This window comes from Tritonibacter mobilis (genome assembly GCF_001681715.1).
In the GTDB taxonomy this organism is placed as follows: domain Bacteria; phylum Pseudomonadota; class Alphaproteobacteria; order Rhodobacterales; family Rhodobacteraceae; genus Epibacterium; species Epibacterium mobile.
The window spans coordinates 115344-344684 of the sequence record NZ_LNWY01000005.1; the positions used below are offsets into that span (position 1 = coordinate 115344).

General features: G+C 57.7%; 214 protein-coding genes, 4 tRNA genes and 1 riboswitch (2 of these 219 running past the window's edge). Of the genes, 124 read left to right on the top strand and 94 right to left on the bottom strand.

Features of this window, described 5'->3' with window-relative positions:
• Positions 1–909 carry the 3' portion of a hypothetical protein gene (locus UB90_RS04640; protein WP_065325345.1) on the top strand. The gene continues 1140 nt to the left of window position 1, outside the view, so the window shows 909 of its 2049 coding nt (coding positions 1141–2049); its start codon lies beyond the left edge, outside the window; the stop codon is at positions 907–909.
• A gap of 184 nt (positions 910–1093) precedes the next feature.
• On the opposite strand, the gene UB90_RS04645 is transcribed toward UB90_RS04640, so the two are convergent.
• From UB90_RS04645 to UB90_RS04655, 3 genes are read right to left on the bottom strand one after another with little or no spacing between them, the layout of a single operon-like run.
• A complete protein-coding gene (locus UB90_RS04645; protein ID WP_413081254.1) occupies positions 1094–1960 on the bottom strand; it encodes a 2-keto-4-pentenoate hydratase in 867 nt (288 codons plus the stop codon).
• 26 nt (positions 1961–1986) lie between these two features.
• Positions 1987–4167, bottom strand: coding sequence for a penicillin-binding protein 1C (pbpC, locus tag UB90_RS04650; protein ID WP_204161363.1), 2181 nt, complete (start codon positions 4165–4167; stop codon positions 1987–1989).
• The gene (locus UB90_RS04655; protein ID WP_110613667.1) at positions 4164–9611 is read right to left on the bottom strand and encodes an alpha-2-macroglobulin family protein; all 5448 of its coding nucleotides are present in this window, start codon (positions 9609–9611) and stop codon (positions 4164–4166) included. Before UB90_RS04655 ends, pbpC begins: the two co-directional genes overlap by 4 nt.
• Before the next feature lie 151 nt (positions 9612–9762).
• On the opposite strand from UB90_RS04655, the gene UB90_RS04660 reads away from it, so the two are divergent.
• Positions 9763–12006 (top strand): response regulator, encoded by a 2244-nt coding sequence (locus UB90_RS04660; protein WP_065325384.1) that lies wholly within the window; start codon positions 9763–9765, stop codon positions 12004–12006.
• 22 nt (positions 12007–12028) lie between these two features.
• Here UB90_RS04660 and lpdA read toward each other — a convergent pair whose 3' ends face one another.
• Genes lpdA through UB90_RS04685 form a run of 5 tightly spaced genes read right to left on the bottom strand, consistent with a single transcriptional unit; the run spans position 12029 to position 17984 of the window.
• Positions 12029–13387 carry a dihydrolipoyl dehydrogenase gene (gene lpdA / locus UB90_RS04665; protein WP_065325347.1) on the bottom strand — a complete coding sequence of 453 codons (1359 nt, stop codon included), beginning with the start codon at positions 13385–13387 and terminating at the stop codon, positions 12029–12031.
• The gene (locus UB90_RS04670) at positions 13388–14656 is read right to left on the bottom strand and encodes a dihydrolipoamide acetyltransferase family protein (RefSeq protein ID WP_065325348.1); all 1269 of its coding nucleotides are present in this window, start codon (positions 14654–14656) and stop codon (positions 13388–13390) included. It abuts the gene before it with no gap.
• 4 nt (positions 14657–14660) lie between these two features.
• Positions 14661–15674, bottom strand: a complete 1014-nt coding sequence (locus UB90_RS04675; protein ID WP_065325349.1) for an alpha-ketoacid dehydrogenase subunit beta — start codon at positions 15672–15674, stop codon at positions 14661–14663.
• A gap of 1 nt (position 15675) precedes the next feature.
• A complete protein-coding gene (locus UB90_RS04680) occupies positions 15676–16917 on the bottom strand; it encodes a 3-methyl-2-oxobutanoate dehydrogenase (2-methylpropanoyl-transferring) subunit alpha (RefSeq protein WP_005626717.1) in 1242 nt (413 codons plus the stop codon).
• Entirely contained in the window at positions 16914–17984 is a 1071-nt protein-coding gene (locus UB90_RS04685) for a Glu/Leu/Phe/Val family dehydrogenase (RefSeq protein ID WP_065325350.1), read from the bottom strand. Before UB90_RS04685 ends, UB90_RS04680 begins: the two co-directional genes overlap by 4 nt.
• A gap of 110 nt (positions 17985–18094) precedes the next feature.
• On the opposite strand from UB90_RS04685, the gene UB90_RS04690 reads away from it, so the two are divergent.
• On the top strand, positions 18095–18571 hold the full coding sequence (locus UB90_RS04690) for an Lrp/AsnC family transcriptional regulator (protein WP_074712533.1): 477 nt from the start codon (positions 18095–18097) through the stop codon (positions 18569–18571).
• 71 nt (positions 18572–18642) lie between these two features.
• Here UB90_RS04690 and UB90_RS04695 read toward each other — a convergent pair whose 3' ends face one another.
• The 8 genes from UB90_RS04695 to UB90_RS04730 form a co-directional block, all read right to left on the bottom strand.
• Positions 18643–19788 (bottom strand): iron-containing alcohol dehydrogenase, encoded by a 1146-nt coding sequence (locus UB90_RS04695; protein WP_065325385.1) that lies wholly within the window; start codon positions 19786–19788, stop codon positions 18643–18645.
• Between the two features lie 94 nt (positions 19789–19882).
• Positions 19883–21265, bottom strand: a complete 1383-nt coding sequence (locus UB90_RS04700; RefSeq protein WP_065325352.1) for an aldehyde dehydrogenase family protein — start codon at positions 21263–21265, stop codon at positions 19883–19885.
• A 102-nt stretch (positions 21266–21367) separates the two neighbouring features.
• Positions 21368–22720 (bottom strand): glutamine synthetase family protein, encoded by a 1353-nt coding sequence (locus tag UB90_RS04705; RefSeq protein ID WP_065325386.1) that lies wholly within the window; start codon positions 22718–22720, stop codon positions 21368–21370.
• Positions 22721–22795: 75 nt separating this feature from the next.
• On the bottom strand, positions 22796–23830 hold the full coding sequence (locus UB90_RS04710) for a TRAP transporter substrate-binding protein (protein ID WP_005616007.1): 1035 nt from the start codon (positions 23828–23830) through the stop codon (positions 22796–22798).
• A gap of 29 nt (positions 23831–23859) precedes the next feature.
• Positions 23860–24597: a DUF4336 domain-containing protein gene (locus UB90_RS04715; RefSeq protein ID WP_065325353.1), complete on the bottom strand. Its 738-nt coding sequence runs from the start codon at positions 24595–24597 to the stop codon at positions 23860–23862.
• The gene (locus UB90_RS04720; protein WP_009177391.1) at positions 24587–25906 is read right to left on the bottom strand and encodes a TRAP transporter large permease; all 1320 of its coding nucleotides are present in this window, start codon (positions 25904–25906) and stop codon (positions 24587–24589) included. Before UB90_RS04720 ends, UB90_RS04715 begins: the two co-directional genes overlap by 11 nt.
• Positions 25903–26490 (bottom strand): TRAP transporter small permease subunit, encoded by a 588-nt coding sequence (locus tag UB90_RS04725; protein WP_065325354.1) that lies wholly within the window; start codon positions 26488–26490, stop codon positions 25903–25905. The genes UB90_RS04720 and UB90_RS04725 overlap by 4 nt, the downstream gene beginning before the upstream one ends.
• Positions 26487–27251, bottom strand: coding sequence for an N-formylglutamate amidohydrolase (locus UB90_RS04730; protein ID WP_065325387.1), 765 nt, complete (start codon positions 27249–27251; stop codon positions 26487–26489). Before UB90_RS04730 ends, UB90_RS04725 begins: the two co-directional genes overlap by 4 nt.
• Before the next feature lie 113 nt (positions 27252–27364).
• On the opposite strand from UB90_RS04730, the gene UB90_RS04735 reads away from it, so the two are divergent.
• The 3 genes from UB90_RS04735 to UB90_RS04745 all read left to right on the top strand — a co-directional run bounded on the left by UB90_RS04735 (position 27365) and on the right by UB90_RS04745 (position 30544).
• The gene (locus UB90_RS04735; protein ID WP_065325355.1) at positions 27365–28222 is read left to right on the top strand and encodes a MurR/RpiR family transcriptional regulator; all 858 of its coding nucleotides are present in this window, start codon (positions 27365–27367) and stop codon (positions 28220–28222) included.
• Between the two features lie 61 nt (positions 28223–28283).
• Entirely contained in the window at positions 28284–29438 is a 1155-nt protein-coding gene (locus UB90_RS04740) for an AMP-binding protein (RefSeq protein WP_065325356.1), read from the top strand.
• On the top strand, positions 29438–30544 hold the full coding sequence (locus UB90_RS04745) for a thiolase family protein (RefSeq protein ID WP_065325357.1): 1107 nt from the start codon (positions 29438–29440) through the stop codon (positions 30542–30544). The genes UB90_RS04740 and UB90_RS04745 overlap by 1 nt, the downstream gene beginning before the upstream one ends.
• Before the next feature lie 67 nt (positions 30545–30611).
• Here the strand turns inward: UB90_RS04745 and katG are convergent, their stop codons facing one another.
• The gene (gene katG / locus UB90_RS04750) at positions 30612–32828 is read right to left on the bottom strand and encodes a catalase/peroxidase HPI (RefSeq protein WP_065325358.1); all 2217 of its coding nucleotides are present in this window, start codon (positions 32826–32828) and stop codon (positions 30612–30614) included.
• Positions 32829–33002: 174 nt separating this feature from the next.
• Between katG and UB90_RS04755 the strand changes: the two genes are divergently transcribed.
• Positions 33003–33926, top strand: a complete 924-nt coding sequence (locus tag UB90_RS04755; protein WP_065325359.1) for a hydrogen peroxide-inducible genes activator — start codon at positions 33003–33005, stop codon at positions 33924–33926.
• 11 nt (positions 33927–33937) lie between these two features.
• Here UB90_RS04755 and UB90_RS04760 read toward each other — a convergent pair whose 3' ends face one another.
• The 4 genes from UB90_RS04760 to UB90_RS04775 are packed head-to-tail and all read right to left on the bottom strand — an operon-like array spanning position 33938 to position 38249.
• Complete coding sequence (locus tag UB90_RS04760) at positions 33938–34726, bottom strand: carnitinyl-CoA dehydratase (protein WP_065325360.1); 789 nt, start codon at positions 34724–34726, stop codon at positions 33938–33940.
• A complete protein-coding gene (locus tag UB90_RS04765; RefSeq protein WP_065325361.1) occupies positions 34723–36762 on the bottom strand; it encodes an acetate--CoA ligase family protein in 2040 nt (679 codons plus the stop codon). The genes UB90_RS04760 and UB90_RS04765 overlap by 4 nt, the downstream gene beginning before the upstream one ends.
• Before the next feature lie 6 nt (positions 36763–36768).
• Positions 36769–37083, bottom strand: coding sequence for an Rdx family protein (locus UB90_RS04770; RefSeq protein ID WP_009177470.1), 315 nt, complete (start codon positions 37081–37083; stop codon positions 36769–36771).
• A 2-nt stretch (positions 37084–37085) separates the two neighbouring features.
• Complete coding sequence (locus UB90_RS04775) at positions 37086–38249, bottom strand: acyl-CoA dehydrogenase family protein (protein WP_009177856.1); 1164 nt, start codon at positions 38247–38249, stop codon at positions 37086–37088.
• Between the two features lie 81 nt (positions 38250–38330).
• On the opposite strand from UB90_RS04775, the gene UB90_RS04780 reads away from it, so the two are divergent.
• Complete coding sequence (locus tag UB90_RS04780) at positions 38331–39278, top strand: GlxA family transcriptional regulator (RefSeq protein WP_065325388.1); 948 nt, start codon at positions 38331–38333, stop codon at positions 39276–39278.
• A gap of 21 nt (positions 39279–39299) precedes the next feature.
• Here the strand turns inward: UB90_RS04780 and UB90_RS04785 are convergent, their stop codons facing one another.
• Together UB90_RS04785 and arsC are read right to left on the bottom strand one after the other, a co-directional pair.
• On the bottom strand, positions 39300–40499 hold the full coding sequence (locus UB90_RS04785; protein WP_065325362.1) for a hypothetical protein: 1200 nt from the start codon (positions 40497–40499) through the stop codon (positions 39300–39302).
• A 117-nt stretch (positions 40500–40616) separates the two neighbouring features.
• Positions 40617–41036, bottom strand: a complete 420-nt coding sequence (arsC, locus tag UB90_RS04790; RefSeq protein ID WP_065325363.1) for an arsenate reductase (glutaredoxin) — start codon at positions 41034–41036, stop codon at positions 40617–40619.
• 87 nt (positions 41037–41123) lie between these two features.
• Between arsC and ade the strand changes: the two genes are divergently transcribed.
• From ade to msrA (UB90_RS04820), 6 genes are all read left to right on the top strand, one after another.
• Entirely contained in the window at positions 41124–42929 is a 1806-nt protein-coding gene (gene ade / locus UB90_RS04795) for an adenine deaminase (protein ID WP_065325364.1), read from the top strand.
• Positions 42922–44388, top strand: coding sequence for an AMP nucleosidase (locus UB90_RS04800; RefSeq protein ID WP_065325365.1), 1467 nt, complete (start codon positions 42922–42924; stop codon positions 44386–44388). Before ade ends, UB90_RS04800 begins: the two co-directional genes overlap by 8 nt.
• Positions 44389–44531: 143 nt before the next feature.
• The gene (locus UB90_RS04805; RefSeq protein WP_005618395.1) at positions 44532–44825 is read left to right on the top strand and encodes an HU family DNA-binding protein; all 294 of its coding nucleotides are present in this window, start codon (positions 44532–44534) and stop codon (positions 44823–44825) included.
• A gap of 142 nt (positions 44826–44967) precedes the next feature.
• On the top strand, positions 44968–45879 hold the full coding sequence (locus tag UB90_RS04810; protein WP_065325366.1) for a DMT family transporter: 912 nt from the start codon (positions 44968–44970) through the stop codon (positions 45877–45879).
• 137 nt (positions 45880–46016) lie between these two features.
• Entirely contained in the window at positions 46017–46466 is a 450-nt protein-coding gene (gene msrB, locus UB90_RS04815) for a peptide-methionine (R)-S-oxide reductase MsrB (RefSeq protein ID WP_065325367.1), read from the top strand.
• On the top strand, positions 46463–46978 hold the full coding sequence (gene msrA, locus UB90_RS04820; RefSeq protein ID WP_065325368.1) for a peptide-methionine (S)-S-oxide reductase MsrA: 516 nt from the start codon (positions 46463–46465) through the stop codon (positions 46976–46978). Before msrB ends, msrA (UB90_RS04820) begins: the two co-directional genes overlap by 4 nt.
• Positions 46979–47054: 76 nt before the next feature.
• Here the strand turns inward: msrA (UB90_RS04820) and UB90_RS04825 are convergent, their stop codons facing one another.
• The 6 genes from UB90_RS04825 to UB90_RS04850 all read right to left on the bottom strand — a co-directional run bounded on the left by UB90_RS04825 (position 47055) and on the right by UB90_RS04850 (position 57939).
• The gene (locus UB90_RS04825) at positions 47055–49061 is read right to left on the bottom strand and encodes a hydantoinase/oxoprolinase N-terminal domain-containing protein (protein WP_065325369.1); all 2007 of its coding nucleotides are present in this window, start codon (positions 49059–49061) and stop codon (positions 47055–47057) included.
• Between the two features lie 73 nt (positions 49062–49134).
• Positions 49135–50178, bottom strand: a complete 1044-nt coding sequence (gene queG, locus UB90_RS04830) for a tRNA epoxyqueuosine(34) reductase QueG (RefSeq protein ID WP_065325370.1) — start codon at positions 50176–50178, stop codon at positions 49135–49137.
• A 71-nt stretch (positions 50179–50249) separates the two neighbouring features.
• Entirely contained in the window at positions 50250–50915 is a 666-nt protein-coding gene (gene fzlA / locus UB90_RS04835; RefSeq protein WP_005618378.1) for an FtsZ-binding protein FzlA, read from the bottom strand.
• Positions 50916–50984: 69 nt separating this feature from the next.
• Positions 50985–51737: a monofunctional biosynthetic peptidoglycan transglycosylase gene (mtgA, locus tag UB90_RS04840; RefSeq protein WP_065325371.1), complete on the bottom strand. Its 753-nt coding sequence runs from the start codon at positions 51735–51737 to the stop codon at positions 50985–50987.
• A 151-nt stretch (positions 51738–51888) separates the two neighbouring features.
• The gene (gltB, locus tag UB90_RS04845; protein ID WP_065325372.1) at positions 51889–56421 is read right to left on the bottom strand and encodes a glutamate synthase large subunit; all 4533 of its coding nucleotides are present in this window, start codon (positions 56419–56421) and stop codon (positions 51889–51891) included.
• 75 nt (positions 56422–56496) lie between these two features.
• Entirely contained in the window at positions 56497–57939 is a 1443-nt protein-coding gene (locus tag UB90_RS04850) for an NAD(P)-dependent oxidoreductase (RefSeq protein ID WP_065325373.1), read from the bottom strand.
• 234 nt (positions 57940–58173) lie between these two features.
• Between UB90_RS04850 and UB90_RS04855 the strand changes: the two genes are divergently transcribed.
• Positions 58174–58977 (top strand): undecaprenyl-diphosphate phosphatase, encoded by an 804-nt coding sequence (locus UB90_RS04855; protein WP_065325374.1) that lies wholly within the window; start codon positions 58174–58176, stop codon positions 58975–58977.
• Between the two features lie 65 nt (positions 58978–59042).
• On the opposite strand, the gene UB90_RS04860 is transcribed toward UB90_RS04855, so the two are convergent.
• Positions 59043–60032, bottom strand: a complete 990-nt coding sequence (locus UB90_RS04860; protein WP_065325375.1) for a complex I NDUFA9 subunit family protein — start codon at positions 60030–60032, stop codon at positions 59043–59045.
• 191 nt (positions 60033–60223) lie between these two features.
• On the opposite strand from UB90_RS04860, the gene UB90_RS04865 reads away from it, so the two are divergent.
• Both UB90_RS04865 and UB90_RS04870 read left to right on the top strand, forming a co-directional pair.
• Positions 60224–60310, top strand: a tRNA-Leu gene (locus UB90_RS04865).
• A 160-nt stretch (positions 60311–60470) separates the two neighbouring features.
• Positions 60471–60557, top strand: a tRNA-Leu gene (locus UB90_RS04870).
• A gap of 42 nt (positions 60558–60599) precedes the next feature.
• Here the strand turns inward: UB90_RS04870 and UB90_RS04875 are convergent.
• The gene (locus tag UB90_RS04875) at positions 60600–60956 is read right to left on the bottom strand and encodes a winged helix-turn-helix transcriptional regulator (protein ID WP_065327099.1); all 357 of its coding nucleotides are present in this window, start codon (positions 60954–60956) and stop codon (positions 60600–60602) included.
• 226 nt (positions 60957–61182) lie between these two features.
• Between UB90_RS04875 and UB90_RS04880 the strand changes: the two genes are divergently transcribed.
• Positions 61183–61647: a nuclear transport factor 2 family protein gene (locus UB90_RS04880; protein ID WP_065327100.1), complete on the top strand. Its 465-nt coding sequence runs from the start codon at positions 61183–61185 to the stop codon at positions 61645–61647.
• Between the two features lie 48 nt (positions 61648–61695).
• Here UB90_RS04880 and UB90_RS04885 read toward each other — a convergent pair whose 3' ends face one another.
• Both UB90_RS04885 and aroC read right to left on the bottom strand, forming a co-directional pair.
• Complete coding sequence (locus UB90_RS04885; RefSeq protein ID WP_065327101.1) at positions 61696–63498, bottom strand: methyl-accepting chemotaxis protein; 1803 nt, start codon at positions 63496–63498, stop codon at positions 61696–61698.
• Between the two features lie 407 nt (positions 63499–63905).
• The gene (aroC, locus tag UB90_RS04890; RefSeq protein ID WP_005618357.1) at positions 63906–65009 is read right to left on the bottom strand and encodes a chorismate synthase; all 1104 of its coding nucleotides are present in this window, start codon (positions 65007–65009) and stop codon (positions 63906–63908) included.
• Between the two features lie 318 nt (positions 65010–65327).
• Positions 65328–65434: riboswitch (TPP riboswitch) on the top strand.
• 50 nt (positions 65435–65484) lie between these two features.
• Between aroC and thiB the strand changes: the two genes are divergently transcribed.
• From thiB to UB90_RS04925, 7 genes are all read left to right on the top strand, one after another.
• On the top strand, positions 65485–66462 hold the full coding sequence (thiB, locus tag UB90_RS04895) for a thiamine ABC transporter substrate binding subunit (RefSeq protein ID WP_065327102.1): 978 nt from the start codon (positions 65485–65487) through the stop codon (positions 66460–66462).
• Positions 66438–68009 (top strand): thiamine/thiamine pyrophosphate ABC transporter permease ThiP, encoded by a 1572-nt coding sequence (locus UB90_RS04900; protein ID WP_065327103.1) that lies wholly within the window; start codon positions 66438–66440, stop codon positions 68007–68009. The genes thiB and UB90_RS04900 overlap by 25 nt, the downstream gene beginning before the upstream one ends.
• Positions 67996–68691, top strand: coding sequence for a thiamine ABC transporter ATP-binding protein (locus UB90_RS04905; protein WP_065327117.1), 696 nt, complete (start codon positions 67996–67998; stop codon positions 68689–68691). Before UB90_RS04900 ends, UB90_RS04905 begins: the two co-directional genes overlap by 14 nt.
• Positions 68692–68804: 113 nt before the next feature.
• The gene (locus tag UB90_RS04910) at positions 68805–69407 is read left to right on the top strand and encodes a glutathione S-transferase (protein ID WP_065327104.1); all 603 of its coding nucleotides are present in this window, start codon (positions 68805–68807) and stop codon (positions 69405–69407) included.
• Positions 69408–69631: 224 nt separating this feature from the next.
• Positions 69632–70192 (top strand): ubiquinol-cytochrome c reductase iron-sulfur subunit, encoded by a 561-nt coding sequence (petA, locus tag UB90_RS04915; protein WP_005616636.1) that lies wholly within the window; start codon positions 69632–69634, stop codon positions 70190–70192.
• Positions 70193–70205: 13 nt separating this feature from the next.
• Positions 70206–71534 (top strand): cytochrome b, encoded by a 1329-nt coding sequence (gene petB / locus UB90_RS04920; protein ID WP_065327105.1) that lies wholly within the window; start codon positions 70206–70208, stop codon positions 71532–71534.
• Positions 71535–71552: 18 nt separating this feature from the next.
• Positions 71553–72344, top strand: a complete 792-nt coding sequence (locus tag UB90_RS04925) for a cytochrome c1 (protein WP_005616640.1) — start codon at positions 71553–71555, stop codon at positions 72342–72344.
• A gap of 126 nt (positions 72345–72470) precedes the next feature.
• Here UB90_RS04925 and UB90_RS04930 read toward each other — a convergent pair whose 3' ends face one another.
• The 3 genes from UB90_RS04930 to dapF are packed head-to-tail and all read right to left on the bottom strand — an operon-like array spanning position 72471 to position 75116.
• Positions 72471–73007, bottom strand: coding sequence for a chloramphenicol phosphotransferase CPT family protein (locus tag UB90_RS04930; protein ID WP_065327106.1), 537 nt, complete (start codon positions 73005–73007; stop codon positions 72471–72473).
• A 19-nt stretch (positions 73008–73026) separates the two neighbouring features.
• Entirely contained in the window at positions 73027–74292 is a 1266-nt protein-coding gene (gene mtaB / locus UB90_RS04935; protein WP_065327107.1) for a tRNA (N(6)-L-threonylcarbamoyladenosine(37)-C(2))-methylthiotransferase MtaB, read from the bottom strand.
• Positions 74289–75116, bottom strand: coding sequence for a diaminopimelate epimerase (gene dapF / locus UB90_RS04940; protein WP_406707420.1), 828 nt, complete (start codon positions 75114–75116; stop codon positions 74289–74291). Before dapF ends, mtaB begins: the two co-directional genes overlap by 4 nt.
• A 248-nt stretch (positions 75117–75364) precedes the next feature.
• Here dapF and UB90_RS04945 point away from each other — a divergent pair.
• From UB90_RS04945 to UB90_RS04960, 4 genes are all read left to right on the top strand, one after another.
• Positions 75365–75440: transfer RNA gene (locus tag UB90_RS04945), tRNA-Lys, on the top strand.
• Between the two features lie 485 nt (positions 75441–75925).
• Positions 75926–76969, top strand: coding sequence for a Hint domain-containing protein (locus tag UB90_RS04950; RefSeq protein ID WP_065324908.1), 1044 nt, complete (start codon positions 75926–75928; stop codon positions 76967–76969).
• 197 nt (positions 76970–77166) lie between these two features.
• Positions 77167–77242, top strand: a tRNA-Thr gene (locus UB90_RS04955).
• A 149-nt stretch (positions 77243–77391) separates the two neighbouring features.
• A complete protein-coding gene (locus UB90_RS04960) occupies positions 77392–78357 on the top strand; it encodes a tyrosine-type recombinase/integrase (protein ID WP_065331881.1) in 966 nt (321 codons plus the stop codon).
• Positions 78358–78529: 172 nt separating this feature from the next.
• Here UB90_RS04960 and UB90_RS04965 read toward each other — a convergent pair whose 3' ends face one another.
• Complete coding sequence (locus UB90_RS04965) at positions 78530–78760, bottom strand: hypothetical protein (RefSeq protein WP_131818790.1); 231 nt, start codon at positions 78758–78760, stop codon at positions 78530–78532.
• Between UB90_RS04965 and UB90_RS04970 the strand changes: the two genes are divergently transcribed.
• Complete coding sequence (locus tag UB90_RS04970; protein ID WP_268873553.1) at positions 78741–79625, top strand: DNA adenine methylase; 885 nt, start codon at positions 78741–78743, stop codon at positions 79623–79625. The two genes, UB90_RS04965 and UB90_RS04970, sit on opposite strands and share 20 nt — an antisense overlap.
• Here the strand turns inward: UB90_RS04970 and UB90_RS04975 are convergent.
• From UB90_RS04975 to UB90_RS04995, 5 genes are all read right to left on the bottom strand, one after another.
• Entirely contained in the window at positions 79622–80647 is a 1026-nt protein-coding gene (locus UB90_RS04975; protein WP_065331883.1) for a hypothetical protein, read from the bottom strand. The genes UB90_RS04970 and UB90_RS04975 overlap by 4 nt on opposite strands.
• A 1-nt stretch (position 80648) precedes the next feature.
• A complete protein-coding gene (locus tag UB90_RS04980) occupies positions 80649–81791 on the bottom strand; it encodes a ParB N-terminal domain-containing protein (protein ID WP_065331884.1) in 1143 nt (380 codons plus the stop codon).
• A gap of 373 nt (positions 81792–82164) precedes the next feature.
• Positions 82165–82401, bottom strand: a complete 237-nt coding sequence (locus UB90_RS04985) for a helix-turn-helix domain-containing protein (RefSeq protein WP_065331885.1) — start codon at positions 82399–82401, stop codon at positions 82165–82167.
• Between the two features lie 60 nt (positions 82402–82461).
• Positions 82462–82968: a hypothetical protein gene (locus UB90_RS04990; protein ID WP_065331886.1), complete on the bottom strand. Its 507-nt coding sequence runs from the start codon at positions 82966–82968 to the stop codon at positions 82462–82464.
• Between the two features lie 17 nt (positions 82969–82985).
• Positions 82986–83267: a hypothetical protein gene (locus UB90_RS04995; protein WP_065331887.1), complete on the bottom strand. Its 282-nt coding sequence runs from the start codon at positions 83265–83267 to the stop codon at positions 82986–82988.
• 192 nt (positions 83268–83459) lie between these two features.
• Between UB90_RS04995 and UB90_RS05000 the strand changes: the two genes are divergently transcribed.
• Positions 83460–83903, top strand: coding sequence for a hypothetical protein (locus tag UB90_RS05000; protein ID WP_065331888.1), 444 nt, complete (start codon positions 83460–83462; stop codon positions 83901–83903).
• A gap of 39 nt (positions 83904–83942) precedes the next feature.
• Here UB90_RS05000 and UB90_RS05005 read toward each other — a convergent pair whose 3' ends face one another.
• Positions 83943–84626, bottom strand: a complete 684-nt coding sequence (locus UB90_RS05005; RefSeq protein WP_065331889.1) for an XRE family transcriptional regulator — start codon at positions 84624–84626, stop codon at positions 83943–83945.
• A gap of 258 nt (positions 84627–84884) precedes the next feature.
• On the opposite strand from UB90_RS05005, the gene UB90_RS05015 reads away from it, so the two are divergent.
• The 29 genes from UB90_RS05015 to UB90_RS05155 all read left to right on the top strand — a co-directional run bounded on the left by UB90_RS05015 (position 84885) and on the right by UB90_RS05155 (position 112529).
• Positions 84885–85208 (top strand): hypothetical protein, encoded by a 324-nt coding sequence (locus tag UB90_RS05015; RefSeq protein WP_065331891.1) that lies wholly within the window; start codon positions 84885–84887, stop codon positions 85206–85208.
• Positions 85208–85471, top strand: coding sequence for a hypothetical protein (locus UB90_RS05020; protein ID WP_235859282.1), 264 nt, complete (start codon positions 85208–85210; stop codon positions 85469–85471). The genes UB90_RS05015 and UB90_RS05020 overlap by 1 nt, the downstream gene beginning before the upstream one ends.
• A gap of 24 nt (positions 85472–85495) precedes the next feature.
• The gene (locus tag UB90_RS05025; protein ID WP_065331893.1) at positions 85496–86122 is read left to right on the top strand and encodes a hypothetical protein; all 627 of its coding nucleotides are present in this window, start codon (positions 85496–85498) and stop codon (positions 86120–86122) included.
• Positions 86119–86772, top strand: a complete 654-nt coding sequence (locus UB90_RS05030) for a hypothetical protein (protein ID WP_009178021.1) — start codon at positions 86119–86121, stop codon at positions 86770–86772. Before UB90_RS05025 ends, UB90_RS05030 begins: the two co-directional genes overlap by 4 nt.
• Positions 86773–86967: 195 nt before the next feature.
• Complete coding sequence (locus UB90_RS05035; RefSeq protein WP_065331894.1) at positions 86968–87552, top strand: hypothetical protein; 585 nt, start codon at positions 86968–86970, stop codon at positions 87550–87552.
• Entirely contained in the window at positions 87549–88280 is a 732-nt protein-coding gene (locus tag UB90_RS05040; protein WP_065331895.1) for a hypothetical protein, read from the top strand. Before UB90_RS05035 ends, UB90_RS05040 begins: the two co-directional genes overlap by 4 nt.
• Before the next feature lie 228 nt (positions 88281–88508).
• Positions 88509–91088 (top strand): RNA-binding domain-containing protein, encoded by a 2580-nt coding sequence (locus UB90_RS05045; protein ID WP_074712527.1) that lies wholly within the window; start codon positions 88509–88511, stop codon positions 91086–91088.
• Positions 91089–91341: 253 nt separating this feature from the next.
• Positions 91342–91704, top strand: coding sequence for an HNH endonuclease signature motif containing protein (locus UB90_RS05050; RefSeq protein WP_065331897.1), 363 nt, complete (start codon positions 91342–91344; stop codon positions 91702–91704).
• Positions 91705–91838: 134 nt separating this feature from the next.
• A complete protein-coding gene (locus UB90_RS05055; RefSeq protein ID WP_039983245.1) occupies positions 91839–92318 on the top strand; it encodes a P27 family phage terminase small subunit in 480 nt (159 codons plus the stop codon).
• Positions 92315–94150 carry a terminase large subunit gene (locus tag UB90_RS05060; protein ID WP_065331898.1) on the top strand — a complete coding sequence of 612 codons (1836 nt, stop codon included), beginning with the start codon at positions 92315–92317 and terminating at the stop codon, positions 94148–94150. The genes UB90_RS05055 and UB90_RS05060 overlap by 4 nt, the downstream gene beginning before the upstream one ends.
• Entirely contained in the window at positions 94150–95442 is a 1293-nt protein-coding gene (locus tag UB90_RS05065) for a phage portal protein (protein WP_081285525.1), read from the top strand. Before UB90_RS05060 ends, UB90_RS05065 begins: the two co-directional genes overlap by 1 nt.
• A gap of 11 nt (positions 95443–95453) precedes the next feature.
• On the top strand, positions 95454–96047 hold the full coding sequence (locus UB90_RS05070) for an HK97 family phage prohead protease (RefSeq protein WP_009177939.1): 594 nt from the start codon (positions 95454–95456) through the stop codon (positions 96045–96047).
• An 85-nt stretch (positions 96048–96132) separates the two neighbouring features.
• Positions 96133–97416: a phage major capsid protein gene (locus UB90_RS05075; RefSeq protein ID WP_065331917.1), complete on the top strand. Its 1284-nt coding sequence runs from the start codon at positions 96133–96135 to the stop codon at positions 97414–97416.
• 9 nt (positions 97417–97425) lie between these two features.
• Complete coding sequence (locus tag UB90_RS05080; protein WP_235859283.1) at positions 97426–97992, top strand: head-tail connector protein; 567 nt, start codon at positions 97426–97428, stop codon at positions 97990–97992.
• Complete coding sequence (locus UB90_RS05085) at positions 97992–98327, top strand: head-tail adaptor protein (protein ID WP_065331900.1); 336 nt, start codon at positions 97992–97994, stop codon at positions 98325–98327. The genes UB90_RS05080 and UB90_RS05085 overlap by 1 nt, the downstream gene beginning before the upstream one ends.
• Positions 98327–98800, top strand: a complete 474-nt coding sequence (locus UB90_RS05090) for an HK97-gp10 family putative phage morphogenesis protein (RefSeq protein ID WP_065331901.1) — start codon at positions 98327–98329, stop codon at positions 98798–98800. The genes UB90_RS05085 and UB90_RS05090 overlap by 1 nt, the downstream gene beginning before the upstream one ends.
• Positions 98797–99159, top strand: coding sequence for a DUF3168 domain-containing protein (locus tag UB90_RS05095; protein WP_081285527.1), 363 nt, complete (start codon positions 98797–98799; stop codon positions 99157–99159). The genes UB90_RS05090 and UB90_RS05095 overlap by 4 nt, the downstream gene beginning before the upstream one ends.
• A 48-nt stretch (positions 99160–99207) precedes the next feature.
• The gene (locus tag UB90_RS05100; protein WP_065331903.1) at positions 99208–99651 is read left to right on the top strand and encodes a phage tail protein; all 444 of its coding nucleotides are present in this window, start codon (positions 99208–99210) and stop codon (positions 99649–99651) included.
• A gap of 3 nt (positions 99652–99654) precedes the next feature.
• A complete protein-coding gene (locus UB90_RS05105; protein WP_065331904.1) occupies positions 99655–100023 on the top strand; it encodes a hypothetical protein in 369 nt (122 codons plus the stop codon).
• Positions 100024–100061: 38 nt separating this feature from the next.
• Complete coding sequence (locus UB90_RS05110) at positions 100062–100340, top strand: hypothetical protein (RefSeq protein WP_065321323.1); 279 nt, start codon at positions 100062–100064, stop codon at positions 100338–100340.
• On the top strand, positions 100341–105155 hold the full coding sequence (locus tag UB90_RS05115) for a YhgE/Pip domain-containing protein (RefSeq protein ID WP_065331905.1): 4815 nt from the start codon (positions 100341–100343) through the stop codon (positions 105153–105155).
• Positions 105155–106060: a hypothetical protein gene (locus UB90_RS05120; protein ID WP_065331906.1), complete on the top strand. Its 906-nt coding sequence runs from the start codon at positions 105155–105157 to the stop codon at positions 106058–106060. The genes UB90_RS05115 and UB90_RS05120 overlap by 1 nt, the downstream gene beginning before the upstream one ends.
• A gap of 12 nt (positions 106061–106072) precedes the next feature.
• Positions 106073–107833, top strand: coding sequence for a tail fiber domain-containing protein (locus UB90_RS05125; RefSeq protein WP_065331907.1), 1761 nt, complete (start codon positions 106073–106075; stop codon positions 107831–107833).
• 9 nt (positions 107834–107842) lie between these two features.
• On the top strand, positions 107843–108169 hold the full coding sequence (locus UB90_RS05130; protein WP_046002836.1) for a hypothetical protein: 327 nt from the start codon (positions 107843–107845) through the stop codon (positions 108167–108169).
• A 62-nt stretch (positions 108170–108231) separates the two neighbouring features.
• On the top strand, positions 108232–108954 hold the full coding sequence (locus UB90_RS05135) for a lysozyme (protein ID WP_065331918.1): 723 nt from the start codon (positions 108232–108234) through the stop codon (positions 108952–108954).
• On the top strand, positions 108951–109226 hold the full coding sequence (locus UB90_RS05140) for a hypothetical protein (protein ID WP_065331908.1): 276 nt from the start codon (positions 108951–108953) through the stop codon (positions 109224–109226). Before UB90_RS05135 ends, UB90_RS05140 begins: the two co-directional genes overlap by 4 nt.
• A gap of 325 nt (positions 109227–109551) precedes the next feature.
• A complete protein-coding gene (locus UB90_RS05145; RefSeq protein ID WP_157888759.1) occupies positions 109552–110586 on the top strand; it encodes a DUF4123 domain-containing protein in 1035 nt (344 codons plus the stop codon).
• 2 nt (positions 110587–110588) lie between these two features.
• Positions 110589–111233 (top strand): hypothetical protein, encoded by a 645-nt coding sequence (locus tag UB90_RS05150; protein ID WP_065331910.1) that lies wholly within the window; start codon positions 110589–110591, stop codon positions 111231–111233.
• Positions 111234–111236: 3 nt separating this feature from the next.
• A complete protein-coding gene (locus UB90_RS05155) occupies positions 111237–112529 on the top strand; it encodes a T6SS phospholipase effector Tle1-like catalytic domain-containing protein (protein WP_065331911.1) in 1293 nt (430 codons plus the stop codon).
• A gap of 299 nt (positions 112530–112828) precedes the next feature.
• On the opposite strand, the gene UB90_RS05160 is transcribed toward UB90_RS05155, so the two are convergent.
• Together UB90_RS05160 and UB90_RS05165 are read right to left on the bottom strand one after the other, a co-directional pair.
• Positions 112829–113632: a metallophosphoesterase family protein gene (locus UB90_RS05160; protein ID WP_065324907.1), complete on the bottom strand. Its 804-nt coding sequence runs from the start codon at positions 113630–113632 to the stop codon at positions 112829–112831.
• Complete coding sequence (locus UB90_RS05165) at positions 113629–114579, bottom strand: diacylglycerol/lipid kinase family protein (protein WP_065324906.1); 951 nt, start codon at positions 114577–114579, stop codon at positions 113629–113631. The genes UB90_RS05160 and UB90_RS05165 overlap by 4 nt, the downstream gene beginning before the upstream one ends.
• 180 nt (positions 114580–114759) lie before the next feature.
• On the opposite strand from UB90_RS05165, the gene UB90_RS05170 reads away from it, so the two are divergent.
• The gene (locus tag UB90_RS05170; protein ID WP_065324919.1) at positions 114760–116142 is read left to right on the top strand and encodes an NAD-dependent succinate-semialdehyde dehydrogenase; all 1383 of its coding nucleotides are present in this window, start codon (positions 114760–114762) and stop codon (positions 116140–116142) included.
• A 94-nt stretch (positions 116143–116236) separates the two neighbouring features.
• On the opposite strand, the gene UB90_RS05175 is transcribed toward UB90_RS05170, so the two are convergent.
• From UB90_RS05175 to UB90_RS05195, 5 genes are read right to left on the bottom strand one after another with little or no spacing between them, the layout of a single operon-like run.
• Positions 116237–117742: an aldehyde dehydrogenase (NADP(+)) gene (locus tag UB90_RS05175; RefSeq protein ID WP_065324905.1), complete on the bottom strand. Its 1506-nt coding sequence runs from the start codon at positions 117740–117742 to the stop codon at positions 116237–116239.
• The gene (locus UB90_RS05180; protein ID WP_065324904.1) at positions 117739–118746 is read right to left on the bottom strand and encodes a 4-hydroxythreonine-4-phosphate dehydrogenase PdxA; all 1008 of its coding nucleotides are present in this window, start codon (positions 118744–118746) and stop codon (positions 117739–117741) included. Before UB90_RS05180 ends, UB90_RS05175 begins: the two co-directional genes overlap by 4 nt.
• Before the next feature lie 2 nt (positions 118747–118748).
• The gene (locus tag UB90_RS05185) at positions 118749–119468 is read right to left on the bottom strand and encodes a GntR family transcriptional regulator (protein WP_065324903.1); all 720 of its coding nucleotides are present in this window, start codon (positions 119466–119468) and stop codon (positions 118749–118751) included.
• A 1-nt stretch (position 119469) separates the two neighbouring features.
• A complete protein-coding gene (locus UB90_RS05190) occupies positions 119470–120381 on the bottom strand; it encodes a dihydrodipicolinate synthase family protein (protein ID WP_065324902.1) in 912 nt (303 codons plus the stop codon).
• A complete protein-coding gene (locus UB90_RS05195) occupies positions 120378–121553 on the bottom strand; it encodes an L-rhamnonate dehydratase (RefSeq protein ID WP_065324901.1) in 1176 nt (391 codons plus the stop codon). The genes UB90_RS05190 and UB90_RS05195 overlap by 4 nt, the downstream gene beginning before the upstream one ends.
• A gap of 238 nt (positions 121554–121791) precedes the next feature.
• On the opposite strand from UB90_RS05195, the gene UB90_RS05200 reads away from it, so the two are divergent.
• Genes UB90_RS05200 through UB90_RS05210 form a run of 3 tightly spaced genes read left to right on the top strand, consistent with a single transcriptional unit; the run spans position 121792 to position 124672 of the window.
• Positions 121792–122775, top strand: a complete 984-nt coding sequence (locus tag UB90_RS05200) for a TRAP transporter substrate-binding protein (RefSeq protein ID WP_065324900.1) — start codon at positions 121792–121794, stop codon at positions 122773–122775.
• 56 nt (positions 122776–122831) lie between these two features.
• Positions 122832–123395: a TRAP transporter small permease gene (locus UB90_RS05205; RefSeq protein WP_065324918.1), complete on the top strand. Its 564-nt coding sequence runs from the start codon at positions 122832–122834 to the stop codon at positions 123393–123395.
• Complete coding sequence (locus tag UB90_RS05210) at positions 123392–124672, top strand: TRAP transporter large permease (protein WP_005616437.1); 1281 nt, start codon at positions 123392–123394, stop codon at positions 124670–124672. Before UB90_RS05205 ends, UB90_RS05210 begins: the two co-directional genes overlap by 4 nt.
• Before the next feature lie 84 nt (positions 124673–124756).
• Here UB90_RS05210 and UB90_RS05215 read toward each other — a convergent pair whose 3' ends face one another.
• From UB90_RS05215 to UB90_RS05225, 3 genes are read right to left on the bottom strand one after another with little or no spacing between them, the layout of a single operon-like run.
• Positions 124757–126250, bottom strand: coding sequence for a heme biosynthesis protein HemY (locus UB90_RS05215; RefSeq protein WP_065324899.1), 1494 nt, complete (start codon positions 126248–126250; stop codon positions 124757–124759).
• 10 nt (positions 126251–126260) lie between these two features.
• A complete protein-coding gene (locus tag UB90_RS05220) occupies positions 126261–127520 on the bottom strand; it encodes a COG4223 family protein (RefSeq protein ID WP_065331912.1) in 1260 nt (419 codons plus the stop codon).
• Between the two features lie 50 nt (positions 127521–127570).
• Positions 127571–128308: a uroporphyrinogen-III synthase gene (locus UB90_RS05225; protein ID WP_081285538.1), complete on the bottom strand. Its 738-nt coding sequence runs from the start codon at positions 128306–128308 to the stop codon at positions 127571–127573.
• A 74-nt stretch (positions 128309–128382) separates the two neighbouring features.
• Here UB90_RS05225 and tsaD point away from each other — a divergent pair, with 74 nt between their 5' ends.
• The 5 genes from tsaD to UB90_RS05250 are packed head-to-tail and all read left to right on the top strand — an operon-like array spanning position 128383 to position 131587.
• Positions 128383–129480 carry a tRNA (adenosine(37)-N6)-threonylcarbamoyltransferase complex transferase subunit TsaD gene (tsaD, locus tag UB90_RS05230; protein ID WP_009177999.1) on the top strand — a complete coding sequence of 366 codons (1098 nt, stop codon included), beginning with the start codon at positions 128383–128385 and terminating at the stop codon, positions 129478–129480.
• A complete protein-coding gene (locus tag UB90_RS05235; RefSeq protein ID WP_009177992.1) occupies positions 129477–130439 on the top strand; it encodes an NAD(P)H-dependent glycerol-3-phosphate dehydrogenase in 963 nt (320 codons plus the stop codon). The genes tsaD and UB90_RS05235 overlap by 4 nt, the downstream gene beginning before the upstream one ends.
• A 1-nt stretch (position 130440) precedes the next feature.
• Entirely contained in the window at positions 130441–130713 is a 273-nt protein-coding gene (locus tag UB90_RS05240) for a YciI family protein (protein WP_065325613.1), read from the top strand.
• A complete protein-coding gene (locus UB90_RS05245; RefSeq protein WP_065325612.1) occupies positions 130713–131135 on the top strand; it encodes an EVE domain-containing protein in 423 nt (140 codons plus the stop codon). The genes UB90_RS05240 and UB90_RS05245 overlap by 1 nt, the downstream gene beginning before the upstream one ends.
• A 56-nt stretch (positions 131136–131191) precedes the next feature.
• Positions 131192–131587 carry a DUF1761 domain-containing protein gene (locus UB90_RS05250; RefSeq protein ID WP_065325611.1) on the top strand — a complete coding sequence of 132 codons (396 nt, stop codon included), beginning with the start codon at positions 131192–131194 and terminating at the stop codon, positions 131585–131587.
• A gap of 201 nt (positions 131588–131788) precedes the next feature.
• Here the strand turns inward: UB90_RS05250 and UB90_RS05255 are convergent, their stop codons facing one another.
• The 4 genes from UB90_RS05255 to UB90_RS05265 all read right to left on the bottom strand — a co-directional run bounded on the left by UB90_RS05255 (position 131789) and on the right by UB90_RS05265 (position 134197).
• Positions 131789–132130 carry a DUF2853 family protein gene (locus UB90_RS05255; protein ID WP_065325610.1) on the bottom strand — a complete coding sequence of 114 codons (342 nt, stop codon included), beginning with the start codon at positions 132128–132130 and terminating at the stop codon, positions 131789–131791.
• A gap of 70 nt (positions 132131–132200) precedes the next feature.
• A complete protein-coding gene (locus UB90_RS22800; protein ID WP_157888760.1) occupies positions 132201–132350 on the bottom strand; it encodes a hypothetical protein in 150 nt (49 codons plus the stop codon).
• 8 nt (positions 132351–132358) lie between these two features.
• Entirely contained in the window at positions 132359–133744 is a 1386-nt protein-coding gene (gene ahcY, locus UB90_RS05260; RefSeq protein ID WP_065325609.1) for an adenosylhomocysteinase, read from the bottom strand.
• Positions 133745–133882: 138 nt separating this feature from the next.
• Complete coding sequence (locus UB90_RS05265; protein ID WP_065325608.1) at positions 133883–134197, bottom strand: hypothetical protein; 315 nt, start codon at positions 134195–134197, stop codon at positions 133883–133885.
• A gap of 242 nt (positions 134198–134439) precedes the next feature.
• Here UB90_RS05265 and UB90_RS05270 point away from each other — a divergent pair, with 242 nt between their 5' ends.
• Positions 134440–135036: an HD domain-containing protein gene (locus UB90_RS05270; protein ID WP_065325607.1), complete on the top strand. Its 597-nt coding sequence runs from the start codon at positions 134440–134442 to the stop codon at positions 135034–135036.
• Between the two features lie 2 nt (positions 135037–135038).
• Here the strand turns inward: UB90_RS05270 and UB90_RS05275 are convergent, their stop codons facing one another.
• The 3 genes from UB90_RS05275 to UB90_RS05285 all read right to left on the bottom strand — a co-directional run bounded on the left by UB90_RS05275 (position 135039) and on the right by UB90_RS05285 (position 137523).
• Entirely contained in the window at positions 135039–136256 is a 1218-nt protein-coding gene (locus UB90_RS05275; protein ID WP_065325606.1) for a glycosyltransferase 61 family protein, read from the bottom strand.
• A 7-nt stretch (positions 136257–136263) separates the two neighbouring features.
• A complete protein-coding gene (locus UB90_RS05280; RefSeq protein ID WP_005627563.1) occupies positions 136264–136818 on the bottom strand; it encodes an ActR/PrrA/RegA family redox response regulator transcription factor in 555 nt (184 codons plus the stop codon).
• An 81-nt stretch (positions 136819–136899) separates the two neighbouring features.
• The gene (locus tag UB90_RS05285; protein WP_065325605.1) at positions 136900–137523 is read right to left on the bottom strand and encodes an SCO family protein; all 624 of its coding nucleotides are present in this window, start codon (positions 137521–137523) and stop codon (positions 136900–136902) included.
• Between the two features lie 118 nt (positions 137524–137641).
• On the opposite strand from UB90_RS05285, the gene regB reads away from it, so the two are divergent.
• From regB to trxA, 8 genes are all read left to right on the top strand, one after another.
• Positions 137642–139039 (top strand): sensor histidine kinase RegB, encoded by a 1398-nt coding sequence (gene regB / locus UB90_RS05290; protein WP_009177587.1) that lies wholly within the window; start codon positions 137642–137644, stop codon positions 139037–139039.
• An 85-nt stretch (positions 139040–139124) separates the two neighbouring features.
• Positions 139125–140675, top strand: coding sequence for a PAS-domain containing protein (locus tag UB90_RS05295; protein WP_009178267.1), 1551 nt, complete (start codon positions 139125–139127; stop codon positions 140673–140675).
• A 41-nt stretch (positions 140676–140716) separates the two neighbouring features.
• A complete protein-coding gene (gene tsaE / locus UB90_RS05300) occupies positions 140717–141193 on the top strand; it encodes a tRNA (adenosine(37)-N6)-threonylcarbamoyltransferase complex ATPase subunit type 1 TsaE (protein WP_065325604.1) in 477 nt (158 codons plus the stop codon).
• Positions 141190–142188 carry an aminoglycoside phosphotransferase family protein gene (locus UB90_RS05305; RefSeq protein ID WP_065325603.1) on the top strand — a complete coding sequence of 333 codons (999 nt, stop codon included), beginning with the start codon at positions 141190–141192 and terminating at the stop codon, positions 142186–142188. The genes tsaE and UB90_RS05305 overlap by 4 nt, the downstream gene beginning before the upstream one ends.
• Entirely contained in the window at positions 142185–142874 is a 690-nt protein-coding gene (locus UB90_RS05310; RefSeq protein WP_204161367.1) for a nucleotidyltransferase family protein, read from the top strand. The genes UB90_RS05305 and UB90_RS05310 overlap by 4 nt, the downstream gene beginning before the upstream one ends.
• The gene (addB, locus tag UB90_RS05315) at positions 142867–145800 is read left to right on the top strand and encodes a double-strand break repair protein AddB (protein WP_065325601.1); all 2934 of its coding nucleotides are present in this window, start codon (positions 142867–142869) and stop codon (positions 145798–145800) included. The genes UB90_RS05310 and addB overlap by 8 nt, the downstream gene beginning before the upstream one ends.
• Positions 145797–149162 (top strand): double-strand break repair helicase AddA, encoded by a 3366-nt coding sequence (gene addA / locus UB90_RS05320; RefSeq protein WP_065325600.1) that lies wholly within the window; start codon positions 145797–145799, stop codon positions 149160–149162. Before addB ends, addA begins: the two co-directional genes overlap by 4 nt.
• Before the next feature lie 35 nt (positions 149163–149197).
• Complete coding sequence (gene trxA, locus UB90_RS05325; RefSeq protein ID WP_227512115.1) at positions 149198–149545, top strand: thioredoxin; 348 nt, start codon at positions 149198–149200, stop codon at positions 149543–149545.
• Between the two features lie 692 nt (positions 149546–150237).
• Here the strand turns inward: trxA and UB90_RS05330 are convergent.
• Positions 150238–150432, bottom strand: a complete 195-nt coding sequence (locus UB90_RS05330; protein WP_005616102.1) for a DUF1127 domain-containing protein — start codon at positions 150430–150432, stop codon at positions 150238–150240.
• A gap of 234 nt (positions 150433–150666) precedes the next feature.
• Between UB90_RS05330 and hslV the strand changes: the two genes are divergently transcribed.
• The 4 genes from hslV to UB90_RS05350 all read left to right on the top strand — a co-directional run bounded on the left by hslV (position 150667) and on the right by UB90_RS05350 (position 154825).
• Positions 150667–151224: an ATP-dependent protease subunit HslV gene (hslV, locus tag UB90_RS05335; RefSeq protein WP_005616104.1), complete on the top strand. Its 558-nt coding sequence runs from the start codon at positions 150667–150669 to the stop codon at positions 151222–151224.
• Complete coding sequence (locus tag UB90_RS05340; RefSeq protein ID WP_065325598.1) at positions 151221–152276, top strand: hypothetical protein; 1056 nt, start codon at positions 151221–151223, stop codon at positions 152274–152276. Before hslV ends, UB90_RS05340 begins: the two co-directional genes overlap by 4 nt.
• A gap of 15 nt (positions 152277–152291) precedes the next feature.
• On the top strand, positions 152292–153602 hold the full coding sequence (gene hslU, locus UB90_RS05345) for an ATP-dependent protease ATPase subunit HslU (protein WP_065325597.1): 1311 nt from the start codon (positions 152292–152294) through the stop codon (positions 153600–153602).
• Between the two features lie 101 nt (positions 153603–153703).
• Positions 153704–154825, top strand: coding sequence for an alpha/beta hydrolase (locus UB90_RS05350; protein WP_065321355.1), 1122 nt, complete (start codon positions 153704–153706; stop codon positions 154823–154825).
• Between the two features lie 8 nt (positions 154826–154833).
• Here the strand turns inward: UB90_RS05350 and UB90_RS05355 are convergent, their stop codons facing one another.
• Genes UB90_RS05355 through UB90_RS05365 form a run of 3 tightly spaced genes read right to left on the bottom strand, consistent with a single transcriptional unit; the run spans position 154834 to position 157153 of the window.
• Positions 154834–155442: a Smr/MutS family protein gene (locus UB90_RS05355; protein ID WP_065325596.1), complete on the bottom strand. Its 609-nt coding sequence runs from the start codon at positions 155440–155442 to the stop codon at positions 154834–154836.
• On the bottom strand, positions 155442–156500 hold the full coding sequence (gene mltA / locus UB90_RS05360) for a murein transglycosylase A (protein ID WP_065325595.1): 1059 nt from the start codon (positions 156498–156500) through the stop codon (positions 155442–155444). The genes UB90_RS05355 and mltA overlap by 1 nt, the downstream gene beginning before the upstream one ends.
• The gene (locus UB90_RS05365) at positions 156497–157153 is read right to left on the bottom strand and encodes a Tim44/TimA family putative adaptor protein (protein ID WP_005616118.1); all 657 of its coding nucleotides are present in this window, start codon (positions 157151–157153) and stop codon (positions 156497–156499) included. The genes mltA and UB90_RS05365 overlap by 4 nt, the downstream gene beginning before the upstream one ends.
• Positions 157154–157267: 114 nt before the next feature.
• Here UB90_RS05365 and UB90_RS05370 point away from each other — a divergent pair, with 114 nt between their 5' ends.
• Together UB90_RS05370 and secB are read left to right on the top strand one after the other, a co-directional pair.
• Entirely contained in the window at positions 157268–157765 is a 498-nt protein-coding gene (locus UB90_RS05370) for an FxsA family protein (protein ID WP_065325594.1), read from the top strand.
• Between the two features lie 64 nt (positions 157766–157829).
• Positions 157830–158321, top strand: a complete 492-nt coding sequence (gene secB / locus UB90_RS05375; protein ID WP_005616123.1) for a protein-export chaperone SecB — start codon at positions 157830–157832, stop codon at positions 158319–158321.
• A 60-nt stretch (positions 158322–158381) separates the two neighbouring features.
• On the opposite strand, the gene dnaQ is transcribed toward secB, so the two are convergent.
• Genes dnaQ through UB90_RS05395 form a run of 4 tightly spaced genes read right to left on the bottom strand, consistent with a single transcriptional unit; the run spans position 158382 to position 161125 of the window.
• Complete coding sequence (gene dnaQ, locus UB90_RS05380) at positions 158382–159113, bottom strand: DNA polymerase III subunit epsilon (protein WP_065325593.1); 732 nt, start codon at positions 159111–159113, stop codon at positions 158382–158384.
• Positions 159106–159699 carry a dephospho-CoA kinase gene (coaE, locus tag UB90_RS05385; RefSeq protein WP_065325592.1) on the bottom strand — a complete coding sequence of 198 codons (594 nt, stop codon included), beginning with the start codon at positions 159697–159699 and terminating at the stop codon, positions 159106–159108. Before coaE ends, dnaQ begins: the two co-directional genes overlap by 8 nt.
• The gene (locus UB90_RS05390; RefSeq protein WP_065325591.1) at positions 159699–160529 is read right to left on the bottom strand and encodes a shikimate dehydrogenase; all 831 of its coding nucleotides are present in this window, start codon (positions 160527–160529) and stop codon (positions 159699–159701) included. Before UB90_RS05390 ends, coaE begins: the two co-directional genes overlap by 1 nt.
• Positions 160526–161125 (bottom strand): Maf family protein, encoded by a 600-nt coding sequence (locus UB90_RS05395; RefSeq protein WP_065325590.1) that lies wholly within the window; start codon positions 161123–161125, stop codon positions 160526–160528. The genes UB90_RS05390 and UB90_RS05395 overlap by 4 nt, the downstream gene beginning before the upstream one ends.
• Before the next feature lie 419 nt (positions 161126–161544).
• Here UB90_RS05395 and UB90_RS05400 point away from each other — a divergent pair, with 419 nt between their 5' ends.
• The 7 genes from UB90_RS05400 to UB90_RS05430 all read left to right on the top strand — a co-directional run bounded on the left by UB90_RS05400 (position 161545) and on the right by UB90_RS05430 (position 168940).
• Positions 161545–162000 carry a CopD family protein gene (locus UB90_RS05400; RefSeq protein WP_065321362.1) on the top strand — a complete coding sequence of 152 codons (456 nt, stop codon included), beginning with the start codon at positions 161545–161547 and terminating at the stop codon, positions 161998–162000.
• A 127-nt stretch (positions 162001–162127) separates the two neighbouring features.
• Positions 162128–163399, top strand: coding sequence for a transcription termination factor Rho (rho, locus tag UB90_RS05405; protein ID WP_005616140.1), 1272 nt, complete (start codon positions 162128–162130; stop codon positions 163397–163399).
• Positions 163400–163429: 30 nt separating this feature from the next.
• On the top strand, positions 163430–164716 hold the full coding sequence (gene mnmE, locus UB90_RS05410; RefSeq protein ID WP_065325589.1) for a tRNA uridine-5-carboxymethylaminomethyl(34) synthesis GTPase MnmE: 1287 nt from the start codon (positions 163430–163432) through the stop codon (positions 164714–164716).
• Between the two features lie 12 nt (positions 164717–164728).
• On the top strand, positions 164729–166603 hold the full coding sequence (gene mnmG, locus UB90_RS05415) for a tRNA uridine-5-carboxymethylaminomethyl(34) synthesis enzyme MnmG (protein WP_065335382.1): 1875 nt from the start codon (positions 164729–164731) through the stop codon (positions 166601–166603).
• The gene (gene rsmG / locus UB90_RS05420) at positions 166600–167217 is read left to right on the top strand and encodes a 16S rRNA (guanine(527)-N(7))-methyltransferase RsmG (RefSeq protein WP_065325587.1); all 618 of its coding nucleotides are present in this window, start codon (positions 166600–166602) and stop codon (positions 167215–167217) included. The genes mnmG and rsmG overlap by 4 nt, the downstream gene beginning before the upstream one ends.
• Positions 167210–168022, top strand: coding sequence for a ParA family protein (locus tag UB90_RS05425; protein WP_005616147.1), 813 nt, complete (start codon positions 167210–167212; stop codon positions 168020–168022). Before rsmG ends, UB90_RS05425 begins: the two co-directional genes overlap by 8 nt.
• Positions 168023–168040: 18 nt before the next feature.
• Entirely contained in the window at positions 168041–168940 is a 900-nt protein-coding gene (locus UB90_RS05430) for a ParB/RepB/Spo0J family partition protein (RefSeq protein ID WP_065325586.1), read from the top strand.
• On the opposite strand, the gene UB90_RS05435 is transcribed toward UB90_RS05430, so the two are convergent.
• From UB90_RS05435 to rph, 4 genes are read right to left on the bottom strand one after another with little or no spacing between them, the layout of a single operon-like run.
• The gene (locus UB90_RS05435; RefSeq protein WP_005616149.1) at positions 168930–169283 is read right to left on the bottom strand and encodes a YbaN family protein; all 354 of its coding nucleotides are present in this window, start codon (positions 169281–169283) and stop codon (positions 168930–168932) included. The two genes, UB90_RS05430 and UB90_RS05435, sit on opposite strands and share 11 nt — an antisense overlap.
• A gap of 3 nt (positions 169284–169286) precedes the next feature.
• Entirely contained in the window at positions 169287–170441 is a 1155-nt protein-coding gene (gene hemW / locus UB90_RS05440; protein WP_065325628.1) for a radical SAM family heme chaperone HemW, read from the bottom strand.
• Positions 170434–171048, bottom strand: coding sequence for an RdgB/HAM1 family non-canonical purine NTP pyrophosphatase (gene rdgB / locus UB90_RS05445; protein ID WP_009178084.1), 615 nt, complete (start codon positions 171046–171048; stop codon positions 170434–170436). The genes hemW and rdgB overlap by 8 nt, the downstream gene beginning before the upstream one ends.
• Complete coding sequence (rph, locus tag UB90_RS05450) at positions 171045–171758, bottom strand: ribonuclease PH (protein ID WP_011540185.1); 714 nt, start codon at positions 171756–171758, stop codon at positions 171045–171047. Before rph ends, rdgB begins: the two co-directional genes overlap by 4 nt.
• A 138-nt stretch (positions 171759–171896) precedes the next feature.
• Between rph and hrcA the strand changes: the two genes are divergently transcribed.
• Positions 171897–172961 carry a heat-inducible transcriptional repressor HrcA gene (gene hrcA, locus UB90_RS05455; RefSeq protein ID WP_065325585.1) on the top strand — a complete coding sequence of 355 codons (1065 nt, stop codon included), beginning with the start codon at positions 171897–171899 and terminating at the stop codon, positions 172959–172961.
• Positions 172962–172970: 9 nt separating this feature from the next.
• On the top strand, positions 172971–173534 hold the full coding sequence (locus UB90_RS05460; RefSeq protein ID WP_065325584.1) for a nucleotide exchange factor GrpE: 564 nt from the start codon (positions 172971–172973) through the stop codon (positions 173532–173534).
• An 86-nt stretch (positions 173535–173620) separates the two neighbouring features.
• Here the strand turns inward: UB90_RS05460 and mutS are convergent, their stop codons facing one another.
• Together mutS and UB90_RS05470 are read right to left on the bottom strand one after the other, a co-directional pair.
• Positions 173621–176260, bottom strand: coding sequence for a DNA mismatch repair protein MutS (gene mutS / locus UB90_RS05465; protein WP_065325627.1), 2640 nt, complete (start codon positions 176258–176260; stop codon positions 173621–173623).
• Between the two features lie 123 nt (positions 176261–176383).
• Positions 176384–177232, bottom strand: coding sequence for a flagellin (locus UB90_RS05470; RefSeq protein WP_065325583.1), 849 nt, complete (start codon positions 177230–177232; stop codon positions 176384–176386).
• A 324-nt stretch (positions 177233–177556) separates the two neighbouring features.
• Between UB90_RS05470 and UB90_RS05475 the strand changes: the two genes are divergently transcribed.
• Both UB90_RS05475 and UB90_RS05480 read left to right on the top strand, forming a co-directional pair.
• Positions 177557–179812: an NADP-dependent malic enzyme gene (locus UB90_RS05475; protein ID WP_065325582.1), complete on the top strand. Its 2256-nt coding sequence runs from the start codon at positions 177557–177559 to the stop codon at positions 179810–179812.
• A gap of 20 nt (positions 179813–179832) precedes the next feature.
• The gene (locus UB90_RS05480) at positions 179833–180705 is read left to right on the top strand and encodes a ribokinase (RefSeq protein ID WP_065325581.1); all 873 of its coding nucleotides are present in this window, start codon (positions 179833–179835) and stop codon (positions 180703–180705) included.
• Positions 180706–180783: 78 nt separating this feature from the next.
• On the opposite strand, the gene msrA (UB90_RS05485) is transcribed toward UB90_RS05480, so the two are convergent.
• The 5 genes from msrA (UB90_RS05485) to UB90_RS05505 all read right to left on the bottom strand — a co-directional run bounded on the left by msrA (UB90_RS05485) (position 180784) and on the right by UB90_RS05505 (position 184132).
• Positions 180784–181449, bottom strand: coding sequence for a peptide-methionine (S)-S-oxide reductase MsrA (msrA, locus tag UB90_RS05485; protein ID WP_065325580.1), 666 nt, complete (start codon positions 181447–181449; stop codon positions 180784–180786).
• Positions 181450–181587: 138 nt separating this feature from the next.
• Positions 181588–181869, bottom strand: coding sequence for an SCP2 sterol-binding domain-containing protein (locus tag UB90_RS05490; RefSeq protein WP_065325579.1), 282 nt, complete (start codon positions 181867–181869; stop codon positions 181588–181590).
• Between the two features lie 93 nt (positions 181870–181962).
• A complete protein-coding gene (locus UB90_RS05495; protein WP_009177946.1) occupies positions 181963–182349 on the bottom strand; it encodes a DUF1036 domain-containing protein in 387 nt (128 codons plus the stop codon).
• 98 nt (positions 182350–182447) lie between these two features.
• Positions 182448–182909 carry a DUF1810 domain-containing protein gene (locus UB90_RS05500; protein WP_065325578.1) on the bottom strand — a complete coding sequence of 154 codons (462 nt, stop codon included), beginning with the start codon at positions 182907–182909 and terminating at the stop codon, positions 182448–182450.
• Positions 182909–184132 (bottom strand): argininosuccinate synthase, encoded by a 1224-nt coding sequence (locus tag UB90_RS05505; RefSeq protein ID WP_065325577.1) that lies wholly within the window; start codon positions 184130–184132, stop codon positions 182909–182911. Before UB90_RS05505 ends, UB90_RS05500 begins: the two co-directional genes overlap by 1 nt.
• A gap of 131 nt (positions 184133–184263) precedes the next feature.
• Here UB90_RS05505 and UB90_RS05510 point away from each other — a divergent pair, with 131 nt between their 5' ends.
• Positions 184264–185022 (top strand): hypothetical protein, encoded by a 759-nt coding sequence (locus UB90_RS05510; RefSeq protein WP_065325576.1) that lies wholly within the window; start codon positions 184264–184266, stop codon positions 185020–185022.
• Positions 185023–185094: 72 nt separating this feature from the next.
• A complete protein-coding gene (ilvA, locus tag UB90_RS05515; RefSeq protein ID WP_065325575.1) occupies positions 185095–186321 on the top strand; it encodes a threonine ammonia-lyase IlvA in 1227 nt (408 codons plus the stop codon).
• Positions 186322–186333: 12 nt separating this feature from the next.
• On the opposite strand, the gene UB90_RS05520 is transcribed toward ilvA, so the two are convergent.
• Positions 186334–186657: an Hpt domain-containing protein gene (locus tag UB90_RS05520; protein WP_009178192.1), complete on the bottom strand. Its 324-nt coding sequence runs from the start codon at positions 186655–186657 to the stop codon at positions 186334–186336.
• Positions 186658–186830: 173 nt separating this feature from the next.
• On the opposite strand from UB90_RS05520, the gene UB90_RS05525 reads away from it, so the two are divergent.
• Positions 186831–188102 carry a PP2C family protein-serine/threonine phosphatase gene (locus tag UB90_RS05525; protein WP_065325574.1) on the top strand — a complete coding sequence of 424 codons (1272 nt, stop codon included), beginning with the start codon at positions 186831–186833 and terminating at the stop codon, positions 188100–188102.
• A gap of 3 nt (positions 188103–188105) precedes the next feature.
• Here UB90_RS05525 and UB90_RS05530 read toward each other — a convergent pair whose 3' ends face one another.
• On the bottom strand, positions 188106–188549 hold the full coding sequence (locus UB90_RS05530; RefSeq protein WP_065325573.1) for an NUDIX hydrolase: 444 nt from the start codon (positions 188547–188549) through the stop codon (positions 188106–188108).
• A 76-nt stretch (positions 188550–188625) separates the two neighbouring features.
• Between UB90_RS05530 and hslO the strand changes: the two genes are divergently transcribed.
• The 8 genes from hslO to UB90_RS05570 all read left to right on the top strand — a co-directional run bounded on the left by hslO (position 188626) and on the right by UB90_RS05570 (position 197986).
• Positions 188626–189603: an Hsp33 family molecular chaperone HslO gene (gene hslO, locus UB90_RS05535; protein WP_065325572.1), complete on the top strand. Its 978-nt coding sequence runs from the start codon at positions 188626–188628 to the stop codon at positions 189601–189603.
• 5 nt (positions 189604–189608) lie between these two features.
• Positions 189609–190208 (top strand): CoA pyrophosphatase, encoded by a 600-nt coding sequence (locus UB90_RS05540; RefSeq protein ID WP_065325571.1) that lies wholly within the window; start codon positions 189609–189611, stop codon positions 190206–190208.
• On the top strand, positions 190205–191365 hold the full coding sequence (locus UB90_RS05545) for a CCA tRNA nucleotidyltransferase (protein ID WP_065325570.1): 1161 nt from the start codon (positions 190205–190207) through the stop codon (positions 191363–191365). The genes UB90_RS05540 and UB90_RS05545 overlap by 4 nt, the downstream gene beginning before the upstream one ends.
• A 233-nt stretch (positions 191366–191598) precedes the next feature.
• On the top strand, positions 191599–193437 hold the full coding sequence (locus UB90_RS05550) for an ABC transporter ATP-binding protein (RefSeq protein ID WP_065325569.1): 1839 nt from the start codon (positions 191599–191601) through the stop codon (positions 193435–193437).
• On the top strand, positions 193434–195278 hold the full coding sequence (locus UB90_RS05555) for an ABC transporter ATP-binding protein (protein ID WP_065325568.1): 1845 nt from the start codon (positions 193434–193436) through the stop codon (positions 195276–195278). Before UB90_RS05550 ends, UB90_RS05555 begins: the two co-directional genes overlap by 4 nt.
• 58 nt (positions 195279–195336) lie before the next feature.
• Positions 195337–196581: a class I SAM-dependent RNA methyltransferase gene (locus UB90_RS05560; protein WP_065325567.1), complete on the top strand. Its 1245-nt coding sequence runs from the start codon at positions 195337–195339 to the stop codon at positions 196579–196581.
• 27 nt (positions 196582–196608) lie between these two features.
• Positions 196609–197394 (top strand): ion transporter, encoded by a 786-nt coding sequence (locus tag UB90_RS05565; protein ID WP_065325566.1) that lies wholly within the window; start codon positions 196609–196611, stop codon positions 197392–197394.
• A 76-nt stretch (positions 197395–197470) separates the two neighbouring features.
• On the top strand, positions 197471–197986 hold the full coding sequence (locus tag UB90_RS05570) for a L,D-transpeptidase family protein (protein WP_039983420.1): 516 nt from the start codon (positions 197471–197473) through the stop codon (positions 197984–197986).
• 100 nt (positions 197987–198086) lie between these two features.
• Here the strand turns inward: UB90_RS05570 and dalA are convergent, their stop codons facing one another.
• A complete protein-coding gene (gene dalA / locus UB90_RS05575) occupies positions 198087–198581 on the bottom strand; it encodes a divisome-associated lipoprotein DalA (protein WP_065325565.1) in 495 nt (164 codons plus the stop codon).
• Positions 198582–198748: 167 nt separating this feature from the next.
• On the opposite strand from dalA, the gene UB90_RS05580 reads away from it, so the two are divergent.
• A complete protein-coding gene (locus UB90_RS05580; RefSeq protein ID WP_009177647.1) occupies positions 198749–199366 on the top strand; it encodes a L,D-transpeptidase in 618 nt (205 codons plus the stop codon).
• Between the two features lie 139 nt (positions 199367–199505).
• Positions 199506–199688 carry a hypothetical protein gene (locus UB90_RS05585; RefSeq protein ID WP_005618794.1) on the top strand — a complete coding sequence of 61 codons (183 nt, stop codon included), beginning with the start codon at positions 199506–199508 and terminating at the stop codon, positions 199686–199688.
• Positions 199689–199779: 91 nt separating this feature from the next.
• On the opposite strand, the gene hemH is transcribed toward UB90_RS05585, so the two are convergent.
• On the bottom strand, positions 199780–200841 hold the full coding sequence (gene hemH, locus UB90_RS05590; protein WP_065325564.1) for a ferrochelatase: 1062 nt from the start codon (positions 200839–200841) through the stop codon (positions 199780–199782).
• A gap of 110 nt (positions 200842–200951) precedes the next feature.
• Positions 200952–201785, bottom strand: a complete 834-nt coding sequence (locus UB90_RS05595; RefSeq protein WP_065325563.1) for a class I SAM-dependent methyltransferase — start codon at positions 201783–201785, stop codon at positions 200952–200954.
• 11 nt (positions 201786–201796) lie between these two features.
• On the opposite strand from UB90_RS05595, the gene UB90_RS05600 reads away from it, so the two are divergent.
• The 4 genes from UB90_RS05600 (at position 201797) to UB90_RS05615 (ending at position 204135) form a co-directional block, all read left to right on the top strand.
• Entirely contained in the window at positions 201797–202528 is a 732-nt protein-coding gene (locus UB90_RS05600) for a ComF family protein (protein WP_065325562.1), read from the top strand.
• Positions 202529–202599: 71 nt separating this feature from the next.
• On the top strand, positions 202600–202857 hold the full coding sequence (gene grxC, locus UB90_RS05605) for a glutaredoxin 3 (protein WP_005618799.1): 258 nt from the start codon (positions 202600–202602) through the stop codon (positions 202855–202857).
• A 4-nt stretch (positions 202858–202861) separates the two neighbouring features.
• On the top strand, positions 202862–203695 hold the full coding sequence (locus UB90_RS05610) for a carbon-nitrogen hydrolase family protein (protein WP_081285528.1): 834 nt from the start codon (positions 202862–202864) through the stop codon (positions 203693–203695).
• A complete protein-coding gene (locus tag UB90_RS05615; RefSeq protein ID WP_005618801.1) occupies positions 203695–204135 on the top strand; it encodes a MarR family winged helix-turn-helix transcriptional regulator in 441 nt (146 codons plus the stop codon). Before UB90_RS05610 ends, UB90_RS05615 begins: the two co-directional genes overlap by 1 nt.
• A gap of 298 nt (positions 204136–204433) precedes the next feature.
• Here the strand turns inward: UB90_RS05615 and ubiG are convergent, their stop codons facing one another.
• The gene (ubiG, locus tag UB90_RS05620; RefSeq protein ID WP_065325561.1) at positions 204434–205177 is read right to left on the bottom strand and encodes a bifunctional 2-polyprenyl-6-hydroxyphenol methylase/3-demethylubiquinol 3-O-methyltransferase UbiG; all 744 of its coding nucleotides are present in this window, start codon (positions 205175–205177) and stop codon (positions 204434–204436) included.
• A 51-nt stretch (positions 205178–205228) separates the two neighbouring features.
• Here ubiG and pip point away from each other — a divergent pair, with 51 nt between their 5' ends.
• From pip to infB, 6 genes are all read left to right on the top strand, one after another.
• Positions 205229–206209 carry a prolyl aminopeptidase gene (gene pip / locus UB90_RS05625; RefSeq protein ID WP_009177743.1) on the top strand — a complete coding sequence of 327 codons (981 nt, stop codon included), beginning with the start codon at positions 205229–205231 and terminating at the stop codon, positions 206207–206209.
• Positions 206206–207057, top strand: coding sequence for an ABC transporter substrate-binding protein (locus tag UB90_RS05630; protein ID WP_065325560.1), 852 nt, complete (start codon positions 206206–206208; stop codon positions 207055–207057). The genes pip and UB90_RS05630 overlap by 4 nt, the downstream gene beginning before the upstream one ends.
• A gap of 237 nt (positions 207058–207294) precedes the next feature.
• Positions 207295–207906, top strand: coding sequence for a ribosome maturation factor RimP (gene rimP / locus UB90_RS05635; protein WP_039983425.1), 612 nt, complete (start codon positions 207295–207297; stop codon positions 207904–207906).
• A complete protein-coding gene (gene nusA, locus UB90_RS05640; RefSeq protein WP_005618810.1) occupies positions 207906–209522 on the top strand; it encodes a transcription termination factor NusA in 1617 nt (538 codons plus the stop codon). Before rimP ends, nusA begins: the two co-directional genes overlap by 1 nt.
• Before the next feature lie 28 nt (positions 209523–209550).
• Complete coding sequence (locus tag UB90_RS05645; RefSeq protein ID WP_005618812.1) at positions 209551–210168, top strand: RNA-binding protein; 618 nt, start codon at positions 209551–209553, stop codon at positions 210166–210168.
• An 8-nt stretch (positions 210169–210176) separates the two neighbouring features.
• Positions 210177–212690, top strand: a complete 2514-nt coding sequence (infB, locus tag UB90_RS05650) for a translation initiation factor IF-2 (protein WP_065325559.1) — start codon at positions 210177–210179, stop codon at positions 212688–212690.
• Between the two features lie 519 nt (positions 212691–213209).
• Here the strand turns inward: infB and mutT are convergent.
• The 3 genes from mutT to UB90_RS05665 are packed head-to-tail and all read right to left on the bottom strand — an operon-like array spanning position 213210 to position 215726.
• A complete protein-coding gene (mutT, locus tag UB90_RS05655) occupies positions 213210–213620 on the bottom strand; it encodes an 8-oxo-dGTP diphosphatase MutT (RefSeq protein ID WP_005607784.1) in 411 nt (136 codons plus the stop codon).
• Entirely contained in the window at positions 213617–214843 is a 1227-nt protein-coding gene (gene argJ, locus UB90_RS05660; protein ID WP_065325558.1) for a bifunctional glutamate N-acetyltransferase/amino-acid acetyltransferase ArgJ, read from the bottom strand. Before argJ ends, mutT begins: the two co-directional genes overlap by 4 nt.
• A 31-nt stretch (positions 214844–214874) precedes the next feature.
• Complete coding sequence (locus UB90_RS05665) at positions 214875–215726, bottom strand: peptidylprolyl isomerase (protein ID WP_065325557.1); 852 nt, start codon at positions 215724–215726, stop codon at positions 214875–214877.
• Between the two features lie 177 nt (positions 215727–215903).
• Here UB90_RS05665 and secA point away from each other — a divergent pair, with 177 nt between their 5' ends.
• The 5 genes from secA (at position 215904) to UB90_RS05690 (ending at position 222977) form a co-directional block, all read left to right on the top strand.
• On the top strand, positions 215904–218597 hold the full coding sequence (gene secA, locus UB90_RS05670) for a preprotein translocase subunit SecA (protein ID WP_065325556.1): 2694 nt from the start codon (positions 215904–215906) through the stop codon (positions 218595–218597).
• 135 nt (positions 218598–218732) lie between these two features.
• Positions 218733–219638 carry a hypothetical protein gene (locus UB90_RS05675; RefSeq protein WP_065325555.1) on the top strand — a complete coding sequence of 302 codons (906 nt, stop codon included), beginning with the start codon at positions 218733–218735 and terminating at the stop codon, positions 219636–219638.
• 23 nt (positions 219639–219661) lie between these two features.
• Positions 219662–221215, top strand: a complete 1554-nt coding sequence (locus UB90_RS05680) for a phosphate ABC transporter substrate-binding/OmpA family protein (RefSeq protein WP_065325554.1) — start codon at positions 219662–219664, stop codon at positions 221213–221215.
• A 2-nt stretch (positions 221216–221217) separates the two neighbouring features.
• Positions 221218–222513, top strand: coding sequence for an SDR family oxidoreductase (locus UB90_RS05685; protein ID WP_065325553.1), 1296 nt, complete (start codon positions 221218–221220; stop codon positions 222511–222513).
• Positions 222510–222977 carry a DUF2269 family protein gene (locus UB90_RS05690; RefSeq protein ID WP_065325552.1) on the top strand — a complete coding sequence of 156 codons (468 nt, stop codon included), beginning with the start codon at positions 222510–222512 and terminating at the stop codon, positions 222975–222977. Before UB90_RS05685 ends, UB90_RS05690 begins: the two co-directional genes overlap by 4 nt.
• Positions 222978–222994: 17 nt before the next feature.
• Here the strand turns inward: UB90_RS05690 and dxs are convergent, their stop codons facing one another.
• The 6 genes from dxs to UB90_RS05720 form a co-directional block, all read right to left on the bottom strand.
• Complete coding sequence (gene dxs, locus UB90_RS05695) at positions 222995–224923, bottom strand: 1-deoxy-D-xylulose-5-phosphate synthase (protein ID WP_065325551.1); 1929 nt, start codon at positions 224921–224923, stop codon at positions 222995–222997.
• Between the two features lie 28 nt (positions 224924–224951).
• The gene (locus tag UB90_RS05700; protein ID WP_065325550.1) at positions 224952–225815 is read right to left on the bottom strand and encodes a polyprenyl synthetase family protein; all 864 of its coding nucleotides are present in this window, start codon (positions 225813–225815) and stop codon (positions 224952–224954) included.
• A gap of 6 nt (positions 225816–225821) precedes the next feature.
• Complete coding sequence (locus tag UB90_RS05705) at positions 225822–226067, bottom strand: exodeoxyribonuclease VII small subunit (protein WP_065325549.1); 246 nt, start codon at positions 226065–226067, stop codon at positions 225822–225824.
• Positions 226064–226990 (bottom strand): histone deacetylase family protein, encoded by a 927-nt coding sequence (locus UB90_RS05710; RefSeq protein ID WP_065325548.1) that lies wholly within the window; start codon positions 226988–226990, stop codon positions 226064–226066. Before UB90_RS05710 ends, UB90_RS05705 begins: the two co-directional genes overlap by 4 nt.
• Positions 226991–227111: 121 nt before the next feature.
• The gene (locus UB90_RS05715) at positions 227112–227813 is read right to left on the bottom strand and encodes a response regulator (RefSeq protein WP_065325547.1); all 702 of its coding nucleotides are present in this window, start codon (positions 227811–227813) and stop codon (positions 227112–227114) included.
• Positions 227810–228322 carry a MarR family winged helix-turn-helix transcriptional regulator gene (locus UB90_RS05720; protein WP_005607826.1) on the bottom strand — a complete coding sequence of 171 codons (513 nt, stop codon included), beginning with the start codon at positions 228320–228322 and terminating at the stop codon, positions 227810–227812. The genes UB90_RS05715 and UB90_RS05720 overlap by 4 nt, the downstream gene beginning before the upstream one ends.
• 160 nt (positions 228323–228482) lie before the next feature.
• Here UB90_RS05720 and UB90_RS05725 point away from each other — a divergent pair, with 160 nt between their 5' ends.
• Positions 228483–229341: the 5' portion of a branched-chain amino acid aminotransferase gene (locus tag UB90_RS05725; RefSeq protein ID WP_065325546.1), read on the top strand. It continues 8 nt past the right edge of the window; 859 of the gene's 867 nt are visible here — the first part of the coding sequence; its start codon is at positions 228483–228485; the stop codon falls past the right edge of the window.

Genomic DNA, 229341 nt, shown 5'->3' on the forward strand with positions numbered 1-229341 from the left:
CCGGATTTTGCCAGCGCTGACAGCATCTTTCGCACGCCTTTGGCAGACGTCCTGCCTGCACGTCCCTCGGCTCGCGTGCTTGAGGAACCCTATCGTCCCACGATCAGCGAGATCGGCCAGCAGCATCCGGTCACTGCAGAGCTGACAGGCGCTGCGGAATGGGGTCGCTGGATGCGCCAGGTGGAACTGGATACCATCGGCGGGACCACATTAATGCGCGGGATCGGCGAGCGCCCACTGTTGATCCTGGATCGGGTGGAAGAGGGGCGCGTTGCACTTCTGGCCTCGGATCACGCTTGGCTGTGGAGTCGCGGCTTTGAGGGCGGCGGCCCACAATTGGAGTTGCTCCGCCGCCTGGCGCATTGGATGATGAAAGAGCCCGAACTGGAAGAAGAGGTACTGACGGCTGAGGCCACAGGCCAACGCATGCGTATTGAGCGTCGCACTCTTGGCGAAACTGTGGAGGCCGTGACTGTCACCGCGCCGGATGGCACAACATCCGATGTCACACTGCGCGAGATGCGGCCCGGCCTTTGGGAAGGGCGGTATGAAAGCGATCAAATCGGGCTTTATCACCTGCAAGAGGGTGAGGAGCGTGCAGTCATCGGTCTTGGCCCTGCTGCCCCAAAGGAGTTTGAGCAAACCATCGCGACCGCCAATGTAATGGAGCCTCTTGTGCGCGCGATACGTGGCGGGGCCGTGTCGCTTGAGGCGGGCGTCCCGTCTTTGCGCAACATTCGCGAGGGGCGTCCTGCATCAGGTAGGGGCTGGATCGGTCTCGTACCGCGCGGCGCATATGAAACCACTGCTGTAACTCAATCGCCGTTGCTTCCCTCGTGGGTACTGCTCCTGTTGGCGGGGGCGCTGTTGATCGGCGCGTGGCTACGGGAAGGGCGCAGCTCGTCCTGAGCAAAGTCACTTTTTGTGTGGGGTACTGTGCAGAATGGCAAGCGGCGAGCCCTCCCGCCCAGCCTTGTGATCTGTTGATCCCATCGGCCAGTTGGGCCGAGCGCCGCGCCTTTGGCGCGGCGCCGGTCGCATCGGACATAGCCCGATGCGAAACACACCTTACGCAAGAGACACCATCAACGGGTCAGGAGGTCGGCGCAAATAGGACAGAGACTTCCGGATCTCCCGGTAGCCCTTCATAAATGACGCGCGCTCCCCCACCGAGTTTGGAAGGGGGCACCAACGGACCAAACGAGCCAACCGAGACCAGATCCCCAGCCTTAAACGTCACTCCAGCCTCATGGAGCCAGAGGATCGTTTCGGCGGGATGTCCCAAAACAGCCGTTCCCGGGGCCGATACCACAGTCTCACTTGCTCCATCGCGCAAAGTAACCTGCATTTCGCCCAATGCGGCGGTCAGGGCGGCGACATCCTCGACCGGTATCTCAGCACCAAGCACACCTCGCCGCGCGCCGACACCCATTGCCGTAATCGTCTCCGCCGTCATTGGCTCACCCGATGCCAATGCGAGATCTGGCAACTCGATAAATGGTCGAACGCTGCGGATGTTTTCCATCACCTCCTGAGGGGACGTGGCCCAGTTCACAGCTGAATCACCGATTTCCAGAACCAGATCAGCTTCGACCATCGGAACCGTGCCCCACGGAACCTCTACCGTCGCCCCGCTCTCCAGCATCATATCCCGGTAAAGCACACCGCGCACAGGCTCGCTCGCACCAAACCGCTCCTGCGCGGGCGCACTGGTCAATCCGGCCTTGTAGCCGATCACTGGCCCCATGTGCTCCGACAGTACCTCCACCAATCGCGCCTGCGTACAAAGCGCATCCACCATATCGCCATCTGCGCCCAAAGCTTTGGCTGGTTTTCGCGCGATATAGTCAGCCGCAAATTGGTTTACCTCGTCCTCGCTCGCGCAATCCGCCATGGCGGGGACAGCTATGAAGACGGCCAAAGCACAGAGCACCGCCAGCCCATGCGTTCTGTGAATCATACCCTTTACCTCCTGCAACACGCGCATCACCCCGTCTCTTCAATCTCAACGGTCACCCGAGCAGATTGCCCATCCGCATCAATAACCACAAGCGTTGCGTGTCCCGGCCCGGGGCTCGGAAGGTCGAGATCCCGGGACCGCAGACCCCGGGCCACCGGCACTCCATTCGCCAGCACCGTAAAGGGCAGCCGCCCCCCGCGCAGCTTTAGCGACAACCGGCCCTCGACCAGCGCCAGACGCGCCCGTGTTGGCGGGAAGACCACCTCGGGGGCACCTTCACCTACATCCGAGAACACGTCATTGCGTGCCCTGAACTGCCGCAATGGCTGCGGTAATTCCGCCGTCGTCAACACCAGTGCGTTCGGTGGCGGAGGTGCGAGCGGTGTAAGGTCGGATTTCAATGCGGCAAAGGCTTCAAACAACACCGGTGCTGCCACCTCTGCCCCAAACACTCCCGGCACTGGCGTGCCGTCAGCACGGCCAAGCCAGACCCCGATGACGTGCTGACCATCCCAACCCACGGCCCAGGCATCCCTGTACCCGTAAGAGGTGCCGGTCTTAAACGGCAATACGCCAGCGCGCGCTCCGCGGGGCACCGGCACGTCGCGCAAGATGTCCCCAAGATACCAGGCTGCGACCGGCGAAATCACCCTTGGGATCACAGCGCTCTCGCCACCAGCCTCCACCGTTAACTGCACCCCCGTGCCTCCCGCGGCCAATACCGCATAAAGCTGCACCAGATCTTGCAGGCTCACGCCAACTCCGCCGAGGCTCACCGCCAGCCCCGCTTTGCCACCGGGCAATTGCGGGCGCATCCCAGCCTGACGCATCCCTGCCATCAACCGCGAGGGACCAAGCGCCTCCGTAAGGGTGACCACAGGGGTGTTGAGCGACATTTGCAACGCATCGCGCACGCGCACGTCGCCTCGAAAAGCCCCATCAAAATTTTGCGGCGCATAGCCACCAAAGGACACAGGGGCATCGCGGATCAGCGTGTCCGGATGCACTAGCCCTTCGTCAAAGGCGAGGCCATACACCAGCGGTTTCAGCGTAGAGCCGGGAGAGCGTACCGCACTCACCATATCCACAAACCCGCGCCGCACTGTGTCAGTGTAATCTGGCGCGCCAATCCGGGCGAGGATTTCGCCGCTTTGATGATCCGCTACAATCATCGCTGCGCTCAGCTGTGGCCCGGCCGCTTTCGCCCGCCGCAGCAGAACAGCCTGCAGTTTTTCCTGCAAGGCGGCGTCCAGCGTTGTGTCAAATCGCGCGGTAGCCGGGGCCGCAGACCGCAGCTGATCCCCCACATGCGGAGCAAGCAGCGGAAAGGCACGGCGCACCTTTGGCAGGCGTGCTTGCGCCGCCTGCTGCGCCACCTCAGAGGTCAGGGCCCCAGCCTCACGACTGCGTTGCAGCACGCGTTCGCGTGCGACGCGCGCCGCACCTACCGATCGGTCAGGTCGGCGATTCTCCGGGGATTGCGGCAATGCCACCAGTAGCGCGGCTTCGGCGACGGTTAGGCGACGCGGCTCCTTGCCGAACCACGCAAAACTTGCCGCCCGCACCCCTTCAAGATTGCCGCCAAACGGCGCGTGCGTCAGGTAGAGGTTCAGAATCTCCTGTTTGGAGAGCTTGCGCTCAAGCGCCAGCGCCACCCGGATCTGACGTAGCTTTCCAGCCCAACGCCCAGTGGAGCCATCCTCCAGCAACCGTGCCACCTGCATCGTCAGGGTCGACCCCCCGGATACGGTACGCCCATTCAAAACGGCTTGCCCGACCGCGCGCAGCATCGCCAGAACGTCGACCCCGCTATGGGTGTCGAACCGTTTATCTTCATAAGCCCGCAGCATATTCAGATAGGTGGCGTCCACCTCTTCGACACGCACAGCCATGCGCCAAATCCCATTTCCAACCGGGTAGGCCCGCAACAAACGGCCATTGCGATCACGCACCTCGACGGAGGTTTCAGCAAGCGTTTGTGGAAGCACCGTCGCGTCAACCCACTGATCGAGAGCCTTTCCCGCAAGGACACTCGCAATGAGCAAGACCAACAAAGGAGTTCTGAAGCGCGCTGCCATCCAAAACAGGGGGCGCAACGCGCCCCCTCCTGACCGTTCGGTCAGGTCGCGCCCGGACACGGCAGTGTCCGGGCGCTCTCGCCGCTGCAAAAGTGCCCCCAGCTTACACAGCCAACCCGTTCGGCTCATCGCACCTGCAGCCGTCCCGCCGCCGTATTGGCGCGGTAGGCCGGGCGGTACATGTCCTCGACCGAGGCCGCAGGATGGTGGAAGTCACCGGGGCTGACCGCGCGTACCATATAGGCCAGCGTGATCGGATCACCCCCCCGCGAGGTCACCGCCGCGAGGAACCGATCAGAGCGGAACTCCACGTGATCCGCGTCCCAGAGGCTCAGCCAATCCAGATCGCGCAGATCGCCAGATCGCAGCAGGTTGGGATTGTCGATCTCCAGCCCCGCCGGCAGCGGGTCATTGACCATCAGCCGCGCGCCGATCTCCTCTTGCGGCAACACCCGTAGCACCGTCACCAGCCGGGTGCCAACCGCGACCGAGGCCAGATCCACCGGCTCCCCTTCCAACGTGTAATACTCCCGCGTCAGGGCAAAGCCGTAGCCACGCGCTGCCGGGGGCACGACAGGCACGCCGATGCGGGTCAGGGTGATGTCGGTGCTGCGCCCGGAGGCCGCGGTGACCGAGAGATCCGCCGGGCTATCGCCCTCCATCACCTCGACAAAGGCTCCGGTTACTGGCTGACCATTGACCCGCAGACCGGAGTCTTCGGGATTGTCCACCAATGCCTGCGCCGCCATCAGGCTCCACGCGGCTTCCTGTGTCGAACGATAGCCATCACCGCCCGCGACCCGCGCTGTAAGATAGTCGCGATTGACCGCCGTGCTGCCAGCCTCCACCGCCAGCGCCAAGACAGCCGCCGAGTCGCGCAACTGGGTGCCGTAATCGACACGCCACACTGGCTTTTCGGCGCCTTGGCCTGCGATCATCTGCGCGGCGCGGGCAAACATCTTGTCCGCCCGGCGCTGATCGCCATAGGCCGCGAGTGCGGCCCCCAGTTGCGCCGCGCCCATCGGGGTGGAGAAAGCATCTGCTTTTGTATCCGCGTAATAGCGCAGATCTCCCATCGCCGCCGCGCCCTCACGCGCCAGCACCAGCAGCGCATAGGCCACTTCCTCACCGCCGCTGTCGAAATCCGGCGCGTAGTTCAGCCGATTGCGCAGATTGTCCATGGCGCGGGCAAAGGCCTGATCGGGCACCATATAGCCTTTGGCCCGTGCCCGGCTGAGGAAGTCAGATGCATAGGCATCCAGCCACAGATCGCCGCTCTCGGCGCGCCAGAGGCCAAAGGCGCCATTGGCGGCCTGCCGGGTCAGCACCTTGCGGATGGCGCCGTTGATGCGTGCGTCCACCCTAGGGCCATCACCCAGACCGGCGGCCTCGGCCACCGACGACAGGTACAGCAGCGGCAGCGCCTTCGACGTCACCTGTTCGGTGCAGCCATAGGGGTAGCCGTCCAGTTGCGACAACAGCCCCGGCACGTCGAATTTGGCCAGCGGCCCTGCCGACATCACCGCGCGGGCAGAGCCGGGGCGCAGACCTGCGAACACATCCGCATTGAACAGGAAGCTGTCGCCGCCCGCCAGCGAGAAGCGCCGGGTTTCCGAGACCTCCGGATCATTGGCCCGCACCGGCAGGCGCAGGATCTGGTCCAGCACCTCGCCGCCGGGTGTGGTCAGGCTCAGACGCACCTCCGGATCGCCAACCGCGCCTGCGGTGACCGGGAGTTCCAGCAGCACCCGGCCCTGTTCGTTGAGCGTCACCGAAGGCGGCAGCGCGCCCAGTTGCAGCCCGGACCCGATCACCTCGGCCGCCAGACCGATCTCACCCGCAGGCCCATCGGCATGGGTGATATCCAGCCGGATGCGGCTCTGATCGCCGGGCGCCAGGAAGCGCGGCAGCGAGGCGGTCAGCACCACCGGATCGCGCACGATCATATCGGCCTCCGCCTGCCCGACCGAACGGTCAGTCCAAGCAACAGCCATCAGCCGCACGGTACCGTTGAAGTCCGGCAGATCGATGGGCAGGCTCACGCTACCATCTTCCCCGACCTGCACCGCACCGTGGAAGACCGACATCAGATCCTGCGTCGGCGGGGGTGACTGGAATTGCGCCCCAAGCCCGGCATCGCCGCCGGAGCGCACACGCCCTAACGCGCCGTTGCCGGGATCGATGAGGCGGCCATAGATGTCGCGCAGTTCCATCCCCAGACGCCGCTGACCGTGGAAATAGCCCACGGGATCCGGGCTTTGAAAGCCGGTGAGATTGAGGATACCGACATCAACGGCGGCCAGCGTCAGCCAGACTTCCTCGCCCGCCTCGGCCCCGGCGACAGTCACGGTCGCCTCGACCGTCTGGCGGGGGCGAGTGACGTCTGGAGTGTTGATCGTGACATCCAACTCCTGCCCCGGCTGGGTCACCGTGGCATGGGCGATGCCCAGCGCCCGGGTCGGTGTGCGGCCCTGCCGACTGGCGACGGGCTGCACGACAGAGGCGGTCACATAGGCACCGCTGCCCCACTCGGATGTGACCTCAAGCGGGATCACGTTTTCGCCTGCTGTCACCTCGATCGCCTGACGGTGGATCAGCTCGCTCCCCACCACGGAGATCAGCGCGGTTCCTGCCGCTTGCGGCACGATCCGCAGGCGAGCAGTGTCGCCGGGGGTATAACTTGGGCCATCCAGCGACAGCTCCAGACGATCCGGGGTCTGCGCGTCGGAGGCGGGCACATACCAGCCGGCGTAGAAATCCTGCGCAGCGGTCACGTAGTCGCCATCCAGACGTTCCACCACCAGCTCGTAGCGGCCCCAATCCACCGGCGCGGTGACCACCACCGGATCGCCGCCCAGCATCGCCTCGCCCAAGGCCACGCGGGTGCGGCGGGTGATCGGCTCCCACTGCCAGTCGCCATAGAGCTGATACCACTGATAGCGCGTCTCGACCCGGTTCAGCACCCATTGCACCTGCATCGGGGCGGGGGTGAGATCCGGTGCGAGCGAGATCAGCTCGAACCCGGCCTCGGTGCCCTCGGCCACCACGTCATCGGCAAACTGCGTCTTGATCCCGATCACGGGGGTCGCAGGCTGTACCGGCACGGTTAGTTCACGCTCGACCGGACGGGCGGAGCCATCCGAGAGTCGCGTGCGCAGGCGGGCCTCAAGCGGCAGACCTGCTGCCTCTACCTCGGGCAAATCACCAGCCGCGACGGACTGGCCATCGGCGCCGGTGTCCTCGCCACTGAAGTAGCGGGTCTGGCGGTTGGTTTCCGCATCATAACGCCCAAAGCGATAACCGGGCCAATCGGCCAGCTGCCGCACCGGGGCGAGAGAGACATCACCCTCGACGCTCAGGCCAGCGCCGGGTGCGCCAAACAGGAATCGCGCATCGATATCGACGACCAGCTGCCCACCGGGACGCAGGCCCGCGACATCACGGATGTCCTGTTCAAAGTCGATCCGCTCGGGCAGGAAATCCTCGACCAGCACGGTTTGCCGTGCCAGCGGCTCCGCCTTGGGGTCGGCATAGATCTCGATCGCCCAGGAGCCGCGCGGGGCGCTGTCGCCCACGGGCAGGGCATAGACATGACCGCCTGCATCACCGCCTTCGGAGATGTGGCGCGAATATTCCACCCCATCGGGGCGTTTCAGCACCGCGATCAGCGGCAGGCCTTCGATGGCCTGCGCGCGCGGATCGCGCGACAGGGCGGTCAGGTTAATGGTCTCGCCTGCGCGATAGGCACCCCGATCGGTGGTCAAAAAGACATCAACCGGGCCGGGCGCGGGACGGCCCTCGACACCACGGTCCGACAGATCAAAGGCGGCATCGCGCAACGACAGGAAGGCAAAGTCCTCCTCTCCGGCGCGCGCCAGCAGCATCGCGGGCGCAGCACTGCCGGTGCCTCGGGTCAACCCCGGCGCAAAATGCACATAGCCAGTATCGTCGCTGGTGCTGCGGGCAATCACCGCGTTGGCCTCCGAGATCAGTTCGACCTCGATGCCCGCGCGGGCCTTGGCGTCCGACAGCCCCTGCACCTGCACATGCAACCCATCGGCCCCAGACATGGAGCTGAGACCAAGATCCGTCAGCACAAACCACTGCATGGCCGCCGGGCTGTCATAGGGATCGGCCCCCGGCACGGCGGCACTGAGCGCATAGATACCAACGGGTTGATCGGCCAGCACATCATCCAGCGGCAACCGGGTGGTCATGTCGCGGTTCAACTCCTGCTGCACCTCGGCGGTGCCGGTCCAGAGCTCCTCTGCCACTGTGGCGTCAAAATTCTCGCTCTGCCATTGGTTCAGCGGGCGGGCAAACAGATCGTCCTGCATGCTGCGCAACAGGTTGCGGTCACTGATGCGCGAGAGCTTGAGGTCCAGCCTATCCACATTCACCGTCTCGACCGGCAGGGCGGTCACGTCGCTGCGCGCCAGCACATAAGCCCGACCCGGAAAGCGCACGGAGGGGCTGCGGTCGCGGATGTAGTGGCTGAGTTCCACGTCTTTGATAAGGGTTTCACCATTGGCTGCAGGCAGCCCCCGGCGCAAGGTCACCCGTAGATGTTGCCCGTGCGTCAGGCCGGTCAGACACAGCTCTTGCCCCGATGCCTCTGCCGCAAGCCCCTCGGCCTCAGATTTCAGATAGTCGCTATAGGTAACGCCCGTTTTGACCAGATCTTCTGAGAAGACGATGCACATGCGCGGATCAGCGCTGTCGGCCTCAACCCGCGTGTCGCTGACCCGAAAGCCGTATTTCGCCACCGCATTGTTCAGAAGTTCAGCAATTTGTTTGCGCGGCTGGATTTCCTCTGCCAGTCGCAGCACGGAAATCATATCGCGACCGCGACCCAGCTTCTCCAAGGATTGTGCGGCCTCGATCAATGCGTTCACCTGCATCGGCGCTGCATCGGCCCGCAAATAACCGTTCAGCGCGGCAGCAACGGACTCCGCAAGGTTGCGACGGGTTTCGCTGCTGTTGTCGGTGGGCATCGCACGCACGTAGCGGGCATACTCAACCCAGAGGTCCGGCGCATCGCTCAGTGCCACAGCTTCGCCCATCCAACGCGCAGCCATAGTCGCGTTATTCCCGGCAAAGAACTGTTGCGCGCCGTCAATCAACGTTCCGATGTCACGACCGCTCAACTGATAGCGTGTGCCGATCTCGCTGGCGAGTTTGCGCGCCGACGCCACATCGGCAGTCCCCGGCAAAGTGAGCCGCGACGCACGGTCTGCAGCGCGAGCGGCCAGTCCCGCATCTACCTGGAGTTTGCGCACCGTGAGCGCGCCAACAAATGTCGATGGGTCGCGTAATTCTGATTTTGGGAAACAGGCGTTGGATTTCACATTGTACACAAAGCCGACGCAGGCGCTCTGTGTGGCGCATGCGCGCTGGCAAGATTGCAGCGATGTATCGAACAACGCCTGCAAATCTGCCCCGAAATGATCTGTATCCGGTTGGGTTACAAACCTCTGCGTGGGCAAAGGCCCAGAATCACTGCCCTGCGCCTGCACTGCGGGGCTCAGAACATTGGAAAAAAGAAAAACGAATAAAATCAATAGGCGCCGCATGGAATCCTCCCTGTCACCGCGCAAAGGCTGACACGCGATTAACCTCATAGCAAGCATGCTCGCCATAACACCAACGCTAAAGGCAAATTAAGGAATGCCTGCGAGATTGAGGCAGCAGGTGTGGAAATAACAAGTGTTGGAGTTGGCGCAGATGTCGCTTGCTGAAAAATTGGCGCAGGAACGCAGGGCCCGATTGGCGGCTGAGCGGCTTCTGGAGCTGAAACAGGCGGAATTGACTGATGCGAATCGCAAACTCGGTCGTCATGCGCTTGCGCTAACCAAACGCATCGGTGCGACCCAGGCAGAAATCGCCACGTTCAGAAACGAGAATGAGCGCGTTAAAAGCGACCTTAACACCGCCAATGAAAAGGTTGAGCAGGCCGAGCGACGGCTTTGGCACTCCATTCAGGCGTTTCAGGATGGGTTTGCCTTCTTTGACAGCAACAGCAAGCTGATCGGTGCCAACACCGCATATCTGAATATATTCGAGGGCGTCGAGGAAGTTGCGCCAGGCGTATCCTATGTCCGCATTCTGCAAGTCCTGACCGATGAAGGGCTGATCGACACTGAGGAACTCTCGGCGGATGCATGGCGTGCGATGATGACCGAACGCTGGATGTCCCCTGCGCCGGAACCCACCGTGATTCGTCTCTGGAATGACCGTTACCTGAAGCTGATCGACCAGCGCGGCCATGACGGCGATATCGTAAGCCTGGCACTCGATATCACGGCGACGGTCCACTACGAGGAAGAGTTGCGCACCGCACGTGAACGCGCCGAGGCGGCCAACCGCGCCAAATCCGCTTTCCTTGCCAATATGAGCCATGAGATCCGCACGCCGATGAATGGCGTTGTCGGCATGGCGGAGCTATTGAACGACACCAGCCTTACCGAAGAACAGCGCCTTTATGCCAATACGATCAAGAACTCTGGCGAGGCGCTTCTGGTCATCATCAACGACGTGCTCGACTACTCCAAGATCGAGGCCGAGAAACTGGTTCTACACCCTGAACCCTTTGATCTTGAGGCTTGCATGCATGAGGTGGTCATGCTGCTGCAGGCCAATGCGCGCGATAAAGGGCTGACGCTTCTGGTCGATTACGATCTCTTTATGCCGACGAGCTTTATCGGTGATCCGGGGCGTATTCGTCAGATTCTGACCAACCTCATTGGCAATGCGGTGAAGTTCACAAATGAGGGCCACGTCACCGCCCGCGTGACCGGTGTTCCTCATCCCGAAGACAACACCGTGATGCTGCACATTTCCATTGAAGATAGCGGCATCGGTATTCCCGAAGAGAAAATTCAGCACATCTTTGGTGAGTTTAATCAGGTCGAGGATGAAACCAACCGGCAATTCGAAGGCACGGGTCTTGGTCTTGCAATCACCGAGCGCCTCATCAAGATGATGGATGGCGAGATTTGGGTGGAAAGCGAGTTTGGCAAAGGGTCCTGCTTTGGCTTCCGCCTGCCATTGGTGGTGGCCGATGGCAGTCAGGTCAACGCACCGGAGCTTCCAGACGATCTCAATTGTGTGATGATCGTCGACGATATGGAAATCAATCGCGAGATCCTCAATCGGCAGCTTCAGCGCCTCGGCTTGAAAGTTATCCCTGTAACCAGCGGTGCCGGGGCGCTTGAACAGATGTCCAAGGATGTCGATCTGGTGATTACCGATCGCAATTTGCCGGGAATGGACGGATTGAAACTGGCGCGTAGCCTGCGTCATGCTTGGTCAGATGTGCCGGTTCTGTTGCTCTCTTCCGACCCCGCCGACGCAAGCGATCCCGCCATCCGGGATATCTTTGCGGGCGTGCTGCAAAAACCGATACCACGCGGCGCATTGTTCACCGCGCTCTCCAAGCTCAGCGCGCCCAGCGGGCAGCCACCTTCTGCATCGCACGCGGTTGAGGCGGCTCCTAGCCCAGCGATGACCCAATCAACGGCGACGGCTGAGATAGCCTCTGATTTGCGCCGAATGCGCGTATTGGCGGCAGAGGACAACCGCACCAACCAGTTGGTGTTCCGTAAGATGGTCAAAGATATGAACATCGATCTGCGGTTTGCTGGAAATGGTCAAGAAGCGGTCGAACTATATCAGAGCTTTGTGCCCGACATGATCTTCATGGATATTTCCATGCCGAAAATGGACGGCAAACAAGCCACTCAGGCCATTCGCGAGCTGGAGAAGGAAAATGGCCGCAAGGTGCAGATTGTTGCGCTGACCGCCCATGCGATGGATGGCGATTCTGAGGGGATCCTTGCGGCAGGGCTTGATGACTATCTCACCAAACCTCTGCGCAAATCGCTGATCCACGAACGGATCATGAAGAACATGCCAGCCGCCGTGGCCCCCCTTCAATGCGAAGGGGGAGACCTTCAGGCAACCGGTTAAAGCCGCCTGAAGGAACCACTTTTTAGATGTGCAGAGCGTGACCCAGCGCCTTGAGGCATGCCTCTTGCAAGCCTTCGGATTGCGTGGGATGCGCGTGCACTGTCGCTGCGATATCTTCCAGACAGGCCCCCATCTCGATCGCGAGTGAGAACGCCGCCGAAAGTTCGGAAATCCCTGCTCCAACGCCCTGAAGCCCGACGACGGCATTATCGGCCTCACGCCACACCACACGAATAAACCCATCATCACGTTCGGTCGTCATCGCACGGCCATTGGCGATGAAGGGGAACTCCGCCGATTTAGTGCCGTCATTCTCTCCCGGCAGCGCGCCGCAGGTAACGATCTCCGGATCGGTGAAACAGACTGCGGGGATCGCCCTTTTGTCCCATTCGACGGAATGCCCCGCCAGATATTCCGCAACCATTTCGCCCTGTGCCATCGCCCGATGGGCCAGCATCGGCTCTCCAGTCACATCCCCAATGGCGTAAATGCCGCGCATGGAGGTCTGGCACATTTTGTCGATGCGAATGAAGGGCCCGTTCATGGTAAGGGACAGCTCATCAATGCCGATCCCTTGCGTGCGCGCACGGCGTCCGACAGTAACCAGAACGCGCTCGGCCTCCACATCCCCGGCATCTGTTGTCAGCACAGACGCCTCATGTGATTGCGCCTTGGTGCCTGTCATCACGGTAACGCCCAACTCCTCCAGACGTTTGTGAACCGGACGGGTCAGCGCCTTGTCGTAAAGCGGCAGGATACGATCTTCGGCCTCAACAATTGTCACCTTGGAGCCGAGTTTGGCAAAGACCGTACCCAATTCCAGACCGATGTAGCCGCCGCCAACCACCGCGAGGCTTTTGGGAACTTCGGTCAGCGACAGCGCCTCGGTCGAGGACATAACCGCGCCGCCAAAGGGCAAGAAGGGCAACTCAACCGGGGCCGATCCTGTGGCGATCACAATGTAGTCCGCGCGGATCTGCGTGTCGCCATCCGCGCCTTTCACCACGACTGTCTTGCCGTCCACGAAACGTGCGCGGCCCGACACCATCTTTACGCCCGCTTTATGCAAAAGCCCACCGACACCGCCGGTCAGACGCTCCACAATGCCATCTTTCCACGCGACGGTTTGCTTCAGGTCAATGGTCGGCGCAGAAGCCGAAATTCCCAAGGGACCAGAAGCAGCATGGGTCATCTTGTAAAACTCATCCGCCGCATGGATCATCGCTTTGGACGGGATACAGCCGATATTAAGGCATGTGCCCCCCGCGCGCGCCTCATCGACGACGACAGTGTCCAATCCCAGCTGCCCTGCGCGAATGGCACAGACATAGCCACCTGGTCCGGCACCGATCACCAGAACTTTGCATTTAATGTCAGTCATCTAGCCCTCGACAAACAGCATCGCTGGCGTTTCCAGCAGGAGTTTCAGTTTTTGCACAAATACAGCCGCGTCCCAGCCATCAATCACCCGGTGATCGAAAGAGCAGGAGATATTCATCATCTTGCAGGGCTGAAACTGCTGACCGTCCCAGACAGGGCGCATCTGCAGTTTGTTTACGCCAACAATCGCCACTTCGGGGTGATTGATGATCGGCGTGGTCGCAATCGCGCCGAGCGCGCCAAGCGAGGTGATAGTGATGGTTCCGCCCATCAATTCATCCCGCTTGATCGAGCCATCCCGCGCCGCTTCTGCCAGACGTGTAAGCTCTGACGCATTGTCCCAAAGGCTGCCCGACTCCGCATGATGCACCACAGGAACATTGAGCCCGTTCGGTGTTTGCGTGGCGATCCCGACATGGACGCCGCCATGACGATAGATGATCCCTTCGTCATCATCGTAGCGCGCGTTCAGTTCTGGCTGCTCGCGCACAGCTTCGACAATCGCGCGCATCAGGAACGGCAACAAAGTCAGCTTCGGGCGCTGGTCTTTGTACTTTCGATTCAACGCCGCGCGCAGATCTTCGAGCGCGTCCATCTCGATCTCTTCAACGATGGTGATATGCGGGATCTGGCGCTTGGAGATTGCCATCTTCTCGGCGATCTTGCGACGCATCCCGACCACGCGCACCTCTTCAACGCCGGTGTTTTTGCCGCGCGTGACACTGCCCTGCTGAATGCCACCCGACGCGATCCAGTTTTCTAGGTCCGCATGACTGATGCGTCCCCCCGGGCCGCTACCGGGCACTTGTCTCAGATCAACGCCCTCTTCGCGCGCCCGTGCCCTTACAGACGGAGCGGCCAGCGGTTTGGTATTCTTGGCCCGCGCGACGGGTTTACTGGTTTTCACCAGAGGGCGCGCGGGTTCTGCCGCCTTGGCCTGAGGTTCAGGCTTGGGTTCGGGCTTATCTTCTTTGGGGGCGGGCGTTGGCTTTGACGCTTCCGGCGCAGAGGCATCTTCATTGCCATCGCCGTCCACTTCGATACGCACCAAAACGGAGCCGATCGCCAACATATCACCGATCTCACCGCCGAGTTCGACCACCTTTCCTTCGACGGAAGAAGGCACTTCTACGGCGGCTTTGTCGGTCATCACAGCGGCTAGCACATCGTCTTCCTTGACGATATCGCCGGGTTTTACATGCCATTCAGTGAGTTCCGCCTCTGCGATGCCTTCACCCACGTCTGGCAGGCGGATTGCATAGATCCCCATCCGCTCAATCCTCCATGCATTTTTTGAGGGCTTCACCGACCCGTTCGGGGCCGGGGAAGTAATTCCATTCCTGCGCGTGCGGATAGGGCGTATCCCAGCCCGTGACGCGGATAATCGGTGCCTCAAGATGGTAAAAACAATTCTCTTGCACGATCGACATCAATTCCGCGCCAAAGCCTGAGGTCTTGGTCGCCTCATGCACGATCACGCAGCGCCCGGTTTTTTCCACAGAAGCCACAATGGTCTCCAGATCCAGCGGCAGCAGGGTGCGCAGGTCGATCACCTCAGCGTCAACGCCCGTCTCTTCGGCGGCGGCTTCGGCCACGTAGACCATGGTGCCATAGGCCAGCACAGTCACGTCGCTGCCTTCGCGACGAATGGCGGCCTTGCCGAGCGGGATCGGCTCGTACCCGTCCGAAACATCACCCAAGGGATGCTTCTTCCAACTGGTGACGGGACGGTCGTGATAACCATCAAAAGGCCCATTATAGAGCCGCTTCGGCTCGAGAAAGATCACCGGATCGGGGTCTTCGATGGCGGCCAAGAGCAGACCTTTGGCATCGCTTGGATTGGACGGCACCACCGTTTTTAGACCCGACGAATGGGTGAAAAACGCCTCGGGTGACTGGCTGTGCGTCTGGCCGCCAAAGATACCGCCGCCGGTGGGCATGCGGATCACAATCGGGCAGGTGAAATCCCCTGCCGAGCGATGCCGCAGACGCGCAGCCTCTGAGACGATCTGATCAATTGCCGGATACACGTAATCGGCAAACTGGATCTCGATCACCGGGCGCAATCCGTAGGCAGCCATTCCAATCGCGGTGCCGACAATGCCTGCCTCGTTGATCGGCGCATCAAAGCAGCGTGATTTTCCATACTTCTTCTGCAGGCCTGCGGTGACGCGGAAGACGCCGCCGAAATAGCCTACATCTTCGCCGTAGACGACCACGCGGTCGTCTTTTTCCATGGCCACATCATGCGCATCGCGCAGGGCCTCGATCATGGTCATCTGGGCCATGTCAGTACCCCGCTTCTTGACGTTGTCTAATCAGATGGGGCGGCATTTTCTCGAACACACCTTCGAACATGTCGCGCGGGGACGGTCCTTTGCCACCTCCCAAAGTGCCGATCTTTTCCGCTTCTTTCTGGGCGGTGATGACCTGATCCATCAGTTCCGCTTCTGCCTGGCTGTGGCGCTCGTCGCTCCATTCTCCGATACGGATCAGGTGGCGTTTCAACCGGTCGATTGGGTCGCCCAGCGGCCATGCGGCGCCCTCATCAGCAGACCGATAGGCGGAAGGATCGTCACTGGTGGAATGGCCGCCCGCGCGGTAGGTGACATGTTCGATCAATGTCGGTCCAAGCCCCAGACGCGCGCGTTCCGCTGCCCATTTCGCCACCGCATTCACCGCGAGGTAGTCATTGCCGTCCACCCGGATCGACGCAATGCCAAACCCGTGGCCCCGCGCCGCAAACGTGCCCACACCGCCGCGTGCAATGCCCTGAAAGGTCGAAATCGCCCACTGGTTGTTGACGATGTTCAGCACCACCGGCGCATTGTAGGTCGAGGCGAACACCATCGCCGCATGGAAATCGCTCTCGGCGGTAGAGCCATCACCGATCCAGCCCGCTGCGATCTTGGTATCACCGGAAATGGCGGAGGCCATCGCCCAGCCCACGGCCTGCACAAACTGGGTGCCGAGGTTACCAGAAATCGAAAAGAATCCATGCTCCTTTGAGGAATACATGATCGGCAATTGGCGACCGTGCAAAGGGTCGTCCGCGTTGGAATAGATCTGGTTCATCATGGTGACGAGCGGATAATCCCGCGCGATCAACAGACCCGCCTGCCGATAGGTAGGAAAGTTCATATCCCCATCCTGCAGCGCGCGCGAAAAGGCACAGCTCACGGCCTCTTCTCCGAGGTGCTGCATGTAGAAGCTGGTTTTGCCCTGACGCTGCGCGTTCTGCATCCGGGCGTCAAACGCCCGCAATAGCATCATGTCGCGCAACCCCTCGCGCAATTCCTCTGGCGTGAGGGCACCAGCCCAATCGCCCACGGCCTCGCCTTCTTTGTTCAGCACCCGCACGATGGAAAACGCCATTTCGCGCATATCATCTGGGTCCACATCCACCGCAGGACGCGCAACAGCCCCAGCGCGCGGCACCTCAAAGTATGAGAAATCCGGTGTATCGCCCGGACGACAACCCGGTTCAGGCACATTCAGCGCGAGCGGCTGGTAGGTCTTGTCATCAGTCATGCAGCACCTCGTTTCGCGTCAGACGCTTTCGCTAGAATCTCAGCCACCATGTCATCTGCGACTGCGGTGGTGGTGCGTCCGGTCTTGTCGCTCAGCTCCAGCAATGTGCGGATGCGCCCCGCCACCCCGTCGAGCCGTTCGGTACGATAGCGCGTGCCCGCCTTGTGGATCTCACCTGCGACACTGATGATGCCGCCTGCGTTGACCACGTAGTCGGGCAGATAGCGAATGCCCTTGGCACGCAGCGCATCTGCCACTTCTGGCGTCTCAAGCTGGTTGTTGGCGGCACCGCACACCAATTTTGCGATCAATTTCTCAACAGTAGCGTTGGTCAGCACACCGCCAAGGGCGCAGGGCGCAAAGATATCCATCTCTGTCTCAAATACCTGCGTTGTGTCGCAGATCGTTGCACCAAAGGCTGCTTTCGCATGCTGCAGAGCCGCGTCATTAATGTCAGCGACAATCAGATCGGCCCCAACGCTATGCAATTTTTCGGCAAGCGACATACCGACGTGGCCAAGTCCCTGAACCAGCACCCGGCGCCCGGTGAGATCACGGGTGCCAAACACCACTTCAGCGCCGACCTGAAGGCATTGGAATACCCCTTGCGCAGTAAAAGGCGACGGATCACCGGTGCCATAGTCACCCCCCTCCAGCCCCACGGCATAAGGGGTTTCCTCGGCCACGATCTTCATATCCTCGGGCGAAATTCCGACATCCTCTGCGGTGTAATAGCTGCCATTCAGGCTTTGAACGGCGCGGCCAAAAGCGCGCAGCAGGGCGGGAGACTTATCGGTGCGGGCATTGCCGACGATCACCGATTTGCCACCACCCAGCGCCAGATCGGCCATGGCGTTCTTGCAGGTCATCCCCTGCGCCAAGCGGAGCACATCGCGGCGCGCCTCATCAAGTGTTGCGTAGTCCCACATCCGGCAGCCGCCAGCAGCAGGGCCAAGGGTGGTCGAATGCACGCAGATGAAGGCTTGCAGACCGCTTTCGGTATCTTCCGCAAAAACGAGGCGCTCATATCCTTCGGGTACCGTTTCCTCAGTCAGGTTCAGTGTCATGGTCTCTCCACCGGGCAGAAATCTGATTTGGCGATTTTATCGCAAAACACTGGTGGAAAAATCGAACATCCCCCATGTATATTGCGAATGATTGGTGTTTACCGCTACAAATGAGGCTTATTGTGGCTAGATACGCTGCAGACAGGTTAGACCGTGCGATTCTACGCGCTCTGCGAGAAGACGGTCGTATGTCTCTGGTCCAGCTGTCCGACCGTGTTGGATTATCTCCGACCCCTGTAAAACGACGCCTGCGACAGCTGGAAGACAGCGGGTTGATCGAAGGTTACGTCGCCCGCATCGATCGCAAGACAGCGGGCTTTGGCATTACTGCGTTTGTATCGGTTGAACTGGAGAAACAGGACGCCGAAGCAGTGGCTACCTTTCAAAAGAAAGTCGCGCAATTTGAAGAGGTTGTCACAGGCAGCCTGATGACAGGCGCGCAGGATTTCCTGCTGGAAGTCGTGGTGGAGAGCCTCGAAGAATTCGAGACGTTTCTTCAGACCAAACTCATGCGTGTGGAGGGGCTGCGCGCGGTGCGTTCTCGCTTTGCGCTGCGCAAGTTCATCGACCGCACGCGCATCCCTTAAGAATAAGAAGAGGCCGCCCCCACAATGTAGGCGCGGCCTCTGGATCGGTTTTTCGGGGACCGATTATTCAATCAAAGTGCGGCTTTGAACAGCTGTGTCAGGTTTTCCTCGGTCAGTTTGACGGGATTGCCGCCACAGCTGGGATCAATGATCGCGCCTTTGACCAGTTCGGGGATGGAGTTCTCGGTGACGCCGAGTTCCGCAAGGCCGCGCGGAATGCCGAGGCTGTCGTTGAACTCCTGCACAAACGCCTTGAACCCGTCAAAGCCGCCCGCGATGCCAAGGTAAGCCGCCGCCATGTCAAAACGTTCGGCAATCTCAGAGGCGTTGAACTCCAGCACAGCAGGCATGCAGACCGCATTGGTGGTGCCGTGGTGGGTGTTGAAATGTGCGCCAATAGGGTGGCTCATCGCGTGGATTGCGCCGAGGCCCTTCTGGAACGCGGTCGCGCCCATGGCCGCCGCAGACATCATATGCGCTCGCGCCTCTATGTCGGTGCCATCTGCGTAGGCGCGCGGCAGGTAATCCTTGACCAGGCGCATACCTTCAAGCGCCATGCCCTGCGACATCGGGTGGTAATGCGGCGAGGAGAAGGCCTCGACACAATGGGCGAAGGCATCAAGGCCGGTGCCGGCAGTGATGAACTTGGGCATACCCACGGTCAGTTCGGGATCGCAGATCACCACGGTGGGCAGGACCTTGGGGTGGAAGATGATCTTTTTCTGATGGGTGACGCTGTCGGTGATGACAGAGGCGCGGCCCACCTCAGACCCGGTGCCCGCAGTAGTGGGCACCGCGATGATCGGCGCGATGGCGTCGGCATCGGCGCGGGTCCACCAATCGCCAATGTCCTCAAAATCCCAGACCGGGCGAGTCTGGCCCGCCATGAAGGCGACCATCTTGCCCAGATCGAGACCGGAGCCGCCGCCAAAGGCGATCACCCCGTCATGGCCGCCTGCCTTGTAGGCCGCGACACCGGCATCGAGGTTCTTCTCGTTCGGGTTGGGATCTACCTCGGAGAACATCCCGCGACCAAGGCCGGCGGCCTCCATGATGTCGAGGGTGGATTTTGTCACGGGCAGATCCGCAAGCCCCTTGTCGGTGACCAGCAGTGGCTTCTCGATCCCGGCCTGCGCGCAGGCATCGGCCAGTTCCTTGATCCGGCCTGCGCCGAATTTGATTGCGGTCGGGTATGACCAGTTTCCAATGAGAGACATCAGCATGTTCCTGTGGTGAGCCGGAGGTAGGGGCGCTGCCCCCGCTTGCCATACGGCAAGCTCCCCCGAGATATTTTCAAGAAGTTGAAGGGCCTCAGCCCGTGACTTTTTTCAGGTGGTAGGACTTGGGGCGGGTCAGGTTGTGATAGCCGATCACCGAAAGGCCACCGCCGCGCCCGGTGTTCTTGCAGCCGGTCCAGCACAGAGCCGGATCGAGGTAGTCGGCGCGGTTCATGAACACGGTGCCGGTCTCGATCTGGTCACCCACCGCCTGTGCGCGCTCCAGATCCTTGGTCCAGATCGAGGCGGTGAGACCAAATTCGCTGTCGTTCATCAGCTTGATCGCTTCTTGGTCGGAAGAGACCTTCATGATGCCAACGACCGGGCCGAAACTCTCGTCGCGCATCACCCGCATCTCATGAGTGACATTGGTCAGGATCTGCGGTGTCAGATAGGCGCCGCCATCATCGGCCTCCATGGTGGCGATATGGGCCACGGCGCCCTGTTCGACCGCCTCGGAGATCTGGTCGCGCACCTCTTTGGCAAAGCGCACATTGGCCATCGGGCCGATGGTCGTCTCCGCCTCAAGCGGGTTGCCGAGCTTGTAGCCGTTGACCACCGCCAGCGCCTTTTCAAGGAAGCTGTCATAGAGGCTTTCATGCACGTAGATGCGTTCGATGCCACAGCAGCACTGGCCGGAGTTGAACATGGCCCCGTCGATCAGCGTGTCGACCGCCGCATCCACATCGGCGTCCTCCATGACATAGCCGGGATCCTTGCCGCCCAGTTCGGTGCCCACGCCGGTGAAAGTGCCCGCTGCGGCACGTTCCATTGCCTGACCACCGCCGACGGAGCCGGTGAAGTTCACAAAATCAAACGCCTTCTCGGCAATCAGTGCCGAAGTGATGTCGTGATCGAGGAACACATTCTTGAACACATCCTGGGGTACGCCTGCCGCGTGGAAGGCCTGCGCCATACGCTCGCCTACCAGCAGGGTCTGGGTTGCATGTTTCAGCACCACGGTGTTGCCCGCGATCAGCGCCGGAGCAACCGTATTGATCGCTGTCATGTAAGGATAGTTCCAAGGCGCCACCACAAAGACCACGCCATGGGGAATGCGCTTGATGTAGCGTTTGAACGTCGCGTCCTCACCGACCTCGATATCCGCCAGCGACTCAGCCGCGATCTTCGCCATATGCGATGCGCGTTCGTTGAACCCGCCAAACTCGCCGCCAAACCGCACGGGACGGCCCATCATATGGGCAAGCTCGGGCACGATGTCATCGTTCATCTCGCCAATGGCGGCGACACCTGCCATCACGAGGTCAATGCGCTCCTGAAGCGGGCGCGCCGCCCAAGCCTTCTGCGCAGTCCGCACCGCAGCCACCTCGGCGCGGGCGGCGTCCAGATCCAGCGTCTCGCGGCTGGCGTAGACCGATCCATCGATCGGCGAAATACAATTCAGTGTCTTGCCCATTGGCCAACTCCTCCGGGGGCGCAGGATACGGCCCCGATTATCTTCATCTTCTCCCAAATATCCCGGGGGTGCGGGGGCTGGCCCCCGCCTATCCGCCAGATATCAGGCTTTCTCAAACCCGCGTGCGATCTCGTAATCTGTCACCACACGGTTGAACTCTTCGATCTCCCACTCCGCCGCGCGGGCGTAATGGGTGATCACCTCTTCGCCAAACGCCTCGCGCAGCATGTCGGACGCCAAAAGCGCCTCGCGCGCCTCAAGCAGGCTGCGCGGAATATGTTGCGGAGCGTCGTTCGCATAGGCGTCGCCGTTGAACGGATCTTGCAGGTCCAGCTTTTCCTCGATCCCCTTGAGGCCCGCCGCCAGCATTGCCGCCTGTGCCAGATAGGGGTTCATGTCGGACCCCGGAACCCGGCATTCAACCCGTACGCCTTTGGTGCTGTCACCGCACAGGCGGAACGCCGCCGTACGATTGTCCACCGACCAAACCACCTGCGTCGGCGCAAAGGTGCCCTTGGCGAAACGCTTGTAGCTGTTGATGTAGGGCGCCATGAAATAGGTGTAGTCAGCGGCGTATTTCAACAGCCCCGCCATATAATGGTCCATCAACTTGGACTTGCCCAGCGGTGCGCTCTCATCGAAAAACGCGTTTGACCCTTCTTTCCACAACGACTGATGCACATGCGCGGCAGAGCCGACCCGCTCGTGGTGCCATTTGGGAAGGAAAGTCGCGGCAAAGCCCTGCTGATGCGCGATTTCTTTAATACCATGTTTGGCGATAGTGTGATGATCCGCAGTTGCGAGCGCCGCATCATATTTGATGTTGAGCTCTTCCTGACCAGCCTCTGCCTCGCCCTTGGAACCTTCAATCGGTAGCCCCATGGCGCGCAGATGATTGCGGATCGGGCGCATCACAGGTTCCTCCTTGGAGGTCTGCATGATGCTGTAATCTTCGTTGTAGGTGGAGATCGGTTCAAGGTTCTGAAACCCACCTGCGGCGATCTCATCATGGGTGCCTTTAAAGAGGAAGAACTCCAGCTCGGTCGCCATCACTGGCGACAGGCCCAGCTCTTCGCAGCGGGCGATCTGCGCCTTCAGCATTTCGCGCGGCGAATGCGCGACGGGTGCATGGGTGTGGTGATCAATCACATCGCACAAAACCATGGCAGTCCCGTCGAGCCATGGCACCGGCCGCAGCGTCGAGAGGTCCGGCTTCATGATATAGTCGCCGTAGCCGCGCTCCCAACTGGTGGAGGCATAGCCATCGGGCGTGGCCATCGCAAGGTCGGTGGCCAGCAGATAGTTGCAGCAGTGGGTTTCACCCTCGGCCATCTCAAGAAAGGCCTCGGCGTGGAAGCGTTTGCCCATCAGGCGGCCTTGCATATCCACAATGCAAACCAAAACCGTATCCACCTGTCCGGCGGCGATCTGTTCCTTGAGATCCTCGAAAGTCATCTGGCGTTCCCTGTTGTTCTGACAGGGGGCAAGGTAAAACCCCGCCCCCGACATATGTTGGTTTTATTGTTGCGATCAGCCGTAGCGGTACGGACGACCAGCCTTCGCCATATCGGCGTTGTATTTTTTGAAGACTTCCACGACCTTTGCCTTGGTCTCGGACTCGGCGGCGATTTCGTCCCAGAACTTCACGGCGGCGTCTTCGACCTGCTGCCATTCGGCATCGGGGATCGATGTGAGCTTCAGCTTGTCGCCATTCACGCGCAAAGACGCCTCGCCACCCCAGTACCACCACTGACGGTAGTAGTGCGACTGATCTGTACAGACGCGGAACAGAGCCTGTAGATCCTCAGGCAGCTCATTCCAGCGATCCATGTTGGCAAAGAAGCTCCCCGCCCATGCACCGGAAATGTTGTTGGTCAGGAAGTAGTTGGTCACATCGGCCCAACCCACGGTGTAGTCCTCGGTGATCCCGGACCACGCAACGCCATCCAGCTCGCCGGTCTGCATCGCAACTTCGATGTCTTCCCACGGCAGGGTCACAGGCACCACGCCAAACTGGCTCAGGAAACGACCCGCAGTCGGGAAGGTAAAGACCCGCTTGCCTTTGAGATCCTCAAGCGAGTTGATCGGATCTTTGGTGGCAAAGTGGCAGGGATCCCAGGAACCGGCAGAGATATGCTTGACGCCAACTTTGGAATATTCCGCGTCCCAGATCTCATTGAGGCCGTATTGGTTAAACAGCACGGGCACGTCGAGGGAATAGCGGGATGCAAATGGGAAGTAGCCGCCAAAGACGGTGACTTCGGTCGGCGACGCCATGGAGTCATCATCTGACTGCACCGCATCAATCGTGCCTTTTTGCATGGCGCGGAACAGCTCGCCGGTTGGGACAAGCTGATCGGCGTAGAACAGCTCGATCTGCATGCGGTCGCCTGCGATCTTGTTAAACATCTCGATCGCCGGATCAATCACATGAGCCGCAAGCGCAGGACCTGCATAGGTCTGCATACGCCATGTGATTTTGCCGGAAGCCAGAGCCGGGGCAGCCAGTGGCGCAGCCGCAGCGCCCAGCGCTGTGGTCTTTAGAAAATTACGACGTGTTGTCATGTCTTTCAGTCTCCTCTGTCGGACTTGGTTCAATGGCTGTGTGCGCAGGGCTTCAGCCGTCTGAATCCTTCCCGGAGCCGTTGCGGTGCATTCTCGCGAAGGATGTCGCCATGCGCGAGCACGACGATTTTGGGGTGCCAATCCAGCATACGGGTCAGTGCATTGCGCAATTTGTCCCGACCGCCTGTGAAGGACATCCAGATGTCCAGCGGCATTTTTCCGTGGGGCGCGAGAATTCCCGCAACCCATGCAAAGGGCCGCACCCACAAGGGCAGATCCTTTGCGTGCATGTTCTCAATGAGGTCAGTCAGCACAAGCGTGCGGCTCTTTTTGTGGAAAAAGACGACCTCAGTGTGAACCTTACTTCCCTCGACAATGAGTTGGTCTAAGTCCTCTGCCCATTCAGGCGCGGGTGCTTCGGCCAAATCTCGGTCGAAAGTAATCTTTACATTCCGGCTTTCTGCACGTGCGCGCACTCCCGGTGACGCCCAACTGGTGGCCTCAGGATAGCGAGCCGCCCAGTCCCCGATATAGGCGTAGTGAATCCAGTTTGGCGAGACCAGATGCCGGATCGGCCCCAGCTCTTCAAGTGCCGCTGCCAGTTCTGGTGTCCAGTTAATGGGCGAGTGCAAAAACAGATCCCCGTTGGCCAGCCGAATGACCGTCATCCGCGTCGGGAAAGGGATCCGGTAAAAGTCGATGGTCGGGCCATCTACGATCCAGATATCCTCCGCCAATGGCGTCAGAAGGGGCGCCTCACTTGCCATACACGGTCTCCGGCAGCCAGAGCGCGATTTGCGGGAACACCATGATGATTCCGAGCGCTACAACCATGATCGCCACAAAGGGCACGATGGAGCGGTAGATATCGGTAAGCGAAATCTCTGGCGGGGCCATAGCCCGCATCAGGAACAGATTGTAGCCGAAGGGAGGCGTCATATAGGCGATCTGGGTGGTGATCGTATAGAGCACGCCATACCAGACCAGATCAAAGCCAAGTGCCGCAACCAGAGGCACATAGAGCGGTGCCACAATCACCAGCATCGCGGTATCATCAAGGAAGGTGCCCATGATGATGAAGCTGAGCTGCATCAGGATCAGGATCATCCAAGGATTGAGGCCCAGCTGCTCGGTGAACAGGCTATCGATGGCCTTCACGGCACCAAGCCCGTCAAACACCGCGCCAAAACCAAGCGCTGCAAGGATGATCCACATGAACATGCAGGAAATCGCCAGCGTGTTCTTGGTGCAGGATTCAAAGATCTTCCACGTCATGCGCCGCTTAGCAATGGATGCAGCCAGCGCGGTCAGCGCACCGATGGCGGAGCTTTCCACCAGCGAGGTCCAGCCATTCACGAAAGGCACCATCATCGCGGCAAAGATCAAGAGCGGCAGAGCACCGGCCCCGAGGAGGCGTAGTTTCTCGGCACGCGGCACCTCATGGGCATCTTCCATCGCAGGACCGAGCGCCGGGTTCGCCTTGCAGCGCAGCCAGATGTAGATGATGAACAGGCCCGCCATCATCAGCCCCGGCAACACGCCTGCAAGCCACAGTTGCCCCACCGGCTGGCGCGCGATCATCGCATAGAGCACCAGCACCACCGAGGGCGGCACCAGAATGCCGAGCGAAGACCCGGCCTGAATAACACCGGTCACCATGGTTTTGTCATAGCCACGGCGCAGCAGCTCCGGCAGCGCGATCGTGGCGCCGATCGCCATACCCGCGACCGACAGACCGTTCATCGCCGAAACCAGAACCATCAGACCAATGGTGCCGATTGCGAGACCGCCATTGATCGGCCCCATCCAGACATGGAACATCTTGTAAAGGTCATCGGCGAGGCGGCTCTCGCTCAGCACGTAGCCCATGAAGATGAACATCGGCAGCGTCAGCAGCGGATACCATTTCATCAGCTTCATCGCCGCTGAGAACGGGATATCGTACCCCCCCACGCCCCAGAGCAGGAGCGCCGCCACGGCCCCAACGGCACCGATCGCACCAAAGACGCGCTGCCCGGTGAAGAGCATCAGCATCATCGATGCAAACATGAAGATGGCGATATATTCCTGGCTCATGAGAGGCGCTCGCTTGGGATGTCGTGGCCCTTGAGGCGGGCAATGTCTTTGAAGAGTTCCGAGATGGCCTGCAACAGCATCAGGAAAAAGCCGAAGACCATGATGGATTTGATCGGCCAGATGAAGGGGCGCCACGCGGTGGAGGCACGCTCCATATGACCCACTTCCTCAGCCCCGGTGATCAAACCCCAGAAGAAGGCAAAGGGATTGTCGCCCCAATAGCCTAAGGAATAGGCCGTGGAGCCGAGGCCGCCGTAGAACAGAATGCCCAGATAGGTGATGAGCGCCAGCACGGTGAAGGCGTCAAACCAGGCTTTCCGACGCGTCGACCAGTTGTGATAGAACAGATCCATACGCACGTTTGACCCGATCTGAATCGAATAGGGGCCACCGAGAATGTAGTAGGTGACCATCGCAAACTGGGCCATTTCCAGCGTCCAGAGCGAAGGCAGAAAGAAGGTCTTGGAGATCGAGGACCACAGGAGGATCCCCATCATCGCAAACAGCCCCCACATCATCAGGCGGCCGATGCGATAGTTCACCGCATCCACCACTCGTACATATCCCAGCATGGCTCCGATCATGCGAACCTCTCCTCCAGAGTGGCGCGAATCCAAGGCGCGAGCACCGCAGCCCAATGGTCCTGCTGATCCGCTGTGGCAATCAGATCGTTGCGGATCTCGAGCATCACGTTCAGCAATCCGTTGTCGCAACCGTGCATATCCAGCGTATGGGCGACGCCGTCGCTGGCGCTGTAGGGTTCATTGAGGCGCGTATTCCATTGCAGGCCCTCGGGTTGATGCGCCAGCATCGCCTGCGCAAAGCGGTCATCGCGGCCGTGCAGCAGACCCAGTTCCACCGCGCGGGTTTCGCCCTTGTAGACCGGGGTGAAGCTGTGCACCGTAACCATCAGGCGCAGTGCCGTTTTGCGGGCGGCGATTTCCGCGGCCAAAGCGGCGCGGAACGGTTCATAGACCGCCTCCACCCGCTGCGCGCGCGCCGCATCCGAAAGGTCGCGGTTGCCGGGAACGTCGAAAATCTCTGAGGTTGCGGGAATCGCTGTCGGCGATTCAGGCGGGCGGTTCAAATCATAGACCAGCCGCGAAATACACCCCTCAATCAGTGGCCCTTGCAACAGTTCAGCCAGCTTGCGCGCCACACCCAGTGCACCAGGATCCCAGGCGATGTGGCTCTGACGGACCTCATCATCCAAGCCCAGCGCATCCAACTGTGTTGGAATCCAATTGGCAGCATGTTCACAGACAATGATAACCTCCGCATTTGCAGCGGAGGGCGTCTTGGCGAAGGAGGGACCGAAGTCAGAGGCAAGGGTATCCGTATTCATATGAAGCATGCTCTTCAGCCTGCCCCCTTCTGTCAATATACTTTCTGTAAAAATTCTTTCATCACGATCAAACCTGTAATAAAATGCTAAAAACACGAGCAGGAGGGCCGTGGATGCCGACGATCGCCGAGAAACTCAAAGCACGTGAATCTGACCTGACACGCGCAGAGCGGCAACTATCGGCAGCTATTCTGGACAACTACCCAATTCCTGGCCTCGGCAGCATCACGGAGCTTGCCGAACTGGCTGAGGTCTCCACGCCCACGGTGGCGCGTATGGTGCAAAAACTAGGGTTCTCGGGGTATCCGGAATTTCAACATGCCCTGCGGGAAGAGTTACGCGAAATCATCTCTAACCCAGTGGAAAAACGCGCAGAACAGACTCCCGATCTGCCAGAATCCCATATGCTGAACCGGTACGCGGTCGGTGTTTACGACAACATTCGGGCGACGCTGGAAAACGTAAATCTCGATGAGTTTGATACGCTCTGCACACTATTGGCAGACACAGATCGGCGGGTGCATATCGCAGGCGGAAGACTAAGTGGAACGCTCGCGCAGAACTTCTACCTGCACCTGCAAATGGTGCGAAGAGATGTCTTCATGATCCCACCGCGTGCCTCATGGACACACTCAGTTCTGGACCTCTTGCCCGGTGATACGCTGATTCTTTTTGACATCCGCCGCTATGAAAATGCCACGCTGTTGCTTGCCGAAATGGCGCATGAGCGCGGGGTGCAGGTTGTTCTGCTCACCGATCAGTGGCGCTCTCCGATCCAAAAAGTGGCAAAGTTCACCTTTGCCGCACGTATTGCTGTCCCCTCCGCATGGGATTCCGGCGTAGCACTTCTTTTGTTGATCGAGAGCATAATCGCCAAGATCCAAGAGGATCACTGGGAGACGGTCAAAGCACGCACGGACGAGTTGGAAGCCGCTTTCGACCGTACGCGCCTGTTTCGCAAATTCACCTGAGGTCTGTTCCCGGCCCCGATCCAGCGATACCTTGCGCTGATAGGGACACGTGAGACGAACAATGACCAACAGCCACGACAGATTTCAACTCTCGCCAGAGACACGAGTCCTGACACCAGACGTGAAGGGGCTGTCGGAATTGTTGCTGGCGCTGCGTGAAGGACACTCCATTCTCGCACGTCCAAGCGACACTCCCATCGAGATCCGTCCAGAGCCGGTGCAGTGGCTCTATTGTCAAAGCTCTGGCTCCACCGGTTTTGCCAAAACCATTCGACGCACGCCGCACAGTTGGATCAGCAGCTTCGAGATGGATCGAGAGATATTTGCGCTCCACTCAGGGGATGTCTACGCGAGCCTCGGCAACCTCTCTCACTCACTGACCTTATTTGCAGCCGTCTCCGCCTGCCATATCGGTGCGGATCTGGCGATGCTTGGCGGGAGCGGGCCGCGCAGGCAACTGGAGCAGCTGGAGACGCTGGGGGTAACGGTGCTATATGCCACGCCAGCACAGCTACGCCTGCTATTGCGTGCGGCAGAAGAGAAGTACCTGCCTCACGTCCGGCTGCTGTTTTCATCTGGCGGCAAGCTTGACGATGACACGCGGTCAAACTTGATGCACCTGCTCCCACACTGCAACATTCATGAGATCTTTGGCGCGACGGAGACAAGCTACATGACCCTTGCAGGCCCGGATGCACCGGCGGGTTCTGTTGGCAAGCCCTACCCGAGTGTCGAGATTAAGGTCACGGATGCCGATGCGAACGGCGTGGGTGAGATCTGGATCCGCAGCCCGTTTGTCTTTGACGGCTATGCAGAAGGTCACAGCGCTGAAACCCGCTGGGAGGAGGGGTGGCTTTCCATTGGCGAAATGGGCAGGCTCGATGCTTCTGGAAATCTTTACCCGAAGGGGCGGCGTAACCGCATGGTCACGGTCGCCGACAAAAACGTATTTCCCGAAGAGATCGAAGCTGTCTTAATGCGCGCTGATGGCGTGGAGATGGCGGTTGCGCTCTCTTTTCCTGATGAACTGCGCGGGCATCAAATCGTGGCGGTTGTTCAGGGGAGCGCTGATCTGAACGCACTCAGGCATCTGTGCCGCGCCGAAATCGGCGGCCATGCGGTCCCGCGTGAGTTCCATGTAGTTGAGTCCATTCCGATGCTGGCTGCGGGCAAACCTGACCTGCAAACCTTAAAGCGCATGTGGGACGCATCCTGATGCCACGGATCATTGCTGCGCGCAGAACGGCTGTGGTGCCAAAGGGTGGGAAATTTGCCTTATTAGAGCCGCATGAGCTGGCCTCACCAGTTATTCGCGCCTGCCTTGCAGATGCAGGTATTGCGGCACATGAGGTCGGAGAGTTGATCCTGTCAAATGCACTTGCCGGGGGTGGTAACCCCGCCAGAATTGCAGCATTGGCAGCGGGTTTACCCGAACATGTGGCCGGGCTCAGCATAGATCGCCAATGTGCAGGCGGGCTTGATGCGATCCTGCTCGGGCATGCCTTGGTGCAGGCAGGACACCATAAGGTGGTCATCGCCGGTGGCGCTGAGAGTTACTCCCGCCGCCCGCTGCGCAGCCGCACCTTTGCTGATGGACGCCCGCCCGAGCCCTACTCACAAGCCCGATTTACACCTTGGCCAGAACGCGACCCAGACATGGCTCAGGCGGCGGCGGAACTGTCACGCAAGATTGGTATCACGCGCGCAGAACAAGACGCATGGGCCCAGCGCAGCCATGCGCTTGCTTTGTCACATGCGACCTGCCGCATGCGTGAAATCACTCCAGTAAGTGATGTTTCCGAGGATGCCTTCACCCGCAATTTGACGTCGCGCCATTGCGAGCGGGCCAGAGTTGTGAGCGGTGATATCACAGCCGCAAATATGGCGGTTGCAGCGGATGCAGCGGCATTTGTGGTCATTGTCAGCGACCAAATGGCAAAACGCCTAAATATGCGGGGGCTGACCCTGATCGAGGGCGCAACCCTTGGCGCGGTACCCGATCAACCCGGCCTTGCCCCAATCTCTGCCATCAAACACGTGCTGAAACGCGCAGACGTAGATCACAAAACCCTACAGCGGGCCGAGATTATGGAAGCCTTTGCAGTTCAGGCGCTGGCCTGCATCCGCGGCGCCCATCTGTCTGATAAGATCGTAAACCCCGCTGGTGGAGCATTGGCGCAAGGGCATCCGGTTGGGGCATCCGGTGCGATCCTTGTCGTGCGGCTGTTTCATGCCTTGCGGACAGGTGATGCCCCTGCCCTTGCAGCAATTGCCGCTGCGGGTGGCATTGGCAGTGCGGCACTTTTTGAAGCCATAGAATAAATAAGTCTGATAATAAAAAGGCGCCGCGACATGCGACGCCTTTTCCATGCTCATGAACGTGTGAAGATCACTTCAGATCGAAACGGTCGAGCTCCATCACCTTGACCCACGCGTTGACAAAATCGGCAACCATTTTGCCAGCGTTGTCGTCCTGCGCATAGACCTCAGAGATCGCGCGCAGCTGCGAGTTGGAGCCAAAGATCAGATCAGCACGGGTGCCGGTCCATTTCACATCACCGGTGGCACGATCCGCACCCTCAAACACCTCACCACTGTCATCCGTGGCCGTCCATTTGGTGTTCAGGTCCAGCACGTTGACGAAGAAGTCATTTGTCAACTGGCCCTTGCGGGTGGTCAGAACCCCATGCGCGCTGTCGCCGTAGGTGGCACCGATTGCACGCAAACCGCCAACCAGCACTGCCATTTCTGGAGCAGACAAGGTCAGAAGCTGTGCTTTGTCGACCAGCATTTCCTCGGTCGAGACCGAGAATTTCTTCGGCGCGTAGTTGCGGAACCCGTCGATTTGCGGCTCCATCACGTCGAAGCTTTCGACATCGGTCTGCGCGTCGGTGGCGTCGGTGCGGCCCGGTGTAAATGGCACGGTCACGTCATGACCGGCATCCTGGGCGGCCTTCTCAACAGCTGCCGAACCCGCCAGAACGATCAGATCCGCCAGTGACACTTTTTTGCCGCCACTTGCCGAACCGTTGAAGGACGCTTGAATACCTTCCAGCACGCCGAGGACTTTCTCCAGCTTTGCAGGCTCATTTACCGCCCAGTCTTTCTGCGGTGCCAGACGGATGCGTGCACCATTGGCGCCACCGCGCTTATCCGAGCCACGGAATGTGGAGGCCGATGACCATGCCACATAGACCAGCTCCTGAACCGACAGGCTGGAGGCCAGAATTTCAGCCTTCAGCGACGCCGCATCTGCATCGTCAATCAGAGCATGATCCACGGCGGGCACCGGATCCTGCCAGATCAGATCTTCGGCGGGGACATCTGCGCCAAGGTAGCAAGCCTTTGGTCCCATATCGCGGTGGGTCAGTTTGAACCATGCGCGCTTGAAAGCATCGGCAAACTCTTCCGGGTTCTCGTGGAAGCGCTTGGAGATCGGGCCGTAGATCGGGTCCATCTTCATCGCCATATCGGCGGTGGTCATCATGATCGGAACCTTCTTGCCGGAACCATCCACCTCGGGGGCGTGGTCCTCGTCCTTGAGGTCCTTGGCATGCCAAATCCACGCGCCAGCAGGGGATTTGGTCAATTCCCAGTCATAACCAAACAGCACGTCGAAATAGCCCATGTCCCACTGGATCGGGTTGGACGTCCATGCGCCCTCGATACCAGAGGTGATGGTGTCGACGCCCTTGCCGGATTTATGCGACGAGAGCCAGCCCTGCCCCATTGCCTCAATCGGCGCGGCTTCGGGTTCGGGGCCGACGGCCTCGACCGGGCCGTTGCCATGCGCCTTGCCGAAGGTGTGGCCACCAGCGGTCAGGGCCACAGTTTCCTCGTCATTCATCGCCATACGCGCAAAGGTTTCGCGAATGTCACGACCGGAGGCGATGGGATCCGGGTTGCCGTCGGGCCCTTCGGGATTCACGTAGATCAGGCCCATCTGCACCGCAGCCAGCGGGTCTTCCAGTTCGCGATCACCGGAATACCGTGCCTGTTCGTGATCCGATGTGGCGAGCCATTCGTCCTCGGCCCCCCAATAGATGTCTTCTTCGGGTTCCCAAACATCGGCACGACCACCACCAAAGCCAAAGGGCTTCAACCCCATGGATTCAATCGCGCAGTTGCCGGCGAGGATCATCAGGTCGGCCCAGGACAGGGCGTTGCCGTATTTCTTCTTGATCGGCCACAGCAGCATGCGGGCCTTGTCGAGGTTGCCGTTGTCCGGCCAGGAGTTCAGCGGTGCGAAACGCTGGGTCCCGGTGGCCCCCCCCCCGCGACCGTCTGCGGTCCGGTAGGTACCCGCCGAGTGCCATGCCATGCGGATCATCAACCCGCCATAGTGGCCATAATCCGCGGGCCACCAGTCCTGACTGTCGGTCATCAAGGCGATCAGGTCCTTCTTGACCGCGTCAAGATCGAGCCCCTTGAAGGCCTCGGCATAGTTGAAGTCTTCGCCCAACGGGTTCTGGCGTGTCTGATGCTGATGCAGGATCGCGAGGTTCAGCTGGTTTGGCCACCAATCGCGATTGGACCTACGCCCCTTGTTGGTGTTTGAACCGGAAAACGGGCAACCGCCGCCTGCTCCAATATCTTGTCCGTCCATATCTTCCTCCAGAAATTGTCCATGGTGGGGACTATTGTGACCTTAGTGGGCAAGCCGGATTGATCCGCAATTTGGCGAATCTCAGTGCCCGGCATCTGCCCTTGGTGATGACCCTAGCAAAGGTTCAGAATTATTCTAAGTTGCATTTTTTCATGGCAACGATAAGAAAAACCTATGATGAATATTACGCTCAAACAGCTCCGTTATTTTGAGGCCCTGACCCGGCATGGGCATTTTGGCCGTGCCGCAGACACCTGTGCAATCTCGCAACCGGCCTTGTCTGTGCAGATCAAGGAATTGGAGGAAACACTGGGCATCGTTCTGTTTGAACGTAGTGCGCGACATGTGCGGCTGACAGGGTTCGGGCAGGAATTTGCCGAGCGCGCGCGCGTGATCCTGCGTTCGGTGGATGAGTTGGGCGATCTGGCACGCGTGGCCCAAGACCGGATGGTCGGGCGTTTGCGGATCGGAGTGATCCCAACCGTTGCCCCATACCTGCTGCCCACTTTGATCCAACACTTGAATGCCAAACACGAAGGGCTTGATGTTCACATCCGCGAGACGCTGACCCAGCGGCTGATTACTGAGCTGCTGGATGGGCGTCTGGACACGGCTATCGTCGCTTTGCCCGTTTCAGAGCCGGGACTTACGGAAACCGCGCTCTTTGAGGAGAAATTTGTGCTGGTCCGTCAGGCCGAAGACGCAGATGCGCCTGTTCCTTCACCCGAGGGTATGCGGGAGATGAAGCTGCTGTTGCTGGAAGAAGGTCATTGTTTCCGCGACCAAGCCTTGTCCTTTTGCAGCCTGCGCCCAGTATTACCGCGCGACGGGCTGGATGGCAGCTCATTGTCCACGCTGGTCCAGATGGTCGGCGCGGGCATTGGGGTCACCATCATCCCAGAGATGGCGGTTCCTGTCGAAACCCGCTCTGCGCCAGTCTCACTTGCCCGTTTCCCCGGAGAAGAGCCGGGCCGCACCATCGGTATGGTCTGGCGTAAGACCAGCCCACTCGCCCCGCACCTGCAGAACATTGCCGAGGTGGTGCGCGACGCTGCCGAAGCGCTCGCTGACAGGCACAAGGACATCCTGCCAGCGTAACCCATTCTGTCTTAGCGCCCCTTCCAGACCGGGTCGCGTTTCTCCGCAAAGGCGCGGGCACCTTCTAGGTTATCCTCAGACCCATAGAGCACATCCACCGTGCGCAGCTGCCGACCGGTGACACGATTCATCGCATCCTGAAATTTGGCGTCTTCGGCATCGCGCACGATCTCCTTGATCGCCGCATAGACCAGTGGCGGGCCAGAGGCCAAGAGGCGGGCCAGCTCCCACGCGCGGTCCATCAACTGATCCGCCGCGAGGATCTCGTTCACCAGCCCCCAACGTTGCGCTTCTTCGGCGTCAAACCAGCGGCCCGTCAGCAAAAGCTCCATCGCAATGTGGTAAGGAATGCGCTTGGGCAGCTTGATCGACGCCGCATCCGCCACAGTGCCGGAGCGGATTTCCGGCAAAGCAAAGCTGGCGTGATCCGCGGCGAGGATCATGTCCGCAGAAAGCGCCAGCTCCAACCCGCCGCCACAGGCAATACCGTTCACCGCAGCAATCACCGGTTTGTTGAGGTCGCGCAGCTCCTGCAGTCCACCAAAGCCACCAACGCCATAATCGCCGTCCACCGCGTCACCGCCCGCTGCAGCCTTCAAATCCCAACCGGGACAGAAGAATTTTTCGCCACCGCCCGTGATGATGGCCACGCGCAGTTCATCGTCATCGCGAAAAGCCTGAAACGCCTCGCCCATCATGCGCGAGGTTGCAAGGTCAATGGCATTGGCCTTGGGCCGGTCCAACGTCACCTCTAAAACGGCGCCCTCGCGGCGGGTCTTAACCGGCGTGTGCTCAGTCATCGCAACATATCCTTTCTGCGTATCAGCGCATCTGCGGCCACCGCGTCGGACGGGGTACACAACAGCGGGTTGATTTCGATTTCTTCAAGGCCTTCAGCCTCCGCAACCACATAGGCCTCAACCGCGCGAATGGCGCGTAGAATCGCAGCACGATCCGCTGGCGGCGCACCGCGATACCCGGACAACAACGGCGCGATGCGCAAACTGTCGAGCGCCGTGTTCAGTGCTGCATCCGAGGCCGGCAACAACACGGAGGCGCTGTCTTGCATGATCTCTGTCAGCGTACCACCAGCCGCCAGTGTCAGCACAAACCCATGTGCAGGGTCTTTGACGACACCGACGAGCAATTCCGCCACCGCGCCGGTGACCATCTCTTCGACCAGAAACCGGTCTGTCGGCATGGCAACCGCGGCATCGCTCACGTCTTGGCCGCAAGTGAGGTTCAGCCTGACCGCGCCTTCTTCTGTTTTATGGGCGATACCTTCGCCCTTGAGCACCACTGGATAGCCGATATCGGCGGCGACCGCGCGGGCTGCAACCACACTGCGGGCCGGTTTGGAGCGCGGCACGCGTAGCCCAAATCGCGCCAGCCACGCCTTGGCTTTGCCCTCGGGCACCAGATCCGGATCGGGGTGGCTCTTAGTAGGAAGCAGCAACGGATGAGCCAGTTCCGGCAAGGGAAGCCCCGCAGCCTCAACCGCAGACATCGCCTCAGACAATCCCAACATCGGCACTACGCCCGCCGCAAGAAGCTGTTCGGCTACGTCTTCGGGCAACAGCTCTGGCAAGGACGCAACTATCGCGATGGGCTGACCTGTTTGCTGCCGCACCGCAATGGCTGCCTGAGTGACGCACTCCCAGTCTGACGGATCACAACGATCACCACGCGGAAAGTCCACCACAAGAAGCGTCATCGCCAATTGCGGATCAACCATGGCAGAGAAAGCCCGCGTCATCGCGTCAACGTCACGCCAGATATAAGTGTGATAGTCGAGCGGGTTTGCAAGCGCGACCATAGGGCCAAGCGCGGCACGCAAATCGGTGCGCTGTCGGTCATTCAGCGCCGGCAAGCTGACACCGCGCCCGTGCGCCGTATCGGCAGCAAGGCTTGCCTCGCCCCCGGAGCAACTGATTGTCGCGATGCGGGTCGAGGGCAGGCGTCCAACCACATGCATCAGCTTCAAGGTTTCCAGAAAAGACGGCAGATCATAAAGACGCGGGATGCCAAGTCGTGCCAACAATGCACCGGCTCCGGCATCCCCTCCTGCCAATGAAGCGGTATGTGACACTGTTGCGGCCCGCGCTTGTGCGGATCGGCCAACCTTTAGGGCGACGATCTGCTTTCCCAACTGACGCGCTTTCAGCGCCAACGCCTCAAACGCGCGCAGGTCGCCAAACCCCTCAATGTGGAGGCCGAGAACCGTGACGCGATCATCCTCCAACAGCGCCTCACCGATCTCTGCCAAGCCCGTCTGCGCCTGATTTCCGCAGGTCACAACATAGGCCAGCGGTAAGGCACGTTTCTGCATCGTCAGGTTGATCGCAATATTGGAACTTTGGGTGACAATCGCCACACCTTTTTCCACCCGCTGTCCACCATGCTGATCAGGCCAAAGGAGCGCTCCATCGAGATAATTGATAAAGCCGTAGCAATTGGGGCCCAAGACAGGCATATCGTCCGCTGCTTCCAGCAAGCGTTGCTGAAGACCAGCCCCTTCGCTGTCTTCAGCCTCGGCCTCTAAAAACCCGGACGCAAAACAAACCGCCCCACCTGCTCCACGCGCTGACAGCGCTTTGACCACATCAATGGTGGCAAGCCGGTTGATCCCGATGAAACTGGCATCCGGTGCGAAGGGCAGTGCCTCAATATCCCGGTACGCAGGCAGACCCGCAACCTCCTCGGCCTTTGGATGCACAGGCCAGATATCACCTGCAAATCCCATTTTGCGACATTGCTCAATCACTGCCGAACACCAGGTTCCGCCACCAATGACGGCGATTGAATCGGGTCTAAATAGCCTTTTTAGAGACTTCATGTGACTCTATTCACCTGCAGTTGGGCGGTCCAGATGCCCAAGGCTCTGTTCCGGGTTGATACAGTCACGTACGCGAGATTTAAGCTCCTTCACATCCGGAAACCCACCGTTCCGCTTACGCTCCCAGATGAGGTTCCCATCCACAGTAATTTCAAAGGTTCCGCCAATTTCGCCGGGTATCAATGTGACCCCGCCCAACTGGTCCTGAAACGTCGACAACAGTTCCTGACTCATCCACGCGGCGCGCAACAGCCAGTTGCAGCCAATGCAATAGGTGATGGTGACATGCGGTTTCTGTTCGGTCTGAGCGGGGTTGGACAAGGTCAGCCTCCAAGCGGTCTCAGCATCTCGCGGCTGATGATATGCCGCTGGATTTCACTGGTGCCCTCCCAGATACGCTCCACGCGCGCGTCGCGCCAGATGCGTTCGAGAGGGAGCTCGTCCATCAGCCCCATACCGCCATGGATCTGGATCGCCTCATCCGCAACCATGGCGAGCATTTCAGTGGCCTTCAGCTTGGCCATCGACATATCGCTCTCGGTAACAGTGCCCTGATCGAACTTCCAACCTGCCTCCCAAGTCAGCAGGTTTGCAGCTTTAAGCTCTGTCGCCATATCGGCCAGTTTAAAAGACACGCCTTGAAACTTGCCAATTTGCTGACCGAATTGTTTGCGTTCGGCGGCGTATTCCACCGCATGTTGCAACGCGCGTTCAGCGCGTCCGAGGCAGGTTGCCGCGACCTGAAGGCGGGTGGCACCCAGCCATGTATTTGCGACCTCAAACCCTTTATTCACCTCTCCCAAAACAGCCGAAGAAGGCAGGCGGCAGTCGTCGAACTCCAACACCTGATTGGTATAGCCCCGGTGTGAAACATTGCGATAGCCATCGCGCACGGTGAACCCAGGCGTGCCTTTGTCCACAAAAAACGCAGTGATCTTTTTCTTCTTGCCGCGTGGGGTTTCCTCCTCACCGGTTGCCATAAACACAATGGCGAAATCAGCCACATCTGCGTGTGATATGAAGTGCTTGGTCCCGTTGAGAATCCAGTCATCGCCATCGGTGCGCGCGGAGGCTGTCATGCCACGCAGATCAGATCCGGCGCCCGGCTCAGTCATCGCCAGACAGTCCCATTTCTCCCCACGAATACAGGGAAAGAGGTATTTTTCTTTCTGTTCTTCAGTGCCTGCCAACAGGATATTCGAAGGCCGCGCCACACCAGTCCAGTGAAGCGCATAATTCGCGCGGCCCAGTTCTTTTTCGTACATCAGCCAGGTGAGCGTATCGAGCCCTGCTCCCCCCACCTCTTCGGGCATGTTGGCGGCATACAGCCCGGCCTCGATGGCTTTTGTCTGGATCTCTTTCACCAGATCCATATCAAGATGACCGCTACGTTCGATTTCCAGCTCATGCGGGTAGAGTTCATTCTCAACAAAAGCCCGCGTGGTCTCGACGATCATCGCTTGTTCTTCTGTCATCCCAAAATGCATTGGCGCCTCCCGCATGCTGTTCGCTTGCGGTTGAGGGTAGGTCAGACTTAAGGTCACAACCATGCAGAGATGGCAGAAATCATGCGGAAGTGGACAAATGAATTCGCGGGGGTTCAGCAGGTAGATATCCTGCTGTTTGATGAATTTTCCGCCCATTGCCTCGCAAATACGGTGGAACCCATGCGCGCCGCGAACACTCTGGCGGGGCGTGAGCTCTACCGGTGGCGCTTTTTGTCCCTAACAGGTGCGCGGGTTGTATCGTCTTCGGGTATGGAGGTTACAGCGCATGCACAGCTCACAAAATGCAGCGGTGATATGCTGGCGATCATGCCAAGCTATAACTTTCAGCATCACGACAGCGCTCAAACGCGGCGCGCGCTGCGTGCTGCGGCCACACGCTATAAAGAGATTGCAGGGTTTGACACGGGACCATGGCTGATGGCCGCAGCGGGTCTCTTGGACGGGCGAAATGCAACGATCCATTGGGACGAGACAGATCGGCTGGCCGAGGATTTTCCTGAGGTGAGCGTTCAACGCGTCCGCTCCGTGCAGGACGGCAACAGAATAACATGTTCCGGCGCGCTGGCCGCCTTTGACCTGATGATTGCGCGGATTGGGGAAGAGCATGGGCAAGCTCTGAGGCTTGAAGTCGCAGCCTTGTTCATGAGCCCAGAGAGCGGTGGCGCTGCGCCAGAAACGGCGCTGGCGCGAACGCGCGTCGTCGCGCGCGCGGTTGCTTTGATGCAGGCTCATCTGGAAGAGCCGCTCCCCATCCCCGAAATCGCCCGTCTGATCGGACGTCCACGCAAAGATCTGGAGGCGCGAATGAAGGCCGATCTTGGTGCAACGCCCGCAACGATATATCGACGATTGCGGCTCATTCAGGCTAGAAAGCTCTTGTTAGAGACTGATATTAGTGTCTCAGAGATTGCTGCGCGCACGGGCTATGAAAATGCCAGCGCCCTTACGCGGGCGTTTAAAGCTGAATTCGCAACCACACCACGCACTATGCGCAAGGCACACGCATAATCCGCTGCAACCGGGCCGAGTTCAGCCCTGCTCCTGCCGTGAAACCATCCAATGGTTCAGACGCCAAATGCCCCACGCCAGCGGAATAGCCCCAAGCCCCCCGATGACATAGGCAAGCGGCTCGTCAGAAAAGCTTTCAAACATTTGGGTGTAAAAGTGGATTGCCGCAAAGGTTAGCGCAGCATTGAACAGGGCCCGCTGGTGTCGCATCGCGCTCCATATGATCATCGCCACCAATGCCAGCGCCCAAAGCACCGAATAGGTCAGATCAGAGATTCTAAATGCGGTGGCGTGAAAGGCATCTCTGGCGGCGCTGTAACTATCATAATCGGCCCAACCACTTCGGTACCGTCCCGGCCCCCACAGGTGTTCGCCCACATAATCGCCCCAAAGTGACCCCACCAGAGCGCAGAGATTCGCCACGATGAACCCCATCACAGCAAGAATGCGCAAGTGGCGCGCGTCCCGCTCCATAGCGCCTGAAGAGACCCATATGCATACTGTGATCAGCAGACCCATTTGCAAGATCGTCAGGGTCGGCTCGGGCGAGTAAAACGCATAGACGGCATGAAAATACGCGGTGCCCGTCTCTAACACCTGCGCAAAGGGGATCAGAGCTGTGGCCGTGATCAGCCGGACATCCAGCTGCCAGCCCGCCACGCCCAGCGCGACGGCGTAATATAGCAAAACCAGATTTCTCAGCGGTGCGCCCCAATTGTATTGGTGTACCAACGCCTCGATCCCGCCAAGGTGCATGGCGAGACCCATCATCATAACAGTGCCCAGCACAAAACGCGCCGACCAACCACCCAAGCGCCAGCGCCACAAGCTGATTACGGTTACCAGCAACCCTGCTGGAGTGAGGACCCAACCTGCAACTCCCTCGTATTTATCGATTAGCTCCACGGATGCACCGCCCAGCAACATCCCAACACCAATCAGAACTGCCGAGTTGCCGAAAATCGCATAGGTCGTGCCCCCACGGGACAGGACCGCAAGCCCCGCCGCAAGCATAAGCGCGCCAGTAACCGTCACCGCAAGCGGCTCTGCCAACCAGACAATGAAGCCCGCGATCGCCGCGATGATCCCACAAAACAGGATCGCATTCACCGCCATGGACACCATCACGTCGCGAGAGCGTGCCTCAAGCACGCGTGCCTGATCCTGTGTCAAAGTGCCATCAGCGACCAGCGCATCAGTGTCGGCAATTACATGCATCATCGAATTCCTTGGCGGTTATCGCATCCGCCAAAGATGAACATTTTGTCCGCGCGTGAAAAGGCCGGGAAATCCGTAAGTGACGCCAGCGCCCTTATTAGACCCTAATAAGGGATATTCTTATACTCTGTTCCCGTCAGCATCGATGAGCAAGGTGCCATCTTCCTTGGACCAAGGACCGCTGGGCCATGACTCGAGCAGATCAAGGACCCGCTCGGGGGGACGACAAAGCGCTACGCCCTTTTTGCAGGCCACGATGGGCCGGTTGACCAAGCTTGGGTGCAAAAGCATCTGGTCAAGGATCTGGTCAGCGGTGACATTATCCTCCAACAAGCCAAGCTCCTTGGCGGGCGAACGCTCTTTGCGCATGGCGCTGTAGGGGGTCAACTCAGCTGCGGCAAACAGCGCCTGAAGCTGCCCCCGGGTCCAACCCGTTTGCAGATACTCCACCACAACCGGCTCATAGCCTGCATCCCGGATCAGGCGCAGCACATTGCGCGAGTTGCTGCAATCTGGATTGTGGTGAATGACGATGTCCATGAGTTTGCTCTGCCTGTGGTTCATGACGCTGTGATGATCGCGGATTAGGGGTCTTGCACCCCTCAGCGCAATCAATAACAGTAGGCCATGACACACAAGACCTTCCCAAGCTGGCCCGACGTCGCCCCCCAACTGATCGAAACCGCTGCCGGACGCAGCCCTGCCGATACCGTGATCCGGAACGGCAAATGGGTGAATGTCCATACACGTGAGGTTCTCGATGGGCATGACATCGCCATTAAGGCGGGCCGGATTGCCTATGTAGGACCGGATGCGTCCTATTGTACCGGGCCAGACACGCAGGTGATCGAAGCCGAGGGCCGCTATATGGTGCCCGGCCTGTGTGATGGGCACATGCATATTGAATCGGGCATGCTGACGCCTGCGGAATTTGCCCGCGCGGTGATCCCCCACGGCACCACCACCATGTTCACCGACCCGCATGAGATCGCCAATGTTCTGGGCCTTGAGGGCGTGCGGCTGATGCATGACGAGGCGCTTTTGCAGCCCGTCAATATCTATACCCAGATGCCCTCCTGCGCGCCGTCTGCACCTGGGCTGGAAACCACAGGTTATGAAATCTCCGCCGAGGACGTAACTGAGGCAATGACCTGGCCCGGTATCATCGGTTTGGGTGAGATGATGAACTTTCCCGGCGTTGCCAATGGCGACGCCAAGATGCTGGCCGAGATCGCTGCCACCCAGCGCGCGGGCAAAACGGTGGGCGGGCATTATGCCTCGCCCGACCTCGGCCCTGATTTCGCGGCCTATGTGGCCGGCGGCCCGGCGGATGATCACGAGGGCACCTGCGAGGCGGATGCCATCGCGCGGATGCGACAGGGGATGCGGACCATGGTGCGGTTGGGGTCCGCCTGGTACGACGTCGAAGCGCAGATCACCGCCATCACGGAAAAGGGTCTCGACCCGCGCAACTTCATTCTCTGTACCGATGACTGCCATTCGGGCACGCTGGTCAATGATGGCCATATGAACCGGGTGGTGCGTCACGCAATAGACTGCGGCTGTGATCCGCTGGTGGCGATCCAGATGGCGACGATCAACACTGCCACGCATTTTGGTCTGGAGCGCGAGATTGGCTCTATCACTCCGGGTAGACGCGCGGATGTGATCCTGACTTCTGATCTGAAAACACTCCCGATCGAAGTGGTGATCGCACGCGGGCAGATTGTCGCGGAATCAGGCTCTATCAAGGTCGAATGCCCGCATCTGGACTGGCCGGCACACGCGCGCGGTACCGTGCATCTGGGGCATGAATTGACGACAAAAGACTTTGAACTCGCTGCGCCCGAAGGCGCAAATTCTGTCACCGCCAATGTAATCGGGGTGGTCGAAAACCAAGCCCCGACAAAGGCGCTGAAGGCCGAGCTTCCCGTTCAGGATGGTTTGGTTGAAGGCACCGAAGATGTCTGCCAGATTGCCCTCGTCGAACGTCACCGTGCCACGGGTGGCGTGACCAATGCCTTCGTATCTGGTTTTGGCTACGAGGGGAAAATGGCGATGGCCTCCACCGTGGCCCACGACAGCCATCATATGATCGTGGTCGGCACGGATCGCGCACAAATGGCCCTAGCTGCCAACCGTCTAGCCGAGGTTGGCGGTGGCATCACGATCTTTCGTGATGGAGAGGAACTGGCGCTGGTGGAGCTGCCGATCGCGGGCCTGATGTCCGATAGCCCGGCTTCTGAGGTCGCCGCAAATGCACAAAAACTGGTCGAGGCCATGGAGGCCTGCGGCTGTAAACTGAACAACGCCTATATGCAGCACTCGCTTTTGGCGCTGGTCGTGATCCCGGAACTGCGGATCAGCGACCTTGGCCTTGTCGATGTGCGCAGCTTCAAAAAAATTCCAGTAATCGAGCCGTTCAATGAATAATGTAAACACCCCCACCCTTCCCGACGCTGAGAGCTTTACCGACGCAAAAGCCGCCGTTGCCCGCCTGATTGAGCTTTATGACAGCGCGACCAATTTCCTGTGTGATGAATTCATCGCCGCAATGAGCGCCAGGGCCGCGCCCGGCAGCCGCGTGCGCGCCTTTTACCCAGAGGTTCGCTTCACCACCACGACCTATGCACAGGTGGATAGCCGTCTGAGCTTTGGCCATGTGGCCGATCCGGGCACCTATTCCACCACGGTGACACGACCGGATCTGTTCCGTCACTATCTGGAGCAACAAATCGGACTGCTGATCAAAAACCACGACCAGCCCGTGACCGTCGGCGTGTCCGCTACACCAATGCCGGTGCATTTTGCGGTCGCCTCCCGCCCCGGACTGACCGTTCCACAGGAAGGGGCTGCGCGTTTCACCCTGCGTGACGTCTTTGATGTGCCGGATCTGGCCACCACAAACGACGACATCGTCAATGGGACCTATGTGCCTGAAAATGGCGTGGGTCCGCTGTCGCTCTTCACAGCACAGCGCGTGGATTACTCTTTGGCGCGTCTTGCGCATTATACCGCCACGGACCCGGAGCATTTTCAGAACCATGTGCTGTTTACGAACTACCAGTTCTACGTCACCGAGTTTGAGGCCTATGCGCGCGAACAACTCGCCAATCCCGACAGCGGCTACACCAGTTTTGTGTCGACCGGGAACATTGAGATCACAACTGCCGATGGCGAATTGCCGGCCTCTCTTAAGATGCCGCAAATGCCGACCTATCACCTGAAGCGGCCGGACGGGAACGGCATAACGCTGGTCAATATCGGGGTGGGGCCGTCGAATGCCAAAACCGCCACCGATCACATCGCCGTTCTGCGTCCGCATGCATGGCTGATGGTTGGCCATTGCGCCGGGCTCAGAAACTCTCAGGCGCTTGGCGATTTTGTTCTGGCCCATGCCTACCTGCGCGAGGATCACGTACTGGACGATGACCTGCCGGTCTGGGTGCCGATCCCGGCGCTGGCGGAAATTCAGGTTGCTCTGGAAGAAGCGGTGGCACAGGAAACAGGCCTTGAAGGATACGACCTCAAACGGATCATGCGCACCGGCACCGTTGCCAGCCACGACAACCGCAACTGGGAGCTGCGGGATCAATCCGGCCCGGTGCAACGCCTGAGCCAATCCCGCGCCATCGCTCTGGATATGGAGAGCGCCACCATCGCCGCAAACGGCTACCGCTTTCGGGTGCCCTACGGCACGCTTCTGTGTATCTCCGACAAGCCCCTGCACGGCGAATTGAAGCTACCTGGCATGGCCTCAGACTTCTATCGCACGCAGGTTTCACGGCACCTTCTGATCGGGATCAAGGCGATGGAACGGCTCAGAACCATGCCTCTGGAGCGCCTCCACAGCCGCAAACTGCGCTCTTTTGACGAAACGGCCTTCCTGTAATGGCGAAAATATGCTGTTTTCCACGGAAATTTGCTTGTTTGGCGCTTGATCTTGCACGCTACGCGTTGTGTTGTCCCACAACATAACGCTAATGTTACGCGATGAGGCCCCAACACGTCGGGCAGTTTCAAGGAGAGCTAAGAATGTCCAAACCGATGACCAAAACTCAGCTTGTGGCAGCGCTGGCTGAGGAAATGGACAGCGATAAGAAAACCGCTGGTGCCGCTCTGGATGCCGTTTGCAACCTGATCACCCGCGAAGTGTCCGGCGGCGGTGCCGTGACTCTGCCGGGTGTTGGCAAGATCTACTGCCGTGAGCGTCCCGAGCGCGAAGTGCGCAACCCCGCCACCGGCGAGAAGTTCATGAAAGAAGCAGACAAGGTCGTGAAAATGACCATCGCCAAAGCGCTGAAAGACAGCGTCAACGGCGACGCCTGATCCATATCTGGATCAGAGCCAATGGCTTCGGGGCTGCCCATTTGGGCGGCCCTTTTTGTATTGTACCAATCCGCCCTCTCACCCTATCCAGCGCGCAGACAACTGGCTAACGTGCCGCCTAATCGGGGAAGGGACTAGTCAGATGGATTTGCGCGCAATTGCCATGGGGTTGGCTTTCGCCCTCATGTGGTCCTCGGCCTTCACCTCAGCCCGGATCATCGTGGCAGATGCGTCTCCGTTGTTCTCACTTGCGATGCGGTTTTTGATCTCTGGTCTGATCGGCGTCATGATCGCCCGTGCCATGGGGCAGACATGGCGGCTGACACGCGGTCAATGGAAGGCCACGATCCTCTTCGGGATCTGCCAGAATGCCCTGTACCTCGGGTTGAACTTTGTTGCGATGCAATGGGTTGAGGCTTCGATGGCTGCGATCATCGCATCTACCATGCCGCTTCTGGTGGCGCTGGCCTCTCTGGTGCTGTTTCGCGAACGGATTCGCCCCCTCGGCATGTTGGGTCTGGTCGCAGGGGTTGCAGGCGTTGCGCTTATTATGGGTACAAGGATCAGCGCTGGTGTCGATCTTCTGGGCGTCGCGCTTTGCGGGCTTGGAGTATTGGCGCTCACAACTGCAACGCTCGCGCTGCGCGGAGCAACCTCAGGTGGCAATTTCATGATGGTTGTAGGCCTGCAAATGCTGGTGGGTTCCGCAGCATTGTTTCCAGCCGCCTTTGCCTTTGAAACCATTCGCGTAGAGCCCAGCTGGCCTCTTGCTATCGCATTTGCTTACACCACTTTTGTCCCGGGACTGGCCGCCACACTGATCTGGGTGATGCTGCTCAATCGGATTGGCACGGTCCGCGCAGCGACATTCCACTTCCTGAACCCTGTCTTCGGCGTCGCGGTCGCAAGCGTCCTTTTGGGAGAAAGCCTCGGGATGCTTGATATGATCGGTGTCGGGGTGGTGACGCTTGGCATTCTAGCGGTGCAGCTTGCGCGCCAACCCGCGCCTGCGAAACCGCCACTTTCGGCTGCACTGCAACCGCAGGCGGATTGATCCCGCGCAGACCGAACACGCGCGTTCACATTTGCTCACATCTGGCGCACAGGATATCTATGCTTGGATAGTTTGGGGTTTGAAAATGGACCGATCGACCCCAGTTATAGCCTCATCAAATCAGGTGGGAGGGCCCCATGTCCAATTACTTCAAGAACCCTGACGCCATTGCAGCGCTGTCGGAAGAAGAATTCTACGTCACCCAGAATTCCGGCACCGAACGTCCCGGCACAGGAAAGCTGCTTTCCAACAAAGAACCGGGCATCTATGTCGATATCGTCTCTGGCGAGCCGCTCTTTGCGTCGTCAGACAAATATGAATCGGGCTGTGGCTGGCCGAGTTTCACCAAACCGATCGAACCCGCACATGTGCAGGAACTCGAAGACCGGACCCTTGGCATGATCCGCACCGAGGTGCGCTCCACCCATGGTGACAGCCATCTCGGCCACGTCTTCCCCGACGGCCCCGCGGATCGCGGCGGTCTGCGCTACTGCATCAATTCGGTGTCGCTGCGCTTTATCCACCTCGACGATATGGAGGCGGAAGGCTACGGCGCCTACATCAATCAAGTGGAGGACAACCGATGAGCACGACTGAACGCGCCGTCCTGGCAGGCGGCTGCTTCTGGGGCATGCAAGAGCTGATCCGTCACCGCAAAGGTGTCCTTGGCACTCGCGTCGGCTACACGGGCGGCGATGTGCCGAATGCAACCTACAAGAACCACGGCACCCATGCCGAAGGGATCGAGATCACGTTTGACCCCGAACAGACATCCTATCGTGAGATGCTGGAATTCTTCTTTCAGATCCACGACCCCACCACGACGAACCGTCAGGGCAATGACATCGGCATGAGCTATCGCTCTGCGATCTACTATGAAGATGCGCGCCAGAAACAAATCGCCGAAGACACAATCGCCGATGTCGAGGCCTCTGACATCTGGCCCGGCAAGGTCGTGACCGAGGTGGAACCTGTCGGCGATTTCTGGGAGGCTGAGCCTGAGCATCAGGATTACTTGCAGCGGCTTCCCAATGGCTACACCTGCCACTTCCCGCGCCCTGATTGGGTTTTGCCCAAGCGCGATCAGGCTGCTGAATAGCCCTTATTAGAGCCTAATTCAGGCTCTCCGTTTTGAGGATCAGGCCGCCCAATAAGTGCGACCTGATCTTTTTGTATCAATCGTGCGCCACCCGTGGACGGCCGCTGGCCTCCACCGTGACGGTCGCCTCGACGAAAACCTGCTGCGCTTCGACCTCCGCCATGCGCAGGTCGCGGCTCACATGGACATGAATATCGCTTGCCCCGGCCTCTTCAGCCGCTGCAACAGCCTCAGCACGCAGCGCAGCTTCCAGCACCTCCAGCGCCTTTGAACTGGCGGTGAAGTCTTGCGGCCCGTCGGATAAATGCACGCGAAACCGACCTTCGGAGGGGGCGGTGACAGTTCCGGTTCTGCGTTGGATGATCCGCCCCACCACGGCCCCAATCGCATTGGCGACACCCGCATGTTCCGGCAGGATCATATTGCAGCGCAAACGCTCTCCGACCGCAGGATAATAGCTCGGTGCAGAGGCGCCCAACCCGATCACATCCACATTCACATGAGCGTCTATCGACAAAAGGCTCTTGTGCCCCTGAAGCCCCCGCTGAAGCAGGATATGCCTTGCAAGTTCGCTTGGGCTTCCTCCAAACAGAGCCTGTTCTTCGGAAAAAATAGACTCTAACAAGGTTAGTGATGTCTGTTCAGTCAACTGATCTACGATCATCAGAGCAAGAGCCTCAGCATCTCTTGCCACTGAATCACCCCTGCCGACACGGCGTCTGGCAAAAATGGTAAGCGCCTTCTCTGCGGCTCCTCGATCCCATGCGGCCACACGGCCCAGGACGTGACTTGCGTCCGACGGTGTGATCCCGGCGACTTGCACCAATCCGCGATCCACCAGACGATTTAATGCGCCTTGCTCCATGCGGGTGCGTAAGACGTCGCCCATCGGCAGGACGCTGGTGCCGATGCGCGCCAATAGTGCCGCCTCTCGTTCCGAGAGGCCCACCGCAGCTTGCCCCACAACGCCGCGCACAAAACATCCGTCATACTCCCCCACCACTGGGGCGTGCAGTTGTGCATCCAGCGCCGCATGCACCACCTCAGGTGCCTCTGTGGCGACCAAAGACACCGGCAACACACGCCTTGACCCAAGCGAGACACCGCCTCGCAGACCCTCACTCTTCAGGTGGACCTGGCTGTCACCGCCCAAACCGGAGGTGCGCATGGCCACCGCCTCAACCATGGTCCGGAAGCCCCCGACCTGTGCCCCATCCGGGTCGATCTTCGGCAAGCCTCTCTCGATCAGGGCAACGTCAGTGGTCGTCCCGCCGATATCGCTGACCAAGGCGTTCTCAGCCCCTGTCATCCAACGCGCGCCAACAATCGAGGCCGCCGGCCCGCTCAGGATTGTCTCGATGGGGCGCGCACGGGCTTGCGCAGCAGACATCAGCGCGCCATCACCACGCACGACCATCATGGGCGCTTCTATTCCTATCGCTGCAAGCGTGTCAGCGGCGCGGTTTATCAACCCGTCAATCATTCCAATGAGGCGGGCATTCAACACCGCGGTCAGCGCGCGTTTAGGCCCGTTCAACCTAGCGGACAGTTGGTGAGAGCAGGTCACAGGCGCGCCGGTCCGTTCCTGAATGATGCGCGCAACTTCCAACTCATGAGTCGGGTTGCGGGTGGCAAAAACTCCGGCAACTGCAAATCCACTCACGCCCACAGATTCAGTCTCTAAAAAGGCAATGAGGCTCTCTGTATCCAGCGGAGCAGCCTCTCCACCCGCGTGTGTGTGTCCGCCCGACAGGATCAAAACCGGATCGCCCTTAAGTGCATCATTCAGCCCATGTCGCTCCAAGTCTTGGGCATTAAACCCGATATAGATGAGAGCGACACGCCCCCCCTGCCCCTCCACCAAGGCATTGGTGGCAAGCGTCGTTGAAAGCGCAGCCATTGAAATGTCGTCCGGCGGGACACCCGATTGCTCCAGCACCGCCCGCACCGCACCACCAACGCCAATGGCCAGATCATGCCGCGTTGTAAGCGATTTGGCCGAGGCGATTACCTCACTCTCGTTCCGGATCAACACTGCATCCGTGTAGGTGCCCCCAGTATCGATCCCAAGCAGTAGCGCCATCTTATCCTCGCATTTCACTCACGCATGCTCGGGTGTAACGGCTGGCTGCGTCACGTCCACTCTGTTTGCGTCATTACGGCAACCGCATCACAGCCCAACGCGCCGCCTCCGCGACGGTTGGGTCGGGATCATCACACAGCTGCATGGCATAGGGGCGCAACTTCGCCTCCCTGGAGTTTCCAATCGCATAGAGCACATTGCGCACAAAGCGATCCCGGCCAATCCGCTTGATCGGAGAGCCCGAAAACCGTTCGCGAAACGCCGCATCATTCAGTTGCGACAGTTCAGCAAGCGGCGGCGCAACCGTGCCCTCACGCGCGGCATAGCGCATGTCCGAGGCCTCTACGGCGAATTTGTTCCATGGGCAGGCTGCAAGACAATCATCACAGCCATAGATCCGATTGCCGAGTTTTGCGCGCAACTCTTCCTCAATGGGCCCCTTGTGCTCGATCGTCAGGTAGGAAATGCATCGCCGCGCATCAAGTTGGTAGGGCGCGGGAAAGGCATCTGTGGGACACGCCGTCAAACAGGCACGACAGGACCCACAATGATCTGGCTCTACCGGATCTACCGGCAATTCCAATGTGGTAAAAATAGAGCCTAAAAAGGCCCAATTGCCCCAATCTCGACTCACCAGATTGGTGTGCTTACCCTGCCAACCAAGTCCCGCAGCCTGCCCCAGTGCTTTCTCTGGCACAGGCGCGGTGTCGACAAAGACCTTTACCTCGGCCTCATCACCCGCCTCGGAAATTAACCACCTCGCCAGACGCTTCAGCCGCTTTTTGACCAAATCGTGATAATCCTTGCCGCGCGCATAGACCGATATTGCCGCGCGATCCGGCAGTCCCACCACCGCCATCGGGTTCTCGTCTGGCGTGTAGCTTTCTGCCAGCATGATGACCGAACGCGCCTCCGGCCAAAGCGCCGCCGGATTTTCGCGCCAGTTCACTCGCTCCGCCATCCATGCCATCTGGCCGTGATAGCCAGCGTCCAGAAACGCACGCAATCGTTCGGGTACCTCGGGTACATCCCACGGGCGACAGATGCGCGTGGAGACAAAGCCCTCCGCCCGAGCCTGCGCGATCAGACGCGCCTTGATATCCCCTGCCGCTTTCATCTTCTCAGAAATATCCTCGGGGGTGAACGGGCCGCAAGGCCCGGAGGGGGCAGACAGCCCCCTGCACCATCTCAGAAATCAAGATCCGCGTAATGCGACGGAGGACGAAAGCCGGGGACCTGATCCGCCAAAATTGACCGGAAGGCAGGGCGGGATTTGATCTTAGCGTACCAGTCCTTCACCACCGCAGAGCGGTTCCAGTCCACATCAGAGATATAATCGAGCGACGACAGATGAGCAGCGGCCGCAAAATCCGCAAGGGTCATATTGTCTCCGGCCAGCCAGCGGCGATGGTCGAGCAACCACGACAGGTAATCGATGTGATATTTGATTGCCTTGGCACCGGATTTGACATTGCTGCTGTCGGGATAGCCTTCACCGGTCATCTTTTTATTCACCCGCTCATAAAGCAGCTTCGACGTGACCTCATGATGGAACTTATCGTCAAACCAGCTCACCAGCCGACGCACTTCGAGCCGTTCGGCGGGTTTCTTTGGCATCAAGCAGGGATCGGGGCGCGTTTCCTCGATATATTCACAGATGGCCGCACTTTCGGCCATCAGCATCCCGTCGAGGCGCAGAACCGGGACCTTGGCCGCCGGGTTACGGCGCAGAAAATCCGCGTCCTGTTCCCAGTAGCGTTCCTCGACAAGCTCCACCTCGATCTTCTTTTCCGCCAGAGACAGACGCACTTTGCGACAGAAGGGGGACAGGGGGACATGATAGAGACGAGCCATGGGCGTCCTGAGCTCTCCGGTTGTTGCGGGGTTGTGTTCCTCCAGCAATGCCTTGCCAGAACGGAAACTTCAATGCTCGAAACAGGCGGAGCGCCCGTCGCGCTCGATTGTGGCAGCCCCATCCATGATTTGACGCGCTCTTTTGCGCATGAAATTGCCGGGATTGGCGGCAGATCGCTCTTTGGGGTTGGGTAGAAGCGCTGCAATCAGGGCTGCCTGCTGCGGGCTGAGCTTGTCCGCGCCCACCCCAAAGTAATGTCGCGCAGCTGCATCGGCACCAAATACACCTTCGCCCATCTCGGCCACGTTCAGATAGACCTCAACAATGCGCTTCTTGCTCCATGTGGCCTCGACGACGGGCGTGATGAAGGTCTCCAGCGCCTTGCGAAACCAACTGCGCCCCTGCCAGAGAAACACGTTTTTGACCACTTGCTGCGTGATGGTCGATGCCCCACGATTGGCGCCAGACTCGAGCGCATTGCGGATCGCGTTGACGTCGAATCCCCAGTGCTCGCAAAAGCGTGCATCTTCTGCGGCCACAACGGAACGGGCCAGGTTGGGCGAGATTTGCTCTATAGGAACCCATTCACGATCGACGTCCCCGAGACGGCGTTTTTCTGCCCAGATCGTATGGGTGATTGGCGGATTCACGACGGAGTACAACAGAATCAGCGCCAACAAAAACGCCACGCCCCCCAGCACGCCGCGCAGCACCCATCTGCGCAGGCGCAGATAGAGCGCACGCGGCGAATAGCGCGCGCGCGAAGGTCGCGAAGGTTTGGATCTTGCGGGTGATTTCTTTTTGCGTACTGCCTTTGCCATGCCCCTCTATAGGACAGAGCGTTCCACCACTCCAACAGAGAAACGCATGTGATGCACGTTCATGCGCAGCTAAAAAAGCGCCCCACAGATGCAATATCTGCGGGGCTCAGGCTCAGGAATAAGAGAAATCTTATTCGTGGGGATTATTGCGTTACTCTGCCGGGATCGCCGACGCCTCAATGGCAATGGGATGCGCCAGCTTGTTCAACATTTCCTTCGGGCAGACCTGCAGGAAGTGCACTTTCTCGCTGTCCCAATGCTGCAGGATTTCGGCGGCCTTACGGCTGCCGGTCTCTGCGACATGGCGCTCAATCAGATCTTTCAGCTGTGCTTCCCAATGATCCACGGTCACCGGGCAGGTGACGATGCTCTCCATGTTCATCAGCGTCTCGGCAGTTCGGTCGGGATCATAGAGATAGGCCATACCGCCCGTCATCCCGGCACCGAAGTTCGCGCCAATGCTGCCAAGGATCACCGCGACGCCGCCAGTCATGTATTCGCAGCCGTTGGTGCCACAGCCCTCGATCACGACTTTTGCGCCCGAGTTTCGCACCGCAAACCGCTCACCTGCACGACCTGCCGCAAAGAGATAACCATCGGTGGCACCATAAAGTACGGTATTGCCAACAATAGTGTTCTCTGCCGCGTTCAACGGCGAGGCCATCGGCGGGCGCACGACGATCGTGCCGCCCGACAGACCTTTGCCAACATAGTCGTTTGCGTCGCCAGAGACTTCGAGCTTCAGGCCCGGAGCCGCAAAAGCGCCCAAAGACTGACCAGCGGAGCCTTGCAGCTTCACCGTCAGGTGATCGGGTTGCAAGGTATTGCGCATGCCGAAGTTCTGCACGATGTGGCTCGAAGTGCGCGTGCCCACAGTCCGGTGCGTGTTCTGCACCGCATAAGAGAGCTGCATCTTCTCGCCATCCTTCAGGAACCGCGCGGCGTCACGCACGATTTCCGCATCCAGTGTGTCCGGCACCGCATTGCGGTCCTTGTCGCGGTTGTAAACAATGCTCGCGGAGCCATCGACGGTGATCAGCAGCGGGTTCAGGTCAAGGTCATCAAGGTGGGCCGAGCCACGCGACACCTGTGCCAGAAGATCCGCGCGACCGATCACCTCATCAAGGCTACGTGCTCCGATGGAGGCGAGGATTTCGCGAACTTCCTGTGCGTAGAAGGTGATGAGGTTCACCACCTTGTCGGCGTTGCCGGTGAACTTGCCACGCAGAGCCTCATCCTGAGTACACACACCGACGGGGCAGGTGTTCGACTGGCACTGACGCACCATGATGCAGCCCATCGCGATCAACGCGGCGGTGCCGATGCCATATTCCTCGGCCCCCATCATCGCAGCCATCACAATGTCACGCCCGGTGCGCAGACCACCATCGGTCCGCAGGGTCACACGACCGCGCAGGTTGTTCATCGCCAGCACCTGATGCGCCTCGGTGAGGCCCATCTCCCACGGCAGACCGCAGTATTTGATCGAGGTCGCAGGAGAGGCCCCGGTGCCACCGTTGTGGCCCGAGATCAGGATGATGTCCGCCTTGGCCTTCGCCACGCCGGCAGCAATGGTGCCAACACCGGAGGAGGCCACCAGCTTTACCGTTACCTTGCAGCGCGGGTTGATCTGCTTCAGGTCATAGATCAGCTGCGCCAAATCCTCGATCGAATAGATATCGTGGTGCGGCGGCGGCGAAATCAGGGTCACCCCCTTGGTGGAGTGACGCAGACGCGCGATCAGATCGGTGACCTTCATGCCGGGCAGCTGGCCACCCTCGCCGGGCTTTGCACCCTGCGCGACCTTGATTTCCAATTCTTCGCACTGGTTCAGATATTCGGCTGTCACACCAAAGCGACCCGACGCCACCTGCTTGATCTTCGCAGAGGGGTTGTCGCCATTGGATTCTGGCACAAAATGCGCCGGATCTTCGCCACCCTCGCCAGAGTCGGACTTTGCACCGATCCGGTTCATCGCCACGTTCAACGTCTTATGCGCCTCGGGCGAAAGCGCGCCCAGCGACATCCCCGGCGTGACAAAACGCTTACGGATTGCGGTGATGCTCTCCACTTCTTCCAGTGGGACTGGTTTACCGAGTGGCTTGATATCCAAAAGGTCGCGCAGGTGGATCGGCGGGTTCGATTGCATCTTGGCCGAATATTGCTTCCACAGCTCAAACGAGGCCTTGTTGCACGCCATCTGCATCATATGCATTGAGGTCGCTTCCCACGCGTGGGTCTCGCCGGATTTGCGAGCCTTATAGAAACCGCCGATGGGCAGAACATTCTCTGTGGTATTCCAGCCTTTCGCGTGGATCTCCTCGGCCTTCACCTGAATACCAGAGACACCGATGCCGGAGATCCGCGAGGTCATGCCGGGGAAAAACTCCGCCACCATGGCGCGCGAGAGGCCCACCGCCTCAAAGTTCAGACCACCGCGATAAGAGGAAATCACCGAGATCCCCATCTTCGCCATGATCTTCAACAGGCCTTGGTCAATCGCTTCACGATAACGGGCGACGTTCTCTGTGAGGCTGCCTTCGAGCAGGCCGCGCTCAATACGGTCTGCCAGCGAATCTTCGGCCAGATAGGCGTTCACAACGGTCGCGCCACATCCGATCAGAACCGCAAAATAATGCGGGTCGATACATTCGGCAGAGCGCACGTTCAGCGAGCAGAAAGTCCGCAAGCCTTGACGGGTCAGATGCGAATGCACCGCAGAGGTCGCAAGGATCATCGGCATTGCGACCTTATCCGCACCGGAGTGCTGATCGGTCAGAACGATATGCCCAGCGCCCGAACGCACCGCCTCTTCGGCCTCAGCACGGATACGGGCCAGCGCCGCATTGAGCGCGCCGCGACCCGGCGCAAAGCTACAGTCGATCTCGGCCAGCGTAGAGCCAAGATTCTCCACCAGCTTGTCCCATTGAGCATTGCCGACAAAGGGGCTTTCCAGCACGACGATTTCGGTCTGGGAGCTGTCCTCGTCCAGCACGTTCTTGAGATTGCCAAAGCGCGTCTTCAGGCTCATCACACGGAATTCGCGCAAGCTGTCGATTGGCGGGTTGGTGACCTGAGAGAAGTTCTGGCGGAAGAAATGGCTCAGCGGGCGATACTGTTTGGACAGAACGGCAGAGGGCGTATCATCACCCATGGACGCGAGGCTCTCTTTGCCGTCCTCGGCCATCGGCGCAAGGATTTGCTCCAACTCTTCGATGGTATAGCCAGCCGCCACCTGGCGGCGGCGTAGATCTTCACCAGAAAACAGCGGCGTTTCCTGAACGCCACCAAGGATTTCATCCAGATCGGTAACCTTCTCGACCCACTCGCCAAAAGGCAGGGCGCGAGCGAGTTTATCTTTGATCTCAACGTCGTGATAGAGTTGGCCCTTGGCCATATCCACGGCGAGCATCTGGCCGGGACCAAGCGCGCCTTTTTCCACGACAGACGCCTCGTCAATCGGCACCATACCGGCCTCAGAACCCGCGATCACCAGACCATCACCGGTCACGACATAACGCATCGGGCGCAGACCGTTGCGATCCAGGCCTGCACAGACCCAACGACCATCGGTCATTGCCAGTGCGGCGGGGCCATCCCATGGCTCCATTACCGCGTTGCAGTAGGAATACATATCGCGCCATGCCTGTGGCAGCTCTTCGGCCTGCTTGGACCAGCTCTCCGGCACCAGCATGGTTTTTGCCATCGGCGCGGAACGGCCTGCGCGCACCAGAACCTCAAACACCGAATCCAGCGCAGCAGAGTCGGAAGATCCGGACGCCACAATCGGTTTGATATCCTCGGCGTGGTCGCCGAAGGTCGCCGAAGCCATGCGAATCTCATGGCTTTTCATCCAGTTGACGTTGCCCTTGAGGGTGTTGATCTCGCCGTTGTGAGCCAGCATTCGGAAGGGCTGCGCCAGCCACCATTGCGGGAAGGTGTTGGTGGAATACCGCTGGTGATAGATCGCAAATGCGCTCTCGAACCGCTCATCCATCAGGTCGGGGTAGAAGACCGCGACCTGCTCGGCGAGCATCATGCCCTTGTAGATGATCGAACGGCAGGACAGCGACGCGATATAAAGCCCGCCCACATGGGCCGCGGCGGCCGCTTTCTCAATCCGGCGACGGATCACATAGAGCTCGCGCTCGAATGTTTCCTCGTCCACACCCTTTGAGTTGGAGATCAGGATCTGTTCAATTTCAGGCCGTGTCGCATTGGCCTTATCCCCAAGGCAGGTCACATCCACCGGCACATGACGCCAGCCGTAGATATAGTAGCCCATCCGCAAAACCTCGGTTTCAACGATGGTTCGGCAGGTTTCCTGTGCACCAAAATCCGTGCGGGGAAGAAAAACCTGACCCACGGCCAAGAGTTCGTGCTCGCGAGGATTGTGCCCGGTGCGCTTCACCTGATCCCAGAAGAACGGCACGGGAATTTGTACGTGGATACCTGCGCCATCACCGGTCTTGCCATCAGCGTCAACAGCGCCCCGGTGCCAGATCGCTTTTAGGGCGTCGATACCAGCTTCAACCACCTTGCGGCTGCGGGAGCCATCGACGGAGACCACCAGACCCACACCACAGGAAGAATGCTCTTCTTCCTCGGAATAGAGACCGTTTTCGGCCATCCACTGACGCTTTGCTTCTTCGGCACGCACCCAGTTTTCATCATATTTCGTCATATTCACTCTCCTCTGCCTGGCGGTGGCGCCGCGCCTTTTGTCAGGGGCGCCGGACCGCTCGGGGAAACCTGTTGATTACTCGGCTGCGACGGCGGCCTTGGTGTTGAAACGCTCGATGATCGCCTCTGCACAGTCGCGGCCATCCTTGATCGCCCAGACCACCAGCGAGGCACCGCGCACGATGTCGCCCACGGCATAAACACCATCGAGATTGGTCGCGCCGGTTCTGAACTCTGCCTTGATGGTGCCCCAGCGGGTCACAGGCAGATTTGGCTGGTCCCACAAGGTAGGCAGCTCTTCCGGTTCAAAGCCCAGCGCCTTGATGACCAGATCGGCCTCTTCGACGTAATCCGCGCCCTCGATCACTTCGGGGGCCTGACGACCCGACGCATCGGGCTGTCCCAGACGCATCTTCTGCACCATCACACCCGAAACCTTGCCAGCTTCATCGGTGAAGCCTTTGGGGGCCGAGAGCCACTCAAAGATCACGCCCTCTTCCTCGGCATTTTGCGTTTCACGCTGCGAGCCCGGCATATTCGCGCGGTCACGACGATAGAGACATTTCACCGACTCGGCGCCCTGACGAACCGAGGTCCGCACACAGTCCATCGCGGTGTCACCGCCGCCGATGACCACAACCTTCTTACCCTTGGCATTGAAGGTGCCGTCCTCATACTCAGGCACAGTATCGCCAAAATTCGCCACACGGTTGGATGCGGTCAGGAAGTCAATCGCTTTGACGATGCCCGTCGCACCAGAGCCCGGCATGTTCAGATCACGGGATTTATAAACGCCGGTGGCAATGATAATCGCATCGTGCTTGGCGCGGATCTCCTCAAACGAGATATCCTCGCCGATGTTGCAGTTCATCACGAAGGTCACGCCACCCTCCGCCAGCAACTCGTTGCGGCGCATGACGATCTCTTTTTCCAGCTTGAAACCGGGGATACCATAGGTCAGCAGACCGCCCGCACGATCATAGCGATCATAGACGGTGACCTGCACGCCAGCCTTGCGCAGCATATCGGCGGCCGCCAGACCGCCGGGGCCTGCGCCAATGATGCCGACGGATTCCGCGCGTTCCGCCAATGGGGCATTGGGTTTGACCCAACCTTTGTCCCATGCGGTGTCAGTGATGTATTTCTCGACCGCGCCGATGGTCACAGTGCCGTGACCGGATTGTTCGATCACACAGTTGCCTTCGCAGAGACGATCCTGCGGGCAGATACGACCACAGATCTCCGGAAAGGTGTTCGTCGCTTGCGAGGTTGCATAGGCTTCCTCAAGCCGCCCGGTTGCGGTCAGACGCAGCCAGTCGGGGATGTTGTTGTGCAAGGGGCAATGCGACTGGCAATAAGGCACGCCACACTGGCTGCACCGGCTCGCCTGCTCTTCCGCCTTGGCCGCCGCGAATTCCGCATAGATCTCGTCGAAATCTTCTCTACGCGTGTCCGCGTCCCGCTTCACGGGCATATCGCGATCAATCTTCACGAACTTCAGCATCGGTTGCTTGGCCACGGCGATACTCTCCTTTTGGCTGGCGGCGATAGTACAGAGCCTCTGAATGTTAAATAGGTCAGCATTGGTTACTCATTTAACAACTAGCTCCCTGTGAATAGCCAATTCTCAGTCATTGTATAGTTGTTTTAGGTCCGATTCGGACTTAAAAACGGACTTCCCCATAAAAACAATGGCTTTATACAGTCGGCACAGCTGCTTCACTTTCGCAGCGCCATCCCGGATAGAGATATTATGCCATTGCTTCAGCTGATCCTTGTGGCCCTGATTCAGGGCATAACCGAATTCCTTCCCGTATCGTCCTCCGGACATCTGATTCTACTCCCCAGCTTGACCGGCATGGAGGATCAAGGGCAGGCTATTGATGTGGCCGTCCATGTCGGCACCCTTGCCGCGGTGGTATTGTTCTTCTGGAGCGACGTGCGCGAGGCGATATTGGGACTTCCGCGCGCGTTAACCGGGCGCATCGATACAGCCGGTGCGCGGTTGGCGCTTGGGCTTATTGTTTCGACCATTCCAACCGTCATCTTTGGAGCTGTTTTACACTTCACTGGCCTGAGTGACGCGCTGCGCTCTATCACTGTGATCGGCTGGACCATGCTGATCTTTGGGATCGTGCTCTATGTAGCCGACCAGCGCGGCAGCTCTCACAAAACCGCCTCCGACTGGGGACCAAAAGACGCGCTGATCATAGGCCTCTGGCAAATGCTGGCACTTATTCCGGGAACATCCCGTTCGGGCATTACCATCACAGGCGCACGAGGCCTTGGGTACAACCGCGAAGACGGCGCGCGCATTGCCATGCTGATGTCGATCCCCACCATCATCGCTTCGGGCTTACTGCTTGGAACAGAGGTGGCCCTGAATGCCGATGTTGGATTGATGCGCGACATGGGAATCGCGGCTCTGCTGGCGATGGTCTCCGCTCTCGCAGCACTTGCGCTGATGATGCGTCTGCTCAAATCCGTGAGCTTCACCCCCTACGTCATATATCGGGTGGTGCTCGGCATCGTGCTGCTGATCATCGCCTATCAGTGAGACAAACAAAAAGGGTGCGACCCAGATCGCACCCTCTCAACGTCTCTTTAACTCAGACCTTCGCCTTAGACGTCGCCGCGCAGGTTTCCGGCGGATTTCATCAGTTCGTCATACTGTCCGGATGGACGGAATTTCCAAAGATAGTCGGGCAGCACCGAACCGAGCGTAACCGGCTCAATACCAAGATCCGCCAGCCCTTTAGCCCCCTCGGCCACCACATTGTCGCTGTTCAGGTTCTTCAGCTGATCGCGGGTCAGCAGACCATTGGTAAACAGGCCAAAGGTGGCGGACTGCGCCAGATCAAACCCAAAGGCCATGATGCGCGCGACAAAATTCGGCAGAGACACGATGATGCGGCGGCGGTGGATCACATCGAGCATCTGCGCCATCAGATCGGCAAAGCTCTTTACCTCCGGACCACCAAGCTCATAGGTGCCTGGCGCCGCAGATCCCGTCAGCCCCGCGACTGCGGCCTTGGCAACATCATCGACATAAACAGGCTGGAACCGAGTGGCGCCCCCTGCGATCGGCAGGATCGGGCCAAATCGGGTCATGCCCGCAAACCGATTAAAGAACTGATCTTCCGCACCAAAGATAATGGAAGGCCGAAGAATCATCGCACCGGGGAAAGCCTCAAGCACCGCAGCCTCGCCTGCGGCCTTGGTGCGGGCATACTCGCTGGCGCCCTCGGCATCTGCACCAATGGCGGAGACATGAACCAGACGCTCTACCCCCGTGTCAGCCGCGATCCGGGCGATCCGCCCCGCGCCTTCAGACTGAACCGCGGAGAATGTGTTCTTGCCAATCTCATTCAGGACACCGACGCAGTTCACTACCGCATCCGAGCCCGCCATTACCGCAGCAACAGAGGCATCGTCGCGGATGTTGCAAAACACCGGCTCGACCTGACCGGGCACGCCGTAGGGTTTGACATGCATTGCCTCATTGGGGCGGCGTACTGCGACGCGTACGCGCCAGCCCTCTTTCGCCATGCGGCGCGCGATATAGCGACCGACAAACCCTGAACCGCCATAAATGGTGACCAGTTTGGACATGACTTGGCTCCTCTCGCGTAGCTGTTGTCCCGATTTACCGCTCTGGCCCCTTTCAAACAAGGCGCAAAACGTCGCTGATTGACGCAAGCCACAGAGCCGAAGCAGTTACGCCGCATGATTTTGCAAAAATGTCAAAATTCCGTTTGACCCTCCCCAAGACTCGGCTTATACGCCGCTCTCACGACATCTGTGCCCAGATGGCGGAATTGGTAGACGCGCTAGCTTCAGGTGCTAGTGTCCGTATGGACGTGGAGGTTCGAGTCCTCTTCTGGGCACCATATCTCCCCCTTCTAAAACATCGATAAGTTGCTGTTTGCAAACGGCTTACCCCGTCATCTTGCTGTGATTGAGCAGACTGCGCATTGAACCTTCGCGAACGCATTTTTCCACTTGCTGCCCTGTTGATTCCCGCTTATACGCCCACCTCACGACATCTGTGCCCAGATGGCGGAATTGGTAGACGCGCTAGCTTCAGGTGCTAGTGTCCGTATGGACGTGGAGGTTCGAGTCCTCTTCTGGGCACCATATCCTTCCGAACACACTATAAATATTGGCAAATGCCACTGATTATTCTCGGCAGGCGCGTCGTGATTCCACGATTGCAAGGTGATGCACATCCGCCCAGTTAATCAAGATATTGAGCGGCTCCATGAAGGAGCGGCCCAGATCCGTCAGCGCATATTCCACTCGCGGCGGCACCTCGGGGTAAATCGTGCGCGTCACGAACCCATCCTGCTCTAGGCGTCTGAGAGTCTTTGACAGCATCTGCTTTGACACATCGCCAATCTCACGCTGCAACGTATTAAAGCGCCACGTCTGCTCCGAAAGCGCCTCCAGCACCAGAAGACTCCACTGATCGCCAATCCGGTCGAGAACATCACGGATCGGGCATGGTTGCTCAAAGGGAGTCGGTTCGCTGGTCATTCTTCACCTTTTCAACTGGTTATAGGTCACTGCGCAGTGACCTAGTCACGGTCCGGTGACTTCTTGCGCGGGGAAATGGTGCTTCCTAACTGTCCCCATGCGATCGAAATCAGACCGGTTTTGCATGCTTCATACCCATGGTGCGCAGACAGTCAAACTGACCACATCATGATCCGGGCAAGCACACCGTAATTTGATTTCGAGCCACAACAAAATGGACACGAAAATGAACAAAATCCTCAAATTCACCGCACTTGCTGCAATGATCTCTGCGGCTCCCCTCTCTGTTCTGGCAGAGACCTCAGAGCGTGATCTTGCGACAGAAGAAGCCAACCGTGCGCTGGTCGTCGAATTCTATGACCAGTTCTTCAACGAGCATAACATCGCAGCCAGCGATCTGATTGCCGAAGACTATATTCAGCACAACCCCAACGTCCCCGACGGCAAAGCCCCATTGGTATCGTTTTTCTCTGGATATTTTGCCGAAAATCCCGAATCCCGCGCCCGCATCGTGCGCAGCGCTGCCGACGGTGATCTCGTATGGCTGCATGTGCAGTCTACGAATGGCGAAGAAGACCTAGGCGAGGCTGTGGTCGACATCTTCCGGGTGGAAGATGGCATGATCGTTGAACACTGGGATGTCATCCAGCCTGTCCCATCAGAGGCTGCAAACAGCAACACCATGTTCTGATTGAACGAAGGCGAACCCACCCATTTGGCAGGTTCGCCTCTACGTGGTTTATTCGGCCGCGATGGCGCTGACTGGGTCGAAACCTCCCGACTGCGTCAGTTTGAATTGCGAAACGGTCAGCGACAGGCGTTGTGCATCATTCTTCATGCGAACGCTGGCGGTGTCGGCGTTGCTTGCCACAGCCGCACTTTCCTGAGTTGCAGTATCCAGATCACGGATACCCATGTTAATCTCGCTAAGACCTTGCGTCTGGTTTTGCACTTCGGTGGTGATATCAGACACAAGCGCACCCAGGTTATTGATCTGCTCAAGAACCGCACGGATTGATTCCCCGGTTGTGGATACCAACCTTGATCCTTCCGAGACCTGCTTGATGTTCCCTTGTGTAAGGGCACGGATTTCTCCAACCGAATCCGACGCACGCTGAGCAAGGTTTCGCACCTCGGTTGCAACCACGGCAAAGCCTTGTCCCGCCTCGCCTGCCCGGGCGGCTTCTACCCCAGCGTTGAGCGCAAGCAGGTTGGTCTGGAACGCAATATCCTCAATCAGCCCGACAATCTTGTCGATCTCACCAGAGGCCTGTTCGATTTGCTCAATCGCCGTGATGGCTTCTTCCAGTTGCTCACCACTACGGCGCGATACGTCGGTACTCTGCGTGGCGAGATGATTGGCCTCGAGGATGCGCTCAGACACGTTCTTACCGCTGTTATTCAGCTCTTCCAGCGCCGCTGCAGATTCTTCCAGCGTTGCGGCCTGACGCTCTACGCGGCGCGACAGATCAGAAGATACCATTTCCACTTCGCTTGCCGAGCCGCTGAGGTTTTCGGCCACGGTTGCGATCTCTCCCATCGCCGCAGCAAGGTTTTCTGCAACCGCATCAAAATCTTTGCGCAGCCCCTCATATTCTTCGGGAAAGCCGGAATTTTCGCCAATGCGATGAGACAAGTCGCGGCTGGCCAAACTGCCGAGCCCTTCCTGAAGCCGCGCAACTGCCGCGTCCTGTCGCATGCGTTGCTCTTTGGCGCGGTGCTCATCTTCAACGGCATTTGAGAGTTTTTGGCGGAACTGCTCAACACTGCGCGACACCCCACCAATCCCGTCGGGCCGATTGGTGAAGGGAACGACCGTATCGTAATCTTCATCCCGGATCGCGGTCACCGCCACCTCGAGCGATTGGATCGGACGCAACATATACCGGAGCGCGATCACTGTTAGTCCCATCGCCACCAGAAGACCGAGGACAGCAATCACGCCGCCCTCGACCAACATCTCGTTGATCGCAACTGTCAGGGCTTCCTTTGCGACACCGACATAGAAGATACCAAGCGGCTCGCCGGCCTCACTGAGGACCGGTACATAAATGGTGAAATAGTCTTTCCCCAGGATGGTGGCTTGCCCGCGAAAGACCTCGCCCTTCATCATCGACGCATAAACCGGATTAGCTTTGCCGAGGACGGTCCCCACTGCCCGTGCACCATCATCCTTGATGATATTTGTGGTGCGGCGTACAAAGTCTTGCTCTGCATCATCCCAGACAAAGATCGTAGCCGTTTCCCCGGAAATTGAGCCGACCCTGTCGATCATGTCATGGTTCTCAAACGCGACGATCGATTGCGCCGTCAGACCAGACACCTCGCCGTTGGTATCGGTGGTCACCTCGAAATCCTGATAATGTGCCATCTCATTCACAAGGATTTTGATGGACATCGCCTGCCGCGTCTCTGCCGCGTCGACAAGTGCGGTTTTGGATTGATTAAACAGGACAAAAAACAACGCTGCGGCCAATCCGCACAGCAACAAGGTAACACCGAAACCGATCTGAAAACCTAGTCTGTTGAACGCATGTTTCATAAGACACCTCCACAATGGAATACCTTGTCTCTAAACATCCGCACCTAAACAGAGCGTTATCAAACTCCGGTACTATTCCACAAAACTGGACTCACTTTTAACGGTGTTTTGCGCGCAGGCGGTTTTGAAAAACCGAAATATACAAGGCCGTGCGCATCATAATAACCAAGCCGGTTAGCAGATAAGTAAGCGTATTCTATAGTTTAATCATCGCAAAACACCTAGGAGACGGTGCCTATTCATCCAGGCCACCTTCCGCGAGCACAACAACAAAGAGAGCAACGCAAAATACTGCCTTGGCAGAACAAACGCTGACGCGTTTGCGCCGTCATTTATCCCCTTAGTCACAGATTAGGCAGCGACAGCACATGATGCGGCAATCCATGATTCTGTCGCTGGCGTCTAATTCAGCCGATATGGCCCTGATTTTCACCAATCTGTCCCCGGTGCAGCAATAGGTGATCAAGGATCACGCAAGCCATCATCGCTTCGGCGACAGGTACCGCGCGGATACCTACGCAGGGATCGTGTCGACCTTTGGTAATGACTTCGGTTGTTGTGCCATCCTTGCGGATCGACTGGCGCGGCGTGAGAATGGACGAGGTCGGCTTCACAGCGAAACGCACCACCACATCCTGACCGGTAGAAATACCACCGAGAATGCCGCCTGCGTGGTTCGACGAATAAACCGGCGCGCCGTCATTGCCCATGAAGATCTCATCGGCATTCTCAGACCCTTTCAACTGGGCCGCATGCATCCCTTCGCCAATCTCGACGCCTTTGACCGCGTTAATCGACATCATGGCGGCAGCAAGATCGGTGTCGAGCTTGCCATATATCGGCGCGCCAATACCGGCAGGTACACCGCGCGCAACCACTTCGATCACCGCGCCAACCGAATCATGCTGTTTGCGCAAGGCTTGCAGATAATCTTCCCAAGGTTGAACAGCCGCCGCATCGGGAATCCAGAAGTCATTCTGATCAATCGCCGCCCAGTCAAAGCGCGTACGGTCAATCTCCATCTCACCCATCCGGGTCATATAGCCTTTGATCTCAAGCCCCGGCACCAACGCTTTGATCGCCTCACGGGCAACACCGCCCGCAGCCACTCGCGCCGCAGTTTCGCGTGCAGAAGACCGCCCGCCACCACGATAGTCACGATTGCCGTATTTCTGGAAGTAGGTGATGTCCGCATGCCCCGGGCGGAAAGTTTGCGCAATCTCGCCATAGTCCTTTGAGCGCTGGTCGGTGTTCTCGATCATCAACTGGATCGGTGTTCCGGTGGACTTACCCTCAAACACGCCCGACAGGATTTTTACGGCATCCGGCTCATTGCGCTGCGTGGTATTCTTGTTTTGACCGGGGCGACGTTTATCCAGCCAATGCTGCAACATCTCTGGTGAGATGGGCACATTGGGCGGGCAACCATCCACAGTCGCCCCCAAAGCGGGCCCATGGCTTTCACCCCAAGTGGTGACACGAAAAAGGTGGCCGAAAGAATTCATGGACATGCGTGCGGGTCTCCTTTGGTTTGTTCCTTTAGCGGCAAAGCCCGCCGGGGAAAAGAGATCCGCGCATTACCGCCACACAAAGGACAGAAGAATCCCCCTTCTTCGCCCGAGAAATGGTAGGTCCGTGAACACAACACGGATGGCAGAGTACATTCAAAGGGGGGGCGCTGCCCCCTCTGCCCCATGGGCCTCACCCCCGGGGTATTTCAGGTTAGAAGAAAGGGGAACTTCGGCCTTCTTCTAACTCAAAATATCCCGGAGCGCGAGGCAGCGCCTCGCATGCGCCACCTTGCCAAGCCATGCAACCACACCTAGTGTCACCCCACCTCGGGGTGCGCGTAAGTAATGCGCTGAGATGCCGATCTGGCGAACCCGCTGAACCTGAACCGGATTATACCGGCGGAGGGAAGGTTTGGGACGATTTGGAGCAATAGCGCTCAGTCTCCTCCTTACCAACGCCGCATTGGAGGACAACATGAAATCCCTCATCCTTGCGAGCGCCACATTGGTTGCCACCGCTGCCTCGGCAGACACACCTCAGTTGGTGGTCTACACATACGACAGCTTTGTTTCGGAATGGGGCCCCGGGCCCGCTGTAGAAGCCGCGTTTGAGGCCACCTGTGACTGTGATCTTAAGTTCGTTGGTGCAGGTGATGGCGCGGCCTTACTTGCGCGGATCAAATTGGAAGGTGAACGTTCAGATGCCGATATCGTGTTGGGGCTCGACACCAATCTGACCGCAGCAGCTAAAGAAACAGGCCTCTTTGCACCGATGTCTGTCACAGCGGAATATGCGCTGCCGATCGAGTGGAAAGATACGCATTTTGCTCCTTACGACTGGGGTTATTTTGCCTTTGTCCACAACGCGGATGCCGATGTGCCGTCGAACCTCAAAGCGCTGGGTGAGAGCGACGTGAAAATCGTCATTCAAGACCCGCGCTCCTCAACACCGGGGCTGGGCCTGCTGATGTGGGTTAAGGCCGCCTATGCAGATGAGGCCCCCGCAATCTGGGAAAGCCTCAGTGACAACATCGTCACCGTGACCAAAGGATGGTCGGAGGCCTATGGTCTCTTTCTCGAAGGCGAGGCCGACATGGTGCTCTCTTACACCACCTCGCCTGCCTACCATCTGATCGCCGAAAACGACGACAGCAAAGCGGCGGCGCTTTTTGACGAAGGACACTACATGCAGGTCGAAGTTGCGGGCAAACTTGCCGCAAGCGACCAGCCGGAGTTGGCAGATCAGTTCCTGCAGTTCATGGTATCTGATGCTTTCCAATCGGTTATCCCGACCACAAACTGGATGTATCCGGCGGTAACTCCCTCCGAAGGTCTGCCGCAGGGGTTTGAAACCCTCGTCAGCCCGGAAAAATCTCTGCTGCTGCCCGAAGAGGAAGCCGCATCTATACGCGCCGAGGCGCTGGACGAATGGCGCGCAGCGCTCAGCCAATAACCTTGCCTGTGGTCGCGATCTGGCCCGGAACCTGCGCCGCCCTTGGGGTGGCGCTTCTGGTTTTGGGCACTCTTGTTGCGGTGGCATTGCGGGCAGATGACCTTAGTGGTTTTGCAGCCGCCGACTGGGCGGCATTGCGTTTCACGCTGGTGCAGGCCTGCCTGTCGGCATTCTTGAGTGTGGCGCTGGCAATCCCGGTGGCAAAAGCGCTGGCACGGCGGCGGTTTTTCGGGCGGCGTGTGTTGATCACCCTATTGGGTGCGCCATTTATCCTGCCCGTCATTGTTGCAATTCTCGGGCTACTAGCTGTGTTTGGCCGCTCGGGCTGGATGAGCGATCTACTCGGGCTTGCAGGTTTGCCACCCGTGCAGATCTATGGGCTGCACGGGGTAGTGATCGCGCATGTATTCTTCAATCTTCCCTTGGCGACCCGACTTATTCTGCAAGGCTGGCAAGAAATCCCCGCGGAACGGTTTCGCCTTGCCGCACAACTGAATGCAGGCCCTCGCGCCATGTGGCAACTGACTGAAGCCCCAATGCTGCGGCAAGTCGTGCCGGGAACGGCTGCGGTAATCTTTGCCATCTGCTTGTCGAGCTTCGCGGTTGCGCTGACCCTGGGTGGCGGTCCCAAAGCCACCACGATCGAACTGGCGATTTATCAGGCCTTTCACTTTGATTTTGACCTTGGACGGGCAGCGATGCTGTCGGGCGTGCAGCTTGTCCTGACAGTGGTGGCCGCATTTCTAGCGCTCAAAGCCTCTTCGAGTGAGGGGTTTGGCGCAGGTCTTGATCGTGCCGTGATACGTTGGGATGGCAAAGGAACCTGTGCACGCATAATCGACGGGTTCTGGATCGCAGCCGCAGCGCTTTTCCTCATGCTACCTTTGCTTGCCGTATTGATTTCAGGGCTGCCGGGGCTTGTGTCACTGCCCGCATCTGTCTGGGGCGCAACGTGGGTTTCCCTACAGGTTGCCGCACTCAGCACTGTGTTTTTGTTATGTGTGGCTCTACCGTTATCGGCCAGCATTGCGTTGGGACGCAAAAGGCTCGGCGAAGTGGCTGGCATACTTGGCCTTGCTGCCTCTCCACTGGTGATCGGGACCGGACTGTTTGTGATGGTATACCCTTATATTGACCCGTTCCTGTTGGCCCTGCCTGTCACAGCACTGGTGAACATGGTGATGGCACTCCCCTTTGCGCTGCGGATACTCGTCCCACGTATGCGGCAAGTGCTGCACCATAATGCCAGGCTTGCACTTGCACTCGATATGAACGGGCGCACGTTCTGGAGACGCGTTCTTCTGCCTCGATGTCGCGCGCAGATCGGTTTTGCGGCGGGGCTAACGGCGGCGCTGTCACTTGGGGACCTCGGTGTGATCGCACTCTTTGCGGACCCCGAAGTGGCCACTCTGCCCTTGCAAGTCTATCGCCTGATGGGAGCCTACCGGATGGAAGCGGCACAAGGGGCTGCGCTGCTGTTGTTTGTCATATCCATGGGCGCGTTCTGGATTTTGGACCGAGGGGGGCGTCTTCATGCTGAGGCTTAACGCATTGGACATCCGCAAAGGAGAATTCCGCCTTTCCGGCACCGCCGACATCAAAGCCGGCGCACGGGTTGCGGTGATCGGCCCGTCCGGGGCTGGCAAGTCCACCCTTCTCGAGGCGATTGCAGGGTTTCAACCACTCGACAGCGGAAAGATACTTTGGCGCAGCGACGATCTGACGGCGCGCGCACCGGGAAAGCGCCCCATTGCGATGCTATTTCAGGATGGCAACCTGTTTCCACATTTGACAGTCGCGCAAAACGCGGGACTAGGGATCAATCCCAATCGCAAACTCACTCCCGACGAAATGAAGACTGTAGAAGTCGCGATATCGCGCGTGGGCTTGAGCGGCATGGAGGGGCGCAAACCGGCTGAACTGTCGGGAGGGCAGCAAAGCCGGGCCGCACTGGCGCGTGTGTTGGTGCAACAACGCGACCTGTTGCTGTTGGACGAACCCTTTGCCGCGCTTGGGCCTGCGCTCAAGGCGGAGATGCTGGATCTGGTCAAGGAGATCGTGGCCGAACGCAATATTACGCTCCTGATGGTAAGCCACGATCCAGATGATGCCCGACGTATCACCGACGAGGTCCTGCTCATCGCAGAAGGAAAACTGCATCCTCCCGCCCCAACCGCAGACACATTAGACAATCCGCCAGCAGCGCTTCGAGAGTATTTGGGAACATGAGCGGAGCTGGCCACCACCTCAACTTACCTGCTCTGCTTCATTTTTTATGATAGCCCATTTCCCTCATTGCACACCTCGCGCTAGAGTTGCGACAATCAGGGAGATCCAGTGAGATGAAGCTCTATTATTCGCCCGCCTCGCCCTTTGTGCGCAAAGTCGTGTTGGTACTGCATGAGACTGGCCAGATGGATGACGTCGAATTGCTGCCCGTCAGCACCTCTGTGACCGGGCCAGATTCGGCGCTGGCAGCCAGTAACCCGCTGGCAAAAATCCCGGCCTTAATCCGCGAAGGCGGCCCGACGCTTTATGACAGCCGGGTCATATGCGAATTTTTAGACGCGCGTGCAGGCGGGGTGCTTTACCGCGGTGGCTGGGACATGAAAGTTTTGGAAGCCACGGCGGATGGCATCATGGATGCAGCAGTTTCCATGTCCTATGAAAAACGCCTGCGCCCCGCTGAGAAGCAATGGGACGCGTGGCTTGAGGGGCAGCTGAGCAAGGTGGTCGGAGCCTGTACCGCAATCGAGACTCGTTGGATGCCATTGCTGTCGGGACCCATAAATATTGGCCAATTGGCCATTGCCGCAGCTCTGGCTTATGTGGATTTCCGACACCCTGATGCGGGTTGGCGAAACGCCTCGCCCCAGCTGGCAAAGTGGTTTGAGACCTTTGAAACACGGCCTTCAATGCAGGCAACTCGACCTGACGCAACCTGAAGCAAAGAGTTCACTTCGTTTTAAAGGAGGGTGAGTCAGATAGGAGGCGAAGGCGCAGCAGTGCAACAGTTCTGTGAAAGAATGCAACACTCAGGCGGGCCTGCGCTGCTTTGACCGCTAGACGAACCCGGTTTGCATCGCTAGACACGCGGCTGAGTCACCGCGTTTATTGCGGTGTAAGCGCATGTTTGCCCTAAACGGGCGCTGAAACTTGGAGAAAACTCGTGTCCCACGCAGAAGACCACGAAGGAACCCGGAGAGATTTCCTCTACTACGCCACAGCTGGCGCAGGGGCAGTCACCGCGGGTGCCGCCGTTTGGCCACTGGTCAACCAGATGAATCCCTCGGCTGACGTTCAGGCCCTGTCCTCCATCCTTGTGGACATTTCAGGCGTTGACGTCGGCACACAAATCTCAGTCATGTTCCTCGGCAAACCGGTGTTTATTCGCCGCCGCACGCAGGAAGAAATTGACGAAGCGCGCGCAGTCGAGATGCAGGAACTGATCGACTCGTCCTCGGAGAACCCCAACAAGCCAGGCACCGATGCTTCGGATGAAAACCGTACTCTTGACGAGAACGGCGAATGGCTGGTGATGATGGGTGTCTGTACCCACCTCGGCTGTGTACCGCTTGGCGATGGTGCCGGTGAATTTAATGGCTGGTTCTGCCCATGCCATGGTTCGCACTACGACACCGCAGGCCGTATCCGCAAAGGTCCCGCACCGCAGAACCTGCACATCCCGGTGGCTGAGTTCACCGACGAAACCACCATCAAGCTAGGATAAGGGGGTCGCACGCATGTCAGGAATTCCGCACGACCATTACGAACCCAAGACAGGCCCGGAAAAGTGGCTGCACAGCCGCCTGCCCATCGTCGGCCTCGTCTATGACACCATTATGATCCCCACCCCCAAGAACCTGAACTGGTGGTGGATCTGGGGTATTGTGCTCGCCTTCTGTCTGGCGCTGCAAATCGTTACCGGTATTGTTCTGGTGATGCATTATACGCCCCACGTAGATCTGGCTTTTGCCTCCGTTGAGCACATCATGCGCAACGTGAATGGCGGCTATATGATTCGATATCTGCACGCCAACGGCGCTTCGCTGTTCTTTGTGGCGGTTTACATCCACATCTTCCGCGGCCTGTTCTACGGCTCTTACAAGGCCCCGCGTGAAATCACGTGGATTGTGGGCATGCTGATCTATCTGATGATGATGGGCACTGCCTTCATGGGTTACGTTCTGCCTTGGGGCCAGATGTCCTTCTGGGGTGCAACCGTGATCACCGGCCTCTTTGGCGCGATCCCATTCATTGGTGAACCAATCCAAACCTGGCTTCTAGGTGGACCTGCGGTTGATAACGCAACTCTGAACCGCTTCTTCTCGCTGCACTATCTGCTGCCCTTCGTGATTGCCGCTCTTGTGATCGTTCACATCTGGGCCTTCCACACCACGGGCAACAACAACCCCACCGGTGTTGAAGTACGTCGCGGTTCGAAAGAAGAAGCCAAGAAAGACACCCTGCCGTTCTGGCCCTACTTCGTGATCAAGGATTTCCTTGGCCTCGCGGTGGTATTGGTGATCTTCTGGGCCATCGTCGGCTTCATGCCGAACTACCTTGGTCACCCGGACAACTACATCGAAGCCAACCCGCTGCAGACTCCTGCGCACATCGTTCCGGAATGGTACTTCCTGCCCTTCTACGCGATCCTGCGGGCCTTCACCTCTGAGGTCTGGGTTGTGCAGATCGCGTCCTTTGTGACCGGCGGTATCATAGATGCGAAGTTCTTCGGTGTTCTGGCGATGTTTGGTGCGATTGCTGTTATGGCGCTGGCACCGTGGCTTGATACCTCTCGCGTGCGCTCGGGCAAATACCGCCCCCAGTTCAAGTGGTGGTTCCTGCTTCTGGTCATCGACTTCTTCGCCCTGATGTGGCTGGGTGCGATGCCTGCGGAAGAGCCCTATGCGTCCTTCTCGCTGATCGCTTCTGCCTATTGGTTCGGTTACTTCCTCGTGATCCTGCCGCTCTTGGGTGTGATCGAGAAGCCCGAAGAGATCCCCGCAACTATCGAAGACGATTTCAATGCCCATTACGGCAAGAAATCCGAAGCTACTCCTGCTGAATAAGAAGAAGGACAGCTACCAATGTTCAAGAAACTTGTAACCGGTGCTGCTTTCGCTCTGGCACTCGTCCCGGCCGCATCATTCGCGGCTGGAGGTGAGGGTCACATCGAAGACTTCGCCTTCTCGTTCGAGGGTCCGTTTGGCACCTATGATCAGAACCAGCTTCAGCGTGGCCTTCAGGTCTTCACCGAAGTCTGCGCTGCATGTCATGGTCTGAAACAGGTTCCGATCCGTACACTTTCAGACGAAAGCGGCCCCGGCATCCCCGAGGATCAGGTGCGCGCGTATGCGGCTGACAATTTCGAGGTGTTCGACGCAGCGCTGGACGATTTCCGCCCGGCGACTCCGGTCGATCACTTCCCGGCCAACACCTCTCTGGGTGCACCAGACCTGAGCCTGATGGCAAAGGCCCGTGCTGGCTTTCACGGCCCCTATGGTCTGGGTCTGAACCAGTTGTTCAAAGGTATGGGCGGTGCAGAATACATCGCGTCGCTGATGACGGGTTACACTGGCGAGACCAAGGTCGAAGCAGGCACAACCTTCTATGAGAACACAGCCTTTGCGGGCGGTTGGATTTCCATGGCGCCGCCTTTGGCGGATGAACAGGTCGAGTTCATCGACGGTCATGAGAATGATCTGGAAAGCCTGTCAAAAGACGTCGCTGCTTTCCTGATGTGGACAGCAGAACCCAAGATGATGGCCCGGAAACAGGCTGGTTTCATCGGCGTGCTGTTCCTGACGGTATTGTCAGTGTTGCTGTACCTGACCAACAAGCGTCTGTGGGCCCCGCACAAGGGCAAGAAGACCTCCTGAGAGGTCTCCTCCTAACAAGATCAAGAAGCCCTCGTATCAGATGATACGGGGGCTTTTTTTATCAAGGAGGCCGTGAGGGGCCAGCCCCTCTGCGCCTGTGGCGCATTCACCCCGGGATATTTGGCGTTAGAAGAGATTGGCCTCAGCAAAAAATCGTGACGGCATGGGCGGATTTTTGGTCATCGAAAGAATGGTCTCAACGCAGGTTTTCAGAGGCTGGGTACTGTCGAGTGAGACATCATACGAGAGGCCATTATGGACATGTGTAAAGTCCTGCGCGGCGCTTCCAGCGGGGCGATCTCCTCGCGCTGTTTCTCGTGCCTCCAGGGTTGCGAGCGGGGCCAGCAAACCGATGAACATCACATTGTGCGACGCCAATAAAGCCTGCAGCTCTGCATGCCAACCAGGGGTGTCGAGGATATGTTCGACGATCAGATCGTTGCCCGCATCGGCAAAGCCGGCAATGGCGCGGTGAAAGCCCGAGAAGAACCTCGGCCGCGCGGTTTTCCAATCTGGGTAGGCAGAAGGTTCCCACGCCCCGCTGTCACGCAGGTGGTCAATTGAAAGATGCAGATAGGGCCGGTCAGATGCCTCGCGAATTGCGGCGGCAAGCGTAGATTTACCGCTGCTGGACGGGCCGTGAAGAAACAAGATCAGGGCCATGTGGTCGTCCTTTATGAGGTCAAGCGGTAAGTTGTGTGCCCTGTATGCCGGTAATACGGGTCTGTATCAGCGCACCTTCGATTTGTGGGGTGGCAAAACTCACCTCGGTGAATTGCTCAGTACGTCCCATGTTTGGATTTTCCATCAAGACGTTATGCTGGCGCCCCAACTGCTGGGAGAGGTGCTTTGCCACCTGCGCATCCCCTTTGGCACGCAGACGGGCTGCGCGATCTTTGATAACGTTGCCGTTGACCTGCGACGGGATTTTGGCGGCAGGCGTGCCCTCACGTTTGGAGTAAGGGAACACATGCAGCCATGTGAGGTCGCACTCGGTCACGAGTTTGAGCGAATTCTCAAAATGCGCCTCAGTCTCGGTCGGGAAGCCCGCGATGATGTCGGCGCCAAAGGTCATCTCGGGGCGCAGTTTGCGTGCGTCTTCGGCGAAGCGAATCGCATCATCACGCAGGTGCCGACGCTTCATCCGCTTTAGAATAAGATCGTCACCATGCTGTAGGCTGAGGTGCAGATGCGGCATGAGGCGCGGCTCGGTGGCAATCGCTTGCATCAAATTTTCATCCACCTCAATTGAATCGATGGAAGAGATACGCAGGCGTGGCAGATCCGGCACCAGCTTCAGGATTCGCATCACCAGATCACCGAGTTTGGGCGTTGCGGGCAGGTCTGCCCCCCAACTGGTCAGGTCGACCCCGGTCAGCACAACCTCGTTGTAGCCCCTATCCACCAGTCGTTTGATCTGATCGACCACCACGCCCGCTGGAACCGAACGCGAATTACCGCGGCCGTAGGGAATGATACAGAAAGTACACCGGTGATCGCAGCCGTTTTGCACCTGCACATAGGCCCGCGAACGCGTACCAAACCCATCGATCAGGTGGCTTGCGGTTTCTGTCACCGACATGATGTCATCCACCAGAACTTTTTCTGTGGTGCCGATAAAATCAGGACCTTTCGCCATGCGTTGCCAGGTTTCAGGCTGCATCTTCTCAGTATTGCCGATCACCTGCGTGACCTCGCTCATCGCGGCGAATGTCTCGGGTTCAGTCTGCGCGGCGCAGCCCGTGACAATGATCGGCGCATCGGGATTATCCCGGCGCAATTTGCGAATTTCCTGACGGGCTTTGCGCACAGCTTCTGCCGTGACAGCGCATGTATTCACAACCACGGCGTTCTCAAGACCCGCCTGACGGCTCAGCTCCTTCATGGCTTCGGTCTCATAGGCATTGAGCCGACAGCCAAGGGTCGTGAATTTCGGCGCACCGCTCACTGGGTAAGGCTTTCAACAAACTGACGGGTGAAGCTGCCATCCGCCACATGCATGGTAGGCCCCGTCATCCAGACACCATTCTCGCGCCAGTCGATCCACAGCGTCCCGCCATCCAGATCAATCTGCACATTGCGCCCTGTAAGCCCCTTCCGCGCCGCAGCAACCGCTGTCGCGCATGACGAAGATCCCGACGCAAGCGTCACCCCCACACCGCGTTCCCAGACACGCATACGCAGATGATCCGGCCCCACCACATGAGCAACCTGCACATTGGTGCGCTCAGGATAAAGAGGGTGGTGTTCGTAGCGTGGACCAAACTCCTCCAGCGGAATAAGCTCGGCGTCTTCAACGAAAAACGTGCAATGCGGGTTGCCCATACCAGTTGCCGTAGGCGCGCCCTCAATCGGGAGCTCCAACGTGTCCATCTCTTCGGACAGAGGGATCTCATCCCACAACAGCTGCGGCGCCCCCATATTCACCGATGTCAGGCCGTTTCCTGCATCCTTTGCGGCCAGCTCACCTCGGTCGGTAGTCAGGTTGAGCGCATCTTTGCCGCTTTGATCCATCAAATACCGCGCGATACAGCGAGTCGCATTGCCGCAGGCCGCAGACGTGGAACCATCTGCGTTATAGAAAACCAGATGCGCGTCGGCCGACGCACCCTCTTTGGCAGCAAAGATCACCGCAAGCTGATCGAATCCCATGCCAAGCTGACGATGCGCGATTCCCTTGGCCATAGCCGGAGTGATCTGGATATCCTGCGTACGGGCATCAATAACGACAAAGTCGTTTCCAAGCCCATGCATCTTCATGAACGTCAACATATGATCGGATCCTAGGGAGGTCATGAGCCGCATATAGACTTCATGTGAAAATGAATCCAGAGATAGCGTAGAAAACTTTGAAAAGGGGGTTGACCCTTTGCGGGCTTGACCGTAGAAGCCCCCCCTATCGGAACGACACAGCCAGCAAGGTTGCAGAGTTTTAGCCCAAAATAAGCACTTGATCCTTCTGGATTAATCAGCTTTAAGGGCGATCCGCAGAGGCGATAAAAAGCTTCTGAACAGAGAGTGGGCCGTTAGCTCAGTTGGTAGAGCAACTGACTTTTAATCAGTGGGTCGCAGGTTCGAATCCTGCACGGCTCACCACTCTTTTCAATGGATTTAGTCAAGTCGCGGTTGAATATCGCACTCCGGAGATCGGTTTGCACAACAAACGCGATGCTTTGGGGCAATTCGCGTCGCTCCACTTTGCGATCACTCCATTACAGTTTTCGAGTTCTAAATCTGCGGGTAATATAGGCGTTCTGACTAAACGACCCACGACAGGCCTGAGACTCGGTCTTCTCTCAACATCTGCGATGAAAACACAGAGTACGCATCAGCAATCTATGCCGCCTGAGCTGCTGCCTTGATCGCCACACCAGTTGGTGAGCCGCTGAAATTAACAGGACGAGTTTCCTGTATCAGCGATGGTGAAAATCACGTCACTCTGATGCATCAATTTCGCAACACTTCAGAAAGCGGACGTAGAGACGGCCTGTTCGCCAGTTACTTTACGTAAATCTTGGCTAAATCATATTAACTAAAATTTAATATGTCCCACAACGCGTCTGAGCCACGCGGAGGTGCCAATGCCATTTTTCTATGTGTATAGTCCTGACGATTTCGTAGGCGGCCTGCCTTCTGAGAGCACCAATGCGACCTCAGGGTGGAACTCTCTGACGCTGAAACCAGGGGCAACACCAACTCTCATTGAGATGGTCGATGACGATGGCAACTTCGATGAAGTCGATGCGAGTCAGGTATTGGCTGGTGATATCAACCTTGATGGTACCACCTACGCCGCCGGGTCGCCCGTACATTCGGCCTATGACCTGATCAACAGCAGTACCGGCCTTAAGGTGACGTCACTCCATTTCACAGGTGATGGAAATAACGGCGGCCCTGTCCATGGCTTGATCGCTACAGAAGAGCTACTGCCGGGCACAACGTATACGTTTGATATCAACCGAACATCTCACCTAAAAAGCAACCCTAGCAGCGAGTATGTCGCGTGCTTCACTCCGGGCACGCGCATTGAAACGCAAAATGGCGCGGTGCCCATTGAGGCCTTGCAGCCGGGTGACATGATTGCCACCAGAGATCGCGGATATCAGCCCTTGCGGCTCCTGCTGCGCACATATGTTTCCAGAGAACGGCTTGTAACTCACCCCAACCTGAGACCAATACATATAACTGCGGGCGCTCTTGGCTTGGGCCTACCAACACGCGACCTGCTCGTCTCACCTCAGCATCGTTTCTTGACCATCTCCCCCATTGCCAAGCGCATGTTCAGCAGAGAGGACATTCTTGTGTCGGCCAAACGGCTGACGGCGCTTCCTGGAATTTTTGTGCAAGACAGTGATGACCCGGTTACATATTTACATTTTGTGATGGATCAACACGAAGTGATCTTTGCAGACGGAACCCCAACAGAGAGCTTCTATTGCGGGCCAATGGCCGTACATCTGTTGGATGAAGCCGCCCGCGTCGAGATCGACGCGTTGTTTCCCGGCTTGACTACATCTTCTGAGATTCCAAAACCTGCTCGAACAATTCCCTGCGGCAACCAGCAGAAAAAACTGATCGAGCGACACAGAAAAAACCACAAAGCCCTCCTCAACTACGCATTCTGATCGAGAGCAACAGACTATGGCTTGCCCCTTCCTTCAGATCCACAGGTGAACAGAGTTGGCGATTCAACTGCGGACCGCCAACCTTGCCCTTGGCGCACGAGCACATCTCCCTTTTGTGCATTCAGCCTCGATGGTGGCTCAAGCATCGATTTCATCTTGATTGATCTGCGGGCAGCGGGTAGATCAGCTTTCGCTTCGCCTCAATAGCTCAGCTGGTAGAGCAGGTCCTTCGTAAGGACAAGGTCGGGGGTTCGAGTCCCTCTTGAGGCACCACCCACTCTTTTGATGGTGGTCAATATCACCCAAATACCCGCAAAATATGGATTATATGCTAGGCGATGCGGCTGCCGCTTGCCTATGAAGCGTAAAAGTGCGCATGTTGTTACGCATATTTTCCGCATTTAGAGCGTGGTGCGTAATTCATGGCGACCTTTCGTAAGACCAAGACAGGATGGCGAGCTGAAGTAGCGCGAGCAGGTGTTCGTGCCAGCAAGGTCTTTCCATCGAAGAGAGAAGCTCAAGACTGGGCCAGCCGCAAGGAATATGAGATCCTGAACGGGTCGAAGATCTCTGCCAAGATGAAGCTGCGCGATCTCTTTGAACGGTACGCCCGTGAGGTGAGCTCGAAGAAGCGCGGCTATAAATGGGAAGCGCTTCGCTTGAATCGCTGGGGCCAATCTGATCTTGGCGAAAAAAGCCTCTCCGAACTCTCGCCTGCAGATTTCGCCGCGTGGCGTGACGGCCGGTTGCTAAAGGTAGCTCCCTCAACAGTGCGGAGAGAAATGACCCTCATGGGGTCGGTGTTCTCCGTGGCTCGGCGGGAATGGGGATTAATAGGAGATTCGCCCCTGACCGATGTGCGCAAGCCACAAGAAGCAGCTGCGCGGGACCGTCTACCTACGAGCGCGGAGTTGGAGCGGCTTGAGCTTTCCGCAGGCAATGATCTTAAGAATGCGACGACGCGCGCGTTTCACGCATTCTTATTCGCCGGAGAAACGGCAATGCGTGCCGGAGAAATCGTCGGCATGAAGTGGGAGCACATCGACCTTGAGCGTCGGGTTGTGGATCTCCCCATGACCAAGAACGGAACCTCTCGGCAGGTTCCGCTTTCACGCCGCGCCGTGGAAATGCTGGAGATGCTGCCAGAATCCGATCCCGTGTTTGCGCTCGACTCACGGCAGTTAGACGTTTTGTGGCGCAAGGTGAGGGATAGAGCCGCGGTTGAGGGGCTCACGTTCCATGATTCACGGCATTGGGCCATCACGCAACTCGCAAAGAAACTCGATGTGATGGACCTCGCGCGGATGGTGGGCCACCGAAACGTGAACCAGCTTCTTACTTACTACAACGAGAGAGCCGAAGACCTGGCGAAGCGTCTTGATTGCTAATCAACGACTGTTTCATCGGTCAAAGAATGTGAGAAGTTGAAGGTTGTAGTCACAATCAATCGACATTTGTGCACACGCCGACTCGTAATCCTGATTTCTACGAGTACTGTAAGAACACCGGTGCTGTACTTTTTCAATGGTTGGGTAAGCGCAGATAGCGCTCTTTGCAAACTCAGGGGGGATCGGACACGATTTCTGGCCCAGCTGGCCCATTGCGGTCATTGATGTGATCAGACGCAAGATCGGCTTTGGTATTTTCTAACATGCAGTGGGATTTTAAAAAATCTTCGAACAGCACCCAAAGCGAGTTCTCGAGGCCACGCGTCCACTTTTCTTGCACGCGGGTGCTTTCGTTCGGGCGAAACATTCTGTAGGCAATCAGCGTGTCAAAGCTTCCGATCACAGAGGTTCCAAAGGACCCTAACCGCTCGTCCCAAAACGCGGTTTCCCCTTTCCGTTACCCAGGCGGTAAGGGCTTCATGTCTGCCTTTTTAAAGCAACGAATGTGTTTGCTTGGGGCATCGAAAAATCGAGCCCTGGCAGAACCGTTTTGTGGTGGTGCAGGGGCGGCGTTGATACTACTAGCTGATGGTCACGCGGATCAGATCATGCTGAACGACGCTGATTTGCGCATCTTCTCGGCATGGCATGCGATCCTAGAAGAGCCTGAGCGCTTCGTAGCAAAGCTGCGAGAAGTGCGCCTGGACATCCAAGAGTGGTATCACCATCGCGATCTGGTTTCCGGGTGCTCTGACGATGAGTACAACTTCGACGTCGGCTTCTCTACGTTTTACATGAACCGCACAACTAGGTCTGGGATCATTTTGAACGCTGGACCTATCGGTGGGTACGATCAGCGCGGAAAATGGAAGCTGGACGCTCGGTTCAATGTCGAGCGCTTAGCCCGCCAAGTGGCATGGCTTGCCGCCAACCGATCCCGGATTGAGCTATCGAACATGGACGCATTATCTTTCATCGACCGTGTGCGGCGCGGGCCGACATCGGATAGCACGTTGTTCTTCATCGACCCCCCTTATGTCAAAGCGGGCGGTCGCCTATATTTCGATGGCATGAGCGAAGCGAAGCATGTCGCTTTGTCCGATATTCTGACGAGCGGAACCGTCAAGCATTGGGTTCTCACATATGACGATGCACCTCTGATCAGGCAGTTGTACAAGTCGCAGAAATGCTCAACTATATCAGTCAATTATAGCCTTCAATCGAAGCGCCGTGAGAACGAAATACTTGTGGAACCGAGTTACCGTTAACCAAGAGCCGTGGCACGGAAATCGTTTAGCCAAGCCAGAACTTGTGGCATGTTTTCAGCTTCATCAAATTCGACGCCATTCCTAGAAAGACCTTGCCCCAAAACTGCGTGTTTCGGCAACCGCGTTCTATCGAGCAGAACTCCGTGTATTTTGTTTTCTCTCATCCACAAAGCATTATCGACAACACGGAAAGGCAAAAGCGTCGCATAGTCGACATTCCCTCGATGGCTGTACTCTAAATAGTTTTCTTCGAATATTTCAGCCAATATGCGGACTGTTTTTCCTCGCCAATCATGACCACTTGCCACTTGCGCAAAAAAGAAATGCAGTGGAGGTGGTCGTCCTCCAACGTGCCAAGCAGCTACATCGACCCCTCCATCCTTCTCATGCGGCGGTGTGTATTCTCCAGGCTCGTCTTTCACTTTAATCCCTGCTCCACGCGCCTCAGCTCTCCGCAGAGTTTCTATGATATCGGCCTTATCGGCGCGCGGCCACCCAATGCTGGCGGCGCTTCCACGGGCCAATCCGGCCATCGCAAAGGTTGACAGAACTTGAAAAACCCTATTCCGAAGTCGATGGATCAACCCGTCAGCAACCTCAAAATCGAACAGACTATTTTTGGTCAAATGCGTTGATATTAGACAGGTCAGGTAGGGGGTGAACCTTTCATCCTGCCAGTCCTCCACCAGCACTAACTCCTCTGCATCCTCTCCCAGCACAAAGGGGTATGCATTTTCGCAGTCTTTGAGACGAAAATCGACCTCGTTTTCGATGCGTTCTCGAACCCTTTCCTTTTCTGCATCAGCACGGGCAATGTTCCCGGCATCGTCATCTCCGAGTGCATCGGTGTCTTCATCAGGATCGCCGTCTTCAACTGTCTCAAATTGCTCTTCGATGGCTGCATCAAGCTCATCTAATCTTGCGGTTCGGAACTCGTTGAAGAAAGCAACCAGCTCCAGCCAGTCCACCAAGACATGGTCCTCGGCGTTCAGGCCGGGTGTCACTACAGGTTCGGTCGCCATGTTAGTCTTCAATAATCTTTTCGAAATCAGCCATTTGGCTATCAACAGTGGCTTTGATAACCTGAATGCGCTTCGATGCCGACGCGATGATCTCTTGAAGCTCAGATTGGGACTCGGGGTCGAATCCATCTAGGGTTTCCAGCGCCAATCGAAGCTGACCATTTGCTTCAACAATGTGCTTCGAGAACCGTAGATCTTTTGGTGTCGCGGTAATCAAAGCATCGTCAAGGTGACTTGTTTGCTCAAGAACCTTGGTTCCGGACTTTGACTTGAGAACTTCCCGAACTCTACCCAGATCAGGGTTCTGGCTGCGCACCACGGGCTGGATTTCACGCTCTTTCGAGCCATAGAGCCAGGTCAGGACGTATTTCAGTTTTTCGTAATGCTCAGGGCCAACAGGGTCCCTTGAAGGGTCTTGATCTCTCTGCGGCCGGGGCATCCCGAGGTAGTCTGTGAACTCGCTATAGGACAAGCCCGTGTACAAGTGTGAAAAACTGAACGCTCGCTTGTACCTGTCTTCCATGTGGAAGATCTCGAGCCTCTCAGCCTGCGTCAAAACATAATAGGCCGTGACCATTCTATGAATGGTAGCGTGCTTGTCTCCCATGCGGTTTGCAATTTCAAACAGCGTCAACGGCTTTTGTTCATTGGTTTGGGAATCCAGCCACCGCGCAGCGAAAGTCGCTTTCGCAAATGCGTCCCATGCCTGGGGACCGTTGATGTGTTTGAACCCAATTAGTTCTCGTGCATCTTCTTCTTTCTCGACGCGGTAGACGAGAATGTTGTCCAAGGTGACCCGAATCTCATGATCGAAATCCGGGGTGCTTAATTTTGCGTGCTTTGCCAGTTCTCCATCGCGAAGCGCTTTGAGCGCGGCTAGCCTTCTATTTCCTTCGAGGACAACCAGTTTACCGTCCCGGACGACAACCACCAGCGGTTCGATATTGATGTAACCGCTGGTACCGATTGATTGTACCAATTCGGATAAATCAGCCGTACGGGCCAACTCAGCCACAATCGCGGCATCAGTATCCACGTCGGGGCGTTTGTCTGGTGTGAAGCGAGGGTTATTCGTGTCAAAATTCAGGAGTTCGACATCAACCAGTTCTGTTTGCTTTACACCTACGATTTGATCCCAATCCATAAATCTTCCATCCGTAAGCCAGTTTGTTCCACCGAGCCTTGGTGTAGGCACCAGCTGTAGTGAGCTTGAGCCCGTCCGTCTAGCCGCACTTGTCGACGGCTTCGAGCATGGGCTACGCGAGATGCAGGGTGCATTCAATAGAATGCTACCCTCTACCAACGTAATATCGTAAGCGGCTTAACGAAATGGCCTGGTCCAAACCAGTGCAGTGCGGACATTTTTTGGTCGCAGCAAAAGCCGTTCCCGCCCCCGTTCCGGCGGTTAACCGCTCAGGCTTGGAAGGAAGTAACATGGTGCGAGTTCATCAAGGGAGCGCCACAACAACGTACCTTGCATGCCGACGACACCTGCTACTTTCGCTGGATGATTGCGTCTAGCTGAGCTTTACCCGGCGGGTCTTACCGCTTCCGCTGGCTTTCAGCTCACCGCTATTGATCTTCCGCCGAATGGTAGACGGATCGCATTTCAGGATGCGCGCAGCCTCGGGAATGGAAAGCCAATCCTCCCGTCGCGACAGCTCTGCCGATGCAAGAAGCGTTTCAATCTTGGTGAGGCGATCAATGAGGTCACTTAGCGCGCCAGCATCAACCGCGATGAGTTGTTGGGTCATATGCTATCCTTCATTGCTGCGAGAGCAATCACGTCTTTGGGTGTGTATCTTGAGTGGTGGTCAGCGCTTTGCTGGCGCAGGCAATTGCCCATTGTAGGGGCAATCCGGGCGGCCATCGCTGGCGCGGCGCTGTACGCGCGCAGAGGCGGTGTTGATCCAGTCGCTCAGCGCGCTTTGGCGGGATGTGCCAGTGCATTGAATGCCCATCAGATCGACCAGCCAGAGCGCCTCGTCATAGAGCCAAGCGTCTGACATGGGCGCGATGATAGATCCGCTGAGCTCCGCGAATTGCTCGGACCTCTGGTGCATCGGGGTCGCTCTGAGCGCCTCTGTCGCCGCATAGAGCGCGAGGGTGTTGATCTCGGCAGATGATGCGCGGGCGGTGGGCAACTTGGAGGATTGAGCCGCCCGCGCCTGATCCGCACCGCGAGAGCAGTGCGAAACCTCCGTGTTGGCTACGCCGCGCAATCCTCCAACGCGGCGCAGGTGTTCAGTGACCTCAGACGGGCGGAGCCCGTGGAGGTCGTCCACCATGGGTGCGGAACCTTGAGAGATAGGGTTTGTCATTGCGGGTGCGCCTCGCCTTACGCCGCATGGGGGCCGTGCGGCGTGATCTGGCGATCCGCCATGACGCGGCGCACCTTGTGGCCGACACGTTTCAGGACCTGCTCGGTCGGTTCTGGCGTTGGGGCTGGTCGCTCGATCAGATGCGCAGCGCGCAGGCGCGCCGGGTCAAAGCCCTGACCGCGCGCGGCCTTCAGTGTTGCCCATGCAGTTGTGAAGAGGTGCGGGCTGTCGAGGTGTTCCTCGGGTGAGCCTGCGATCTGCTGCGCATCCCGCAGCACGGTTTCCAGTCTGTCTTGCATTCAATCCTCCATCGGTTGATGGAAGATTGGTAGTTGGGAAGTATACCCAAGTCAATGGATGTTGGGTAAGTATACCCATATTTTCTGTTTTATGGCGCTTGTGAGATTTTTCCTTAGCTCTAGTAAAGCCACTTCAGGTGTAAGTGCATTTGCGATAGATGGGTTAGGAGTAGTCGTTGTAAGCATTTTAGAATGAAGAAGAACTTCAAGATTTTTCGGAGCGCAATTTTTCTAGGTTGGCTTTGTCTGGCGCTCGCCGCAACAAGCATCGCCGCAGGTGTTTGGGCTTTTCAGATGACCACGACAGTGGCGGCAATTGGCGCAAGGACTGCATCGATGGCGACGGCTCACAGGAGGGAACTAGCCGAAGCGGTTGCTAAAGTTAAAGCAAAGGCTAGGCTGAGGCGTGTTGTAGTCGCCATACCTGTCGCGGGAGCAGCGGCAATGGCGTATTTTGAAGAACAGGACTACCAAGATTGGTTGGCGGACAATCCACAAGGTTCACGTCGAATGTATGCGTGCACAGTTGCAGTGCTATCAGGGGAAGTCGTCGACGAAGTTCTGCAAGATTTGCCGGACGCTCTTCGACCCGATCCCGAGACCATTCTTGGGGCTATGCCGGATTGTGGTGCATAATCACAAACTACGCTTGTGATGCGCACAATATCCTGAAAATTAACTTTTTTTTGCCAATTCTCGCGGCCAATGAAGCTTTACTCTAGCTGCCCATTTGAGACGAATGTTCCAGATGTTATTCGCGCCTGGGTTCAAGCTGATCAGATGAAACATGCCTGGCTCATCTCCTGCCTTCACCTGCTTTACCCATCCCATACCTTCGATATCCTCGCATACACATCTGTGACCGATCACATCGCTTGGGACACTGTCATGGCCGTTTCGTGAGTAAAATAACAGGTCGCCTGCTGAATAGACTGGCTCCATACTGTCACCTTCAACTTCAACGGCCACAATTCCATGGGGTGAGAGGCCCGCAGGGCACTCGACTTGAGGGCCAGCACCTTTCTCGTAGGCATCAAACACTGGGACTTGTGCCCCTGCACCAACTTTACCTGCTATAGCGATTGTTGCTTTTCCTTCGGGCGCCCCGTCAGCCCAACTCATCACCTCTTCGACTGACATCTCGAGAGCTTGTGCAAGTCGAACGGCAGACGACAGCTTCGGGGATGCCGCTTTTCCACGTTTCAGATCTCTTACAAATGACTGATGCAAGCCTGCTGCTTCTGAAAGCGGGGCATCTTTCAAGCCGCGTACCTCCATGATTTGTCGGAGGCCTTCCAGAAATTTTTCGCTCTCGTTTAGCATTGGGGAATTATACCCACAGTATTCGCGTAACGACATTGGGAAGTTTACCCTTGTAATTTCGGGTATACTTACCCAATAAAGCGATATGGAACATTTTCTCGCAGAACTCTCCGCCTACGCTGATGCTGTTGGTCGCACCCCGCAACACGTGTTGCGGCAAGCGATTGGCGCGAGCTGGGGGCAGTGGGCGTCTTGGAACGATGGTAAGTCGAGCCCGACGCTGCACACAGTGGACAAGATCCGAAAGCATATGTTGGAGAACCCTCCTCCCGAGAGTGAGGGAGATATCGCTGCATGAGCCGCCCGCGTCTAACCCTGATCGTGAACAATGACGTGCCATGCGATGAGCGTGGCACGTCAGCTGACCAAGCGTCTTGGTCAAATCAGTTGGATCCTTATGCGCTGAAGATCAGCGCGCCTGACCTTTGGTCGGCCTATTTCCACGCGCGGTTTCACAGCCCGCGCGAGGTGGCGCTGTTCTGCGATGTCTCGTTTCAGACAGCGCTCAACTGGTGGGGCGCGGTGACAGCGCCCGCCAGCCATACCGCCTTACTGATGATCTTGACCGATCCCGGCGCGGCGGCGTTCTTTCAGGATCAATTGGCGAGGGCCGCATGATGGCGCAGAATTCCTCACCCCGGATCGAGCGGATTGCCTATCAGATCTGGTGGCTGATCCAGGACAGTGCCGGCGAATGCACCCTGCAAGATATGGCGCAATTTACCGGCGCTTCGATGCGCACCTGCACCCAGATTTGCCGCTATCGCGGCTGGGCCGGGGCCTATCGCAAGATGGTGCAGGCTCCCGCGGCAGATAGCGGTCCGCGGATGATCGAGGCGCTGGATAGCGAGCTGTCAGCCCTGTTCGGGGAGGCGGCCTGATGTTGTGCGCAACAGGGGGCCGCTATGGCGCTTGATCCAGTTCGAGATGCGCGCGGCGCACCGCGCTACCGCTGCATTTGCGATGATTGCGGGCGCGAGGACACGGTCGCGGCCCGCCATGGGCGGGATGGCAGCGACGGGCACGGCCAGGCGGTGTCAAAAATTCAACGGTTGGGGTGGTCCTACATCGGCAAACGGCTGCGGTGCGGCACCTGTGAGGCAAAAAGAAAGGTGGAGAAAATGGCAGCAAAAACAGAGCAGAAAACACCTGCCGAAACGGCCCCGCGTGAACCGACGCGGGTGCAAAAGCGCGAGATCATGGAAATCCTAAGCGAGGTCTATGATCATGATCGGCAGTGCTACTGCGGTGGCGAAACTGATGACACGGTGGCCAAGGTGCTGAATGTCATGCCGGGCTGGGTCGCGGGCATTCGGGATGAGTTCTTTGGGCCGGGTGGCAGCAATGACGACATGGCCGCCCTTGGCGATGAAATCCGCAAGTTCATGCAGGACACGCAGGCGCGCCTGACCGCTGCGAAATTGGAGGTGGAGAGCCTTGAGGCTGTCATCTCTCGCGTGTCCTCGATGTCCAAGACGCTGGATCAGATCAAAGATGCCGTTGGGCCGCGTAACCTGGTGAGGGTCAAATGACACAGGTTGCGCAGGTCAAACTGGTGGAGGCCTCAGATCTGCCGGAATACCCGATCTCAGCAGAAAGCCGGTTGGACTCGCATTACTTCATGCCGTTCAACCATGATCGCTATGACCGCAGCGACTTCCGGCGCAAGGCTTACCGTGACCCGGAAGTCGGCTTTTTTGGTATGGAGCTGTTCTTCAAATCGCATGGTGAGGCCCCCTTAGGGACCTTACCCAGCGACGATGACAGTCTGGCGTTTCTGCTGGGGTTGCCGTTGGAGCGGTGGATCTCGCTGAAAGAGCGGGCATTCAACCCGCTTTATAACTGGCACCCGGTGCGCTGTGACAATGGCGCAATTCGCCTGGCGCATCCTGTGGTGCAAGAGGTGATGGAGGCCGCGCTGCGCGGTCATCTGGAGCACAAGGCCAGCAATGAAGACAAGGCGGTCTATGCACGGCGCAAACGGCTGATCGAGGTTCTGCGCGACATCGGCTGCAGCGAGGATCTGTGTTCCGATGAGCTGGCCGTGGCGTGGGTGGATGACTGGCTGCTCAAACACCACCCCGGTCAACGGCGCATGCCGCAGTTCCAAGCCTCCATCGGACGTGCCCTCAAAGAGGCAGTCTCTGAGGGCATTGTGGGTCGCCCGCGCCGCGCTCCCTGAAATCATTGAAGAAATCCGGCCACCTGTGGGCGGAACAGAACGGAACATACCAGAACAGTTCCGAACAGAATGGAACAGTTCCAGACATAAGAGAGGAAATGAAATGAGAGAATATGAAATGAGATTTCGTTCCGCTCCCACTCGGGCCGAGCAGCCTGTGGATATGTCGGAACGCTGAGAAGAAGAGGTGCAGGAATGAATACGAAAGAACAGGCAGCCGGTGAGGCGCGAGTGCAGGATTTGTTGATCACGCCGCTGGAGGCGTTGGGACTGGCACGGCCTTCCACGCTGACCAAGGCGCAGTTTGCGGTGATGCTCCGTGAGCTGCGTCAGAAGCTGGCGTATATGACCCCGGCAAACCTTGCGATCTTGCGGGATTGGGTTGAGGCGCACCCGGGCGGTAAGGATAAGGACAGGTTCCCCATTGGGCTCAAGATCCTGAACAAGGCGCGCGATATCCAGTTCCCGGACAGCGGGCCTTCGCCGTTGTTGTTGAAGGCCTTTACAGACGAACTTGGACATAAGGCACTTGCTGAGGGCTGGGCACCGGAGTTGCTGCGTTACCTGCGCGGTGCGCGCGTTTGGCCAGGGCCATACACAATCACCCAGATCCGCAATGAGGCGGATGGGGCTGTGCGCCGGATGGCGGATATCGAGATGCGCGCTGGCCGTGGGGATCGGTTGTCGATGGAGGATGAGAGCTTTCGCGCGCGGCGGTCTGAAGCGCTGCAGAAATGCCGGGAGATTGCAGACCAGGCGCAGCGGGGTGCAGCAGCATGAGTGAGCATGTTGTGATCGTGGCATCTGATGGCGTGGCAGATCTGACCCCGGTGGCAAAGTTCATGGCAGCGCGCCAGCTGCGCCTGCAGGCGGATGCGGAACGTATAGAAGCCGTGAAAGTGCAGGGTTATGTGCCCGAGGTCTGCGGTGACGCCATCCCCGAGGCACCAGCCCGGGGAGCAATCCGCGTGTTCCAGCCGATGAGCCTGTTTCCTGACGGCAAAGACGACTGGGTCGCCCGCCCTTCAGGCTATCGTAGCCGGTCGGCGATGCAGCGGGCGGATGTCTTCGACGTGATGACAGCAAAGGCGGCCAGCAACGGCAAGCCCGCGCCTTTCACCCGTGCGCAGGTGGCCGCAGGACGGTATTACCGGGATCTGGTGGAGCGTCACGCTTGTGCCGGTATCCGGTGTTCTTCTGTTGAGGCACTCCGCAGCGGCGGTGGTGGCAGTGGCAGCTTCATCGATGCAGTGCTGCGGGAACGCAAAGAGATCGAGCGCATCCAAAGGCGCATCGGCACAGGCACTGCCATGGCTGTGCGCAAGATCAGACCTTCAAAACGGGGCTCATGCGTGAACATCACGGATCAGCATCTGGTGGATATGGTGTGCCTGGAGGACAAGCCGATCAGCGCGGTGCTGCGGGCGCATGGGTGGAGTGTCCGAGGGCAGACGGTCGGGGCGTTGCGGCAGGCTTTGGCTGAGGTGTTGGAGCGGATGGTTCGTTGACGACGATATGCAGCGGTGGCTGTCCGTTGAGCCACGCAACTTGAATTGGACAATCAAGTTGGTCCCGCTGGTTGTCCAGTGTGATTGTATCGAGCTATATTGTAATCGTTAGCTGGGTTCGATTGTTTCTGGGCCTGATCGGCCCAGTGGTGAAGTCATGATCATGGTTGTCGGGCTCAAATCCCTTAGTTACGTTGTTGTTGCGAAATCAAAAATTGGTGTATCTCTGTGCAGACTGATCGTATTAAATCCGACCTATTTCAACTAATCAAAAACACAGATATTGGCGGAGAGGTTATTAGATCTCTCTTTCCCGATGGAAGCCCACTCGCGTTCGAGACTGAACTATGGGACTTTAAAAGAAAACCTCCTGTACTAGGTGAGAAACCGGGCGCCAGTGCAAGGGAGGTTCATAAATTAGAAATTCATGAACTTATTAAAGATATCGTCTCGTTTCACAACTCATATGGTGGCTATATTGTCTTTGGCGTCGAGGATGCCGGTCATGATCGTGTCATAGGGTGTGATCACACCCTTGATTTAGGCGATATCTCGAAGCGAATTAAGTCGCATACCGGGGCAGATATACAGCTCTATCAAAATACCCTAAAAGTGGAGGGGAGAAGAGTTCTAATACTCTTAGTTCCTAGGAGGCGTAGAGCGGAAGACCCTGTAAAATTTATAAAGCACGCCCCTGCAAGTGAAGCAAAAAAACCAGCATACCAAAAAGGTTCAACTTACATTCGAAAATTTGATGAATGTCGGCCTGCAGAAAACTCACCCGAAGACTGGGCATTTCTTTTTTCTGAGCGCACTTTTTCTCCAAAAACTCAAGAATTTAGCGAAGAAATTATTCCATCAAATCTCCCGCCCCGCGATCCTGACATGGTTAAGTTCGTAGGAAGAGACCAAGAGCTTTGCTCACTTAGGTCTTGGATCACAGACAAGCGAAGCCCAGTGAAGTTGATTTCTGGGATTGGTGGCTTGGGCAAGACATCTGTCGCATATCATTTTTGCGAAGAGTTGGCGTCTGCGGGAGCCGGGGACTTTGAATATATTGCATGGGTTTCAGCAAAAAAAACAACCTATGCAGCTCTGCGCGGCGATATGGTTAAGACCACCCGTCATGATTTCTCCACGGTGAAGGAGTTACTTGAAAGGTTAATTGTGTTATTGGCGGGCCAGAGCTCAATTGGAGATGACACGGATGAAGATGAATACCCGGACATTCTAGTTGAGGCGTTGACTTACAGACCATCTTTTGTGGTCGTTGATGACTTAGATAGCCTATCACCGGAAAAGCAAAGAGAATGCGCAGCAGTTATGCAAGAAATTGGGTTTCGGACTGTGGATAGGGAGCATGCTGGAAGTAAATTTCTTCTAACTTCTCGGCTTGACCAAGGTTTGTCTCCCACATCCGTTGTGAAGATTGCTGGCCTGGATGAAGAAGCGTTTTATCTCCACATTGACAATCTGTGCGATCAATTTGGATTGCAGAAATTTCAGCCTCGCCTCTCAAAAAAAGTATTTTCGACTTCTTCTGGCTCACCACTTTTTGCCAGCGCCATTGTCAGGATGGCCAGCTTGGGCGAAAATCCAAAAGAGATATGTGAGAAATGGGCTTCCCACGACGGAGAGGACGTGAGGGAGTTTGCGTTCAAGAGAGAATTGGATCGTCTTTCCACTGGTAGCGCTTCTGTTTTATTTGCAGCTGTAAAATTAGGAGAGGTCAGTTCGGATGAGCTTCTTGAGGCTCTCGAGATCTCAAGGAAATCGCTATCTGACCACATAAACGAGTTGCAATCATTCCACTTGCTTGGAAAGAAGGAAAATGATCAGGGTGATGTAGTTCTCTCGACCTCAAAAGAACTTATTATTTCTGCAGGGATTCTAAAGAAAAAACTTGGAAATAGGGCTCAAGATGTTGAACGGCGTTGTGCGATTATTCGTCAGAACCAAGGTGATGCTACGCGTGAGGTTGGGCGTAGTATTCGAAAAATACTGCGATGTCTGGATGAAGGTGAACCTGAGCAAGCGTTAATATTGGCTGATAGGCTCGCCAAGCGAAATCCAAAGAATGGTGATGCTTGGTGTATTCTTGCGCGAGCGTACCTTAGTGTGAAACCATCGAATTATCAAAATGCTGATGATGCTTGCACTAATGCGTTGAGGTTCTCTTGTGGGCGAAATGAGCTTTTTGATTATGTTGTGGAGTCAAAAAAAGGAATTGGAGATTGGCAAGGATTGAAGTCATTTACTGACGGGAGGAGATTTAAATCCACGAGCAAAGATCCAAACTTAGAATCTTACCTTTTGGCTGTTTACAAACTGATAGACCTTGCCATTGCGAGAGGGAGCCATCATGAAGCTTCAAAACATGCGATGGATGGGGTTTATAAAATATCAGATAAGATTCAAAACAGTCCGCTGGCTCCTGATTTCTTCGGTAAACTTATGCGTGATCAAAACAAGCTCGCTGATTATGCAATGAATAGCCGGAAAATGTCTGTAGAACGTCCTAGAGATCAACTAAATGTTGCGGATTTAGGTTTCGATCTTATTGACCTGAATATTCAAACAAGAGGAGTGGTTACCTCAATTTGCAATGGTTTAACAATTTGGTCTGAAGAGGTGAAAAAGAAGAAAGTTCTCGACGAGGCGGAATCTGACATCATTGCGAATAACATTAGAAAGCTAGAACGTTTATCAGTCCTTCTTCAGACTAGCAAACGGGATATTGAGCCCGACCTTCAATTGGTCGCCTCGGCGCAGAGACAGCTCGGTTTTGTGGGGGCCTCTTTTTCCTAGATTACTTCATAATATTCCAAGTAAGATCTGTTGAGATTATCAGATCATCGCGTATTGAACCTAAATTCCCGCATGGGTGGACCGATTGGGTTAATTTATAGAGCCGAAGGTTTCTTGCTATGAAAATCTTCGTCACAGTTTAACTGCTTTACCCCCCTTGACGCAGTTGTCACCGGCATGCCAGTAAATATGCATCATCAACAACTGCGCCCACGGGAAACCGTCGGGCGCTTTTGCGTTCCGGGGGTATGGTATGACGGCACGGAGCGAGTATCACCATTTGTACAACCTGTCGGCGTGGCGGCGGCGGCTGCGGCCTGAGCATCTGGCGCGGGAGCCGCTGTGCCGGGCGTGTCTGCGGCGGGGGATCTTGAACGATGGTTCGCTGACCGCGTCGGGCACACGACAGGGTAACCCAAAGCGCTGCCGCCTGGTGGTGGATCATGTGATCCCACACCGGGGTGATCCGGCGCTGTTTCTGGATCCGGACAATCTGCAGACGCTGTGCCCGGATGATCATGATCAGAACAAACAACGGCTGGAGGCGCGCGGGTTCTCGGAAGAGCGCGGCGCGGATGGCTGGCCGGTAGATCCACAGCACCCCGCCAACCGCTGACGCAGCGGAGCGAATGCCCCGGGGGGAGGGTTCGAAGGAATTCCGGAAGCACTGGCAACCGGAGGGGGAGCCTTTGTCTGTGCAAAGTGGAAATTGAATAGAAAAAGCCACATGAACAAGGAGTTGATCGGGATATGCGAGGGCGCAGACCGGCAGAGGAAAAAGTGGTGGCCCTCGCGGAAGAGGGTGCGCCGCTTCACAATCTGGAAGAGCGGGCGCGGATGCGCCTGGAGGAGATCCGGCCCGAGGGGCTGACCGGTGAGCTGCGCTGGACCTTTGACCGGCTGGCGCTGCCGCTGTGTCACCCGACGGTGGATCGGTTGAAGCCCAGCAATGTGATGATGTTCAAACAGCTCTGCAAAGCGGTGCTGCGGTTTGAACGTCTGGAGCTCGAGCTCGAGGAAACCGGCGAGACCTATGAGAGCGAGACGCGCAACGGGGTGCAGATCAAGGCGCGGCCCGAAGTGGCGCAGCTCAATGAGACCTTCCGCCAGATCCGCGGGCTGGCCAATGACTTTGGCATGACGCCGGCGGCGGAGCGGGGTCTGTCGGGCGCGGGGCAGATGGGGTTTAGCTTTGCCGATCCCAATGGGCCCGAGAGCTATCTGACGTGAGCGCGTCTTCCGCGCGGGTCTCGGCCAGTGAGGATCCGGTGACAGCCTGGGCGCAAGCGGTTGAGGCCGGTGAGGTTGTGGCCGGGCCTTACGTGCGGGCGGCAGCAGATCGGCATCTGCGCGATCTTGTGGAGGGGCCCAAACGCGGGCTCAAATGGGATCTGGCGGCAGCGCTGCGGGCGATCCGCTTCTTTCCGCAGGTGCTGCGGCTCAATGGCGGGCAGTTCGAGGGGCGGCCTTTTGAGCTGCACCCAAGCCAAGCGTTCCGCATCGGCTCGCTCTTTGGCTGGCAAAAATACAGCGCCCAGCACGGGGCGTGGCTCCGGCGGTTCACGCGGTTTTACGATGAGGAAGGCAAGGGCAACGGCAAATCGCCGATGCTGGGCGGCATTGGCCTTTACATGATGGTGGCTGATGGCGAGCCGCGGGCCGAGATCTATGCGGCGGCGGCCAAGAAAGACCAGGCGGGGATCCTGTTCCAGGATGCGGTGGCGATGGTGGATCAATCGCCGGTGCTGAAGCGGACGGTGCAGCAGCAGGGCGAGAACCCCGTCTGGCAGATGACCTACCGGGGGCGCGGGGGCGACAAGCGCAAGTTCAAACCGCTCTCGGCGGAAAAGGCGCAATCGGGCCCGCGTCCCCATTGTGCGCTCACCGATGAGGTGCATGAGCATCCCAACCGGGATGTGATCGATATGCTGGAGCGGGGCTTTAAGTTCCGCAAACAGCCGCTGTTGTGCATGGCCACCAACTCCGGCACCGACAAAAAATCGATCTGCTGGGAGGAGCACCAGCACGGCGTCAATGTGGTGACCGGCGCGGTCGAGGATGACAGCACATTCGCCTTCATCTGTTCTTTGGATGAGGGCGATGATTGGGAGAATGACCCGAGCTGCTGGGTAAAAGTGAACCCGCTTTTGGGGGTCACCATCGATGAGGAATATCTCACTAAGGTGGTGAACCAGGCCAAGATGATGCCGGGCAAGCGCAACGGCATTGCGCGGCTGCATTTTTGCCAGTGGACGCAATCGGTGACGGCGGCGATCCGGCGCGAGGCCTGGATGGCCTGTCATGGCGAGGTGGATCCCGAAGAGCTGACCGCGCAGGGCTATCCCTGTTTTGGCGGGTTGGATCTGAGCCAGGTGCGCGACTTCTCGGCACTGACCCTCACCTGGGTGCTCGATGCCACCAAGGATGCCGAGCACCTGGTCTCCAAGAGCTGGTTCTGGACACCGGAAGGCACGCTGATGGAGCGGGCGGCGCGCGATCAGGCGCCCTATGATCTCTGGGTGCGGCAGGGGTTCATCGAGGCGGTGCCGGGGGATCGGCTTAAATACCCCTGGTTGGCCGACGCGCTGGCAGATCTCACCTCCCGCTATCAGCCGGAGGTGATTGCCTGCGATCAGTACGGCTTGGAGCGGCTCAAAGACAGTCTGGCGGAAAAAGGCCTGGTGCTGCCCACCGAGGTGCATCCGCAGGGCTTTCAGAAGCGGGTGCTGGAGAAGGTGCCGGATCCCACCAATCCGGGGCAAGAGGTGGAGATCTATCTGTGGATGCCGGATTCCATCAACAAGCTGGAAAACGCCATCTATGACGGTCGCCAGACCGTGGCGCAGAACCCGCTCCTGGACAGTATGGCGGCCTCGGTGACTTACGCGGAGAACCGCACCGGGCACCGGATGTTTGACAAGGAAAAGGCCCATGGTCGCATCGACGGCATGGTCTCGCTGGCGATGTCGGCGGGGATTGCGCTGTGCCGCGAGCGGGCGGGCAAGGAACACTCGCCCTGGGGCGATGATGAGTATTCTCTGGAGGATATGCTGTGGGATTGATGGGGTGGCGCAGGCGCGCGGCGACTGAGGGCGCAGGCCTGCCAGAACAGCGCGCCGAGGTGGTGGACAGTGGTGAGGCGGCGATTGCGCAGGTGCTCTCCGGTGAGGTGGGCGAAGGGGTGAGCATGCGCGAGGCGCTGTCGCTGCCCGGGGTCTGGGCGGCGATCAACTTCCTGTCGGCGGCCATGGCCGGTCTACCCATCGAGGTCTTTGAGGCCACGAATGATGAGGGCGGCGACAAGAAGCTCAAAGGCGGTGTGGTGGATGTGCTGGGCGCGGCGGTGAATGACAGCACCACGTCGTTCAGCTGGCGCGAGACCTTCTTTGCCGAGGTCTTTGGCCCCGGGCGCGCCTATACCTACATCGAGCGCAACGCGCAGGGACGTGTGATCAACCTGTTTCCGATGGAGTATCACCGCACCACGGTGCGCAAGGATCAGGGGCGGCTCTATTATGACTACCGCGAGCCTTCCGGGCGGGTGAAGACCTACCCGGGCCGGGATGTGATCGACATCGCCTTTTTGCTCAAACCGGATCATGTGAGCAGCCACAACCCGGTGATGACCTGCGCCAGCGCCATCCGCCAGGGCCTAAATGCCAATCGCTATGCGCTGACGGTCTTTGGCAAAAACGGCGTGCCGCCCTATGTGCTGACGGGCCCATTCCAGGCCGCCAAGGAAATGATGCGCTCAGCGGCGGATCTGATGCGGGTGACGCGGCGGGCAGCGGATGAGGGCAAGCCGGTGCTGCCGCTGCCAGCGGGGCATGAGCTGAAGCGGCTCGGCGATGATCCGGAGAAGATGCAGCTCACCCCGGTGCAGGTCTTTGCGGTGGGGCAAGTGGCGCGGATCTATCAGCTGCCACCGGTGTTCCTGCAGGAACTCAGCAAGGGCAATTACAACAATATCGAGCATCAGGATCTTCACCTGGTCAAACACACGCTGCGGCGCTGGGTGAAGAAGTTCGAACAGGAGCTGACGCTGAAGATCTTCGGGCGCGGCTCCAAGCGCTATGTCAAACTGAACCTCGACGGCATGATGCGGGGCGACTTCAAGACCCGCATCGAGGCGATTGTCAAAGCGATCCAGAACGGCTTGATGACCCCCAATGAAGGGCGCGCGCTGGAAAACCGCGCGCCGCTGCCCGGGGGCGATGTGCTTTTGGTACAGGGCGCAACCGTGCCGATTGAGCTGGCGGGCAAGGCCTTTGCCAAGGGCGCGGTTGCACCAGAGCCAGATGACGATGCCGATCCTGACGATCAGGACGACAACGCGGACACCAACACAAACTAACGGAGGCTTGGATGAGCGATCCAACACGCGAGGTGCGCTATTGCGCCGTCGCGCCCATTGAGCTGCGCGAAGACACAGACAAACCGCTGGCGGTCACGGGCTATGCGGCGGTGTTTGGCGAGCGCACCGCCATCGGCCCGCTGGATAAATGGGGCTGGGAAGAGGTGGTGGAGGCCGGGGCCTTCAGCGCCGCGCTGGACCGGCGCGATGATGTGACCTTTTTGATTGACCATGAAGGCCTGCCGCTGGCGCGCACCAGCTCCGGCACGCTGATGCTGTCGCAGGATCAGCGCGGCTTGCGGGTGGAGACGGAGCTGGACCGGCAGGATCCGGATGTGCAGCGGATCCTGCCCAAGATGCGACGCGGCGATCTCTCCAAGATGAGCTTTGCCTTTATCGCCGAGAAAGAGACCTGGGATGAGAGCGGCGCGCATCCGCTGCGCAGCATCGGCTCGGTGCGGCTCTTCGATGTCTCGATTGTGACCGACCCTGCCTATCAGGGCACAGAGATTGGCCTTCGCTCCAAAGCGGCGGCTCTTGGCGGCAGCGCGCTCTGCGTGCGCCGCCGGATGCAGATGCGCGGGCGTCTGTCGGGGCTGCGCTGATCGGCGCTTTGTCCTGCCCTTTTCCATGCCGCGCCTTGGGCAAGCGCAGACCACCACATCCATCACCACATCCAATGAGGATATCATGAGCAAGATCAAAGAACTGCGCGAGAACGCACAGAAACTTCTCACCGAGGCCACCAGCCTGCGCGATGGGATCACCGACAAAACACCATTGGAAGAGGCGCGCGCCGCCAATGACAAGTTCGACGCGATGATGGATCAATACGACGGTCTCATCAAAGAGGCCGAGCGCGAAGAGCGGGCGGCAAAAGCACAGCGCGAGGCCGAAGAACGCCGCGAGCAGGAAGAGCGTGCAGAGCGCGAAAGCCGCCGTCCGGGTCAGGACGAGACCCGCCATCAGCCCGACGCGGATGTGAGCGAAGAATACCGCGAGGCCTTCCGGCTTTACCTGGCCACCGGGGCGGATCTGTCGGAGCTGGACCGTGAAGCGCGCGCGGCCCTGCGCCGGGGCTATCGCGAAGACCGGGCGCAAAACGCAGGCACCGGCGCGCAGGGTGGCTTTTTGGTGCCCACCACTCTGGCGGGCTTTATCAATGTGGCCGCGGCCGCCCATGGCCCGATGATGGATGGGCAGATTGCCACGGAGATCAACCTCGCCAATGGCGCGCCCTTTGATCTGCCCACGGTGGATGACACCACCCAAGAGGCCAAACCCCACGCGGAGGGCGATGAGGGCAAGGACGACGACAGCGGTGACATTGCACTCGGCAAGACCACATTGCTGGCCTATGCGCTGGCGACGCCCTGGATCAAATGGTCCTTTGAGCTGGCGCAGGATTCCGCCTTTGGCTTTGAACCACTTCTGGGCAAGCTGATCGGCGAGCGGATCGGGCGCAAGGGCAATGCCTGGCTGACCACCGGCAGCGGCAACAATGAGCCTCTGGGCTTTGTGACCGGCGCGCCGGTGGGCCATGTGGCGGCTGCTACAGATGCGCTCACCTTTGATGAGATCCTCGATCTGGAGCACTCGGTGGACCCGGCCTATCGCGGCGGGCCCAAGGTGCGCTACCAGATGCATGACCAGTCGGTGAAGGCGCTGCGCAAGCTCAAGGATGGCAATGGCCGCTATCTGTGGTCCGATGGCGATGTCACCAAGGGCGTGCCTGCCACGCTCAATGGGCGGCCTGTGTCATTTAACCAGGCGATGGCACAGATCGGTGCGGGCACCAAACCCATCGCTTACGGTGACTTCTCGGAATATTACGTGCGCAAAGTGGGCAATCCGCTCCTTGGCGTGGCGCGCGAGAAGTTCTTCCCCAACCTCGCCATCATGGGCGTGCATCGCATCGATGGGGCCCCGGCGCAGACCAAGGCCATCAAGGTCCTACAGATGAAAGCGGCCTGAGCCATGGCGATGGAGCGTCTTACCCCACCGGCAGAGGTGCCGGTGGATCTCGCCCAACTGCGCGCGCATCTGCGGCTGGAAGAGGGCGAAGAGGATGGCCACCTGCAGCATTGTCTGGATGTGGCGGTGGCACAGTTTGACGGTGACGATGGCGAGCTGGGCCTCGCGCTGGTGCATCAGGTCTGGCAGCAGAGCTTTCCCCATGTGCCCGGAGCAGGTGGATCGGTGGAGTTGATGCTGGGCCCGGTGGCCTCGGTGGATCAGATCGAGGTCTATACGCCTGCAGGAACTTGGGAGGTCGTGACCGCACCTGAGCTCTTTGAGCTCGGCGGGCGGTTCTATGTCCAGACGCGCAACTGGCCCCGCCCGGGGCGCTGCCCGCTGCCGCTCAAGATCCGCTTTACTGCAGGCTTTGGCACAGCTGCCGATGTGCCAAAACCCATCTGTCATGCCATCCTCTTGTTTGCCGCGCATCTTTATCAGGCGCGGTCTCCGGTGGTCATGGAGGGCAAACCGGCAGAGGTGCCCCTGTCGATCGCGCATCTGGTGGCCCCCTATAAAAGCTGGTGGCGGTGATGAGCATCACGGAACGGAATCGCCGCATTCTCTTTCTTGAGGCACGGCGCGAAGAGAATGATGCGGGCGAAGAAGAGGTCACCGGCTGGGACACGCTGTTTTATCGCTGGGCGGCCTATGAGCCGGTGAGCGATGGCGAGCGGCTCCGGGCGGCGGCGGTGGAACAGCTCAGCGATGCACGGTTCCGGGTGCTGTGGTCGGGGCCCATGGTACAGATCACCGGCGCGCATCGGCTGCGGTTTGACGGTGCGGATTGGCAGATCACCGGCCTCAAACAGCGCGGCTTTAAAGGAGAGATCGAGATCACCGCCTGGAAGATTCCGGAGGTGTCTTGATGGCCGTCAAAATGCGCATCAAGGGCGCGGGCGACATTGAGCGCGCGCTGGCAGCACTGCCGCGTGGCACCGCCAAAGGGGTGATGCGGCGCGCCATGAAGAAGAGCCTCAAACCGGCGGCACAGATGGCGGAGGCGGCCTCGCCCTTTGCCATTGCGGTGACCGCCAAGCTGACCGCCCGCCAGGCGCGTGAGGCGCGCGGAGATCGAGGGCGCAGCAAGGTGGTGCTCTATGTGGGACCGGTTGAGCCAGATGGCGGTGATGCCCCGCATGCGCATCTTTATGAGTTTGGCACCGGCCCCCGCGTGCAAAGCTCCACTCGACGCGCCACCGGGTCGATGCCCGCGCGGCCTTTCCTGCGCCCGGCTTGGGACGCCAGCCAAGCCATGATGCTGGCGACACTCAAACGCGAGGTTTGGGCGGAGATCGAGAAAAGCCTGGAGCGCGCCCGGCGCAAGGCAGCGCGCGCATGAGTATGGAGCGCGAGGTGAGAGAGGCCCTCAAACCTCTGGGACATCCGGTGGTCTGGGGCGCGTTTGACAGAGATGTGGGCTTTCCCCGCATCAGCCTGCAGCGGATCTCCACAGTAACGCGCTACTCGCTCCGGGGGCGCGCGGATCTCGAGACCGCGCGGGTGCAGGTGAACATTGCCGCCAAGACCTATGGCGCGTTGCTGAGCCTTGGCCGCGAGGTCTCAACCACGCTCACCACCTATCGCGGCGGATCGGTGATCCGCATCAAAGAGCTGACCCGGCGGGATTCCCATGTGGAGACCGGCGGTGATGTGATCCGGCTGCAAATGCTGGATGTGCAGGTGCGCTACCGCGCCTGATGTGGCCGGGCAACCGGCGCTTTCCACTACTTTATGAAAGGACGAGCCATGGCAGAGAATGTCATCGCAGGCGATCTGGCGGATATTGAATGGTCCCCGGATGGAGAAGAGGCGACATTTGTCGTCATCAAGGGCTGTAAAACCGTGGGCATCCCCGAGGAAAACCCGGAATACCGGGACCGCACCTCGCTGGATAGCCCCGGTCGGTCGCGTGAATGGGGCGTGGGCCTCACCGACACCAGCGAGCTCACGCTGAGCTGCTTTTATTCCTCCGAACTCTATGAGCAGGCGGCGGCCTATAAGGCGGCAGGCAAGCCCGTGTTCTTCCGGGTGAAGCTGCCGCAGATGGAGGGTCAGGCCACCACGGGGGATGTCTTTGCCTACAAAGCCTTCGTGAACCCGTCGGTGCCGTCGGTCGACCATGAGGGCGACCTGATGACCGATCTCAAACTGCGCCCCACCGGGCTCATCAGCTGGACCAAAGGGAGCTAAGGGATGATTGCGGCAGCAACACTGAAGCAGGGCAAAAGCACCCACAAACTGCGCTTCACCACCGGCGCGCTGATGCGCTTTGAAGAAGACAATAATGGCACAGCCTTTGATGTGCTCCTGGATGATCTGATTCAGGGCAAAGGCGGTGTGCGCCTGTTGATCTCGGCACTGGCGGCGGGGCTGGAGGATGGCGCAGGCGTCAGCCGCGAAGAGGCAATTGCGCTGGTCGATGCGGCGGGTGGTGCGCGGCAGGTGGTGCCCTTTGTGGGCGACGCCATCGCCAAAGCCTTCCCACCCCCAAAGGGTGATGCACCCGGCACCGGTGATGGGGAGGCGACAGCGGGAAAGGCCCGCCCCCCGGCGGGGGCGTAGACTGGAGCGCGCTTTATGCGTCGTGGTGTGAGCTGGGCTTGCACCACGCCAGCTTTGAGGGCGTGACCTTCAAGGAATACGATCTCATCACCCGGGCGCGGATCCGGGCCAAGGATGCGCAGGTGGAAGCGCGCCGGGTGCTCAATCAAGAGCTGGGCGTGCTGGTGAGCCACGCTTTCCACAATCCCAAAAAGATGCCGGATTTTACCAAAGCCTCGGCCCCAAAGGGCCAAGGCAGCCGCGATCCTGCGCATGAGCTGGCCGCTCTGCGCGCAGGCCTGATGAATATGCACTTCCAAAGCAAGAAAGGGCCTTAGATGTCCGCAGTAATTGGCGCGCTGCGCGGCGTGCTCTCGATGGATTCCGCAGCCTTTGAGACGGGCGCAAAGCGGGCCAAGGCCACCATGGGCACGGTGGAGCGGCGCATGGTGCGCCTGGCGGGGCATATGGAGCGCGCCGGGCGTCGCATGGCGCTTGGCCTCACCCTGCCCATGGCCGGGGCGGCCGCGGTGGCCATCCGCTCCAGCCTGCAGATCGTGGATGCGCAAGCCAAGATGGCGCAATCGCTGGGCACCACGGTGGCCTCGATGCAGGTTCTGGAGCGCGCCGCAGATCTCTCCGGGGTCTCCATGGGCGAGATGCAACAGGCCACATTGCAGCTCACCAAACGTCTGAGCCAGGCGGCGGGCGGCAGCGGGGCTGCGGCCAAGGCGCTGGGGCGGCTTAAACTAAGTGCTGCGGAGCTGCAGGCACTGCCACTCGATCAGCGCCTGTCAAAGATCCAATCGGCATTGGCGGAGTATGTGCCAGAGGCCGAGCGCGCGGCAGTGGCCTCGGATCTCTTTGGCAGCCGGGCGGGGTTGATCTTCACCCGCGTCGATGGGGCCGCCCTGCGCACCGCAGCGCAGGATGTGAGCCGCTTTGGTGTGGCAATCTCCGAGGTGGATGCGGATCAGATCGAGCTCACCAATGACGCGCTGTCGCGCATGAGCCTTGCCGGGCGGGGTCTGGCCAATCAGGTGACGGTGGCGCTGGCCCCGGCGCTGCAATCGCTGAGTGACCGCGCCGCAGATCTGGCGAGCTGGTTCAATGGGCTGTCCGATGGCACCAAACGCATCATTGCCACCACCGGTTTGATTGCCGGAGCGGTGGGCCCGGCGGCGCTGGCGCTGGGGTTGATGTTGAAGATCTCCGCCCCGCTGGCGGTGGCGATGGGGGCTGTGGTCTCCACGGTGGCCCTGGCCCCGCTGCGCTTTGCGGCGGCGGCCAAATCGGCCATTGCGCTGGAAATCGCCCTTGGGGCCACCTCGACCAAGGCGGCAGTGGCGAGCCTTGCAATAAAAGGCCTGCAGCGCGGGTTACTGCTGTTGCGCGGTGCGGTGATTGCCACCGGCATTGGCGCGCTGGTGGTGGGGGCTGGCTATCTGGCGATGAAGTTCCACCAGTTGGTGGTGGCCACCGGCGGCTGGGGGGCGGCGCTCAGAGCGCTTGGCACTCTGGCGGTGGGCGTCTGGGAGGGGATCAAAACCAGCGCGGCGGCGATTAAACCCTCGCTGGCCGCAATCTGGTCGCAGGTGCAGGCGGGCTTTACCCGCATGCTGCAGGATCTGTCGCTAAATTGGGGCAACTTCTTATGGACGCTCTCGCAAGGCATGCGGGGTCTCCCCGGATTGTCCGAGGTGCAGCAGAGTTTGCGCAATGCCTCGGATCAGGCCATCGACAAGGTGATGGAGCTGGATCTTGCGGCCAGCTCTTTTGAGGGGCGCGTGATCCGGTTGCGCAAAGAGGCTGCAGGCCAGCTCACGGCGGGGTTTGAGAAAGCCGGGGCGGCCATGCGCAACCTCTCTGGCCAGATGACCAGCGCCAATGACGCCATTGAGGCGGGAGATGACAGCGCAGATGCGCTGGCCAATACGCTGAACACTTTGGATGAGGCGCTGGATGATGGATCCGGCGGCGGTGTGGCGGGCAGCCTGCAGACCACCACTGAGGCCGCGGGGGATCTGAGTTCTGAGCTGGAGGGGCCGCTCTCAACGGCAGTGGATGGCGTGGCGCGCTCCTTTGGCGATTGGATCGCCGATGGTCTGCGCGACTTCCGCTCCATGTGGGATGGGATCAAACAGGCCGCCAAACGCGGGCTGGCGGATCTGGCCGCAAGCTTTGCCAAGAACCAGATCCGCATTGCGCTGGGGCTGTCGCTCACAGGGGCCGGATCGGCCGCGCAGGCGGCGGGCGGCCTGCTGGGTGGTGGCCTCTTTGGGGGTGGCGCTGGCGGTGGCGGCGGTCTTCTGTCGGGGCTTCTGGGCAAAGGTCTGGGTGGATTGTTTGGCGGCGGGGGTGCCTTGGGTGGCATTGCCTCAGGTCTGGGCGGGGTGTTCTCCGGTGGCGGGCTTGGCTCGAGCTTTGCCAATCTCGGTGGGTTGCTTTCGGGGTCCGTCGGGGGCTTTGGTGCGCTTGGGGCCGCCCTGCCTGCGGTGGGCATTGTGCTGGGCGGTGTGGCGCTTCTCAAAAAGGCCTTTGGCCGCAAATATAAACACTCCGGCATCCGCGGCTCTTTTGGGGCCACGGGCTTTGAGGGCAGCGCCTTTGACTTTTACAAAGGCGGCTGGTTCCGCAGCAACAAGACCAAGTATCGCGGTCTGGATCCGGAGCTGGACCGCGCCCTTGATCTGCAGTTTGGCTCCTTGCGCGACCACCTCAAGGACATGGGCGGCTCTCTCGGTCTTTCCATTGAGGCGCTGAAAGACTTCCGTGGCGCCAGCTTTGAGATCATCACCAATGGCAAAAGCCAGGAGGACATCCAGCGCGAGTTGGCCGCCCATATGGAGAACGCCAGCGATCAGATGGCAGAGCTGCTGTTGGGCACGGAGGAATTTGCCAAGATCGGTGAGAGCGCCACACAAACCCTCTCGCGTCTCTCGGGAAGTCTGACCCGCGTCAATGACGCCATGGATCTGTTGGGCCGGGCCGAGTTTGATGTCTCGCTTGAGGGGGCCGATCTGGCCTCTGATCTTCTTGAGGCCTTTGGTGGCTCTGATGCCTTCTCGGTGGCGATCTCCAGCTATTTTAGCGGCTTTTACACGGAGGCGGAGCGCAGCGAGGTCTTGATGCGCCGCCTGCAGGAAGAGTTCGAAGCGCTCGGCATTGCCATGCCCAGCTCGCGCGATGGCTTTCGCGCCCTGGTGGAAAGTCTCGATCTGACCACGGAGGGCGGCCAGGCGCTTTATGCGGATCTGCTGCGCCTGTCGGGCGCGCTTGGCGATGTGCTGCCCAAGGTCGGGGCCTTCACCGCAGAACTGGCGGGGCTGGCGCAAGAGATCGGCGGCGAGATTGGGGTGCAGATCGAGGCCGCACAGCAGATGGTGACCGAGGCGCGCGATGCGGCTCAGGCTTGGCGGCGCACCGCAGAGAGCCTGCGCGGCTTTGTGGCGGATCTGGTCAACACAGAGCTCACGGCGGCCAGCGGTGGGCAGACCGAGGCGATCCTGCGCGCGCGGATGGATGCGGCCTTTGCCAAGGTGCAGGCGGGGGATATGGCGGCGGCGGCAGACCTGCCGGAGTTGGCCCGCGCCTTCCTGCGCCGGGCACGCGAGACGGCCAGCACGGAGCTTGATTATCGCCGCATTGCCGCCGAGGTGCAGGGTCGCCTCGCTTTTGCGGCGGGGATTGCCGAGCTGGAAGCAGGCAATGATGAGGTGCTGGCGGGGCTTTATGAGCAGCAGATCGAGCTTCTCACATCGCTGGGCACCTTCTTGCAGTTGGAAAGCCTCACCGGCGATCAGGTGGCTGAGCTGAGCGAAGGCGTGCAAGAGCTGGCGCAGGATTGGGATGGCACGGTGGCCGCCTTTGAGAGCTCGCTTGCCGCGTTGCAGGATGCCATCGAGAGCGCCGAAGCCTTCAGCTATGAGGATCTGGTGGGCGCGCTTGATGTGGCGGTGACACTGGATGACAGCGCCCCGGACTGGCTGCGCGAGCTGGTCGAACAGGCCGACACCGGCATACGCACCACATTGGACTTCATCATTCGTCGGGATGATCTGACCGCAGCGGATCGCTGGATTGCCACCCATGCGCTCTCGCAGCATGTGGCAACGCTGGATCTGGTGCTGGGATCGGATCTGGATGAGGCCACCCGCACGCTGGCGCTGACCACGGCGGCGGATCTGCGCCGCAGCCTGCGTCTGGATCTGGCGCAGGATCTTGATCCGGACACCCGCGCCCTGGTGCTGACCAAATCCGCCAATCTGTCGCGCCGCATCAATGTGGCGCTGACCGGTGAAGGGGCGGATACGGTGGCGCAGCTCACTGAGATTGCCAATCTCATCGGCAGTGGCGAAGGCAGCGGGCGGCTCACCTTTGGTGGCGGCGTGGTGCTGGAGGCAGATGATGTCTTTGCCGATCTTGTCGACAGCACCGGCGAGCTGGTGGAGCCGATGGAGCGGCTGCGGGGCATGCTGGCGGAGCTGCGCGATGCGGTGGATGCAGATCGCGCAGCACGAGAGGCCGAGCAGCAGCTCGCCAAACTGCAGGCGCAGGGGCGTGGCTTGGCGCTGGGGCTCGAAGATCGCAGCGAGGCCTCGGGCCTTATTGCTCAGATCGCCGCACTTGAGCAGCGCACCGGCGTCTCCCTGCGCCGCAGTGGCAACCGCGATGCAGAGCTGCATGTGGACCCCGAGACCGGTCGCATTCAATATGATGCGGATTGGGTCTCTTATGGGTCAGGCGCGGATCTGGCCGGCTGGAAAAAAGCCTTCTGGGCCGATGGCGGGCTGGAGGATCAGATCGCCGCCTATAACAAGCGCCATGCCAAAAGCAGCAAGGCGCTGGAACAGCTGCGCGCCCAGGTGCGCGAGCTGGGCGGCATTCCGGCCTTTGCCCGCGGCGGCGCGCATCGGGGTGGTGCGCGCATTGTCGGCGAGCGCGGCTGGGAGATCGAGACCACCGGCCCCTCGCGCATTCACAGCCACGCCGAGTCTGTGGCCATGCTGGACAATCGCCCGCTTGCCAAGGGGGTGGAGGAGCTGACCCGCCATGTGGTGGCGCAGGGTCAGGTGGTGCGCATGTTGGTGGATCGCATCGCCACCCATCTGGATGGATGGGATGAGGTGGGGCTGCCGGGGGAGCGGAGCTGATGGACTTCAATATCCTTTCTCCCATGCAAGTCACTGAGGCGGAGCTGGTGTCGTCCAATGTCCCAGAGGACGATCACCCGGAGTGGCAGGTTGAGACCGTCTATGCGGCGGGATCAAGGGTGATCTCCACGCAGACCCATCGAATTTATGAGAGCCTCATCGATGACAACAGCGGGCGGGATCCGCGCATTGACGATGGCAGTGCCTGGCTTGAGCTCAGTGTCACCAACCGCTGGCGCGCCTTTGATCAGAACCGCTCCAACCCGGCGCGGCAGGCCAATGAGATCACCTATTCCATTGTGCCCACGCAGGATTGCGATGCGATCGCGCTTTTTGGCCTCACGGCGGGCAGCCTGCGCATCGAGGTCTGGGATGGGGCGCTGCGGATCTATGATCAGCGCTTTGAGATGGCCGACACCGGCCATGTGGTCAGCGCTTATACCTGGTTCTTTGGCGGTGTGGTCTATGCCCGCCAAAAGGTGGTCAACGGCTTTCCGGGGTATCTCGGGCACCGCATCGACATCACCATCGATGCCAATGGGGCCATGGCCGAGGTGGGTCATATTGTGCTGGGGCGCAACAACCTTTTGGGGCGGGTGTTGAACCTGCCCAGTGTGCGCTTCGTCAGTCACAGCCGCAAAGGCTATGACGACTTTGGCAATGAGATCCTGGTGAAGCGCGGCTCCACCCGCAAGGTGGATCTGTCGCTCCTGGTGCCCACCCATCAGGCGCAGCGGGTCATGGATATCGTGGCCGAGGTCGATGGGTTGGCGACCGCGTTCTATCTCTCTGGCGACGGGCCGGGCTACGGCATCGAGGGGCTTGGGTTTGTGGATGATCACAGCCAGCCCATCGATGTGGCGGGCGAGTCCGTCTTTCCTCTCATCCTTAAAACTCTCAAATAGGAGAATGCCCCTATGAGCATTCCAAGCTTCTCGGCCTTTCCCGAGATCCCCCAGCGCAGCACGCCGGAGGCGGATTTTGACGCCAAGATGTATGCGCTGTTCCAGCACTTCGCGACCACCCACCGCCAGGAGCTACTGGCGTTTATCCAGTTTTTGGAAAACAACGTCACCGCCATCGAGGGCGCGATCAATGGCGTCACTATCGGCCTGACCCATCCGGCAGCCGCCAAGTTCACATCGCTTGCCGCAGACAGCATCAGCGGCGCGGCGGTGCAGGCAAGCCCGGATGACGCCACCGCCGGCCGCTTGATGAAAGTCGGCGCCTTTGGGCTGGGTGGCAATGCGCAGACGCCACCAAACAATGACCTCGATCAGATCGGGGCTGCCGGTGGGCTGTACTATGGCGATGGCGCACAGGCGAATACGCCGCCTCAGTTCGGCAACTCACTGGTGCTGCACATGCCCCGCAATGCAGAGATCTGGACGCAAATTGCAATCAACCGGGGCGCGGGTGACAATCGCATTGTGACACGGCGCAAAACCGGGGCCGGAGCGGCTCCGACGCCGTGGTCAGAGCTGGTCGTGCTGGATGAAAGCGGCAGAACAGCCCAGAATGTCGAGATCAGAAACAGCGGCCCATTCTTAGCCATCACCGACGCTGACACGGGGGTCAAACATACCCTGAGCGGCAACAGCACCGCCGGGCATTTGTACATCAAGACCGATCCTGCGGAAAACATGCCCAATTCCGCCCTGCTGATTGAGACGCAGGGCGTGCGGCAGATGACCGTTTCTAGGAATAATGTTGAGTTCACTGCCCCCATTAAGGGTGAACTAGACTGCTGGGGGCCTGTCCGTGCAGGGGTGGGCGCTGCCGGTGCGAACGCGTTAATGGAGATTGGCCCAGGGCGAACGGCAGACGGGCCGTCATACCTCGATCTGATAGGTGACACTGTATATCACAACTACGGCGCGCGGATTATTCGAAACAGTGGGGAGAATGGTTCCACTACCTTTTCCGCAAGAGGGTCTGGCAACTTCAATATACAATCTGAAGAACCAGCAAACCTAGTGTTGAAAACCGACACAAGAGGTGTGGACAGAGGCGCTGTTATTGACCCCATCGGCAACTTGCGTCCAAGCAGTGATAACGCGCAGTCGTGTGGTTCCGGCTCTTTCCGCTGGTCACAAGTCTATGCCGCATCCGGCACAATCAACACCTCCGACGCGCGCACCAAGACCGACATTCAGGACTTGGACGCAGCTGAGCACCGGGTGGCCATGGTCGCCAAAAGCCTCCTGAAAAAGTACCGCATTCGTGATGCAGTGGCCGAGAAAGGCGACGCGGCTCGCTGGCACTTTGGCGTAATTGCCCAAGAGCTCGCAGCCGCTTTTGAGGCCGAGGGGCTGGATCCCTGGCGATATGGCGTGTTGTGCTGGGATGAATGGTGGTCTGCCGAGGTGGAGATCCCAGCCGAGACCACGCCCATCATGGAAGAGGTGGAGGAAGAGATCACCCACATCGTGATGGTTGAGGAGCCGGTGCTGGATGAGCACGGCGCGCCAACCGGTGAGGTGCAGCAGGTCGAGAAAGAGGTGGTTGAGCGGGTCAAAACGCAAGTTGAGACCGGTGAACTGGAGATCCTCATGGAGGCCCGCACTGAGCTGCAGACCTTCGCCAGCGCCGAGGATGCCCCAGAGGGGGCTGAATATCACAACCGGCAAGGTGTGCGTTACGATGAGCTTTTTGCCTTTATCCTCGCAGCACTCTGAGGCCATTCCATGACCATGATTGAAAACAGCGACCGTGGGATCACCTTAAACAAATCCCTCGCCTGGACCGTGGCCTGTGGTCTTGTGGGCGCAGGGCTTTGGGTGGGCATTCAGGTGGCCACCCTGCGCGGGGAGACCGCTGCCCTCTCGCAGACCATCAACGGGCTGCGGGTGGATCTCACCGCCTCTGAGGCGCGCCAAGCAGCGCTGACCTCACGGGTACGCGCCAATGAGACCGCGCTTGCACGTCAAGATGAGCGCCTGTCGCTGATCCTCTCCACCCTGAACAAGATCGACAACCGGCTTGAGCGCATGGAACGCCTGCCGATCCGCTGATCCCTCCACATTCTGCAACCACCCAAAGCCCGCCTGCGGGCTCTTTTGCCATGGAGATCCCCATGAAACTCACCCCCAATTGGAAAACCACCCTCACCAGCGCCTGGTCGGTGCGGCTGTTGATCCTCGCCGCTGTCATCTCGGTGCTGCCGGTCTTTGTCTCGCTGGTCAGCCCGGATCTTCTGGGCCTCGATCCCCTGGTCTTTGCTGGTATCGCCGCCCTGGTGAATCTCATCGCCATCCCAGCGCGGATCCTGGTGCAGCCAACCTCCGGCCTGTGGCCGGCCTTCCGGCGCGATGAAAGCGGGGCCGTGCGCAAACGCACCATTGGCGTGCTGGCTGGCGGCAGTGTGGCCCTTGCCTCTGCGATCAGTTTCATCGGCCAGTGGGAAGGCCTCAGGACAGAAGCCTACCGCGATGTCATCGGCGTCTGGACCGTCTGTTATGGCGAGACCAAGGGCGTACGCCCCGGTGACAGTTACAGCAAAACTGAATGTGACGCGATGCTGGCCCGCGAGATCATCGCCTATGAGGCGGCGCTGGATCGATGCCTCACCGCTGATGTGCCCACTGGCATGAAGGTGGCTCTGGTGTCCTGGACCTATAATGTCGGCCCCGCTGCCGCCTGCCGCTCCACATTGCTGCGCAAAGCCAATGCGGGCGATCTCACCGGGGCCTGCAATGAGCTGCCCCGCTGGAACCGCGCAGGTGGCCGGGTGATCCGGGGCCTCACCAATCGGCGCATGTCTGAACGCGCCATGTGCTTGAAGGCGCTGAAGGCATGAGGGCGATCACCATAGTCACCGCCTTGGCGCTGATCGCTATGGTCGCTGGCCTTGCCTATCAGCGCGGGGCCTCCGATTGCCGCGCCCAGTATCAGGCCCGCGAGCTCGCGCAGATCGAGCGGGCCAATCAACTGGATCGCGCCCGCATTGCCAGCGAACGCGCCCGCGCCACCCTTGCCAGAACCCTCGAGGAGAAAGCCCATGCGGATCCTGTTGCCGTGCCTCGCTGCCTTGGCCCTCAACGCCTGCGCCGCCTCAACCACCTCCGTTAAAAGCACCGATCCTTGCGCGGAGCCAGTGCTACTGCCGGAGTGGTGGTTGTCTGACAGGGAGGTTGAGCTCCTGTGGGCGCGGGATCGGCGCGCGCTCTTGGACTGTGGCGGGAAGGTCGAGGTGCTGAGTGGGCGGGGGTGATGGCGGAAAGACGCTTAACAAACTCAGTCTTCTGTGGGGGAGATCAAGATGTGTGGGCTTGTTGCCGATACGAGCCTTGAAAATTGTGCGTTAGAGATTTAGTCAGAATTCAGCCCCCGGTTGATCCGGAGGATATGAATATCGCATATGTTACATTGTATTATATAAAACTGGAGCTTCGTGTTGAGGGCGGAAGATGACTTTGATCCTTGGACTCAGTTGCCGCCGCCGGATGATGTCGTTCAGTCAACTTTCAACATAAGTGTTATTGAGGGCGTGCAGCCTCTTGATGCTCAGTTCGGCTTACAAACACCCAAGACTGTACCAGAGGCGCTCTATTCAACGCTATTCGGTGCGAAAGATATTCCGAAGAAGGCTACGCAAACAGCGGATTCGGTCCCGCTGCTGAACACCTACGCAGTCATTGACGCAGCCAAAGTCACGAACCTTGATGAGTGTTTGGAGGCATCCGGTCTGGAGCATAGATGCCTTTTCAAAGGGGCTGCTTACGAAGGCATGAAAGATGTCTCTCCGTGGATTGTGCGACTTGAAGAAGGTAGCTCTTTCACGAGAGATCTTTTTACCTGCTCTGATTCACCGCAACACGTTTGGAAGAAACGGCCAGGCATTTTTATACATTCGCAGGGCTCGCTGACTGAGATCTGGGAGCATCTACGTAGGTTTACCAGAGTGCAAGATGACGCTGGAAAATGGTACTATTTTCGGTTCTGGGAGCCTTATGTTCTTTATGGCCTTGCGGCACATGCGCTTCCAGTTGCCAACCAGATTTGTGCGCCGCTACATTCTGTGTTGGCCCCGCTGGACATGCATACAGCAGGGCACGTCATAAACCTTTCCCCTACAACCAAACGCTCTGAGCGGTGTGTCTTGTTCAAGGAAACACAATCTGTCTTGTCCAAGATCCGCCAACATCAGGTACTTGTTGATATCGCTGAGACGATCCTTTTGGATGGTCAAGTGGCACCGCCATCCCTGGACTGGCCGAAGCAACGTGACAGACTGGTAAACTGGGGTACTCACGCGCGACAAACCTACGGATTGCGCAAGCGCAAGTCACTGCACAGTTATCTAATGATCCGCAATGCCATGCCGCATGCCTTTGATGACCAGGCATTGAGAACAAATGAGATCCTGCTGTCCCAGATGACGGAAGCCGATAAATTGACGATGTTAATCAACTTTTTGAGAACGGTTTGAGAATGACGTTTGCCCGTTTCTTTTCTATCTTAGCCGTCGGCCTGTGCTTGGCGTTTTCAATACAAGCTATGGCGCGCAGCAATAAGCCTGCGACGGTAGTATTTGAAACCGGCGCATGGCGAGCTTGGCCTGTTATCTATCAGTTCACTGTTAATAACGTGACGGTCGGGCTTGTAAATGATGCGCTCAGCAGTGCCGAAGCAGTTCCTCCTACGAACGGAGCGTCTTACGCTGCTACCATTCCTCGTTTGCAAAGCCCGCGTAGCCATATTCTGGAGACAACAATCAATTGGACCGAGTTGTCTACCGGGCGCCATTACACCGCTGATTTCGAGGTCGATGAAGATGCCTATAGTTGGTTCAAGGGCGAAGGCATTCCGTTGTATGTTACGTTTGGGCAACACGGCGCATATACGGTGCGCACCCTATCAAAAGCCCGCGTAACAGAACCCGTCGTAAAAGCGATTGAGCTAGACGATATGGATATTGTTGCAGAAGGCTGTGCTCGGCGAACAGCGACAAAGGCATGGAGCGAGACGCAGCTCAAGACACAGTTGCAACAGGTATTTGGTCATGATGCCGAATTCGTTGAAAAGCATCGGAACGACGCGCTCCCGGAGCCGAGATGTCCTAATCCTGGGAGGTAAGAGATGGCAGACGGATCTTTTTCAAGTTCTGTTCTTGATGACGCTCAAGCAGTCAATGCGGATGAATCACCTAGTGCGAATGCGCAAGTAGATGCAGCAGTTTCAACCTGCCCTGACGTTGCATTGAACTTCGGTGTGTTTTTCGATGGCACCTACAATAATGCCGCCAATGTGGCTGCCTTTAACAGTGGCACCACGTCTCATACTGGCGGGAGCTATGACAACTATATCACCAATATCGTACGTCTAAGCGAGCTCTATTACACCAAGGATCAAGACGTCCCTAACAGTTGTGGTCGCACAGACGAGGCATATCGTTTTGTATACGTTCCAGGTATCGGCTCATCGCCAGGCCAACCAGACGACGCAGAAGCTGCTGCTACCGGCTTCGGGCGCTTCGGGTTGGAAAATGCTCTTCAGATAGCGACAACCGCATTGGAGAGGACGATCAATAATTTCGGTGGTCCCGCCTCAATTCGTTCGATCAAACTTGATGTTTTCGGTTTCTCGCGTGGGGCAGCGACTGCACGCGTATTCGCCAACATCATCGCACAGGGTGAACTGGCAAATGCGGAAGTTCGTTTCCTTGGCCTTTACGATACCGTTGGGTCGTTCGGTGTGCCGGGAGACGATACCGAATACAACACTGGTGAGGATCTCGCGAATCTTATTTGCGAGGTGAACCTTGGTCTTAGCCCTATGTGTCTGTTGGTGCCCAAACAGGAAACTGCGGATCTTGATGTCCGTGCCAGTACCGCGACAAACGTATTCCATATTGTTGGTGATGATGAATTTCGCGCGTTCTTCCCGTTATCCAGTGTAAAGCCTGGCCACGGGGTTGAAGTGGTGATGCCGGGTTGTCACGGCGACGTAGGTGGTTCCAGCCCCCCTGCGGAATATTTCGAAGAGACGATGAACCCGCCGCGCTTTCTGCTAGAGCGTGGATATTGGGATAATGGCGTTCGCCTGGACATTGCTCCGACCAACAACGTTGACCGTCTAATGCGCAACTGGGACTACAAATATCGGCGCACAATTGAACCGGGGATTTGGATCGCCGGCTATACAGCAATGCTCAAACGCGCCCAAAGCGCAGGAGTTCCTTTACATAGTAACGCGGTGGCTATTCCGGATGATTTGAAAGATCTGACGGCGCTTATGATCGATGGCAAAAGCTTACCTGAGAGCGAACGCCGTATAATTCGTACGAATTTTGTACGGATGTCACATGCTGGAGTGGGCCCAAATATGCTGGATGTTAACGGCGCGAGGGAAATCTATCCTAACCAGCCCTGATCGATGTACGCTCCGTGGCACGAGGTCGACGCCTCTAGTAATCTATTCAGTATCGGGTAGCGAACGGGTTACCCTTTTGCTGAGGTACGACGATCAGGTTGCGTATCACGACGAAACGTATCAAGAGAAGTGACGGATGTACGCATATTTTACGCGTCTCATACATTGTCTTATGTTTTTAAACGATTTTAGTTGCCCTCTTGAGGCACCATACCTCCGATAACAACTCAGTATCAGAACGTTCTACGTACCTCGCTCTTAAACGGAATCTGCGGCAACACTTGTGGGCACTTGAAGGGTTAGGCCGGATGCCAGCCCATATCCGTTCGACAAAAATGCACGGTACGTGACGGATCATATCCGCTGCGATCGGAGCGACAAGCATACCGGTCCACACGTACGGCTGACCGCTTTAGGGTCAGCAAATTGAAATCATTTTCCTCACCACGCAACCGATCTGACAGGCTGGTTCCTACATGGATTTGCAACACAGCCGGTGTCTGGTCGGGAACCATCGCGAAGGTGTCGGCGTACCAGCTATGCAAATGCCCGGATAAAATTATGTCGGTGCCAATGCGCGACAGCTCGGCGCGCGCATGCTGTGCGCCGCGTGTCAGCCGTTTGGTTTCGCCCGGTTGATGCTCCAATGGGTGATGAGCAACGACGATGCGATAGGCTTCCTCGGGTGTCTGTGCAAAACAGGTTTGGACTCGCCTGATATCTCCTAGCGAAAATCGCCCCCTTTGCCATCCAAGCGGGTTCACAGAGTTCACGCCGACAACGGACCAATCCGTGTCATGAATCTGCGGTTCGAGATCGCAGGAGATCCACTTCCGGTATCGCCGCCATGGCATCAATACCCGCTCAAACAAGTTGTCGAGAGGGGTGTCGTGATTGCCCGGCACCACGAGACATGGCGCTTTGATGCGGTCGATCATCTCCCGTGCTCGCATGAACTGCCAATCACGCGCGCGCTGGGTCAGATCACCGGAAATCGCCACCAAATCAGGTGCAAGCCCGTTGATCTGTTCAATCAATGGATCCAGAAGTTCCGGGCGGTCACGCCCGAAATGAAGGTCCGACAAGTGCAGCAGACGTTTCAACGCGTTGCATCCCCAAAATCTGTCGGGACAATGACCTGAAGCGCGTCTTCACTCAGGTGTAGTCGAAACGGTCCTTTCATGCGGGCACGCTCTCCGTCGCGCGCCACCAACAGTCTCTTGCGGCGGCCGTGTAATTCAAAAATATCGCTACACATGAGATGAAAATCGCGGTCGCGGCTGGCACGTCCAAGCAGCACCGCCAGACTGCTGCGTACCATCCCCCAGCGTCCATAATCGGGGGCAATCATCAGGGCCAGTTGGCCGTCACGTATGCACTCTGCCCCCTCCATTCCCATTTGGCGCAACTGAAAGGCGTTATTGAACACAAAGACAAGGGGGGTACGCACCGTGGTGCGCTGACCGTCGGCAACAATGTCCAGTTCGAGCGGCCGCGGCCAACGAAACAACACCTTGAGCGCAGACCAATAGGCCGCAACCCGGCTGCGGCCCCAAAAGTCGTAAACCTCCTCGCGGGATCGCAGGATTTGCGGATAAAGACCAAAATTGGCGTTGTTGAGAAACACTCGATCATTGAGCATTGCGACCCGCAGATCACGTTTATGGCCATGGGCAATGACTTCGACGGCGCCCTCAAGATCCTCAGGAATTCCAAGTGAACGTGCGAAATAGTTAAACGTGCCGCGCGGCAGAATGCCCATAGTGCAAGAACTGCCCTTCAAAGCCTGCGCAACGCCGCAAATCGTACCGTCGCCACCAGCTGCGACAATCGTATCATGTCCTTCTGCGACCACCTCCTGCAGGGTCGATGTCAGGTCGCGCTTGGGATCAAGTTCCGTAATTTTCGGCGCGAGACCGTGTTTTGCAAAGGCATCTTTCAGTGCCTGCGCACCACCCGCCGCCTCTTTTTTGCCAGAGTGGGGATTGTGAAGGATGCAGATGCTTTTTTGACGCCGCTGCGCAGTCGTGGGGGAATTGGCGTCAAACATCGCTAGATCCTTCGATATGACCTCTGGTGAGGGTGAAACCCGCTTGGGCCATTGCTCAGTTACCCGCCTAAAACGCGCCGAATGCGCAAAAGTTCCGCAGCACGTACCTCTAAGACAACATGGAACAGGTAGGTGCGCCTTCGTGTTGTCCTGATGAAACCCATGCGAAAGGAACACACCATGAGCGAGCGTAGCATCACTACAGTGAACCCCTTTAGCGAAGCCCCCCTGACCAGTTATCCGCTAATGTCTGACGATCAAATGTTTGACGCTTTAAAGTCGTGTCATGCAGCTTTTGATCAATGGCGCCTGACACCCATTGAGGAGCGGGCAGAGGTTATCGTGCGGATTGGCGAGGCTTTGAACGACCGCAAGGAAGAGTTCGCACAGCTGATGACAGATGAGGTCGGCAAGCTCTTGCGCGACAGCCGCGATGAAATCGATCTCTGTGTTGGTATTTGCAAATGGACCTCTGCCACTGGGCCTGAGGTTCTGGCAGACGAGCACCGTTCGCTGCAGGATGGCCGTCAGGGCATCATCACCTATGCTCCGACGGGCGTGGTCTACGGAATTCAGCCATGGAATTTTCCTGCGTATCAGGCCGTGCGTTATGCAATCGCAAATCTGATGGCGGGCAATGGAGTCTTGCTGAAACATGCCGCCAGTTGCACTGGTAGCGGGATGCTTCTGCGCGAGATTTTTGAATCTGCGGGCCTTCCCGAGCACCTCTTTACGGTTCTCACCATTGACCATGACCAGTCTGACGCATTGATCGCTCATGATTTGGTTCGCGGTGTGACCATGACCGGTAGCGCCAAAGGCGGCAGTGTCATCGCCAAAACCGCTGGCGCACATCTGAAAAAGACGGTCCTGGAGCTGGGTTCCAACGACGCGTATTTGGTGCTGGAAGATGCTGACCTTGATGTTGCTGTTGAGAACTGCGTGGCTGGCCGACTGTATAACAACGGTGAAACCTGCGTGAATGCCAAGCGCTTTGTGGTGACCGATGCGGTCTATGATGCCTTTGTCGAGCGCTATGTTGCCGCGATGTCAGATGTTCCCCTCGGAGATCCCAATGCAGATGAGACTGGCCTAGGCCCGATGGCACGCGCCGATCTGCGGGATGAACTGCACGAACAGGTGAAGGCGAGTGTCGAGAAAGGCGCACGAATTGCCTGCGGTGGCGAAGTGCCGGAGGGTAAAGGGTATTTCTACCCGGCGACCGTGTTGACGGATGTCGCGCCCGGTCAGCCCGCCTATGATGAAGAGCTATTTGGTCCTGTCGCCTCGATCATTCGCGCACGCGACGATGAGGATGCGATGCGGATCGCCAACGACAGCCGGTTTGGCCTTGGCGGTGGCATCTTCTCCAAGGACGACGCCCGCGCGGTGCAACTCGCAAAGCAGCATTTCGATACCGGCATGGTCTTTGTGAACCACTTCAACCTCGCCACGCCAGAGATGCCTTTTGGCGGCGTGAAAGATTCTGGTTATGGCCGCGAGCACGGCGGCTTTGGCATGCTTGAGTTCGTCAATGCAAAGGCGATTGCCGTAGCGGCATGAATAATAAACGGGCCGCAGCGGCGTTTTTGCTGCGGCCCATATTTGTCTCTAACAAGGGATGATAGACCCATTTGAGTGGTCGCAAGCTCCGGGGTTACTCTGGCAACAAGCCTTCTGGCACGTTTTGATAACATACCGGGCGCAGGAAGCGGCGGATTGCCAAAGTACCCACCGAGGTCGCACCAAAGTTGGTCGATGCGGGATAAGGTCCGCCATGAACCATGCTGTCGCAGACCTCCACGCCTGTTGGGAAGCCATTGACCAATACACGGCCTGCTTTGCGCTCGACGAGGGGCATCAGGCGGCGCGCCGCTTCTGTATCACCCTCATCCATATGCAGTGTGACCGTCAGCTGGCCGTGCAGACCTTGGGCCAGAGTTTCCATTTCCGCAGTGTCCCGAACCCGAACGATCAACCCCAGCGGGCCAAAGACCTCCTCGCCCAGCGCGCTGTTTTGCAGATACGCGCCTGCATCGGTTTCAAAGAGGTTAGGAAGCGCAGTGCGTCCCTCGCTATCATTGGTCAGAATGGGCCGCACTTCGGCGCTAGCATTGATGCGTGCCTTACCGTTGCGATAGGCCTCTGCGATGCCATCTGTCAGCATGACCTGCGCAGGCGCATCTGCCAGTGCCTTGGCGGCGGCCTCCACAAATGCATCCCCCTCAGGCCCCTTACTCACAACGGCAATACCGGGATTGGTGCAGAATTGGCCTGCCCCCATGGTAAGCGATGCAGCCCAGCCTTCGCCCAAGCTGACGCCACGCGCTTTTGTGGCTTCGGGGAAGACAAACATCGGATTGACGCTGCCAAGTTCACCAAAGAACGGGATCGGCTCAGACCGCTGCGCGCAAAGATCAAACAGCGCGCGCCCGCCGCCGAGCGAGCCAGTGAAACCAACGGCTTTAATCAAAGGGTGCTGAACGAGGGTCTGCCCGACATCGCGCTTGCCACCCTGAATGAGTGAAAACACACCTGCTGGCATGTCACAGGATTTGATCGCGGCATGAATGGCTTCGGCGATGATTTCACCGGTGCCGGGATGGGCGGAGTGGCCCTTGACGACGACAGGACAGCCCGCCGCCAGCGCCGCAGCTGTATCGCCCCCTGCCGTGGAAAATGCCAATGGGAAGTTTGATGCGCCAAAGACGGCAACCGGCCCAATCGGACGCTGGATCATTTTCAGATCCGGACGTGGCAGAGGCTGGCGATCCGGCAGGGCTGCATCATGGCGTCGGTCGAGGTAGTCACCGGCAAGGATATGGTCCGCAAACAGGCGCAACTGACCTGTGGTCCGACCTCGCTCGCCGTTCAGTCGCGCTTCGGGCAGGCCAGTTTCCTCGGTGCCGATCTGGGTGATCGCCTCAGCGCGGGCCTCAATTTCATCCGCGATCGCATTGAGAAAGGCAGCACGATCTGCACGGCTGCTGTAGCCATATGACCAGAACGCGTCCTCCGCAGCCCGGCAGGCCTGATCTACGAGGGTAGGGGTGCCAATGCTGAAGGCATGCGCCTCGCCGTTTGCAGGCTCGGACATGAAGATCTGCTCTGAGGCGACCCAGTCTCCGGCGATCAGGTGTTTTCCATGAGGGGCGAAGCTCATGCTGCGTCCTCCTTTTGCCAGTTGCTTACCATTTTGCAGGCGATTTCAAAGGCAGCACGGGTAGCACCCACGTCGGCCTCTCCGCGCCCTGCGATGTCAAAGGCGGTTCCGTGGGCGGGTGTTGTGACCGGCACCGGCAGACCACCCTGTACCGTAACACCACGATCAAAGCCCAAGAGCTTGAGCGCGATTTGCCCCTGATCGTGATACATGGTCACAACCGCGTCGATCTCTCCGCGTGTCACTTTGAGGAACACAGTATCTGAGGGCAGCGGGCCCGTAACGGCCATTTGCCCGCCCGCCATCTGGCGCACCGCTGGTTCGATCACGTCGATTTCTTCGCGCCCAAAATTGCCGCCATCCCCGGCGTGCGGATTGAGCGCTGCAACCGCGATCCGCGGGCGGGCATACCCGGCCCGCCGCAGAGTGCGGTCAATCAGATGAGTGGCGTCTTCGATACGCTCAGCGCTGATCACGTCGGCCACATCACGCAGGGCAATGTGACTGGTCACACGGCTGGTCCACATACCATCCAGTGTGTTGAGTTCGGAGATATAGCCGGTCACGCCGAGTTTTTCGGCCATGTAGTGCAGCTCGTCCGAATGTCCGATCCCCGCCAAATGCATCGACGCCTTATTGAAGGGCGCAAAGACGATGGCATCAATCACACCCGTGCGCACGAACTCCAGCGCTTGATCCAGCACTTGCAATGTGGAGCGGCCCGAGCTTTCGGTGCTTTGTGCCAGCACCACCTCGTCGGGGTCGATCGTGGTCATCTCGTGCAGGGCATAGGCTTCGACAGTGGACCAGTCCTGCTGGCTGGCATCTACTTCCGTCATGTCATGTGACAGACCCGCCTGCGCCTGACCCATTTCAAACACGTGACGGTCGCCGATCAGCAGGATTTGCGCGTCGTGTGTGACGTCTTCGGCCAAAAGCCGGGCGACCAGTTCCGGCCCGATGCCGCTGGGATCGCCGGGGATCACTCCTATCCGTGGGGACATGTTTACTCCGTTTCCGAAGCCTCGCCGCTCTCGAGCAAGGCATTCCTGATGTTGGCGACAGCCGAGGCCAGATGATGGCGCAGGGCGTCGGATGTGGTTTTGGCGTCACGGCGGCTCAGGGCGTCGACGATGGCACGGTGTTCGGCCAGCGTCTGGTCGCGCCCGGAACGGCGTTGCGACGATTGGAAACGCGCCCGCCACAGGCGCGCATTGTATTTGCGGTGGGTGTCGATGAGCGGCGCATTGCGGCTGGCCTGAACGATGGCCTCGTGCATTTGCATATCGAGCTGAAACGATTCAAGCGGTGGCAGCGTCCCAGCACCGTCTTCCATCCGGCGCTGACAATCAACGACATGCGCGATTTCAGCATCGGTGATCAGGGCGCAGGCCGACTCCCCCGCAAGGGCCTCTAACGCGCCCATCACCACGAGATTCTGCTCGATCTCTTCGATGGGCGGGTTGGCCACCTGCGGGCGACGGGTGACGGAATATTCCACCAGCCCGTCCTGCTCGAGTATGGTCAGCGCCTTCGTCAGCGGTGTGCGACTGATCCCCAGCGCTGCGGCCAGATCCCGTTCCGAGATATGCGCACCGGCAGGCAGCTTTTCCAGCAAGATCAGTTCACGCAGCTTGTCAGCCGCAATCTCGACCAGCGTGGCACGCGGACGTGCCAGTTCCAGTTCATTCGTATCAAGGTCAGAGATCTCGGCTTTTTTGCTCATGTTATTTTCCCCAGTTCAAAACCACAGGATCCAACGGGCGGATCAACCGAAAGAGAGCCTCCTTCGTCTGCGGATGCAATGGCGCGATGGGGTGACGGCAGAAATCTGACGCAATAACGCCGCCCTCAACCATCGCAGCCTTTGCCGAACGAAACCCGCACTGTCGATTTTCGTGGTTCACTGCGGGCAAGACGCGGGCATAAGCCTCTGTGGCTGCAGTCAAATCACCGGCTGCAAAATGCTGAAGAACCGGTTTGATCTGATCAGGGATCATGGCGCTGGTCATGGTGCCCGTGGCCCCCGCTTCGAGGTCCGCCAGCAGGGTGATCGCCTCTTCGCCATCAAACGGGCCCTCAATCGCATCGCCACCCTCTGCCACAAGTGCGCGGAGCTTGGCTGCGGTCTGCGGGCATTCGATCTTGAATAGTTTGACCATTTCGATCTCGCGCGCCATGCGCAGCAAGAGCGGAACAGGCAGATCGACACCGGACAGGGGCGCGTCCTGAACCATAATCGGCAACCCCACATCGCCCACGCGCGCAAATTGTTCAAAGGTCTGTTCAGCTGTGCCCCGCATCAGCGCCCCATGATAGGGGGCCATCATCATCACCATGGCAGCGCCGTGATCTTTGGCGTGTTGGGCGCGCTCCACCGCGATCTGGGTTGCAAAATGGCTGACCGTCACGATCACTGGTAGCCGACCCGCGACATGTGCCAGCGAGATCTCTGTCAGCTTACGCCGTTCCTCATCTGAGATCAGGAACTGCTCGGAATAGTTGGCAAGGATGCAAATGCCATCATTGCCCTGATCGACCATACAGTCGATCACGCGTTTCATACCTTCGTAATCAACGGTTCCATCCGGATGGAATGGGGTGGGCGCGACGGGCCAGATGCCTGAATATTTGGTCATTCTGTAATCTCGAAGTTATGAAGATGCTTGTCGGAAATCGTAATGCCGAGACCGGGCAGATCATCGTCGAGTTGCAGGAAGCCATCTACCGCCTCCGGATCGCCCTCGAAGATGTAGTAGAACAGCTCATTGCCGACTTCGACGTCGAAGACCGGGAAATACTCTGACATCGGGCAGTTCGTGTTAGCCATGGTCAGGTGATAATTATGCATCTGACCCGCATGCGGGATCACCGGGATCTGCGCGGCCTCAGCGATGGCATTGATCTTTTGGGCCGCGGTGATGCCACCAACCCGGTTGGTGTCATACTGCAGGACGCTGACGGCCTTGCGATTGATAAGCTCTGCACAACCGATGACCGAGAATTCATGCTCACCGCCGGAAATCGGTACGATCCCCATCGCATTGAGTTCAGCATAGCCCGCCACGTCGTCCGCGATTACCGGTTCTTCGAGCCAGCGCGGCTCATATTTGGCCAGTTTGGGCAGCATGCGTTTTGCATAATCAAGGTTCCAGCCCATGTAGCACTCCAGCATGAGGTCGGTGTCGTAGCCGATCACCTCGCGCAGCGCCTCGACCCGTTTTAGGTTCTCACGCATGCCCGCCATGCCATCTTTGGGTCCATAGCCAAAGCGGGACTTGAAACCGGTGTAGCCGCTTTTCATCGCCTCTTCGGCCTCTGCCTGCATGTCCTCAACCGGACCTGCGTAGAGCTTAGAATAATAGACCGGGATCTTTTCCTTGGTCCGTCCGCCGAGCAGTTTGAACACCGGCTTTCCAACCAGTTTGCCCATCAGGTCCCAGATCGCAATGTCGATCGCGGACATAGCTGTCATGCCGATGCCCTTGCGGCCCCAAGCATGGCTGCGGCGGTACATCTTTTCCCAGATGTAGGCGTAGTCAAACGGATCTTCGCCCACCACCAATGGGGCATACCAATCGTCGATTGCCTGTTTCACCAGCGTCGGCGCGAGGGCGGCATTGCCGATTCCGATGGTGCCGTCTTCACATTCGACCTCGCAAGTCAGCCATTGGTGAAAACGAAAGGACTGCATCGCATCGCCCTTGATCCACAGGGCATCAGAGGCGTTGGTGCAGAAATTGCCGGTCGGTGGAACCGTTGGCCCTTTCCAGGTCCAGACGCGGGTTCGGACGAATTTGATCTTGGTCATCAAGGCCCCTCTCTCTTTTGGCTTGGTGTTCGGGACAGGCCGAAACACGAATCATGTTGACATCTGTCTTAACATGATAATGGTGTTTTGGAATGCCAAAATGCTGTAGCGCCAAAAACAAGGGAGGAGAGAGTAAAGCGCAAATCGGAACACCTCATGCATTCCGGTTGCCCTATACTAGCCCACCAAAACGGCGTCGGCCTGCGGCACGACTTTCCTGATCAACGGAGGAAGAATCATGGAAACCCTGACAAAAACACTGAGCGCCGGCCTCGCCGCCGCAGCCCTGACCATCGCGGCGCCTGTTGCGGCGGATACCTATGTTGTGGCGGTGGGCGCCGCCTCAAACAGCCTGCAAGGAAAAAGCGCCGCACGCTTTGCCGAAGAGTTGCAGGCCCAGCTTGGGGATGCGCATAAAATCGAATTTTACGCCGATGCGCAGCTTGGCAATGAAAAAGAGCTGATGCAGAAGCTGCGTCTGGGTACTGTCGATTTCACGCTAATTTCGTCGATCATGACCAATGTCGCGCCAGAGTTCGCGCTATTTGACATGCCGTTTCTTGTGCAGGACCGCGCGCACCTGAAGGCCATCGATGCCGAGATTGTTCAGACCGATCTCGCTCCTCTGGCAGAGCAAGCCGGGCTAAAGGTTCTCTCCACATGGGAAAATGGGTTCCGCCAGATCACCAATAACACCCGTCCCATCAACACCCCCGCCGATCTGGATGGTTTGAAAATCCGCACGCCTTCGTCGGAATGGCGCGTGTCGATGTTCAAGGAATGGGGATCAAACCCCACCCCGATGTCCTTTTCCGAAGTCTTTGTTGCCCTGCAAACCGGCACAATGGACGGTCAGGAAAACCCGCTGACGAACATTGTCGGTGCGAATTTCCAAGAGGTGCAGAAATACCTCAGCCTGACCGGTCACGTCTATTCGCCCACCTATCTGACCAGCGGCGCGCAGACATGGGACAAACTGCCCGATGATGTCAAAGCTGCTGTCACCGAAGTTGCGGCTTCGGTTCAGGACTGGGCGCTTGAGCAGGGCGAAACCGCCGACAACGAGCTGGTCGATAAGGTTCGTGCCGCCGGTGTCGAGGTCAATGTGGCAGACAAGGCGGCCTTTATCGCGGCGTCAGCCCCAATCTACGAAGCCTTTGCCAATCAGGTGCCCGGTGGTGATGCGCTTGTCAGCCGCGCACAAGATCTGGCCCAGAAATAACCATGTGCTCCGGTCGGCCATCACCGGCCGGAGCCAACTTGAGACAGGAGATGGGCATGATCGCAATGATCGAGCGTATACTGTTACGGGCAATCGAGACGGTATGCCTATTGCTGCTGGTAATCCTGGCAGTGTCCGTCGTGTATTCGACCACCATGCGATACCTTGGCGCGTCGCCCGCGTGGTACGATGAAATTGCCAGCGTCCTTCTGGCGTGGCTCACTTATTTCGGCGCTGCCTATGCGGTGTTCCTGCGCCAGCACATGGGATTTTCCGGCATTGTAACCGCGCTGCCAAAACCGCTGGCCGTTGCGCTGGCGCTGTTTTCCGAACTCTTGGTGATCACCTATTTCGCGGTGGTTGCGTGGTACGGCAATGCGGTGCTCGCAGTGGCCAAGTGGGACTCGCTGCTCTCGCTGCGCTGGATGACATTGGACATCGTTCAATCGGTGATCCCGATTGCCTCGGTCATTATGATTATCGGCACCGTGTTGACGCTCCCCCGTGCCCTGCGTTTTGCGGCTGAAGGGATCGACCCGGAACATGCCGAGATCGAACAGGCCATCGCAGAGGCCGAAGCAGAAAATTCCGCAATGGCAGACAAGGAGGGCGCAAAATGATCCTGCTGCTGACCACAATCGTCCTGATCGCACTGATCCTTATCAATGTCCCGATTGCCGTCGCGATCGGTGTTGTCTCAATGGGAGGTTTCCTGCTGACCGCAGGTCCCGAAAGCCTGAACGACATGGTGATCAAGCTCTATTCGGGTTCGACCTCCTTTCCTTTGATCGCCATTCCACTGTTCATTCTGGCCGGAAACCTGATGAACACTTCCGGGATTTCACTTCGGCTTATCAATTTTGTGACCGCACTGATCGGGTTCATCCGAGGCGGGCTCGGCATGGTGAATATCGGTGTCTCCATGGTGTTTGCCGAAATCTCCGGCTCTGCCGTGGCTGATGTGGCTGCGACCGGCACGGTTTTGATCCCCGAGATGAAGAAGCGCGGCTACTCGCGCACATTGGCGGCAGCGATCACCTCTTCATCGGCGTCACTGGCAATTATTATCCCGCCCTCAATCCCAATGATCCTGTACGGAGCAATCGCGGAAACCTCGGTGATCAAGCTCTTTGTTGCAGGCGTGGTGCCGGGATTGTTGGGGGCCTTCTTGCTGATGCTCGTCACATGGGTGCTGGCGGTGCGCTACGATCTGCCGCGCGCCGAAGGGTTTGACCCCGCGCACGTCTGGCGCACCTTCAAAGAGGCATTCTGGGCGCTCACCATGCCCGTGATTATCCTTGGCGGGATCTTCTCTGGCTTTGTCACTGCAACCGAGGGCGCAGGGCTTGCCGTTGTGGCCGCATTGGTGATCGGTCTGTTTATCTACCGAGATCTGGATGTGTCACGACTGCGCAAAACCATGCTCGAAGGGATCAGCCAGACCGGGATTGTGATGCTTCTGGTCTCCACATCTGCCGCTCTGGGCTTGTTCCTTACCCAAGCGCAGGTCCCGCAGCAATTGGCGGCGCAGATCACAGAAGTCACCACCAACCCGCTGATTGTTCTGGCCCTGCTGAACATACTCCTGCTGGTGCTGGGCATGTTCCTGCATGGTGCGGCGGCGATCATTCTGGTGGTGCCCGTGGTGATGCCCTTGGTCAATGCGGTGGGGATTGACCCCATTCACTTTGGCATCATGGTGACGCTGAACCTTGCCATCGGGCAACAGACCCCGCCAGTTGCGTCGGTCCTGATTACATCTTGCTCGATTGCGCGTGCCGGGATCTGGGAAACCTCCCGTACCAACCTGCCCTTTATTGGGGTGCTCGCGCTGATCTTGCTCTTGGTGACATACGTGCCGGAGCTCTCCTTGGGGCTGACACGCTTCCTCGACTAAACGCAATACCCCCGGCCAAGTCCCGCTTGGCCGGGGGTATTTTCATCTGGTGAGGCGAACAGTGGCAATGTTCCCAGCCGGTTTTCAGCTTTTCACGTCGCCCTTGCTTGGCTCCGAAGTGTCATCCAGATCTATCTCGACGTCATCACTGACATCAATCGGCTCCGGATCAACGATCGTGAGCGCTCCGGTGCCAGCCTCTGCACGCGCCGCCAGCAATGGCAGCATCGCCGCCCCAGTCGCCGAGTGATATTCCGGTGTTTCAGGGCGTTTCCAAGTCAGCGTGTCAAAGCTTGCGCAGTTTTCACATGTCGGCGCCCACTCCGCATGGATGTGATTGCAGCTCTCGCAAACCCACTGCGGCCCGCGCGGCGCAGTAAGCGCCTTGGTCAGCCACCCCTGTACCATGGCATCGGGGCCACCTTCGCCCTTTTCAATTGCTGCCATCAGCGTCAGTGCGCGCGCATCCGGCGCACGGTCCACGAGATCGCCCAGCGCGCGACGTGCTTCGGGGAAATCTTCTGCGACGATCAAAAGCTCTGCCCGCACCAGACGCGTTTCATCGTGGTCTGGTTTCACCCGCAACAAGGTCTCGAACCGTTTCACACGCTCCTGCGCGCTCTCATTGGGCTCTATCTCAGCAAAGGCGTGAGCCAAATCGGGATGAGGCTGCGCCTCCCATGCTTTCTTGAGAATACGCACCGCATTGCGCGGCTTGCCTTTTGCGATGTAACTGCGCGCGGCAAGGGCTGCAGCAGGCACCAGATCTGGCGAGAGGCGGTTGGCCTCAATGGCCTGTTCTTGTTGTTCCGGCGTGGCTTCCTCAGCCAAAAGCGCCTTGGACGAGGAAAGCGCAAGCACAGCGTCACGACGTTTAAACACCTCACGCGGTAGCGTTCCGGTCTTGAGTTTGGTTGCCAAGGTCTGACGCGCGCCTGCCCAGTCTTCGGCCTGCGCTTGCAATTTCAACAGGGTGTCCTGCACCTCTTCGTGCTTGGGCCGCAATGCGAGCGCCTTTTCAGCCAGTTGCCGTGCGGTCTCGGTATCCCCTTCAGAGAGTTTCTGTTTCATGATCCCACGCACGCCAACAAAACGGGTGGATTGATCGGACAACAGACGTTTGTAAGCCTCTGACGCCTTATGCGTGTCACCAGCCATTTCCGCGGCCTGCGCCACCACAAGATCCGTCAGGGCCGGGTCTTGAAGATAGCGCTCTGCCTTTGCAGCTTTTGAAAGCGCCGTGCGCCCCTCGCCCACAGCCAGCGCCATGAGACTGTCCGACAACGCCTGATAGCCACGCCGCTCGCGCCCTTTGTCGAAATAGCGTGACAGAGCCGTTTCATCTCCGTTCAGAAAACGCAGCGTCGCGATCAGCAACGACAGCAGCTTAAAGAACAGCCACGTCAGTACCATCAGCGCAACCAGCGCCATCACGGACTGCAGCGCACCAAGTGTATATTCGATGCCTGCAACGGTGATTTGCACACCTCCGGCGGTTTCCATCAGGACGCCTGCACCGAAGGCCAGAAGCGCAACGATCGCGACGAATACGAGAATCTTCAACAATGACCAGAGCATGGCGACGTCCTTAGTTGGCGTTCAGGCTTTGCGACAGCGCGTCGGTGGCGGCTTCGGCATCAAGACGAATCCGTGCCGATGTTTGCCAGGCCTCCAACTGTGCTTTTGCGCTATCAGGCAGGGCTGCAAGTTCATCAAGCGCTGCGGATATATCTGCGCCCTCAACGGCGGCACCGGCGCGTGACAAGATCGCATCCGGATCATCGCCTTCACGTGGGGCAACGGAACGTGCACCAAGATGACGATTCACATAAGCCATGATGCCACCACTGCCTTTGGTTTCCTCTCGCGCTGCTGCAAGCGCCGCGCGGGCGGCCGGGGCGAACCCGTCGCGCAAACCAGCCAGCGTCGCAACGCCTGTGTCTGCCGCGACTTGAATATCCTCAGGCACCTCAACTTGAAGACGGCTGAGTTCCGCAACCAGATCACCATAAGGCGCACCCGCATCCAATGCGGAGCGCAGGCGTGAAACCACCGATTGTGCAGCGGCTATGCGCGCGGCTTCCGCACTCGCACGCTCCATCTCTTGCGCCTCAGTGACCATGCGTTTCACTTCGGCCTGCTGCTCGCTCAGGCTATCGCGGACACGCTGCAGTTCTGTTTCAAACGCCTCGACTGCGTCAGCGGATGCACCTTCAGTAATTGGGCGCGCTTCCAATGCTGCGACACGGTCCGAGAGGCCTTGCAGGGTTTGTGCCACTTCCGCGTTAAGATCGGACCCCGGTTGGTCCTCATCGTCTTGAGCAGTCTCAAGCGCGGACAGACGTGCATCAATCGATTCCAGATCAGGAACTTTGATCGCCGAAACGCTACCGCGAAGGTCCGCAAGCTGCGATTTCAATTCCGCCTGAGCGGTCTGCAACGGTTCGATATCGACACTGCTGCCGCGCAAAGAAGGCGGCAGAACGCTATCGAGCACGTCACCCTTGCCCGCAACAAAGCCGATCAGCGCCGCTACGACCCCCCCCAGAACCGCAGCCCCAAAGCCGCCGCGCTTTTCAACGATGCGCTCTTGAATCACAGGAACAGGCGCTGACTCTTCGTGGGTTGCGCCCTGTTCGGTCTCGGTCTCGGTCTCGGTCTCGGTCTCGGTCTCGGAAACAGGCACTTCGGTTTCAGCGAAGTCGTCAAGCTCCTCCGTGGCCAGCCGCTCTTCGACCTTCTCTTTACTTACCTGTTCAGACTCTGTGCTGAGATCCTGCTCACGATCGTCCCTGGACTCCTCCGGGGTCGGTTTTGCCATGTCACCAGTTTTCTTGTCTTCAGCCACTCTGGCCTCCCCCGATTCCCCAAACGTACTCAACACCCTACGGTCCGACCCTAGTCTTCACGCGGCTCCGTCTCAACCCGAAGCCACGTCTGTGCGACATCACACACCAATTCCACCATCGCTTCAGCTGTTGGAAACTTACTTACGTGTCGTGCACCACTTTGCAAGCGCGGCATCGCCTCGGCGACCTGCTCACTCATTGCAATCAGCGACAAATGCGCATTTTCAGGACATAAGCTGGCAAAATGCGCAGCGGTGCGCGGTGAAAAAAGCGGCACGATCAACGGCCTCTGCGTCGCAAGTGCCGTATCAGCTTCTGTCGTAAAGGAAGATAGTTCCTGACGATAAATCGCCATACCACTGCATGAAATCCCCGTATCCGACAGGCGCTTTGCAACTGCTCCACGGGTATATTCCCCGTGTAGATGTAGCAGATTTCCGCCCGGCACATCAGCCCGCAAGGCTGCGACCAAAGCATCAGCAGTGTCACCAGAATACTGCGCGTCCCATCCTGCCAGTCTTGCTGCTTTCGTCGTGCGCTCCCCCACGCAATAGGCTCTAATACGCAGCGGTTGACCATCTGAAGCCACTCTCACCCCCTCGCCCGAGGTAAAGATCACCGCATCCACACCACCAAGATCAATCATGACCGGCAGCGCGGATATCTCCAGCAGCGGAGCATAAATGATGGGTAAATTTGCGCGCAGATTAGACGGCAATAACTCAACAAACCGCTGCGCGGCCTCGCGCGGGCGCGTCATCAGAAGGGCTGGCCCGTTCTCGTTCACCTGCACGCTCCCGGGATTGTTTGCATCACCTCATGGTGGTAGCCCCGCAGCACAAAGGATGCAACGGTAGGCCTATGACCCAAACGCTCACTCTTCTCGGACTGGAAAGCAGCTGTGACGACACTGCTGCTGCCATTGTGCGGCAACAGGACGGTGCCCCTGCAGAAATCCTGTCGTCGGTCGTCTTTGGCCAGACGGAGCTGCACAGCGCTTTTGGAGGGGTCGTACCAGAGATCGCCGCCCGCGCTCACGCAGAAAAGCTCGATACTTGCGTGCGGGATGCCTTGTCTGAGGCAAATCTGACGCTGGATGATCTCGACGCAATAGCCGTGACCGCAGGTCCGGGGCTCATCGGCGGCGTGATGTCGGGCGTGATGTGTGCAAAGGGGATCGCGGCGGCAAAAGGGCTGCCGTTGGTAGGTGTTAATCACCTTGCAGGGCATGCGCTGACGCCGCGGCTGACGGATGATATCGCTTATCCCTATCTGATGTTGCTGGTTTCAGGCGGCCATTGCCAATATCTGATTGCGCGCGGGCCAGAGGCGTTCTCGCGCCTCGGTGGAACGATTGACGATGCGCCGGGTGAAGCGTTTGATAAAACCGCACGTCTGCTCGGCCTACCACAACCCGGCGGCCCATCCGTGCAAAAAGAAGCCGAGCACGGCGATCCGGCTCGGTTCCGTTTTCCGCGCCCCCTACTGGACCGCCCCGATTGCAACCTGTCCTTTTCCGGACTGAAGACGGCCTTAATGCGGATGCGGGATCAGATCGTGACGGAAAAAACCGGCTTGACCCGACAAGACCGCGCCGATCTTTGCGCCGGTTTTCAGGCCGCTATCGTCGATACATTGGTGCAAAAAACACGCCGTGCCCTGACACTCTACCTTGATGAAGCGCCCGCAATTCCTACGCTGGCCGTCGCCGGCGGCGTTGCGGCCAATACAGAAATTCGCGCTGGCCTAGTGGCCCTTTGCGCCGAATTAGAGACTGATTTCCTCGCGCCACCCCTAAATCTATGTACGGACAACGCGGCCATGATCGCCTACGCCGGACTTGAGCGATTTCGCACCGGAGCACGCGATGGCATGGATCTGGTGGCCCGCCCGCGTTGGCCGCTGGACCAGACCAGCCCCGCGCTTATCGGCAGCGGGAAAAAAGGAGCGAAAGCATGAGCGTCGCAGTCCTCGGCGCAGGTGCTTTCGGCACCGCCTTGGCGATTTCACTGGCGCGCAAAGCACCTGCAACGCTCTGGTGTCGTGATGAGGCCCATGCGGCTGAAATGCAGGCCTCTCGCGAAAACACCCGCCGCCTGCCGGACGCACCCCTGCCCGTGTCCCTGACCGTCACCTCGGACACTGACTGTTTCGAGGCGCATGATGTGATCCTCCTTGCGGTGCCGATGCAGAAAATGCGCAGCTTTCTGGTGCAGCATCGCGCGGCACTTGCGACCAAGACACTGGTGGCCTGTTGCAAAGGGATCGAACTCGACACTGGATTGGGTCCGGTCTCCGTGCTGCGCGAAGCGGCTCCTGAGGCAACAGCGGCCTTGCTGACTGGCCCCAGCTTTGCGGCTGATATCGCTAAAGGCCTGCCCACCGCGCTGACGCTGGCCTGCGACCCGGACGAGACCGGCAAGATGTTACAATCCAGCCTTTCCACGGACAATCTGCGGCTCTATCGCACCACGGATCTCGTCGGTGCCGAGATTGGTGGCGCGCTGAAGAACGTCATCGCAATCGCCTGTGGTGCGGTCATCGGCGCACAGCTTGGCGACAGTGCCCGCGCGGCGCTGATGACACGCGGCTACGCAGAGATGCAGCGACTGGCCCTTGCGCGCGGTGCGCGGCCGGAAACCCTCGCCGGGCTTTCTGGATTTGGCGACCTGACGCTGACTTGTGGCTCGGAACAATCCCGCAACTTTCGCCTTGGCCTCAGTCTGGGGCGTGGCGAAGTTTTTGACCCGTCGATCACCGTTGAAGGCGCTGCCACCGCCCGCGCAACGGCAAAAGCCGCCCAAGTGATGGGGCTGGAGATGCCGATCACGCAAACGGTAACCAATTTGCTGGATCAAAGGTTGACGATCGCGGATGCTGCGGATCAACTGCTTAAAAGACCACTAAAAGAGGAATAAAATGCTTATTGCATTGATTGCCCGCGACAAACCCGACCATCTGCAAACCCGTCTCGACAATCGTGCGGCACATCTTGCCTATATCGAGGAGACCGGAGTTGTCGCCCAAGCGGGCCCTCTGTTGGACCAGAACGGCGACATGGTTGGTTCTCTGGTTATTCTGGATGTCGAAGACATGGCCGCTGGCGATGCATGGGCTGCCAATGATCCCTACAACAAGGCTGGTCTCTTTGAAGCGGTCGAGTTGATCACCTGGAAGAAGGTCATAGGCTGATGGCGTATTGGCTGTTCAAATCCGAACCCAACACCTGGGGCTGGCACGACCAGGTCGCCAAAGGGGATGCTGGCGAGGAATGGGACGGCGTGCGCAACTATCAGGCCCGCAATTTCATGCGGGAGATGAAGCTGGGGGATCGCGGGTTTTTCTATCATTCCCTAAAGGAAAAATCCGTGGTCGGGATCGTCGAAGTCTGCGCCGAGGTGCACCCAGACAGCAAAACGGATGATCCACGCTGGGAATGCGTGGACATCAAGGCCATTCGCGCCTTTGCACAGCCGGTATCTCTGGACCAGATCAAGTCAAACCCGACCCTGGAAAACATGGTCCTGGTCAAGAACTCGCGGCTCTCCGTCCAGCCGGTGACAGAGGCCGAGTGGAATGAGATCTGCAAGATGGGACACACACAGGCCGATTGACCGGATCGCGTGATCTGGCATTGTTGTCCTTAACCGCAGCAGGAAGGGACAATGGCATGGAACTGGTCAGTGTACTTGTAGCGACACTTGCGGCATTTGCTTCAGGCGCAGCCTATTATGGCGCACTTGCCGATCCATGGATGGTAGCCTCTGGCGTTGAACGTGACGCGGAGGGGAAACCCAAAGGGGGTCAAACTCCTGCGATTTTTGCCATCGCGTTTCTCTGCCAGTTGATTGTCGCGGGCATGATGCGTCACGTGTTCAGCCTCTCCGGGATTGAAACTCTCGGCGCAGGGTTTCTTGCCGGGCTGGGTATTGGGTTGTTTTTCATCACGCCTTGGATCGCGCTCAACAATCTCTACAGCATGCGGCCACGTATGTTGACGATCATCGACGGCGGATACGCGGCTCTTGCATGCGCCATAATAGGGCTGATCCTGACCCTATTCTAATTGGCGTTCGGCCACGAAAAAAGGCCGCTGGCGATGCCGCGGCCTTCTCGTGTACTCAACGCCCACTCCCACCGTGCACGTCCGAGATTTTCTCGCAAAAGTTGCGTCTCCTCACTATCTACCCCGAGAACGCGAAGGAGTGCAATTCTTACGATCCTACAATCTCATTAAAACACTAGGGTTTCTATCCGGCCGATCTGATCAGACGTACATCGCCTCTTTGCCGAAATGTTTGGTCAGCATGTAATATACCACGGCGCGGTATTTGTTGCGCTCCGATTTACCATAGGTCTCGATCACCTTGTTGATTGCATCCATCAGCTCTGGACCGTCTGCCAAGCCAAGTTTCTTGATCAAGAAGTTGTTTTTCACTGTCTCCAACTCATCCGGTTGGCTCGACGCTACGGTAGAGGCATCGGCATTATAGATCGCAGGACCGCAACCAATTGTCACCTTGGTGAGAAGATCCATATCCGGCGTCATGCCGCATTTGTTCTTCAGATCATCCGCATATTGTGCAATCAGCTCTTCACGCTTGCCCATCGTTAAATTCTCCTGTCCTGGATCTTCTGCCCTGCTGGCAGAGTTACTGTGGTTTGACGGTAGGAGGATTTCATATTCCAACAAAGGGGTTTTTCTTCGCTTTGCGCATCACAAATGCGTTGCGGGATGGTGGGAGGGGCGATGTTCCCCCGGAACGAGCGCCGGACAGCATCACGAAAAAACCCGGCGCGGTGGCCGGGTTTTCCAATTCTTCAAACATTCAGTCGCTTAGTAGCGGTAGTGTTCGGGCTTGAACGGGCCTTCGGGTTTTACACCGATATAGGCGGCTTGCTCAGGCGTCAGCTTGGTCAGTTTTGCACCGACACGCTCCAGATGCAGCGCCGCGACTTTTTCATCGAGGTGCTTGGGCAGGATATAGACTTTGTTGTCGTACTCATCGCCACGGGTCCAAAGCTCGATCTGCGCCAGAACCTGGTTGGTGAAGGAGGCAGACATCACAAAAGACGGATGCCCGGTCGCATTGCCGAGGTTCAGCAGACGTCCCTCAGAGAGCAGGATGAGCCGATTGCCCGAAGGCATCTCGATCATATCCACCTGTTCCTTGATGTTAGTCCACTTGTGGTTCTTCAGGTTCGCCACCTGAATTTCATTGTCGAAATGGCCGATATTGCCAACGATGGCCATATCTTTCATCTCACGCATATGTTCGATGCGCAGAATGTCTTTGTTGCCTGTGGTGGTGATGAAGATATCCGCATCCAGCGCCTCTTCCAGCAGGACCACCTCATAGCCATCCATGGCGGCCTGCAACGCGCAGATCGGGTCTGCTTCGGTCACTTTGACCCGTGCACCAGCACCGCTCAGCGACGCGGCAGAGCCTTTTCCCACGTCACCATAACCACAGACAACGGCAACCTTACCCGCCATCATGGTGTCAGTGGCGCGGCGGATACCGTCCACGAGGCTTTCTTTACAGCCGTATTTGTTGTCGAACTTCGACTTGGTGACAGAATCGTTCACGTTGATCGCCGGGAAGGGCAGCTGGCCCTGTTTCACCAGTTCATAGAGACGGTGCACACCGGTGGTGGTTTCCTCGGAAACACCCTTGATCTGATCGCGCATCTTGGTGAACCAGCCGGGGGACTGTTCCATCCGCTTCTTGATCTGCGCTTTGATGACCTCTTCTTCCTCGGAGGTCGGAACCGCGATCACGTCTTCACCCGCCTCGGCACGTGCGCCCAGCAGAATATAGAGCGTCGCATCGCCGCCATCATCAAGGATCAGGTTCGGGCCTTCAGGGAACTGGAAGGACCGGTCGAGATAATCCCAATGCTCTTCAAGGCTCTGACCTTTGATCGCAAAAACCGGAACACCCGCTTCGGCGATGACCGCAGCAGCATGGTCTTGGGTCGAGAAGATGTTACAGGACGCCCAGCGCACATCGGCACCCAACGCCACCAGCGTTTCAATCAACACAGCGGTCTGAATCGTCATATGCAGCGAACCAACGATACGGGAGCCTTTCAGGGGCTTCTCTTCACCGTATTCCTTGCGCAGCGCCATCAGGCCCGGCATTTCGGTTTCTGCGATGTCCAGCTCTTTGCGGCCAAAGCCCGCCAGCGAGATGTCCTTGACGATATAGTCTCCGGCCATTTTCTGCTCCGTTTGAGATTTCCACAGGATTCTTGGTTTTGGGAGGTAACACCGCAAAGGTTGATAAGCAACGAAGATGGCGGCGCACTTCGGCGATACCGGAGGATATACGATCTGCCACTCGTATACAGGGTGGGATCAACTGGCGGGATCGTTGCGCCGTTTATGTTCCGGAACGATAAAGTAGTCATGCCCCGAAGCCACCATGCAACTCAGACCTGTGGGATGTGAGACCAGCACTGTGAACGTGCCGCTTTGGGATGATGACCAGATCTCAATGATCACATCCTGAGAACGACCGCTTTGCAGTCCAGCAGAGCTAAGCGTTTCGTTGAACTGGCGTTCCAGACGTTCAACCACAATTTCTCGAGGGGCACAGTTTTGTGCCCGAGCAGGTGGCGCGATGGCAGCCATGCCGAACACCAATGCTGAGGATATGAGCCGTTTGAACATTGTGCTTCTCCTTTCCTGTGTAAGCACCGGAAAAGGACAAGCCATGTCGGGGACGTGCCCCTTTCTGCTATAAATATGGGGATCTAAGCCCTGCGGATCAAGGAAAGCCCAGTTCAACTCATTGTCGCTCACAGTGAGCGCCAAGCATTGGCTACATAGGCCGCACTGCCAATGAATGTCGGTTTGCAACCGCGCAGCGAGAGGGGTAGCAAGTGCGCAGCGCGACAATCACGGATCACATCATGGCTGCGAAATCTCCCCGTGCATGGCAACGAATGCTCTCTGGGCGCAGGCTTGATCTGCTTGATCCGACCCCAGTTGATATCGAGATCGAAGACATTGCGCACGGGCTTGCCTTTGTTGCCCGCTGGAATGGCCAGACGCGTGGAGATTTTGCGTATTCAGTGGCCGAACACTCACTACTGGTGGAGATCATTCACGGCCGCATGTATCCCAAGGCTCCGGTTAAGTGGAAACTTGCAGCACTTCTGCATGATGCGCCGGAATATGTCATTGGGGATATGATTTCACCGGTGAAGGCTGCAGTAGGGCCCGGATATGGAGAGCTGGACGCACGTCTCACCTCGGCGATTCACATCCGTTTTGGTCTGCCCGCAGCTCTTCCTAAAACGGTGAAAGCGCAGATCAAACGTGCAGATAAGGTCTCAGCATGGATGGAAGCGGTCCAGATTGCGGGATTTTCTGAATCCGAGGCGACAAAGTTCTTTGGCAGGCCAAATGCCGAATTGATTGAGGGTTTGGACATCTATCTGCGCCCCCCTGTGGAGGTGCGCAGAGATTTTGTCAGCCGTCATGAGGCATTGCTGAGCCAGCTTTAGATTCAGCCGTCGTTTTGTGCGGCCTCGCGGGCCTCTCGGCGGGCACGGCGCGCAGCGCGGCGGGCGCGACGTTCCGCGCGCTCTTGTTCTTCCCGCGCCTTTTGGAAGGCAGGGGACTCGACAAAACGATTGCTCTTGATTCCCTTGTCCTTGAGGACACTCTGGCGTGCGTGATCATCCAGAACGGGCCAATTTTCACCACCTGAAATGAAACCGCCATCCTTGAGCGCGCGTCCGATGACGGAATGATCCAACTCCCCGAAACTCAACCGGCTGGAGCGCTGATTGTCCTTTGGCACCCATTCCGTCCGAAGGGCGCCAATCACCAGCGGATCGCATTTGCAGAAGTGGCGAACATTGTCGGTGAGCAGGGTATGCGCAGTAGATTTACGCCTCAGCACCATTGCAACTTTCTGGTCTGGTCGTCCCACCATCGCATAGAGATGCAGCGCCGATCCGTCCGCAGCAATCACCTTGCGCGCCGCTTTATAACGGGCCAGTTGCGCGGAAAGGCTATGTTCCTGCGGATGATAAATCTCGTAGCCCTCAGCCGCGAGATACGCCTCCATCTGCTCTTCGCCCAAAAGACCACCCTTGCCCAAACCCAGTTTCGAACGAGAGATATAAAGCTTCTCCGGCCCTTCGGGTTTGATGTCTCGCGCAAATTGAGCGTGGATCGCGTTGCGGTATTTGGGCGTGGCCTCGGTGATGTCACCAAGCCCAAACCCCTGTCCGGGCACGACCAGTTCCTCGACCATCGCCGGGTCAGCCGCCACGCGGATCGGCAGATCTTTTTGCATCAAGCCAACAAATTCGGACTGAAACCCACGCACCTGATCGCGCACGGCTGGACGTTTGGGGATGAACAACACCCCGTCAACCGGTGCATCGAGATTGGCCAACGCCCAGAGGCGCGCGGTGCTTTCCACAAGAAAATGCCCGAAATGCGCCCATAGCACCCCACCCCAAAGCCAGCGGCCAGGGATTTTCTGGGTGATCTCCTTGGGCATGTCCGGCTCTGTCGTGATCGGGCGGTGCCGCCGCCACAAAGCACCCTCATGGCAATAGCTGCCATCTTCACGCAGAAGACCCGCAGCCTGAACCATGCTGCTTTCAACCGGCGGGACCACGGTGACATTGCGCAACACCGTCATACTCTCCGACCAGCCCCCTTTGGGAGAAGGGAGCTGCGTGGGATCAAGATCGCCGGCTGCGCTCATCGGGTGCTTACCTCGGGCTGCGCTTGGCAAGGATGCGCTGCAAGGTCCGACGGTGCATGTTCAAACGACGCGCGGTTTCCGAGACGTTGCGATCGCACAGTTCATAGACACGCTGGATATGCTCCCAGCGCACGCGATCTGCGCTCATCGGGTTTTCGGGGGGCGGTGGCAGCGCATCATCGCCTGCCAACAGCGCGTTTGTGATGTCAGTCGCATCCGCTGGTTTTGACAGATAATCTGTCGCCCCGATTTTCACGGCGGCCACGGCGGTCGCAATTGCGCCATATCCGGTCAGAACCACAATGCGACTATCGGGACGTTTTTCACGCAAGACTTCGACCACATCGAGGCCATTGCCATCCTCGAGCCGAAGATCCACCACCGCATAGGCAGGTGGCCGCGCAGTTGCGATTGCCTGCCCCGAAGCCACGGAATCTGCGGTTTCAACCGCAAATCCACGCTTTTCCATCGCCTTAGCGAGGCGGCGCAGAAACGGTTCGTCATCATCGACCAAGAGTAGCGAGGGGTCAGGCCCGATCTCGGACTGAGCTGCTTCGGCCATTCACTTTCCTTCCAGCGTCACGCGCATTTATTTCCCGAGATATTACGTCTCGGAACTGAAACGTCAAATCACTGCCGAGTTTCAGCTGTTGTCCATGAAGCAGGCGACACGATCCGCCATCTGCTCTGGCGTCACATCACGGCGGAAGAAATCGACAAAACCATGCTCCGGCAACACCAGATAAGTCATGGTCGTGTGATCCACGAGGTAATAGTCATCATCACCTTCCTGCGCCTTGTAATAGGTCTTGTAAGCTTGGCTCGCAGCTTTGATCTGCTCAGGCGATCCGGTCAGGCCGATCATTTTCTCATGAATATTGTAGGCGAAATCTCCGACCACTTCGGGCGTGTCCCGCTTAGGGTCGATGGAGATGAATACCGGTGTTGTCGAGTATCCACGCTCATCCAACACGTCCACTGCATCGGCATTGCGTGCAGCATCGAACGGGCAGACATCCGGGCAGAACGTATATCCGAAGTAGACGAGAGACGGTTCGGTAATCACGTCTTTGTCGGTCACTGTTTCACCTTTGGCGTTCAACAGTTCGAACGGCCCGCCAATCGCTGCGCTGCCACCTGCAACCGCGCTTGCACGGCACTGCGCGAATGCATCGTCAGAACCGTTGCCACGAAGGGTCAGATACCAAACACCCCCCAGAAGGGCGACGACACAGGCAAAAGCCAGAATTGCGATGTTTCTCATCATGTCTTGTTTCCTCACAGACCTGAACGGGCGGGCACGCAGGGAAGACGCACCCGAGTTGATCCCGGTTGGCGGTAGACCTATCAACAATTACCGACGATGCAACGGGAGCAAACGTCACATGAGCGAGACCACCTTTGGCCTGATGAGCGGCCAGGAACGCAGCCACTGGGTCAGGCTGCGCACTTTGATCGTTTTGCGATGGGTCGCCATCATCGGTCAGGCCACCGCAATCGGCGTGGCGCAAACCCAATACGATCTACAGCTTTCGGTTCTGCCCTGCTATTTTGCCATTGGCGTGTCCGCACTGGCAAATCTGGTCGCGTTGATCGTCTTTCCGGAAAACAAGCGCCTGACAGAATTTCAGAATTTCCTGATGGTGCTCTTTGATCTGCTGCAGCTGTGTTTCCTCCTGTATATGACGGGCGGGTTGAATAACCCCTTTGCGCTGCTGGTTTTGGGACCTGTGACAATCTCAGCTTCGGTGATGGGTCTGCGTTCTACGCTCATTATTGGCACCAGCGCGATTATTCTCGTCACACTTCTGGTTCCGCTGCATGTCCCCCTAGAGACGGCTACGGGCGAAATCCTGAAGATGCCCTCGCTCTTTGTGTTTGGCCATTGGTGCGCGCTGGTGATCGCGATCATGTTCATGGGCGCCTATTCCTACCGTATCAGCGCGGAGATTCGATCAATGTCGGATGCTCTGGCTGCGACGCAATTCGCCCTGTCGCGAGAACAAAAACTCACCGATCTGGGTGGCGTTGTTGCAGCAGCCGCGCATGAGCTTGGGACACCACTGGCGACCATTAAGCTGACCAGCTCGGAACTCATCGAAGAGTTGGACGATAACCCCGAACTGCAAGACGACGCGCGCCTGATCCGCGAACAAGCCGACCGCTGCCGAGACATTCTGCGTGGGATGGGGCGTGCGGGCAAAGACGACCTGCACCTGCGACAAGCGCCTCTCTCGACATTGGTTCACGAGGCGGCCGAACCACATTTCGACCGTGGCAAAGACATCAGGTTCAGCGAACATCCCGCCGAGGGCGACGGGCTGAACCAGCCCAGCGTGCTGCGTAAGCCCGAGATCATTCACGGTTTGCGTAACCTTGTTCAAAACGCTGTCGACTTTGCCCAATCAAAGGTCTGGATTGAGTTGCACTGGAGCGATGACGAAATCACGGTCAGGATCAGTGATGATGGGAACGGGTTTCCCGGCCATCTGCTTGGGCGTCTTGGTGATCCATTTATGCGACGCCGAAGCTCCCATGCAGACCGTGGGAAACGCCCGGAGTATGAGGGCATGGGGCTTGGATTGTTCATCGCAAAAACCCTGCTGGAACGTACCGGCGCACATCTGGAATTCCTGAACGGTCGCGATGTGCGTATTTCGCAGAACCTGACCCCAGCGCAGCAAGGGGCATTGGTGGTGGTGACTTGGCCGCGGCGCAAAATCGATGCAATCAGCGGCGACACCCCTGTGCCAACCGGGGAAAACACTCCAATACAGTTTTAACTATTCACTTTTGGGAAACCAATTAAACTTCACTTAACCATTGTCATGGAAACTGAGCACAAGGAGAAATAGCGAGGCCGTGTCCATGCAAGATTTGATGTCTGTAGAGTGGTTCATTCTGGTGACCCTTTGCATCGCCAGCGCAGCGGTTGCGGTCTGGTTTCTCAACCCCAAGGCAGACGCCAAGGGGATGGAGCATGAATTGTTGATCGCGGATGGGCGCACCGATGCGGTGTTTCTGTTCGATGACCAAACGCTGATCGCATGGTCGTCCGGTGCTCGGAAATTTCTCGATGACAACACCGAGGACTTTAGCTGGGGCAAACTGCGGGACAAACTGTCGCGCTGTTACCCCGGATTGCCTCAATCCCCCGGCTTCTTGCGCGATGTTGGCTCTCTCACGCTGTCAGGCACAGCAGAAGCCGACAATCGCGAGGCTCACTGTGAGTGGATCGACGGTGTAACCCGTGTTCAATTGCGCCGCGCTGCAACAGATTTGGGACATGTGGGCGATGATCAGGAACTTACGACCCTGCGTGCGGCGGTCCATCAGGCCCCCTACCCGGTTTGGCTGCAGTCGGACGATGCGCGCGTCACTTGGACCAACCTCGCCTATGATCGCCTGAACCAGAAAATCCGCGGTCGCGGCAACGACACCTCTGCACCGCTGTTTCCCAACCTCGACGCCCCGATGAGCAGCGGTCGCGCGGAACGCGTCTCGATTGAGTTGCCGGAAACTGACAAGAAGCTTTGGTACAATGTTTCCACCACCGAGACAGAGGCTGGTTGGCTCTGTCATGCGATGGACGTCAATGCCGTGGTCGACGCCGAAATCGCACAACGCAACTTTGTGCAGACACTGGCGAAAACCTTTGCTCAGCTCTCCATCGGTCTTGCCATCTTTGACCGCAATCGTCAGTTGGTGCTGTTCAACCCGGTGCTGATCGACCTTACCGCTCTGCCCGCAAGCTTCCTCAGCTCGCGTCCCAATATGATGTCCTTCTTTGACCGCCTGCGCGATCAGCGCATGATGCCGGAGCCGAAGAACTATTCCAGCTGGCGTCACCAAATGGCGGATCTATTGGAAGCCGCAGCAGAGGGGCGCTATCAGGAAACATGGTCCTTGCCCTCTGGCTCGGTCTATTCGGTATCAGGCCGCCCGCACCCCGATGGCGCCATTGCCTTCCTCTTTGAAGATATCACTGCCGAGATCACTCTGACCCGTCAATTCCGCTCGGAACTGGAACTCGGCCAGTCGATCCTTGACCACATTGACGATGCCTTTGCGGTCTTTGGTACAGATGGCAGCATGGTCTATTCCAACACCGCCTATCACACGATGTGGAAAACCGACCCGGATGCAAGCTTTGCAAAAATCTCCATCACCGATGCATGCCGCACGTGGCAGGAATTGTCAGGTCCAACCCCCACATGGGGCGAGGTTCGCGATTTCGTCGCAGGCGGCACCAGTGATCGCTCCGATTGGTGGTCGCGCGTGGACATGCGCAATGGCGAGCAATTGCTATGCCGCGTACAATCCCTGCAAAACGGGTCGGTGATGGTGCGCTTCCAGCAAATCGGTGTACCGCTCGCGCCGCCCGAACAAGAGCGTTTCGCCGCCCTCAAGGAGAGCTGAACCCGCTTGCGGAGCCTCGCGCGCAACGTCATTGTGGCGCCATGACAAAACGCTCCGCGACCTGCCGACTGCCCAGCAGCGAGGCAACATCAGAATTGGCCCACAACATCGCCCGGATCCTCGTTCCGGGCGATGTTGTCTTGCTTGAAGGGCCTATTGGCGCCGGAAAAACCCATTTCGCCCGCAGCCTGATCCAGTCCCTGATGGACGTGCCCGAGGACGTACCCTCTCCGACCTTCACATTGGTTCAGACCTATGATGTTCCATCAGGTGAGTTGTGGCACGCAGATCTCTACCGGCTATCGCATGTGGATGAGGTCGAAGAACTCGGGCTGATCGCCGCATTTGACGACGCAATCTGCCTGATTGAGTGGCCCGACAAACTCGACGATCTTTGCCCCAACGACGCACTCACGCTGCGCCTCTCGCTGGACGCGGAGATAGAAGACGCCCGACAAGCGGAGTTTGTTTGGAGCGCTGAGAAATGGAACATACGTCTCGAAGGGATCATGCCATGACCACGCGCGAGATAGAAATTGCGCGCTTTCTGGCCGCGCATGGCTATTCCAGCTGGAACGCTGCCCCGCTCGCCAGTGATGCTTCCAGCCGCCGGTATCAACGGCTGACATCCCAAACCGGAGACAGCGCGGTCTTAATGGACTGGCCAGCCGTTGATGGAGGTGACACGCGTCCTTTTGCCGTGCTTGCGGAGTATTTACGCGCGCTTGGCGTCTCGGCGCCTGCGATCCTTGCACAAGATCATGCACAGGGTTTGCTGCTGATAGAAGATCTCGGCGATGCCCTGTTCACCGAAGTGATCGCCGATGATCTGACGATGGAACTGCCACTTTACGAGGCCGCGGTGGATCTTCTGGTGCGTCTTCACGACGCGAAAGTGCCGGACTTGCCATCCCTTGAACCTCGTATCATGGCAGACATGACCGCGCTCGCGTTCAGCGAATACCGGTACACCGTACTTGGCGACACCGCAGACCAAATCCGCATGCAGTTTGAGCAGAGGTTTGAGGCAATCTTAGGTGATCATTTAGACGGCGATATGGTCTTTGTTCATCGCGACTTTCACGCCCAGAATCTGCTCTGGCTGCCAGAACGGCAAGGCATTGCCAAAGTCGGGGTCATCGACTTTCAGGACGCCAAAGCCGGTCATCTTGCCTATGATCTGGTGTCGCTGTTACAGGATGCCCGCCGCGATGTCCCTGCTGGCGTCGAGATGCAGATGATTGACCACTATATTCGTCAAACGGGTGTGGATGAGTCCAGATTTCGCAGCGCTTATGCTGTGATCGGTGTACAGCGCAATATGCGAATTCTTGGCATTTTTGCGCGCCTGTCAAAGCAATTTGGCAAACATCACTATATCGATCTTGTACCGCGCGTCTGGGATCATTTCGAACGAGGGCTGAGCCACCCCGCCCTCGCCAGCGTGGCGGAGGAGTTGCTCTCCGCCCTGCCCGCCCCAACCCCTGAGGCCATGGAAAGGCTGCGCGCATGACTGCCCCAACTGCTGTTATGATCTTTGCTGCCGGATTTGGCACGCGCATGGGGGCGCTCACCGCCGACAGACCAAAGCCGATGATCCCCGTGGCTGGACGGCCACTGATTGATCATGCGCTGGATCTGGTCTCTGACATCTCGCCCCAGCGCGTTGTTATCAATACGCATTATAAGGCCGAGGTTCTGACGACCCACCTAGAAGGGCGTGATGTCCTCATCAGTCACGAGGAGGACGAAATCCTTGATACCGGTGGTGGGCTGAAACAGGCGCGCGCCCTACTCGACGCGACCTGCAGCTATACGCTGAACCCCGATGTTGCATGGCGAGGGCCCAATCCTCTCATGGTGTTACGGGACGCTTGGCGACCGGAACACATGGATGCGCTTTTGCTTTGTGTGCCGACCGCGCGCGCCGTGGGGCGATTGGGGGCCGGCGATTTCACCGCAAGTAACGCAGGTCACATTACCCGTGGTGGCGATCTCGTCTACACGGGTGCGCAGATCATCAAACTCGACCAGCTGGATCGCGTGACTGAAAAGTTTTTTTCCCTCAACGCGTTGTGGGATCTTCTCATTCCCGACGCAGGCGTTTCGGCGGTTGAATACCCCGGCCACTGGTGCGACGTGGGTCGCCCTGAAGGCATCACCTTGGCCGAAAACATGATCGCGCATACAGATGTTTGACCCCAGCCAGACCACACCGCGTCTGTTCGCCGTTCCTTGTGGTGTGGATTTCCCGCGCGCGCTTGTGGATGGGCTAAGCCAGCGATTTGCAGATCAGCCACCAGAGGCGCTGGCCCGAGTTGAGTTGATCCTGAACACCGAACGCATGCAGCGCCGGGTGCGTCAACTGTTTGACAGCGGCCCGGCGCGGCTTGTGCCACGTGTCTCGCTGCTCTCAGGCCTCAGCAAACAGGCCAATCTGCGCGGTCTGCCCCCGGCATTGCCGCCGCTGCGCCGTCGGTTGGAGCTGTCACAACTGATTGCAAAACTCCTCGATGCGCAGCCCGATCTGGCGGCGCGCTCGTCACTCTATGATCTCTCGGATAGTCTGGCCGAACTGATCGACGAGATGCAAAGCGAAGGCGTGACCACGGACCAGATCCGCGCGCTGGATGTGTCTGATATGTCCGGGCACTGGAAACGCGCGCAGGATTTCATCGGCATCGCCGATCAGTTTGTCGAAATGCACGAAGGCGCGCTCGACGTGAATGCGCGGCAACGGCAGGTGGTTCTGGATCTGATTGCGGAGTGGGAACACACGCCCCCGCAACACCCGATCATCCTGGCAGGCTCCACCGGTTCGCGTGGTACCACGCTCTTGCTGATGGAAGCCATTGCGCGCCTGCCGCAGGGCGCTGTGGTCCTGCCAGGGTTCGACTTTGACCAACCAGAGGACGTCTGGGACAGTCTGGCCGACGGGTTGGTCGCCGAAGATCACCCGCAGTACCGCTTTTTCAAGTTGATGCGCGATCTTGATCTGCGCCCGCGCGACATTCGCGCTTGGGTCAACACAAAACCTGTTTCCCCACCGCGCAACAAGTTGATTTCGCTGGCTCTGCGCCCAGCGCCCGTGACCGATGCATGGATGACCGAAGGCCCGCATCTGACCGAACTCGACCAAGCCACAGGCGCGTTGACGCTCATCGAGGCCGCAAGCCCCCGGAACGAGGCCTTGGCAATTGCACTGCGCCTGCGTCAAGCCGCCGAGAACGGGCAGACTGCGGCATTGATCACACCGGATCGGATGCTTACCCGTCAGGTCTCTGCCGCGCTGGATCGCTGGAACATCCTGCCGGACGATTCCGCGGGTCTGCCGCTACAGCTGTCGCCACCGGGTCGGTTCCTGCGCCATGTCGCGGATCTGTTTTGTCGACCATTGCAGGCCGATATGCTGCTGACGCTGCTGAAACACCCGTTGACCAACTCTGGGGAGTCGCGTGGTCACCACTTGAAGCAGACACGCGAGCTAGAGCTCAGCCTCCGAAAATACGGCCCCCCATTTCCTGACGAAAATTCACTTCGCAAATTCGGGCTGACCCGAGGGGCAATTCCCGAATGGGCGGAATGGGTCGCGACAACGTTTACAGGACGTGAAATCTCCGGACCTCTTATACTAACCGACTGGGTTGCAACATTACGAGCGACCGCTGAGAAGATCGCGCGCGGTTATCAACATTCCGATGCTGGCGAACTCTGGGACAAGAAGGCCGGGCGCAAGGCGCTTGAGATTTTTGAAGAGCTTGAAGCAGAGGCACCCCATGGCGGCGAAATGACCGCCCGCGATTTTGCGGACCTTCTGGGCGCGCTGCTGTCACAAGGCGAAGTGCGTGATCGCGATGCGCCCTATGGGTCTATCATGATCTGGGGCACTCTGGAGGCACGGGTGCAGGGCGCTGATCTGGTCATCCTTGGCGGGCTGAATGAGGGCAGCTGGCCCGAAGCCGCAAGCCCCGATCCATGGCTCAACCGCAAACTGCGCCACGAGGCCGGTTTGCTCTTGCCAGAGCGGCGCATTGGTCTGTCGGCGCATGATTTTCAGCAGGCGGTCGCGGCACCCGAAGTCTGGCTCACCCGCGCGATCCGTTCGGAAGAGGCCGACACAGTGCCCTCGCGTTGGCTCAATCGAATGACCAACCTCCTGGGTGGGTTGCCGGATCAGGGCGGTCAGGCCGCGCTGTCCGCGATGCGCATGCGAGGGCAAGTCTGGCTGGATTGGGCCAGCGTTCTGGATGCACCTTTACCCTCACCGCTCAGCCCCCGGCCCTCGCCGCGCCCGCCGGTTGCAGCAAGACCCCGTCGTCTGACGGTGACAGAGATCCCCAAACTGATCCGCGACCCTTATGCGATCTACGCCAAACACGTGTTGCGGCTGAAACCTGTGGACCCTTTGTTGCAAGAACCAGACGCCCTACTGCGTGGCACCATCATCCATAAGGTGCTGGAAGATTTCATAAAATCCGCTCAGGAACAGCCAGAAACTCTCACCGCCCGTGCGTTTATCGAACAATCACAGCGCGTCTTGGAGGCGGAAGTGCCATGGCCGGTTGCCCGCACGCTCTGGCTGACACGCTTGAAAAAAGTGGCCGAGGATTTTGTCGCTGGTGAGCGGGAGCGCCAATTGCGTGCCCGCCCGTCGGGGTTTGAGAAATCCGGTCAGGTCCGCCTTGATCCCCTCGATTTCGAGATTGCCGCCAAGGCCGACAGGATTGATGTGGATGAGCGCGGCATGCTGCATCTTTATGACTATAAAACCGGGGATCCGCCCTCGGAAAAACAACAGAAATCCTTTGAAAAGCAGCTCTTGATCGAGACCGCCATGGCGGAGCAAGGCGCATTCGAGGACTATGGTGCAGCACGGGTGGAACGGTCCCTCTACATCGGGCTGAAGCCTCCGGTGAAAGAGGTCGCGGCCCCTATTCTGGATGAACCACCCGCCAAAGTCTGGGAAGAGTTGCGCAGCCTGATTGAGGCATATTTTGACGCCGAACAGGGCTACAGCAGCCGCCGCATGGTGCACCGGGATGACTTTGCCGGGGATTACGACCACCTCGCCCGCTACGGCGAATGGGATCGCAGCTCGGACCCTGTGCCGGAGGATTTGACATGAGCCGCAACGCCGCGTCCGAGGCGCAGTTTCGCGCCGCCCGCCCCGATGCCTCCACATGGCTTGCGGCCAATGCCGGATCAGGCAAGACCAAGGTTCTGACCGACCGGGTTGCACGGCTGCTGCTACGCGGGGTGGAACCGCAACATATTCTCTGCCTGACCTACACCAAGGCCGCCGCCAGCGAGATGCAGAACCGGCTGTTTCAGCGTTTGGGGGAATGGGCGATGCTGCCCGATGCCAAACTGCGCGCGGCACTGGTGGACCTTGGTGCCGAAGATGCCTCTGTCGGGGATGAGCTGGCGCAGGCACGCACCCTTTTTGCGCGCGCGATCGAGACGCCGGGTGGTCTCAAGATCCAGACCATTCACTCGTTCTGTTCGTCGCTTCTGCGCCGTTTCCCGCTGGAGGCCGGTGTCAGCCCGCAGTTTTCCGAAATGGAAGATCGCGCGGCCGCCATGCTGCGTGCGGAAATAACCGAGGACATGGCGCAAGGCCCCGACGCACATGTGGTCGAGGCCGCTTCCTTTCATATCGGTGGTCTGGATTTTGAGAGCCTGACAGCCGAGATTTGTCGCCGACAAGCTGGATTTGACCCCGACCTCGACCGCAATGCGCTGGGTGAAGTGTTCGAGCTGCCCGCTGGCTATGATCTGGAGGCGCTGAGATCCGAGGTGTTTCTCGGCAGTGAGGCCGACATCCTGTCGCGCACCATCGAGATGCTGAAGACCGGCGGGGCGACGGATATCAAGAACGCCGAGAAGCTCGCGCGGATTTCCTCCGTCACACCCGATGTCCTGCCCATTCTGGAGGATGTGTTCCTCACCGGGAAAAGCGCAAAAGAGCCCTTCAGCGCCAAAATCGGCAGCTTTCCCACCAAGAAACTGCGCGAAAGCCATGGCACGCTGATGGATCAGCTGGAACCTTTCATGGCGCGGGTCGAAACAGCCCGCCCCCGTCGTCTTGCGCTGGATGCGATGGAGAAATCGCTCGTCCTGCACGATTTTGCCCGGGTGTTCCTACCGGAATATGAGCGGCGCAAACAGCTGCGTGGCTGGCTTGATTTCGACGACCTGATCGTCAAGGCCCGTAACCTTCTGAATGATCCAGCGGTCGCGGCTTGGGTGCTCTATCGTCTGGACGGCGGCATCGACCATATCCTTGTGGATGAGGCGCAGGACACCAGCCCGGTGCAATGGGATGTGGTGGAAAAACTGGCACAAGAGTTCACCGCTGGCGAAGGTGCTCGCGCCGATGTTGAGCGTACAATTTTTGTGGTCGGCGACAAGAAACAGTCGATCTATTCCTTTCAGGGCGCGGACCCGGATGCCTTTGATCGCATGCAGGCGGAGTTCGGGCGCAGGCTCGAGGAGACCGGCGAGGGCTTGCAGAACGCAAGTCTTGCGTTTTCGTTCCGCTCCTCTGCGGCGATCCTTGGTCTGGTTGACGTGGTGTTTGATGGTCAGGATCGCGCCGGGTTTGCGCGCGACGCCAAACACCAGGCGTTTAAATCCGACCTGCCGGGACGGGTGGACCTGTGGCCGCTGGTGGAAAAAACAGAGGATGAGGAAGACCGCGATTGGACGGACCCGGTCGACCGCCCAAGCCCGCGCCACCATTCCGTAATCCTCGCCGAACGGATCGCCGGGCAGATCAAGGAGATGATCGACAGCGGCGTCACCATCCCCGAAGATGGTCCAGAGCGTGGCACATTCCAGCGCCGCCCCGTGCATGCGGGCGATTTCCTGATCCTTGTGCAGCGCCGGTCGGACCTGTTTTCCGAGATCATTCGCGCCTGCAAGGCCGCCGGGCTGCCAATCGCCGGCGCAGACCGCCTCAAGGTTGGGGCCGAGTTGGCGGTGAAGGATATTGCAGCCTTGCTGCGGTTTCTCGCGCTGCCCGAGGATTCCCTTTCACTTGCCGAAGCCCTGAAATCACCGATCTTTGGCTGGAGCGAGCAACAGCTCTTTGACCTCGCGCACCGACGCACAGAGATGCACCTCTGGCCTGCTTTGCGTGCGCGATCTGAGGCATTCCCCGAGACGATGGCCATCCTCGATGATCTTCGGGGTCAGGCGGATTTCCTGCGCCCCTATGATCTGATCGAACGTATCCTGACCCGCCATCTGGGCCGCGCAAAATTGCTGGGGCGGCTTGGCACCGAGGCGGAGGATGGCATCAACGCGCTGTTGTCGCAGGCCTTGGCCTATGAACGCACGGAGGTGCCAAGCCTGACCGGGTTCCTTGTCTGGATGCAGACCGATGATCTGGAGATCAAGCGCCAGATGGGGGCTGCAAGTTCCATGATCCGGGTGATGTCGGTGCATGGCTCCAAGGGGCTGGAGGCCCCGATCGTGATCCTGCCCGACACCACCAAGCGCCGCCCCTCGCCCGCGCCAGAGGTGATGGAGGTCGAAGGCACGCCCCTATGGCGTATGAGCAGTGACCAGATGCCACCGGCCATGGATGCCGCCCGGGCGTTTGCGCAGGAAAAACAGGCCAACGAACGGTTGCGACTGCTCTATGTGGCGCTGACGCGGGCGGAAAAATGGCTGATCGTGGCCGGGGCTGGTGATCTCGATAAGGGCGGAGACAGCTGGTATCAGCGGGTTGAAGCGGCCCTGAAAACCATGGGCGCCCTGCCCTTTGACGCCCCGGGCGGAGACGGCTTGCGGTGGGCGCATGGGGACTGGAATGCCCTGCCTTTTGTACCGTCCGATCTGACCGAAGAAGAAGAGATCACGCTGCCAGACGTCTTTCGCAGTGCAGCCCCCGCCTATGTGGCGCCCGCAGCAACCCTGCGCCCGTCCGAAGATCTGGGCGGGGCCAAGGCCTTGCCCGGTGACAGTGGCCTCAGCGAAGAAGAAGCCAAGGCCCGCGGCACGGCGCTGCACCTCCTGCTCGAACATCTGCCGAATGTGCCGCAGGCAGATTGGGACAGTCGCGCTGAACATATCGCGCAGCATGATGACTGGCAGGTCCTCCTAATAGAGGCGCGTCAGGTGCTCTCTTCGCCCGAGTGCAAAGAGATATTCGCGCCGAACACACTGGCCGAAGTGCCCATCACCGCAGATCTGGGTGATACCCGTATGCATGGCATTATCGACCGACTGGTGGTGACGCCCGACCGAGTGCTTGCGGTCGATTTCAAATCCAACGCGGTTGTCCCCCAAAGCCCTGAAACCTGCCCCGAAGGTCTGTTGCGGCAGATGGGGGCCTATGATGCAGCACTGCGCCAGATCTATCCGGATCGCCAGATCGAGACAGCGATCCTCTGGACGCGCACTGCCACTCTGATGCCGCTTCCGGTCACCTTGATCACACAGGCGCGTGAACGCGCTGGTTTCCAGCGGCTGGAACCTTGACGTCGCCTGCTCGCGTCCATAGGTTCCGGGTCCAGTTGCCAAACTTCTCAGGAGACATACCCATGTCCACCGTAGCCGTTACCGACGCGACCTTCGACGCCGAAGTCAAGAATTCCGATGTCCCCGTAGTGGTGGACTTCTGGGCCGAATGGTGCGGCCCCTGTAAACAGATCGGCCCCGCTCTCGAAGAGCTGGCCGCCGAATACGGCGACAAGGTGAAAATCGCCAAAGTCGACGTTGACAGCAACCCGAACGCCGCCGCCGCAATGGGCGTGCGTGGCATTCCTGCGCTCTTCGTCTTTAAGGATGGCCAAGTGGTATCAAACCGCGCAGGTGCCGCCCCAAAAGCTGCACTCAAAAGCTGGATCGACGAAGCCATCTGAATACTAGATGCTGAAAACAACACGAAAGGGCGCAAGTAATTTGTACCTTTTGTGATTCTTTTCTTAGGTCTTTGATTTATAAGAAAAGAAAATAATTGACCGGTGAATCCCACTAGGATTTATTGGAGAAGCTACACCTGATTCGCTACGCGATCAGTTATTAGAAACCCGCAATGAGTGTTTATCTCATTGCGGGTTTTTCTTTAATTATAGGTACTTAATATGCCTACACACAACATCTTGTGCTCATGTCAGATTATTCCCTTGATATTGGTAGGTCAGCCGATAATCTGTAATCGCTCGATGAGCAAAGGGGTCGCGTAGCGAATTAGGTGTAGCAACCAAACTCACGTTGCGCGGCTCCTTCTTAACCTAGATTGATAAGGAGCCTCCAAATGGCTAACAAACCAATTGGAACTACAGCAAGAACTGGCGAGCTTTGCCCTGAAAGCGGTGTCTGGGAGTCGATGGACTACCCTTCAACAACTGCCCCGATAGCCATAAGGAACCGAATGCCACCGCATGGTGGAAAAGCGGTTACATGGAAGTTAATTCGCTACGCATGAAATAGAAAAAGGCGCGTCCCGAGGGAGGCGCCTTTTTTCATGGCGGATCGGCTCGCCAACCCCGGACAAAGGAAAAGCCGCCCTGCGTCAGGACGGCTTTTACGCTACCGGATATGTCATCGAGCGTTACAGCGCCGCGATGTCGGCACGGGTCAGGCCGATGTCTTCCAGTTGGTCGTCGCTCAGCTCGGACAGAGCTTTGCGGGTAATGCGAGCTTCATTCCAGTCAGCGAAGTTGCTGCGCAGGTTGAAGAAGAAGTCGACTGCGCGCAGAACTGCGACGGAGCCGGCCGGTGCAATAACGTTGCTTGCGTTTGCCATGATCGTGTTCCTTGATGGTTCCAGCCGACCCCTTGTCGGTTGTTGATGCTCATGTACGATCGTGCAGCGAGTCTCACAATTGCCTATTCTTCAGCCCCGTCTTGCACCCAGTGCATAGCAATTAAGCAGTTATTAAACTTTACACCCAGCCCTTTGAACCACCCTGATCGGCCCCTGCCCTTGCGGCGGACTGGCGATACTTCCATATAGGTCAGCAAAGAAACGGAGGCTTTTATGGCAGAGGATCAATTCCCCGGCTGGCACGGCACCACAATCATCGGCGTCCGCAAAGGGGACGAGGTTGTGGTTGCAGGTGACGGACAGGTGTCGCTGGGACAGACCGTGATTAAAGGCAGTGCGCGCAAGGTGCGCAGGCTATCGCCCGGCGGATATGATGTCGTGGCGGGTTTTGCCGGTTCAACCGCCGATGCCTTCACCCTGCTGGAGCGGCTCGAAGCCAAGCTGGAGGCAACTCCCGGACAGCTTCAGCGCGCAAGTGTGGAACTGGCCAAAGACTGGCGCACCGATAAATACCTGCAAAAGCTCGAGGCCATGCTGATCGTCACAGATGGCAAGGAGCTCTATGTCATCACTGGCGCAGGTGACGTGCTGGAGCCGGAACATGACGTGGCTGCCATCGGGTCGGGCGGAAACTTCGCGCTGGCTGCGGCGCGGGGCATGATGGACAGCGACCGTGATGCAGAAACAGTGGCCCGTGACGCAATGGCGATCGCCTCAGACATCTGCGTCTACACCAACGGCAACCTCACGGTGGAGCGTATCAGTAAATGATATCGCGCGATGATCTCAGGGCGGCTGTCGGCTCCGGGCTACTGTCCGAAGCACAGGCGGCGTCTTTGTCAGCACTCGCAGACAGCCGACGCGGTGCGCGCGAGGATCTTGCGCCGGGGGATGAGCCATTTGAGCTGTTCAAAGGCTTCAATGAGATCTTTATCGTCGTCGGCCTCGTGATCCTCGCGATGGGTTGGGTCGCGGTCAACACCGCCTCCATGCTCACTGAGATCGTCAATTATCGCACTCAGGCCACTTCGGCTGCTCTGTTTGGTGCGGTGATCCTTTGGGGACTTTCCGAATATTTTATTCGCCGCCGCCGCATGGTCGCCCCCGCCATCGCCCTGTCGGTGATGTTTGCCGGAAACGCCGCAACCGGGTTCATCGCACAATACGCCCAGCCCTTCATGATCGCGCAGGAGGATTATTCGTCCTTGCCGATGGCCCTAGGGCTTTCGACGCTGGCGCTTTTTGTATTTTGGGGCCGGTTTCGCGTGCCCTTTGCCATGGCGCTGATCGCGCTTGGCTTGTTCGCGGTTGCCCTAATCGTTGCAGCCGATCAATCCGGCGTTCCCACCGAGCTGGGTGATCTGTTCCTGCTGAGTGCCAATGGCCCGTTTGCATGGATCACATTGGCGGTGGGCCTGTTGGTCTTTGCGGTCGCTATGGCCTTTGACCTCAGTGATCCCCACCGCGTGACCCGCCGTTCCGCCCAGGGCTTCTGGCTGCATGTGGTGGCGGCCCCCGCGCTGGTGAATACCATTGCGCTGTCGCTCCTTGAACGCGATCAAGGGGTGGTGCTTGCACTGGTTCTTGGCTTCTTCGCGCTCATTGCCATCGTGATTGACCGGCGGTCGTTTCTGATTACCGCCATCGGCTATATCGTAGCCCTGAGCACAACCGTCTTCGATAGCGAGGGCACCGGGATCAGTATCCTGATGCTTGGTGTGGTTCTGGTGATCCTTGGTGCCTTCTGGGCCCGGATTCGCGCAGTGCTGCTCTCGCTCTTATCTGGTGTGCTGCCGCTTCATCGGCTGCCACCTTCTCACTGACCTCAAGGGATAGACATGACTGATCTGACCCCCCGCGAAATCGTTTCCGAACTCGACCGGTTCATTATTGGCCAAAAGGATGCCAAGCGCGCTGTCGCCGTAGCTCTGCGCAACCGCTGGCGGCGCAAACAGTTGCCGGATGATCTGCGCGACGAGGTGCATCCAAAGAACATCCTGATGATCGGCCCCACCGGCGTCGGCAAAACCGAGATCTCGCGCCGTCTGGCCAAACTCGCCCGCGCACCTTTCATCAAGGTAGAGGCCACCAAGTTCACAGAGGTTGGATATGTCGGTCGCGACGTTGAGCAGATCGTGCGTGATCTGGTGGACACGGCCATCGTGCAGACCCGCGACCACATGCGTGAAGACGTGAAGGCTAAGGCGCATCAAGCTGCCGAAGACCGTGTCCTCGAAGCGATCGCAGGTAGCGACGCCCGCGAGAGCACGCTGGAGATGTTTCGCAAGAAACTCAAAGCGGGTGAGTTGGACGACACGGTGATTGAATTGGACATTGCCGATACTTCCAACCCAATGGGCGGTATGTTTGAAATTCCCGGTCAGCCGGGCGCAAACATGGGGATGATGAATCTCGGCGATCTGTTTGGCAAAGCCATGAGCGGGCGCACCACGCGCAAAAAACTCACTGTATCAGAGAGTTATGATGTGCTTATCGGTGAAGAAGCCGACAAGCTCTTGGACGATGAAACCGTCAACAAAGCGGCCCTCGAAGCAGTTGAGCAGAACGGCATCGTCTTCCTTGATGAGATCGACAAAGTCTGCGCCCGTAGCGACGCACGCGGTGGCGATGTCAGCCGCGAGGGTGTGCAGCGTGACCTGTTGCCGCTGATCGAAGGCACCACCGTCAGCACCAAACATGGCCCGGTCAAAACCGACCACATCCTGTTTATTGCCTCCGGGGCGTTCCATATCGCGAAACCCTCGGATCTGCTGCCGGAACTGCAAGGCCGTCTGCCGATCCGTGTCAACCTGCGCGCCCTCAGCGAAGAGGATTTCGTGCGTATCCTGACCGAAACCGATAACGCGCTGACCCGTCAGTATGAGGCGCTTTTGGGAACGGAAAAGGTCAAAGTCACCTTCACCAAAGAGGGCATCCATGCGCTTGCCCAGATCGCAGCGGAGGTGAACCACACTATTGAGAACATAGGTGCACGGCGTCTTTATACGGTGATGGAACGGGTCTTTGAGGAAATCTCCTTTGCCGCACCGGACCGTTCTGGTGAGGAAATCACCGTGGACGAGGCCTTTGTGAACAAGAACCTGGGCGAATTGACCAAGTCTACCGATCTCAGCCGCTACGTCCTCTGACGAATATCGCTATCGGTGGCTAGACCTTTGCGCATCATTCGCTACCTTGCCCGAGACTGGTTCCGGGTGGGGTCGGCGTTTGATGGGCGAGGGGTCATGACATGAAAAAAAGCGTGCTGGCGCTTTGCGTCTCGCTCTTGCTCGCGGCCTGTGCTGATCGCGATCTGATGCCCATTGTGCCAGAGGCGGTGAACATCGGCACGCCTTATACGGTTTTCTCTACCACCACCCGAGAACAAGAAGCAGATGGCACCTTTGGGTTTCGTCGGTCTGAGGAACTCAGGATGGTGGAAATGACCGTCACCATCCCCCCAAGCCACAGCCCGGGAGAGCTCTCTTACCGGTACAAAAACCCAGATCCGCGTAAAAACTTCACCATTGCTCAGGAGCTCCCCGTCGATAGCGTCAGTGACCTGCGCGCACGGTTTCTGCGTGAGCAACGCGAGAACAACTGGCCCTTGCGTGAGGTGACGATCTTTGTGCATGGCTACAACAGCACCCATCCGGAAACGGCTTATCGCGCCGCGCAAATGGCCCATGATGTAAAGCTACCCGGATCATTGGTGATGTATTCTTGGCCCAGCCGTGGACGCGCCTTTGGTTATGCCTATGACATCGACAGTATGCTTTTTGCTCGGGACGGGCTGGAAGAAACCGTGCGCCGGGTGAAACAGGCCGGTGCTGAGCGTATCATCCTCGTGGCGCATTCCATGGGGACGGCGCTCGCAATGGAAATGCTCCGGCAAGCCGATTTGCGCAACCCCGGTTGGGCTGCGCGCACATTGAACGGTGGGGTGATCCTCATTTCGCCCGATCTGGATGTGGATGTGTTTGACAGTCAGATGATGGATCTCAAACGCGTACCGCAACCCTTTGCGGTGATGGTTTCGGAGAAGGACCGCATTCTCAATATTTCTGGTCGCCTGCGTGGCACCAGTCAGGGCGAGCGACTAGGTAACATCAAATCAGCCGACCGGCTTGAGAGATGGCCAATCGAAGTGATCGACCTGACCGCATTCAACGCCGATGCCGCGTCGGGGCATTTCGTGGCGGCAACATCTCCTAGTTTGCTGGCTGTTTTACGATCCGCCAGCAATGTCAGCAGGGTGTTTGGCCCCGTCGACCCCAGCTTATTACAGCAAATCCTGCCGCAATCTCAGACGATTACCAATGAACATGGAAAGCTGATGCTAGAGCGGCAACAGCGCCGGGAAGAGCGCTAAGCTAACCCTTAGCGGATACGGCGCAGATAGACGTAATAGGCCCCTTCGCCGCCGTGGCTGATGTGGGCAGGCGTCACCTGCAATACCGCCTGTGCCAGTGGCTGCAGAGCGAGCCATTGGGGAACCTGATGACGTAACACGCCCCGCGGTACCGGCATCGGTCCCGGCTCATCACGATCTTTGCCCTTGCCGGTAATCACAAGAACCAGCCGTTTGTTGGACGCCTGCGCTGACAGAATAAAACGGGTCAGCGCCCCATGCGCGGACTCCATTCGCATCCCGTGAAGGTCCAGTTTCCCCTCAGGTTTGAGCTTTCCGCGCTTCATCCGACGAAAGGCTTTTTCGTCCATCCGCAATGGATCGCTGGCAAGTTTACGTGAGGGCGAGGCCTTTAAATCATGTCCGGGCAGTTTTCCACGGGCCTTACTGCCGACCTCGAAATGAGGCAGCGACGCCGGGGCTGCACGATGCGGTTTCGGCTTTGGCTTTGGCTTTGAGGCAGGGGGATCGGCATGATCCCCGCCTTTTTTCTCGCGGCCAGCGTGCAAGCGCTCCGCGTGCTTTACGACCTTCTGCCAGAGGTCGATTTCATCATCTGTCAGTTTGCGCCGGGTCATTATAGATCGTCCGGCAACATGGCATAGGCGCGCTGGATCGGCATCAAGACCAGCATCCGTCCGGGATCGCGCAGTTGCCCGGCCTTGCGCCCAGCCTCATCGCCAGCGCCAAAGAAAATATCAGCGCGTTGCGACCCCTTGATGGCAGAGCCAGTATCCTGAGCGATCATAAGTCGCCGCAACTTCGACTGACCGTTCTTTTCAACCCATACCGGTGCGCCAAGCGGCGTGAACGCCGGGTCAATCGCAATCGAGCGCATCGGCGTTATTGAACGGTTCATAGCCCCCAAAGGTCCACGGTTCGCAGGTACTTTGCGGACCTCCCGGAAGAACACGTATGAAGGATTGTGCATCAAAAGCTCTCGCCCTGGACCCGGATTGCGCCGGACCCAATTCTGGATCACCTGCGCACTCACCTGATGCAGGTTATAGATCCCTCGGCGCACCAATTCCTGTCCAATAGAACGATAGGGGTGCCCGTTTGCCCCGCCATACCCGATCCGAATGGTCGATCCGTCTTCCATCTTAATGCGGCCAGATCCCTGAATTTGTAGGAAAAACAGCTCCACTGGATCGTCAACCCAGGCGATTTCCAAGCCCCTGCCTTCCATCACACCAGAGGTAAGGATATCGCGCCGCGTGAGCCACAATGACGTCTGGCGCGCCTCTGGCGGCATTCGATAAACCGGATACTGATAGCGCCCCCCGCGATATCGCGCGCCGCGAAGTTCAGGTTCAAAATATCCGGTGAACAGACCAGCCTTACCGTCCTCGATCAAAACCGGGCGGAAAAACAGTTCAAAAAACGCACGCGCGCCACTGTCATCAGCGTTTTTGGCCATGGCACAGAGCGACTTCCAGTCGGCTCCATCCATGTCCATGCAGGTTTCCCTAAAAACGCGAAGGGCCTCGACATGGTTGTCGAGGTCCCAATCAGAGAGTTCGCTGAACTCCAGAATACGAAGGGACGGACCCGTCTCGGCTCGCGCACCGGCGCCGGAACATAAGGCTGCGATCAGAAAAACCGCGCCAAGTCCACGCCGGAGCGCCCCCGTCATGCGTCCGTTGCCACCAGCAGCCAGTTCGGATCACCCGTGCCCATCTGACGCGAGAAGGTCCAAGTGTCCTTCTGGCGTTTGACAGCTTTGGGATCACCTTCGACAATTTCACCAGCGCGGTTGCGCACCGCAGATGTCAGCTCACCCACAAAACGCACGGTTACTTCGGCCGTGGAGGTGGCAGCATCGAAGGTTGCATCAACGATGGTAGTCTCACGCACGCCGATAAACTCAGCCTCAATGGTCAATCCCTGATCTTCACGGGCAGAAACTGCATCGACAAAGCTCTGGAAAATCTCTTCGGAGATGAAGGGCTGAATTCCGTCGAGTTCGCCGGTTTCAAAGCCCATCAGGATCATCTCATAAGCGCCGCGGGCACCTTGAACAAATTCCGCCACCTGAAAGGAGGAATCCGCGCGTTTCATATCGCTCAACGCTTGCGCTTGCGGGCTGCCTTCATCGACGTAGGCAACAATGTCATCGTCGGGGCTGCCTTCGATCACTTCAAATTTGCGCTGCGGCGCAGGGGCTTCATTGTTCGCGAGTGGGGGCTTTTCAAACCCTTCACGTGTGCCCAGAACGCTTTTCAGGCGCAGGATCAGAAAAACCGCGATGCCAGCAAGGACCAAAAGCTCAATCAAGGGCGACTCCATTTGTACCTCATCGTCCAACAGGACCTGTCGATTTGAAACCGACGTGTTCTGCTCTTATGTAGGTGACAGGCGGGACCAAGTCCACCGTTCTGCCCTAAGGAGAGGACGCCTATCATGCCACTTTTTCTGGCTTTTCTGCTGGTACCAATCATTGAAATCGCCCTGTTCATACAAGTCGGCGGTCTGATTGGCCTGTGGCCAACACTTGGTATCGTGATTTTGACCGCAGTTTTGGGCACTTGGCTGGTCAGAACACAGGGTCAGATGGCCCTTGGACAGCTGCGTGGCTCGTTTGAACATCTGTCCGATCCAACAGAACCACTGGCTCATGGTGCAATGATCTTGCTTGCCGGTGCGCTCCTACTGACACCCGGATTTTTTACGGATGCTTTCGGTTTTCTGCTGTTGGTACCCGGATTTCGCACACGGGCCTTTGCTTATCTGAAGTCAAAAGTAACCGTCGCGTCGTTTCAGATGGGGCCCAATCCACGTCAACAGCCTCCACGCCGACATGGTGATCCGCGCGGCGATGTGATTGACGGTGATTACGAGGATGTCACACCACGCCCGCGCCGGGATGAGCCTTCGGGTTGGGTAGAAGGCCCGAAATAAGACTTTGAGCATGGCTCCCCAAGCTGTTAAGCACGCTGCGACACGTTAAATTCAGGAGATTTCCATGGCCGAAAATGGCGCAGCCGAAGGCACAGGTCAGCCGCAAGTCCAGATGAACATCCTCGGACAATTCATTCGCGATCTGTCCTTTGAGAATGTCATGGCGCAAAAAGGCGTTGGTGGCGAAGTTCAACCGGACGTGAACGTTCAGGTTGCTCTCGATGCCAAGAAGCGCAGCACCGAAAACCAGTATGAAGTCATCACCAAGCTGACGATCGAGTCCAAGAACAAAGCCGGTGGCGAAGTTCTGTTTGTGCTTGAGCTGGAATATGTTGGTATCTTCAACATCTCTGGTGTCCCAGAAGATCAGCTGCACCCGTTCTTGCTGATCGAATGCCCGCGCATGCTGTTCCCGTTCCTGCGTCGCATCGTCTCTGACATCAGCCGCGACGGTGGCTTCCCGCCGCTGAACCTCGACAACATCGATTTTGTTGCGATTTACCGCAATGAACTCGCTCGTCGTCAGGCGGAAGCACCCACCGAGACCCCGAACTGATCCTAAGCGTTCAGTATCGGTGAAATTCAGGCGCTGCGACCACGGGTCGCGGCGCTTTTGTTATTCGGACCCTGCGTTCCACAGCGCCTCAGCACCGAGTTTGGCCACAAATTCCTCATGCGCCGTTTTTTCCTCAGATGTCAGCCGGGAGGGCAGGGGCGTGGCACGCGGGCTAGGGCGCCAGTTGGTATCGGCGGCATTTTGTCCGCTGCCAGACTGTGTCGAGAGACCAAAATCCGGCTGCCGACCCCCGATCAGCTCAAGATACACATCCGCAAGGATTTCAGAGTCGAGAAGCGCGCCGTGTAACGTCCGGTTCGAGTTGTCGATGCTGAAGCGACGACACAGCGCATCCAGCGTCGCAGGTGAACCGGGAAACCGTTTTCGGGCCATCGCCAGTGTATCAATCGCCTGTTCCATCGGCAGTTGCCGCAGGTTCATCCACCCCAGTTCCGCGTTCAGAAACTTCATATCGAAGCTGGCATTGTGGATGACCATCTTGGAATCGCGTACGAAATCCAAAAAAGCCTGCCCGACCTCGGCAAACAGCGGCTTGTCCTTCAGCGTGACCTGACCAGGCGCAGCAGGCTGCGGCGGCTCCAACAGGTCAGGACCGATCCCATGCACGCCAAACGCCTCATGCGGCATCGACCGCTGTGGGTTGATGTAGACATGAAAGGTCTCGCCCGTAGGCATATGGTTGAGCAGTTCAACCGCGCCGATTTCGACGATGCGATCACCGGAGAAAGGATCAAAGCCGGTGGTTTCCGTATCGAGTACGATTTCACGCATGCGGCATTCTCCGTCTGATGTCTTCGATCACTTGCGTAACTTGTGCACGGGCATGATCGAGTGTGTCGGTCTCGATCCTATAGTCACTCCGCGCGAGCTTGTCTGCGATTGGCATTTGCTTTGCAAGGATTTGCTCAAACTGGTCCGTGGTCATAGTACCCCGCGCAAGCACGCGCTCTCGCTGGATCTCGGGGGGGACATGGACGCAGGCGACGGCATCCATCTCAACTTCTGCCCCGGTTTCAAACAGGAGAGGAATATCGAAGATCAGGATGTCTTCACGAGATTCAGCACGAAAACTCTTGCGGTCCGCCTGTACCAGCGGATGGACGATTTCTTCTATCGTTTTTAGAACAGCGTCGTCGTTTGAAATCAGCTCTTTCAGGACGGTGCGATCTACAGATCCAGACATGGTGGCCTGCGGAAAGGCTGCGCCAATTGGCTCAACAGCGGCGCCGCCTCGATCATACAGACGGTGAACAGCGGCGTCCGCATCCCAAACCGCACACCCCGCCTCTGCAAAGAGGGCGGCGGTGGTCGATTTTCCCATGCCAATTGAACCCGTAAGACCGAGAGAAAAACTCATCACATCACAGCGGCACGCGCCGCATCATTGACCTCTGGTCTTTGACCGAACCAGCGCTCAAATCCGGGAACAGCCTGATGCAACAGCATCCCCAGCCCATCAACCACGGTGCAATTCGCGTCTTCGGCGGCTTGCAACAGGTCCGTTTTAAGCGGCGTATAAACAAGGTCAGTGACCACAATGCCGGAGTGTAGACCATCGAGCGGAACCCGCAGACGCCGTTGACCTACCATCCCAAGAGACGTTGTATTCACGACCAAGGTTGCATCCTCGATGACATTTCCAGCCTGTACCCAATCCACAACCGTGATCTTGGAGCCGAATGTCTCTGCCATCTCTTCCGCGCGAGACCGAGTGCGATTGCAAAGGCGAATTTCCGGAACACCGGCCTCAATCAGCGAGGCGACAACCGCGCGACTGGCACCACCCGCACCCAGCACGGTCGCTGGCCCGGATTTCGCATCCCAATCAGGGGCACCCTCGTGAAGGTTTGTGATAAAGCCGTAACCATCTGTATTGTCGGCCACAATCACACCATCCTCATGGAAAATCAACGTGTTCGCCGCGCCCATCAGCTTGGCGCGATCCGTAACCTTATCCGCAATCTCCATGATGGCCTGTTTGTGGGGAATGGTCACATTCGCACCCACAAACCCCATCTTGGGCATCATCCGAACCACAGACTCCAGGTCCTCTGGTTCCACATGCATCGGCATATAATGTCCGTCAATCTCATGCGTCCGTAGCCAGTGCCGGTGCAACTGAGGAGATTTCGAATGTGCGATCGGGCAACCGATCACGCCAGCGAGCGGGATCTTGTGCTCTGTCATTGTTCTATAATCCCCTGCAGTCCCAGATAGTTTATGAGTTCCAACATCGGCAATCCCAAGACATTAAAGTAGCTGCCGTCAATAGTTGTAAACAGTCGCACGCCCTCTTCTTCGAGTTTGTATGCGCCGACCGCGTGACGAATACTCTCCCAGTTGCGGTCCACGTAGCTCTCAAGATAGGCATCGCTCGCCATGCGCATCACCAGCCGCACCTGTCCAACATGGCGCCAAAGTGGCTCACCATCGCGGTAGATCACTGCGGCCGACAACAACATGTGACGTTTTCCACGCATCGCCTTGAGCTGATCCAGCGCTTGGTCCTTTGTGTCGGGCTTTGACAGCAGCGTGCCCTCAAAATCGAGCACCTGATCGCAGCCCAGAACCATCTCGCCGGGGTGTTTTCCCGACACTTTGCGCGCTTTGGCCTCTGCAAGCGTGTCAGCAATATCGCGTGGCGCGGCCCCTTCGGCCAGAAGAGCGGCCTTTATTGCGCCTTCATCGACGCGCGCGACCTCCACACGGAACGCAACCCCCGCCTGACGGAGCAGTTGAGCGCGGATCTCAGATCCAGAAGCAAGCAGGATGTGGGTACTCATGTGGAAAACCCTATGGGAAAACGTCTGATCATTCAGGGACGTTTTGTATGATTTTCCACCCTCAACGCAAGGGTGGGACAACTTCTGAAATCTCGGGTGATTCCTCCGCGATTCCTCCATCGGGTATTGGGATAACTTTGAACACGTGGATAAGTACGGCTCTCCCGGTTTGTCCCGCTCTTATCCCCAGAGTCTCTTATGTAAATATTTTGTTAATGCGCATGGTTTGAAGGGCGTTAAGGAGTTATTCACCCTTCTGGTAGGAATAAGGAAGGAAAACTGTCCACCTTGTGCAGAACCGGTGTGAAGACTCGATAATCCACGGATTCTGGGGTGCACTACAAAAACATCATCCTTATAAAACTTATTAATTATATTAGGGTGGCCAACCGGCACCTCGCGCCTGAAGGAAACCTTCCATGGATCTGACTGATCTGATGTTCACACTGTATCCTTACGTGAAATCGCTTCACATCATGGCGGTGATCAGTTGGATGGCGGGTCTTTTCTACCTTCCACGTCTGTTTGTGTATCACGTGGAGGAGGCTGAGAAGGTTCAGGATGTGACGCCGATCTTTCTCACCATGGAACACAAACTGCTAAGAGTGATCATGGGTCCAGCAAGCGTTGTGACCTGGGCGGCAGGGCTCTTTATGGTGTTTACGCCGGGGCTGGTGGATTGGTCCTACATCTGGCCCTGGACCAAGGGCGCATCGGTACTTGCTATGACATGGTTCCATCATTGGCTGATGTTTCGCCACAAGGACTTCAAAGCAGGCAAGAATACCCTCACAGGGCGCCAGTATCGCCTGATGAACGAGGTTCCGACCCTTCTGATGGTGGTGATTGTGGTCTCAGTGATCTTCAAGTTCTGACGCGGGGTTTGACTCACCCCCGGAGACTCACTATCTAGCGATAAAGCGGCCCCGTCCGGGATTCCCGCATTTTCCGTATTTGATACTGTGACGCCCTCCACCCTGAGGGAATAAAGGCCGTGTGCATATGACCGAGCAATCCCTGAACCTTTCCGATCTTAAGGCGCAAAGCCCGAAAGCCCTCCTGGCAATGGCCGAGGAACTGGAGATCGAAAACGCCTCCACCATGCGTAAGGGTGAGATGATGTTCCAAATCCTGCGTGAACGCGCGGATGAGGGCTGGAACATCGGTGGCGATGGGGTTCTGGAAGTACTTCAGGACGGTTTTGGCTTCCTGCGCTCGCCAGAGGCCAACTATCTGCCCGGTCCGGACGACATCTACGTCTCTCCTGACATGATCCGCCAGTTCTCGCTGCGCACCGGCGACACGGTTGAGGGACAGATCAAGGCACCACTGGAGAACGAGCGTTACTTCGCGCTGACCACAGTGACCAAGATCAACTTTGAGGAGCCCGAAAAGGCCCGTCACAAGATCGCATTCGACAACCTGACGCCTCTTTACCCGGACGAACGCCTGAACATGGAGATCGAAGATCCCACCGTGAAGGATCGCTCCGCACGTGTGATCGATCTGGTTTCGCCTATCGGTAAAGGTCAGCGTTCGCTCATCGTGGCACCGCCGCGGACTGGTAAGACGGTTCTGCTGCAAAATATCGCCCACTCGATCGAGCAGAACCACCCGGAATGCTATCTGATCGTCCTTCTGATCGACGAACGCCCCGAAGAGGTGACCGACATGCAGCGATCCGTCAAAGGCGAGGTCGTGTCCTCCACCTTTGACGAGCCCGCAGCGCGTCACGTGGCGGTGTCCGAGATGGTCATTGAAAAAGCCAAACGTCTGGTTGAGCACAAGCGCGATGTCGTAATTCTGCTCGACTCGATCACGCGTCTCGGTCGTGCGTTCAACACGGTTGTGCCGTCGTCTGGTAAGGTTCTGACCGGTGGTGTTGACGCAAACGCTCTGCAGCGTCCCAAGCGCTTCTTTGGTGCTGCGCGGAACATCGAAGAGGGTGGGTCGCTGACCATTATCGCAACCGCACTGATCGACACCGGCAGCCGGATGGACGAGGTTATCTTTGAAGAATTCAAAGGTACAGGTAACTCTGAGATCGTTCTGGATCGCAAAATTGCTGACAAACGTGTGTTCCCGGCAATCGATATCCTTAAGTCGGGTACCCGGAAGGAAGACCTACTGGTCGATAAGGGCGATTTGGCAAAGACCTTTGTATTGCGCCGCATCTTGAACCCGATGGGGACGACCGACGCGATTGAGTTCCTTTTGTCTAAGCTTAAACAAACAAAGACAAATTCTGAGTTTTTCGACTCGATGAACACGTAAACAGGGCAGGGCGGAGAAAGAGGCCATCCCATGGATACGATCTTTGCGCTGGCCACCGCCCAAGGGAAGGCCGGTGTTGCTGTAATTCGTGTTTCCGGCCCGAATGCCATTCAGGTCGGAGAAAACCTGACGCACAGGACGCTTCCTGCGCGAGGCATGATATTTTCTAAACTGAAAGATAAAGAGGGTCAGATCCTTGATGAGGCTCTGGTTTTGTCTTTTACCGCTCCAGATAGCTTTACTGGGGAAAATATCGTTGAATTTCAGCTGCATGGAAGCACCGCTGTCGTTTCAGCTGTCATGTCTGCTCTGGAGGTTTCCAATTTAGCACGGCTTGCAGATCCCGGTGAATTCACGCGTCGTGCGTTGGATAACGGTAAGCTGGACCTCACTCAGGTTGAGGGTCTGGCGGACCTAATAGATGCAGAAACTGAAGCTCAAAGAAAACAAGCGCAGGTCATTCTATCGGGTGCTCTTGGCGCCTTGGCGGATCGTTGGCGGACGGATCTCATCCGAGCCGCATCCTTGATCGAAGTTACAATCGATTTTGCAGATGAAGAAGTTCCGGTTGATGTCACACCAGAAGTAGATGCGCTGCTTTCTGGTGTCTTGAGTGATATTCAAAAAGAAGTTCAGGGTGTCTCGATTGCCGAACGTATCCGTGAAGGTTTTGAGGTTGCTATCGTCGGATCTCCGAACGTTGGAAAATCAACCTTGCTGAACGCCTTGGCGGGTCGAAACGCGGCGATTACATCTGAATATGCTGGAACAACACGGGATGTAATTGAGGTTCGCATGGATCTCGCAGGACTGCCTGTGACACTGCTCGACACTGCCGGCCTACGTGACACCGACGATCATGTTGAAGAAATTGGAATCCAACTGGCACAGGAACGCGCAAATGCTGCGGATATTCGTGTGTTTTTGGCAGAAGAAAACGAGACGTTCGACGTGCCGTTCCGGGATGGTGACCTTTCCCTGCTACCTAAAGCGGACGAACGGGATGCAACCCGTGGCGCGATTTCCGGAAAGACCGGGCAGGGGATAGATGATCTGGTTTCGCACATCGCCTGCACATTGAAGAATCGTTCGACCCATGCTGGAATTGCAACAAGAGCACGGCATAGGGATGCGATGAAGCGCGCCTCAGAGAGTTTGCAAAGAGCGATAGATGTCCTACAGCAGGGGCCAGAGTTCTATGATCTTGCTGCCGAAGATATGAGGTCTGCTATTCGCGCTCTTGAACTCTTGGTTGGTCGAATTGATGTAGAGAATCTCCTCGATGAGATATTCTCGAGTTTTTGCCTAGGAAAATAAGGAGTGTTTCACGTGAAACATTCGCACTATGACGTCGTAGTTGTTGGTGGCGGACATGCTGGAACTGAAGCTGCGCATGCTTCGGCTCGAATGGGTGTCCGAACTGCCCTAGTGACGCTGCGCCGTGATGGAATCGGTGTCATGTCCTGCAATCCTGCAATTGGTGGCCTTGGAAAGGGGCACCTGGTGCGCGAGATTGATGCGATGGATGGTGTAATGGGTCGCGTTGCGGATCTCGCAGGTATTCAATTTCGACTTTTGAATCGTCGAAAGGGCCCTGCTGTACAAGGACCGCGGGCGCAAGCAGATCGATCAATATATAGAACCGAAGTTCTTAAAGCCACAGAAACGCAACCAAATCTGGACATTATCGAAGGCGAGGTGATCGACTTCCTGATGGAAGGTGAGAATACCGTTCGAGGTGTACGTCTTGCAGATGAGAGCGAAATTTCCGCGAGTGCGGTCGTTCTTACATCTGGGACCTTTCTGAACGGTGTCATACACATAGGAAATCAGTCAAAGTCTGGTGGTCGTATGGGAGATCGACCGTCTATTAAGCTAGCGGAACGGCTGAAATCTTTTGACCTTCCCTTGGGACGTCTAAAAACCGGAACACCACCACGACTGGACGGGCGAACCATTAACTGGGATGTCCTAGACAGTCAGCCAGGTGATGATGAACCGACTCTTTTCTCTTTTATGAGCAAGTCTGTTTCAGCTCCTCAGATCGCTTGTGGGATCACGCATACTAACGAGCGAACTCATGAGATTATCCGCGATAATCTCGAACTTTCAGCTATGTATGGAGGTCATATCGAAGGTGTCGGGCCACGATATTGTCCCTCGATTGAAGACAAGATTGTTCGTTTCTCTGATAAGAGCTCGCACCAGATTTTCCTCGAGCCGGAGGGCGTTTCGGATCATACGGTTTACCCGAATGGTATATCGACAAGCCTACCTGAAGAAGTACAGACAGCTTATGTTCAATCCATTTATGGATTGGAACAGGCGATTATTCTTCAACCGGGATACGCAATCGAATACGACTATGTGGATCCGCGAGCCCTGAGGTCGACGCTCGAACTCAGAGATATTAGCGGCCTGCATTTAGCTGGACAAATCAATGGTACAACCGGCTATGAGGAAGCAGGTGCACAAGGTTTGGTAGCGGGTCTCAACGCGGCATCTAAGTGTCGTGGAAATGGTGACATTATTTTCGGTCGCTCCACCAGCTATATTGGGGTGATGATTGACGATTTGATCACTAACGGTGTGACAGAACCGTATCGGATGTTCACTTCTAGAGCAGAATTCCGGCTTTCTCTCCGAGCCGATAATGCAGATCAAAGATTGACGCCATTCGCTAAAGAGTTGGGGTGTATTTCTGCTGAGCGAACTACTACGTTCGACAAAAAGATGGCAGGAATAGACTGTGCCAAATCCGCATTGGAAGCTGTTCTATTGACGCCCAAACAGTTGGTTCAAGCAGGTATCCAAGTCAATCAAGATGGCAACAAGAGAAGCGGGATTGATGTTCTCGCGTTTCCGAACGTTGAATTTGAACATATTCTTCCTCTATTTCCGGAGTTGGAAGCAACCGAGAAGGAAATCCGCGAACAAATTATGCGTGATTCTCTGTATGCGAACTATATCTCGAGGCAAGAAAAGGAAGTTGCTGCTTTGAAGAAGGATGAGGAGTATATTATCCCGTCAAACTTTGACTATAGCATAGATGGTCTTTCTCGAGAACTTCAGCAAAAGCTGAACAAATCTCGCCCAGAGAGCTTGGCGCAAGCAGCTCGCATTGACGGTATCACTCCCGCCGCGCTAGCTTTGATACTAGGGAGTTTGAAACGCTTGGCGAAAAACGGGGCTAAATCTGCATGAATTTTGAACTGATCCGAGAGTACTCGGATGTTTCACGTGAAACATTTGAACGTCTTGAGGTATTCTCGGAAGTTCTCACAAAGTGGAATCCTAAGATCAATCTGGTTTCTCGAAAGAGCTTAGAGGATCTGTGGACGCGTCACATCTTGGACAGCGTTCAGGTGTTTGAGATTGCCCCAAATACTAAGACATGGCTAGATATCGGTAGCGGGGGAGGTCTCCCCGGCATCATCGTCGCTATTTTGGTTGCTGAAAAAAGCCCAGAGACCAAAGTTACCCTCATGGAAAGCGATCAGAGGAAGTGTGCTTTCCTTAGAAACGCCGCCCGAGAGTGCGGTGTTCAAGTGACAGTTAAGTCCCAACGGATTGAGGAAGCTGAGCCAGAGAGCGCTGACATCATGTCTGCGCGTGCATTGGCTGATTTGGACATTTTGCTGGGATATTCTGAGCGACATTTGAAATCGGGTGGCACCGCCGTGTTCCCTAAGGGTGCGAACTGGAAAAAAGAAGTGGATAACGCGCGCAATAGATGGCGGTTTGATTGCGAAGAGATTACAAGTCTTACTGAGCCTGAGGCTGTCATTCTCAAAATCAAGGGAGTAGAGCGTGTCTGACATGTCCCGTTTGGGAGTCCCCCGTATTATCGCGATTGCCAACCAGAAGGGAGGGGTGGGGAAAACGACAACTGCGATCAACCTAGCAGCTGCCCTGGTAGAAGAAGGTATGCGGGTTCTGCTTGTTGATTTGGACCCACAAGGAAATGCTTCTACAGGTCTTGGAATCGAAGCGGATGACCGGGATCACACGACCTACGATCTATTGGTCGAAGAGGCGGAACTCTCTGAAGTTATTCGGCAAACTGATTTAGAAGATCTCTGCATTGTTCCCGCGACAGTCGATTTGAGTTCTGCAGATATCGAACTTTTTTCCAACGAAAAGCGCAGCTTTTTGCTACATGATGCGCTGAGACAGCCAGCAATGGCGGAATATGACTGGGATTATATCCTGATCGATTGCCCTCCATCGCTGAACCTTTTGACCGTGAATGCAATGGTTGCGGCCCATTCCGTTCTTATTCCGTTGCAGAGCGAATTTTTTGCGTTGGAAGGCTTGTCGCAGCTGATGTTGACCATTCGTGAGGTTCGTCATGCTGCCAACCCCCAACTGCGGATCGAGGGTGTTGTGTTGACGATGTATGATCGGCGCAACAACCTGTCTCAACAAGTGGAGCAGGATGCACGAGATAACCTCGGGGATTTGGTGTTCCGAACCAAAATTCCGCGAAATGTCCGTGTAAGCGAAGCGCCATCCTATGCGATGCCAGTTCTAAATTATGACCCAGCTTCACTTGGTGCAAAAGCCTACCGTCAATTGGCGGGCGAGATTGTTGCCAATCATCAAGATATCGCGGCACAATAAGAAGAAAAGGGGCGAACAATGGCAGATAAGAAACCAAAACCACGCGGCTTGGGACGTGGTCTCTCCGCGTTGATGGCGGATGTGAATGCGGAACCAGTGAGCACCGAAGGTGGGCGTCCGCCGCGAAATGCCGAAATTCTTGTGCCTATTGAAAAGGTTCAAGCTAATCCTGACCAGCCGCGACGCCAGTTTTTGCAGGAAGATTTGGATGATCTAACTGCATCGATCAAAGAGAAAGGGGTTCTTCAACCTCTGATCGTTCGCCCGCGCGATGGTGGAATATATGAGATCGTTGCGGGGGAACGTCGCTGGCGTGCTGCTCAAGCGGCGCAGCTTCATGAGGTTCCCGTTCTCATTCGCGACTATTCTGATGTCGAGATGCTCGAAGTTGCGATTATCGAGAACATTCAGCGTTCAGATTTGAATGCGCTGGAAGAAGCTCAAAGTTACAAGCAACTGATGGATAAGTTTGGCCATACGCAAGAGAAAATGGCCGAAGCGCTTGGTAAGAGCCGCAGCCACATAGCTAACTTTGTTCGATTGCTGCATTTGCCAGAGGATGTTCAGGGGCTGGTTCTAGATCGTAAGCTATCTGCCGGACATGCGCGGGCTCTGATTACATCTGACAATGCCTCCGAATTGGCGAAGAAAATTGTGAAAGGCGGCCTGTCCGTACGCGCAACCGAATCCTTGGTGAAGAAAGATGCAGCGGGTGTTGCCGGAACTTCGGGACCTAAGAGAGCTAAGACTCAGGTTGAGAAGGATGCTGATACACGGGCGCTAGAAAGCGATTTGTCTGCTATGATCCGGATGAAAGTTTCGATTGATCATAAGGCGGGAGGTGAGGCTGGTACGATGACAATCTCCTACGAGACGCTCGACCAGCTTGATGAATTGTGTAATTTGCTTAGCCGCTAGGGCGGGTCCAGATAAAGATCATTACGCAACCCAGTGTAATGGCCTGGATCATGAGCACGTAGATTGGTACCTGAAGAACAACTGACAGAATGAACACAGCGGCAACCGATGCGGTTGCCGCTTTTTTTGCACCTAGACGAATAGCGCCGTGTTCATTCCAATCTGAGATCATTGGGCCAAAGGTTGCGTGCGATAGCAACCAATTGTGCAGACGTTCGGACGATCTGGCGAAAAAAAATGCCGCAAGAAGAAGAAAGGGCACTGTAGGCAAGAGGGGAAGAGCGATACCGACCCCAGCCAGAAGGACACTAAAGAGACCAAGGCAGAGGTAAATAAATCTCATCAATCAATCCGTTAGCAGTTCACGGAGCACAGCATTCAGAACCGCACGCCCTTGAGACGTAGCCCTGAGACGAGCTCGGTCCACGACGATCATCCCCCAGTCGGTCAGTTCTTGGATTTTTTTCACTGACAATGGCTTACCGGCCAACGCTTCATGACGTTCAAGGTCTAGGCCTTCAAAAAGTCGCATCCCCATCATCATGTGTTCGACTACTTGATCTTCTGGTTTTAATATTTCGAAAGGCAATAGGCCTTGACCTTTTTTTACTGCATCCAACCATGCTCCGGGTGAGCGTGGAGCTTCGGTTGCATATCTTTGACCGTTCAGCGTGATCCTACCGTGGGCACCCGGACCGACGCCCACATAATCGCCGTAGCGCCAGTAAATTTGATTGTGGCGGCTTTCTGCGCCGGGGCGGGCGTGATTGGAAATCTCATACCCGGGAAGACCGTAGGCGTCGCAGATGTCTTGTGTTGCAAGATACATATCGGCGGCGTTGTCGCCTGTGGGGAGATCACGAAGTTTGCCGCGCGCGTAGCGATCTCCAAATGCGGTGCCGTCCTCTATGGTCAGCTGATAGAGGGAGAGGTGGTCGATCGCCATGCTAAGCGCCTCGGAAAGCTCTGCCTTCCATGCATCCAAGGTCTGGCCCTGACGAGCGTAGATCAGATCAAAGCTGACGCGATCAAAACAGCTGCGTGCGACGTCAAAGGCTGTGCGCGCCTCATCGACGGTATGAATGCGGCCCAGGCGACGCAAATCATCGTCGTTCAGCGCCTGTATCCCCATCGAGATGCGATTTACGCCAGCATCACGATAACCGGCAAATCGTCCCGCCTCGACAGAACCTGGGTTTGCCTCAAGCGAAATCTCAATGTCGTTGGCAAAGGTCCAGTTCTCGCGCGCCGCTTCAATCACGGCAGCGACCGTATCTGGATGCATCAGCGAGGGTGTGCCGCCGCCAAAGAAGATGGAATTCAGCAGGCGATCCGGGAGCAGTTCGCCCACGCGGCGCAGCTCGAATTGATAGGCGGTCACCCAGGCCGATTGATCGATCTGGGAAACCACATGGCTATTGAAGTCGCAGTAGGGGCATTTGGCCTGACAGAACGGCCAATGCACGTAGAGACCAAAGCCCCCGTTGCGCCAATCATCCACCAAAACACCCCTGTACAAACTGGGCCAATGCACGGCCACGATGGCTGATGCGGTTCTTCTCCGCCTTGTCCATCTGCGCGCAGGTCACGTCATAGCCTTCGGGCATGAACATTGGATCATAGCCAAAGCCGCCCTCGCCACGGATGGGCCAGACAAGGCGTCCGGGCATCACGCCCTCAAAGACCTCATCGTGACCGTCGGGCCACGCCAGAACCAAAGTGCAGCGAAATTGTGCGGTACGGGGGGCATCGGGGCCTTTTGCGGTAATTTCATCATTGGCGCGGGTCATCGCCATCATGAAGTCCCGACCCTGACCGGTCTCGGCCCAATCTGCGGTATAGACGCCGGGCGCACCATCGAGCGCGTCGATGGTGATGCCGCTGTCGTCCGAGAGGGCTGGGAGGCCGGTGGCCTTTGCCGCAGCATGCGCCTTGATCCGGGCGTTGCCGACGAAAGTGTCTTCGGTCTCTTCGGGTTCGGGCAGGTTCATTTCGCCCGCACCGACCACCTTCACGCCAAAGGGCGCGAGGATCTCGGTGATCTCGCCCAGCTTTCCTGCGTTATGTGTGGCGACCAGTAAGGTGTCGCCTTCGAATTTGCGGGTCATGCGCAGGCGGCCTTCTGCATCTCTGCGAGTTCGGATGTGCCTTTGGCTGCAAGGTCCATCAGTTCATTCATCTGATCGCGAGAGAAAACAGAGCCCTCGGCGCTCATCTGAACCTCGATCAGTTTGCCCGAACCCGTCATGATAAAGTTGCCATCAACGCCGGCTTCGGAGTCTTCGGGATAGTCGAGATCAAGAACGGGCTGGCCGGCATAGATCCCGCATGAAATGGCGGACACCGGATCAACCAGCGGGTCCATGGTGACGTCGCCCGCTTTCATCAGCTTGTTGACAGCCAGACGCAGAGCAACCCAACCACCGGTGATCGACGCGCAGCGGGTGCCACCGTCGGCCTGAAGCACATCGCAGTCGACAGTAATTTGGCGTTCGCCCAGAGCGACGCGGTCAACACCTGCGCGCAGGGCGCGGCCGATCAGTCGCTGAATTTCGACGGTGCGCCCGCCTTGTTTGCCGGACGCAGCCTCACGACGCATACGGGTATTGGTCGCGCGGGGCAGCATGCCGTATTCTGCGGTGACCCAACCCAAGCCAGAGCCTTTGATAAACGGGGGAACACGGTCCTCGATCGTTGCGGTACACAGAACATGGGTGTCGCCCATCTTGATCAGGCAGGAACCTTCTGCATGTTTGGTAAAGCCGGTTTCAATGGAAACGCTGCGCATTTCGTTCAGGGCACGTCCGGAGGGTCGCATGTGGATATCCTTTTGTTGTTGCTCCGTCGATACCGCCCGTGGGGTTGGCGATGCAAGGGTCATTGACCATATCGGAGGATGCGCTTTAGTGACAAATGAGAGGGACAGCGACTTCTGGCTGGAAACATCGGGTATGAGATGACGGACGCGAAATCCATTCTGCAGGATATGAACGATCGCTCACGCGAGGTGTTTCGCATTCTGGTCGAAAATTATCTGGATACTGGCGGTCCGGTAGGCAGCCGCACGCTGACCCGATCCCTGAGCGAGAAGGTTAGCGCCGCGACCGTCCGGAATGTCATGCAAGATTTGGAATATTTAGGTTTGCTGGACAGCCCGCATGTCAGTGCGGGGCGTATTCCGACGCAGATGGGGTTACGGCTGTTTGTCGATGGCCTGTTGCAGATGGGCGATCCGAGCCGGCAGGACCGCGAGATGATAGACCGCACGTTGGGGGATAACTCCAGCGATGTGGGCGGCATGCTGGACCGCGTGGGGGCTGCGCTTTCTGGTGTGACGCATGGGGCATCACTGGTGCTCACGCCTAAGCATGAGGCGGAACTGCGCCATATCGAATTTGTGTCTCTGGCGCAGGATCGTGCGCTGGTGGTGTTGGTGTTCTCGGACGGGCATGTGGAAAACCGGCTGTTCACGCCGCCGCCGGGGCAGACGCCAAGCTCGATGCGGGAGGCGGCCAATTTCCTCAACGCGCTGATAGAGGGGCGCACATTGAGCGACGTGCGCAAGGATGTGCAAGTCGAGATCGAAAAACGCCGTCAGGAGATAGATACGCTCGCAAGCGACATGATCGAAAGCGGGCTTGCAGCCTGGGAAGATGAGAGCGGCGATCAGGCGCGTTTGATCGTGCGGGGACGGGCGAATCTCCTTTCGGAAGATGGTGCGCCGGACGAATTGGAGAAGATCCGCAGCCTGTTTGACGATCTTGAACGTAAGCGTGACATCGCCGAATTCCTTGAACTGACCGAAGAAGGCGACGGTGTGCGCATTTTTATCGGCTCGGAGAACAAACTTTTCTCACTTTCGGGTTCCTCTTTGGTGGTGTCTCCATATATGAACGCTGATCGAAAGATCATTGGTGCGGTCGGGGTCATCGGCCCCACGCGCCTGAACTACGGACGGATTGTGCCGATCGTGGACTACACGGCACAACTGGTCGGGAAAATGGTATCCGACCGGAGCTAGAGGTGGATTATGGCAGAGCCCAAGAACGAAGACTTTTTGGACGATATCGAGGCAGCCGAAGCCGAGGAGCTGTCGGCTCAGACCGAGGAATTCGACGACGAAGCGCTGGAGCTGGACAGCTTGCGTGCGGAGCGTGATGAATACAAGGACCGCTTCATGCGCGCCTTGGCCGATGCGGAAAACGCGCGCAAGCGTGGCGACAAGGCACGGCGTGAGGCGGAGCAGTATGGCGGCTCCAAATTGGCACGGGACATGCTGCCGGTTTATGACAACATGAAGCGTGCGGTTGAGGCTGCGACCGAAGAGCAAAAGGCAGTTTCCGCTGCGTTGATCGAAGGGGTCGAATTGACCATGCGCGCGCTGCTGGACGTGTTCCAGAAGCACGGCATTCAGGTGGTAACACCTGACGTCGGAGACCGGTTTGACCCGCAGGTGCATGAGGCCATGTTCGAGGCACCCGTGCCCGGCACAAAGGCTGGTGACATTATTCAGGTGTCCGCTGAGGGCTTCATGCTGCATGATCGCCTGCTGCGGCCTGCACAGGTGGGTGTGTCGTCGACGCCCGCGTCTTAATAAAAATGGGCCTTGATGGGCCCATGCCTCCGGCGGAGGTATTTTAAAAAAGATGAAAGGGCGGCCGTTTGGGACCGCCCTTTTTCTTAGCTCTTGCTGGCGTCCTTTAGCCGGTAGAGGGCTTCGAGCGCTTCACGCGGGGTGAGATCATCGGGAAAGATCTCTTCAAGGAGCTTTTCTGCCGGTGAAGGGCCTTTGGCGGGTTTGGGCTGCGGCGCTGGCGCGGCTGCAAACAACGGCAGGTCATCGATTTGTACCTTGCCCGCGCCGCCGCCTTCACGGCTGCTTTTCTCCAGCATATCAAGGACGCTGCGCGCGCGCTCCACGACGGAAGCGGGCAGGCCCGCAAGTTGCGCCACTTGCACACCGTAGGAGCGATCTGCGGCGCCTTTTTTGACCTCATGCAGGAATATCACTTCGCCTTCCCATTCCTTGACCGAGACCGTGGCATTGTCGACACCGGGCAGTTTGGCGGCGAGTTGGGTCAATTCGTGGTAATGGGTGGCAAAGAGCGCGCGGGAGCGGTTGACCTCATGCAGATGTTCAAGCGTCGCCCAGGCGATCGACAGGCCATCGTAAGTGGCGGTGCCACGTCCGATTTCATCAAGGATCACCAACGCGCGGTCATCGGCCTGATTGAGAATCGCGGCAGTTTCCACCATCTCCACCATGAAGGTTGAGCGCCCCCGAGCGAGGTCGTCGGAGGCCCCGACGCGGCTGAACAGCTGGCTGACCATGCCGATGTGCGCAGATTCAGCCGGAACATAGCTGCCCATCTGGGCCAGGACTGCGATCAGCGCATTCTGACGCAGGAAGGTTGATTTACCAGCCATGTTCGGGCCGGTGAGCAACCACACTGCGGCGCCATCGTCCGTGCTGAGGTCGCAGTCATTGGCAACAAAGGTCTCGCCGCCTTGTTGGCGCAGCGCCTGTTCCACAACCGGGTGGCGGCCACCGTCCACGTGAAACGCGCGCGAGGTGTCGACCCGTGGGCGGGTCCAGTTCTCACCACGGGCCAAATCGGCCAATGCGGTCACCAGATCAATCTCGGCAAAGCCACGCGCGGCCTGATTGAGGCGCGCAGCACAGTCGAGGATCGCACTACATAGCCTTTGATAGAGCCGCTTTTCGATCTCCAGGGCCAGGTTTCCAGCATTGAGGATCTTGGTTTCGATCTCGCTCAGCTCCACCGTCGTGAAGCGTACCTGATTTGCGGTGGTTTGACGGTGGATGTAGGTTTCCGACATCGGTGCCGACTGCATTTTGGCGGCATGGGTCGCGGTGGTTTCGATGAAATAGCCAAGCACGTTGTTGTGCTTGATCTTCAGCGAGTTGATGCCTGTGTGTTCCGCGTATTTTTTCTGAAGACCTGCGATGACGGAACGACCCTCGTCGCGCAGGGTCCGGGCTTCGTCCAATTCGCTGTCGTACCCTGTCGCGATAAAACCGCCATCACGGGCGAGCAACGGTGGCTCTGCGATCAAGGCTGCGTCCAGCAAGGACAGAAGATCGTCAAATCCGCCAAGTGAGTTTCTGGCCTCTGTCAGAAGAGGCGGTAAGTCCTGATCCTGAAGTTCGCGCTCGATCTCTTCGCCTTGGCTCAGCGCGTTGCGAATGGCGGCGAGGTCGCGGGGGCCGCCGCGGTCCAGCGCAAGCCGCGACAGGGCCCGGTCGATATCAGGTGTCTTGCGCAAAAGGCCCCGCAGCGCATCACTGCGCGTCGGGTCCTCAACGGCGGCATCGAGCGCAGCAAGACGCGAAGAGATCACATCGAGATTGCGCGAGGGGCTGGAGAGCCGTTGTTCCAGTAGGCGCGCGCCCCCCGGGGTTACGGTGCGATCCACAACAGAGAGGAGCGATCCGGCGCGCCCCCCCGAGAGTGAGCGGGTGAGCTCCAAATTGCGCCGCGTCGAGGCATCGATTTGAACGGTGCGATCTTCGGACTCTTGCAAGGGTGGCTGCAAAAGCGGCAGTTTGCCTTTTTGTGTGATCTCCAGATAGTCCACCACAGCGCCCATCGCGGAGATTTCGGCTCGGCTAAAGGTGCCGAACCCATCGAGCGCGCCCACATTGAACAGGCGACAGAGACGTTTTTCGGCGGCAGTGCTGTCAAAACTGGCCTTGCCCAGTGGGGTCAGAGGGATCTTGTATTCATCCGCCAGCGGTAGCGTGGCGTCATAGACTGCGCCATCGGCGACGATCAGCTCTGACGGAGCAAGGCGCGCCAGCTCCGGGCTGAGCCGCACACGGGCGACTGGCATCACGTGGAACACACCGGTGGAAATATCGGCCCAGGCAAGCGCGGCCTGATCGCGCAGTTCCGAATAGGCCACGAGGAAATTGTGCCGACGGGCCTCCAGCAGGGAATCCTCGGTCAGTGTACCGGGTGTGACCAGACGCACCACATCGCGTTTCACAACGGATTTCGAGCCGCGCTTTTTGGCTTCGGCAGGGCTTTCTAGCTGCTCGCCTACAGCAACACGAAAACCCTTGCGGATCAGGGTTAGGAGATAGCCCTCTGCCGCATGCACGGGCACGCCGCACATGGGGATGTCTTCGCCTTCGTGTTTACCACGTTTGGTGAGGGCGATATCAAGCGCCTCGGCGGCGTTCACCGCATCTTCAAAGAACATCTCGTAGAAATCGCCCATGCGATAGAACAGCAGCGCATCCGGGTATTGCGCTTTAATCTCGAGATATTGCGCCATCATCGGCGTGACAGACATGCGAGCCCCCATTCGTCAGGTCGCATGACGTTTACATGGCTCGAGTCGCGAGGAAAACCCAGCAATCCAATGGCCGAACCCCGCATTTGCGGAACTCGGCCAGAGGTGTTGTTTTTGGGGCGATCAGGAGTAGAGCGACCGCAAGGATCCCGGTGAGGCGTTGGCAATAGAGAGAGACAGCCCGCTAAGCTGTTCCTGAGCGCTGAGGGCCTCGTATCGGGCGGCGGCGTCTTCCATGTCGGTATCGGTCAGCTCGCTGATGCCCATTTTGACGGCATCGCTGAGCTTGTCGAGAAAGACATCCTGCTCTGCCATTTGCTGCGCACCGGCACCGAGTGCCGCGGCACTGTCGGTGGCATAGCGCAAGAAGCCCTCGATTTCGCCAAGGGCGGTACGGGCTGAGGCCGCGTCGGTCACCGCAGTGCGGTTATTTATGTCAAAGCTCGTGCTGCTTTCGAAATCGACGCTGTCGACGGTGATGGTGGATTGCGTCGGCGCCGCGTCACCGGAGCGATCCTGAGACGCTGCGACCGTCAGCCCCGTGCCGCCATTGCCATCTGCGTTGGTTGCCAGAAGATTGACCCCGTTGAAGCCAGAAGAAGAAATGATCGTATTGATCTGCTCCGTCTTCTGGGCGAGCTGTTCCTCGATCATTGAGTAGTCGCCGACACCGGAACTGGCCTGGACTGTCAGCTCCTTCATGTCGGTCAAAAGCGAGGTGATTTGTTCCGCGCTGGCGGAGGCGACGGAAACCGTGGCCTCGCCGACGTTCAACCCGCTGGAGGTGGCCTGAAAGCCAGCCAGATCAGACCCCATGATTTCGGAAATAGCCCAGACCGCCGGAGCGTCCTTGGCCTTGTCGACTTCTTTGCCGGTGGAGATGTCGTCCTGGACATCCTCCTTTTCCACTTGCTTATTGGTAAGAACCCGTAGCGCAATCTCTGCGCCCGGGTTGGTGTTGATACTTGTCATTTGCGCACCCCTATATAACCCAATACCTGGTATGCATGCTTCGTTGGCCCATGCGGGCAAGGCCCGAACGGACGGGGGATGCCATTCTGACATATGCAGTCGACAGATGAGTCGCTGCGCCACTTGGGCAGCAAGTGCGGTTAAGAAACACCAAGGAACTGTAGCAAAGACGGGTCTGAATTGGGGCCAAACTTTGACAAACCCTTTCGATTTTAAGCCACGATTTGAAAGAAATGCAAAATAGTGAATTGTGAAAGCGGTGGATTGAGAGGCTGTGGCCGCTGGGATATGACAGTTTTCGACTAGGAGAGGACGAAGACCGACATGCCCAAAGCCAAGATCACCAATGAAGAGGCGCTGGCCTTTCACCTGGAACCCAGCCCTGGCAAATGGGAGGTCACCGCGACGGTCCCCATGACCACCCAGCGGGATCTGTCCTTGGCCTATAGCCCCGGCGTGGCGGTCCCCTGTGAGGCGATCGCCGAAAATCCCGAACTTGCCTATGATTATACCAACAAGGGCAACCTTGTTGCGGTGATCTCCAACGGGACGGCGGTTCTGGGGCTTGGTAATCTCGGCGCACTCGGCTCCAAACCGGTGATGGAAGGCAAATCGGTCCTCTTCAAACGCTTTGCGGATGTGAACTCCATCGACATTGAACTCGACACAGAAGATCCAGACGAGTTCATCAACGCTGTGAAGCTGATGGGGCCGACCTTCGGGGGTATCAACCTCGAAGATATCAAGGCGCCCGAGTGTTTCATCATTGAACAGAAGCTCAAGGAAGAGATGGATATCCCGGTCTTCCACGATGACCAGCACGGCACCGCAGTGATTTGTGCCGCTGGCCTGATTAACGCGCTGCATCTGTCTGGCAAGAAAATCGAGGATGTCCGGATCGTCCTTAATGGGGCAGGGGCTGCAGGCATCGCCTGTATTGAGCTGTTGAAATCCATGGGCGCGCGGCATGAGAATTGCATCGTCTGCGACACCAAAGGTGTGATTTATCAGGGCCGTACTGAGGGGATGAACCAGTGGAAATCTGCCCACGCGGTTAAGACCGAGTTGCGCTCTCTTGAAGACGCCATGAAAGGCGCGGATGTTTTCCTCGGCGTGTCGGTCAAGGGGGCTGTAACGCAAGAGATGGTGAAATCCATGGCCGATAATCCGGTCATCTTTGCCATGGCGAACCCCGATCCTGAGATCACCCCCGAAGAGGCGCATGAGGTTCGGGTGGATGCCATCGTTGCCACTGGGCGTTCGGACTATCCGAACCAGGTGAACAATGTGCTGGGCTTTCCCTACCTGTTCCGCGGGGCGCTCGACATTCATGCGCGCGCCATCAATGACGAGATGAAGATCGCCTGTGCCCACGCACTGGCCCGTCTGGCGCGCGAGGATGTGCCGGATGAGGTGGCGCTGGCTTACGGCAAATCCCTGTCCTTTGGTCGCGACTACATCATCCCGACGCCGTTTGACCCGCGCCTGATCCACCGTATCCCGCCTGCGGTTGCCAAGGCCGGGATGGATACCGGCGTGGCGCGCCGTCCGATCATCGACATGGACGCTTATGAACACGGCCTGCGGGGACGGATGGACCCGACGCAATCGATCCTGCGCGGCCTCAACGCGCGTGCCCGTGCGGCACAATCACGTATGATCTTTGCCGAGGGGGATGACCCGCGCGTGCTGCGGGCGGCTGTGACCTATCAGCGCTCGGGCTTTGGCAAGGCGCTGGTGGTTGGCCGTCAGGAGGATGTCAAAACCAAGCTCGAAGAGGCCGGTCTGGGCGATGCGGTGCGCGAACTGGAAGTGGTCAACGCGGCCAATACGCACCACTTTGATGCCTATAAGGAATTCCTTTATAACCGCCTGAACCGTAAGGGTTTTGATCGCAAGGATATCCACCGTCTGGTGGGACGTGACCGGCATGTGTTTTCTGCGCTGATGCTCGCGCATGGGCATGGCGACGGTCTGGTGACTGGGGCCACCCGGAAATCCGCGCATGTGCTGGAAAAGATCAATCACGTTTTTGATGCCGATGCAGAACATGGTGTGGCCGGGGTGACAGCGCTCTTGCACAAGGGGCGCATCGTGTTGATCGGAGACACGCTGGTACATGAATGGCCTAATGAGAACGATCTTGCCACCATCGCAGAGCGTGCAGCGGGTGTAGCCCGTCACATGGGGCTTGATCCACGGGTGGCCTTTGTGAGCTTCTCGACCTTTGGTTATCCGGTGTCGGAGAGGGCGGAGAAAATGCACATCGCGCCAACCGTTCTGGATAAACGCGGCGTTGATTTCGAATATGAGGGCGAAATGACCGTGGATGTGGCGCTGAACGCTAAGGCGCAGGAACACTATCCGTTCCAGCGTCTGTCTGGCCCGGCCAATATTCTGGTGGTGCCCGCACGTCATTCGGCTTCGATCTCGGTCAAGCTGATGCAGGAAATGGGCGGCGCTACAGTCGTGGGGCCGATCCTGTCGGGCGTCGATAAGCCGATCCAAATCTGTTCCACCACATCGACCGCCAATGACGTGCTGAACATGGCCGTTCTGGCGGCCTGTAACATCGGCTGAACCATAAAAGGAGGCTGTTTATGGCTATCTGGAACCTCGGTTCGATCAATATCGATATGGTTTACGCCCTGCCGCATATGCCGCAGCCGGGTGAAACGCTGGCAGCCACGTCCTTTGAACAAGGGCTGGGTGGCAAAGGCGCGAATATGTCTGTTGCCGCCGCGCGGGCGGGCGCCCATGCCTGCCATATCGGTGCGATCGGGCCGGAGGGAAAGTGGTGCGTGGACAGGCTGACTGAATACGGTGTCGATACGCGCCACATTGCGCAAATCGACACCGCCACCGGTCACGCAATCATTGCGGTCGACCCTGCGGGGGAAAACCAGATCATCCTTTATCCCGGTGCAAACCGAGTTCTGAGTGAAGATCAGATTGGTCAGGCGCTGAGTGCGGCGAACGCAGGGGACATTCTGTTGATCCAGAATGAAACCAACATGCAGGCTGAGGCTGCGGAAATGGGTCGTAAGCTCGGCTTGCGTGTCGCCTATGCAGCGGCGCCCTTTGATGCGGATGCTGTGCAGGCGGTTTTGCCCTTTATGGACCTGCTGTTCCTCAATGAGGTTGAGGCCGCGCAACTGGAGGAGGCGACGGGTAAAGCGCCGCATGATCTTGATGTACAGGATGTGATTGTCACATTGGGCGCAAAAGGCGCTCGGCATTTCGATGGCCGCTCCGGAGACGTGACGGATATTCCCGCGCTGAAGGTCACGCCCGTAGATACGACCGGGGCAGGGGACACATTCACCGGTTATGTGTTGGCCGCATTGGACCGTGGTCTGCCGATGGCGCAGGCGATGGCGCAGGCGTCACGCGCAGGTGCATTGATGGTCACGCGCCACGGTGCGGCAGATGTTATCCCAGATCTAAAAGAGGTTCAGAACGCCAAGTTTTGAAGTTCAGAAACCTGCGAACCACAAAAAGGGGCCCACTGCGGCCCCTTTTTTCATTTGTTTTGCAGTGTCTTTGTAGTGTCAGTGTGTCCCGATGAAGGGCGCATCTTTACCCCAGAGCTCTGCAACGCGGGCATCGCGACCACATGCGGTGCGATAGCGCTTGTAGGCTTTGGACTGGCGCAGTGGGCCAAAACGGGTCAGCACCAGATTGTCGCCTTTATAGTAATCCTGATGGTAATCTTCCGCCTTATAAAAAGTGGTGGCATCAAGGATTGGGGTTACGATGGCACGTCCCAGCGCAGCCTGAGCCTCTGACTTAATCCGCTCTGCCAGAGCCTTTTCGCCTTTGTTAGAGACGAATATCGCACTTCGATAGGGTGCTCCGCGATCACAAAATTGTCCGCCTGCATCCGTGGGATCAATCGAGCGGATGAACAGTTTCAACAAGCTCTCGCGGCTTACGACCGAAGGATCAAAGAGGATTTTCACCGCCTCATAATGTCCGGTTCCACCGCCTCCAACTTGCTTGTAAGTCGGGTTGCGCGTGGTGCCGCCAATGTAGCCAGAGACTGCCTCGGTGACACCTTTGACGGACTCAAAATCGCTCTCCACGCACCAGAAACAGCCTCCGGCAACGATGAGCGTTTCCTGCGTTTGTGCGCGCGCCTCAACCCCTCTGGTCAATGCGCCAATGATAATCAGCGCGGCCAGCGCGAAATGTTTGACTGTGTCCAGACGTCCCATGGCATCCTCCTAAAGGGCCAGCTCCTGCTAGCAAGGATCAGGATGCCCGAAGCTGAAAATCCAGCCAAGGTCATGACATCATTTGTCACGCATCGGTGACGGCAGTTTACCGGCCAGAACCCAAAAGGCCTGAGTGGTTCAGCCAATCAGTTTTCCCAGTTTCATCGCGACACCCATGTCGCCGGAAATCTTGATCTTGCCCATCATGACAGCTGTCATTGGGTTCAACTGACCGCGTAGGAGCTTTTTCAGGTTTTCCGTGCTGAGGCGCAATGTGCAGTCGGTGGGCTGCTCTCGAGTGGTCACAGAGCCATTATCAAGAATGATCACACCGTCAGTGCCACAGTCAAACTTCAACGATCCATCAAAGTTCTTCCCATCCAGGCCGTTGCGAATGTCTGTCGCAATCTGTTCCAGCATGAATGTCCCTCCCATGACGCCTATCCCACAGCCATAGGAGGTGCAGGCGTCATGTTACAAGCGTGACCAAGGGGAAAGGGAGGCGGCGGCTGATTAGTCGGTCAGGTTTTGAGTCCAGTCGAGCGAATTGCCGGTATCGACCTCAAAAAAACCACCAGTTTTATAGCCGCGTGAGGTGCAATTTTCATCACCCCGAATGGTGTAGGGGTCATTGATGTAGCAAAAAGAGTAATCCCCGGTCCAATTGCCGGTCTTGCTCTCAGCACGAACGTAATAGTAGCGGTTCTTCAGATCACCGACGACTGCAATCGCACATTCGTCTGGCTGAAGCGTCCACCAGCCCTCGGACACCCAGTCTTCACCATCTTTATAGCCAATGGACGCAAAGGCCTCATTGCTGGTCTCGTTGCAGATCTCAAAATCTGCAAGAGCTGCTGAGCCACAGAGCACCATCAGGGCGCTGACGATCAAAGGCCTCATGATGCCCTCCAAAGCTGATTACTCTGCACGAAATCTAACGAATCTGACGCTGAGCGCGACAGGTCATTTACGCAGAAATTTCCCCATTTTGATTTGGGTCAGCTGATTTCGTCAACCGTCGGCGTGCAGGGCGCACCGTAAAAGAAGGTTTGAATGATTTCCGCGCATTGCTCGGGGGCGTTTGGTGCGGCTGCAAAGAGCGTCATGGAAGAGCGCAGTTTCTTGGCGTCGACCTTGCCCAGAATATCAATGGCGGGTGTGTCATTGTGTGAGAGCATCAGGTCGCACACCTCAATAAGACGCTGGCGCAGAACCGGATGGTCCAGATAGGCCCGCGCTTCATTGACGTCCTCAAGCCCGTAGAGCTGCGACATATGAGATTGCCCAAGGCTGGCCAGTTGGGGAAAGACGAACCACATCCAGTGGCTCGTCTTTTTCCCGGCTTTCAACTCGGCGACGACATCGCCCCAGACCGCGTCCTGAGCCTCGACAAACATGTCGAGTTCTTCTTCCAGATCCTCTTCGGGGAACTCTTCTTCGAAGTCGTCGTCGATGCTCATTATTTCACTCGACGATTGCGAGCGGCGAGCAGCTTGAGGCGCAGCGCGTTGAGCTGGATGAAGCCCTGTGCGTCTTTTTGGTCATATGCGCCTGCGTCCTCTTCAAAGGTCACATGCGCCTCGGAATAGAGCGAATGCTCTGACCAGCGGCCAACGGTTTTGGCGGAGCCTTTGTAGAGTTTCAGACGGACGGTGCCGGTGACATGCTTCTGGCTCTCATCAATCAGCGCCTGCAACATTTCACGCTCCGGGGAATACCAGAAGCCGTTGTAGATCAGTTCCGCATAGCGCGGCATGATCGAGTCCTTCAGGTGGCCTGCACCACTATCGAGCGTGATCTGTTCGATACCGCGGTGCGCTTCCAGCAGGATGTCGCCGCCGGGGGTCTCGTAGATGCCGCGGGACTTCATGCCGACGAAACGGTTTTCCACAAAATCCAAGCGACCGATACCGTGCTTGCGACCATATTCGTTGAGTTGAGTCAGGATCGTCGCCGGGCTCATGGCCTCACCGTTGATCGCAACCGCATCACCTTTTTCAAAGGTGATTTCGATGAACTCAGGCGCGTCCGGCGCATCCTCGGGGTTCACTGTGCGCTGGTAGACATAATCCGGCGCCATTTCCGCCGGATCTTCCAGAACCTTGCCCTCGGAAGAGGTGTGCAGCAGGTTTGCATCTACCGAGAAGGGCGCTTCGCCGCGCTTGTCCTTGGCGATTGGGATCTGGTTTGCTTCGGCAAATTCCAGCAGTTTGGTGCGCGAGGTCAGATCCCACTCACGCCACGGCGCGATCACTTTGATATCAGGGTTCAGTGCATAAGCGGACAGCTCGAACCGCACCTGATCGTTGCCCTTGCCGGTTGCACCATGGGACACCGCATCGGCACCGGTGGCTTCTGCAATCTCAACAAGACGCTTGGAGATCAGCGGACGCGCAATCGAGGTGCCCAGCAAATAGAGGCCCTCATAGACCGCATTGGCGCGGAACATCGGGAAGACGAAATCGCGGACGAACTCTTCGCGGATGTCCTCGATAAAGATGTTTTCCGGCTTGATGCCCAGAAGCTCTGCTTTTTTGCGCGCAGGCTCCAGTTCCTCGCCCTGGCCGAGATCGGCGGTAAAGGTGACAACCTCGCAGCCGTATTCGGTCTGCAACCATTTCAGGATGATCGAAGTATCAAGGCCACCGGAGTAGGCCAGCACAACTTTCTTGGGCGCGGACATGGGTTTTCCTCTTGATCAGAACGTCAAGCGCCGTAGCGCCTTTTGCATCGGGTTGCAAGGTTTACGGGGTTTCCTACACCTGAACTGATGATAAGATATCGAGCAAATTTCCAGACCTAGAGGATATTTAAGTGACTGGTTGGAAGATATTTTCTCATTCCCTGAGCATGGTTTTGCGGAATTTGGGTTGGGCCTTGCAGATTGCATTGGTCCCGGTGCTGATCGCGATGGTCTGTATTGCCGCCCTGCTATGGGGGCAATTCGGCGAGCTGTTGGATAACCAAGGAAGACTGGATTATGTACCCAGTGGTGGTTTAGTGACGTCGATCCTGCTGTCTGTCGTGATCTTCATTGCGGCGGAGCTTTGGGTGTTCGTCAGCTGGCACCGCTTTGTTTTGCTTGAAGAATACCCGACAGGCTGGATTCCGAAATTTCACGGGGACCGCATTCTTGCGTATTTTGGCACCAGCTTGTTGCTTGGTCTGGTCATCATATTGGCTTGGATTGTGATTGGGGGCGTATTTACTGCGGTGGGTGCGATGCTCAGTTCGACAGTTTTCAGCATCATCGTGCTCTTCATCGCCATGATCGCGATTGGCATCCTCTTCTTCCGCTTGCTTCCCACACTTCCCGCTGCGGCGATTGGAGAAAAACTCAGCTTCAGCGAGTCGATGGAGGCCACCAAAGGGACAGCAGGTACCGCTATCGTGTTGTTTCTCGTGCTTATGCTGGTCCAAATACTACTGCAGCTCATAACCAACGTTTCGATCTACGTGTTCGCACCCTTGGGCCTTGTGTTTGCGGTTGTCTCTGCGCTCATCATGACGTTGGTAAATGTGTCTATCCTGACGACGATTTATGGGCATTACGTGCAGGGGCGCGCGATCTGATCGTAGCCCAATCGACTGAGTGATCTGTCGCGCCCTCTTGCCTTGGGCGCGGCTTTGGGCCACCAAATCCCCATGACCAACTTCCGGACCCAGGCCAAAGCGGCCGAGGCGGCGATGCGCGATGTCTTCCCGCCCACGCCGCTGCAACGCAATGAACTTCTGTCTCAGCGCTTTGGCGCGGATATCTACCTCAAGCGCGAGGATCTGAGCCCCGTGCGCTCGTATAAGATCCGCGGCGCGCTGAATGCCATGCGCAAGCAGACTGGCAAGGATCTGTTTGTCTGTGCCTCGGCGGGAAACCACGCTCAGGGCATGGCCTATATGTGCCGGCAAATGGACAAGCGGGGTGTGATTTTTATGCCGGTGACAACACCGCAGCAGAAAATCCAGAAAACCCGTATGTTCGGTGGAGATAACGTCGAAGTTCACCTGATTGGCGACTATTTCGATGACACGCTCGCGGCCGCGCAGGCGTGGTGCGCCGAAAAGGGCGGGTATTTTTTGTCACCCTTTGACGATGCCGATGTCATTGAAGGTCAGGCTTCAATCGCGGTTGAGATCGAAGCGCAGCTTGGCAAGGCCCCGGATCATATTGTGTTGCCTGTCGGCGGCGGCGGGATGTCGTCGGGTGTGGTTCAGTATTTTGGCGATGACGTACACGCTTTGCTCGTCGAACCCGAAGGTGGTGCTTGCCTGAAGGCGGCGCTTGAGGCCGGTCAACCTGTGCCGTTGGGGCGGGTTGATACGTTTGTGGATGGCGCGGCCGTCGGTAAGATCGGCGAACGTCCGTTCGACATCCTACGCACTGTGCCGCTCCCGGATGTGCTGACCCTGTCAGAAGATCGCATCTGTACTACCATCCTTGAGATGTTGAACGTCGAGGGCATTGTGCTGGAACCCGCAGGCGCTCTGGCTGTCGAGGCGCTGGGCGACCTGCGGACTTGGATCAAAGGCAAGACCGTCGTGTGCCTGACATCTGGTGGAAATTTTGATTTCGAACGCCTGCCAGAGGTCAAGGAACGGGCGCAACGTTATTCCGGCGTGAAGAAATACTTCCTGTTGCGGCTGCCGCAGCGTCCCGGCGCGCTGAAGGAATTCCTGAATATCCTTGGCCCTGACGACGATATTGCACGCTTTGAATACATGAAGAAATCTGCGCGCAACTTTGGTTCGGTATTGATCGGGATTGAGACCAAGCAACCGGAGAATTTTGCGCCACTCTTTGCGCAACTTGATGCGGCTGGGTTCACCTACACTGACATCACCAATGACGAAACACTGGCACAATTTGTAATCTGAGGCCGCTTGGCCTCAGGACATTGTTTTTACGTCAGCAAGGAAATGTGCTTTGGACTGGTCATAGCTGGCAAAGACCCGAGACAGGTCGACAGCGTCGGCTTGTCCGTTTGCAGACAGGCGCTCACCCTCAAAGCAGAGGTCGGAAAAGTCTTGGAACCCCAGGTTCAGGGCGCTGCCTTTTAGAAAATGCAGATCCTGCTCAAGCTGCGACCGGTCGCCGGACTTGAGTTTATCAATGACGCCTTCGACCTCTTCGAGGAAGAGTTCGATCACTTCCTCAAAGCCGTCATCTCCGACTTCTTCTTTCAGTTCGCGTACGCGTGGCCAATCAATCATCGTCTTCTTCCAACACTTTCGGGCGAGACCTGTCTAGCCTATGTCAAAGTGAGTAAAAGTATAGTAAAGAACAAAAAATCGACTAAAAGTGTATTTTTCATCAGCTATTAAGCTGATCAGGTGTTTTCTAAGAAGGTCACGAGGGGACACGCCGCGTTAATGAGGGATTGTCGGTGCTGCCAGAGCATTCAATTGAAGGCGAAGACGTGCCTGTGAGCGGGTCCATCCGACGAGTGTTGGTAGTGGACGACAGCCGCTTGCAGCGTCGTATCCTTGTCGCATCACTGAAAAAGTGGGGTTTTGACGTTGTCGAAGCCGAAGGCGGTGAGGAAGCGATGGATATCTGCCGCGCCGATCCGCCTGACCTCATTCTTAGCGATTGGATGATGCCGGGAATGAACGGCATCGATTTTTGCCGTTCCTTTCGTGCGGAATCCCATGAGGCCTATAGCTACTTTATTCTGCTCACCTCGAAGAGCGAGAAAAATGAGGTCGCAGAAGGGCTTGATGCTGGCGCTGACGATTTTCTGACGAAGCCTGTTAGTTCTGACGAACTGCGCGCCCGTATTTCTGCGGGCGAGCGGATTTTGCGCATGCAGCGAGAGCTGTTTGAGAAAAACCGGATCGTGTCGGAAACTCTCGATGAACTGCAGACCGTTTACGACGCCATCGACAAAGACCTTATTCAAGCACGTAAAATTCAGGAATCTCTGGTCCCGGAACTGACCCGTGGGTTCGGTGCATCGGAAGTGAACCTGCTGCTGAAACCCTGCGGCCATATCGGTGGCGATTTGGTCGGAATGTTTTCGCCGGGAATCAACCGACTTGGGTTCTATTCGATTGATGTATCCGGCCACGGGATCACGTCGGCAATGATGACAGCGCGATTGGGTGGATATCTGTCGTCCACTTATTTCGATCAGAACGTCGGCATGGAAAAGAAGTTCAACCGCTTCTATGCCTTGCGCCCACCGGAAGAGGTGGCAAGCGTATTGAACGCGCGTCTGATTGCCGACACCGGGATCGAAGAATATTTTACCATGGCCTACTGCATCGCCGATCTGCGCACAGGCGTGGTCAAGATGGTGCAGGCGGGGCACCCTCATCCCTTGCTGCTGCGTGCGGATGGCTCCATGGAGTTCATCGGTCGGGGTGGTGTGCCGGTGGGGCTGGTGCCAGATGTCGACTACGAGCAAGAAGAATTCATCATGGAGAAGGGCGACCGGCTGCTTCTTTACTCCGATGGCTTCACCGAGGCGCATCTGAAAGATGGGTCTATGCTTGATACCGAGGGTCTCGTCGATCTCGTTAAGCAATGCGATCCCAAGCGCAGCGGCAAAGAGTTCTTGGATGACCTCTATTGGCATCTCACCCAAGTGATGGGGGATGATAAGGGGTTGGAGGATGATATCTCCGCCACTTTGTTCGAATATCAGGGGCCCTGATATTCAGCTCAGGCGCGCAAGTAACGCGGCAAAATACTGATCTCCCGCATTGCCGAGCACTTCGCTCGCATCTTCGATACGCATCCAAAGAGCGACATGGTCCTTCTCGACCGGTTCACTCAGCTGCAGCACCGGGCGCGCAGTATATATATGGCAGATCTTTTCCGCCCAAAGGTCGTATTCGGGCATATAGACAAAACGGCGAAAGGCTCCGATACGTTTTGGGGTGGCAATCTTCCAGCCGGTTTCCTCGTATACCTCACGGTGCAACGCGGGAATGGGTGATTCGCCCTCATCAATGCCGCCACCAGGAAGTTGAATGTCCGGGGCCGGACCGTACTGACAGGTCAACAATAGTTGGCCATCACGTGGCAGCAACGCGTATGCACCGGGGCGCACACGATAGGTCTGATCTCTGCGCGGAGCCTCTCCAAAACGTCTGATCACCGGTCTCCCCTTCACTCTGATGCTGAAAAGCCTATATAGCGTCGGTATGCCAATACCCGGCCGTTAAGGAAACCCCATGACACTTGGTTCGAAAATCGCGTGGGACGATACCGTCCTGCCCTTCCAGCTTGATGCATCCGACATGCGTGGCCGCGTGGCGCGGCTGGACGGCGTGCTGGATGGTATCCTGAAACAACATAATTACCCGCAACCGGTAGAGGCTCTGGTCGCCGAGATGGCGCTGCTGACGGCGCTGATCGGCCAGACCATGAGCCTGCGCTGGAAGCTGTCGCTGCAGGTACAGTCCAAGGGTGCGGTGCGGATGATCGCAACCGATTATTATGCCCCGGAAAAAGAAGGCGAGCCTGCCCGAATTCGCGCCTACGCGAGTTTTGATGCCGACCGCATCACCGATGGCGCGCCTTTTGAGCAGGTGGGCGAGGGTTACTTTGCGATCCTGATCGACCAGGGCGAAGGCACGCAACCCTATCAGGGGATCACCCCACTGGCTGAGACCTCATTGTCGCAATGTGCCGAAGCCTACTTCGCGCAGTCTGAACAATTGCCGACGCGCTTCTCTCTCAGCTTTGGTAAAAGCTCTGAACCGGGTAAACCCGAACACTGGCGCGCTGGTGGCATCATGCTTCAACATATGCCCAAGGCCTCGCCCTTTGCCGCGCAAAATGATGGCTCTGGAGAAGTTCTGACAGCTGCTGATCTGGTTTCGGGTGAAGAAGAAGAGAACTGGAAACGCGTCAATATTCTACTGGAAACGGTGGAGGATTTAGAACTCATCGGCCCTTCGGTTTCGCCGAGCGAGCTGCTTTTGCGCCTGTTCCACGAAGAACGTCCTCGGGTCTATGATGCGCAATCCGTACGCTTCGGGTGCACATGTTCCGAAGAACGCGTGCGCCAAAGCCTGTCGATCTATTCGGCCAAGGACATCAAAACGATGACCACCGATGATGGACGGGTGACCGCGGACTGTCAGTTCTGCGGCGCGCATTACAATCTCGACCCTGCGACGCTTGGCTTTGACGCCTCGCAGGAGTGAATCCTGTGTCAGCGCTTGAGGAGAAAATCACCAAGGCGCTGGCGCGCTCTCAGACGGCAACGTCTGATTTTGATCTCAACCCCGACACTGTACTGCCAGAAGGGCGCAAATTACGCCCCGCGGGTGTGTTGGTCGGGATTGAGACCTTCGGCGCTGCACCACAGGTGGTTTTGACCAAACGCTCCTCCGCCCTTAAACACCACCCGGGCCAGATTGCGTTTCCCGGTGGCAAAGTGGACGCAGGTGATCGGGACGTCACGGATGCTGCCTTGCGAGAGGCGTGGGAAGAAATCGCGCTGCCTCGTGAGTTGCCAAAGATACTCGGACATCTGTCCAGCCACGAAACCGTGACAGGGTTTCAGGTGACACCAGTGGTTGCATTGATTGAACAGCCGTTTGAAGCACGCGCAGAGGCAGGCGAAGTGGCAGAGATTTTCCGCGCGCCACTCTCGCACATCCTTGATGTTGAACGATATCAGGTGCAATCCCGCCGTTGGCGCGGCACGCGGAGGTATTACTTTGCGGTGCCATTCGGTCCCTATTACATCTGGGGGGCGACAGCGCGCATGTTGCGCGGTTTTGCTGCGATGATGGATATTCGATGAAAATAGATCAGCCTTGGCTAACTTCAGCTCCCACCCGCGCGGTTTGCGATGCGTTGACTGCGGCCAAAGCGGAGATCTATTTCGTCGGTGGCTGTGTACGAAACGCCCTGCTGAAAGAACCGGTCTCGGATCTGGATCTCTCGACGAACGTTGAGCCTGAGCGGGTAGTTGAGGCTGCGACCGTTGCGGGCCTTAAGGCGATACCGACGGGAATTGATCATGGGACCGTGACGGTCGTCGCGGATGGCATCCCCTTTGAGATTACCACTTTTCGCAAGGATGTGGCGACGGATGGGCGTCGGGCCGTCGTGGCCTTTGCGACAGATATCGCGGAGGATGCGCGGCGGCGTGACTTTACCATGAACGCGCTTTACGCCCGCCCGAACGGTGAGGTCGTTGACCCACTCGGAGGGCTGGATGATCTGCGCGCCCGCAGAGTACGGTTCATTGGAGACGCAACCCAACGCATCCGCGAAGATTATCTGCGCATCTTGCGATATTTTCGGTTCCACAGCTGGTATGGCGATGCCGCCGAAGGGTTCGATCCCGAGGCGCTGGGCGCGATTGCCGAGACGCAGGAAGGGCTGGATCACTTGTCGCGCGAACGTGTCGGTTCCGAGATGATGAAACTGCTCAGTGCTGCGGACCCTGCACCTTCGATTGCGACCATGCGCCAGATCGGTGTGTTGGCACATGTTTTGCCCGGCGCGGACGATCGTGCGCTTGCGCCTCTCATACACCTAGAGGCCGGTATGCCCATTAAGGCGGAAACCCGCCTTGCAGCGCTGGGCGGAGATAGTATTCAAGACACCCTTCGGTTGAGTAAGTCAACAGCGGCGCGAGTGAGGCTTTTGCGACAATTGGCGGAGGGTATGGCTGGCGGGGCAGAGCTTGCGTATCGCCATGACGTAGATACTGCCAGACGCGCCCTAATGTTGCGCTCGGCTCTTCTGGAAACGCCACTATCTCCCCAGTTAGAGCCTAGTATCGCGCTAGGTGCATCAGCTAAGTTCCCGATCTCCGCTCAGGATTTGCTGCCCTTTGTGCAGGGCGCCGCGCTGGGCCACGCGCTCAAAACGCTAGAGGCTGAGTGGATCGCGAGTGGCTTTCAAATGGACAAACAAGAGCTGATAGAGCGCCTGCCTGACATACACTAAGTAAACTGTCAGAAAAATTTCATGGCCCTAAAAGCGTGACAAAACGATTTTGCCGCGCTACCCATAAGGGCGTGAAACGACGATGGCAGGAGGAATGCTGATGTATTACGGGATCTGGAACGACATTTAACGTCCGAGTCCTGCCCGTAGGGTGAACCGGGGACTTCGGTCGCCGCCTTTCGCCATGCGCATCGCATTTTTCTATTCTTTGCTCAAATTGATGGAGCAACACCATGTTTCGCTTCTTTGAAAACCTCGTAAACCCCTATTGCGACTATCCGGAAACGGACACTCCGCCAACCAAACTCTGGCCGTTTATGCGCGACTATGCGCAGCCGTTTAAGTCCGTGTTCTGTGCGGCCGGCGTGATGTCTATCATCGTTGCTGCGATTGAGATCGGACTGATTTCCTATATGGGACGGGTCGTTGATATCCTTGCAGGGTCACCAGAAGAATTCTGGAGTAATCACGGCACTGAGCTGATCCTGATGGCGCTGTTTGTTTTGCTTCTTCGTCCGGCATTGCAGCTCATTGATGTGTTGTTGCTGAACAATACGATTTTGCCAAATTTTGGTACGCTGATCCGCTGGCGGGCACATAAACATGTTTTACGCCAATCGGTTGGTTGGTTTGAAAATGACTTCGCCGGACGTATCGCCAACAGGATCATGCAGACGCCACCTGCTGCCGGAGAGGTCGTTTTTCAGGTCTTTGATGCAATCACCTTCGCGCTTGCCTATCTGGTTGGTGCGGCGCTTTTGCTTTGGGGGGCTGATCCCCGGCTTCTGATGCCTTTGGTCATTTGGTTTGTCCTTTATGGCGCGCTGATCCGCTGGACAGTGAAACGGGTCGGCCCCGCGAGTCAGGCCGCGTCGGACGCGCGGTCGACTGTGACCGGGCGCGTCGTGGACAGCTATTCCAACATTCACTCGGTAAAGATGTTTGCCCATCACAACCGTGAACTCGATTACGCGCGTGATGCGATCGAGAACACACGCACCACATTTCAGGCCGAGATGCGGATTTTTACCATCATGGATGGTGTTCTGGTGCTGCTAAACGGCCTGTTGATTGTGGGGGTTGTAGGCTGGGGGATTGCGCTCTGGATGCAGGGGCTGGCCTCTGTGGGTGTCGTTGCAGCCGCGACAGCACTGACCCTTCGGCTGAACTCCATGACCGGTTGGATCATGTGGGCACTCACGAGCTTTTTCCGTCAACTTGGTGTGGTGTCCGAGGGGATGGAGACGATTGCCCAGCCAATTACATTGACCGATGCCAAGGGTGCAAAGCCATTGCAACTGACCAAGGGTGAAATCACCTTTGACCATCTTTCGCACCACTATGGCCGTGGTGTTGGGGGGCTTGATCAGCTGAACCTCACAATCTGTCCCGGTGAAAAAGTGGGTCTAATTGGGCGATCTGGGGCAGGAAAGTCAACTTTGGTGAAGCTGCTCCTGCGGTTCTATGACACCGAACAGGGGCGCATACTGATCGACGGTCAGGATATTTCAACGGTGACGCAAGACAGCCTGCGCCAGCACATCGGCATGGTGCAGCAGGACAGTTCGCTCCTGCATCGCTCTGTGCGGGATAACCTGCTCTATGGTCGCCCGGACGCATCAGAAGAAGACATGATCGCGGCAGCTCGGAAAGCGCATGCGCATGACTTCATTCTCGATCTTGAGGATCCGCAAGGTCGCAAAGGTTATGATGCTCATGTGGGCGAGCGCGGGGTGAAACTCTCGGGCGGTCAGCGTCAGCGTGTGACACTCGCGCGGGTAATCCTGAAGAACGCTCCTATCCTGCTTCTGGACGAGGCCACATCGGCGCTGGATTCTGAGGTCGAGGCGGCCATTCAGGAAACGCTCTACGGTATGATGGAAGGCAAAACAGTAATTGCTATTGCGCACCGGCTCTCCACCATTGCGCAGATGGACCGTATTCTGGTGCTAGATCAGGGAAAAATCGTCGAAGAAGGCACACATGAGGCGCTTTTGTCGGATCGCGGCCTATATGCACAATTCTGGGCGCGCCAATCGGGCGGGTTCCTGAATGTAGAGGCAGCAGAATGAAGCTAGGAAACCTGATCGACGCGTTCCAACCTGCAGATGGTCCACCGCCGCAGACACTTGGCGCATTCTTGCGCTGGTGTCTGTCCGGGGCATGGCTGATGCTTGGTGTTGCGGCGATCTGTTCTGCACTGGCAGGCGGGTTGGAGGCGGGTACGGCCTATATCCTCGGCAAAGTTATCGACACGGCGGTCGCCAGCGGGCCCGAAGGATTTTTCGGTGCCAATATTGCGATTATCTTTGCCGCTCTTGCGTTTTTCTTGCTGGTGCGGCCGGTGCTGTTTGGCCTGTCCGCCGCGACTAATGCTATCATTCTGCAACCAAACGTAAATCCGCTTGTCTTGTCCCGGCTCAACCGCTGGACCCTGGGCCAGTCGGTGCGGTTCTTTGATGATGATTTTGCCGGACGCATCGCTCAAAAGCAGATGCAGACCGCCAGCGCTGTTACGTCTGTCGTGTCAGAGGTGATAAATGTTGTGGCCTTCGCGCTTGCGTCGCTTGCGGGGGCTATGGTCTTGCTGGGCGCGGTTGATCTGTGCATTACGCTGCTCTTTGGGATTTGGCTTATTGGCTATTTTGCCATGATCCGCTGGTTCTTGCCGCGAATTCGCAAGGGCTCCGCTAAACGAGCAGGCGCGCGGGCCAATGTATCTGGGCAGGTTGTCGACACAATTACGAACATCAAGACCGTGCAGCTCTTTGCCCATGCGGATCACGAAGAACGTGGCGCGCAGGATGCAATGGTGACCTTCCGGGAACGAGCGCTGGAGTTCGGGTATTTGTCGGCATCCTTTCGGTTTTGCCTGATGACCCTTGCCGGGGTTTTGCCGGTTCTGCTGATTGGTGCGACGCTTTGGCTCTGGCAGAATGGCAGCGCGAGCGAAGGGGATATCGTTGCGGCTGGGGCGGTATCGATCCGGATTGCGCAAATGACAGGCTGGGTCAGTTTCACGTTGATGGGGATCTATTCCAATGTGGGCGAGATTGAAAACGGCATGAAAACGCTGGCACGCCCCGACCGGATTGAGGACACACCAGATGCTGGCGCACTTCAAGTTGATGCGGGAGAGATCGTTCTTGAGGACCTGAGTTTTAGCTATGGGCGCGAAGTCGGGGGGATTTCAGACCTGTCCCTGACCATTCATCCTGGCGAGAAACTCGGCATCGTTGGGGCATCCGGGGCGGGTAAGTCGACATTGGTCTCACTGCTGTTGCGGCTCTATGAGCCGGAAAAAGGCCGTATTCTTATTGATGGCGCTGATGTTTCCGATGTCAGCCAGAACTCACTGCGTAGCCAGATCGGTATGGTCACGCAGGAAACAGCGATGTTCAATCGCTCAGCGCTCGACAATATTCTCTATGGTCGTCCAGATGCCAGCCGTGATGCCATCATTGCGGCCGCGCGCGCAGCAGAAGCACATGAGTTCATCATTGATCTTGAGGACGGGAAGGGGCGCACCGGGTATGAGGCCTACCTTGGTGAGCGCGGGGTGAAATTGTCCGGTGGGCAACGCCAGCGCATTGCGCTTGCGCGTGCGATTTTAAAGGACGCGCCCATTCTGGTGCTGGATGAGGCTACCTCGGCCTTGGATTCTGAGGTAGAAGCGTCGATCCAATCAGCCCTGACGCGGGTGATGGAGGGAAAAACCGTGCTTGCGATTGCACACCGGCTCTCAACGCTTGCAGAAATGGACCGGATTATCGTCATGGATCATGGTCGGATCATCGAGCAAGGCAGTCATGATGAGCTGCTAGAGCGCGACGGGCTTTATGCGCAGTTCTGGCACCGGCAGTCTGGTGGCTTCATTCGAACCGAGCAAGACACCAGCGCCGCCGCAGAGTAATTCGGATCCACGCGTTTTCTGGCTTTTGCCAATTCCGCTCTCGCGGTAATGCAGGCGCATGACAGACGCAGCCAGAACCAGAGCCACGATTGAACGTTTGGGACACCAGGGCGACGGGATCGCCTCGGGTCCTTTGTTTGCACCGCGCACCTTGCCCGGAGAGATCGTCACCGGTGTTGTGCAGGGGCAATCCCTCACTGACATTAGAATTGAACATCCCTCAGAACATCGCGTTCAAGCGCCGTGTCGCCACTACAAATCTTGTGGTGGTTGCCAGCTGCAGCACGTAAGCGATGATTTTGTGGCGCAGTGGAAGACGGATATCGTTCGAAACGCCCTGCTATCACGCGGGTTAGAGACTGAATTCAAGCCAATCTTGACCTCACCGGCGCACTCCCGCAGGCGCGCGACGATTGCGGTTAAACGGACCAAGAAAGGTGCTATGGCAGGCTTTCACGGACGGGCCTCGGACGTCATCACAGAGATACCCGATTGCCATCTTTTGGCTCCTGATCTGATAGCTGCGCTGCCTATGGCTGAGGATCTGGCGATTATTGGTGCCAGCCGCAAAGCCCCCTTGTCTGTGACGATCACGACTTCAGAGGTGGGGCTCGATGTGTTGGTTCGCAATGGCAAACCGCTCGATGGGCCGTTGCGCATTCAGTTGGCGCAGGCGGTGGAGCGCCACAAGCTGGCGCGGCTTACATGGGATGATGAACCTCTGGGCATGGAGCAGCCACCGACACAGCGGTTCGGCGTTGCGTGCGTTTGCCCTCCACCCGGCGCATTCTTGCAAGCGACACCTGAAGGTGAGGCGGCGCTGGTATCAGCAGTGCGGGATGCCGTAGGCGGTGCCCGCCGCATCGTGGATCTTTTTGCCGGGGCCGGTACGTTTTCGCTGCCTTTGGCGACGGGTGCCGAGGTTCACGCGGTCGAAGGTGAGCGTGAAATGATGCAAGCGCTTGAGCAAGGTTGGCGTAAAGCGCAGGGTTTGAAAAAAGTCACCACTGAGACACGCGATCTGTTCCGTAACCCACTCCTTGTCGAGGATCTGCGCAAGTTTGGGCAGGTTTATGATGCTGTGGTGATTGATCCGCCACGCGCTGGCGCGGAGGCGCAAGTCCAGGAGTTGGCGAAAGCAAAGCTGCCCACTATCTCCTATGTGTCCTGTAACCCGATCACCTTTGCCCGCGACGCCGAAGTGCTTGTTTCCGCTGGGTATAGATTGAATTGGGTGCAGGTCGTTGACCAGTTCCGTTGGTCATCGCATACGGAGCTTGCAGCGTCGTTGAGCCTGTCCTGACCCCGAATCCTAAGGAGCGCCTTTTAAATGATTGATCGAATGAAATCCGTATTGGACAGCGATGGGTTTAGCCGGTTCATCACCGCCGTCATCCTGCTGAATGCGGTGACATTGGGAATGGAAACTTCCGATACGATCATGGCGCGTGCTGGGGATCTGGTTTTGTTGATCGACAAGCTGTGTTTGATCATCTTTGTTCTGGAGATCGCGGCCAAACTGATCGTGCGGCGGTTGAGGTTTTTTGTAAACGGCTGGAATATATTCGATTTCCTGATCGTTGGCATTGCATTGGTGCCAGGTGCTCAGGGCTTTTCCGTGTTGCGGGCGCTGCGGATCTTGCGTGTTCTACGCGTGATCTCCGTCGCACCGCGCCTGCGCCGTGTGGTCGAAGGGTTCATCACCGCATTGCCCGGCATGGGGTCGGTGTTCCTGTTGATGGCGATCATTTTCTACATTGGCTCTGTCATGGCCACGAAACTGTTTGGGGATAACTTCCCGGAATGGTTCGGCAGCCTCGCTCTCTCGGCCTACTCGCTGTTTCAGATTATGACGCTGGAGAGCTGGTCGATGGGGATCGTGCGGCCGGTGATGGATGTCTACCCCTACGCCTGGGCGTTCTTTGTACCATTTATCATGGTCACAACCTTTGCAGTGGTGAACCTGCTGGTGGGTCTGATCGTGAATTCTATGCAGGATGCGCATTCTGAAGAAGAAGGCGAACGCACCGATGCCTATCGAGATCAGGTGCTGACACGTCTGGAAGCGATCGAAGCACGGATCGCGCGGCTTCAGGATGAAAAGACGCAAAAGTGATTATCTTTTCTTAACCAAGTTTGATGTATTATTAAGCCAAGAGCACAAAACAAAAACGAGCGGACAGATCAAAACCATGCACAGGCGTACATTCGGGGCAGGTATACTTGCCACCCTCGGAGCAGCAGGATGTTCTAGCGGCCCAAATATTCGGCGTTACAACGGCCCTCCGGTCACTTCCATTGTGATCAATAAAGGCAGCCGCAGGATGTATTTGTTGAATGAAACTAAGGTTCTAAAAGAATATGAGGTCGGGCTGGGCTTTGCTCCGGTTGGCCACAAACAAATCGAAGGTGACGGCCGCACGCCGGAGGGGACGTATCGTATTGACCGCCGTAACCCTCGCAGCCAATTCTACCTTTCGCTTGGAATTTCATATCCCAATGCTGCTGACCGGGCATATGCCAGCTCACTTGGTGCAAGTCCGGGCGGTGATATCTTCATCCATGGTGAGCCCAATGATCGCGCTGACCGACGCCGGGCGGCGCGCACGCAAGATTGGACAGCGGGCTGCATTGCGGTGAGCAATGAAGAGATCGAAGAGATCTGGTCCATGGTGAATGACGGCACAACCATCACTCTGCGCCCCTGAGCCATTCTTCTCAGGCTCGCAACAGATTTGCAGACCACAAAAAAGGCCGCGCTCATCTGAGTGCGGCCTTGATTCTATGTCAGACATAAACGGCGTCTGATCATTCTGCCATCAGCAGAGTCCACCAGATCTTACCATTGGATTCTTGGAACCACGAAAACCCCATGTTGCGCGCTTTGGCGTCCATAATCACAGAGCGGGTGCCCTTTTCTTCCATCCATGCAGTGAGAGTCTGTACTTCGTTCTCATATGTTTCTGCGATGTTCTCGCCGACCAAGGCACCGGAGTATCCAACCCGCGCCACACGATCGAGCGGCGAGGAGCCGTCAGAGCCAAAGTGCCAGGGGCGGTTTTGTACGGACATATCGCGGGAATGGGTCGCAGCGGCAGCGTTTAGTTTGCTGTCGAGCTGAACAGCCGGGTTTCCCGCAGCTTCGCGCAGAGCGTTTACAGAATCAAGCATGCGGAACTGCGTACGTTCCTCATTACGAATCTTATAGACACCGGTCCCGGTCGCGCTGCCATCGTTGCCAGTTGTACATGCCGCAAGGACAAAGCTCGTCAGTGTAGCCAGAAGCAGGAATACGCGTGTCATTCTAAACCCTAAAAGTGTTCGATCACAGCGTCCCATAGCTTTCCTGTGACTTATAGGCAAACCCGGCAGCTTCACTTTCACGAGATTTCAGGGGATTGAATTGCGACTGCGGCATTCCAGCCATAGACTGCTCCGCACCAGAGCCCTCAGCCAGAGAGAACTTTCTGATGACACGCAAAATCACTTTTCTAACATCACGCCGGCAGTTTCTTGCCGGATCCGCATCCCTTCTGGCGACTCCGGCGCTGGCACAATCGCTGCCTGATGCCGAAGAGCCGGCCTTTGATCCGCTGCGCCCGCCGCCGGAACCAGAACCCAGCGTCAAGCGCAATATATCTTCGTTTCGCGCCAAGAGCTGGCGGCCTTATTTTGACAATTTGCGCCGTGGGGCGATCCTTGTGGATATTGACAGCCGGGCGCTTCACTTCTGGTCCGAAGATCAGAGTGTTTACAAGTTATTCCCGTCTTCTGTACCTTTAAGTGACGATCTGACACGTCGCGGCCGTACCAAGATTGTGCGTAAGGTCGAAGGACCGGGATGGGCACCGACCCCCAACATGCGCAAGCGCAATCCTGAGTGGCCTGCGTATATTCCGCCGGGCCCGGATAACCCGCTTGGAACGCACGCGCTCTACCTGAGCTGGAAGTACTATCGAATCCACGGCACGCACGATACGCGCAAAATTGGCCGCAAATCCTCTAACGGTTGCATCGGTCTCTACAACGAACACATCGCAGAGCTCTACAAACTCACCCGATCCGGCACACAGGTGTTGCTAATTTGACGACAACCGCTGCAAGCTGGATGAGAAGCATTTAACAAGCAATTGCAATCCGGTGGGAATCCCGCTTAGAAAAAACTCACGAGGTAAGTCTTGAGTGCGCACATCATATGTGTGCTGTGCGCGTATCCTGGAGGTTAATATGAAAAAACTCGTTATTGCTGCCGCACTGGTCGCTGCCGCTTCCGCTGCATCCGCTGGTAACCTGGCTGAGCCGATCGTTGAAGCACCGGTTATCGTAGAAGAAGCAACCGGTTCTTCTTCCGGCATCCTTCTGCCGCTGCTGCTGCTGGTCATCGTGGCCGCTGCTGCTGCAAGCAACTAATCGTTGCTCTAAAGAACAAGAAAGGCGGCTGGATCTCCAGCCGCCTTTTTTTATTGCTCGCTCGGGATACCCTTGTTTCATACAGGGTAGCTCAGTCGAGCCAACCCTTGAGGTTATTGCGAATAACGCTCGACAGGGCGGAGATATGCACGTCGCTGTCATTGAGGCAGGGAATATAGGTGAAGTCTTCACCGCCCGCGTGCTCAAAGCTCTCGAAGATCTCCTCATTGATCTCTTCCAGCGTCTCGATGCAGTCCGCCGAGAAAGCCGGTGCGATCACTGCAATGTTCTTCTTGCCCTGTTTCGCCAGCTCCGCGACATGTTCGACCGTGTAGGGACGTAGCCACTCCTCAGGTCCGAAGACCGACTGAAATGTGGTTGTGATCTGTGATTCGTCCCAACCCAAACGCTCGCGCAGTAGTCGCGTCGTTTTTTGACACTGGCAGTGATAGGGATCGCCCTGCATCAGGTAGCGCTTGGGCATGCCATGGTAAGAGCAGACGAGAATGTCCGGCGTCTTTTCCATCTTGGCATAGGCGTCCTCGACCGACTTCGCCAGCGCGTCGATGTATTCGGGGTGGTCGAAATAGGGCTCGATCGTGCGTGCCGCTGGCTGCCAGGGCTGATCCATCAACACGCGGAAGAACTGGTCATTTGCGGTGGCCGAGGTCGCGCCAGCGTATTGCGGATAAAGCGGCACAAAGAGGATCTTGCGGCACCCGGCGGCGATCATCTTTTCGACCTTCGATTTGGTGGAAGGATTGCCGTAGCGCATACAGAAATCCACCATCACACGGTCGCCGTAGATCTCTTCCATCGCCTTTGCCATGGCGTTGGTCTGGTCCTTGGTGATCGTCATCAGCGGGCTTTCGCCCTTGTCGTGATTCCAGATCGACTTGTAGGCTTCACCAGAGGCGAAGGGGCGCTTGCTGAGAATGATCAGTTGCAACAGCGGCTGCCATTTCCACGACGGATAATCGATCACCCGCTTGTCCGAGAGAAATTCGCTCAGATAACGGCGCATCGGCCAATAGCTGTAGTGATCCGGGGTTCCGAGATTTGCGAGCAGGATGCCGACCTTCTCCGCCTTGACCGGCGGATGATCCGCAGGGGCATTGTCAGGGCGGGTCGCAGTTGAGGTCGCATCCAGCATGGGCAAGGGTCCTGTGTGGTATGAAAACAAATAGTGTGTCGAGTGTTACGTCGATACGGCGGGAAAGGCCAATTGGATCATCTCACTGCGACCATTGGCTCAGGTTATCGTCAGCCCTCGGGCAGTTTGGTCTCCGGCACCTTCAGCGCATCCGCGAGACGTGCCTTGGCGGAACCGGGGCGCAGGGGTTGGGGCTGGCTGTCGGCTGGGGACCAACCGGTGAGGCATACCAGTTCGAAGGTTGCGGCGAGCCGGCCGTCTTTTGCAGCGAAGTTCTGGGCGTAGATGTGATCGGCAAGCGTAAACACCGCACGGCGCGTGGGTTTGCGCAACCTCTGAGACATTGTGTTGGTTTCACCCATATCGCGCAAATCCTGCATCAGATGCGCAAGGTCGCGGTAATGAACTGTCAGGGGCACAAGATCTGCGACCGGGAGGGCAAATCCCGCCCTTTGCAAAAGAGCGCCGAGATCACGAATTTCGCCCATCGGTGCAACCCTCGGGGACAGGCCTCCGCTGACATAGGTCTCTGCCTCCGCAAGAGCGCTGCGCAATTCGTGCAGGGTTTGACCGCCAAGCGTTACAACCAGCAGCAATCCATCTTCTTGCAGCGCGCGTCGGCACTGGATCAACTGCCCCACCGGGTCATTGGCACAATGAAGCGCCATCACATGGATCACCAGATCATGCGCTTTTGGCTCCAGATCCAGAACATCGTCATCCGAGATGATCTTCGCGTCCGGCAGCAGGTCCGCCCAGGGCTCCGCAAAAGGCGCGATAATCGCGGGCTTGGTAAAGACTCTCTTAACCATGCTGAGCCGATCCTCGATCTCGTCTCTGGCTAAGTCGTGCAGAAACATCGCCTCCGGTTTGCGCCGGGCGCGACGCAATTGCAGTGCGTCACGGTCAAATATCTGGGGATGAGCCATCGGTTCTTTTGTCATGAGGTGTACCTATGACGTTGCGGGCACGGATTCAAACGGCAGTTTCACTGGTCTACCCCGCGCGCTGTTTGAACTGCGGCGGGTTGGTCGAGAGCGATTTCGGCCTGTGTAGCGCCTGTTGGCGCGATACGACGTTTATTTCTGGGTTGGTCTGTGATTGCTGTGGTGTGCCGCTCCCGGGTGAGGCGGATGGGCAGAGCGTACATTGCGATGAGTGTTTGAGCAGCCCAAGAGACTGGGAGCAAGGGCGGGCTGCGATCATGTATGGCGGGCAGGGGCGGCGCTTGGTTCTCGCGCTCAAACACGGAGACAGAACGGATTTGGCGCGGCCTGCATCCGGTTGGATGGCACGTGCGGCACGCGATCTTCTTAGCCGCAGGCCGCTCCTGGTGCCGGTTCCCTTGCATTGGACACGACTTTTGCGGCGCCGGTATAATCAATCCGCATTACTGGCACAGGGGCTTGCGGCGCGTGAGGGCTGCGAATGTTGCCCTGATGCCCTAATCAGAGTCTCAAAAACGCCAATGTTGGAGGGGCGCAGCCGGGCAGAACGGATGACCCTTCTGGCCGATGCAATCAGGCCAAACCCACGGATGAGTGAGCGACTGACCGGAAGGCAGGTGCTCTTGGTGGATGATGTGATGACCAGCGGGTCGACGCTTTCTGCCTGTGCGCGGGCGTGCATAGATGCGGGGGCAGCTGGCGTGAGCATTGTTGTCCTCGCGCGGGTCACGGCAGCGTGAAAACTCTGGCAATGCTTGATAAAGGTGCCCACATCGCGCAAAACCCATGAGCAACGCCTACGGAGACCAATATGAAACCGGTCGAAATCTATACTTCTCCCCTTTGCGGTTTTTGCCACGCGGCAAAGCGCCTTTTGACTCAAAAGGGGGTGAGCTTTTCTGAAATTGATGTGCTGGCCGATCCTGATCGCAAATCGGAGATGATCCAGCGCGCCAACGGGGGCCGCACGGTACCACAGATCTTTATCGGCGAGATCCACGTCGGAGGCTGTGACGAGCTTTATGCGCTGGATCGCGCAGGTAAGCTCGACCCGTTGTTGGCGGCCTAAGCTGATGGTGCGAGCGGCCCTTTTGCAGATGTGCTCCTCTGATATGCCAGAGGAAAACCTCGCGACGGCGCGTGACATGATTGCGCGCGCCGTAACGGAGGGGGCGGAGTTTGTTCTCACGCCCGAGGTGACCAACTGCCTGTCCACCAGCCGCACACATCAGCGCGCCGTTTTGCACCTTGAAGACGATGATCCGACACTTGCGGGGCTGCGTGACGCTGCTGCGCGCCATGGGATATGGCTCTCTATTGGGTCGATCGGGGTGAAAACTGAGGATGCGGATGGCCGTTTCGCCAATCGGCAGTTCCTGATCTCGCCCACGGGTGAAATCTCTGCACGTTACGACAAAATCCACATGTTTGATGTGGAGGTCACACCAGAGGAAACCTATCGCGAATCTGATGGCTATCGGCCCGGAACCCAGGCGGTGGTCGCCGATGCAGGCTTTGCCAAAATCGGCATGACCATCTGCTACGACGTTCGTTTCCCAGCGCTGCATCGCCGTCTTGCCAAGGGCGGTGCGGAGATTCTGACCGCGCCTGCCGCTTTTAGTCATGTCACAGGAGCTGCGCACTGGCACAGCCTGTTGCGCGCACGGGCGATTGAAACCGGCTGTTTCGTGCTGGCTGCGGCGCAGACCGGTGTTCATCCAACGAGCCGAGGCGCGCGCCGCCAAACTTACGGTCACTCCCTTGCAGTTGCGCCTTGGGGGGAAGTTTTGGCCGATGCAGGCACTGAAGTCGGCAACACCTACGTTGACCTTGATCTCGAAGCGGTGAAAAAGGCACGCAAACGCGTCCCTTCACTGAGCCATGACCGGGAGTTTGACGGACCCTGATGGATGAGAATCATTCCCTTGCCATTTCGCTGTTCAGCGAAATTCTTATGGCGGACCAATTGGCCCGCGCCCGGCTGGGGAAAGCCTTGCCCAAGGGGATGGAACTGTCGCATTTTTCGGTGCTCAACCATCTCGCCCGAGCGGGGCTGGAGCGTTCTCCGGCGCAGCTGGCAAAGGCATTTCATGTCACGCGCGGCGCCATGACGAATACGATCAACAAGCTTGAGGTGGCAGGCTATGTGCATGTGCGCCCGGACTGGGACGATGCGCGCCGCAAAATGGTTGCGATCAGCCCCGCAGGTCGCAAAGCGCGCGATGCGGCGCTGGCCTCAATCATTCCGATGATTTCCGAAGTGGTGACCGAACTGGGTGGAGACCGAGTGCGTGCGGCGCTTCCCATTTTGCGAGAATTTCGCGGAAAACTCGAAATCGAGGACTGATCTCATTTCATAACTCAAACGAAAAAGAGCGCTGGTTAATTCCAGCGCTCTTTTAAATTGGTGGGGCCGTGAGTGGTGTGAGTGCGTCCCCAATTACACGCTTCGCGACATGCTCATCACGTGTGGAGCGTCGTACCGAGCCAAAGTGGAAACGTGTTGATATCCACAATAATTCAGGTGCGCAGTTCCACACAACGGTGCGATGGGATGCGTAAGTATACTAAAGTATATGAGCGCAAATCACGCAAGCCGCAGAATGAGTTTTTCACCATATATCGTTGCAGCTTTATTGAGACGGCTACGATTTTGTGCTTGCCGTTACGTAATTCACGCTGAGATCACGATCAGATATCGACCATTTCCACAGGATTGGATTGAAGACGAAACCCTTGCGGTCCACGGGATTAAGGCCTGCGTTTTGCAACAGTTCAAACAACTCATCCGGTGTAATGAATTTCGACCATTCATGCGTGCCACGCGGTAGCCAGCGCATGACAACCTCTGCTCCGAAAATTGCCATGGCGTAGCTCTTTGGGTTGCGATTGATCGTAGAGCAAATTTGCAATCCCCCCGATTTCAGCAGCTGCGCAGTCGCTGTCAAATAGCTGAGCGGATCAGCCACATGTTCGACCACTTCCATGTTGAGCACCACGTCAAAGGCCTCTCCGGCGTCTGCAAGAGCCTCGGCAGTGGTGTGGCGATAGTCGATTTTGAGCCCGGACTGTTCTGCATGGATTCGGGCTACGGGCAAGTTACCTTCTGCCGCGTCCGCGCCGACGACTTCAGCGCCAAGGCGGGCCATTGGTTCGCTCAACAGGCCACCACCGCACCCGATGTCGAGAATTCTCAAGCCAACAAACGGAGCATTCGTGGTCAGATCACGGTCAAACTCTCCGGCGATCTGACGTGTAATATAGTCGAGACGGCAGGGGTTTAGCATGTGCAGGGGCTTGAACTTTCCGTTCGGATCCCACCATTCAGCCGCCATCGCCTCGAATTTGGCGATTTCGGAGGGGTCAACCGTGGACTGTTGCGCTTGCATTCCTGTCTCCGTGTGTTTTCTTGTGAGTTCAGAGGATAATTTAGGTCAGTAATGGACAAATACCCGGATCAAAAGCGCGCAGTGCAGTTTCTCTATCCGCCGATCGAACCCTACGATCAGCGGATGCTGGACGTGGGGCAAGGGCACCGGATTTACATGGAGCAATGTGGGAACCCCGATGGGGTGCCGGTGATTGTCTGCCATGGAGGGCCCGGCGGCGGTACCAGCCCGGCAATGCGACGTTATTTTGATCCTAAGGTGTATCGTATTATTCTATTCGACCAACGCGGATGTGGTCGCTCCCGACCTTATGCGTCCTGTGAGGATAATACGACATGGCATCTGGTCGCGGATATGGAGCAGATCCGCGAGCTATTGGATATCGACTCGTGGATGCTCTTTGGCGGCAGTTGGGGGGCGACGCTGGCGCTCATTTACGCGCAGACACACCCTGACCGCACGACACAACTTATCCTGCGTGGGGTGTTCCTTATGACGCAGGCGGAGTTGGATTGGTTTTATGGCGGTGGCGCGGGTAAATTCTGGCCTGAAACATGGGCAAGATTTACCGATCTTGTACCAGAGGATGAGCGGCACGATCTGATTGCAGCCTATCACAAACGCCTGTTTTCCGGGGATCGCGACGAAGAGATACGGTTTGGCAGGGCGTGGTCGGCGTGGGAGAATGCGCTGGCGTCTGTGTATTCAAACGGTGTTTCGGGTGAGAGCCCCGGAGATTACGCACGCGCATTCGCAAGATTGGAGAATCATTATTTCTCTAACGCCGGCTTTTTGCATATGGATGGCCAGATCCTCGCCAATATGGGGCGTATTGCCCATATTCCCGGTGTGATCGTTCAGGGGCGCTATGACATGATTTGCCCTCCGGAAGCGGCACACAGCATCCATCAGGAATGGCCGAATTCCGACCTGATCATGGTACGAAATGCCGGGCATGCGCTCTCCGAGCCGGGGATCAGCGCGGCACTTGTTCGGTGCATGGATCAGCTGGCAGAGGATTTGGTGGTATGAAGCGGCTTGATCGTCGTGCGCTTTTTGCCAGTGGTGCGGCTGCTGCCTTGCTGGCAGCAACGGGTGCGGGGATGGAGCAGACGCCGCGTCGTGGGGGGACGTTGCGTGTCGCGGTTCCGCGCGAGGGTGCGTTTCTGGCGCGTGTTGCGCGCGCTACCGTTTATGACCAGCTCACCGAAGTGGCTCCGGATGGGGTGCTGAGAGGGGAACTCGCGACCGGTTGGCGCAGCGATGAGACCGCGCGCCGCTGGGAGTTTCGTCTGCGTCAGGAGGTATCATTCCACGATGGGCGGTTGATGACCGGGGCAGATGTTATCGCGTCAATCGAGGCGCATCTGCTCACTGGTGAATTGCAAATTGCGGGGCTGCGCAGTCTTGATCTTTCTTCAACGGGCGATGTTGTGTTTGATCTTGCAGACGGGAGTCCGCATCTACCGTATCGATTGGCGGATACTGGCTTGGTGATCGCGCCGGACGGCGACATCTGTGCTGCTCTCGCAGATTTGAACGGGACGGGACTTTATCGGGTGGATCGTGCGCAGGACGAGCGCCATTTTCGTGCCCGTCGGGCTGACGACAATTACCGATCAGAGATTGCAGGCTGGTTAGATGCGCTGGATTTGATCGTGATCCCAGACCCCTCTGTTCGGGCAGAAGCGCTGCGCGACGGGTTTGTTGATGTGGCCGCCCTGCCAGTGACGAAGGGTTTGCAGGGACAGTTCCATTTCCACCCTTCTGATGATGATGTGGCCCTGGCTGCGGCGAAACATGTGGGTTTGCCGCCGCGCATTTCTGCCCGAGCACCGCTGGATGAGTATCGCATTGCGGAACGGTGGTGGTTGGCCTGATTCGGGGCTGGTGTGGATGGGGCGATGCAGGTGTATGGCGTAAAATCGACCCCCGCCCCAACGCAGTGATCCGCCGGAACAATTCGGCAGGGAAGGCGCATCAGGAGGAAACACTTGCCAAACGGTGCGCACGCGCGTATATCCACGCTCAACAGCGGCGCGTCGGGCTCTGGTCCTGAGGCACCTTTGATTGATTTCGACGGGCCGCGGGCCCGTTTTTTTGTGTTTGGAGGTCTGATGACCAACGACCTGATAGCCAAAGCCGCGATTGACCGCCGCCTAGCCGAGATCATCACTCCGGTGATTGAGGATCTGGGCTATGAGCTGGTCCGTATTCGGTTGATGTCTGGCAAAGCCACGACACTGCAGATCATGGCGGATCGTCCCGATGGCGGGATCGAGGTGGATGATTGCGCTGCGATCTCTAACGCTGTGAGCGCGACGCTCGATGTCGAAGACCCGATCCTTGATGCCTACACGCTTGAGGTTTCCAGTCCTGGAATCGACCGTCCTTTGACGCGTCTCAAGGACTTCGACATGTTCGAAGGCTACGAGGCAAAACTGGAAACCGCTGATCTGATTGATGGCCGCCGTCGCTTTAAGGGTGAACTGGCAGGTATTGAGGACGACGAGGTCCTGATCAACATCGAGGAACACGGTGAGACCGTGACCATCGGTTTGAAATTCGACTGGCTGAGTGATGCAAAGCTGGTTTTGACCGACGACCTTATCAAGGAAATGCTGCGCCAGCGTAAGGCCGCTGGTGTTCTGAACGAAGACGCCTTTGACGACATCGAGACCGAAGGGTCCGCAGAAGGGACCGCAGGGTCCGAAGAGGAGAACAAGTAATGGCTATCACCTCTGCAAACCAGCTGGAGCTGTTGCAAACCGCCGAGGCCGTGGCACGTGAAAAGATGATCGACCCCAATCTGGTGGTCGAAGCGATGGAAGAATCCCTCGCCCGTGCCGCAAAGAGCCGCTACGGCAGCGAGATGGACATTCGTGTCTCCATCGACCGCAAAACCGGCAAGGCGACCTTCACCCGTGTGCGTACCGTGGTTGAGGACGAGGAACTGGAAAACTACCAGTCCGAACTGACCGTGGCGCAAGCCAAGCAATATATGGAGAGCCCCTCCGTCGGCGATACCATCGTTGATGAGGTTCCCCCGGTTGAAATGGGCCGGATCGCAGCACAATCGGCCAAGCAGGTTATTCTGCAGAAGGTACGCGAAGCTGAGCGCGATCGTCAGTACGAAGAGTTCAAGGACCGCAACGGCACCATCATCAACGGCGTCGTCAAGCGCGAGGAATACGGCAACGTCATCGTCGATATCGGTTCCGGCGAAGGCATCCTGCGTCGCAACGAGAAAATCGGCCGCGAAAGCTATCGCCCCAACGACCGTATCCGCTGCTTCATCAAGGATGTGCGTCGCGAACCGCGCGGCCCGCAGATCTTCCTCAGCCGCACCGCGCCGGAATTCATGGCCGAGCTATTTAAGATGGAAGTGCCGGAAATCTATGACGGCATCATTGAGATCAAGGCCGTGGCCCGTGATCCCGGTTCGCGCGCAAAAATCGCCGTTGTGTCTTATGACAACTCGATTGACCCGGTCGGTGCCTGTGTGGGTATGCGCGGCTCTCGTGTGCAGGCGGTTGTGAACGAACTGCAGGGTGAGAAGATCGACATCATTCCGTGGAACGAAGATCAGCCAACCTTCCTTGTGAACGCGCTGCAACCTGCAGAAGTGTCCAAGGTGGTTCTGGACGAAGAAGCGGGCAAAATCGAGGTGGTGGTACCGGACGAGCAGCTGTCGCTCGCCATTGGCCGCCGCGGTCAGAACGTGCGTCTGGCGTCTCAGCTGACGAATCTCGATATCGACATCATGACGGAAGAGGAAGAATCCGCACGCCGTCAGAAAGAATTCGAGGCGCGCACCGCGCTGTTTATGGAAACCCTCGACCTGGACGAGTTCTTCGCCCAACTTCTGGTCTCTGAAGGTTTCACCAACCTCGAAGAGGTTGCCTATGTGGAGCTTGACGAACTTCTGGTCATCGACGGTGTCGATGAAGGCACCGCAGAAGAGCTTCAGGCGCGGGCCCGTGACTACCTCGAAGCGCAAGCCAAGGCGGCGCTCGACAACGCGCGCAGCATGGGCGCCGAGGACAGCCTTATTGACTTTGAGGGCCTGACACCCCAGATGGTGGAAGCACTCGCGAAGGACGATGTGAAATCGCTTGAGGACTTCGCAACTTGCGCCGACTGGGAACTGGCGGGGGGCTGGACCACTGTCAATGGCGAGCGTGTGAAGGACGAAGGTATTCTCGAACCCTTCGATATGAGCCTTGAAGAGGCGCAAAATCTAGTGATGACGGCACGCATCATGCTCGGCTGGGTGGACCCGGCAGAACTTGAATCCGATGCCGAAGATCTCGAGGAAGAAGCCGAAGGAGAAGCGGAAGCCTGACCGGCTTCCCTGCTCTGAGGAGATGTGAATGACCCGTGGTGGTGCAGAAAAATCCCGTGCTGACGGGCCAGAACGGAAATGTCTCGCTACCGGCGAGACACAGCCCAAGGCCGGGCTGATCCGTTTTGTGCTGGGGCCTGATAATCAGGTCTATCCCGATGTAATGGGAAAGCTGCCGGGGCGTGGAGTCTATGTCTCCGCCACCAAGGCGGCGCTGGAACAAGCGGTAAAGAAGAAAATCTTTGCACGCGGGTTCAAGTCGCAGGTGACGGTTCAGGATGGTCTGGTCGACGAAGTGGAGCGGCTAGTGCTGCGCCGGTTGGTTGACCTGATCAGCCTTGCCCGCAAGTCGGGAGATGCCGTGGGTGGTTACGAGAAGGTCAAGGATTGGTTGGACAAAGAAGAGGCCCGGGTTCTGATCCAAGCCTCAGACGGGTCCGGGCGAGGGAAGTCAAAACTGAGCACGCCGCACCGCGGCAAATACATCGGATGCATGACGGCAGACGAGCTTGGGATGGCTTTTGGGCGTGAAACTGTCATACATGCCGCGCTCGCCTCTGGTGGACTCAGCCAACGTGTTGTAGAGGAAGCCCAGCGATTGCAGGGTTTGCGCGAAAAGGGCGGCATCGGCCGCACGGAAGGATAAAGAGCTTTATGAGCGATAGTGACGGCAAAAAGACATTGGGTCTTCGTGGTAGCGGGTCTCGACCCGGCAATGTGAAACAGAGCTTTAGCCACGGTCGGACCAAGAATGTTGTGGTGGAAACCAAGCGTAAGCGCGTGGTTGTCCCCAAGCCGGGCGCAGGCAAAGGCGGCGCCGGTGGCGTTGCTGCCGGCGATGCTTCGCGGCGCCCTGCTGGTATTTCTGATGCGGAAATGGACCGCCGCCTGAAGGCACTTCAGGCAGCGAAGGCGCGCGAGGCCGACGAGGCCGCACAGCGTGAGGCCGAAGAGAAGGCCCGCGCCGAAGAGCGTGAGCGCCGCCGTGCCGAACAAGAGGCCAAAGAGCGCGAACAGCGCGAGGCCGAAGAAAAGGCACGCCAAAAGGCCGAGGAAGAAGAGCGCAAACGTCAGGAAGAAGCAGAAGCCGCCAAAAAGCGCGCTGCTGCCGACAAAGCTGCCGCTGCTGCGCCCAAAGCGGACGCAGGCGCCGCGCCTGCTGCGCGCCCTGCACCCGGTGGCGGTGCACCGAAACCTGCGGTAGGCTCTCGCAAGGCAGAGCGCGAGCGCGAAGAGCGTGGTCGTGGTGCCAAAGGCCGTAACGACGGTGGACGCCGTTCTGGTAAACTGACCCTCAGCCAAGCAACTGGTGGGGAAGGTGGACGCCAGCGCTCCGTTGCATCCATGAAGCGCAAGCAAGAGCGCGCCCGTCAGAAAGCCATGGGTCAGGTTGAGCGCGAAAAGATCATTCGCGACGTGCAACTGCCCGAAGCCATTGTGGTCTCCGAATTGGCAAACCGCATGGCAGAGCGTGTGGCTGACGTGGTGAAGTCGCTCATGAACATGGGCATGATGGTTACGCAGAACCAAACCATCGATGCTGACACCGCTGAGTTGATCATCGAAGAGTTTGGCCACAAGGTCGTTCGCGTTTCCGATGCTGACGTCGAGGACGTTATTAAAGTCGTCGAAGACAAAGAAGAAGATCTGCAATCGCGTCCTCCGGTCATCACCATCATGGGTCACGTTGACCATGGTAAGACCTCGCTTCTCGATGCAATTCGTGACGCAAAGGTTGTTGCAGGCGAAGCAGGCGGCATCACGCAGCACATCGGGGCCTATCAGGTCAAAACCGAAAGTGGCGCGGTTCTGTCGTTCCTTGATACACCTGGCCACGCGGCCTTCACCTCCATGCGCTCCCGTGGTGCGCAGGTGACGGATATCGTGGTTCTTGTGGTCGCTGCCGATGATTCGGTCATGCCGCAAACCGTCGAGGCGATTAACCACGCCAAGGCTGCTGGTGTTCCGATGATCGTCGCGATCAACAAAGTCGACAAACCTGCTGCGGACCCGAACAAGGTGCGCGCAGAGCTGCTGCAGCACGAGGTTATCGTTGAGGCGATGTCCGGTGAGGTTCAGGACGTAGAAGTCTCTGCCCACACTGGCCAAGGCTTGGATGAGTTGCTCGAAGCGATTGCGCTGCAGGCAGAAATTCTCGAACTGAAAGCTAACCCGAACCGTGCGGCACAGGGTGCAGTGATCGAAGCACAGCTCGACGTGGGCCGTGGTCCGGTTGCAACCGTTTTGGTTCAGACCGGTACACTTCGTCAGGGCGACATCTTCGTTGTGGGTGAGCAGTACGGTAAGGTCCGTGCGCTGATCAACGACAAGGGCGAGCGCGTTCAGGAAGCAGGACCTTCGGTTCCGGTCGAGGTTCTGGGTCTCAATGGTACGCCGGAGGCGGGTGACGTTCTGAACGTGACCGAGACCGAAGCTCAGGCGCGCGAGATTGCCGAGTACCGTGAACATGCGGCCAAGGAAAAACGCGCTGCTGCTGGTGCGGCGACCACGCTCGAACAGCTGATGCAGAAGGCCAAGGATGACGAAAGCGTCTCCGAGTTGCCGATCCTTGTGAAAGCTGACGTGCAGGGCTCCGCCGAGGCCATCGTCCAGGCGATGGAAAAAATCGGCAACGACGAGGTTCGCGTGCGCGTTCTGCACTCCGGTGTGGGCGCCATCACCGAGACCGACATCGGCCTCGCCGAAGCGTCTGGCGCGCCGGTCATGGGCTTTAACGTCCGTGCCAATGCGTCCGCGCGCAACACCGCCAACCAAAAAGGCGTGGAGATCCGGTATTACTCGGTGATCTATGATCTTGTGGATGACGTCAAAGCGGCTGCTTCCGGTCTGCTCTCGGCAGAGATCAAAGAGAACTTCATCGGGTATGCCGAGATCAAGGACGTCTTCAAAGTGTCCAACGTCGGCAAAGTTGCTGGCTGTCTGGTCACCGAAGGTGTGGCACGCCGCTCCGCCGGTGTCCGTTTGCTGCGCGACAACGTGGTGATCCACGAAGGCACGCTGAAAACCCTGAAGCGCTTCAAAGACGAAGTATCCGAGGTTCAGTCGGGTCAGGAATGCGGTATGGCATTCGAGAACTACGATGATATCCGTCCGAAAGATGTCATCGAGATCTTCGAGCGCGAGGAAGTTACCCGCACCCTCGACTGATCGTGATATCAGATCAAATATCAAAGCCCCGGTCCGAAATGGCCGGGGCTTTTTCGTTGCAAAACCTACTCTTAATCAGATCGCTGCCTCTGAGGTGATGTCTTGATTCTAAGGCGGTACAATAAAAAAACCGAAGACGATGCTGCCAGCCTCGCCTTCGGTTGTGAGTTTACATTCCCGGTATTGGAGCTGCCGTAGCCTTTGCGCCGGGAACGTCTGTATTGTCTGCCCTGACAACACATCTGCTGATAGATTGTCCCGCGAGTAGCGGTGAACGAGGTGTTCTGACACGTATCCGATGTCAAACCATAAGGTGCTGCCACATGAGTTCGGATATCTAAACCTTTGAGGTTGTTCTGTTCTGAGTGATCCTGCCATCCCGATGAAAACACGTTCAGGTTGCCGGAAAATGGTTAACAAAAGGTTTCGATAGGCACTGGGCGCATCTACATATAGAAAACCCCAGACCTAACCTAATAGATCTGGGGTCGTATTGATGAATTAACGATCTCAGCGGCTTTAGAGCCAGTCTCGTAGAATTGGGATCAGTGGAATGTCCGCGGGGGGCATCGGATAGTCCCGCAACTCTTGCGGACGGGCCCATTTCAGCACCTGACCTTCGCGTGCCTGCGGAATGCCTTCCCATTTTCGGCATGCGAAGAGTGGCATCAACAAGTGGAACTTCTCATAAGAGTGGCTCGCAAAGGTTAGTGGGGCAAGGCAGCTGGACCAGGTGTTGATACCAAGCTCTTCCTGTAGCTCGCGAATCAAGGCGACTTCAGGGGTCTCTCCTTCCTCGACTTTGCCACCGGGAAACTCCCACAGCCCCGCCATGGATTTGCCTTCTGGGCGCTGTGCGAGAAGGATACGGCCCTCAATATCAATGAGCGCCACCGCAGAGACCAGAACGACCTTTTTCTGTTCGCTCATGACCGATAGTCCGCATTGATGGTGATGTACTGATGGGTTAGATCGCAGGTCCAGATGGTTGCACTTCCGTCACCTAGCCCAAGATCTACTTTCAGCGTTATCTCTTCTTTCTTCATTTCTGCCGCGCCCAGTTCTTCTTTGTAAGAAGGGGCGACCCAACCTTTTTCAGCCACGAGAACATCACCAAAAGAGATCGATAGCAGATCGCGGTCTGCCTTGGCGCCGGATTTCCCAATCGCCATGACGACGCGGCCCCAGTTGGGGTCTTCGCCCGCGATCGCGGTTTTCACCAGCGGAGAGTTTGCGATAGCCAGACCGTGGATCTTGGCGTCGGCATCGCTTGCGGCACCTGTGATCTGGATTTCAACGAATTTGGTCGCACCCTCGCCGTCGCGCACCACCTGATGGGCCAGATCCAGCATGACGCCTCGCAAGGCCTCAGCAAAGGCAGGGTGATCGGTGGCATCCACGCCCGAAGCTCCTGTTGCGCAGAGCATCAGGCTATCGGATGTTGAGGTATCGCTGTCGACGGTGATGCAGTTGAAGGAGGTATCGTTCTCTGCGGACAGCAGGGCCTGAAGCCTGCCCTGATCATAGGCTGCATCGGTGAAGATATAGACCAGCATCGTGGCCATATCCGGAGCGATCATGCCCGATCCTTTGGCGATCCCTGCGATTTGAACGGGCGTGCCGTCGATATCGACAGTCGCAGCAGACCCTTTGGGGAAGGTGTCCGTGGTCATGATTGCCTCGGCGGCGTCTTTCATTGCCGAGGCAGACAGAGCACCATTCAACTCGTCCAGTTTGGACAGGATACGGTCATGGGGCAGGGGTTCACCGATCACACCGGTTGAGGCGGTAAACACGCGATTCTGCGGCAATCCGGTTTTATCGGCAACAGCGGCAGTGATCTCCGCAACCGAGGTCTGACCGTAGTGGCCGGTGAAGGCGTTGGAGTTGCCGGAGTTGACCAAAATGGCAGCACCTTGCTCGGTGTTGCTGCCAAGCTTGGCCTGACAGTCCAGAACTGGAGCCGAGCGCGTTGCGGAGCGGGTGAAGACACCGGCGACCGAAGTACCGGGGTCCATCACCGCCAACATGACATCCGTTCGGCCCTGATAACGCACCCCGGCTGCGGTGGAGGCGAAACGCAGACCACCGATTTCCGGCAGAGCGGGAAAAGTGGCGGGGGCAAGCGGAGAGCGGGGCAGGGTTTTTGCCATTTTGGTCTTCCAGTTTGAAAATGATGTGAGATCAGTTCTCGATCAGGCTCATGTCGCGCAGAACCGAAGGCTCGAGATTTTCGATTTCAGGCCGGTCAATCGTCGCGCTGGCGGTCAGCTGATTGATTCGATCCTCGACTGCTTGCTGTGCCAGTTCAAGGCCGATCTCTTCGCGGACGTCTTCATAATCCGGGGCTTCCAGTTTGCGGCGGTCATTCAGCTTGATGATGTGCCAGCCGAATTGGGTCTGCACGGGCTCGGAGACCTCACCCGGACGCATCTCGGCGACAGCGGCTTCAAACTCCGGCACCATGCGACCATTTTCAAACCAACCAAGCTCACCGCCGTTGGGGCCACTTGGTCCGGTGGAGGATTCTTTGGCCAATGCCGCAAAATCCGCACCTGCATCAAGTTGCTCTTTGATGTTGACGGCATCTTCTTCGCTTTCCAGCAAGATATGAGAGGCGTTGAACTCGTCGCCGCCATCATCGCTGCTGTAGCGCGCATCATAGGCATCGCGGATCGCGTCTTCGGTCTGAGCATCCTCCATCACGGATTCGATGACATCGGACGCCAGCAGAGACCGCTCCTCGTGTTCGACCGACAGGCGCACGTACTCTGGGGTGTCGCCATGCAGCTGCTGCTTGAGCACGGTTTGTTGAATCAGCTGGTCCAGCAGCGCCTTGAACAACAGATCATCCGGCAGGCTTTGGTACTGGGCGGGCAGTTTGGCGCGTGCGACGATCATATTTCCAACAGTGATCTCTTCACCGTTGATCTTTGCGACCACCGTATTGGCATTCAGTTCGGCATATGCAGGTGCCGCGAGGCCGAAAGCAGCCGCAAATGCGACGCTCCGCAAAAAAGTGAGACCTTTGCGCATGGAAACCTTCCTATATTCCTGCCACGGCGGGTCGTGGCGTTGACACTTATTTTCCTGCCCCTTACATCGCCATAGGGCCTGCGGCAGGACCGTCTTTCCACCTTTGTTTATGGGTTGCGAACACGGCGGGCAAGCCTGCCGCTAAACAAGGCCGTGAACAGGACTTTTGGAGCGCACATGCTGGGTATCGGAACTCTCGCCAAAAAGGTCTTCGGCACGCCGAACGACCGCAAAATCAAGGCGACACGGCCGCTGATTGCAAAAATCAACGCGCTGGAGCCTGAGTTCGAGGCGCTGAGCGACCAGGGGATAAAGGACAAGACCGAAGACCTGCGCAAGCGGGCTCTTGCTGGTGAAAGCCTTGATGATCTTCTGCCCGAAGCATTCGCCAATGTTCGCGAAGCCGCGCGTCGTGCTTTGGGTCTTCGCGCGTTTGACACCCAGTTGATGGGCGGAACGTTCCTTCATCAAGGTAACATTTCCGAGATGAAGACCGGTGAAGGTAAAACCCTTGTGGCGACCTTCCCTGCGTATCTGAACGCACTCACGGGTAAGGGTGTGCATGTTGTTACGGTGAACGAATATCTCGCCAAGCGTGACAGCGAGTGGATGAGCAAGGTGTTTGAGGCGCTGGGGATGACCACTGGCGTGATCTATTCCAATCAGCCCGAGGCGGAAAAGATGGCCGCCTATGAGTGTGACGTCACTTACGCCACCAACAACGAGCTGGGCTTTGACTATCTGCGCGATAACATGAAGCCTTCGCTGGATCAGGTTTTCCAAAAGCAGCACAACTTTGCCATCGTGGATGAGGTCGACTCGATCCTGATCGACGAAGCACGCACCCCTTTGATCATCTCTGGTCCCGCCGAAGATCGGTCCGAACTCTATGACACCATCGACAAGCTGATTCCGACGCTTGACGAAGAGCATTATGAGATCGACGAGAAAACCCGTGGTGTGACCTTTACCGAAGAAGGCAATGAGTTCCTTGAGGACTCGCTTCTTAAGGCCGGTTTGCTTGAGGAAGGTGCGAGTCTTTATGACCCGGAAAGCACCACCGTGGTGCACCACGTCAACCAAGCACTGCGTGCGCACAAGCTGTTCCAGCGCGATAAGGACTATATCGTGCGCGACGGCAATGTGGTGCTGATTGACGAGTTTACGGGCCGAATGATGCCGGGGCGCCGCCTGTCGGAAGGCCTGCATCAGGCGATCGAAGCCAAAGAAGGCACAACGATCCAGCCTGAAAACACCACACTGGCCTCGGTCACGTTCCAGAACTACTTCCGTCTTTATAACAAACTCTCGGGCATGACCGGTACGGCCATGACCGAAGCTGAAGAATTTGCCGAGATTTATGGCCTTGGCGTGGTTGAAGTTCCGACCAATCGGCCAATTGCCCGCGTGGACGAGGACGATCAGGTCTACCGCACGGCCAACGAAAAATATGCGGCAATGATTGCAGAAACCAAGGTTGCACATGAAAAGGGTCAGCCGGTTCTGCTCGGGACAACCTCAATTGAGAAATCCGAGCTGCTGAGCCATTTGCTGCAGCAGGAGGGGATCGAACACAACGTCCTCAACGCGCGCCACCACGAGCAAGAAGCCAAGATCGTTGCCGACGCAGGCCGCTTGGGCGCCGTGACCATCGCCACCAATATGGCCGGTCGAGGCACGGATATTCAGCTCGGTGGCAACATCGACCTGAAGGTGATGGAAGCGCTTGAGGCCAACCCGGACGCTGATCCCGCTGCGTTGCGCGCAGAAGAAGAAGCCAAGCACGCCGAGGAAAAACAAAAGGTGCTTGATGCTGGTGGCTTGTATGTGATGGCCTCTGAGCGCCATGAAAGCCGCCGTATCGACAACCAGCTGCGGGGCCGCTCCGGTCGTCAGGGTGATCCGGGCCGCACCAGCTTCTACCTCAGCCTCGAAGATGACCTGATGCGTATCTTTGGGTCTGAGCGTCTGGACAAGCTGCTCTCGGGGCTTGGTATGAAAGAAGGCGAGGCGATTATCCACCCGTGGGTGAACAAATCGCTGGAACGCGCACAGGCCAAGGTAGAAGGCCGCAACTTTGACATGCGCAAGAACGTGCTGAAGTTCGACGATGTGATGAATGACCAGCGGAAGGTGGTTTTTGCACAGCGCCGTGAAATCATGGCGTCTGATGACACGCATGAGATTGTCACGGACATGCGCCATGAGGTGATCGACGATCTGATCGACCTCTACATGCCGCCCAAGACCTACGCCGACCAGTGGGATACCAAAGGCCTGCAAGAGGATGTGCGCGATAAGCTCAGCATCGACGTTCCTGTGGTCGAGTGGGCCGCAGAGGAAGGGGTCGATGACGAGCAAATCCGCGAGCGTCTCATCGAGGCTTCTGACAAGCTTATGGCCGAAAAGGTGGAAGCGTTTGGTCAGGAAGGTATGAGCAACATCGAAAAGCAGGTGTTGTTGCAATCCATTGATGCCAAATGGCGCGAACACCTTCTGACGCTGGAGCACCTGCGTTCTGTTGTGGGGTTCCGTGGATATGCGCAACGTGACCCGCTCAACGAGTATAAGAACGAGAGCTTCCAGCTGTTTGAATCCATGCTCGATTCACTGCGCGAAACGGTGACGCAGCAGTTGTCCCGTGTGCGCCCGCTCAGCGAAGAAGAGCAGCGCGAGATGATGATGCAAATGGCCGCCCGTCAGGCTGGGATGCAACAAGCCGCAGCGCCCGCCACTGCAGACGCCGCAGAAGAACCGCTTGCGGGTTTTGTCGAAGACGACCCCTCAACTTGGGGTAACCCCTCGCGCAATGACAAATGCCCCTGCGGATCTGGGAAAAAGTTTAAACATTGCCACGGTCGGCTGGGTTGATGCGCAATCGGGCGGTCTAACTGCCCAAAACTATTAAAGACTGTGGCAAAGGTCGTGTTTCCTCCCGGCCTTTGCCACAGTCTGGCCCCCTTCCCGAGATACGAATCCTTAACCTTTTGGGGTAAGGAGGGTGTAATGGGTATCCGAGTTACAGGTCTTATTGCTGCGGCCACTGTCGTCTGTGCCTTGGGCACAGGCGTGTATATGCAGCGTACGGCCGACATGCAGCGATCGCCGGCGTCCAGTGCGGCGCTCGATCAGCCCGCACCTCTGCCAACAGAGCCTGAAACCGGAAAACTTGTGTTTCAGGATGTGGCCTATACGTCCGCACGCACAGACACACGCACGCCACGACAGCCGTTGCGCGATGTCGACACATCACTGCTGCAATGTGCAAGTGACCTAAAACTCACGCCAATGCCCAATGCGTTGTTGCGCATCGAAATCTCCGCCCCCTGCCGGGGTGGCGAGCGATTTACACTTCATCATAGCGGCGTGATGGTGACCCAATCTCTGGATGCTGCGGGTGAATTCAGCGGTGTGTTGCCTGCGCTGGCAGCGCGCGCTGTCGTCATTGCAGATTTTGCGTCGGGTCAAGATTTGGAGGCCGTTGCAAAGGTGAGCGATCTCGACAGTGTCGAGCGTGTCGTCATGCAATGGCAAGGCGACAGCGGGCTTGAACTGCATGCGCTGGAGTTTGGCGCAACCTATGGGAGCGCTGGACATGTGTGGAAAGGTTCTGAACCGGGGCAAGGTGCAGGGCAGGTTCTGTTTCTAGGCGATCCAGCGCAGGTCGCCGCACGACTGCTGCAAGTCTACACGCTCCCTAAGAACAGCGGTTATGGCGTGGTCAACATTTCTGTCGAGGCAGAGATCACAAGCGACAATTGTGATCAGGTCGTCGCCGCGCAATTGGTTGAACGCCGTGATGACAGGTTGCGGACACGCGATCTTGTGCTGAACATCCCGGAATGTTCTGCAACAGGTGACTTTCTGGTGTTGAATAATCTGGTAGAAAGCCTGAAAATCGCCTCCAACTAACTGGGGCGACACCGGGATTTCTCATGAGCTATTATCGTGCGGCGGTTTGCGCCGCACTCTGCTTTTTCAGCGCAAGCGTTCCGGCTTTCGGACAGGATGTAACGCTGTCATCGCCCGATGGTGCCATCGAGGTGAGCGGAGATTTATTGGGATTTGATGGTGAATTTTACCGTGTCGAAACGCAATTTGGCGAGTTGACCGTGGATGGCTCCGGGGTGCGCTGCGACGGGCCCGGTTGCCCCAGCCTCTCGGATTTCGTCGCCGAGATTACCCTGTCTGGCTCTTCTACCATGGCAGAGGTTTTGCTGCCTGCGCTTATCGAAGGTTTTGCGCTGCGCAACGGGTTCCAGACCGCCAGAGAGCAACTTGACCCGCGCCAGTTCGAATATACCCTGTCGCGCGAGGGCCATGTGGCAGGGCGGTTTGCCTTTCACGTCAGCAATACGGACGAAGGGTTTGCCGACGTTTTGGCCAACCAAGCCGATATCGTGATGGCCTTGCGCGAAATTCGCGAGGCGGAGCATCTGCTCGCATCCGAGGCAGGCCTTGGCGATATGTCGCTCTCTAATCGGGGACGGGTACTTGCGCTGGACGCGATGGTTCCGGTTGTGGCGCCTTCCAATCCGGTGCGGCGTATTTCCTTGCCGCAGCTTGCGGATATCTACGCGGGCAAGATCACCAACTGGCAAGAACTGGGTGGCGCGGATGCACCCATTTCCACACATTTGCCCGTCGCCGGGGCAGGACTTGCGCAAGCGGTTGAGGATAAGCTGTTGTCGCCTGCCGGGCTGACGCTTGCCAATACTATCCGGCGTCATGATCGTGGCAGTACATTGGTGCGCACCGTCGCCACTGATCCTTTTGCTATTGGCATTGCGAGTTTTGCGGAAACGGGCCAGACGCGGATGCTGACTCTTACAGGGACCTGTGGGTTCTCACTTTCGGCGGCCCGCCGCAGCATTAAAACCGAAGACTATCCTTTGACCGCGCCAATGTTTCTCTATCTGCCTGCACATCGTCTGCCGCGTATTGCACGGGATTTTCTAACCTATGTGCGGGGTCCTGCCGCGCAAATTGTCATTCGCAGAGCCGGGTTCGTGGATCAGGCACCGGAGTATATTCCCATGCGCATGCAGGGAGAGCGCCTCAGCAATGCGATTAAATCCGCGGGTGACGACATCCCCTTGGGGGAGTTGAAGCGAATGATCTCAGGGCTTGATGGTTTGCAGCGATTGACGACGTCGTTTCGGTTTGAGGCCGGCTCGTCCCGCCCTGATGCGCAATCTCGAAACAACATCGATCTGATCGCGCGTGAATTGGAGGCCGGAGTGTATGACGGCAAGCGCATGGTGTTTGTGGGGTTCTCTGACGGGGAAGGCCCAGCAGAAGGCAACCGTGCGATTGCATTGAAACGGGCCGAGTCTGTGCGTCGTGCGGTGGAGCGCGCGGCCGAAACTGCAAACCTTGATCGCATAACGATAGAAACGGCGGCTTATGGCGAAGCGTTGCCCATCGCGTGCGATGACAGCGCTTGGGGCCGTCAGGCCAACCGTCGCGTCGAAGTCTGGGTCAGGTAGAGGTGGCGCGCGCCCTCGTTCTTGGGGCCTATGGGCTGATTGGGTCGGCTTGCGCACGTGCACTTGTGGATGCGGGGTTTGATGTCACTGGCTTGGGGCGTTCAAGCCAGGCAGCACAGCGGTCCAGCTTGCCTGTGGATTGGGTTATCCGCGATATTGCGCAGCTAACGATTGTCGAATGGCAGGACCTTTTGGAGGGATGCGATGTCGTAGTGAACGCAGCTGGGGCATTGCAGGATGGTGCGCGGGATCGCCTAGAAGCCATTCATGTCACAGCGTTGAAGGCGCTGACCCGAGCGGCCGAGACGATGCCTCTGCGAGTGGTGCAAATCTCAGCCGCTGGCGTGGCGGAGGATGCCTCGACAGAGTTTTTCCGAAGTAAGGCACGTGGCGACGCAGTGATCAAACGCGGCCTCTCCGATTGGGTCATTCTGCGCCCGACATTGGTATTGGCGCCCGAGGCCTATGGTGGCACGGCGTTGTTGCGCGCGGCGGCGGCCATACCTTTGGTACAGCCCAAGGTGCTGCCGGATGCGATGATCCAGACGGTCTCGATCGAGGATGTGGCCTCGGCGGTGGTGAGAGCCGCCCGGAAAGAGATCGCAGCCGCAACCATTTTGGATTTGACGGAGGAGGGCACACAGAGCCTTGCAACGCTAACCGAGACCATGCGGGACTGGCTCGGGGTATCGCCCCCGATCTTCAGTCCGACCCTACCGGACTGGGCGCTGCGGGCCATGTCATCCTTAGCGGATTTGCTTGGGCAGTTGGGGTGGCGATCGCCACTGCGTCGCTCTGCCGTTCAGGTGTTGCGCGATGGGGTTCGCGGCGATCCCTCGAACTGGGTGGCCACTGGCGGTTCCCCTTGCATGTCGCTGCACGAAACCCTGTCGCGCATGCCCGCAACCCGTCAGGATCACGTGTTCGCGCGGGTATATCTGGCGTTACCCCTCGCGATTGCGACGCTCTCTTTCTTTTGGGTTATATCTGGGCTGATCCCCTTTTTCGATCTCCCCGGAACGATTTCCATCCTTACTGACCGCAGTGCTCCTTCCTGGCTAAGCGCCCTCGCGGTGATTGGTGGGGCGGTACTCGACGTGGCATTGGGTATGGCAATCCTTTGGCGGCGATGGGCGGCGCGTGCTGCCATGGGCATGATCGCCCTGTCAGCTGCCTATGTCTTGGGGAGCCTCATTACAGCACCAGACCTTTGGCTCGACCCGCTTGGTCCGATGGTCAAAGTCCTGCCTGGCATGATGCTTGCAGGCTTTGTTGCGCTGGTTTTGGAGGACAGATGATCTACGAGTTGCTGCTGTTCCTGCACGTGCTTGGCGCCACAGTTCTGTTGGGCACCGGAGCAGGTATCGCCTTTTTTATGGTGATGTCACATCAAAGCAAGGATGCACGGCTGATCGCGCATGTCTCCGGTATCGTGGTCATTGCAGATACGGTGTTCACAGCAACGGCGGCGATTGCACAACCTGTTACCGGCTATCTGCTGGTACGAGAGGTTGGCTGGCCCCTGACAGAGGGCTGGGTCGCAGCCTCGCTTGGTCTGTATGTTTTTGTCGGATGCTTCTGGCTGCCGGTGGTCTGGATGCAACTGCGCATGCGCAATCTTGCACGCGCGGCGCGTGACAATTCAGAACCACTTCCGGCAGCCTATTTCAGGCTCTATCGCTGGTGGTTTGCCTTTGGATTTCCGGCATTTGCTGCGGTGCTCGCCATTGTCTGGCTGATGCTGACAAAGCCTGTGTATTAGGTACAGGGCACACGCAGTTAGGCGCGTCGTTCATCGAGGCGCGCAACGCCCAGAACATCCAACACTTTGGCTTCGATATGTTCCGCGTTCATCGCGGCATTGTCGTACATATCTTTGGGGCTTGCCTGATCGATAAAGGTATCGGGCAGCACCATGGAGCGGAACTTCAGGCCCTCGTCAAACACGCCTTCATCAGAAAGCAACTGTGCCACATGAGAACCAAAACCACCGACCGCGCCTTCTTCGACCGTGATGAGAGCCTCGTGCTCGGCTGCTAGGTTCAAAATCATGTCGCGGTCTAGCGGTTTGGCAAAGCGCGCGTCGGCAATGGTCGGCGTGATGCCACGGGCCGCGAGTGCCTCGGCGGCTTTGCGCACTTCGCCAAGGCGGGTGCCAAAGGACAAGAGCGCAACGCGTTTACCGTTCTGAATCATCCGACCCTTGCCGATTTCCAATATCTCAGGCTGGTCTGGCATCTCTACGCCTTCGCCTTCGCCACGGGGGTAGCGGAATGCGATGGGGCCGTCGTCATAGGCGGCGGCGGTTGCAACCATGTGCTTTAGCTCGGCTTCGTCTGCCGCGGCCATAACCACCATGCCGGGCAGGTTCGCCATAAACCCAATGTCAAACGCCCCTGCATGGGTGGCCCCATCGGCCCCGACCAAACCTGCACGGTCGATCGCAAAACGCACAGGCAGACGCTGGATCGCAACGTCATGCACGACCTGATCGTAGCCGCGCTGCAGGAAGGTCGAATACATCGCACAGAACGGCTTCATCCCGCCCGCCGCCAGCGCGGCGGCAAAGGTCACGCCGTGCTGTTCTGCAATGCCCACGTCAAAGGTGCGTGAGGGATAGCGCTCCGCCATCAAGTTGAGGCCGGTGCCATCGGGCATCGCAGCGGTAACGGCGCAGATTTTGGAGTCCTGTGCGGCCAGTTCCGCCAGTGTTTTGCCAAAGATCGACGTGTAGGAAGGTGCGTTGGAGGGCGCTTTTTTCTGCTCCCCTGTCACCATGTCGAACTTTGCCGTCGCATGGCCTTTGTCGCGCGCCACTTCCGCCGGGCGGTAGCCTTTGCCCTTTTTGGTAACCGCGTGAATCAGGATCGGCCCGTTTGCGCGCGCTTTGACGGTGCGCAGAACCGGCAGAAGCTGGTCCATATCGTGACCATCAATGGGACCAATATAGGAAAATCCCAGCGATTCGAACAAAGTACCGCCCATGGCCATGCCCTTCAGCATGTCCTTGGCGCGTTTGGCACCCTCGCGGAAAGGTTCCGGCAACAAAGACACCGCGCCCTTGGCTGCAGCTTTAAGGTCGTGAAACGGTGCCTCGGTATAAAGGCGGCTGAGATATGAAGAGAGCGCACCAACCGGTGGCGCAATCGACATCTCGTTGTCGTTGAGGATTACGATTAGCCGCTTGCCAAGGTGGCCCGCGTTATTCATCGCCTCAAACGCCATCCCCGCGCTCATGGCGCCATCGCCGATCACCGCAATCGCGTCGCCAAGTCCCTCTTCGGTGACGCCACCCAGATCACGGGCGACGGAAAACCCGAGCGCGGCAGAGATGGACGTGGAACTATGCGCCGCACCAAAGGGATCAAAGGCACTCTCGGAGCGTTTGGTAAAGCCCGAAAGACCGTCCTTCATCCGCAGGGTGCGGATACGGTCACGACGCCCGGTCAGGATCTTGTGCGGATAGCACTGATGCGAGACGTCCCAGATCACCTTGTCTTTGGGCGTATCAAACACCGCATGAAGCGCCACTGTCAGTTCCACAACGCCAAGGCCAGCCCCCAGATGTCCACCGGTGACGGAGACGGCAGAGATAGTCTCTTGCCGCAACTCATGCGCGACTTGCTCCAACTGCGCGTCAGAGAGACGTTTCAGATCCGCAGGCGATGCGATCTGATCAAGGAGCGGGGTCTGTGGCCGGTCGGTCATGTGGGTCGTGGCTCCTTCGGGGCGCGATTTAGCTGTCGCGCGAGATAACGAAGCGGGCGGCGTCCTTCAAGGTATCGCCTGCCGCGCCATATGGGGCAAGGGCAGCACAAGCCTGATCGGCCAGTTCCTGCGCGCGGCGTTTTGCGCCCTCCAGCCTAAGGAGCGACACGAAGGTGGCTTTGCCTGCGTCTTCGTCCTTGCGCACGGCTTTGCCTACGGTTGCAGCATCGCCCTCTATATCCAAGATGTCGTCGGCGATCTGAAAAGCCAGTCCCAATGCTTGGGCATAGTGACGCAGCGGTGCGGGGTCCGCACCTGCCAGCCGCGCACCGGCACAGGCGGACCATTCGATCAGGCAGCCGGTCTTGCGCGCCTGAAGGGTGGTAATTTGTTCAAGTGTCAGCGGTGCCTCAGCCGTTTCTGCGGCGATGTCCAGCATCTGTCCGGAAACCATGCCGTCCTTGCCCGCAGCCTCTGCCATTGTGCGAATGAGGCTTATCGCATGGGGGCCGACTTCCTCACGCGCGAGGAGTTCGAACGCCTGTGTTTGCAGGCTATCGCCTGCCAGCACAGCGGTAGCTTCGTCCCACTTGCGATGCAAGGTGGGCCGGCCTCTGCGCAAATCATCATCGTCCATACAGGGCAGGTCATCATGCACCAGCGAGTAGGCGTGGATGCATTCAATTGCCAGCGCCGCCTCAAGTGCGGCCGTCTCGGGGACATCATGCAGCCGTGCGCTCTCGAGAACGAGGAAGCCACGCAGCATCTTGCCGCCACGCAAGGCATAAAGCATCGCTTGATGCAGCAGATCTGTCTGCGGCAAGCGGTGTTCCATATGGATGGATATTCTCGTCTGCGCTTGCAATAGCGCAGCGGTAAACCCTGCCGTCATCTGATCTTATCCCGCGTCGAGCGGTTGAGTGCCGGATGGCTGACCATTTGCGTCAAGCGTGATCGCGGCGACCTTCTCTTCGGCGCGCTTCAGCTCGTCCTCGCACCGCTTTTTGAGTGCAGCACCACGTTCGTAGAGCGCAATGGACGCATCCAGAGCCACGTCACCGCGCTCCAGCTGATCGACGACGCGTTCCAACTCCTTCATCGCAGTTTCAAAGCTCATCTCTTCGACGGGGGTCTCGGTTGTCATGTCGCGGCCTTTATCAATTCTTCCACATGCGCCTTGGCGGCGTCGGCTAGCGCGTTCAGATCATATCCGCCTTCCAAAGTCGAGACGATACGACCTTGGCACAGCTCTTGAGCAAGCGCGCAAAGTTCTGCGGTGAGCCAACGAAAATCGTCTGTTTCCCAGTTAAGCTGTGCCAGCGAATCGTCTTTATGCGCATCAAATCCGGCCGACAGAATGATAAGTTCTGGTTTGAACGCTCTCAGACGAGGAAAGGCCTGCTCAGTGTAAGCGTTTCTCATTGTCGCGCCGGTGCTTTCGGGCGGCAGCGGTAGGTTCATAACATTGCCGTAAGCACCGTCTTCTTCCGCATGCCCACTACCGGGCCAAAGCGGCATTTGTTGTGAACTGATGGCCAATGCCCGCCGCTCATCCCAGAGCAGGTCTTGTGTGCCGTTGCCGTGATGTACGTCGAAATCCACCACTGCGACCCGGCGTAGATTATGGTGGTCAAGCGCGTGTTTCGCCGCCAGCGCTGCGTTGCCCAACAGGCAAAACCCCATTGGTGTATCCGTTTCTGCGTGATGACCGGGCGGTCGCGTCGCGCAAAAGGCGTTACGGACCTCGCCGGATAAAACCAGATCTACCGCACGGACTACCGCGCCTGCCGCGCGAAAGGCCGCATCCAGTGTCCCGGGCGACATCCATGTGTCCGCGTCGAGCTCTTTGCGGCCCTCGCTAGGCAAGGTGCGGCGAAGGTCTGCAAGGTAACTTGCAGGATGGATGCGCAAGATATCGTCTTCGGCCGCCATCGGTGCAGACACGCGTTTCAGGTCGAGCGCTTCAAGCGCGTGTAGCACATGTACCAATCGAGCGATCTGTTCTGGATGACCGGGCGGTGTCTCGTGAGTGAGACAATCCGCGTGGGTTATGAATGCGGTGGCCATGACATCTCTCCTTTGTTGGAGGGGCGATCTCCCGCCACTGGGCGCATTTCAAGGGGGATGCCGTTAAAGCTCCTTCAGACTGCATAAGGCAAGATCAAGACAGCTTAGGTCCCGATCTACCTCAGTCCGGTGCCAGCATATAACCTGCACCGCGCACGGTTTGCAGGTATTGTGGCTGCTTTGGGTTCGGCTCGATTTTGCGCCGCAGCCGCGTGATTTGAACATCGACCGCACGCTCCTGCGCTTGGCCTCGGTCACGCCCCAGATCCTCAACCAGCTTGGCGCGGCTTACTGCTTCACCGGGTTGCGAGGAAAATATCTTCATCAATTGAACCTCGGTGGAGGTGAGCCGGATCAGATCCTCGCCCTGCCACATCTCGCCTCGGTCAATATCATACCGGATAGCACCCAATTGCAGGAATTTCGGGGTGATATCTTCGGGCTGACTCTCGGGCATGCGCCTCAGGATTGCATTGATACGGAGCAGGAGTTCTTTGGGCTCAAAGGGTTTTGGCAAATAATCATCCGCGCCAGCCTCAAGCCCTTTAATCCGATCATCCGTCTCGCCACGTGCGGTCAGCAACAGGATCGGTGTCGTCATCGTTTCGCGCAGCGCGGCGGTGAGGGATAGCCCATCCTCACCCGGCATCATCACATCCAACACGATCAGATCAAAATCCAACCCGGAAAGCACCCGCCTTGCATGTGCCGCATCGCGCGCGGCAGTCACTAGAAACCCGGCCCGGATCAGGAATTTTTTCAAAAGATCGCGGATGCGTTCGTCATCATCGACGATCAGAAGATGCAGATCATTATGGTTCATTGTGACCTCTCCCGCAGATCGGCATAGGCACGACGCATGTCCGCATCCATCATGGCTTCGAGTACTTTTTTAAACCCTTGAACGGCTTCTGGACCCGCTTGTTTGTAAGCGGCCCGCATACGCACGCGCTGGGCGTCGGAGAGACGTTGCTCCAGATCCACTCCGCGTTCTGTCAGATATAGATTGCGTTCCCGTTTATCGAGCGTTCCAACCCGGCTGTCGACCAGTCCATCCTCAACCAACGCACGAAGCACGCGGTTCAGGGATTGTTTGGTGACCCCAAGGATGCTGAGGAGATTGTTGACCGTCGTGCCCGGAGAGCGGTTGATAAAATGCAGTGCCCGGTGATGCGCCCGCCCGTAGGCCAGATCTGCGAGGATACGGTCAGGGTCAGCAGTAAAGCCCTGATAGGCAAAGAACATCGCCTCAATCCCTTGGCGCAACTGCTCATCTGTCAGAAACAGGAGGCTCTCACCGCCAAACCCTGCTCCGGAACGCCCGTCAGACATTATCGCCTCTCCTTTGTTTTGCGGGCCAGTTTATGTCAGCATTATTGACATTCCAAGACCCGAGATGTACCGAGTGACGAGTTTGGCGCAATTATGTGAATGAAATCACGTTATGTTGCGCAATAACCGAAAATAATACGGCGCTGAAAAGGAATGCGGAATGGCTGGATATGATGACCGCGAAGGTCTGATCTGGATGGATGGCGAATTGGTGAACTGGCGCGATGCCAAGGTCCACATCCTGACGCATGCAATGCATTATGCTTCCTCTGTGTTTGAAGGTGAACGCGCCTACAATGGCAAGATCTTCAAAAGCCGCGCGCATTCCGAACGCCTGATTGCGTCAGCAGAGGCGCTGGATATGCCGATGCCTTACTCGGTGGATGATATCGAGAAAGCCAAGGAAGAGACCTTGAAAGCATCGGGTCTTCAGGATGCCTATGTGCGCGCCGTCGTCTGGCGTGGTTCGGGTGAGGACATGGGCGTTGCGTCAGCGAAAAACCCGGTCCGGATGGCGGTCGCTGTCTGGGGGTGGGGAGCCTATTACGGCGATGCCAAAATGCAGGGAGCAAAGCTCGATATCGCGGAGTTCAAACGCCCCTCTCCTGAAACTATCCCGGTGCATGCCAAGGCGGCGGGTCTTTACATGATCTGCACGATCTCCAAGCACAAAGCAGAAGCCAAAGGCTGCTCTGACGCGTTGTTTATGGACTATCGCGGCTATGTCGCCGAGGCGACTGGGGCGAATATCTTCTTCGTAAAAGATGGCGAGGTACATACGCCGAAACCGGATTGCTTCCTCAACGGTATCACCCGACAAACTGTGATCCAGATGCTCAAGGAAAAGGGCATCACCGTACATGAGCGCCATATCATGCCCGAAGAAATGGATGGATTTGAACAGTGCTGGCTGACCGGTACTGCCGCCGAAGTGACACCTGTGGGTGAAATCGGCCCCTATAAATTCGAGGTTGGCCAGATGACCCGTGAAATTGCCAAGGAATACGAGGCGCTGGTCC

Excerpts from the sequence above, each read along its gene's own strand:
- dxs (WP_065325551.1), bottom strand. The coding sequence starts at position 224,923 with ATGACCGACCGGCCACAGACCCCGCTCCTTGATCAGATCGCATCGCCT.
- UB90_RS04725 (WP_065325354.1), bottom strand. The coding sequence starts at position 26,490 with ATGATCGGAGCCATGCTGGGATATGTACGAGTGGTGGATGCGGTGAAC.
- UB90_RS05550 (WP_065325569.1), top strand. The coding sequence starts at position 191,599 with ATGTTTCGCTTCTTTGAAAACCTCGTAAACCCCTATTGCGACTATCCG.
- UB90_RS05035 (WP_065331894.1), top strand. The coding sequence starts at position 86,968 with ATGAATACGAAAGAACAGGCAGCCGGTGAGGCGCGAGTGCAGGATTTG.
- UB90_RS04720 (WP_009177391.1), bottom strand. The coding sequence starts at position 25,906 with ATGAGCCAGGAATATATCGCCATCTTCATGTTTGCATCGATGATGCTG.
- UB90_RS04980 (WP_065331884.1), bottom strand. The coding sequence starts at position 81,791 with ATGGATTGGGATCAAATCGTAGGTGTAAAGCAAACAGAACTGGTTGAT.
- mutS (WP_065325627.1), bottom strand. The coding sequence starts at position 176,260 with ATGTCTGTCACGCCGATGATGGCGCAATATCTCGAGATTAAAGCGCAA.
- rho (WP_005616140.1), top strand. The coding sequence starts at position 162,128 with ATGACCGAGCAATCCCTGAACCTTTCCGATCTTAAGGCGCAAAGCCCG.
- UB90_RS05615 (WP_005618801.1), top strand. The coding sequence starts at position 203,695 with ATGGATGAGAATCATTCCCTTGCCATTTCGCTGTTCAGCGAAATTCTT.
- UB90_RS04880 (WP_065327100.1), top strand. The coding sequence starts at position 61,183 with ATGAACAAAATCCTCAAATTCACCGCACTTGCTGCAATGATCTCTGCG.
- UB90_RS05030 (WP_009178021.1), top strand. The coding sequence starts at position 86,119 with ATGACACAGGTTGCGCAGGTCAAACTGGTGGAGGCCTCAGATCTGCCG.
- UB90_RS05355 (WP_065325596.1), bottom strand. The coding sequence starts at position 155,442 with ATGACCCGGCGCAAACTGACAGATGATGAAATCGACCTCTGGCAGAAG.
- UB90_RS05065 (WP_081285525.1), top strand. The coding sequence starts at position 94,150 with ATGGGGTGGCGCAGGCGCGCGGCGACTGAGGGCGCAGGCCTGCCAGAA.
- UB90_RS05595 (WP_065325563.1), bottom strand. The coding sequence starts at position 201,785 with ATGACAAAAGAACCGATGGCTCATCCCCAGATATTTGACCGTGACGCA.
- gltB (WP_065325372.1), bottom strand. The coding sequence starts at position 56,421 with ATGACGAAATATGATGAAAACTGGGTGCGTGCCGAAGAAGCAAAGCGT.
- UB90_RS05090 (WP_065331901.1), top strand. The coding sequence starts at position 98,327 with ATGGCCGTCAAAATGCGCATCAAGGGCGCGGGCGACATTGAGCGCGCG.
- rdgB (WP_009178084.1), bottom strand. The coding sequence starts at position 171,048 with ATGACCCGCAAATTCGAAGGCGACACCTTACTGGTCGCCACACATAAC.
- UB90_RS04975 (WP_065331883.1), bottom strand. The coding sequence starts at position 80,647 with ATGGCGACCGAACCTGTAGTGACACCCGGCCTGAACGCCGAGGACCAT.
- UB90_RS05665 (WP_065325557.1), bottom strand. The coding sequence starts at position 215,726 with ATGCGCAAAGGTCTCACTTTTTTGCGGAGCGTCGCATTTGCGGCTGCT.
- UB90_RS05295 (WP_009178267.1), top strand. The coding sequence starts at position 139,125 with ATGCAAGATTTGATGTCTGTAGAGTGGTTCATTCTGGTGACCCTTTGC.
- UB90_RS05210 (WP_005616437.1), top strand. The coding sequence starts at position 123,392 with ATGATCCTGCTGCTGACCACAATCGTCCTGATCGCACTGATCCTTATC.
- argJ (WP_065325558.1), bottom strand. The coding sequence starts at position 214,843 with ATGGCAAAAACCCTGCCCCGCTCTCCGCTTGCCCCCGCCACTTTTCCC.
- msrB (WP_065325367.1), top strand. The coding sequence starts at position 46,017 with ATGTCCAATTACTTCAAGAACCCTGACGCCATTGCAGCGCTGTCGGAA.
- UB90_RS05245 (WP_065325612.1), top strand. The coding sequence starts at position 130,713 with ATGGCGTATTGGCTGTTCAAATCCGAACCCAACACCTGGGGCTGGCAC.
- UB90_RS05490 (WP_065325579.1), bottom strand. The coding sequence starts at position 181,869 with ATGCTGGAACAGATTGCGACAGACATTCGCAACGGCCTGGATGGGAAG.
- UB90_RS04690 (WP_074712533.1), top strand. The coding sequence starts at position 18,095 with ATGAGGCTTATTGTGGCTAGATACGCTGCAGACAGGTTAGACCGTGCG.
- UB90_RS04925 (WP_005616640.1), top strand. The coding sequence starts at position 71,553 with ATGTTCAAGAAACTTGTAACCGGTGCTGCTTTCGCTCTGGCACTCGTC.
- UB90_RS05645 (WP_005618812.1), top strand. The coding sequence starts at position 209,551 with ATGACCCGTGGTGGTGCAGAAAAATCCCGTGCTGACGGGCCAGAACGG.
- UB90_RS05185 (WP_065324903.1), bottom strand. The coding sequence starts at position 119,468 with ATGAGCAAAAAAGCCGAGATCTCTGACCTTGATACGAATGAACTGGAA.
- UB90_RS04995 (WP_065331887.1), bottom strand. The coding sequence starts at position 83,267 with ATGCAAGACAGACTGGAAACCGTGCTGCGGGATGCGCAGCAGATCGCA.
- UB90_RS05025 (WP_065331893.1), top strand. The coding sequence starts at position 85,496 with ATGGCGCTTGATCCAGTTCGAGATGCGCGCGGCGCACCGCGCTACCGC.
- UB90_RS04810 (WP_065325366.1), top strand. The coding sequence starts at position 44,968 with ATGGATTTGCGCGCAATTGCCATGGGGTTGGCTTTCGCCCTCATGTGG.
- UB90_RS04855 (WP_065325374.1), top strand. The coding sequence starts at position 58,174 with ATGCCATTGCTTCAGCTGATCCTTGTGGCCCTGATTCAGGGCATAACC.
- regB (WP_009177587.1), top strand. The coding sequence starts at position 137,642 with ATGAGCGAGACCACCTTTGGCCTGATGAGCGGCCAGGAACGCAGCCAC.
- UB90_RS04700 (WP_065325352.1), bottom strand. The coding sequence starts at position 21,265 with ATGGGCAAGACACTGAATTGTATTTCGCCGATCGATGGATCGGTCTAC.
- UB90_RS05100 (WP_065331903.1), top strand. The coding sequence starts at position 99,208 with ATGGCAGAGAATGTCATCGCAGGCGATCTGGCGGATATTGAATGGTCC.
- UB90_RS05365 (WP_005616118.1), bottom strand. The coding sequence starts at position 157,153 with ATGGAGTCGCCCTTGATTGAGCTTTTGGTCCTTGCTGGCATCGCGGTT.
- UB90_RS04710 (WP_005616007.1), bottom strand. The coding sequence starts at position 23,830 with ATGACAACACGTCGTAATTTTCTAAAGACCACAGCGCTGGGCGCTGCG.
- UB90_RS04705 (WP_065325386.1), bottom strand. The coding sequence starts at position 22,720 with ATGACTTTCGAGGATCTCAAGGAACAGATCGCCGCCGGACAGGTGGAT.
- UB90_RS05085 (WP_065331900.1), top strand. The coding sequence starts at position 97,992 with ATGAGCATCACGGAACGGAATCGCCGCATTCTCTTTCTTGAGGCACGG.
- UB90_RS05395 (WP_065325590.1), bottom strand. The coding sequence starts at position 161,125 with ATGAGTACCCACATCCTGCTTGCTTCTGGATCTGAGATCCGCGCTCAA.
- UB90_RS04745 (WP_065325357.1), top strand. The coding sequence starts at position 29,438 with ATGCCACGGATCATTGCTGCGCGCAGAACGGCTGTGGTGCCAAAGGGT.
- UB90_RS05105 (WP_065331904.1), top strand. The coding sequence starts at position 99,655 with ATGATTGCGGCAGCAACACTGAAGCAGGGCAAAAGCACCCACAAACTG.
- UB90_RS05690 (WP_065325552.1), top strand. The coding sequence starts at position 222,510 with ATGATCTACGAGTTGCTGCTGTTCCTGCACGTGCTTGGCGCCACAGTT.
- UB90_RS05330 (WP_005616102.1), bottom strand. The coding sequence starts at position 150,432 with ATGGCAAACGCAAGCAACGTTATTGCACCGGCCGGCTCCGTCGCAGTT.
- UB90_RS04985 (WP_065331885.1), bottom strand. The coding sequence starts at position 82,401 with ATGACCCAACAACTCATCGCGGTTGATGCTGGCGCGCTAAGTGACCTC.
- UB90_RS05115 (WP_065331905.1), top strand. The coding sequence starts at position 100,341 with ATGTCCGCAGTAATTGGCGCGCTGCGCGGCGTGCTCTCGATGGATTCC.
- UB90_RS05390 (WP_065325591.1), bottom strand. The coding sequence starts at position 160,529 with ATGACAGAGCACAAGATCCCGCTCGCTGGCGTGATCGGTTGCCCGATC.
- UB90_RS05720 (WP_005607826.1), bottom strand. The coding sequence starts at position 228,322 with ATGTCTGACGGGCGTTCCGGAGCAGGGTTTGGCGGTGAGAGCCTCCTG.
- UB90_RS05170 (WP_065324919.1), top strand. The coding sequence starts at position 114,760 with ATGAGCGAGCGTAGCATCACTACAGTGAACCCCTTTAGCGAAGCCCCC.
- UB90_RS04785 (WP_065325362.1), bottom strand. The coding sequence starts at position 40,499 with ATGATGCATGTAATTGCCGACACTGATGCGCTGGTCGCTGATGGCACT.
- ade (WP_065325364.1), top strand. The coding sequence starts at position 41,124 with ATGACACACAAGACCTTCCCAAGCTGGCCCGACGTCGCCCCCCAACTG.
- hslU (WP_065325597.1), top strand. The coding sequence starts at position 152,292 with ATGACTGATCTGACCCCCCGCGAAATCGTTTCCGAACTCGACCGGTTC.
- UB90_RS05280 (WP_005627563.1), bottom strand. The coding sequence starts at position 136,818 with ATGGCCGAAGCAGCTCAGTCCGAGATCGGGCCTGACCCCTCGCTACTC.
- UB90_RS05080 (WP_235859283.1), top strand. The coding sequence starts at position 97,426 with ATGGAGCGTCTTACCCCACCGGCAGAGGTGCCGGTGGATCTCGCCCAA.
- mutT (WP_005607784.1), bottom strand. The coding sequence starts at position 213,620 with ATGAGCGAACAGAAAAAGGTCGTTCTGGTCTCTGCGGTGGCGCTCATT.
- UB90_RS05585 (WP_005618794.1), top strand. The coding sequence starts at position 199,506 with ATGAAAAAACTCGTTATTGCTGCCGCACTGGTCGCTGCCGCTTCCGCT.
- dalA (WP_065325565.1), bottom strand. The coding sequence starts at position 198,581 with ATGACACGCGTATTCCTGCTTCTGGCTACACTGACGAGCTTTGTCCTT.
- UB90_RS05070 (WP_009177939.1), top strand. The coding sequence starts at position 95,454 with ATGAGCGATCCAACACGCGAGGTGCGCTATTGCGCCGTCGCGCCCATT.
- UB90_RS05710 (WP_065325548.1), bottom strand. The coding sequence starts at position 226,990 with ATGGCCACCGCATTCATAACCCACGCGGATTGTCTCACTCACGAGACA.
- UB90_RS04960 (WP_065331881.1), top strand. The coding sequence starts at position 77,392 with ATGGCGACCTTTCGTAAGACCAAGACAGGATGGCGAGCTGAAGTAGCG.
- UB90_RS04990 (WP_065331886.1), bottom strand. The coding sequence starts at position 82,968 with ATGACAAACCCTATCTCTCAAGGTTCCGCACCCATGGTGGACGACCTC.
- UB90_RS04645 (WP_413081254.1), bottom strand. The coding sequence starts at position 1,960 with ATGATTCACAGAACGCATGGGCTGGCGGTGCTCTGTGCTTTGGCCGTC.
- msrA (WP_065325580.1), bottom strand. The coding sequence starts at position 181,449 with ATGGGACGTCTGGACACAGTCAAACATTTCGCGCTGGCCGCGCTGATT.
- UB90_RS04905 (WP_065327117.1), top strand. The coding sequence starts at position 67,996 with ATGCTGAGGCTTAACGCATTGGACATCCGCAAAGGAGAATTCCGCCTT.
- UB90_RS05265 (WP_065325608.1), bottom strand. The coding sequence starts at position 134,197 with ATGTTCAAACGGCTCATATCCTCAGCATTGGTGTTCGGCATGGCTGCC.
- UB90_RS04675 (WP_065325349.1), bottom strand. The coding sequence starts at position 15,674 with ATGGCCCAGATGACCATGATCGAGGCCCTGCGCGATGCGCATGATGTG.
- UB90_RS04765 (WP_065325361.1), bottom strand. The coding sequence starts at position 36,762 with ATGAAGTCTCTAAAAAGGCTATTTAGACCCGATTCAATCGCCGTCATT.
- UB90_RS05285 (WP_065325605.1), bottom strand. The coding sequence starts at position 137,523 with ATGATGAGAAACATCGCAATTCTGGCTTTTGCCTGTGTCGTCGCCCTT.
- dapF (WP_406707420.1), bottom strand. The coding sequence starts at position 75,116 with ATGTTGACGTTCATGAAGATGCATGGGCTTGGAAACGACTTTGTCGTT.
- UB90_RS05565 (WP_065325566.1), top strand. The coding sequence starts at position 196,609 with ATGATTGATCGAATGAAATCCGTATTGGACAGCGATGGGTTTAGCCGG.
- aroC (WP_005618357.1), bottom strand. The coding sequence starts at position 65,009 with ATGTCCATGAATTCTTTCGGCCACCTTTTTCGTGTCACCACTTGGGGT.
- UB90_RS05680 (WP_065325554.1), top strand. The coding sequence starts at position 219,662 with ATGAGCTATTATCGTGCGGCGGTTTGCGCCGCACTCTGCTTTTTCAGC.
- UB90_RS05600 (WP_065325562.1), top strand. The coding sequence starts at position 201,797 with ATGACGTTGCGGGCACGGATTCAAACGGCAGTTTCACTGGTCTACCCC.
- thiB (WP_065327102.1), top strand. The coding sequence starts at position 65,485 with ATGAAATCCCTCATCCTTGCGAGCGCCACATTGGTTGCCACCGCTGCC.
- tsaE (WP_065325604.1), top strand. The coding sequence starts at position 140,717 with ATGACAAAACGCTCCGCGACCTGCCGACTGCCCAGCAGCGAGGCAACA.
- UB90_RS05610 (WP_081285528.1), top strand. The coding sequence starts at position 202,862 with ATGGTGCGAGCGGCCCTTTTGCAGATGTGCTCCTCTGATATGCCAGAG.
- UB90_RS05200 (WP_065324900.1), top strand. The coding sequence starts at position 121,792 with ATGGAAACCCTGACAAAAACACTGAGCGCCGGCCTCGCCGCCGCAGCC.
- UB90_RS05430 (WP_065325586.1), top strand. The coding sequence starts at position 168,041 with ATGGCAGATAAGAAACCAAAACCACGCGGCTTGGGACGTGGTCTCTCC.
- UB90_RS04800 (WP_065325365.1), top strand. The coding sequence starts at position 42,922 with ATGAATAATGTAAACACCCCCACCCTTCCCGACGCTGAGAGCTTTACC.
- hslO (WP_065325572.1), top strand. The coding sequence starts at position 188,626 with ATGACACTTGGTTCGAAAATCGCGTGGGACGATACCGTCCTGCCCTTC.
- UB90_RS05370 (WP_065325594.1), top strand. The coding sequence starts at position 157,268 with ATGCCACTTTTTCTGGCTTTTCTGCTGGTACCAATCATTGAAATCGCC.
- UB90_RS04760 (WP_065325360.1), bottom strand. The coding sequence starts at position 34,726 with ATGACTGAGCACACGCCGGTTAAGACCCGCCGCGAGGGCGCCGTTTTA.
- UB90_RS04655 (WP_110613667.1), bottom strand. The coding sequence starts at position 9,611 with ATGCGGCGCCTATTGATTTTATTCGTTTTTCTTTTTTCCAATGTTCTG.
- mnmE (WP_065325589.1), top strand. The coding sequence starts at position 163,430 with ATGGATACGATCTTTGCGCTGGCCACCGCCCAAGGGAAGGCCGGTGTT.
- UB90_RS05570 (WP_039983420.1), top strand. The coding sequence starts at position 197,471 with ATGCACAGGCGTACATTCGGGGCAGGTATACTTGCCACCCTCGGAGCA.
- UB90_RS05305 (WP_065325603.1), top strand. The coding sequence starts at position 141,190 with ATGACCACGCGCGAGATAGAAATTGCGCGCTTTCTGGCCGCGCATGGC.
- UB90_RS04900 (WP_065327103.1), top strand. The coding sequence starts at position 66,438 with ATGGCGCGCAGCGCTCAGCCAATAACCTTGCCTGTGGTCGCGATCTGG.
- UB90_RS05555 (WP_065325568.1), top strand. The coding sequence starts at position 193,434 with ATGAAGCTAGGAAACCTGATCGACGCGTTCCAACCTGCAGATGGTCCA.
- ubiG (WP_065325561.1), bottom strand. The coding sequence starts at position 205,177 with ATGCAAGCGCAACAGTCCACGGTTGACCCCTCCGAAATCGCCAAATTC.
- UB90_RS22800 (WP_157888760.1), bottom strand. The coding sequence starts at position 132,350 with ATGTTTGAAGAATTGGAAAACCCGGCCACCGCGCCGGGTTTTTTCGTG.
- UB90_RS04910 (WP_065327104.1), top strand. The coding sequence starts at position 68,805 with ATGAAGCTCTATTATTCGCCCGCCTCGCCCTTTGTGCGCAAAGTCGTG.
- UB90_RS05400 (WP_065321362.1), top strand. The coding sequence starts at position 161,545 with ATGGATCTGACTGATCTGATGTTCACACTGTATCCTTACGTGAAATCG.
- UB90_RS04780 (WP_065325388.1), top strand. The coding sequence starts at position 38,331 with ATGCGGAAGTGGACAAATGAATTCGCGGGGGTTCAGCAGGTAGATATC.
- UB90_RS05270 (WP_065325607.1), top strand. The coding sequence starts at position 134,440 with ATGGCTGCGAAATCTCCCCGTGCATGGCAACGAATGCTCTCTGGGCGC.
- UB90_RS05120 (WP_065331906.1), top strand. The coding sequence starts at position 105,155 with ATGGACTTCAATATCCTTTCTCCCATGCAAGTCACTGAGGCGGAGCTG.
- UB90_RS05545 (WP_065325570.1), top strand. The coding sequence starts at position 190,205 with ATGAAAATAGATCAGCCTTGGCTAACTTCAGCTCCCACCCGCGCGGTT.
- UB90_RS04755 (WP_065325359.1), top strand. The coding sequence starts at position 33,003 with ATGATGAATATTACGCTCAAACAGCTCCGTTATTTTGAGGCCCTGACC.
- grxC (WP_005618799.1), top strand. The coding sequence starts at position 202,600 with ATGAAACCGGTCGAAATCTATACTTCTCCCCTTTGCGGTTTTTGCCAC.
- UB90_RS04875 (WP_065327099.1), bottom strand. The coding sequence starts at position 60,956 with ATGACCAGCGAACCGACTCCCTTTGAGCAACCATGCCCGATCCGTGAT.
- ilvA (WP_065325575.1), top strand. The coding sequence starts at position 185,095 with ATGACCAACTTCCGGACCCAGGCCAAAGCGGCCGAGGCGGCGATGCGC.
- UB90_RS04715 (WP_065325353.1), bottom strand. The coding sequence starts at position 24,597 with ATGGCAAGTGAGGCGCCCCTTCTGACGCCATTGGCGGAGGATATCTGG.
- UB90_RS05050 (WP_065331897.1), top strand. The coding sequence starts at position 91,342 with ATGACGGCACGGAGCGAGTATCACCATTTGTACAACCTGTCGGCGTGG.
- UB90_RS05075 (WP_065331917.1), top strand. The coding sequence starts at position 96,133 with ATGAGCAAGATCAAAGAACTGCGCGAGAACGCACAGAAACTTCTCACC.
- UB90_RS04740 (WP_065325356.1), top strand. The coding sequence starts at position 28,284 with ATGACCAACAGCCACGACAGATTTCAACTCTCGCCAGAGACACGAGTC.
- UB90_RS05715 (WP_065325547.1), bottom strand. The coding sequence starts at position 227,813 with ATGAACCATAATGATCTGCATCTTCTGATCGTCGATGATGACGAACGC.
- UB90_RS05705 (WP_065325549.1), bottom strand. The coding sequence starts at position 226,067 with ATGACAACCGAGACCCCCGTCGAAGAGATGAGCTTTGAAACTGCGATG.
- UB90_RS05500 (WP_065325578.1), bottom strand. The coding sequence starts at position 182,909 with ATGAGCATCGACGACGACTTCGAAGAAGAGTTCCCCGAAGAGGATCTG.
- UB90_RS04885 (WP_065327101.1), bottom strand. The coding sequence starts at position 63,498 with ATGAAACATGCGTTCAACAGACTAGGTTTTCAGATCGGTTTCGGTGTT.
- UB90_RS05155 (WP_065331911.1), top strand. The coding sequence starts at position 111,237 with ATGGCAGACGGATCTTTTTCAAGTTCTGTTCTTGATGACGCTCAAGCA.
- UB90_RS04670 (WP_065325348.1), bottom strand. The coding sequence starts at position 14,656 with ATGGGGATCTATGCAATCCGCCTGCCAGACGTGGGTGAAGGCATCGCA.
- UB90_RS05675 (WP_065325555.1), top strand. The coding sequence starts at position 218,733 with ATGGGTATCCGAGTTACAGGTCTTATTGCTGCGGCCACTGTCGTCTGT.
- pip (WP_009177743.1), top strand. The coding sequence starts at position 205,229 with ATGGACAAATACCCGGATCAAAAGCGCGCAGTGCAGTTTCTCTATCCG.
- UB90_RS05055 (WP_039983245.1), top strand. The coding sequence starts at position 91,839 with ATGCGAGGGCGCAGACCGGCAGAGGAAAAAGTGGTGGCCCTCGCGGAA.
- UB90_RS04685 (WP_065325350.1), bottom strand. The coding sequence starts at position 17,984 with ATGACACTGAACCTGACTGAGGAAACGGTACCCGAAGGATATGAGCGC.
- UB90_RS05520 (WP_009178192.1), bottom strand. The coding sequence starts at position 186,657 with ATGATTGATTGGCCACGCGTACGCGAACTGAAAGAAGAAGTCGGAGAT.
- UB90_RS05580 (WP_009177647.1), top strand. The coding sequence starts at position 198,749 with ATGACACGCAAAATCACTTTTCTAACATCACGCCGGCAGTTTCTTGCC.
- UB90_RS05470 (WP_065325583.1), bottom strand. The coding sequence starts at position 177,232 with ATGACAAGTATCAACACCAACCCGGGCGCAGAGATTGCGCTACGGGTT.
- UB90_RS05255 (WP_065325610.1), bottom strand. The coding sequence starts at position 132,130 with ATGGGCAAGCGTGAAGAGCTGATTGCACAATATGCGGATGATCTGAAG.
- UB90_RS04860 (WP_065325375.1), bottom strand. The coding sequence starts at position 60,032 with ATGTCCAAACTGGTCACCATTTATGGCGGTTCAGGGTTTGTCGGTCGC.
- UB90_RS05190 (WP_065324902.1), bottom strand. The coding sequence starts at position 120,381 with ATGACCAAATATTCAGGCATCTGGCCCGTCGCGCCCACCCCATTCCAT.
- hemH (WP_065325564.1), bottom strand. The coding sequence starts at position 200,841 with ATGCTGGATGCGACCTCAACTGCGACCCGCCCTGACAATGCCCCTGCG.
- secA (WP_065325556.1), top strand. The coding sequence starts at position 215,904 with ATGCTGGGTATCGGAACTCTCGCCAAAAAGGTCTTCGGCACGCCGAAC.
- UB90_RS05480 (WP_065325581.1), top strand. The coding sequence starts at position 179,833 with ATGGCTATCTGGAACCTCGGTTCGATCAATATCGATATGGTTTACGCC.
- UB90_RS05435 (WP_005616149.1), bottom strand. The coding sequence starts at position 169,283 with ATGAGATTTATTTACCTCTGCCTTGGTCTCTTTAGTGTCCTTCTGGCT.
- infB (WP_065325559.1), top strand. The coding sequence starts at position 210,177 with ATGAGCGATAGTGACGGCAAAAAGACATTGGGTCTTCGTGGTAGCGGG.
- ahcY (WP_065325609.1), bottom strand. The coding sequence starts at position 133,744 with ATGGCCGGAGACTATATCGTCAAGGACATCTCGCTGGCGGGCTTTGGC.
- UB90_RS05235 (WP_009177992.1), top strand. The coding sequence starts at position 129,477 with ATGAGCGTCGCAGTCCTCGGCGCAGGTGCTTTCGGCACCGCCTTGGCG.
- UB90_RS05040 (WP_065331895.1), top strand. The coding sequence starts at position 87,549 with ATGAGTGAGCATGTTGTGATCGTGGCATCTGATGGCGTGGCAGATCTG.
- UB90_RS04695 (WP_065325385.1), bottom strand. The coding sequence starts at position 19,788 with ATGTCTCTCATTGGAAACTGGTCATACCCGACCGCAATCAAATTCGGC.
- UB90_RS05560 (WP_065325567.1), top strand. The coding sequence starts at position 195,337 with ATGACAGACGCAGCCAGAACCAGAGCCACGATTGAACGTTTGGGACAC.
- secB (WP_005616123.1), top strand. The coding sequence starts at position 157,830 with ATGGCCGAAAATGGCGCAGCCGAAGGCACAGGTCAGCCGCAAGTCCAG.
- UB90_RS05180 (WP_065324904.1), bottom strand. The coding sequence starts at position 118,746 with ATGTCCCCACGGATAGGAGTGATCCCCGGCGATCCCAGCGGCATCGGG.
- rsmG (WP_065325587.1), top strand. The coding sequence starts at position 166,600 with ATGAATTTTGAACTGATCCGAGAGTACTCGGATGTTTCACGTGAAACA.
- hrcA (WP_065325585.1), top strand. The coding sequence starts at position 171,897 with ATGACGGACGCGAAATCCATTCTGCAGGATATGAACGATCGCTCACGC.
- UB90_RS05630 (WP_065325560.1), top strand. The coding sequence starts at position 206,206 with ATGAAGCGGCTTGATCGTCGTGCGCTTTTTGCCAGTGGTGCGGCTGCT.
- rimP (WP_039983425.1), top strand. The coding sequence starts at position 207,295 with ATGACCAACGACCTGATAGCCAAAGCCGCGATTGACCGCCGCCTAGCC.
- tsaD (WP_009177999.1), top strand. The coding sequence starts at position 128,383 with ATGACCCAAACGCTCACTCTTCTCGGACTGGAAAGCAGCTGTGACGAC.
- UB90_RS05205 (WP_065324918.1), top strand. The coding sequence starts at position 122,832 with ATGATCGCAATGATCGAGCGTATACTGTTACGGGCAATCGAGACGGTA.
- UB90_RS04775 (WP_009177856.1), bottom strand. The coding sequence starts at position 38,249 with ATGCATTTTGGGATGACAGAAGAACAAGCGATGATCGTCGAGACCACG.
- UB90_RS05020 (WP_235859282.1), top strand. The coding sequence starts at position 85,208 with ATGGCGCAGAATTCCTCACCCCGGATCGAGCGGATTGCCTATCAGATC.
- UB90_RS05460 (WP_065325584.1), top strand. The coding sequence starts at position 172,971 with ATGGCAGAGCCCAAGAACGAAGACTTTTTGGACGATATCGAGGCAGCC.
- UB90_RS05175 (WP_065324905.1), bottom strand. The coding sequence starts at position 117,742 with ATGAGCTTCGCCCCTCATGGAAAACACCTGATCGCCGGAGACTGGGTC.
- UB90_RS05125 (WP_065331907.1), top strand. The coding sequence starts at position 106,073 with ATGAGCATTCCAAGCTTCTCGGCCTTTCCCGAGATCCCCCAGCGCAGC.
- rph (WP_011540185.1), bottom strand. The coding sequence starts at position 171,758 with ATGCGACCCTCCGGACGTGCCCTGAACGAAATGCGCAGCGTTTCCATT.
- addB (WP_065325601.1), top strand. The coding sequence starts at position 142,867 with ATGTTTGACCCCAGCCAGACCACACCGCGTCTGTTCGCCGTTCCTTGT.
- petB (WP_065327105.1), top strand. The coding sequence starts at position 70,206 with ATGTCAGGAATTCCGCACGACCATTACGAACCCAAGACAGGCCCGGAA.
- lpdA (WP_065325347.1), bottom strand. The coding sequence starts at position 13,387 with ATGACTGACATTAAATGCAAAGTTCTGGTGATCGGTGCCGGACCAGGT.
- UB90_RS05195 (WP_065324901.1), bottom strand. The coding sequence starts at position 121,553 with ATGACCAAGATCAAATTCGTCCGAACCCGCGTCTGGACCTGGAAAGGG.
- katG (WP_065325358.1), bottom strand. The coding sequence starts at position 32,828 with ATGGACGGACAAGATATTGGAGCAGGCGGCGGTTGCCCGTTTTCCGGT.
- UB90_RS04660 (WP_065325384.1), top strand. The coding sequence starts at position 9,763 with ATGTCGCTTGCTGAAAAATTGGCGCAGGAACGCAGGGCCCGATTGGCG.
- arsC (WP_065325363.1), bottom strand. The coding sequence starts at position 41,036 with ATGGACATCGTCATTCACCACAATCCAGATTGCAGCAACTCGCGCAAT.
- UB90_RS05250 (WP_065325611.1), top strand. The coding sequence starts at position 131,192 with ATGGAACTGGTCAGTGTACTTGTAGCGACACTTGCGGCATTTGCTTCA.
- UB90_RS05150 (WP_065331910.1), top strand. The coding sequence starts at position 110,589 with ATGACGTTTGCCCGTTTCTTTTCTATCTTAGCCGTCGGCCTGTGCTTG.
- UB90_RS04735 (WP_065325355.1), top strand. The coding sequence starts at position 27,365 with ATGCCGACGATCGCCGAGAAACTCAAAGCACGTGAATCTGACCTGACA.
- coaE (WP_065325592.1), bottom strand. The coding sequence starts at position 159,699 with ATGAGTTTTTCTCTCGGTCTTACGGGTTCAATTGGCATGGGAAAATCG.
- mtgA (WP_065325371.1), bottom strand. The coding sequence starts at position 51,737 with ATGGCAAAGGCAGTACGCAAAAAGAAATCACCCGCAAGATCCAAACCT.
- UB90_RS05015 (WP_065331891.1), top strand. The coding sequence starts at position 84,885 with ATGAGCCGCCCGCGTCTAACCCTGATCGTGAACAATGACGTGCCATGC.
- UB90_RS05135 (WP_065331918.1), top strand. The coding sequence starts at position 108,232 with ATGAAACTCACCCCCAATTGGAAAACCACCCTCACCAGCGCCTGGTCG.
- UB90_RS05215 (WP_065324899.1), bottom strand. The coding sequence starts at position 126,250 with ATGCTCTGGTCATTGTTGAAGATTCTCGTATTCGTCGCGATCGTTGCG.
- UB90_RS04805 (WP_005618395.1), top strand. The coding sequence starts at position 44,532 with ATGTCCAAACCGATGACCAAAACTCAGCTTGTGGCAGCGCTGGCTGAG.
- dnaQ (WP_065325593.1), bottom strand. The coding sequence starts at position 159,113 with ATGCGTGAAATCGTACTCGATACGGAAACCACCGGCTTTGATCCTTTC.
- UB90_RS05310 (WP_204161367.1), top strand. The coding sequence starts at position 142,185 with ATGACTGCCCCAACTGCTGTTATGATCTTTGCTGCCGGATTTGGCACG.
- hslV (WP_005616104.1), top strand. The coding sequence starts at position 150,667 with ATGGCAGAGGATCAATTCCCCGGCTGGCACGGCACCACAATCATCGGC.
- UB90_RS05275 (WP_065325606.1), bottom strand. The coding sequence starts at position 136,256 with ATGAGCGCAGCCGGCGATCTTGATCCCACGCAGCTCCCTTCTCCCAAA.
- UB90_RS04680 (WP_005626717.1), bottom strand. The coding sequence starts at position 16,917 with ATGACTGATGACAAGACCTACCAGCCGCTCGCGCTGAATGTGCCTGAA.
- UB90_RS05475 (WP_065325582.1), top strand. The coding sequence starts at position 177,557 with ATGCCCAAAGCCAAGATCACCAATGAAGAGGCGCTGGCCTTTCACCTG.
- nusA (WP_005618810.1), top strand. The coding sequence starts at position 207,906 with ATGGCTATCACCTCTGCAAACCAGCTGGAGCTGTTGCAAACCGCCGAG.
- UB90_RS05005 (WP_065331889.1), bottom strand. The coding sequence starts at position 84,626 with ATGTCGTTACGCGAATACTGTGGGTATAATTCCCCAATGCTAAACGAG.
- UB90_RS05700 (WP_065325550.1), bottom strand. The coding sequence starts at position 225,815 with ATGACGGCAGGGTTTACCGCTGCGCTATTGCAAGCGCAGACGAGAATA.
- UB90_RS05095 (WP_081285527.1), top strand. The coding sequence starts at position 98,797 with ATGAGTATGGAGCGCGAGGTGAGAGAGGCCCTCAAACCTCTGGGACAT.
- addA (WP_065325600.1), top strand. The coding sequence starts at position 145,797 with ATGAGCCGCAACGCCGCGTCCGAGGCGCAGTTTCGCGCCGCCCGCCCC.
- UB90_RS05505 (WP_065325577.1), bottom strand. The coding sequence starts at position 184,132 with ATGTCCGCGCCCAAGAAAGTTGTGCTGGCCTACTCCGGTGGCCTTGAT.
- UB90_RS05340 (WP_065325598.1), top strand. The coding sequence starts at position 151,221 with ATGATATCGCGCGATGATCTCAGGGCGGCTGTCGGCTCCGGGCTACTG.
- UB90_RS04950 (WP_065324908.1), top strand. The coding sequence starts at position 75,926 with ATGCCATTTTTCTATGTGTATAGTCCTGACGATTTCGTAGGCGGCCTG.
- fzlA (WP_005618378.1), bottom strand. The coding sequence starts at position 50,915 with ATGGCTCGTCTCTATCATGTCCCCCTGTCCCCCTTCTGTCGCAAAGTG.
- UB90_RS05000 (WP_065331888.1), top strand. The coding sequence starts at position 83,460 with ATGAAGAAGAACTTCAAGATTTTTCGGAGCGCAATTTTTCTAGGTTGG.
- UB90_RS04730 (WP_065325387.1), bottom strand. The coding sequence starts at position 27,251 with ATGAATACGGATACCCTTGCCTCTGACTTCGGTCCCTCCTTCGCCAAG.
- UB90_RS05140 (WP_065331908.1), top strand. The coding sequence starts at position 108,951 with ATGAGGGCGATCACCATAGTCACCGCCTTGGCGCTGATCGCTATGGTC.
- UB90_RS04930 (WP_065327106.1), bottom strand. The coding sequence starts at position 73,007 with ATGGCCCTGATCTTGTTTCTTCACGGCCCGTCCAGCAGCGGTAAATCT.
- pbpC (WP_204161363.1), bottom strand. The coding sequence starts at position 4,167 with ATGAGCCGAACGGGTTGGCTGTGTAAGCTGGGGGCACTTTTGCAGCGG.
- mltA (WP_065325595.1), bottom strand. The coding sequence starts at position 156,500 with ATGACGGGGGCGCTCCGGCGTGGACTTGGCGCGGTTTTTCTGATCGCA.
- UB90_RS05240 (WP_065325613.1), top strand. The coding sequence starts at position 130,441 with ATGCTTATTGCATTGATTGCCCGCGACAAACCCGACCATCTGCAAACC.
- UB90_RS05495 (WP_009177946.1), bottom strand. The coding sequence starts at position 182,349 with ATGAGGCCTTTGATCGTCAGCGCCCTGATGGTGCTCTGTGGCTCAGCA.
- queG (WP_065325370.1), bottom strand. The coding sequence starts at position 50,178 with ATGAAAGCGGCAGGGGATATCAAGGCGCGTCTGATCGCGCAGGCTCGG.
- UB90_RS05165 (WP_065324906.1), bottom strand. The coding sequence starts at position 114,579 with ATGTTTGACGCCAATTCCCCCACGACTGCGCAGCGGCGTCAAAAAAGC.
- UB90_RS05130 (WP_046002836.1), top strand. The coding sequence starts at position 107,843 with ATGACCATGATTGAAAACAGCGACCGTGGGATCACCTTAAACAAATCC.
- msrA (WP_065325368.1), top strand. The coding sequence starts at position 46,463 with ATGAGCACGACTGAACGCGCCGTCCTGGCAGGCGGCTGCTTCTGGGGC.
- UB90_RS05350 (WP_065321355.1), top strand. The coding sequence starts at position 153,704 with ATGAAAAAAAGCGTGCTGGCGCTTTGCGTCTCGCTCTTGCTCGCGGCC.
- UB90_RS04825 (WP_065325369.1), bottom strand. The coding sequence starts at position 49,061 with ATGGCGCTACTGCTTGGGATCGATACTGGGGGCACCTACACGGATGCA.